At 69.3% G+C, this 227929-nt stretch carries 204 protein-coding genes, 4 tRNA genes, 3 rRNA genes, 1 other RNA gene and 8 pseudogenes (2 of these 220 only partly in view); 116 read left to right on the forward strand and 104 right to left on the reverse strand.

All coding sequences use genetic code 11. The features are described 5' to 3' along the window. On the reverse strand, positions 1-302 hold the 5' portion of the coding sequence (locus tag L1857_RS08030) for an LppX_LprAFG lipoprotein (RefSeq protein ID WP_094006745.1). Its footprint begins 394 nt before the window's first position; the window shows 302 of its 696 coding nt (coding positions 1-302); its start codon is at positions 300-302; its stop codon lies off the left edge, out of view. 17 nt (positions 303-319) lie between these two features. Then, positions 320-1270 (reverse strand): GlxA family transcriptional regulator, encoded by a 951-nt coding sequence (locus tag L1857_RS08035; protein ID WP_094006785.1) that lies wholly within the window; start codon positions 1268-1270, stop codon positions 320-322. Here L1857_RS08035 and L1857_RS08040 point away from each other — a divergent pair. The 8 genes from L1857_RS08040 to L1857_RS08075 all read left to right on the forward strand — a co-directional run bounded on the left by L1857_RS08040 (position 1269) and on the right by L1857_RS08075 (position 13786). Continuing rightward, positions 1269-2621 carry an MFS transporter gene (locus tag L1857_RS08040; RefSeq protein ID WP_249464767.1) on the forward strand — a complete coding sequence of 451 codons (1353 nt, stop codon included), beginning with the start codon at positions 1269-1271 and terminating at the stop codon, positions 2619-2621. The genes L1857_RS08035 and L1857_RS08040 overlap by 2 nt on opposite strands. Positions 2622-2630: 9 nt before the next feature. After that, positions 2631-3974 carry a type I glutamate--ammonia ligase gene (gene glnA, locus L1857_RS08045; RefSeq protein ID WP_017987056.1) on the forward strand — a complete coding sequence of 448 codons (1344 nt, stop codon included), beginning with the start codon at positions 2631-2633 and terminating at the stop codon, positions 3972-3974. Between the two features lie 377 nt (positions 3975-4351). Further along, a 16S ribosomal RNA gene (locus L1857_RS08050) occupies positions 4352-5870 on the forward strand. Positions 5871-6156: 286 nt separating this feature from the next. Further along, positions 6157-9275 (forward strand): 23S ribosomal RNA (locus tag L1857_RS08055). A gap of 67 nt (positions 9276-9342) precedes the next feature. Further along, positions 9343-9459, forward strand: a 5S ribosomal RNA gene (gene rrf / locus L1857_RS08060). Together the 16S, 23S and 5S rRNA genes form the textbook arrangement of a ribosomal RNA operon. A gap of 90 nt (positions 9460-9549) precedes the next feature. Next, the gene (locus L1857_RS08065; RefSeq protein WP_116114560.1) at positions 9550-10290 is read left to right on the forward strand and encodes a type 1 glutamine amidotransferase; all 741 of its coding nucleotides are present in this window, start codon (positions 9550-9552) and stop codon (positions 10288-10290) included. A gap of 39 nt (positions 10291-10329) precedes the next feature. Beyond that, positions 10330-13308 carry a bifunctional [glutamine synthetase] adenylyltransferase/[glutamine synthetase]-adenylyl-L-tyrosine phosphorylase gene (locus L1857_RS08070; RefSeq protein WP_249464768.1) on the forward strand — a complete coding sequence of 993 codons (2979 nt, stop codon included), beginning with the start codon at positions 10330-10332 and terminating at the stop codon, positions 13306-13308. A 52-nt stretch (positions 13309-13360) separates the two neighbouring features. Next, entirely contained in the window at positions 13361-13786 is a 426-nt protein-coding gene (locus L1857_RS08075) for an acyl-CoA thioesterase (protein WP_116114556.1), read from the forward strand. An 85-nt stretch (positions 13787-13871) separates the two neighbouring features. On the opposite strand, the gene glnA (L1857_RS08080) is transcribed toward L1857_RS08075, so the two are convergent. Then, positions 13872-15296, reverse strand: a complete 1425-nt coding sequence (glnA, locus tag L1857_RS08080; RefSeq protein ID WP_094006741.1) for a type I glutamate--ammonia ligase — start codon at positions 15294-15296, stop codon at positions 13872-13874. Between the two features lie 173 nt (positions 15297-15469). Here glnA (L1857_RS08080) and L1857_RS08085 point away from each other — a divergent pair, with 173 nt between their 5' ends. Further along, positions 15470-15943, forward strand: a complete 474-nt coding sequence (locus L1857_RS08085; protein ID WP_116114554.1) for an RDD family protein — start codon at positions 15470-15472, stop codon at positions 15941-15943. A gap of 51 nt (positions 15944-15994) precedes the next feature. On the opposite strand, the gene L1857_RS08090 is transcribed toward L1857_RS08085, so the two are convergent. Beyond that, entirely contained in the window at positions 15995-16726 is a 732-nt protein-coding gene (locus L1857_RS08090; RefSeq protein WP_191247866.1) for a DUF4191 domain-containing protein, read from the reverse strand. Positions 16727-16806: 80 nt separating this feature from the next. Here L1857_RS08090 and L1857_RS08095 point away from each other — a divergent pair, with 80 nt between their 5' ends. The 5 genes from L1857_RS08095 (at position 16807) to L1857_RS08115 (ending at position 23003) form a co-directional block, all read left to right on the forward strand. Further along, entirely contained in the window at positions 16807-18870 is a 2064-nt protein-coding gene (locus L1857_RS08095) for an ATP-dependent DNA helicase UvrD2 (RefSeq protein WP_198958286.1), read from the forward strand. Between the two features lie 1173 nt (positions 18871-20043). After that, positions 20044-20280, forward strand: a complete 237-nt coding sequence (locus L1857_RS08100) for a hypothetical protein (RefSeq protein ID WP_094006729.1) — start codon at positions 20044-20046, stop codon at positions 20278-20280. 118 nt (positions 20281-20398) lie between these two features. Next, a complete protein-coding gene (locus L1857_RS08105; protein WP_094006728.1) occupies positions 20399-20800 on the forward strand; it encodes a WhiB family transcriptional regulator in 402 nt (133 codons plus the stop codon). A 962-nt stretch (positions 20801-21762) separates the two neighbouring features. Continuing rightward, positions 21763-22827, forward strand: a complete 1065-nt coding sequence (locus L1857_RS08110; RefSeq protein ID WP_094006737.1) for a class I SAM-dependent methyltransferase — start codon at positions 21763-21765, stop codon at positions 22825-22827. Next, positions 22824-23003 carry a hypothetical protein gene (locus L1857_RS08115; RefSeq protein ID WP_094006736.1) on the forward strand — a complete coding sequence of 60 codons (180 nt, stop codon included), beginning with the start codon at positions 22824-22826 and terminating at the stop codon, positions 23001-23003. Before L1857_RS08110 ends, L1857_RS08115 begins: the two co-directional genes overlap by 4 nt. Positions 23004-23010: 7 nt before the next feature. Here the strand turns inward: L1857_RS08115 and L1857_RS08120 are convergent, their stop codons facing one another. The 3 genes from L1857_RS08120 to L1857_RS08130 all read right to left on the reverse strand — a co-directional run bounded on the left by L1857_RS08120 (position 23011) and on the right by L1857_RS08130 (position 26929). Then, positions 23011-23952 carry a hypothetical protein gene (locus L1857_RS08120; RefSeq protein WP_233157364.1) on the reverse strand — a complete coding sequence of 314 codons (942 nt, stop codon included), beginning with the start codon at positions 23950-23952 and terminating at the stop codon, positions 23011-23013. A 521-nt stretch (positions 23953-24473) separates the two neighbouring features. Further along, positions 24474-25820: an ABC1 kinase family protein gene (locus L1857_RS08125; RefSeq protein WP_094006725.1), complete on the reverse strand. Its 1347-nt coding sequence runs from the start codon at positions 25818-25820 to the stop codon at positions 24474-24476. Further along, positions 25817-26929, reverse strand: a complete 1113-nt coding sequence (locus tag L1857_RS08130; RefSeq protein ID WP_116114548.1) for a ThiF family adenylyltransferase — start codon at positions 26927-26929, stop codon at positions 25817-25819. Before L1857_RS08130 ends, L1857_RS08125 begins: the two co-directional genes overlap by 4 nt. Before the next feature lie 166 nt (positions 26930-27095). Between L1857_RS08130 and L1857_RS08135 the strand changes: the two genes are divergently transcribed. After that, on the forward strand, positions 27096-27665 hold the full coding sequence (locus L1857_RS08135; RefSeq protein WP_116114546.1) for a M48 metallopeptidase family protein: 570 nt from the start codon (positions 27096-27098) through the stop codon (positions 27663-27665). A gap of 1183 nt (positions 27666-28848) precedes the next feature. Here L1857_RS08135 and L1857_RS08140 read toward each other — a convergent pair. Then, positions 28849-30177, reverse strand: a complete 1329-nt coding sequence (locus L1857_RS08140) for a zinc-dependent metalloprotease (RefSeq protein WP_094006724.1) — start codon at positions 30175-30177, stop codon at positions 28849-28851. Between the two features lie 116 nt (positions 30178-30293). Between L1857_RS08140 and L1857_RS08145 the strand changes: the two genes are divergently transcribed. Beyond that, on the forward strand, positions 30294-31439 hold the full coding sequence (locus L1857_RS08145; RefSeq protein WP_116114544.1) for a YlbL family protein: 1146 nt from the start codon (positions 30294-30296) through the stop codon (positions 31437-31439). A gap of 246 nt (positions 31440-31685) precedes the next feature. Here the strand turns inward: L1857_RS08145 and L1857_RS08150 are convergent, their stop codons facing one another. Beyond that, positions 31686-32234: a PPA1309 family protein gene (locus tag L1857_RS08150; RefSeq protein ID WP_116114540.1), complete on the reverse strand. Its 549-nt coding sequence runs from the start codon at positions 32232-32234 to the stop codon at positions 31686-31688. Positions 32235-32397: 163 nt separating this feature from the next. On the opposite strand from L1857_RS08150, the gene L1857_RS08155 reads away from it, so the two are divergent. Further along, positions 32398-35364, forward strand: coding sequence for a UPF0182 family protein (locus tag L1857_RS08155; protein ID WP_198958283.1), 2967 nt, complete (start codon positions 32398-32400; stop codon positions 35362-35364). Between the two features lie 81 nt (positions 35365-35445). Continuing rightward, positions 35446-35519: transfer RNA gene (locus tag L1857_RS08160), tRNA-Met, on the forward strand. A 215-nt stretch (positions 35520-35734) separates the two neighbouring features. Here L1857_RS08160 and L1857_RS08165 read toward each other — a convergent pair. Both L1857_RS08165 and L1857_RS08175 read right to left on the reverse strand, forming a co-directional pair. Further along, a protein-coding gene (locus L1857_RS08165; RefSeq protein ID WP_369806867.1) for an IS3 family transposase occupies positions 35735-36906 on the reverse strand; the annotation gives its coding sequence in 2 pieces (ribosomal slippage) (positions 35735-36618 and positions 36618-36906; 1173 coding nt in all). Between the two features lie 344 nt (positions 36907-37250). Next, a pseudogene (locus L1857_RS08175) lies at positions 37251-38449 on the reverse strand (IS110 family RNA-guided transposase). Positions 38450-38852: 403 nt separating this feature from the next. On the opposite strand from L1857_RS08175, the gene L1857_RS08180 reads away from it, so the two are divergent. The 7 genes from L1857_RS08180 to L1857_RS08210 all read left to right on the forward strand — a co-directional run bounded on the left by L1857_RS08180 (position 38853) and on the right by L1857_RS08210 (position 43911). Further along, positions 38853-38929, forward strand: a tRNA-Met gene (locus L1857_RS08180). A 149-nt stretch (positions 38930-39078) separates the two neighbouring features. Continuing rightward, positions 39079-39579 (forward strand): PadR family transcriptional regulator, encoded by a 501-nt coding sequence (locus tag L1857_RS08185; RefSeq protein WP_116115340.1) that lies wholly within the window; start codon positions 39079-39081, stop codon positions 39577-39579. A gap of 68 nt (positions 39580-39647) precedes the next feature. Continuing rightward, positions 39648-40751: a peptide chain release factor 2 gene (prfB, locus tag L1857_RS08190; protein WP_094006718.1), complete on the forward strand. Its 1104-nt coding sequence runs from the start codon at positions 39648-39650 to the stop codon at positions 40749-40751. A 119-nt stretch (positions 40752-40870) separates the two neighbouring features. Further along, complete coding sequence (gene ftsE / locus L1857_RS08195) at positions 40871-41560, forward strand: cell division ATP-binding protein FtsE (RefSeq protein WP_094006717.1); 690 nt, start codon at positions 40871-40873, stop codon at positions 41558-41560. Positions 41561-41606: 46 nt separating this feature from the next. Continuing rightward, the gene (gene ftsX / locus L1857_RS08200; RefSeq protein ID WP_094006716.1) at positions 41607-42503 is read left to right on the forward strand and encodes a permease-like cell division protein FtsX; all 897 of its coding nucleotides are present in this window, start codon (positions 41607-41609) and stop codon (positions 42501-42503) included. A 40-nt stretch (positions 42504-42543) separates the two neighbouring features. Beyond that, entirely contained in the window at positions 42544-43020 is a 477-nt protein-coding gene (gene smpB / locus L1857_RS08205) for an SsrA-binding protein SmpB (RefSeq protein WP_094006715.1), read from the forward strand. Next, the gene (locus tag L1857_RS08210; RefSeq protein ID WP_094006714.1) at positions 43021-43911 is read left to right on the forward strand and encodes an amidohydrolase family protein; all 891 of its coding nucleotides are present in this window, start codon (positions 43021-43023) and stop codon (positions 43909-43911) included. On the opposite strand, the gene L1857_RS08215 is transcribed toward L1857_RS08210, so the two are convergent. The 3 genes from L1857_RS08215 to L1857_RS08225 form a co-directional block, all read right to left on the reverse strand. Next, positions 43901-45184: an acyltransferase family protein gene (locus tag L1857_RS08215; protein ID WP_116115342.1), complete on the reverse strand. Its 1284-nt coding sequence runs from the start codon at positions 45182-45184 to the stop codon at positions 43901-43903. The two genes, L1857_RS08210 and L1857_RS08215, sit on opposite strands and share 11 nt — an antisense overlap. 97 nt (positions 45185-45281) lie before the next feature. After that, complete coding sequence (locus tag L1857_RS08220; RefSeq protein WP_094006712.1) at positions 45282-45500, reverse strand: hypothetical protein; 219 nt, start codon at positions 45498-45500, stop codon at positions 45282-45284. 91 nt (positions 45501-45591) lie between these two features. Further along, positions 45592-46047 (reverse strand): MarR family winged helix-turn-helix transcriptional regulator, encoded by a 456-nt coding sequence (locus tag L1857_RS08225; RefSeq protein ID WP_094006711.1) that lies wholly within the window; start codon positions 46045-46047, stop codon positions 45592-45594. A gap of 77 nt (positions 46048-46124) precedes the next feature. Here L1857_RS08225 and L1857_RS08230 point away from each other — a divergent pair, with 77 nt between their 5' ends. Then, a complete protein-coding gene (locus L1857_RS08230; protein ID WP_094006710.1) occupies positions 46125-46496 on the forward strand; it encodes a cupin domain-containing protein in 372 nt (123 codons plus the stop codon). Here L1857_RS08230 and L1857_RS08235 read toward each other — a convergent pair. The 3 genes from L1857_RS08235 to L1857_RS08245 are packed head-to-tail and all read right to left on the reverse strand — an operon-like array spanning position 46493 to position 49013. Beyond that, a complete protein-coding gene (locus L1857_RS08235; protein ID WP_094006709.1) occupies positions 46493-47137 on the reverse strand; it encodes a response regulator transcription factor in 645 nt (214 codons plus the stop codon). The two genes, L1857_RS08230 and L1857_RS08235, sit on opposite strands and share 4 nt — an antisense overlap. A gap of 53 nt (positions 47138-47190) precedes the next feature. Continuing rightward, on the reverse strand, positions 47191-48330 hold the full coding sequence (locus L1857_RS08240) for a sensor histidine kinase (RefSeq protein ID WP_116115346.1): 1140 nt from the start codon (positions 48328-48330) through the stop codon (positions 47191-47193). Then, positions 48330-49013, reverse strand: a complete 684-nt coding sequence (locus L1857_RS08245; protein WP_116115348.1) for a sensor domain-containing protein — start codon at positions 49011-49013, stop codon at positions 48330-48332. The genes L1857_RS08240 and L1857_RS08245 overlap by 1 nt, the downstream gene beginning before the upstream one ends. A 156-nt stretch (positions 49014-49169) precedes the next feature. On the opposite strand from L1857_RS08245, the gene ssrA reads away from it, so the two are divergent. Then, positions 49170-49542: a transfer-messenger RNA gene (gene ssrA / locus L1857_RS08250) on the forward strand. Positions 49543-49644: 102 nt separating this feature from the next. Here ssrA and L1857_RS08255 read toward each other — a convergent pair. Next, positions 49645-50844 carry an IS110 family RNA-guided transposase gene (locus tag L1857_RS08255; protein WP_116113634.1) on the reverse strand — a complete coding sequence of 400 codons (1200 nt, stop codon included), beginning with the start codon at positions 50842-50844 and terminating at the stop codon, positions 49645-49647. Positions 50845-51163: 319 nt separating this feature from the next. Further along, entirely contained in the window at positions 51164-51949 is a 786-nt protein-coding gene (locus L1857_RS08260) for an IclR family transcriptional regulator (RefSeq protein ID WP_094006706.1), read from the reverse strand. Positions 51950-52021: 72 nt separating this feature from the next. Here L1857_RS08260 and hutH point away from each other — a divergent pair, with 72 nt between their 5' ends. The 7 genes from hutH to L1857_RS08295 all read left to right on the forward strand — a co-directional run bounded on the left by hutH (position 52022) and on the right by L1857_RS08295 (position 60176). Further along, positions 52022-53533, forward strand: a complete 1512-nt coding sequence (gene hutH / locus L1857_RS08265; RefSeq protein ID WP_094006705.1) for a histidine ammonia-lyase — start codon at positions 52022-52024, stop codon at positions 53531-53533. Beyond that, entirely contained in the window at positions 53530-55182 is a 1653-nt protein-coding gene (gene hutU, locus L1857_RS08270) for a urocanate hydratase (protein WP_249464770.1), read from the forward strand. Before hutH ends, hutU begins: the two co-directional genes overlap by 4 nt. Next, on the forward strand, positions 55179-56339 hold the full coding sequence (locus L1857_RS08275) for an allantoate amidohydrolase (protein ID WP_249464772.1): 1161 nt from the start codon (positions 55179-55181) through the stop codon (positions 56337-56339). Before hutU ends, L1857_RS08275 begins: the two co-directional genes overlap by 4 nt. Continuing rightward, positions 56336-57613, forward strand: a complete 1278-nt coding sequence (locus L1857_RS08280) for a formimidoylglutamate deiminase (protein WP_249464774.1) — start codon at positions 56336-56338, stop codon at positions 57611-57613. Before L1857_RS08275 ends, L1857_RS08280 begins: the two co-directional genes overlap by 4 nt. Then, positions 57601-58746 (forward strand): imidazolonepropionase, encoded by a 1146-nt coding sequence (hutI, locus tag L1857_RS08285; protein ID WP_249464777.1) that lies wholly within the window; start codon positions 57601-57603, stop codon positions 58744-58746. The genes L1857_RS08280 and hutI overlap by 13 nt, the downstream gene beginning before the upstream one ends. 72 nt (positions 58747-58818) lie before the next feature. Continuing rightward, a complete protein-coding gene (locus L1857_RS08290; protein ID WP_116113621.1) occupies positions 58819-59940 on the forward strand; it encodes an inorganic phosphate transporter in 1122 nt (373 codons plus the stop codon). An 11-nt stretch (positions 59941-59951) separates the two neighbouring features. Continuing rightward, entirely contained in the window at positions 59952-60176 is a 225-nt protein-coding gene (locus L1857_RS08295; RefSeq protein ID WP_249464782.1) for a hypothetical protein, read from the forward strand. Here L1857_RS08295 and L1857_RS08300 read toward each other — a convergent pair. Genes L1857_RS08300 through L1857_RS08310 form a run of 3 tightly spaced genes read right to left on the reverse strand, consistent with a single transcriptional unit; the run spans position 60155 to position 61375 of the window. Next, the gene (locus L1857_RS08300; protein ID WP_116113643.1) at positions 60155-60511 is read right to left on the reverse strand and encodes a VOC family protein; all 357 of its coding nucleotides are present in this window, start codon (positions 60509-60511) and stop codon (positions 60155-60157) included. The two genes, L1857_RS08295 and L1857_RS08300, sit on opposite strands and share 22 nt — an antisense overlap. 52 nt (positions 60512-60563) lie before the next feature. Continuing rightward, a complete protein-coding gene (locus L1857_RS08305) occupies positions 60564-61169 on the reverse strand; it encodes a hypothetical protein (RefSeq protein ID WP_249464784.1) in 606 nt (201 codons plus the stop codon). Beyond that, positions 61166-61375, reverse strand: a complete 210-nt coding sequence (locus L1857_RS08310; RefSeq protein ID WP_167481583.1) for a hypothetical protein — start codon at positions 61373-61375, stop codon at positions 61166-61168. Before L1857_RS08310 ends, L1857_RS08305 begins: the two co-directional genes overlap by 4 nt. A 27-nt stretch (positions 61376-61402) precedes the next feature. Here L1857_RS08310 and L1857_RS08315 point away from each other — a divergent pair, with 27 nt between their 5' ends. Continuing rightward, complete coding sequence (locus tag L1857_RS08315) at positions 61403-62104, forward strand: dienelactone hydrolase family protein (protein WP_116113613.1); 702 nt, start codon at positions 61403-61405, stop codon at positions 62102-62104. A gap of 58 nt (positions 62105-62162) precedes the next feature. Here the strand turns inward: L1857_RS08315 and L1857_RS08320 are convergent, their stop codons facing one another. Beyond that, entirely contained in the window at positions 62163-62609 is a 447-nt protein-coding gene (locus tag L1857_RS08320) for a hypothetical protein (RefSeq protein WP_233157367.1), read from the reverse strand. On the opposite strand from L1857_RS08320, the gene L1857_RS08325 reads away from it, so the two are divergent. The 3 genes from L1857_RS08325 to L1857_RS08335 are packed head-to-tail and all read left to right on the forward strand — an operon-like array spanning position 62602 to position 66007. Then, positions 62602-64710, forward strand: a complete 2109-nt coding sequence (locus L1857_RS08325) for a histidine kinase (RefSeq protein WP_275895922.1) — start codon at positions 62602-62604, stop codon at positions 64708-64710. The genes L1857_RS08320 and L1857_RS08325 overlap by 8 nt on opposite strands. Continuing rightward, positions 64659-65360: an ATP-binding protein gene (locus tag L1857_RS08330; RefSeq protein WP_116113609.1), complete on the forward strand. Its 702-nt coding sequence runs from the start codon at positions 64659-64661 to the stop codon at positions 65358-65360. Before L1857_RS08325 ends, L1857_RS08330 begins: the two co-directional genes overlap by 52 nt. Further along, positions 65357-66007 (forward strand): response regulator transcription factor, encoded by a 651-nt coding sequence (locus tag L1857_RS08335; protein ID WP_094006694.1) that lies wholly within the window; start codon positions 65357-65359, stop codon positions 66005-66007. The genes L1857_RS08330 and L1857_RS08335 overlap by 4 nt, the downstream gene beginning before the upstream one ends. 2 nt (positions 66008-66009) lie before the next feature. On the opposite strand, the gene L1857_RS08340 is transcribed toward L1857_RS08335, so the two are convergent. Next, on the reverse strand, positions 66010-66768 hold the full coding sequence (locus tag L1857_RS08340) for an ABC transporter permease (RefSeq protein ID WP_116113604.1): 759 nt from the start codon (positions 66766-66768) through the stop codon (positions 66010-66012). Next, positions 66768-67679 carry an ABC transporter ATP-binding protein gene (locus L1857_RS08345; protein WP_094006692.1) on the reverse strand — a complete coding sequence of 304 codons (912 nt, stop codon included), beginning with the start codon at positions 67677-67679 and terminating at the stop codon, positions 66768-66770. Before L1857_RS08345 ends, L1857_RS08340 begins: the two co-directional genes overlap by 1 nt. A gap of 89 nt (positions 67680-67768) precedes the next feature. Here L1857_RS08345 and L1857_RS08350 point away from each other — a divergent pair, with 89 nt between their 5' ends. After that, the gene (locus L1857_RS08350) at positions 67769-68548 is read left to right on the forward strand and encodes an ion transporter (protein WP_116113602.1); all 780 of its coding nucleotides are present in this window, start codon (positions 67769-67771) and stop codon (positions 68546-68548) included. A gap of 437 nt (positions 68549-68985) precedes the next feature. Here the strand turns inward: L1857_RS08350 and hrpB are convergent, their stop codons facing one another. Beyond that, on the reverse strand, positions 68986-71349 hold the full coding sequence (gene hrpB / locus L1857_RS08355; RefSeq protein ID WP_249464785.1) for an ATP-dependent helicase HrpB: 2364 nt from the start codon (positions 71347-71349) through the stop codon (positions 68986-68988). 119 nt (positions 71350-71468) lie between these two features. Between hrpB and L1857_RS08360 the strand changes: the two genes are divergently transcribed. The 8 genes and pseudogenes from L1857_RS08360 to L1857_RS08395 all read left to right on the forward strand — a co-directional run bounded on the left by L1857_RS08360 (position 71469) and on the right by L1857_RS08395 (position 77909). Then, positions 71469-71975, forward strand: coding sequence for a MauE/DoxX family redox-associated membrane protein (locus L1857_RS08360; protein ID WP_094006689.1), 507 nt, complete (start codon positions 71469-71471; stop codon positions 71973-71975). 5 nt (positions 71976-71980) lie between these two features. Then, positions 71981-72760, forward strand: a complete 780-nt coding sequence (locus tag L1857_RS08365; protein WP_094006688.1) for a DsbA family protein — start codon at positions 71981-71983, stop codon at positions 72758-72760. Positions 72761-72864: 104 nt separating this feature from the next. After that, a tRNA-Ala gene (locus L1857_RS08370) sits at positions 72865-72937 on the forward strand. Between the two features lie 530 nt (positions 72938-73467). Then, on the forward strand, positions 73468-74517 hold the full coding sequence (locus L1857_RS08375) for a NucA/NucB deoxyribonuclease domain-containing protein (protein ID WP_162831207.1): 1050 nt from the start codon (positions 73468-73470) through the stop codon (positions 74515-74517). A 101-nt stretch (positions 74518-74618) separates the two neighbouring features. Then, positions 74619-75206: a hypothetical protein gene (locus L1857_RS08380; RefSeq protein WP_116113595.1), complete on the forward strand. Its 588-nt coding sequence runs from the start codon at positions 74619-74621 to the stop codon at positions 75204-75206. Between the two features lie 984 nt (positions 75207-76190). Beyond that, positions 76191-76505 (forward strand): annotated as a pseudogene (locus L1857_RS08385) (RHS repeat-associated core domain-containing protein); the annotation flags it as partial. A 13-nt stretch (positions 76506-76518) separates the two neighbouring features. Next, a complete protein-coding gene (locus tag L1857_RS08390; RefSeq protein ID WP_162831206.1) occupies positions 76519-76911 on the forward strand; it encodes a hypothetical protein in 393 nt (130 codons plus the stop codon). Positions 76912-77561: 650 nt separating this feature from the next. After that, entirely contained in the window at positions 77562-77909 is a 348-nt protein-coding gene (locus tag L1857_RS08395; protein ID WP_205413371.1) for an FAD-linked oxidase C-terminal domain-containing protein, read from the forward strand. A 266-nt stretch (positions 77910-78175) separates the two neighbouring features. Here the strand turns inward: L1857_RS08395 and L1857_RS08400 are convergent, their stop codons facing one another. Beyond that, positions 78176-78661, reverse strand: a complete 486-nt coding sequence (locus L1857_RS08400; RefSeq protein WP_116113592.1) for an ester cyclase — start codon at positions 78659-78661, stop codon at positions 78176-78178. A 142-nt stretch (positions 78662-78803) separates the two neighbouring features. Between L1857_RS08400 and L1857_RS08405 the strand changes: the two genes are divergently transcribed. From L1857_RS08405 to L1857_RS08430, 6 genes are all read left to right on the forward strand, one after another. Further along, positions 78804-79697, forward strand: coding sequence for a LysR family transcriptional regulator (locus L1857_RS08405; protein WP_116113589.1), 894 nt, complete (start codon positions 78804-78806; stop codon positions 79695-79697). A gap of 113 nt (positions 79698-79810) precedes the next feature. Next, on the forward strand, positions 79811-80092 hold the full coding sequence (locus tag L1857_RS08410; protein WP_249464791.1) for a transposase: 282 nt from the start codon (positions 79811-79813) through the stop codon (positions 80090-80092). Positions 80093-80109: 17 nt separating this feature from the next. After that, positions 80110-80970: an IS3 family transposase gene (locus L1857_RS08415; RefSeq protein WP_249467338.1), complete on the forward strand. Its 861-nt coding sequence runs from the start codon at positions 80110-80112 to the stop codon at positions 80968-80970. Positions 80971-81580: 610 nt separating this feature from the next. Further along, positions 81581-81666: transfer RNA gene (locus L1857_RS08420), tRNA-Ala, on the forward strand. Between the two features lie 157 nt (positions 81667-81823). Continuing rightward, positions 81824-82090, forward strand: a complete 267-nt coding sequence (locus L1857_RS08425; protein WP_240323334.1) for a hypothetical protein — start codon at positions 81824-81826, stop codon at positions 82088-82090. A gap of 99 nt (positions 82091-82189) precedes the next feature. Continuing rightward, the gene (locus L1857_RS08430) at positions 82190-82468 is read left to right on the forward strand and encodes a hypothetical protein (RefSeq protein WP_249464794.1); all 279 of its coding nucleotides are present in this window, start codon (positions 82190-82192) and stop codon (positions 82466-82468) included. On the opposite strand, the pseudogene L1857_RS08435 reads toward L1857_RS08430, so the two are convergent. The 16 genes and pseudogenes from L1857_RS08435 to L1857_RS08510 form a co-directional block, all read right to left on the reverse strand. Continuing rightward, positions 82349-83452, reverse strand: a pseudogene (locus tag L1857_RS08435) (recombinase family protein); the annotation flags it as partial. The gene L1857_RS08430 and the pseudogene L1857_RS08435 sit on opposite strands and share 120 nt — an antisense overlap. Further along, positions 83449-85008, reverse strand: coding sequence for a tyrosine-type recombinase/integrase (locus tag L1857_RS08440; protein ID WP_116112825.1), 1560 nt, complete (start codon positions 85006-85008; stop codon positions 83449-83451). The pseudogene L1857_RS08435 and the gene L1857_RS08440, both read right to left, overlap by 4 nt. After that, positions 84989-85228 (reverse strand): helix-turn-helix domain-containing protein, encoded by a 240-nt coding sequence (locus L1857_RS08445; protein WP_116112828.1) that lies wholly within the window; start codon positions 85226-85228, stop codon positions 84989-84991. The genes L1857_RS08440 and L1857_RS08445 overlap by 20 nt, the downstream gene beginning before the upstream one ends. Next, complete coding sequence (locus tag L1857_RS08450) at positions 85225-85698, reverse strand: hypothetical protein (protein WP_162831175.1); 474 nt, start codon at positions 85696-85698, stop codon at positions 85225-85227. The genes L1857_RS08445 and L1857_RS08450 overlap by 4 nt, the downstream gene beginning before the upstream one ends. Positions 85699-85724: 26 nt before the next feature. After that, complete coding sequence (locus L1857_RS08455; protein WP_116112830.1) at positions 85725-86126, reverse strand: helix-turn-helix domain-containing protein; 402 nt, start codon at positions 86124-86126, stop codon at positions 85725-85727. Between the two features lie 134 nt (positions 86127-86260). Continuing rightward, complete coding sequence (locus tag L1857_RS08460; protein ID WP_162831176.1) at positions 86261-87313, reverse strand: hypothetical protein; 1053 nt, start codon at positions 87311-87313, stop codon at positions 86261-86263. A gap of 23 nt (positions 87314-87336) precedes the next feature. Next, entirely contained in the window at positions 87337-88170 is an 834-nt protein-coding gene (locus L1857_RS08465) for a replication-relaxation family protein (RefSeq protein ID WP_116112836.1), read from the reverse strand. A gap of 199 nt (positions 88171-88369) precedes the next feature. After that, complete coding sequence (locus L1857_RS08470) at positions 88370-90565, reverse strand: type IV secretory system conjugative DNA transfer family protein (RefSeq protein ID WP_205413349.1); 2196 nt, start codon at positions 90563-90565, stop codon at positions 88370-88372. Further along, complete coding sequence (locus L1857_RS08475) at positions 90558-90791, reverse strand: hypothetical protein (RefSeq protein WP_162831173.1); 234 nt, start codon at positions 90789-90791, stop codon at positions 90558-90560. Before L1857_RS08475 ends, L1857_RS08470 begins: the two co-directional genes overlap by 8 nt. 158 nt (positions 90792-90949) lie before the next feature. Beyond that, a complete protein-coding gene (locus tag L1857_RS08480; protein WP_162831177.1) occupies positions 90950-91162 on the reverse strand; it encodes a hypothetical protein in 213 nt (70 codons plus the stop codon). 7 nt (positions 91163-91169) lie between these two features. Continuing rightward, positions 91170-91769: an MT-A70 family methyltransferase gene (locus L1857_RS08485; RefSeq protein ID WP_116112843.1), complete on the reverse strand. Its 600-nt coding sequence runs from the start codon at positions 91767-91769 to the stop codon at positions 91170-91172. Between the two features lie 192 nt (positions 91770-91961). After that, the gene (locus tag L1857_RS08490) at positions 91962-92669 is read right to left on the reverse strand and encodes a hypothetical protein (RefSeq protein WP_162831178.1); all 708 of its coding nucleotides are present in this window, start codon (positions 92667-92669) and stop codon (positions 91962-91964) included. Continuing rightward, positions 92666-93766, reverse strand: coding sequence for a hypothetical protein (locus L1857_RS08495; RefSeq protein WP_162831179.1), 1101 nt, complete (start codon positions 93764-93766; stop codon positions 92666-92668). Before L1857_RS08495 ends, L1857_RS08490 begins: the two co-directional genes overlap by 4 nt. Further along, the gene (locus L1857_RS08500; RefSeq protein WP_116112852.1) at positions 93763-94563 is read right to left on the reverse strand and encodes a hypothetical protein; all 801 of its coding nucleotides are present in this window, start codon (positions 94561-94563) and stop codon (positions 93763-93765) included. The genes L1857_RS08495 and L1857_RS08500 overlap by 4 nt, the downstream gene beginning before the upstream one ends. A gap of 67 nt (positions 94564-94630) precedes the next feature. Next, positions 94631-94939, reverse strand: coding sequence for a hypothetical protein (locus tag L1857_RS08505; RefSeq protein WP_116112855.1), 309 nt, complete (start codon positions 94937-94939; stop codon positions 94631-94633). Positions 94940-94965: 26 nt separating this feature from the next. Further along, on the reverse strand, positions 94966-95187 hold the full coding sequence (locus tag L1857_RS08510) for a hypothetical protein (RefSeq protein ID WP_116112857.1): 222 nt from the start codon (positions 95185-95187) through the stop codon (positions 94966-94968). A 205-nt stretch (positions 95188-95392) separates the two neighbouring features. Between L1857_RS08510 and L1857_RS08515 the strand changes: the two genes are divergently transcribed. Together L1857_RS08515 and L1857_RS08520 are read left to right on the forward strand one after the other, a co-directional pair. Next, positions 95393-96175, forward strand: coding sequence for a hypothetical protein (locus tag L1857_RS08515; protein ID WP_116112860.1), 783 nt, complete (start codon positions 95393-95395; stop codon positions 96173-96175). Positions 96176-96330: 155 nt separating this feature from the next. After that, positions 96331-96813, forward strand: a complete 483-nt coding sequence (locus L1857_RS08520; RefSeq protein WP_116112863.1) for a hypothetical protein — start codon at positions 96331-96333, stop codon at positions 96811-96813. Between the two features lie 84 nt (positions 96814-96897). Here the strand turns inward: L1857_RS08520 and L1857_RS08525 are convergent, their stop codons facing one another. Then, positions 96898-97077 carry a hypothetical protein gene (locus L1857_RS08525; RefSeq protein WP_162831181.1) on the reverse strand — a complete coding sequence of 60 codons (180 nt, stop codon included), beginning with the start codon at positions 97075-97077 and terminating at the stop codon, positions 96898-96900. Between the two features lie 163 nt (positions 97078-97240). Then, positions 97241-97570, reverse strand: a complete 330-nt coding sequence (locus tag L1857_RS08530; RefSeq protein ID WP_116112865.1) for a ribbon-helix-helix domain-containing protein — start codon at positions 97568-97570, stop codon at positions 97241-97243. A 63-nt stretch (positions 97571-97633) separates the two neighbouring features. Here L1857_RS08530 and L1857_RS08535 point away from each other — a divergent pair, with 63 nt between their 5' ends. From L1857_RS08535 to L1857_RS08555, 5 genes are all read left to right on the forward strand, one after another. Beyond that, positions 97634-97783 (forward strand): helix-turn-helix domain-containing protein, encoded by a 150-nt coding sequence (locus L1857_RS08535; protein ID WP_275895915.1) that lies wholly within the window; start codon positions 97634-97636, stop codon positions 97781-97783. 233 nt (positions 97784-98016) lie between these two features. Next, complete coding sequence (locus tag L1857_RS08540) at positions 98017-98688, forward strand: dTMP kinase (RefSeq protein WP_162831182.1); 672 nt, start codon at positions 98017-98019, stop codon at positions 98686-98688. Positions 98689-98752: 64 nt separating this feature from the next. Further along, positions 98753-99745, forward strand: coding sequence for a Gfo/Idh/MocA family protein (locus L1857_RS08545; protein ID WP_116112873.1), 993 nt, complete (start codon positions 98753-98755; stop codon positions 99743-99745). Beyond that, positions 99742-100995, forward strand: coding sequence for a DegT/DnrJ/EryC1/StrS family aminotransferase (locus L1857_RS08550; RefSeq protein ID WP_116112876.1), 1254 nt, complete (start codon positions 99742-99744; stop codon positions 100993-100995). Before L1857_RS08545 ends, L1857_RS08550 begins: the two co-directional genes overlap by 4 nt. A gap of 4 nt (positions 100996-100999) precedes the next feature. Continuing rightward, positions 101000-101449: an NUDIX domain-containing protein gene (locus L1857_RS08555; RefSeq protein WP_116112878.1), complete on the forward strand. Its 450-nt coding sequence runs from the start codon at positions 101000-101002 to the stop codon at positions 101447-101449. A gap of 41 nt (positions 101450-101490) precedes the next feature. Here the strand turns inward: L1857_RS08555 and L1857_RS08560 are convergent, their stop codons facing one another. The 4 genes from L1857_RS08560 to L1857_RS08575 form a co-directional block, all read right to left on the reverse strand. Further along, on the reverse strand, positions 101491-102012 hold the full coding sequence (locus tag L1857_RS08560) for a hypothetical protein (RefSeq protein WP_162831183.1): 522 nt from the start codon (positions 102010-102012) through the stop codon (positions 101491-101493). A gap of 291 nt (positions 102013-102303) precedes the next feature. Beyond that, positions 102304-102558, reverse strand: coding sequence for an SGNH/GDSL hydrolase family protein (locus L1857_RS08565; RefSeq protein ID WP_116112881.1), 255 nt, complete (start codon positions 102556-102558; stop codon positions 102304-102306). Continuing rightward, entirely contained in the window at positions 102555-104123 is a 1569-nt protein-coding gene (locus L1857_RS08570; protein ID WP_162831184.1) for a GDSL-type esterase/lipase family protein, read from the reverse strand. The genes L1857_RS08565 and L1857_RS08570 overlap by 4 nt, the downstream gene beginning before the upstream one ends. 661 nt (positions 104124-104784) lie before the next feature. After that, positions 104785-105414: an ATP-binding protein gene (locus L1857_RS08575; RefSeq protein WP_116112886.1), complete on the reverse strand. Its 630-nt coding sequence runs from the start codon at positions 105412-105414 to the stop codon at positions 104785-104787. Here L1857_RS08575 and L1857_RS08580 point away from each other — a divergent pair. Then, positions 105398-105580: a hypothetical protein gene (locus L1857_RS08580; protein WP_162831185.1), complete on the forward strand. Its 183-nt coding sequence runs from the start codon at positions 105398-105400 to the stop codon at positions 105578-105580. The two genes, L1857_RS08575 and L1857_RS08580, sit on opposite strands and share 17 nt — an antisense overlap. Before the next feature lie 38 nt (positions 105581-105618). Here the strand turns inward: L1857_RS08580 and L1857_RS08585 are convergent, their stop codons facing one another. Together L1857_RS08585 and L1857_RS08590 are read right to left on the reverse strand one after the other, a co-directional pair. Further along, positions 105619-105942 carry a recombinase family protein gene (locus L1857_RS08585; protein WP_205413350.1) on the reverse strand — a complete coding sequence of 108 codons (324 nt, stop codon included), beginning with the start codon at positions 105940-105942 and terminating at the stop codon, positions 105619-105621. Continuing rightward, on the reverse strand, positions 105939-106262 hold the full coding sequence (locus L1857_RS08590; RefSeq protein ID WP_116112889.1) for a recombinase family protein: 324 nt from the start codon (positions 106260-106262) through the stop codon (positions 105939-105941). The genes L1857_RS08585 and L1857_RS08590 overlap by 4 nt, the downstream gene beginning before the upstream one ends. Positions 106263-106486: 224 nt before the next feature. Here L1857_RS08590 and L1857_RS08595 point away from each other — a divergent pair, with 224 nt between their 5' ends. The 3 genes from L1857_RS08595 (at position 106487) to L1857_RS08605 (ending at position 109421) form a co-directional block, all read left to right on the forward strand. After that, entirely contained in the window at positions 106487-107653 is a 1167-nt protein-coding gene (locus L1857_RS08595) for an NsdA family TPR-like regulatory protein (RefSeq protein WP_116112892.1), read from the forward strand. A gap of 13 nt (positions 107654-107666) precedes the next feature. Then, positions 107667-108401, forward strand: a complete 735-nt coding sequence (locus L1857_RS08600) for a 5-formyltetrahydrofolate cyclo-ligase (protein ID WP_116112895.1) — start codon at positions 107667-107669, stop codon at positions 108399-108401. A gap of 162 nt (positions 108402-108563) precedes the next feature. Beyond that, complete coding sequence (locus L1857_RS08605) at positions 108564-109421, forward strand: hypothetical protein (protein WP_162831186.1); 858 nt, start codon at positions 108564-108566, stop codon at positions 109419-109421. 20 nt (positions 109422-109441) lie between these two features. Here the strand turns inward: L1857_RS08605 and L1857_RS08610 are convergent, their stop codons facing one another. The 3 genes from L1857_RS08610 to L1857_RS08620 form a co-directional block, all read right to left on the reverse strand. Beyond that, entirely contained in the window at positions 109442-109921 is a 480-nt protein-coding gene (locus tag L1857_RS08610) for a hypothetical protein (RefSeq protein WP_346009497.1), read from the reverse strand. A 110-nt stretch (positions 109922-110031) separates the two neighbouring features. After that, a complete protein-coding gene (locus L1857_RS08615; RefSeq protein WP_240323337.1) occupies positions 110032-110379 on the reverse strand; it encodes a hypothetical protein in 348 nt (115 codons plus the stop codon). Further along, positions 110376-111293 (reverse strand): recombinase family protein, encoded by a 918-nt coding sequence (locus L1857_RS08620; RefSeq protein WP_240323338.1) that lies wholly within the window; start codon positions 111291-111293, stop codon positions 110376-110378. Before L1857_RS08620 ends, L1857_RS08615 begins: the two co-directional genes overlap by 4 nt. 338 nt (positions 111294-111631) lie before the next feature. On the opposite strand from L1857_RS08620, the gene L1857_RS08625 reads away from it, so the two are divergent. The 7 genes from L1857_RS08625 (at position 111632) to brxL (ending at position 124778) form a co-directional block, all read left to right on the forward strand. Beyond that, the gene (locus L1857_RS08625) at positions 111632-111835 is read left to right on the forward strand and encodes a helix-turn-helix domain-containing protein (RefSeq protein WP_116112899.1); all 204 of its coding nucleotides are present in this window, start codon (positions 111632-111634) and stop codon (positions 111833-111835) included. A 66-nt stretch (positions 111836-111901) separates the two neighbouring features. After that, positions 111902-112531: a DUF1819 family protein gene (locus tag L1857_RS08630; protein ID WP_116112902.1), complete on the forward strand. Its 630-nt coding sequence runs from the start codon at positions 111902-111904 to the stop codon at positions 112529-112531. Next, positions 112528-113127 (forward strand): DUF1788 domain-containing protein, encoded by a 600-nt coding sequence (locus L1857_RS08635; RefSeq protein ID WP_205413352.1) that lies wholly within the window; start codon positions 112528-112530, stop codon positions 113125-113127. The genes L1857_RS08630 and L1857_RS08635 overlap by 4 nt, the downstream gene beginning before the upstream one ends. A gap of 5 nt (positions 113128-113132) precedes the next feature. Further along, complete coding sequence (brxC, locus tag L1857_RS08640; protein ID WP_116112927.1) at positions 113133-116612, forward strand: BREX system P-loop protein BrxC; 3480 nt, start codon at positions 113133-113135, stop codon at positions 116610-116612. Continuing rightward, positions 116612-120166, forward strand: a complete 3555-nt coding sequence (gene pglX / locus L1857_RS08645; RefSeq protein WP_116112904.1) for a BREX-1 system adenine-specific DNA-methyltransferase PglX — start codon at positions 116612-116614, stop codon at positions 120164-120166. Before brxC ends, pglX begins: the two co-directional genes overlap by 1 nt. Continuing rightward, positions 120159-122657, forward strand: a complete 2499-nt coding sequence (pglZ, locus tag L1857_RS08650) for a BREX-1 system phosphatase PglZ type A (RefSeq protein ID WP_116112906.1) — start codon at positions 120159-120161, stop codon at positions 122655-122657. Before pglX ends, pglZ begins: the two co-directional genes overlap by 8 nt. Positions 122658-122669: 12 nt before the next feature. Then, positions 122670-124778, forward strand: a complete 2109-nt coding sequence (gene brxL, locus L1857_RS08655; protein WP_116112909.1) for a BREX system Lon protease-like protein BrxL — start codon at positions 122670-122672, stop codon at positions 124776-124778. Between the two features lie 34 nt (positions 124779-124812). Here the strand turns inward: brxL and L1857_RS08660 are convergent, their stop codons facing one another. Genes L1857_RS08660 through L1857_RS08670 form a run of 3 tightly spaced genes read right to left on the reverse strand, consistent with a single transcriptional unit; the run spans position 124813 to position 126624 of the window. Further along, on the reverse strand, positions 124813-125199 hold the full coding sequence (locus L1857_RS08660; protein WP_240323339.1) for a ubiquitination-like system serine protease family protein: 387 nt from the start codon (positions 125197-125199) through the stop codon (positions 124813-124815). After that, entirely contained in the window at positions 125196-126380 is a 1185-nt protein-coding gene (locus tag L1857_RS08665) for a ThiF family adenylyltransferase (RefSeq protein ID WP_116112912.1), read from the reverse strand. Before L1857_RS08665 ends, L1857_RS08660 begins: the two co-directional genes overlap by 4 nt. Further along, entirely contained in the window at positions 126355-126624 is a 270-nt protein-coding gene (locus L1857_RS08670) for a multiubiquitin domain-containing protein (RefSeq protein WP_116112914.1), read from the reverse strand. Before L1857_RS08670 ends, L1857_RS08665 begins: the two co-directional genes overlap by 26 nt. A 162-nt stretch (positions 126625-126786) precedes the next feature. Between L1857_RS08670 and L1857_RS08675 the strand changes: the two genes are divergently transcribed. Both L1857_RS08675 and L1857_RS08680 read left to right on the forward strand, forming a co-directional pair. After that, entirely contained in the window at positions 126787-127296 is a 510-nt protein-coding gene (locus L1857_RS08675) for a helix-turn-helix domain-containing protein (RefSeq protein ID WP_205413353.1), read from the forward strand. Beyond that, positions 127293-127850, forward strand: a complete 558-nt coding sequence (locus tag L1857_RS08680; RefSeq protein WP_116112916.1) for an ImmA/IrrE family metallo-endopeptidase — start codon at positions 127293-127295, stop codon at positions 127848-127850. The genes L1857_RS08675 and L1857_RS08680 overlap by 4 nt, the downstream gene beginning before the upstream one ends. A 46-nt stretch (positions 127851-127896) precedes the next feature. Here the strand turns inward: L1857_RS08680 and L1857_RS08685 are convergent, their stop codons facing one another. Further along, positions 127897-128148: a hypothetical protein gene (locus tag L1857_RS08685; RefSeq protein ID WP_232285517.1), complete on the reverse strand. Its 252-nt coding sequence runs from the start codon at positions 128146-128148 to the stop codon at positions 127897-127899. 1019 nt (positions 128149-129167) lie between these two features. Between L1857_RS08685 and L1857_RS08690 the strand changes: the two genes are divergently transcribed. The 3 genes from L1857_RS08690 (at position 129168) to L1857_RS08695 (ending at position 131142) form a co-directional block, all read left to right on the forward strand. After that, positions 129168-130379, forward strand: a complete 1212-nt coding sequence (locus L1857_RS08690) for an IS256 family transposase (RefSeq protein WP_429728364.1) — start codon at positions 129168-129170, stop codon at positions 130377-130379. Between the two features lie 80 nt (positions 130380-130459). After that, a complete protein-coding gene (locus L1857_RS35660) occupies positions 130460-130867 on the forward strand; it encodes a DUF3990 domain-containing protein (protein ID WP_116111465.1) in 408 nt (135 codons plus the stop codon). After that, positions 130801-131142: a hypothetical protein gene (locus tag L1857_RS08695; protein ID WP_162831113.1), complete on the forward strand. Its 342-nt coding sequence runs from the start codon at positions 130801-130803 to the stop codon at positions 131140-131142. Before L1857_RS35660 ends, L1857_RS08695 begins: the two co-directional genes overlap by 67 nt. Positions 131143-131546: 404 nt before the next feature. Here L1857_RS08695 and L1857_RS08700 read toward each other — a convergent pair whose 3' ends face one another. From L1857_RS08700 to L1857_RS08710, 3 genes and pseudogenes are all read right to left on the reverse strand, one after another. Further along, entirely contained in the window at positions 131547-132581 is a 1035-nt protein-coding gene (locus tag L1857_RS08700) for a hypothetical protein (protein WP_116111464.1), read from the reverse strand. A gap of 97 nt (positions 132582-132678) precedes the next feature. Next, positions 132679-132831 (reverse strand): hypothetical protein, encoded by a 153-nt coding sequence (locus L1857_RS08705; RefSeq protein WP_240323265.1) that lies wholly within the window; start codon positions 132829-132831, stop codon positions 132679-132681. A 64-nt stretch (positions 132832-132895) separates the two neighbouring features. Continuing rightward, positions 132896-133222, reverse strand: a pseudogene (locus L1857_RS08710) (sulfite exporter TauE/SafE family protein); the annotation flags it as partial. A gap of 370 nt (positions 133223-133592) precedes the next feature. Between L1857_RS08710 and L1857_RS35365 the strand changes: the two are divergent. After that, a pseudogene (locus tag L1857_RS35365) lies at positions 133593-133832 on the forward strand (S1 domain-containing protein); the annotation flags it as partial. On the opposite strand, the gene L1857_RS08720 reads toward L1857_RS35365, so the two are convergent. The 7 genes from L1857_RS08720 to L1857_RS08750 all read right to left on the reverse strand — a co-directional run bounded on the left by L1857_RS08720 (position 133717) and on the right by L1857_RS08750 (position 141531). Continuing rightward, positions 133717-135120: an aldehyde dehydrogenase family protein gene (locus L1857_RS08720; protein WP_249464800.1), complete on the reverse strand. Its 1404-nt coding sequence runs from the start codon at positions 135118-135120 to the stop codon at positions 133717-133719. The pseudogene L1857_RS35365 and the gene L1857_RS08720 sit on opposite strands and share 116 nt — an antisense overlap. After that, positions 135110-135916, reverse strand: a complete 807-nt coding sequence (locus tag L1857_RS08725; RefSeq protein ID WP_094006685.1) for an SDR family oxidoreductase — start codon at positions 135914-135916, stop codon at positions 135110-135112. Before L1857_RS08725 ends, L1857_RS08720 begins: the two co-directional genes overlap by 11 nt. Continuing rightward, positions 135913-137979, reverse strand: a complete 2067-nt coding sequence (locus tag L1857_RS08730) for an acetate--CoA ligase family protein (RefSeq protein ID WP_116111462.1) — start codon at positions 137977-137979, stop codon at positions 135913-135915. The genes L1857_RS08725 and L1857_RS08730 overlap by 4 nt, the downstream gene beginning before the upstream one ends. After that, positions 137966-139132: an acyl-CoA dehydrogenase family protein gene (locus tag L1857_RS08735; protein WP_116111461.1), complete on the reverse strand. Its 1167-nt coding sequence runs from the start codon at positions 139130-139132 to the stop codon at positions 137966-137968. Before L1857_RS08735 ends, L1857_RS08730 begins: the two co-directional genes overlap by 14 nt. Before the next feature lie 128 nt (positions 139133-139260). Next, a complete protein-coding gene (locus tag L1857_RS08740) occupies positions 139261-139857 on the reverse strand; it encodes a TetR/AcrR family transcriptional regulator (RefSeq protein WP_094006682.1) in 597 nt (198 codons plus the stop codon). Between the two features lie 52 nt (positions 139858-139909). Continuing rightward, positions 139910-141364, reverse strand: a complete 1455-nt coding sequence (locus tag L1857_RS08745; protein ID WP_249464804.1) for a cytosine permease — start codon at positions 141362-141364, stop codon at positions 139910-139912. Beyond that, the gene (locus tag L1857_RS08750; protein ID WP_167481575.1) at positions 141361-141531 is read right to left on the reverse strand and encodes a hypothetical protein; all 171 of its coding nucleotides are present in this window, start codon (positions 141529-141531) and stop codon (positions 141361-141363) included. Before L1857_RS08750 ends, L1857_RS08745 begins: the two co-directional genes overlap by 4 nt. Before the next feature lie 162 nt (positions 141532-141693). On the opposite strand from L1857_RS08750, the gene L1857_RS08755 reads away from it, so the two are divergent. Next, on the forward strand, positions 141694-143100 hold the full coding sequence (locus L1857_RS08755; RefSeq protein WP_249464807.1) for a flavin monoamine oxidase family protein: 1407 nt from the start codon (positions 141694-141696) through the stop codon (positions 143098-143100). Between the two features lie 77 nt (positions 143101-143177). Here the strand turns inward: L1857_RS08755 and L1857_RS08760 are convergent, their stop codons facing one another. After that, complete coding sequence (locus L1857_RS08760) at positions 143178-143975, reverse strand: helix-turn-helix domain-containing protein (RefSeq protein ID WP_094006679.1); 798 nt, start codon at positions 143973-143975, stop codon at positions 143178-143180. Positions 143976-144065: 90 nt separating this feature from the next. On the opposite strand from L1857_RS08760, the gene L1857_RS08765 reads away from it, so the two are divergent. From L1857_RS08765 to L1857_RS08775, 3 genes are all read left to right on the forward strand, one after another. Next, complete coding sequence (locus L1857_RS08765) at positions 144066-144455, forward strand: carboxymuconolactone decarboxylase family protein (RefSeq protein ID WP_094006678.1); 390 nt, start codon at positions 144066-144068, stop codon at positions 144453-144455. A gap of 17 nt (positions 144456-144472) precedes the next feature. Beyond that, a complete protein-coding gene (locus L1857_RS08770; protein ID WP_205413298.1) occupies positions 144473-144928 on the forward strand; it encodes a nuclear transport factor 2 family protein in 456 nt (151 codons plus the stop codon). A 64-nt stretch (positions 144929-144992) separates the two neighbouring features. After that, the gene (locus L1857_RS08775) at positions 144993-145949 is read left to right on the forward strand and encodes an SDR family oxidoreductase (protein ID WP_116111457.1); all 957 of its coding nucleotides are present in this window, start codon (positions 144993-144995) and stop codon (positions 145947-145949) included. A 4-nt stretch (positions 145950-145953) separates the two neighbouring features. Here L1857_RS08775 and L1857_RS08780 read toward each other — a convergent pair whose 3' ends face one another. Continuing rightward, the gene (locus L1857_RS08780) at positions 145954-146604 is read right to left on the reverse strand and encodes a TetR/AcrR family transcriptional regulator (RefSeq protein ID WP_205413297.1); all 651 of its coding nucleotides are present in this window, start codon (positions 146602-146604) and stop codon (positions 145954-145956) included. Between the two features lie 504 nt (positions 146605-147108). Between L1857_RS08780 and L1857_RS08785 the strand changes: the two genes are divergently transcribed. From L1857_RS08785 to L1857_RS08795, 3 genes are all read left to right on the forward strand, one after another. Further along, positions 147109-147504, forward strand: a complete 396-nt coding sequence (locus L1857_RS08785; protein ID WP_249464810.1) for a hypothetical protein — start codon at positions 147109-147111, stop codon at positions 147502-147504. 52 nt (positions 147505-147556) lie between these two features. After that, a complete protein-coding gene (locus tag L1857_RS08790; RefSeq protein ID WP_116111455.1) occupies positions 147557-147913 on the forward strand; it encodes a peptidase inhibitor family I36 protein in 357 nt (118 codons plus the stop codon). 104 nt (positions 147914-148017) lie between these two features. Further along, complete coding sequence (locus L1857_RS08795; protein WP_116111454.1) at positions 148018-149562, forward strand: substrate-binding domain-containing protein; 1545 nt, start codon at positions 148018-148020, stop codon at positions 149560-149562. Positions 149563-149965: 403 nt separating this feature from the next. On the opposite strand, the gene L1857_RS08800 is transcribed toward L1857_RS08795, so the two are convergent. The 3 genes from L1857_RS08800 to L1857_RS08810 form a co-directional block, all read right to left on the reverse strand. Then, positions 149966-152281, reverse strand: a complete 2316-nt coding sequence (locus L1857_RS08800; RefSeq protein ID WP_249464813.1) for a hypothetical protein — start codon at positions 152279-152281, stop codon at positions 149966-149968. A 150-nt stretch (positions 152282-152431) separates the two neighbouring features. Then, complete coding sequence (locus L1857_RS08805; RefSeq protein WP_249464819.1) at positions 152432-154780, reverse strand: acetyl-CoA acetyltransferase; 2349 nt, start codon at positions 154778-154780, stop codon at positions 152432-152434. A 34-nt stretch (positions 154781-154814) separates the two neighbouring features. Then, entirely contained in the window at positions 154815-155222 is a 408-nt protein-coding gene (locus tag L1857_RS08810; RefSeq protein ID WP_116111468.1) for a VOC family protein, read from the reverse strand. Between the two features lie 100 nt (positions 155223-155322). On the opposite strand from L1857_RS08810, the gene L1857_RS08815 reads away from it, so the two are divergent. After that, positions 155323-155994, forward strand: coding sequence for a histone deacetylase (locus tag L1857_RS08815; RefSeq protein ID WP_116111452.1), 672 nt, complete (start codon positions 155323-155325; stop codon positions 155992-155994). 73 nt (positions 155995-156067) lie between these two features. Here the strand turns inward: L1857_RS08815 and L1857_RS08820 are convergent, their stop codons facing one another. Both L1857_RS08820 and L1857_RS08825 read right to left on the reverse strand, forming a co-directional pair. After that, positions 156068-156940 carry a sigma-70 family RNA polymerase sigma factor gene (locus L1857_RS08820; protein ID WP_094006669.1) on the reverse strand — a complete coding sequence of 291 codons (873 nt, stop codon included), beginning with the start codon at positions 156938-156940 and terminating at the stop codon, positions 156068-156070. A 19-nt stretch (positions 156941-156959) separates the two neighbouring features. Next, a complete protein-coding gene (locus L1857_RS08825; protein ID WP_249464822.1) occupies positions 156960-159230 on the reverse strand; it encodes a SpoIIE family protein phosphatase in 2271 nt (756 codons plus the stop codon). 143 nt (positions 159231-159373) lie between these two features. On the opposite strand from L1857_RS08825, the gene L1857_RS08830 reads away from it, so the two are divergent. Then, positions 159374-163894, forward strand: a complete 4521-nt coding sequence (locus L1857_RS08830) for a HAMP domain-containing protein (protein WP_094006667.1) — start codon at positions 159374-159376, stop codon at positions 163892-163894. A 65-nt stretch (positions 163895-163959) separates the two neighbouring features. Further along, on the forward strand, positions 163960-164343 hold the full coding sequence (locus L1857_RS08835) for an STAS domain-containing protein (RefSeq protein ID WP_094006666.1): 384 nt from the start codon (positions 163960-163962) through the stop codon (positions 164341-164343). A 26-nt stretch (positions 164344-164369) separates the two neighbouring features. Here L1857_RS08835 and L1857_RS08840 read toward each other — a convergent pair whose 3' ends face one another. Further along, positions 164370-165290 (reverse strand): LysR family transcriptional regulator, encoded by a 921-nt coding sequence (locus L1857_RS08840; RefSeq protein WP_094006665.1) that lies wholly within the window; start codon positions 165288-165290, stop codon positions 164370-164372. A gap of 223 nt (positions 165291-165513) precedes the next feature. Here L1857_RS08840 and L1857_RS08845 point away from each other — a divergent pair, with 223 nt between their 5' ends. Further along, complete coding sequence (locus L1857_RS08845) at positions 165514-166731, forward strand: Glu/Leu/Phe/Val dehydrogenase dimerization domain-containing protein (RefSeq protein ID WP_116111450.1); 1218 nt, start codon at positions 165514-165516, stop codon at positions 166729-166731. A gap of 268 nt (positions 166732-166999) precedes the next feature. Next, the gene (locus tag L1857_RS08850; protein ID WP_116111449.1) at positions 167000-167512 is read left to right on the forward strand and encodes a nitroreductase family protein; all 513 of its coding nucleotides are present in this window, start codon (positions 167000-167002) and stop codon (positions 167510-167512) included. Here L1857_RS08850 and L1857_RS08855 read toward each other — a convergent pair. Further along, entirely contained in the window at positions 167440-168342 is a 903-nt protein-coding gene (locus L1857_RS08855; RefSeq protein WP_249464828.1) for a LysR family transcriptional regulator, read from the reverse strand. The genes L1857_RS08850 and L1857_RS08855 overlap by 73 nt on opposite strands. A 62-nt stretch (positions 168343-168404) precedes the next feature. Here L1857_RS08855 and L1857_RS08860 point away from each other — a divergent pair, with 62 nt between their 5' ends. Further along, positions 168405-169193, forward strand: coding sequence for an ABC transporter ATP-binding protein (locus L1857_RS08860; protein ID WP_116111447.1), 789 nt, complete (start codon positions 168405-168407; stop codon positions 169191-169193). Between the two features lie 156 nt (positions 169194-169349). Here the strand turns inward: L1857_RS08860 and L1857_RS08865 are convergent, their stop codons facing one another. Genes L1857_RS08865 through trxA form a run of 3 tightly spaced genes read right to left on the reverse strand, consistent with a single transcriptional unit; the run spans position 169350 to position 171457 of the window. After that, entirely contained in the window at positions 169350-170135 is a 786-nt protein-coding gene (locus L1857_RS08865; protein ID WP_116111446.1) for an SAM-dependent methyltransferase, read from the reverse strand. A 56-nt stretch (positions 170136-170191) separates the two neighbouring features. Next, complete coding sequence (locus L1857_RS08870) at positions 170192-171049, reverse strand: hypothetical protein (protein ID WP_116111445.1); 858 nt, start codon at positions 171047-171049, stop codon at positions 170192-170194. Between the two features lie 39 nt (positions 171050-171088). Further along, a complete protein-coding gene (gene trxA, locus L1857_RS08875) occupies positions 171089-171457 on the reverse strand; it encodes a thioredoxin (RefSeq protein ID WP_094006658.1) in 369 nt (122 codons plus the stop codon). 123 nt (positions 171458-171580) lie between these two features. Here trxA and L1857_RS08880 point away from each other — a divergent pair, with 123 nt between their 5' ends. Genes L1857_RS08880 through L1857_RS08895 form a run of 4 tightly spaced genes read left to right on the forward strand, consistent with a single transcriptional unit; the run spans position 171581 to position 175755 of the window. After that, complete coding sequence (locus tag L1857_RS08880; RefSeq protein ID WP_116111444.1) at positions 171581-172330, forward strand: 3-hydroxybutyrate dehydrogenase; 750 nt, start codon at positions 171581-171583, stop codon at positions 172328-172330. Between the two features lie 32 nt (positions 172331-172362). Further along, positions 172363-173694 carry an MFS transporter gene (locus L1857_RS08885; protein ID WP_094006656.1) on the forward strand — a complete coding sequence of 444 codons (1332 nt, stop codon included), beginning with the start codon at positions 172363-172365 and terminating at the stop codon, positions 173692-173694. 4 nt (positions 173695-173698) lie between these two features. Beyond that, a complete protein-coding gene (locus tag L1857_RS08890; protein WP_249464831.1) occupies positions 173699-175519 on the forward strand; it encodes a helix-turn-helix domain-containing protein in 1821 nt (606 codons plus the stop codon). Then, positions 175516-175755, forward strand: a complete 240-nt coding sequence (locus L1857_RS08895; protein ID WP_094006654.1) for a hypothetical protein — start codon at positions 175516-175518, stop codon at positions 175753-175755. Before L1857_RS08890 ends, L1857_RS08895 begins: the two co-directional genes overlap by 4 nt. A 7-nt stretch (positions 175756-175762) precedes the next feature. On the opposite strand, the gene L1857_RS08900 is transcribed toward L1857_RS08895, so the two are convergent. Further along, complete coding sequence (locus L1857_RS08900) at positions 175763-176581, reverse strand: SCO6745 family protein (RefSeq protein ID WP_116111442.1); 819 nt, start codon at positions 176579-176581, stop codon at positions 175763-175765. Between the two features lie 10 nt (positions 176582-176591). Next, on the reverse strand, positions 176592-177557 hold the full coding sequence (locus tag L1857_RS08905) for an esterase/lipase family protein (protein WP_116111441.1): 966 nt from the start codon (positions 177555-177557) through the stop codon (positions 176592-176594). Between the two features lie 80 nt (positions 177558-177637). On the opposite strand from L1857_RS08905, the gene L1857_RS08910 reads away from it, so the two are divergent. Then, positions 177638-178795, forward strand: a complete 1158-nt coding sequence (locus L1857_RS08910; protein WP_240323262.1) for a metal-dependent hydrolase family protein — start codon at positions 177638-177640, stop codon at positions 178793-178795. Between the two features lie 24 nt (positions 178796-178819). Here L1857_RS08910 and L1857_RS08915 read toward each other — a convergent pair. After that, a pseudogene (locus L1857_RS08915) lies at positions 178820-179589 on the reverse strand (sigma-70 family RNA polymerase sigma factor). An 88-nt stretch (positions 179590-179677) separates the two neighbouring features. Here L1857_RS08915 and L1857_RS08920 point away from each other — a divergent pair. Beyond that, positions 179678-180823 (forward strand): NAD(P)/FAD-dependent oxidoreductase, encoded by a 1146-nt coding sequence (locus L1857_RS08920; RefSeq protein ID WP_240323261.1) that lies wholly within the window; start codon positions 179678-179680, stop codon positions 180821-180823. Here the strand turns inward: L1857_RS08920 and L1857_RS08925 are convergent. Next, positions 180741-181454: a TetR/AcrR family transcriptional regulator gene (locus L1857_RS08925; protein ID WP_094006650.1), complete on the reverse strand. Its 714-nt coding sequence runs from the start codon at positions 181452-181454 to the stop codon at positions 180741-180743. The two genes, L1857_RS08920 and L1857_RS08925, sit on opposite strands and share 83 nt — an antisense overlap. Before the next feature lie 77 nt (positions 181455-181531). Between L1857_RS08925 and L1857_RS08930 the strand changes: the two genes are divergently transcribed. Both L1857_RS08930 and L1857_RS08935 read left to right on the forward strand, forming a co-directional pair. Beyond that, complete coding sequence (locus tag L1857_RS08930; protein ID WP_116111439.1) at positions 181532-182509, forward strand: zinc-dependent alcohol dehydrogenase family protein; 978 nt, start codon at positions 181532-181534, stop codon at positions 182507-182509. A 56-nt stretch (positions 182510-182565) separates the two neighbouring features. Next, positions 182566-183117, forward strand: coding sequence for a hemerythrin domain-containing protein (locus L1857_RS08935; RefSeq protein ID WP_094006648.1), 552 nt, complete (start codon positions 182566-182568; stop codon positions 183115-183117). Between the two features lie 44 nt (positions 183118-183161). On the opposite strand, the gene L1857_RS08940 is transcribed toward L1857_RS08935, so the two are convergent. The 3 genes from L1857_RS08940 to L1857_RS08950 are packed head-to-tail and all read right to left on the reverse strand — an operon-like array spanning position 183162 to position 188258. Further along, positions 183162-184259: a ScyD/ScyE family protein gene (locus tag L1857_RS08940; RefSeq protein ID WP_094006647.1), complete on the reverse strand. Its 1098-nt coding sequence runs from the start codon at positions 184257-184259 to the stop codon at positions 183162-183164. Further along, positions 184256-185437 carry an acyltransferase family protein gene (locus L1857_RS08945; protein ID WP_094006731.1) on the reverse strand — a complete coding sequence of 394 codons (1182 nt, stop codon included), beginning with the start codon at positions 185435-185437 and terminating at the stop codon, positions 184256-184258. The genes L1857_RS08940 and L1857_RS08945 overlap by 4 nt, the downstream gene beginning before the upstream one ends. A gap of 4 nt (positions 185438-185441) precedes the next feature. Continuing rightward, the gene (locus tag L1857_RS08950) at positions 185442-188258 is read right to left on the reverse strand and encodes a glycosyltransferase (RefSeq protein WP_249464834.1); all 2817 of its coding nucleotides are present in this window, start codon (positions 188256-188258) and stop codon (positions 185442-185444) included. A gap of 79 nt (positions 188259-188337) precedes the next feature. Here L1857_RS08950 and L1857_RS08955 point away from each other — a divergent pair, with 79 nt between their 5' ends. Further along, complete coding sequence (locus L1857_RS08955; protein ID WP_116111438.1) at positions 188338-188949, forward strand: hypothetical protein; 612 nt, start codon at positions 188338-188340, stop codon at positions 188947-188949. A 268-nt stretch (positions 188950-189217) separates the two neighbouring features. On the opposite strand, the gene L1857_RS08960 is transcribed toward L1857_RS08955, so the two are convergent. Continuing rightward, positions 189218-190129: a pseudouridine synthase gene (locus tag L1857_RS08960; protein WP_116111437.1), complete on the reverse strand. Its 912-nt coding sequence runs from the start codon at positions 190127-190129 to the stop codon at positions 189218-189220. After that, complete coding sequence (locus L1857_RS08965; RefSeq protein WP_249464837.1) at positions 190126-191418, reverse strand: MFS transporter; 1293 nt, start codon at positions 191416-191418, stop codon at positions 190126-190128. The genes L1857_RS08960 and L1857_RS08965 overlap by 4 nt, the downstream gene beginning before the upstream one ends. A gap of 1259 nt (positions 191419-192677) precedes the next feature. On the opposite strand from L1857_RS08965, the gene L1857_RS08970 reads away from it, so the two are divergent. The 8 genes from L1857_RS08970 (at position 192678) to L1857_RS09005 (ending at position 203929) form a co-directional block, all read left to right on the forward strand. Further along, positions 192678-193325 carry a TetR/AcrR family transcriptional regulator gene (locus tag L1857_RS08970; protein WP_249464840.1) on the forward strand — a complete coding sequence of 216 codons (648 nt, stop codon included), beginning with the start codon at positions 192678-192680 and terminating at the stop codon, positions 193323-193325. 98 nt (positions 193326-193423) lie between these two features. Beyond that, positions 193424-195481 carry a DNA gyrase/topoisomerase IV subunit B gene (locus tag L1857_RS08975; RefSeq protein WP_116111434.1) on the forward strand — a complete coding sequence of 686 codons (2058 nt, stop codon included), beginning with the start codon at positions 193424-193426 and terminating at the stop codon, positions 195479-195481. Positions 195482-195504: 23 nt separating this feature from the next. Next, positions 195505-197994 (forward strand): DNA gyrase/topoisomerase IV subunit A, encoded by a 2490-nt coding sequence (locus tag L1857_RS08980; RefSeq protein WP_094006641.1) that lies wholly within the window; start codon positions 195505-195507, stop codon positions 197992-197994. Between the two features lie 903 nt (positions 197995-198897). Next, complete coding sequence (locus L1857_RS08985; RefSeq protein WP_094006720.1) at positions 198898-200097, forward strand: IS110 family RNA-guided transposase; 1200 nt, start codon at positions 198898-198900, stop codon at positions 200095-200097. Between the two features lie 127 nt (positions 200098-200224). After that, positions 200225-200971, forward strand: coding sequence for an alpha/beta fold hydrolase (locus L1857_RS08990; protein ID WP_116111876.1), 747 nt, complete (start codon positions 200225-200227; stop codon positions 200969-200971). A 60-nt stretch (positions 200972-201031) separates the two neighbouring features. Further along, on the forward strand, positions 201032-202636 hold the full coding sequence (locus tag L1857_RS08995) for an ATP-binding SpoIIE family protein phosphatase (RefSeq protein ID WP_116111879.1): 1605 nt from the start codon (positions 201032-201034) through the stop codon (positions 202634-202636). Beyond that, positions 202633-202953, forward strand: a complete 321-nt coding sequence (locus L1857_RS09000) for an STAS domain-containing protein (protein WP_094006634.1) — start codon at positions 202633-202635, stop codon at positions 202951-202953. Before L1857_RS08995 ends, L1857_RS09000 begins: the two co-directional genes overlap by 4 nt. Positions 202954-202975: 22 nt before the next feature. Beyond that, positions 202976-203929 (forward strand): TIGR03557 family F420-dependent LLM class oxidoreductase, encoded by a 954-nt coding sequence (locus L1857_RS09005; protein WP_116111882.1) that lies wholly within the window; start codon positions 202976-202978, stop codon positions 203927-203929. Here L1857_RS09005 and L1857_RS09010 read toward each other — a convergent pair. Beyond that, entirely contained in the window at positions 203914-205047 is a 1134-nt protein-coding gene (locus L1857_RS09010; protein WP_094006632.1) for a citrate/2-methylcitrate synthase, read from the reverse strand. The two genes, L1857_RS09005 and L1857_RS09010, sit on opposite strands and share 16 nt — an antisense overlap. Positions 205048-205122: 75 nt before the next feature. Between L1857_RS09010 and L1857_RS09015 the strand changes: the two genes are divergently transcribed. After that, entirely contained in the window at positions 205123-206247 is a 1125-nt protein-coding gene (locus tag L1857_RS09015; protein WP_094006631.1) for a citrate/2-methylcitrate synthase, read from the forward strand. On the opposite strand, the gene L1857_RS09020 is transcribed toward L1857_RS09015, so the two are convergent. Further along, positions 206240-206572: a DoxX family protein gene (locus L1857_RS09020; protein WP_233157355.1), complete on the reverse strand. Its 333-nt coding sequence runs from the start codon at positions 206570-206572 to the stop codon at positions 206240-206242. The genes L1857_RS09015 and L1857_RS09020 overlap by 8 nt on opposite strands. 61 nt (positions 206573-206633) lie before the next feature. Between L1857_RS09020 and L1857_RS09025 the strand changes: the two genes are divergently transcribed. Continuing rightward, positions 206634-207524: a LysR family transcriptional regulator gene (locus L1857_RS09025; RefSeq protein ID WP_116111886.1), complete on the forward strand. Its 891-nt coding sequence runs from the start codon at positions 206634-206636 to the stop codon at positions 207522-207524. Positions 207525-207558: 34 nt separating this feature from the next. Here L1857_RS09025 and L1857_RS09030 read toward each other — a convergent pair. Next, positions 207559-207663: pseudogene (locus tag L1857_RS09030) on the reverse strand (integrase core domain-containing protein); the annotation flags it as partial. A 286-nt stretch (positions 207664-207949) separates the two neighbouring features. Beyond that, positions 207950-209674, reverse strand: coding sequence for an IlvD/Edd family dehydratase (locus L1857_RS09035; RefSeq protein WP_094006628.1), 1725 nt, complete (start codon positions 209672-209674; stop codon positions 207950-207952). Between the two features lie 149 nt (positions 209675-209823). On the opposite strand from L1857_RS09035, the gene L1857_RS09040 reads away from it, so the two are divergent. Together L1857_RS09040 and L1857_RS09045 are read left to right on the forward strand one after the other, a co-directional pair. Next, the gene (locus L1857_RS09040; protein ID WP_094006627.1) at positions 209824-211257 is read left to right on the forward strand and encodes a DHA2 family efflux MFS transporter permease subunit; all 1434 of its coding nucleotides are present in this window, start codon (positions 209824-209826) and stop codon (positions 211255-211257) included. Continuing rightward, complete coding sequence (locus L1857_RS09045) at positions 211254-211661, forward strand: MarR family winged helix-turn-helix transcriptional regulator (RefSeq protein WP_249464843.1); 408 nt, start codon at positions 211254-211256, stop codon at positions 211659-211661. Before L1857_RS09040 ends, L1857_RS09045 begins: the two co-directional genes overlap by 4 nt. A gap of 297 nt (positions 211662-211958) precedes the next feature. Here L1857_RS09045 and L1857_RS09050 read toward each other — a convergent pair whose 3' ends face one another. Both L1857_RS09050 and L1857_RS09055 read right to left on the reverse strand, forming a co-directional pair. Continuing rightward, a complete protein-coding gene (locus tag L1857_RS09050; protein ID WP_249464847.1) occupies positions 211959-213452 on the reverse strand; it encodes a PucR family transcriptional regulator in 1494 nt (497 codons plus the stop codon). After that, a complete protein-coding gene (locus L1857_RS09055; protein ID WP_094006624.1) occupies positions 213449-214510 on the reverse strand; it encodes a DUF917 domain-containing protein in 1062 nt (353 codons plus the stop codon). The genes L1857_RS09050 and L1857_RS09055 overlap by 4 nt, the downstream gene beginning before the upstream one ends. Before the next feature lie 55 nt (positions 214511-214565). Here L1857_RS09055 and L1857_RS09060 point away from each other — a divergent pair, with 55 nt between their 5' ends. Then, positions 214566-215345, forward strand: coding sequence for a putative hydro-lyase (locus L1857_RS09060; RefSeq protein WP_205413332.1), 780 nt, complete (start codon positions 214566-214568; stop codon positions 215343-215345). Here the strand turns inward: L1857_RS09060 and L1857_RS09065 are convergent. From L1857_RS09065 to L1857_RS09100, 8 genes and pseudogenes are all read right to left on the reverse strand, one after another. After that, positions 215329-216192, reverse strand: coding sequence for a trypsin-like serine protease (locus L1857_RS09065; protein ID WP_116111898.1), 864 nt, complete (start codon positions 216190-216192; stop codon positions 215329-215331). The genes L1857_RS09060 and L1857_RS09065 overlap by 17 nt on opposite strands. A 49-nt stretch (positions 216193-216241) precedes the next feature. Then, entirely contained in the window at positions 216242-216952 is a 711-nt protein-coding gene (locus L1857_RS09070) for an SDR family oxidoreductase (protein ID WP_094006621.1), read from the reverse strand. After that, complete coding sequence (locus L1857_RS09075; protein WP_094006620.1) at positions 216949-218043, reverse strand: S-methyl thiohydantoin desulfurase family protein; 1095 nt, start codon at positions 218041-218043, stop codon at positions 216949-216951. Before L1857_RS09075 ends, L1857_RS09070 begins: the two co-directional genes overlap by 4 nt. Further along, the gene (locus tag L1857_RS09080) at positions 218040-219116 is read right to left on the reverse strand and encodes an S-methyl thiohydantoin desulfurase family protein (RefSeq protein ID WP_116111900.1); all 1077 of its coding nucleotides are present in this window, start codon (positions 219114-219116) and stop codon (positions 218040-218042) included. The genes L1857_RS09075 and L1857_RS09080 overlap by 4 nt, the downstream gene beginning before the upstream one ends. Beyond that, positions 219113-220651, reverse strand: coding sequence for a hydantoinase/oxoprolinase N-terminal domain-containing protein (locus tag L1857_RS09085; protein ID WP_094006618.1), 1539 nt, complete (start codon positions 220649-220651; stop codon positions 219113-219115). The genes L1857_RS09080 and L1857_RS09085 overlap by 4 nt, the downstream gene beginning before the upstream one ends. Before the next feature lie 14 nt (positions 220652-220665). After that, positions 220666-221991 (reverse strand): purine-cytosine permease family protein, encoded by a 1326-nt coding sequence (locus tag L1857_RS09090; protein WP_094006617.1) that lies wholly within the window; start codon positions 221989-221991, stop codon positions 220666-220668. A 113-nt stretch (positions 221992-222104) separates the two neighbouring features. Next, positions 222105-223303, reverse strand: a pseudogene (locus L1857_RS09095) (cysteine desulfurase-like protein). Between the two features lie 14 nt (positions 223304-223317). After that, entirely contained in the window at positions 223318-224268 is a 951-nt protein-coding gene (locus L1857_RS09100) for a helix-turn-helix domain-containing protein (RefSeq protein WP_116111905.1), read from the reverse strand. Between the two features lie 87 nt (positions 224269-224355). Between L1857_RS09100 and L1857_RS09105 the strand changes: the two genes are divergently transcribed. Then, positions 224356-224583, forward strand: a complete 228-nt coding sequence (locus L1857_RS09105) for a hypothetical protein (RefSeq protein WP_249464849.1) — start codon at positions 224356-224358, stop codon at positions 224581-224583. An 806-nt stretch (positions 224584-225389) separates the two neighbouring features. Next, the gene (locus tag L1857_RS09110) at positions 225390-225887 is read left to right on the forward strand and encodes a DUF4262 domain-containing protein (RefSeq protein ID WP_205413328.1); all 498 of its coding nucleotides are present in this window, start codon (positions 225390-225392) and stop codon (positions 225885-225887) included. Positions 225888-226304: 417 nt separating this feature from the next. Here the strand turns inward: L1857_RS09110 and L1857_RS09115 are convergent, their stop codons facing one another. Beyond that, the gene (locus L1857_RS09115) at positions 226305-226517 is read right to left on the reverse strand and encodes a hypothetical protein (RefSeq protein WP_094006611.1); all 213 of its coding nucleotides are present in this window, start codon (positions 226515-226517) and stop codon (positions 226305-226307) included. Between the two features lie 131 nt (positions 226518-226648). Between L1857_RS09115 and L1857_RS09120 the strand changes: the two genes are divergently transcribed. Beyond that, positions 226649-227698, forward strand: coding sequence for a zinc-binding dehydrogenase (locus L1857_RS09120; RefSeq protein ID WP_249464851.1), 1050 nt, complete (start codon positions 226649-226651; stop codon positions 227696-227698). Between the two features lie 64 nt (positions 227699-227762). Then, a protein-coding gene (gene ligD, locus L1857_RS09125; protein WP_249464854.1) for a non-homologous end-joining DNA ligase crosses the window boundary here: on the forward strand, positions 227763-227929 show its start. Its footprint extends 754 nt past the window's final position; 167 of the gene's 921 nt are visible here — the first part of the coding sequence; it begins with the start codon at positions 227763-227765; its stop codon lies beyond the right edge, outside the window.

Raw genomic sequence — 227929 nt, forward strand, 5'->3', positions numbered from 1 at the left:
ACGAGCACGTAGTCCAGCTCGAACCGGTCGGCCGAGGCCTGCACGTCCGCCTGCCCGATCGCGGTGCCGTGCGGCCCGCCGTCCTTGCTGGCCTGCCCCTTGACCTCGCGGATGTCCAGGCCGGGGATGGTCGAGCTGACGCTGAAGTCGAAGCGCACGCTGCGGATCCCGTTCAGGCTCGTCTCCGCGGCGTCCACGAGCGCGCGCCCGTCGGGGAGCGGTTCCTCGGGAGCGGCCGAGCAGGCGCTGGACAGTGCCAGGACCAGGGCCAGGGTGACACCGGCGGTGCGTCGGCGGAGCATGCGTCCAACGGTAGCGATCAGCGGCGGGCGAAGGTGCGGCGGTATGCCAGCGGTGCGACGCCGATCGCCGCGTTGAGGTGCTGCCGCAGCGAAGCCGCGGTGCCCAGCCCGGACTCGGCCGCGACCCGCTCGACGGGCAGGTCGGTGGTCTCGAGCAGGTGACGGGCGTGCAGCACGCGCTGCTGGTTCAGCCAGACCCGCGGCGACTGCCCGGTCTCGGCGCGGAAGCGGCGGCTGAAGGTGCGCACGCTCATGCCCGCGTGCTTCGCGAGCGCAGCCAGGTCGAGCGGTTCGCTGAGCCGTTCCAGTGCCCACGCGCGCGTCGCGGCGGTGCTGCCGTCGCCGCCGGGCAGCGGTTGCTCGATGAACTGCGACTGCCCGCCGTCCCGCCAGGGCGCCACCACGCAGTACCGGGCGACGTGGTTGGCGACCGCGCTGCCGTGGTCGGACCGCACGAGGTGCAGGCACAGGTCCAGCCCGGCGGCGAGCCCGGCCGAGGTCAGGATGTCGCCGTCGTCCACGAACAACACGTTCTCGTCCAGGTCGACCCGCGGGTAGAGGTGCCGGAAGCGGGCCGCGTGCGCCCAGTGCGTGGTCGCGCGGCGCCCGTCGAGCAGGCCGGCGGCGCCCAGCACGAACGCGCCGGTGCAGATCGAGACCAGCCGCGCCGACGACGGGATCCGGGCCAGCGCCGCGGCCAGTTCGGGCGGCAGGACGCCCTCCTGACGCGGCCCGTGCACGCGGGTGCCGGGGATGATGACGGTGTCGGCGTCGTCGAGGGCCTCCGGACCGTGGCCGAGGTGCGCGTCGTAGCCGTGGCTGACCCGCACCGGCCGGTCGTCGACCCCGCAAACCCGCACGTCGTAGAGCTGTTCGCCGTCCTGGCGCGCGGTGCCGAAGACGAGCGGCGCGATGTTCAGGTCGTACCCGACCACCTCGGATACCGCGAGGACCACCACCCGGTGCATGGCCGGATTCTTGCACATATTGGCGCTCCGGCCACTCGACCGAGTGATCCAGATCGGCGAGGCTGTGCCGGTGACAAGAACGAAGTCGCGCATCCACCCGGCCTGGTTCGTCGCCTTCGCGGCCTTCGTCGCGCTGGTCGGCGCGGCCGGCTTCCGCGCCACCCCCGGTGTGCTGATCGACCCGCTGCACGAGGAGTTCGGCTGGTCGACGGCCACCATCTCGGCCGCCGTGTCGATCAACCTGATGCTCTACGGCCTGACCGCGCCGTTCGCCGCGGCGCTGATGGAGCGGCTCGGCATGCGCAAGGTGGTGACCGGCGCGCTGGTCCTGGTCGCCGCGGGCAGCGGGCTGACGGTGTTCATGACCGCGAGCTGGCAGCTGCTCCTGTGCTGGGGCGTGCTGGTCGGGCTGGGCACCGGGTCGATGGCGCTGGCGTTCGTCGCGACCGTGACCTCGCGCTGGTTCGTCCGCCACCGCGGGCTGGTCAGCGGCATCCTGACCGCGGCTGGCGCGGCCGGGCAGCTGGTGTTCCTGCCCCTGCTCGCCGCGATCGCCACGAACGACGGCTGGCGCACCGCGTCCCTGGTGGTCTCCTTCGCCGCGCTGGCGGTCGTCCCGATCATCCTGATCTTCCTGCGCGACCACCCGAGCGAGATCGGCCTGACCGCGTACGGCGCGACCGAGGCCGAGGAGCTGCCGCCGTCGACGGGAGCGGCCCGGCGCGCGCTGCAGGTGCTGGGACAGGCCGCGAAGACGCGCACCTTCTGGCTGCTCGCCGGCGGGTTCGCGATCTGCGGGGCGTCCACCAACGGCCTGATCCAGACCCACTTCGTGCCCGCGGCGCACGAGCACGGGATGCCGCCGACCACCGCGGCCTCGCTGCTCGCGCTGGTCGGCGTCTTCGACGTGGTCGGCACGATCGCCTCCGGCTGGCTCACCGACCGCGTCAACCCGCGGATCCTGCTCGGCGTGTACTACTTCCTGCGCGGCGCGTCGCTCATCGTGCTGCCGCACCTGTTCGCCCCCACCACCGAACCGCCGATGTGGGCGTTCATCATCTTCTACGGCCTGGACTGGGTGGCCACGGTGCCGCCGACGGTGGCGCTGGCGCGCGAGCAGTTCGGCCTGAGCGGTCCGATCGTGTTCGGCTGGGTGTTCGCCTCCCACCAGGTCGGCGCCGCGATCGCCGCGACGGGCGCCGGGCTCATCCACGACCACGCCGGAAGCTACGACCTCGCGTGGTACATCTCGGGCGGGCTGTGCGCACTGGCCACGGTGATGTCGCTGCTCATTCCCTCCGTCAGGGCAACACGGGAACCACGAAACACGCCGTTAACACACCATGCGTAGGGTGCGGCCATGGATCGCCAGCAGGAGTTCGTGCTGCGCACGCTGGAAGAACGTGACATCCGATTCGTTCGTCTGTGGTTCACCGACGTCCTCGGTTTCCTGAAGTCGGTGGCGGTCGCCCCGGCCGAGCTCGAGGGCGCCTTCAGCGACGGGATCGGGTTCGACGGGTCGGCCATCGAAGGCTTCGCGCGCGTCTACGAATCGGACATGGTCGCGAAGCCCGACCCGTCGACGTTCCAGGTGCTGCCCTGGGAGACCCCGGAGGGCGGGCACTACTCGGCGCGGATGTTCTGCGACATCGCGATGCCCGACGGGTCGCCGTCCTGGGCCGACCCGCGGCACGTGCTGCGGCGTCAGCTGTCCAAGGCCGGCGAGGCCGGGTTCACCTGCTACGTGCACCCGGAGATCGAGTTCTTCCTGCTCTCGTCGCTGCCCTCGGACGGCAGCGAGCCCGAGCCGGCGGACAACGGCGGGTACTTCGACCAGGCCAGCCACGCCACCGCGACGCACTTCCGCCGCCACGCCATCGAGGCGCTGGAGGCGATGGGTATCTCGGTCGAGTTCAGCCACCACGAGGGCGCGCCCGGGCAGCAGGAGATCGACCTGCGCTACGCGGACGCGCTGACCATGGCCGACAACGTCATGACGTTCCGGTACGTGGTGAAGGAGGTCGCGCTGACCCAGGGGGTGCGCGCGACGTTCATGCCCAAGCCGTTCACCGAGCAGCCCGGTTCGGGCATGCACACGCACGTGTCGTTGTTCGAGGGTGACCGCAACGCGTTCCACAACCCCGAAGACCCGTACGAGTTGTCCGAGACGGGCAAGGCGTTCGTGGCCGGCCTGTTGCACCACGCGCGGGAGATCTCCGCGGTGACCAACCAGTGGGTGAACTCGTACAAGCGGCTGATCAGCGGGGGAGAGGCGCCGACCACGGTGTCGTGGGGCCGGGCGAACCGGTCCGCGCTGGTGCGGGTGCCGAACTACTCGCCGGGCAAGGCGTCGTCGCGGCGGGTCGAGATCCGCACGATCGACTCGGCCTGCAACCCCTACCTGGCGTACTCGGTCGTGATCGCCGCCGGGCTGAAGGGGATCGAGAAGGGGTACGAGCTGCCGCCGGCGGCCGAGGACAACATCTGGTCGATGAGCGACGCCGAGCGCCGCGCGGCCGGGTACGACCAGCTGCCGCAGAACCTCGGCGAGGCGCTGGCCGAGATGGAGAAGTCCGAGCTGCTCCCCGACGCGCTCGGCGAGCACGTCTACGACTTCTTCCTCCGGAACAAGCGCGCGGAGTGGGACGCCTACCGCCGGTCGGTGACCCCGTACGAGCTCAAGACCCTGCTACCTGTGCTCTGACCAGGGGAAATCGCCTTAAGGGACCCCCCTGTTTCAGGGGGGTTCCGGGGCATGTAATCTTCTCTTCGTCGCCAGGGAGACCGGGACGACGGGGCCGGAAAGCCCCGGCGGACGGGCCAGGGTCGGGCGGTGTTGACACCGCGAACCGAACCGGGTAAAGTTCTTGGTCGGCCCGCGGGTGGGTCGCCAACCACTACTACTAAACCAGTAGGGTTGCTGACGCCCTCCGCGACAACCAGAAAAGCTTTGCAGAAGCAGCAGCTTCGTGTTGTTTGAGAACTCAACAGTGTATTGATGAGCTAAAGCCAGTTGATTAGCTAGAACCCTTTGTGGGTTCCTTTGAGGCTATGAATCATAGCCGGATCGATTTTCTAGCATTGTTGGAGAGTTTGATCCTGGCTCAGGACGAACGCTGGCGGCGTGCTTAACACATGCAAGTCGAACGCTGAAGCATCTTCGGGTGTGGATGAGTGGCGAACGGGTGAGTAACACGTGGGTAACCTGCCCTGTACTTTGGGATAAGCCCTGGAAACGGGGTCTAATACCGAATATGACTCCACACCGCATGGTGTGGGGTGGAAAGTTTCGGCGGTACGGGATGGGCCCGCGGCCTATCAGCTTGTTGGTGGGGTGATGGCCTACCAAGGCGACGACGGGTAGCCGGCCTGAGAGGGTGACCGGCCACACTGGGACTGAGACACGGCCCAGACTCCTACGGGAGGCAGCAGTGGGGAATATTGCACAATGGGCGGAAGCCTGATGCAGCGACGCCGCGTGAGGGATGACGGCCTTCGGGTTGTAAACCTCTTTCGCCAGGGACGAAGCGTAAGTGACGGTACCTGGAGAAGAAGCACCGGCTAACTACGTGCCAGCAGCCGCGGTAATACGTAGGGTGCAAGCGTTGTCCGGAATTATTGGGCGTAAAGAGCTCGTAGGCGGCTTGTCGCGTCTGCTGTGAAAATCCGGGGCTTAACTCCGGACCTGCAGTGGATACGGGCAGGCTTGAGTTCGGTAGGGGAGACTGGAATTCCTGGTGTAGCGGTGAAATGCGCAGATATCAGGAGGAACACCGGTGGCGAAGGCGGGTCTCTGGGCCGATACTGACGCTGAGGAGCGAAAGCGTGGGGAGCGAACAGGATTAGATACCCTGGTAGTCCACGCTGTAAACGTTGGGCGCTAGGTGTGGGTGACTTCCACGTTGTCCGTGCCGTAGCTAACGCATTAAGCGCCCCGCCTGGGGAGTACGGCCGCAAGGCTAAAACTCAAAGGAATTGACGGGGGCCCGCACAAGCGGCGGAGCATGTGGATTAATTCGATGCAACGCGAAGAACCTTACCTGGGCTTGACATGCACTGGAAACCGGCAGAGATGTCGGCCCCCTTGTGGCCGGTGTGCAGGTGGTGCATGGCTGTCGTCAGCTCGTGTCGTGAGATGTTGGGTTAAGTCCCGCAACGAGCGCAACCCTTGTCCTGTGTTGCCAGCGCGTAATGGCGGGGACTCGCGGGAGACTGCCGGGGTCAACTCGGAGGAAGGTGGGGATGACGTCAAGTCATCATGCCCCTTATGTCCAGGGCTTCACACATGCTACAATGGCTGGTACAGAGGGCTGCGATACCGTGAGGTGGAGCGAATCCCTTAAAGCCGGTCTCAGTTCGGATCGCAGTCTGCAACTCGACTGCGTGAAGTCGGAGTCGCTAGTAATCGCAGATCAGCAACGCTGCGGTGAATACGTTCCCGGGCCTTGTACACACCGCCCGTCACGTCATGAAAGTCGGTAACACCCGAAGCCCATGGCCCAACCCGTAAGGGAGGGAGTGGTCGAAGGTGGGACTGGCGATTGGGACGAAGTCGTAACAAGGTAGCCGTACCGGAAGGTGCGGCTGGATCACCTCCTTTCTAAGGAGCACAACACATCCACTCGCCGATGGTGAGTGGAGTGGCCAGGCTCAGTGTCCGACTGTGGCACTGTCTGGTTGCTCAAGGAATTGTGGACGACTGGCTGATGCTCATCACCTGCTTCGAGGATGTGTCTAGTACTGCCGGCTTCGGTTGGTGTGGAACGGGCATCGGAGGGGCCGGGTGGTGGGTGTTCATCTTTACGCTGTTGGGTCCTGAGGCAACACGGTGTGTTGTTTCTGGGTGTGGTGTTTGAGAATTGCAGAGTGGATGCGAGCATCTTTGTGGTCAAGTTGTTAAGGGCACATGGTGGATGTCTTGGCATCAGGAGCCGATGAAGGACGTGGGAGGCTGCGATAAGCCTCGGGGAGCTGTCAACCGAGCTGTGATCCGAGGGTGTCCGAATGGGGAAACCCAGCACCTGTTATGAGGTGTTACCCGTACCTGAATATATAGGGTGCGTGGAGGGAACGCGGGGAAGTGAAACATCTCAGTACCCGTAGGAAGAGAAAACACTAGTGATTCCGTGAGTAGTGGCGAGCGAAAGCGGAGGAGGCTAAACCGTGCGCATGTGATACCTGTCAGGGGTTGTGTGTGCGGGGTTGTGGGACCTGCCTTCCAGGAGCTGACACTCCTGGCACGATGCCGCGCAGTTAGTGGAACCGCCTGGGATGGTGGACCGGAGTGGGTGAGAGTCCCGTACGCGAAAGCTGTGTTGGTGTGGTGTGGTGGTGTTCCCGAGTAGCAGCGAGCTCGTGGAATTTGCTGTGAATCTGCCGGGACCACTCGGTAAGCCTAAATACTTCCTGGTGACCGATAGCGGACGAGTACCGTGAGGGAAAGATGAAAAGTACCCCGGGAGGGGAGTGAAAGAGTACCTGAAACCGTGTGCCTACAAGCCGTCAGAGCGATCGTTTGATTGTGATGGCGTGCCTTTTGAAGAATGAGCCTGCGAGTTAGTGCTGCGTGGCGAGGTTAACCCGTGTGGGGTAGCCGTAGCGAAAGCGAGTCTGAAGAGGGCGTGTGAGTCGCGTGGTCTAGACCCGAAGCGGAGTGATCTACCCATGGCCAGGCTGAAGCGAGGGTAAGACCTCGTGGAGGGCCGAACCCACCAGGGTTGAAAACCTGGGGGATGAGTTGTGGGTAGGGGTGAAAGGCCAATCAAACTCCGTGATAGCTGGTTCTCCCCGAAATGCATTTAGGTGCAGCGTCGCATGTTTCGTGGTGGGGGTAGAGCTACTGGATGGCCTAGGGGCCTTACCGGGTTACCGAAGTCAACCAAACTCCGAATACCATCACGTGAGAGTGCGGCAGTGAGACGGCGGGGGATAAGCTTCGTCGTCGAGAGGGAAACAGCCCAGAACACCGGCTAAGGCCCCTAAGTGTGTGCTTAGTGGGAAAGGATGTGGGGTCGCCGAGACAACCAGGAGGTTGGCTTAGAAGCAGCCATCCTTGAAAGAGTGCGTAATAGCTCACTGGTCAAGTGGTCCTGCGCCGATAATGTAGCGGGGCTGAAGTACACCGCCGAAGCCGTGTCAATGACACATATACATCCGCAATGCTCTTTGGGAGTGTTGTGCAGTGGTGTTGTTGGGTAGGGGAGCGTCCTGCATCCAGGGAAGCGGCGAGGGAACTCAGTCGTGGAGGGTGTGGGAGTGAGAATGCAGGCATGAGTAGCGAATGCAGAGTGAGAAACTCTGCCGCCGGATGACCAAGGGTTCCTGGGTCAAGTTAATCTGCCCAGGGTAAGTCGGGACCTAAGGCGAGGCCGACAGGCGTAGTCGATGGACAACGGGTTGATATTCCCGTACCCGCGTATGTTCGCCCATGATGAGGCGCATGATACTAACCACCCGAGCCGGTGGAGACCTTCGGGTTGAGATCGGTGAGCGTGGGGCCTGAGTGTGTAGTAGTCAAGCGATGGGGTGACGCAGGAAGGTAGCTCCGCCAGTGAGTGGTTGTACTGGTGTAAGCGTGTAGCCTGGGACATAGGTAAATCCGTGTCCCGTTGAGGGTGAGACGTGATGCGTAGCCGTTGAGGCGAAGTAGGGTGATCCTCTGCTGCCGAGAAAAGCCTCTAGCGAGAACATGTGCGGCCCGTACCCCAAACCGACACAGGTGGTCAGGTAGAGAATACTAAGGCGGTCGGGTGAACTGTGGTTAAGGAACTCGGCAAAATGCCCCCGTAACTTCGGGAGAAGGGGGGCCAAAGCACTTGAAGCCCCGTGCGGGCTAGGGTGAGTTGGCCGCAGAGACCAGCGGAAAGCGACTGTTTACTAAAAACACAGGTCCATGCGAAGTCGTAAGACGAGGTATATGGACTGACGCCTGCCCGGTGCTGGAACGTTAAGAGGACCGGTTAGCTCTCTTCGGGGGGCGAAGCTGAGAATTTAAGCGCCAGTAAACGGCGGTGGTAACTATAACCATCCTAAGGTAGCGAAATTCCTTGTCGGGTAAGTTCCGACCTGCACGAATGGCGTAACGACTTTCCGGCTGTCTCAACCACAGGCCCGGTGAAATTGCACTACGAGTAAAGATGCTCGTTACGCGCGGCAGGACGGAAAGACCCCGGGACCTTTACTATAGCTTGGTATTGGTTTTCGGTTCGGCTTGTGTAGGATAGGTGGGAGACTGTGAAGCTGTCACGCTAGTGGTGGTGGAGTCGTTGTTGAAATACCACTCTGGTCGGATTGGGAATCTAACCTAGGGCCCTGATCGGGTTCAGGGACAGTGCCTGGTGGGTAGTTTAACTGGGGCGGTTGCCTCCTAAAAGGTAACGGAGGCGCCCAAAGGTTCCCTCAGCCTGGTTGGCAATCAGGTGTTGAGTGTAAGTGCACAAGGGAGCTTGACTGTGAGACTGACGGGTCGAGCAGGTGCGAAAGCAGGGACTAGTGATCCGGCATCTCCTGGTGGAAGGGATGTCGCTCAACGGATAAAAGGTACCCCGGGGATAACAGGCTGATCTTGCCCAAGAGTCCATATCGACGGCATGGTTTGGCACCTCGATGTCGGCTCGTCGCATCCTGGGGCCGGAGTAGGTCCCAAGGGTTGGGCTGTTCGCCCATTAAAGCGGCACGCGAGCTGGGTTTAGAACGTCGTGAGACAGTTCGGTCCCTATCCGCCGCGCGCGTAGGAGACTTGAGGAAGGCTGTCCCTAGTACGAGAGGACCGGGACGGACGAACCTCTGGTATGCCAGTTGTCACGCCAGTGGCATGGCTGGTTAGCTACGTTCGGAAGGGATAACCGCTGAAGGCATCTAAGCGGGAAGCCTGTTCCTAGATGAGGTCTCCCACCCCTTTGTGGGTTAAGGCCCCCAAGAGACGATTGGGTTGATAGGCCAGACATGGACGCACAGTAATGTGTTTTTGAGTGGACTGGTACTAATAGGCCGAGGACTTGCCCACGAAGCTGCTACGCATCCGCTCTGCAACTCTGAGACACCACACCACACCTGTGGTTGTTTCACAGAGTTTCGGTGGTCATGGCGGCGGGGAAACGCCCGGTCCCATTCCGAACCCGGAAGCTAAGCCTGCCAGCGCCGATGGTACTGCACCCCCGCGGGTGTGGGAGAGTAGGACACCGCCGAACACAACTTCACACAAAAAGCCCAGGGGCTCGGTCGAGAACTTCACGTTCTCCCGAGCCCCTGGGCCTTTTTGTGCCCTTATCCTGAAGAACATGACGCGTCTTCTGGTCCTGCAGCCCGATCCGTCCGACCCGGTCGGGCCCCTCGGAGACTGGCTCGCCGCCGGCGCGGAACTCGACGTCCGCCGGCTGCCGGACGACCCGGTGCCCGGCTCCCTGGACGGGTACCAGGGCCTCGTCTGCCTGGGTGGTGGCATGAACGCCGAAGACGACGCCAAGCACCCGTGGCTCGCCGACGTCCGGGCGCTCCTGGCGACCGCGGCCCGCACCAACGTCCCCACCCTCGCGATCTGTCTCGGCGCGCAACTCCTCGCCGTCGCCACCGGCGGACGCGTCCAGCCCGGCGAGTCCGGTCCGGAGGTCGGCGCGGCCCTCGTCGCGAAGAAGGACGCCGCCTGGACCGACCCGCTCTTCGCCGACCTCCCGCTCATGCAGGACGTCATGCACTTCCACGAGGACGTCATCACCCAACTGCCCCGTGGCGCCGTCCTGCTCGCATCCGCTCCCAAATACCCCAACCAGGCGTTCCGGCTGCACCGCAGCGCCTACGGCATCCAGTTCCACATCGAGACCACCACCCAGGTCGTCCAGGCCTGGGCCGACGAGGCGCCCCAGCTGGCGGCGACCAGGCCGCCGAGCGCATTCGACACCGAGACTCTCGACCGCAACCACGCCGACATCGCCGAGACCTGGCAGCCGTTCGCGACCAGGTTCGTCCGGCTGGCTGAAGGTGCGCTCGAGGGCGCGCCACCGGCGTCCCTTCCGCTCACTTGATCAGCAACGACCCGCCTGGCACGGCTACGGTGGACCCTGATGGCTGAGCAGTCACGAGGGGCCGGCTCCCCTGCGCGCTACGGCTTCACCGACGACCGGGCTGAGGAGAACCTCCGCGCGGCCGGGTGGTGGACCGACACCGGGCCTGCCCCGGAAGCCCTCGACGTCCTCGTCGCGCTTTCCCGCAGCGCCGACCCAGACCTGGCGCTGCGCAGCCTCGACCGCATCCGGGAGACCGACGAACAGGGCTGGCGGGAACTCGACGCCGCCCTGCGCGACAACCGTACCCTCCGCGGCCGGCTCGTCGCCGTCCTCGGCACCTCCAGCGCGCTCGGCGACTTCCTCGTCGGCCACCCCGGCGAGTGGCAGCGCCTCGCCGGCGACAAGTGCACCGAACCCGACTGCTACGCCGACACCATGCTGGACGCCGTCCGCGAGAACGGCACGATCCGTACGGGCTCGGCGGCCGAGAACGCCCTGCGCGCCGCCTACCGCGGCCTGCTCCTCGAGATCGCCGGCACCGACCTGGGGCACCTCGTCGAAGGCAGCCTCGACCGGCCCCGCTACGCCGAAGTCGCCCAGCAGCTCACGCTCCTCGCCGAAGCCGCGCTCGTCACCGGACTGGAGATCGCGCAAGCCGAGCACGCTCCCGGCGGACTCGGCGACACCCGCCTGGCGGTCATCGCGATGGGCAAGTGCGGCGGCCGCGAACTCAACTACGTCAGCGACGTCGACGTCATCTTCGTCGGCGAAGGTGACCTGCAGCTCGCCACCCGGCTGGCGAGCACGATGATGCGGATCGTCGGCAAGGCGTGCTTCGAGGTCGACGCGGCCCTCCGCCCGGAAGGCAAGCAGGGCGCCCTCGTCCGCACCCTCGACGGCCACACCGCCTACTACGCCAAGTGGGCACGCACCTGGGAGTTCCAGGCCCTCCTCAAGGCCCGCCCGGTCGCCGGCGACGCCGACCTCGGCAACCAGTACGCCGAGATGGTCACCTCGATGGTGTGGTCCGCCGCCGAGCGGGAGAACTTCGTCGCCGACGTCCAGCAGATGCGCCGCCGCGTCGAGGGCCACGTGCCCTCCGAACTGGCCGAGCGTGAGCTGAAACTCGGCCGCGGCGGCCTGCGGGACGTCGAGTTCGCGGTGCAGCTGCTCCAGCTCGTCCACGGCCGCGCCGATCCGAGCCTGCGCTCACCGTCCACCGTCGAGGCGCTCGCGGCGCTCGGCTCGGGCGGGTATGTCGGCCGCAGCGACGCCGCCGAGCTGGAGATGTCGTACGAGTTCCTGCGGACGGTCGAGCACCGGCTGCAGCTGCGCCGCCTGCGCCGCACCCACCTGTTCCCGGACTTCAACGACTCGGGCGAGCTGCGCGTGCTCGGCCGGGCGATCGGCATCCGCCCCGAAATGGGCCGGGGCGAGGGTGAGATCCTCCTCGTCGAGTTCCGCCGCCACAACCAGCGCATCCGCCGGCTGCACGAGAAGCTGTTCTACCGGCCGCTGCTGCAGTCCGTCGCCAGCGTGTCCACAGAGGACCTGCGTCTCACCACGAAGCAGGCCGCGCAACGGCTGGCGGCTCTGGGCTATGCGGCACCCGACGGCGCGCTGCAGCACATCCGAGCCCTGACTTCCGGCGTCTCGCGCCGGGCCTCGATCCAGAAGGCGTTGCTCCCCGTCCTGCTCGACCTGCTCGCCGACACCCCGGACCCGGACGGCGGCCTGCTGGCGTACCGGAAGGTGTCCGAGGCCCTCGAGGAAACCCCGTGGTACCTGCGGGTGCTGCGCGACGAGGGCGCGGTCGTCGAACGGCTCGCGTCGCTGCTGGGCACGTCGAAGCTGGTGCCGGACCTGCTCGTGCGCGCCCCCGAGGTGTTGCAGCTGCTCGGCGACCCCGCGCGGTTGACCGGCCGCACGCCGGCCGAGGTCGCCAAGTCGTTGCGCGCCACCGTGCGGCGCCAGCCCGGGCTGAACGCGGCGGTGGCGGCGGCCCGGTCGTTGCGGCGCCACGAGATCCTGCGGGTGGCCGCGGCCGATCTGCTGGGCCTGCTGGACGTGCGCGAGGTGTGCGAGGCCCTGTCCTCGGTCTGGGTCGCCGTGCTGCAGAGCGCCCTGTCCGCCGCGATCCGCAAGCGCTGCGCCGAACTGGGCGGCGAGGCGGCGAAGATCGCCGTCATCGGCATGGGCCGCCTGGGCGGTGCCGAACTGGGCTACGGCTCGGACGCCGACGTCCTCTTCGTGTGCGAGCCGGCCGAAGGTGTGTCCGACGGCGACGCCGTCCGGTACGCGTCCTCGGTCGCCGAGACCGTGCGCAAGATGCTCGGCGCCCCGAGCGCCGATCCGCCCCTGCAGGTGGACGCCGATCTGCGGCCGGAGGGGCGCGGCGGTCCGCTGGTGCGCACGCTCGACTCCTACCGGGCGTACTACGCGCGCTGGGGCGAGGTCTGGGAGACGCAGGCCCTGCTGCGCGCCCGGTTCGTCGCCGGCGACGCGCCGCTGGGGGAGCGGTTCATCGAGATGATCGACCCGATCCGCTACCCCGACGGCGGGCTCGACGCGGCCCGCGCCCGCGAGGTGCGGCGCATGAAGGCGCGCGTGGACACCGAGCGGATGCCGCGCGGAGCCGACCCGACGCTGCACACCAAGCTGGGCCGCGGTGGTCTGGCCGACGTCGAGTGGACGGTGCAGCTGTTCCAGCTGCGGCACGCGTTCGAGGTCCCGGACCTGCGGACCACCTCGACGCCGCGGGCGCTGGCCGCGCTGGCCGAAGCGGGCCTGGCCGAACCCGAGGACACCGCGTCGCTCACCGAGGCGTGGCTGCTCGCGACCCGCGTGCGCAACGCGGCGATGCTGGTCCGCGGCAAGGCCGTCGACCAGGTGCCGAGCTCGGGCCGGGACCTGGCCGCGGTCGCCCGCGTCCTGGGCCAGAGCGCCGACGACGACCCGGGCGAGTTCCTCGACTCCTACCGCCGCACCACCCGGCGGGCCCACGCGGTCGTCGAGCGGCTGTTCTACGAAGCCTGACGTGGTGAAGGTCCCACCCCGCCGCGGCACGTCACCGCCTTACAGTGGAGCCGTGACTGCGCGCGAACCGTTCCGGGTGGAGATCAAGGTCCGGCACTACGAGCTGGACACGCTCGGCCACCTCAACCACGCGGTCTACCACTCCTACGGCGAGGTCGCCCGCACCGAGGCGTTCGAGCAGGCCGGGGGCGCGGCGCTGCGCGAGCAGAACCTGGCGCCGGTGCTGCTGGAGTCGCACATCGTCTTCCGCAGGGAGATCCGCGCGGGCGAGACCGTGCTCGTGGGCTGCGAGGCCAAGTTCGGCACCGGCAAGACGTTCCAGATGATCAACAACATCCACAAGGCCGACGGCACCCTGTCCGCCGAGATCACCTGCACGCTCGGGCTGATGGACCTGGAGCGCCGCAAGCTGGTCGAGGACCCGCGCGGCCACTGCGAACGCGCCGGCCTGGACATGTCGGTCCTCACCGCCGAATAACGCCGGCCCGATAAAGAACGCCGACGGCGAGGGCGTTTTCCGCTCCTCGCCGCCGGCGCGCTCGGGGTGTTCTACCCGGTCGAGATCACACGTCGTAGTACAGCGCGAACTCGTACGGGTGCGGACGCAGCCGCAGCGGGTCGATCTCGGTCTCGCGCTTGAGCGAGATCCACGTCTCGATGACGTCGGAGGTGAACACGCCACCCTCGGTCAGGAAGTCGTGGTCGGCCTCGAGGTTGTTCAGCACCTCGTCGAGCGTGGCCGGGACCTGCTTGACGTCCTTGGCCTCCTCCGGCGGCAGCTCGTAGAGGTCCTTGTCGATCGGCTCCGGCGGCTCGATCTTGTTCTTGATGCCGTCCAGACCGGCCATCATCATCGCGGCGAACGCCAGGTACGGGTTGCCGGACGAGTCCGGGCAGCGGAACTCGATGCGCTTGGCCTTGGCGTTGGAACCGGTGATCGGGATCCGGACGCAGGCCGAGCGGTTGCGCTGCGAGTACACCAGGCTGACCGGCGCCTCGAAGCCCGGCACCAGACGGTGGTAGGAGTTCACCGTCGGGTTGGTGAACGCCAGCAGCGACGGGGCGTGGGCCAGGATGCCGCCGATGTAGTGGCGCGCCATGTCCGACAAGCCGGCGTAACCGGACTCGTCGTAGAACAGCGGCTGGCCGTCCTTCCACAGCGACTGGTGGCAGTGCATGCCCGAACCGTTGTCACCGAACAGCGGCTTCGGCATGAAGGTCGCGGTCTTGCCGGCGTTCCACGCGGTGTTCTTGACGATGTACTTGAACAGCTGCAGGTCGTCCGCGGCGTGCAGCAGCGTGTTGAACTTGTAGTTGATCTCGGCCTGGCCGGCGGTGCCCACCTCGTGGTGCGCGCGCTCGAGCGTGAAGCCGGAGTTGATCAGCTTCTGGCTGATCTCGTCACGCAGGTCGGCGAAGTGGTCGACCGGCGGGACGGGGAAGTAGCCGCCCTTGAAGCGGGTCTTGTAACCGCGGTTGCCGCCCTCTTCCTCGCGACCGGTGTTCCACCAGCCCTCGACCGAGTCGATCTCGTGGAAGGAGCCGTTCTCGCGCGAGTCGAAGCGCACCGAGTCGAACACGTAGAACTCGGCCTCGGGGCCGAAGAACACGGTGTCGGCGACGCCGGACTCGGCGATGTACTGCTCGGCCTTGCGCGCGATGTTGCGCGGGTCGCGGCTGTACGCCTCGCGGGTGAACGGGTCGTGCACGAAGAAGTTGATGGAGAGGGTCTTCTCCTTGCGGAACGGGTCGATCCGCGCCGTCTCCGGGTCGGGCAGCAGCAGCATGTCGGACTCGTGGATCGACTGGAAGCCGCGCACCGAGGAACCGTCGAAGGCCAGGCCCTCTTCGAACGCGTCCGCGTCGAACGCCTTCGCGGGGACGGTGAAGTGCTGCATCACACCCGGCAGATCACAGAACCTGACGTCAACGAACTGCACGTCCTCATCTGCGATGAGACGCTGGATATCGTCTGGAGTAGTGGACACCCTCTGTAACTCCTTCATACGCATTGCCGGGGGCAGTACTCTCTTCGGCTCACGCTAAGAGCGCGGTGTTGCCCGACCGTCACCCGTATGTTTCGCGGAGGTTAACGGGCTGGGCGATATCCCCCAGCAGACCAGGGCGGACGTGGTGCACGCCACCGGCATACCCTGGTCGGGTGGCGAGATGGACCGGTGAGTGGTTGTCCGCACCTCGGCCCGGCGCAGAGGAGCCTCCGCGCTGGCGAGGGGAACGGCTCGGGCTTCCCGAGCAGGGGGTCGGTGCGGTCGCCAGGGGCGGTGCGCGCCTGCTCGGGCTCGTCGTCGACCTGGTCGCCGCGTCCCTGCTGACCTCCCTGTTCCTGCGCCCCGACCTGCAGGACACCGCCGCGATGCAGTCCTACAACCTGTGGGCGATCGCGGTGTGGGCGGTCATCACGATCATCCCGGTCTCGTTCTTCGGGTTCACCCCGGGGATGTTCGTGACCGGCATCCGCGTCGCGCGCCTGGACGGCGCCCAGATGGTCGGCGTGCCGCGGGCGATCGTCCGCGCGGCGCTCACCTTCCTGATCATCCCGGCGGCGATCCGCAACGCCGACGGCCGCAGCTGGCTCGACCGGCTCACCGGGACCGTGGTCATCCGGATGCGCTGACAACGACAAAAGGCCCCGACCGGACTGGTCGGGGCCTTTTGTCGTTCCGGGTCAGCGGCGCTTGATGACGCGCTGCACGCTGCGCATCTTCGCGCCCTGCGGCATCGGGCCCTTCGGCATGGCCGCGCCACCGCGGTTGCCGAGCGCGGCGAGCTTGGCCTCCAGCGCGTCGACCTGCGCCGGGCGGAGGTTGCGGGGCAGCTTCATCATGTGGCTCGACAGGCGGCGCAGCGGGACCTGGCCCTCCTCGTTGCCGACGACGACCTCGTAGATCGGGGTGTCACCGACCAGGCGGGCCACGCGCTTCTTCTCCTGTGTGATCAGGTTGCGCACGCGGTGCGGCGCGCCCTCACCGACCAGCACGACGCCCGGGCCGCCGAGCACGCGGTGCACGGCGTCGAGCTGCGTGGTCGCGGCCACCGTCTGGGTCACCTTCCAGCGTCCGCGCAGGTTGTCCAGCGCCCAGCCCGCCGCTCCGGGCTGGCCCTCGGCCTTGGCGAACACCGTGCGCTGCACCCGACGGCCGAAGATGATCACCGCGGCGAGCACGCCGAGGACGATGCCCAGCGGCAACAGGACCCACAGCATGTCGAGCAGCAGCCCGACCACGACGAAGACGCCGGCCACGACCAGGAACGCGCCGAGCATCCACGGGATGAGCGCCTTGTCCTCCCGGCGCTGCATCTTGAACGCTTCCCAGATCTGACCGCGCCGGGCCTTGCTCGCGGCGCGCCGTTCCCGCTTGGCCTGCTTGGCAGCCTCTTTGTCCTGCTTTCCCGCCATATGAACCAGGATACGGCCGGGCAGGGCGGCGCGATCCCGTCGGTCCCCTCTGCGAGGATGCCGGGGTGGCTAGCGCACCTGTGACCAAGTCCCCGACGGGCCTGTTGGACGGGCTGGACCCCGAGCAGCGTGCCGCCGCCGCAGCCCCGCGCGGGCCGGTCTGCGTCCTGGCCGGCGCCGGCACCGGCAAGACCCGCACCATCACCCACCGCATCGCGCACCTGATCGCGTCCGGGCACGTCGCCGCAGGTCAGGTGCTCGCGGTCACGTTCACCGCGCGCGCGGCGGGGGAGATGCGGACGCGGCTGCGCGCGCTGGGGGTCGACGGCGCCCAGGCCCTGACGTTCCACGCGGCCGCGCGGCGGCAGCTGCGGTACTTCTGGCCGCGCGTGGTGGGCGACCGGATGTGGGACCTGCTCGACGGCAAGCTGCGGCTGGTCGCCCAGGCGGCGCAGCGTTCGCGGGTCAGCAGCGACGCGGAGATCCTGCGGGACATCGCGAGCGAGATCGAGTGGGCGAAGGCGTCGCTGATCAGCCCGGAGGACTACCCGGCGCAGGCCGCGCGGCTGCAGCGGGACACGCCGATGCAGGCCGCGCAGGTGGCCGAGGTCTACCGCAAGTACGAGGAGGTCAAGAACGCGGCGCGGATGCTCGACTTCGACGACCTCCTGCTGCACACGACGGCGGCGCTGGAGGACAACGCGGACGTCGCCCGGGAGTTCCGCGACCGGTACCGGTGTTTCGTCGTCGACGAGTACCAGGACGTCACCCCGCTGCAGCAGCGACTGCTCGACGCGTGGCTCGGCGGGCGCGACGACATCACGGTGGTCGGCGACGCGAACCAGACCATCTACTCCTTCGGCGGGGCCTCGCCGCGGCCGCTGCTGGACTTCACGCGGCGCTTCCCGGAGGCGACGGTGGTGCGGCTGGAGCGGGACTACCGGTCCACGCCCCAGGTGGTCGAGCTGGCGAACAAGGTGATCGGCGCCGCTCGGGGCCGGCCGGCGGGGTCGCGGCTCAAGCTGGTCGGGCAGCGTCCGGACGGTCCCGAGCCGCGGTTCGCGGAGTTCGACGACGAGCCGACGGAGGCCGGCGCGGTCGCCGGGCGGGTGCGGCAGCTGCTCGACGCGGGCGTGCCGGCGAGCGAGATCGCGATCCTGTACCGGGTCAACGCGCAGTCGGAGGTCTACGAGCAGGCGTTGACCGACCTGGAGATCCCGTACCTGGTGCGCGGGGGTGAGCGGTTCTTCGAGCGGCGCGAGATCCGGCAGGCGATGGTCGCGCTGCGGACGGCGGCGGGGGATCCGCCGTCCGCGGAGCTGGTTCCCGCGGTGCGCGCGGTGCTGGCTCGCATCGGGCTGACGGAGCAGCCGCCGTCGGGCGGGGCGGCGAAGGAGCGGTGGGACGCGCTGCTGGCGCTGGTGGAGCTGGCCGAGGAGCTGGCGGCGTCGGTCGAGGGCGCGTCGTTCGGCCGGTACGTGGCGGAGCTGGAGCAGCGCGCGGCGGCGCAGCACCCGCCGACGGTCGAGGGGGTGACGCTGGCGTCGCTGCACGCGGCGAAGGGCCTGGAGTGGGACGCGGTGTTCCTGGTCGGGCTGGCCGAGGGCACGATGCCGATCCAGCGAGCCGACGGCGACGAGGCGGCGATCGAGGAGGAGCGGCGGCTCTTTTATGTGGGGGTCACGCGGGCGCGGGAGCACCTGTGGTTGTCGTGGTCGCTGTCCCGGCACCCGGGCGGACGCCGGCACCGCCGCCGGAGCCGGTTCCTGTACGGCTTGATCCCGGAGGAACACCCCGCGGCGCGCGTGCCCCGCCGGCAGCCGACCACGCGCACGAAGCCGAGCTGCCGCATGTGTGGTGAGCAGCTGGCCAACACGCTGGAAGTCAAGCTCGGCCGATGTGCCCGATGCCCGAGCGACCTGGACGAGGCGTTGCTGACGCGGTTGAAGGACTGGCGCGCCGAGCGCGCGCGGGAGCTGAAGGTCCCCCCGTTCGTCGTCTTCACGGACGCCACGCTGGTCGCGATAGCCGAACAACGCCCCGAGGACCAACGCGGCCTGGTCTCGATCTCCGGCATAGGCCCGACAAAGGCCCACCGCTTCGGCGACGAGGTACTATCCCTGCTCCGGAAGGAACATCGCTGAACTGCGGTGCCGCCGGTGCAGCGGAGCCACGTGACCGGACTACAGCGACTTTCTGCGCGGAAGGTGCTCCCGATTTGGTGGCTGTCCGTCCTGCGTAGGAGGTGCTTCCGCTTTAGTGGCTGTCCCTCCTGCGCGGGACGGGCTCCTAACTTGGCGGCTGTTCCTTCTGCGTGGGAGGTGCTGCCGATTTGGCGGCTGTTCCTTCTGCGTGGGAGGTGCTGCCGATTTGGCGGCTGTTCCTTCTGCGTGGGAGGTGCTGCCGATTTGGCGGCTGTTCCTTCTGCGTGGGAGGTGCTGCCGATTTGGCGGCTGTTCCTTCTGCGTGGGAGGTGCTGCCGATTTGGCGGCTGTTCCTTCTGCGTGGGAGGTGCTGCCGATTTGGCGGCTGTTCCTTCTGCGTGGGAGGTGCTGCCGACTTGGCAGCCGTCCCTTCTCCGCGGGAGACCCGCCTGCCCGACTGCTGTGTCTTCGCCGGGACACCGACGCCTGACGGAACTGCCATCCCCTCCTCTGCGGAAGGACACCCCCGATGGGACTGCTGTCCGCCGGCGAGCGCTCTGGGCGGTCCGCTGTCCGTTCTCCGCGACAGACACTCCTGACAGCCGTTAACTCCGGCCGCCTGAACCAAGGCCGGCGGGCCGGACGCGGCGCGCCTACCGAACACGTCCACCCGTGAGGCGCCCCCCTCTTGAAAGGTCCGGGCCGAGCGCGGCCGTGCTCGCTCTGCGCCGCCGTGTGCCGTGTGCACCACTGCCTGCGTCGTCCTCAGCCGAGCGACCTCGGTCGTGCGACCGTTACGCCCGGAACGACACTTTGCCACGACCGGATGAATCTGGCGCCGAGGTGACCAGCCGCGACCGCCGTGGCGAGTCCCGCTCCGAGCGTGGCTGGTCGGGCTGGGGCGATGTGCGCCACACTGAGAGGCGCTTCGTCGCATCCGGGCACCGGGGCGGGCCGTGCAGGGCAGGCACGCTTGACCGCGCCGAAGGGCTCCTTCGCGCGGCGGAACCGCTGCTCGGGGACGATCTTCGCCGTTGGGAAAAGTTCTCCGAAAAATCAGTTGCCCCGCGTCGGGCAGGGGCAATAGCCTGCATGGGCGGGTGAAGAGCGCCCGCGAAGCGATTGCCCGTCGCCCGCCGGCGATGAGCGAAGGACGAGAGGAGGTGCTGGGACGTGAAGACTTCGATCACGGTCACGAACCCTGGCATCGCTCTGCCCTTCGCCCGCTCGGCGATGGCTTGCGCGAACGGCTGGGGCGTCGGCAAGGCCGGCGTCGAACTGCCGATCCTCGCCCGGCTGCGTGACCGCTTCGACGGGACCCGTGTGTCCGCCGTCAAGCCGGCGTACGTCCCGACCAACAAGCAGACCCGACTCCACGTTCCGCTGGCTCCGCCGGAGCTCAGACTCTGACCCCCCGTCAGGGAGACAGGCTCACGAGGGCCGCGGAACCGAGATTCGGATCCGCGGCCCTCGTGTTTTTGTACCACCTCCACAACGAAAAACCGTTACTACACAAAGGAGAACGGGAATGTCATCGGCAATCGCCTTCGCGTCAGAGAAGGCGTTATCCGACGAACTCGCCCTTCCGGGATCCGGGATCGGTGAGCTTTTCGATGCCGTGGCCTCGCCGGACGCCGACCTGCCCTGCAGGTCCGGCGACGCCGACCTGTGGTTCGCGGAGTCACCGGCGGATCTCGAGCTGGCCAAGAGCCGGTGCGCCGACTGCCCGATCCGGAGTGCGTGCCTGTCCGGCGCGCTCGCCCGGCGGGAGCCCTGGGGGGTCTGGGGAGGCGAGATCTTCGAGCGCGGTGTCGTGGTCGCTCGGAAGCGGCCGCGGGGACGCCCTCGCAAGAACCCGGTGGAAACGCCCGTCGCGGAGAAGCGCATCGAGCGCCGCAACCGCACTGACCAGCAGAGTGCAGCCGCATGAGTACTGACACCTCATTCGTCCCAGTGAGCTGGACGAAGCACCCGATCACGCCGCGCCCCCGCGCCGGGGTCGCACCCATGACCAAGGAGATCACCCGAATGTTGCTCAACGAAGAACTGGCGAGAGCACGAATACAGGACCTGCACGACGACGTCCGCTGGCAGCCCGTACGCAATGCGCGCGCGGCCCGCCGGTGGGACCGCGTGGCCCGATGGGCTTCCCGCCGCGCAGGTCGGTACCGCGGTTAGTCGCCCGACGATCCCGCTACCAGCGGCTCGTCATCGCGTTTCGCGGATTGCTGGCCCGGCGGTGTTCGAGGCGAACGGCCTTGACCACCGCCGGGCTTGGCGCTGTCTAAGGTGCCGCTCGTTCCAACCGCTACATGCCGCTCGTTCCAACTCCCCAACCCGCGGCGGCCACAGCCCCGGCGCGTTCGGTTGCCAGCGGCCCAGGGGCCGCCGGCATTTGCCTGTCAGCGCCGAGGCCCGGACGCGTTCGGCTGCATTGCCGAGGCTCGGGTGCTCGCGCCCCGCCAGCGCTGAGCGCCTGGTGCGTCCGGCCGCCAGCGCTGAGCGTCTGGTGCGTCCGGCCGCCAGCGGCCAAGGCTCTGTCCGTTCCCTTTCCAGCGCCGAGGCCCGGGCGCGTTCGCCGGCCAGGGCCGGTACTCGACGCGTCGGTTGTCAGCGCCCGATGCTCGGCGTGTTCGGCTGTCAACGCCCGGATGCTCGGCGTGTCGGCTGTCAGCGGCCAACGGCTTGGCACGCTCGGCCGCCACCTGCTCGGCTGCCTCCCGCCTCGGTCCCGACCCCTGTGGCGTTCGTTCGCGCAGGAGGGGCAGTGACTGCGGCTGGCCCCATCCGGCCGATGAGCACCACCACACCGCCGGACTGGTGCCGCACCCAAGGCGCCGAGGCGGCCCCGAATCACGGCGACGGTTTCTCCAGCGGTGTTGAATGACCGGTATGGCCGTACACACCCATGACGACATCGACTGGGCCGAGCGAATTCCGACGTTGCGCAGCGCGGACCAACTCCACGCGAAGACCCACGCGGAGATCGCCGCCCGGCTGGTCAGCCGGCTCGCCGACCATCCTGTAGTCGTCGACGTGGGCAGTGGCGCCGGAGGGATGAGCGCCGCGTTCGCCGCCGAGCTGGCTTGTCGAGGCGGCGGGACGCTCGTGCTCGTCGACGCCGTTCCGGAGCTGCTCGACGTTGCCGAGACCGTTGCGAAGGCTGCCGTCGAGCAGACGCACACGGACGCCGCTGGCCGAACAGATCCGGACGACCCGGCGGCCGTGCCGCGGGACACGAGTTCGACCGGCCAGCAACAGATCGCACTCGAGCAGGCGCGGGCTGAGCTCGCAGGAGCCGCCGCGGCGGCGACTGTCGGGCGCGCCCATCCGGGGATCGAGGCCGTCGCCGGCGCCGCGCTCGCCGGCCAGGTTTCGATCGAACGCGTTCGAGCTGACGTCGCATCGGCGGAACTCGCTCACCTCGTCGAGCCGGCGGATCTCGTCTGGGCCGCTTCGATGGTGCATCACCTCCCTGATCAACAAGCTGGAATCGCCGGTCTTGTCACAGCTCTCAAGCCACGCGGCATGCTCGCCCTGGTCGAGGGGAGCCCGCCCACTCACTGCCTGCCCTGGGATCTGGGGATCGGTGAGCCCGGGCTTGAACGCCGGCTGCTGGAGGTGCGGGATCGTTGGTTCAAGCGCATGCGCACCGACATGCCGAACTCAGTCCGGATGCCCTACGGCTGGAACATCGCCCTCGTCAAGGCAGGGTTGGAGCGAGTCGGTTCCTTCAGTCGTCTTGTCGATTTGCCTGCGCCGCCGGACGAGGTGGTACGCAACTACGTGATCGAGCACATCGCCTGGCTGGCGTCGGCCGGCGATGAGTTCGTGACGCAGGAAGACCGGGACGTCCTGCGTCGTCTCCTCGATCCGGAGGATCCCGAGTACTTGGGCAACCGAGAGGACATCTACGTGCTCGGAACGCAGACGGTCCACTTCGGATGGCGCAGATGAACGAGCCGATCGTCTGCTCCCGTTGCGGCGTTCAACGCAAGCCGGACGAGGACCCGCTCGAGACCCTGGCGTGGGCCAGTGATCGTGAGGGCGGCGCTCTGCGCTGGCTGTGCCCTCGATGCGCTCGTGAGCACGTCCGCGACATCGAGGGGAAACTCCCGCCCGAATACTGGTGAGCGCTAGTCAAGCCGCCACCTCCTTCAGCGCCTGAACCTTCGGCCGCCGACGGCGAGCTGCCGACGCGAACGCGCTCGTGAGTTCCCGCGCGACTGCCATCGCGTCACCGCGCAGGCGGCTGGGAGTGGTGTGGACCAGCACGACTCCGGCCCCGGTGAGCGGCAGGTGGCTCGCGGCCGGACGGTCGGAACGGGTGGCGGCGGGGTCGAGGAGCCATCCCATCGCGACTTCGTCCCACCAGGCGTCGACGACACCGAGGCGGCGTCCCACCGAGTCGCAAATGGTCACGTTCCAGATCGGCGGGGGCACCGGGACTCCTCCGAGCAGCTCCCTCGCCACACCTTGCTGGTAGGTGTCGCGAAGCGAGCCCAGGGTGCGTAGCGTCTGCCGGACAGCCGCGGTTCCGCGCTGGTTGCCGGCGTCGACCTCGTTGCGCAACTGCTCGGCCGTGCAGAGGCCGTAGTAGACGGGCAGGGTGAGCAGTCGCCGCAACCTGTCCGGATCGGTTTCACAGCGGGCGAGGTCGATGGTGGCGCGAGCTGGCGGCGCGAACGGCAATCCGTCCACGACGACCGGCTCGGGAACGCGAGACGTCCGGTCCAGCCAGGTGAACTCGTGCGACGCGATCCGGCGCCCCACTGGGATCAACACGTGGACGCGCCGGGACGGTGACAGCGGAATGCCCTGTGCCTGCAAGGCATCCGTACCGCTGATCACCGCGTCCGGGCCGGCGTGGTAGATCGCGGCGCGGAGCTGCTGATCCCGGCTGGGCTCTCGGTTGCTCAGCAGGATCACGCCCGGTAGAAGCCGGCGCCACGGGCCTCCTGGGCGGCAACGGGACGAGATGACGTGCTGGCTCAGGCCCGCTCGGCGCAGCCGCGTGCTGGTGGTGACGTCCTCGCTCGGGGCCGAGCCTCGCTCTGCCGGAGCGGTGATGGTTTCGGTCATGCCTTCAGAGTCGGGCCGGAGACGGGGCAGCGGAAGACGTGACACGAAACTGTGGACAACTTGGTGGTGCGAGTGGACATCTCGTGCGTTTTTGACCGTGATTGTGGATAACTCGCGCCTCTGGCAAGCCTTGTCGGCCGCGGGGGCCGCGGTTTACGGCATGCTGGGCATTGCGGCGAAGACATCCGGACCGGGGATGGATGGCAGCTGGTTGGCAACCAGGGCTGGGGCGCTTGTTCACAACAGAGGCTGGGATTGGGAAAGACGATGAGGTGATGCCGCAGTTGCAAAGGACTGCGATCGCGCTGGATAGAAGCTTCCGAGGTTGCGTCTCGGCTAGCTGATCAGTTTGGGTGCATCCGCCGTGGCGTGGTGGGTGATCCCGCCTTGCGTGCGGAAACCGGGAATTCGCCGTCGGCCGGGGGCGGCCGTCGACTGAGCCGGAATCCGGAGCGGTCAGGGGCACGCGCAAGTGCGGGTGACCCTGACACGCCCGATGAGAAAGGGAGGGAGGTATCGGATCAATCGGCGAAGCCGGGCTGCCAACGTTCCACGATCGCGCGGGCGGGGATCTCGGCCTCGAGCTGGCACAGGATTCCCGTCGAGCCTGCGGTCACGCGATGGATCAGCAGGTACTCCGGTGGAAGGTTCAGCGATCGCCCGGTCCGGAAGTCGCGGCCACGCGTGTCGCCGACCCGCATCGCTTGGCGTTGCATCCAGCGGCGCGTGAAGTGGAAGCGCTCGGTGGCGAGGGGCTCGGTGAACGGGGCCAGGTATGCGAGCACGTCGTCGGCGCTGAGTTCGGTGCCGGGGCGGATGAAACCGGAGGAGCGCAGCAACTTCATGAGTTCGGTCGAGCGCTGATCGAGCGCGAGACGGGTCATCTCGCCGAGCTGGCGGGGGATGCCGTGTGGGAGGCGAGCCACCGCGCCGAAGTCGATCACGGCGAGACGGCCGTCGTCGAGCAGCATGAAGTTGCCCGGGTGCGGGTCGGAGTGCAGGAGCTTCGCCCTCGCCGGTGAGGAGAAGTGGAACTCGGCCAGGAGCGCGCCGACGTGGTTGCGGGTTTCGGCGTCCGCGCCGGCGATGATCTTGGCCAGGGGAGTGCCGGTGACCCACTCGGTCACGAGCACCTTCGGGGCGCTGGCTACCACCTTCGGCACCAGGACCTTGTCGTCGCCGTCGAAGGCCTTCGCGAACTCGCGCTGGCTGTCGGCCTCGCCGCGGTAGTCCAGTTCCTCGTCCATCCGCGCGGACAGCTCGGCGAGCAGCGGTTTGACCTCCGTGCCCGGCAGGAGTGCCTGGAAGAGCCGGCTGAACCGCTGCAGCTGACGCAGGTCGCTGCGGAGCGCCTCGTCGGCGCCGGGGTACTGGACCTTGACCGCCACGTCGCGCCCGTCGTGCCACACGGCGCGGTGCACCTGGCCGATACTGGCCGCGGCGGTGGGAGCGTCGTCGAACTCGCGGAACCGTGTCTCCCACGACCGGCCCAGCTGCTCGGCGAGCACGCGACGCGTTTGGCGGGCCGGCATCGGCGGCGCGGCGGCCTGGAGGCGGGTCAGCGCGTCCCGGTACGGGGCGGCCAGCTCGTCCGGCACCGCCGCTTCGAACACGCTCAAGGTCTGCCCGAACTTCATCGCGCCGCCCTTGAGCGTGCCCAGCACCTCGAACAGCTGCTCGGCGGCTTTCGCCGACAGGTTCGCGTTGACTTCTTCAGCGCTCTGACCGGTCAGCCGCCGCCCCCAGCCGCCGACCGCCCGTCCCGCGATTCCGAGCGGCAGGCTCGCGAGCTTCGCGGCGCGCGCGGCTGTGCGGCGGGGAATCCCGGGATCGGCACGGTCGTCGGTCTCTTCGGGGAAGTCGGTCACTCCTGCGATTGTGCCTTGTCGACCATGTTCTCCGCAGCCATCGGCGCAGGGACGCTGCTGACCAGCGGCTCCGGGCGTGCCCCGCAGGTGCAGGCCGGGTGGGGCGACCACGGGCGGTGGTAGATCGTGTTCTCGTACGGGTCGATCTCCATCGTCATGTTCCAGCCCGGCGGCACCCCGTCGACCGGCCCGAGAGCGCGGAGCACCTGACCGGTCGCCAGGGCAGCGGTGGCTTGCACGGTCACCAGGTCGGCCTGCTGGGTGCGCCCGGCAAGCTGACCCGCGATCTTGGGCCAGCGGTCGTCCATCGACTGGCGGATCAGGTCCGCGCACCCCAGGCAGCTGCTCCGGCCGGGTTCGACGAGCGGCCCGACGATCCCGATGCCTTCCCGGACGCGAACCGCCAGGTGCGGAACCCGCTCGTGCATGAGCTGCTGGACCAGCTCGGGCGCCGGGACGATGGCGTCGGCGAGCACGGCGAGTTCGGGCAGCCGCCCGTCTCGGAGGCGTCGCGTCACGGTCGCCGGGTTCACCCGCCGGATCGCATCGGCCGCCGCGGCTGATCGGGAACGGCCGATGTCGGCGTCGGTGTAGCCGCTGCCGGTGTCGTGCTCGGTGACCTTGCCCTCGGCCTCGACGCGGACCTGCCCCACTCCCGCGGCCGCGAGCTGCACCGCCATCGCGACCGTCAGCCGTCCCGAACCGAACAGCACGATGGCGCTGTGACGACGCCGGGCGACGGTCTCGCCGTGGCTCCGCCGTGCCGACAGGGACCACAGACCAGCCTCGTGGACGGGCCGGTTGTAGGCGGAGGGCGGCCACGCCTCCTCCACCAGCCCGAGCCGGGTCAGCTTCGTGAGGAGATCGCGGAGGCTCTCGACGTGTTCGCTCTTGGCGAGCGCGAGCAGACTTTCCAAACGGAGACTGCCGTCGAGGCGGTGCATCACGTCCACCAGGTCGGGCGGCAGCTCCGTGGCCACCATGGCGTGCCGGGGGTCGAGACCGATCTGCACCTCGCCCGGGCCTCGGTCGAAAACCTCGATGCCCGGCCGCAGCCAGGGGCGTTCGGGCAGGAAGAGCGGTCGCTGACTTGTCGTTGTATCCGTCATGGAGCACAGAGTGACGGAAGGTCGCTAAGTATTCGCTAACCAAGATCGCGAGTTATCCACAGGCGAGCCGAAATGTGGATAACTCGGGCCTTCTCGAAGTCGGCTCTCCCGAGTTGTCGGTCCCTGCCTTTACCGTGGACGGGTGGCGAACGCACGGGTGCCCTCTTTGAGGAACCGGGACAACACCGGGCAGTCATCGAACCCGCAGCTCAAGGTCGAAGTACGGCGTAGTGCACGACGAAGGCGGACGGTCAGCGCGTACCGGGACGGCGACACCCTCGTGGTGCTCATCCCGGCCAGCATGAGCCGAGCCGAGGAAAAACACTGGGTGGCCGAGATGGAGCGCAAGCTCCAGCGCACGGAGACGAAACGGGCGTCTCCGGCGCGCGAGTCGGATGCCGCGCTGCTCGCGCGGTGTGCGCAGCTGTCAGCGCGGTACCTCGACCGGCAGGCGCTGCCCGCGAGCGTCCGCTGGGTCCCGCCGATGCGGACCAGGTGGGCGTCGTGCACGCCGGCCGACCGGACCATCCGAGTGAGTGACCGGCTGCAGAACGTGCCGGCGTGGGTGCTGGATTACGTGCTGGTGCACGAACTGGCACACCTGCGCGTGGCGGCGCACACCGCCGAGTTCTGGGAGCTGGTCCGGCGCTACCCGAAGACCGAGCGGGCCATCGGCTACCTGGAGGGCCTGTCCGCGGCGGCGGGTTGGGGAATCAGCGAGCTGGACGAGGACTGAGCAGTCGGAACGCGCCGGGGGCCTGCCGTCCGGCGGGCCCCCGGCACCGGAACAGGCAGGTGGAGGGGCGGCCGAAACTGGCGAGTGCCGGTGCGCGATGAGTAGCGGCCGGAGCGAGTGAGTGCTGGGGCGGGTTAGCGAACGGAGCAGGGGGCGCGCTGGGCCGGATGGGTAGCGGGCGGAGCAGAGGCGCGCTGGGCCGGATGGATAACGGGCGGAGCAGGAGGCGTGCCGGGGCCGGATGTCCCGCGAGCGGGCCCCGAGAGGGGCAGCTGAGGTGGCGGACTGCCAAGGCAGTGGCAGCTCGACGGACAACGGCCGGGCAGCGTGCCGCCCGTTGGCGGGCTCGATTGCGGGCTTCAGGGCTGCTGTCGGTTCGCCATGGGGCGCCGGGGCGCTGCCAGTCGCGGGCTTAGCGGTGAGTTCTGGGGGCTGCTGCCGGTTCGCGATGGCGGGGCCGGGGTGCTGCTGTCGGCGGGCTTAGCGGTGGGTTCAGGGGGCTGCTGCCGGTTCGCGATGGCGGGGCCGGGGTGCTGCTGTCGGCGGGCTTAGCGGTGGGTTCAGGGGGCTGCTGCCGGTTCGCGATGGCGGGATCGGAGGCCGTTGTCGGAGGGCGAGCAGCAGGTTCAACAGATTGCTGTCGCTGCGCGACGGCGGGCCAAGGTGCCGCTGTCGGCGGGCGGGACGGTGAGGGCAGGGTGCCGGCTTCGCGTGGGAGGGTTCCGCCGTGAGTCCGGGAGGGGGCAGCCTGTCCGAGCAGTCGCCGAGGGCGGGGCGGCTTGCCGCTGGTGGTTGAGGCGGCTTTGCCGCGATCGGACGTGGTCAGCTTGCCGGCTTCGGTTGGGTGGGCGTGCCGGTGTCGGCTGGGGCACCCGCCGGTGGCCGGGGTGGCCCGCCGTGTTGGTCGGGTGGGCGTGCCCCGTGGGGCTGAGGTGGCTCGCGGCCGGTGGCTGGGCTTGTCGGTGTCGGCTGGGGCCGGCCCGCCGGTGTTGGTGCCCGTGGGGCTTAGGTGGCTCGCGGCGGTTGGATGGGCATGCCGGTCACAGCTGGGGCGCCCGCCGCTGTTGGTTGGCCGGGCTGCCCGGGGAGTCGGCGGGGGTAGCTCGCCGCCGTGGGTGGCGTGGGCGTAGCGCGCCCACCTCGGCTGTTGCTCAGGCGAGGTGGGCTCGCTGACACTCCTGCGTCAGTTGCCGGGCTCGTCGCCCTCGTTGGGCTTTGCCGGCTTCTCCTCGGGCTTCGTGCGCTCCAGCTCGGCCATCGGGTCGTCCAGGTCGCCGGGCTTGCCCAGGCGCTCGGCGAACTCCAGCGGGTCGTCCAAGTCCTCGGCCGACGGCATCAGGTCCGGGTGCGACCACAGGCCGTCCCGCTTGTCGACGCCGTGCCGGTCGCCCACGAGCTTCCACAGCGCGGACGCCGAGCGCATCCGGCGGGGCCGCAACTCGAGCCCCACGAGCGTTGCGAACGTCTGCTCGGCCGGGCCGCCCGTCGCGCGACGGCGGCGGAGGGTTTCGCGCAAGGCGTCGGCTCCCGGCAGCCGGTCGCCGACCGCGTCCGCGACCACCACGTCCACCCAGCCCTCCACCAGGGCGAGCAGCGTCTCCAGCCGGTTCAGCGCCGCCTGCTGCTCGGGCGTCGTCTGGGGCTCCAGCAGCCCCGAGGACAACGCCTCCTCGATGCTCGCCGGGTTGGACGGGTCGACCTGGCCCGCCAGCTGCTCCAGCGCGGACGTGTCGACCTTGATGCCGTGCGCGAACTCCTCGACCGTCGCCAGCAGACGCTGCCGCAGCCACGGCACGTGCGAGAACAGGCGCTGGTGCGCGGCCTCCCGCGCGGCCAGGAACACCAGGACCTCGCTGCTCGGCAGCTCCAGACCCTCGGTGAACTTCTCGATGTTGCCGGGCAGCAGCGCCGACGTCCCCTCCGGACCCAGCGGCAGACCCACCTCGGTCGAGGTCAGCACCTCCGACGCGAGCTGCGCCAGCGCGTTGCCCAGCTGCGAACCGAACGCCATGCCACCCATCTGGCCGACCATCGACAGCAGCGGGCCGGCGGCCTGCTTCGCCTCGGCGGGGAGCGCCTCCACCCACGCGCCGGACACCTGCTGGGCCACCGGGTCGCACAGGCGTTGCCAGGTCGGGAGCGTCTTCTGCACCCAGTCCCGCGGCGACCACGCCGCGGTCACGTTCGCCCCCGCAGGCAGGATCGTCGCCGCGTCCAGCCACAGCTCCGCGAGGTGGCCGGCGTCGCGCACGGCGCTGTCGGCGTCACCGCTCGAGGCGAAACCGATCGTCCCGCCGCCGCTGCCACTGAGCTTCTGCAGCGCGATCTGCTTCGCGAGGTCGTAGTTCACCGGGCCCGACGAAGTGCCGGCCTGGCTCAGCATCTGCCCGAGCTGGCTCAGCATCTGGCCGAGCTGGTTGAAGGCGTCGGCGCCGGACTGCTGGCCCTCCGGCCCGTTGTCACCGGGCTTGTCGGGATCCGGGGGCCCGAAGCCGAACGGGAGATTGCTCATACCACCACCGTACGCGGCCGGAGCAGCCGCGACCGCGCCAGAGGTGTCCGATTTCGCTCGCCGCGATCAAGGCCTGGTGATCGAGCGTGCGGGCCGGTCACCGTACGCTGTGGGCCGTGAGCGAGTCCCGCGACGAAACCACTGCTCCCGGCGCCGCGACGGGCACCAAACCCGCGGACGGCGACCAGGCCCGCAACGGGCACCGCGCGACACGGGCCCCCGAGCGGGCCCATATGACCAGGCGCGGCTGGACCGTGGTGACCAGCGGCGTCCTCATCGTCGTGTTCGGGCTCATCGGCGCGTTCGTCCAGGTGCCCTACGTCGCGATCGGCCCCGGTCCCACCTACGACACGCTCGGCCAGGTCAACGGCGTTCAGGTGGTCGAGGTCGACGGGCAGCAGACCTACCCCACCGCGGGTGAGCTGCGCATGACCACCGTCTCGCTCAACGACGAGATCAGCCTGTTCGGCGCGCTCGGGCTGTGGGTGAGCGGCCGCTACGCGCTGGCGCCCCGCGAGGAGTACTTCCGCCCCGGCGAGAGCGACGAGCAGGTCCAGCAGCAGAACGTCCAGCAGTTCCAGGACTCGCAGAGCAACGCCGAGGTCGCCGCGCTGCGCCACCTCGGCTTCCCGGTCAAGGTGCTCGCCCAGACGATCGTCGAGAACACCCCGGTCAGCCGGGTCCTCGCCGCGGGCGACCGGCTGCTGTCGGTCAACGGCCGCACCATCACCAACGAGGACGACGTCACCGCCGCGCTCGCCGACACCGCCCCGGGCCAGACCGTGCCGATCACGTTCCAGCACGGCACCGAGCCGCCCCGCACCGAGCAGATCACGCTGGCCGCCAACCCCGACCCGAACAAGAAGCAGGGCTTCATGGGCCTGCAGCCGATCGACCGGGCGGACGTGCCCTTCGACGTGAAGATCTCGCTGCAGGACGTCGGCGGCCCCTCGGCGGGCCTGATGTTCGCGCTGGCGATCGTCGACCGGCTCACCCCCGGTGAGATGGTCGCCGGCGAGCACGTGGCCGGCACCGGCGAGATCACCGAGAAGGGCGTGGTCAACCCGATCGGCGGGATCTCGTTCAAGGTCGTCGCCGCACGGGAGGCCGGGGCCACGGTGTTCCTCACGCCCCAGGACAACTGCGTGGAAGCCGCCGCCGCGGCGCCGGACGGGCTGAAGCTGATCAAGGTGACCGACTTGAACAGCGCTCTCTCGGCGCTGGAAGCGCTCAAGGCCGGGCAGCCGACGCCGTCCTGCTGACCCGGGCCGCCGGCTCGGCGGGGCGGGGCTCGCGCGGGAGCTGGGTCTCGCGTGGTTGAGTGTGGGGCTCGCGTGCGGGAGCATAGGGCCCGCGGACGGCAGGGTGGGACTCACGCACGGGAGCGTGGAGCTCGCGGACGGGAGCGTGGGACTCGCGCGGCTGAGCGTGGGACTCGCGCGGCTGAGCGTGGGACTCGCGCGGCTGAGCGTGGGACTCGCGGACGGGAGCGTGGGACTCGCGGGTCGTTAGGGGGCCAGCGTCGCCCGGAGGGCGTCCAGCAGGTTCGGCGCCAGGTCCGGGTGCTCGACGATCTCGTCGGCCGGCTCGGCGTCCTCCGCCTTCGTGTACCCCCGCAGCCGCACCACGCAGGCGCCCGGGCCGTCCCGCAGCACAGCCGCCACCAGACGCGCCTCCGTCCGCTCCGGGTGGTCCGCCGCGGCCCGCCGCAGCCGCTCCGCGTCGGCGGACTCGTCCAGCTCCGACTCGGCGCTCGGCGGCAGCACGATGATCTCCTGGGCCAGCGCGCAGCCGGTCACGACCTCCGGCCACGCGATCCGCCCCAGCGCCTCCGCCAGGTCACCCTCCGGCAGCGGCTCCTGCGCCACCGGCGTCAGCGCGCTCGACGGGTCGAGCTGCCCGGCCAGTTCCGGCTGCTCACGCAGCAGCGACGCGGTCGGGACCAGCGCGAACAGCTGCGGCGCCTGGTCCCACCCGGCGGCGGCCACGAACTCCTCGACCTCCCTGGCGAGCGCGGCGATGGCCGGACCAGCGGCGGGGTTGACTTCGGATGCCATCTCCTCATCGTCTCAGGTGCGTGCCGGACGTGTCCGATTCGGGCCGGTCGGGGAACCCTGAGCGGCCCTCCTAGAGTTAGGGGTTCAGGGGTGTCCTGCGTTACGGGCTCCCCGCCAGCGGACCACGACAACAGGAGCGTGCGCAGTGGCCAGTCGGCCCCCAGTGAGCCTGCCGAAGCTGTCCCGTCGCAGCCGGGTACTGCTGATCATCGCCGCGGTGATCATCCTGGCGCTGCTACTCGGCGCGCGCCTGTTGGACACCTACGTCGACTGGCTGTGGTTCGGCGAGGTGGACGCCCGCCAGGTCTTCAACACCATGGTCGTCACCCGCATCGTGTTGTTCTTCGCGATCGGGCTGCTCGTCGGCGGCTCGCTCGCGCTCAGCCTGTGGATCGCCTACCGCACGCGACCGGTGTTCGTCCCGGTCTCCGGCGCCGACGACCCGCTGGCGCGCTACCGCTCGGCCGTGGTCGGCCGCATCCGGCTGTTCGGCATCGGCATCCCGCTGGTCACCGGGCTCATCGCGGGCGCGACCGGCGAAGGCGAGTGGCAGCGCATCCAGCTGTTCCTGAACGGCACGAGCTTCGGCCAGACCGACCCCGAGTTCGGCAACGACATCGGCTTCTACGCCTTCACGCTGCCCTTCTACCAGTGGCTGCTCGGCTGGCTGTTCGTCGCGGTGACGATCTCGTTCATCGGCGCGCTGATCGCGCACTACCTCTTCGGCGGCATCCGGCTCGCCGGCCGCGGCGGTCAGCTCGCCGGATCGGCCCGCGTCCAGCTCGCCGTCACCGCTGGCCTGTTCGTCCTGCTCAAGGCGGTCGAGTACTACTTCGACCGGTACAACCTGCTCTTCTCCGACCGCAACCCGCTGTTCAACGGCGCGACCTACACCGACCTGAACGCGGTGCTGCCGGCGAAGCTGATCCTGCTGTGCATCTCCGCGATCTGCGCGGTCGCGTTCTTCGCCGGCGCCTTCCTGCGCAACATCCAGCTGCCCGCGATCGCGCTGGTGCTGCTGATCCTGTCCGGCGTCCTGGTCGGCGTCGCGTGGCCAGCGATCCTGGAGCAGTTCTCGGTCAAGCCGAACGCCAACCAGAAGGAAGCGCTTTCCATCAGCCGCAACATGGAGGCGACCAAGTCCGCGTTCGGGCTCGACAACGTCCAGTACGAGGACTACACCGGCACCGGGCAGGCGACCGCCGCCGAGATCAGCGCGGACACCACGACCGTGCCCAACATCCGCCTGCTCGACCCGAACGTGCTCGCGCCGACCTTCACCCAGCGGGTCGGCCGGGAGAACTTTTACGGCTTTCCGCAGAAGCTCGACATCGACCGCTACGAGATCGACGGCCGGATCCAGGACTACGTCGTCGCCGCCCGTGAGATCAACACCGCCAACCTCACCGGCAACCAGACCAACTGGATCAACAAGCACCTGGTCTACACGCACGGCAACGGGTTCGTCGCGGCCCCGGCCAACACGATCGACCGCGCGGTGAGCAGCGCCAACAGCGACGGCGGGTACCCGATCGCGGTCACCAGCGACACCCAGAACCCGACCGGCGCCGGCATCAACCCGACCAACCCGACCGCACCCGGCATCGCGGTCACCGAGCCGCGCATCTACTACGGCGAGCTCACCAACGACTACGCCATCGTCGGCGGCCAGGAAGGCCGCGCGCCGGGCGAGTACGACAGCGCCAGCAGCAGCAACTACCGCTACGAGGGCACCGGCGGCGTCAACCTCGGCAACTGGTTCAACCGCCTCGCCTTCGCCGCGAAGTACGGCGAGCGCAACATCCTCTTCTCCGACGCCATCAGCGACGGCTCGAAGATCATGTACAACCGCGACCCGCGGCAGCGCGTCAGCAAGGTCGCCCCGTGGCTCACCGTCGACGGCGACCCGTACCCGGCGGTGGTCGACGGCAAGATCGTCTGGATCGTCGACGGCTACACCACGCTGAACAACTACCCGTACTCGCAGCAGACCCAGCTCGGCGCCGCCACCGAGGACACCCTCGCCGGCGTCGCCCGCCAGGCCAACAACAACATCAACTACATCCGCAACTCGGTGAAGGCGACCGTCGACGCGTTCAACGGCACCGTCACCCTCTACTCGGTCGACGACAAGGACCCGGTCCTCAAGGCGTGGGAGCAGGTCTTCCCCGGCCTGGTCAAGCCCGGCACCGAGGTCACGCCCGAGCTGCGGTCGCACTTCCGGTACCCGGAGGACCTGTTCAAGGTCCAGCGCGAACTCCTGACGAAGTACCACGTCACCGACCCGCAGGAGTTCTACACGACCAACACCTTCTGGAACGTGCCCCAGGACCCGACCCAGGAGGGCGGCACCAACCTCGACGCCGCCGGCCTGGCCAACCAGCCCGGCTACTACGTCCTGGCCCAGGCACCCGGCCAGACCGGGACCACGTTCCAGCTGACCAGCCCGCTCACCGCCCTGCAACGGCAGTACCTGGCGGCCTGGATGACGGTGTCCTCCGACCCGAAGGACTACGGCGCCATCAAGGTGCTCCGGCTACCCACCACGGCCGCGGGCAACAGCCAGGTCGACGGCCCCGTCCAGGTCCAGAACAGGTTCCAGAGCGACTCGCGGTTCGCTTCCGAACGGACCCTGTTCAGCAACCAGAGCGTCACGGTGATCTTCGGCAACCTGATCACCCTGCCGCTGGGCGGCGGGTTCCTCTACGTCGAACCCGTCTACATCCAGCAACGCAACCAGAACAGCTACCCGCAGCTCGCCCGCGTGCTGGTGTCCTACGGGTCCAAGGTCGGATTCGCCTCCACCCTCGGCGACGCCCTCAAACAGGTCTTCGGCGACCAGGCGGCCCAGGCGGCGACCTCGCCCACCCAGCAACAGCCCACCACCACGCCGACGACACCGCCCGCCACACCGACCACCCCGCCGGCCGGTGGCACGGGCAGCACCCCGGCCCTCGACCAGGCCGTCGCCGACATCCAGTCGGCGCTCGAACGGCTCCGGCAGGCCCAGCAGAGCGGCAACTTCGCCGCCCAGGGCGAGGCGCTCGCCGCGCTCGACGCCGCCGCCCGCGCCTACGAAAACGCCAAGGCCGCCCAGACGACCTCGGCGCCGCCCCAACCAGGCGGCTGACCAGCCACGCAGGGTGCCGGAGCCCCTTCCGGCACCCTGCGTGCACGCCCCCGCAACCAAGGCGTAAACTGGTCCTCACAACGCGGGGTGGAGCAGCTCGGTAGCTCGCTGGGCTCATAACCCAGAGGTCGCAGGTTCAAATCCTGTCCCCGCTACAGAGGCAGGGGCCCTCATGTCCGCGGAAAGCGCGGACGTGAGGGCCTCTTTCGCGTTGTTCTGGGGGTCGAACCCCCAGACCCCCGGCAGGGGGCGAGCCCCCTGCACCCCCGCTCGGTGCCGGTTGCGTTGTGGCCTTGCGTTGCGTGGGCCCTTCGCGCCCTGTGGGCGCTGGTGAGCTTGCCCCCGTTCGCCGGACACTTCGGGTGTGGGGTCAGTGATCTTGGTCTGACTCCGTGTGCAGGGCTTCAAACGTGACGGGGCTGTGCATTCCGATTTTGGAATGTCTCCGTTTCGGATTATACCAGCATTCTATCCATTCGAAGATGGCATTGGCAAGTTCCTCGCTGGTTTTCCACTGTTTGGAGTCGAGGAGTTCGAGTTGCAGGGTGCCCCAGAAGGATTCCATCATGGAATTGTCGTAGCAGTCGCCGACGGTGCCCATCGAGGCGAGCAGGCCAGCTGATCGGAGTCGCTGACCAAACGCCCAGGATGTGTATTGCGCGCCGTGGTCGGAATGTAGGATTGTGGTTCCGGTTTCGGGGTTTCGGCGGAGAATGGCCATGCCGAGTGCGTCGGTGACCAGTTCGGAGCGCATGTGGTCGGCGATCGACCAGCCGATGATGAGCCGGGAATAGGCGTCCATCACTGCCGCGCAGTACACCTTTCCGTCCTCGGTGGGGTGCTCGGTGATGTCGGTGATCCACAGGCGGTTTGGCTGGTCCACCGTGAAGTTGCGGTTGACCAGGTCAGAGGCCGGTTCTGCGGCGGGGTCGCGCACGGTGCAGCCTCGTCGGCGGCGCCGGTAGAGGCCCTGGATGCCGGCCTGTCGCATGAGTCGTGCGACCCGTTTGTGGTTGACCGGCAGGCCCAGCCCGAGCGTGAGCTCGGCGTGCACCCGCGGCCAACCATAGGTGCCGCGCGACTCGGCGTGAATGGACCGGATGTGCTTGAGTAACAATTCGTTCTCCTCGTCACGAGCGGCGGGCGGCCGCGTGTGCCACTCGTAATAGCCGGAACGGGAAACCTTCAACACCCGGCAGGCCACCGCGACATCAATACCGTCGTCGGCTAACTCGCGGACCAGCGGGTAGATTACTTTGGGAGGATGTTTTCCCGGGCGAAATAGGCCGCTGCCCGTTTAAGGATCTCGTTCTCCAACTCGAGCTGCCGGTTCTTCTTCCGCAGCTCGGCCAGTTCCTTCTTCTCCGCACTGGTCAGCCGCGCCGAACTACCGTTCTCATCGGCGTCCGCCTGGGCCATCCAGTTCCGCAGACACGACTCGCTGATGCCCAGGTCCTTCGCCAGCGCAGCGACCGGTTTGTCGCCCAGACGGGCCAACTCGACGGCGCGCTGACGGAACTCAGGCGGGTGTGGTGCAGGCACCGCAACATCCTCCCCGGTAACCGACGGTCACCTCAGGTTAGGTGTCCGGGCCACAGGGCCAAGCTCACTGGGGCCGGTGGGGGCGGGTTTGGTGCGTCGGTCACCTGGATCTGTGGAAATGTGCGGGTCCAGGGGCTTCGTCGCGTTTCTTGTGGGCGAATCGCCAGACTCCCCGGCAGGGGGTGAACCCTGGATCCCCGCTCGGTGCCGGTTGCGTGGGGATCTTGCGTTGGGTCGGCCCTTCGCGCCCTGTGGGCGCTGGGGCCGGTGGGGTGGGCTTGGTGTCTCGGTCACCTGGATCTGTGGAATGTGCGGGTCCGGGGGGGGGTGTCCCTATGTGATTGTCAAGCCGCGGCGGGGGCGGGGTCGGGGTGGCGGTAGTGGGTGCCGTTGCGGAGCATGGCGTAGAGGACGTCGCAGCGGCGTCGGGCGAGGCAGATGAGGGCGGCGTTGTGTTTCTTGCCTTCGTCGCGTTTGCGCTGGTAGTAGGCCCTGCTGGTGGGGTCGTGCAGGGCGGCGAAGGCGGCGAGGAGAAGGCGCGTTTGAGTTTGCGGTTGCCGTTGCGGGTGGGGTGTTCGCCTTTGATGCTGGTGCCGGAGCTGCGGGTGACGGGGGCGATGCCGGCGTAGGCGGCCAGATGCGCCGAGGACTTGAAGGCGGAGGCGTCGCCGACCTCGAGCAGGATGCGGGCGGCGGTCCTGACCCCGATGCCGGGCATCGAGGTCAGGACCCCGGCAAGAGGGTGAGCATCAAGTATGTCCTCCACCTCGGTGGCGACCTGGTTGCGTTGCTGAAGCACGGTTTTCAGGCTGTCGGCGAGTCGGGGCAGGACGGTGTCGGCTGCGGCCGTTCCCGGGACGGTGACGGTCTGCTCGCCCAACGCGGTCCAGATGTCGGCGACGAGTTTCTCGCCCAGGCGGGGCGCGTGAGTCGCTGCGATGGCGGTGACCTTGCGGCGTCCGGCTTTGCGGATGCCTGTCGGGCCGCCGCAGCGGGACAGGATCTCCAGCACCGCTGGGTGCGTGATGCGGGGACCCAGGACACGTTCCAGCGTGGGATGGATGCCGGTGAGCAGGCCGCGGATCCGGTTGCCCAGCCGGGTGGCCTCACCGGCCAGATCGTCGTCGAACCCGACCAGGACCTCCAGCTCGGCCAGGGCCTCGTCACCGGTGTCGACCGGGCGCAGCGTGTGGGGCAGGCTGCGGGCGGCGTCGGCGATGATGAACGCGTCCCGGGCGTCGGTCTTGGCATTGCCCGGGTAGAGATCGGCAATACGCCGCATCGCCAGACCGGGCAGGTAGGCCACCTGATGCCCGCAGGCGCGGGCGACCGCGACCGGCAGTGCCCCGATCGTGGCTGGTTGATCGACGACGACCAGCAGCGGCCCGTGAACGGCGAGCTTGTCGAACAACGCCCGCAGCTTGGGTTCGGTGTTGGGCAGCGGCCCATCGTGCAGCCGTTTCCCGGTGGGGTCCAGAGCGACGGCGTGATGGTCGCCCTTGCCGACATCCAGGCCGAGGAACACGCCATAACTGCTGGTCATGCACAGTGTCTTTCATCCGTCGCGGGTGGTCGCCGGTCAGGGCATCGATGGCCGGCACCCACGCCTGCGACGAGACCTACCCCAAGGGTGGCCGTGTCCCTATTCAGCGGTCCCCCGATGCCACCAGGCCCGGCGACACCACCCCCCGGATCATGACCTCGACTGGGGGCATCAGTCATACCGAACCTGGCGACCACAGCTCCTTGATCAGGAACCACGAAAAAGGTAACGGGGGGCTTCGTCGCGTTGTCTTGGAGGGCGAATCCCGAGGTCCCGGCAGGGGGTGGGCGGCCTGCTTGTGCTCGGTGGCCCGGGTGGCCCGGGTGGCCTGGGTGGCCTGTCGCGTGTGGACTGGGGGGCCGGGGTTGGCGGGGGTGTGGGGTGTGTATAGTGGGTCTTACAGCGCGGGGTGGAGCAGCTCGGTAGCTCGCTGGGCTCATAACCCAGAGGTCGCAGGTTCAAATCCTGTCCCCGCTACCAGCAGGAAGAGGCCCGGTTCATCTGAACCGGGCCTCTTTCGTGCGCTTGGGGCACCCCCGATTGGGCCGGACGGGGGAAGGTAATGACCTTTGTGGACATTGACGGTGACCACTGTGGACAGATCGGCGGAAAAGTGGCACCTTGTAGGGGTGTCTGAACTCAATGCAACAGCAGCGGCATTGCTCGGCCTGCTCCAGGACGGCCCGGCCACCGGGGGGCAGCTGGTTGCGGCGGCGGAGGAGCGGTTCGGGACGTTCTTCAGCGTCACCCGCAGCCAGGTCTACCGCGAGCTGCCCGCCCTCGCCAAGGAGGGGCTCGTCCGGCTCGGCAAGCAAGGACCGCGCTCCAGCCAGCAGTACGTGATCACCGCCGCCGGCAAGAAGGCCTTCAAGGCCTGGCTGACCTCCGACGCCGGCCCCGACCACCTCCGCAGCCCCCTGATCCTGCGCCTCGTGCACGCCGGGCTGCTCACGCCCAAGCAGCGTGCCGCCCTCATCGAGACGGCGCGGGCCACCTACCAGGAGGAACTCGACGAGGCCAAGGCCGCGGTCAAGGCCGCCGCCGACCCCCTCACCAAGGCGACCGCCGAATACCACCAGACGTGCGTCCGCGGCGCGCTGAAGCTGGTCGACGTGGTCAACGGGCTCTGACCGGCCACGAGGGACGAAGCGGCCGGTTCCCGTAACCGGCCGCGCCCCGTGCCGTAACCTTGAAGGTTGTGAGTGGTGACTTCGCAGCCGACCTGAAGGACCTCGCCGGCAAACTGGCGCAGGTCGAGTCCGTCATGGACCTCGACGCCCTGCGCGCCCAGGTGGCTGACCTGGAAGAGCAGGCGTCCAACCCCAACCTGTGGGACGACCCGGAGGCCGCGCAGAAGGTCACCAGCCAGCTGTCCCACCGGCAGGCCGAGCTGCGCCGGGTCACCGAACTGCGCCAGCGGCTCGACGACCTCGAGGTGCTCCACGAACTCGCCGAAGCCGAGGGCGACAACGCCAGCAAGGCCGAGGCCGAAGGCGACCTGACCCGCCTCGCCAAGGAAGTGGACGCCCTCGAGGTCCGCACCCTGCTCTCCGGCGAGTACGACGACCGCAACGCGGTGGTCACCATCCGCGCGGAAGCCGGCGGCGTCGACGCGGCCGACTGGGCCGAGATGCTCCTGCGCATGTACCTGCGCTGGGCCGAGCGCCACGGCTACCCGACCGACGTCTACGACATCTCCTACGCCGAAGAGGCCGGCATCAAGTCGGCCACCTTCAAGGTCGCGGCCCCCTACATCTACGGCACCCTCTCCGTCGAGCAGGGCACCCACCGGCTCGTCCGGATCTCGCCGTTCGACAACCAGGGCCGCCGCCAGACGTCGTTCGCCCACGTCGAGGTGCTGCCCGAGGTCGAGGAGGTCGACCACGTCGAGATCCCGGAGAAGGACATCCGGGTCGACGTGTTCCGCTCCTCCGGCCCCGGCGGGCAGAGCGTCAACACCACCGACTCCGCGGTGCGTATCACCCACCTGCCCACCGGCATCGTCGTCTCGTGCCAGAACGAGAAGTCGCAGCTGCAGAACAAGGCCGCCGCGCTCAAGGTCCTCCAGGCCAAACTCCTCCTCAAGAAGAAGGAGGAGGAGCGCGCCGAGCTCGACGCCCTCAAGGACTCCGGCAGCAGCTGGGGCAACCAGATGCGCAACTACGTTCTGCACCCGTACCAGATGGTCAAGGACCTGCGCACCGAACACGAGGTGGGTAACCCCAGCTCCGTGCTCGACGGGGAGATCGACGACTTCCTCGAGGCCGGTATCCGCTGGCGCAAGCAAGGCACTTCTGCCTGATCAGCGGCGCGGAGCGCCTCCTTGTGCGGGTGGGGCGGGCGACGGGTGGGAGTAACCGCTGAGACCTACGCAATAGGCCAACCCGGGCTTGACGACGCGCGTGGGTAGTATGGCCCACCGTGATTCGGCTCGACAGTGTCTCCAAGGTCTACAAGACGTCGACGCGTCCCGCACTCGAGAACGTGTCGGTCGACGTGGACAAGGGCGAGTTCGTCTTCCTGATCGGGCCCTCCGGGTCCGGCAAGTCGACGTTCCTGCGCCTGCTGCTGCGCGAGGAGGTCCCCACCAAGGGCCGGGTCTTCGTGTCCAACTTCGACGTCGCCAAGATGGCCCGCCGCCGGATCCCCCGCCTGCGGCAGACCATCGGCTGCGTCTTCCAGGACTTCCGGCTGCTCGGCAACAAGACCGTCGCGGAGAACGTCGCGTTCGCGCTCGAGGTCATCGGCAAGCCGAAGCACACCATCAAGAAGGTGGTGCCGGAGGTCCTCGAGCTGGTCGGGCTGGAAGGGAAGGCCGACCGGATGCCGCACGAACTGTCCGGTGGTGAGCAGCAGCGGGTGGCGATCGCCCGCGCGTTCGTCAACCGGCCGCTCGTGCTGCTGGCCGACGAGCCCACCGGGAACCTCGACCCCGACACCAGCCAGGACATCATGCTGCTGCTGGAGCGGATCAACCGCACCGGCACCACCGTCCTGATGGCCACCCACGACCACTCCATCGTGGACTCCATGCGGCGCCGGGTCGTCGAGCTGCAGCTCGGCAAGGTGATCCGCGACGACGCCCGGGGCGTGTACGGCGTCGGCCGATAGTCACCCCGAACCCCGCCAGCCCCCGACCTGAGGAACCAGCTCCCCGATGCGTGCCAGTTTCGTGTTCAGCGAGGTCTTCACCGGCCTGCGCCGCAACATCACGATGACCATCGCGATGATCATCACCACGGCCATCTCGCTCGGCATGCTCGGCGGCGGGTTGCTGATCGTGCGGACCATCGACAAGATGCAGGTCAACTACATGGCCGACGTCGAGGTCTCGCTGTATCTCACGCAGGACGTCAGCGCCAACGACAAGACCTGCGCCCAGGACCCGTGCCGCGGACTGCTGGCCGACCTGAACAGCAACCCGGCCGTCGAGTCCGTCGTGTTCGAAAACCGCGACGAGGCCTACGAGCGGTTCAAGAAGCTCTTCCAGGACAACCCCATCCTGGTCCAGTCGGCCCGCCCCGAGGCGCTGCCGGCGTCGCTGCAGGTCAAGCTGAAGGACCCGAGCCGCAGCGACGTCATCACCCAGGAGTACGGCACCCGCCCGGGCGTGTCCCGAGTCGACGACCAGAAGCAGTTCCTCGACCGCTTCTTCGGCGTCCTCGGCGGCGTCCGCGACGGCACGTTCGTCATCGCCCTCATCCAGGCGCTCGCCGCGCTGCTGCTGATCTCCAACACCGTGCAGATCTCGGCGTTCACCCGGCGCACCGAGGTCGGCATCATGCGGCTCGTCGGCGCCACCCGCTGGTACACGCAGCTGCCGTTCCTCCTGGAAGCGGTGGTCACCGGCGTCATCGGCTGGGCGATCGCGGTGGGCGGCCTGATCGCGGCGAAGTTCGCGTTCATCGACCGCATCCTGTCCGTCACCGGCGGGATCATCCCGAACATCCAGGTGCTGGACGTGATCGTGGTGGCGCCGTGGCTGCTGCTGGCGTCGATCATCATCTCGGCCACCACCGGGTACCTGACGCTGCGGCTCTACGTGCGGCATTAACGCCGTGCTCCAGCCGGGACGTGTGGGATAACCTGGACCTATGCCCAAGGAACGAGGCTCCAAGGTGATCGCGTCGAACCGCCGCGCGCGGCACGACTACGCGGTGCTGGACACCTATGAGGCCGGAATCGCGCTGGTGGGCACCGAGGTGAAGAGCCTGCGCGCGGGCCGCGCCTCGCTGGTCGACGCGTTCGCCACCGTCGACGACGGTGAGGTGTGGCTGCGCAACGTCCACATCCCCGAGTACGAGCACGGCACGTGGACCAACCACGAGTCGCGGCGCAAGCGGAAGCTGCTGCTGCACAAGGGCGAGATCGAGAAGCTGATCGGCAAGACCAAGGAGGGCGGGCTCTCGCTCGTCCCGCTGTCGATGTACTTCAAGGACGGCAAGGTCAAGGTCGAGCTGGCGCTGGCCAAGGGCAAGAAGGCCTACGACAAGCGCCAGGACCTGGCCAAGCGGGACGCCCAGCGCGAGATGACCCGCGCCATGGGGCGGGCGCTGAAGGGCCGCCGCTAGGTGGGGCCGGAGCGCGACGAGGACATCCGCGACTGGGTGCGCGGCCTGGGCTTGGACGGCCTCGTCGACCTGCACCTGCACTTCCTGCCCGAGCGGATGCTGGTCAAGGTCTGGGCCTACTTCGACCGCATCGGTGAGCGCACCGGCTACGACTGGCCCATCCAGTACCGGGTGACCGAGGACGAGCGGGTCGCGCTGCTCGAGTCGTTCGGGGTGCTGCGGTACGCGCCGCTGGCCTACCCGCACAAGCCCGGCATGGCCGAGTGGCTCAACGGCTGGCTGCGTGAGTTCGCCGAGCGCGTCCCGGCCGCGGTGCCCACCGCGACGCTCTACCCGGAACCGTCGGCCGCCACCTACGTCGCCGAGGCGCTGCAGGCCGGCGCCCGCTGCTTCAAGGCGCACGTCCAGGTCGGCGCCTACGACCCGCGGGACGAGCTGCTCGACCCGGCGTGGGGAGCGCTCGCCGACGCCGGCGTGCCGGTCGTCGTCCACGCCGGACACGGGCCCGAACCCGGCCCGCACACCGGGCTCGACGTGTTCGGCGAGGTGCTGGCCCGGCATCCGCGGCTGACCGCGGTGCTCGCGCACGCCGGGATGCCCGAGTACGACGAGGCGCTCGCGCTCGTCGAGCGGTACCCGCGCGTCCACCTGGACACCACGATGGTCGGCGTCCCGTTCACCGAGAAGCTGATGCCGCTGCCGCCGGACTGGACCAGCCGGCTGGCGGACATCGCCGACCGGATCGTGCTCGGCACCGACTTCCCGAACATCCCCTACTCCTACGCCACGCAACTGCGGGCGGTCGCCGGCTGGGCTGCCGACGACCGCCTCGGGGACGACTTCCTGCGGGCCGTCCTGCACGACACCCCGGCGAAGCTGCTCAACGTCTGACCGCGACCCGCACCGGTTTCGACGCCAGCACCAAGGCGGCCAGCACCAGCGCGACCCAGGGCATCGGACCGGAGAGCGTCCCGCTGCCCAGCGGGGTGGTGAACCCCTTCGCGGCCAGGCCGAGCAGTCCGGCCGAGCCGAGCACGGCGGCCGCGGCGAGCTGTCCGGCCGGGACGGCACCGGCCGGGCTGGGCCGGGTTTCGAAGCGGCCGAACGCCTTCAGCAGGCCGGCCAGCACGACGGCGGCGGCGCCGACCCACAGCGGGGCGACGGCGAACCAGTCCGCGCTGCCGGGTTCCGGTGTCGCGTAACCGAACCCGAGCACCGCGATGCCCGCGACGACGACCAGCGCCGGCATGTGCCACAGGTACAGGCTCATGAACCGCGGCCCGCTCCAGCGCAGCACGGCGGCGACGGCGGGGCGCTGCGCCAGGGTGGCCAGCGTCGGCTTGAGCGCGAGCCAGAACCCGACCTGCCCCACGGCGAGGCTCATCAGCACCGCGGTGGGCGGGCTCATGTTGGACACCGGCGCGCCCGGCATGCCGATCATGCTCGCCGGGTACGGGCCGAACGCGACGGCCAGCGCGGTCACCCCGAACCCGGCCACGGCCAGCCCGGCCGCCCCGCGACGGCTCACCGTGCCCAGACGCCCCTCGGCGTAGGAGAAACCGAGCTGGTGCACCGCGAGCCAGACGAACACCGCGTTGGCGTAGCCGAGCGGGCCGAACACCTCGAACCGTCCGAAGTCGACGATCAGCGCGAGCCCGGTCAGCACCAGCGGCACGCCCAGGCCCCAGCGCCGGTGCGCGGCCAGCATGAGCGGCGTCGCGGCGACGGTGATCAGGTAGACGGCGAGGAACCACAGCAACTGCCCGGCGATCGCGCCCGCGATCTGCACCGGTTGCTCCGGCGCGCCCAGGTCGCGCAGCAGGTCCGGGGCGAGCAGCCACACCGCGAACAGCGGCAGCACCGGGATCAGCAGGCGCTTGAGGCGCGTGGACAGCCAATCGCGGGTCGACGCGGCGCGGCGCATCGACATCAGGTTGGCCGCGCCACCGGCGAAGAACACCATCGGCATGACCTGGGACAGCCAGGTCAGGGCCCACCAGCCGGGGGTGGCCAGCGCGTTGCCGGTCGCGAGGTGGCCGTCGTCGTAGCTGAGCACGGGCATCAGCCAGTGCTGCCCGATGACGGCGAGGATCGCGGTCGCGCGGACCACGTCGAGGAAGGTGTCGCGGGCTCCCGCCGGGGCCGGCCGCATGCTTGTTCGCATGCGTTCAGCCTGGTCGGAACGGGTGTCCGGCACAGCGGGGCAGACCGCCGTCTTGGGGCGGGGGACAGGTGCAGGACCGTGGTGGGGTGTGCCCTACCTACAGCTCGCGAGCCTCGTCGACCTCGGAGGCGGGCAGGCCGCAGAGCCGGTACTCCCAGCCGGCCTCCGGCGTGAAACCGAGCTGGTAGAAGGTCTCGATCTTGGGGCCCTCGTGCAGGTGGACGTGCCGCATGACCGTGCCGCTCACCGGGTCGTCGAGCGTCTGGACCCGGCCGTCGAGGGGGCCGCCGAAGAACCGGACGTTCTCTTCGGTCATGGCGCCCTCCTCGTGCGGGAAAATGTCGACGTCCGCCCATGGTAGGTGAGCGGCGGACCGGGCGCCGCCGTCAGAACGGGTGAGGAGCGATTCACCACACCGGGCGCACGGTGACCCTCCGATGTCGGGCCGCCTCGGCGGCGAACGCCGACAAGCCTTGGTGCACCCGGGCGAAATCCCCGTCGCCGATCAGGTTCGCCCACCGCGCCTCGGCCTCCTTGGACAGCGCCACCACCCGGTCGACGCACTGCCAGCCGCGCGGCGTGAGGACGACCAGCCTGCTGCGGCGATCGGTGGGGTGCGGACGGCGTTCCACGTAGCCGCGGGTGGCCAGCTCGTCGACGAGCTGCACGGCGGCCTGTTTGGTGATGCCGAGGTGCTCGCCGAGCTCGACGGCCGTGGCGGCGCGGTGGGACAGGAAGTGGAACGCGAAGCCGTGCGCGGGACGGATGTCGCCGAATCCCTCCTCGGCGAGGCGTTCGTGGATCTCGTCCATCAGCGCGCGGAAGGTCAGCGCGAGCAGGCCCGGCATGTCGCCAGCGGTCATGGTCAAGCTCCTTGACTAGATGGTCAAGCTCCTTTACCTTATTACTGGTAAAGCTGCTTGACTACTTGGAGGTAGACATGCCCGTCGCGACATTGGCGGAAGCACCGCGGTTCGAACGTGGCGGCGCGGTGTTCCGGCCGCTCGCCGTGCCCAGTCGCGGATCCGCCGAGCTCGCCGTGTGGCTGCTGGAACTCGCGCCGGGGACGACCGGCGAGGAGCACTCGGTGAGCCGTGAGGAGGTGTTCGTGCTCCAGTCGGGCGTGCTCGAACTCTCCCTCGGCGGTGAGGTGCACCCGCTCGCCCCAGGAGACGCCATGATCGTCCCGCCGGACACCCTGTTCCGGCTGGACAACCCGGGCACGGAACCGGCGCAGGCGACGGTGTGCACGTCGATCGGGATGGTCGGCGCCGTGGGCGGCACCACGATCGTGCCGCCCTGGACCCGCTAGGGGCGGCCGAGGTAGGTGAGGACCGCGCGGACCCGGCGGTGCTCCTCGGCGCTGGCCTCCAGCCCGAGCTTGGCGAAGATGTTGCCGATGTGCTTCTCGACCGCGCCGTGCGAGACGACCAGCGTCGCGGCGATCGCCGAGTTGGACAGGCCCTGCGCCATCAGCCCGAGCACCTCGGACTCCCGCGCGGTCAGCGCGTCCAGCGGGTTCTTCCGTCCCCGGGCCATGACCTGCGCGATCACCTCCGGATCGATGGCCGTGCCGCCCCGGGCGACCCGGCGGACCGCGTCGAGGAAGTCGGCCACGTCGGCCACGCGTTCCTTCAGCAGGTAGCCGACGCCGCCGGCCCCGCCGGACAGCAGTTCGACCGCGTAGCTCTCCTCGACGTACTGCGACAGCACCAGGACCGGCAGGCCCGGCACCGCCTCGCGGGCGGCCAGCGCGGCCCGCAGGCCCTCGTCGGTGAACGTCGGCGGCATCCGGACGTCCACGATCGCCAGGTCCGGCTTGTGTTCGGTGACGGCCCCGACGAGCGCGTCGCCGGTGTCCACCGCGGCGACCGTGTCGATGCCCTCGTCGGCGAGCAACCGCTCGACCCCGGCCCGCAGCAGGACCGCGTCCTCGGCGATCACCACACGCATTCCGCCAACCCCCAGTTCGTGAGCGAATTCGCCCTATTCACTCACGAACCGGGTCACCAGGTACACGGCAGGTCGGCACGGACCACCGTCGGCCCGCCCTGGGGACTCACCACCGTCATCACACCGTCGATCGTCGCGGCCCGGTCGGCCAGCCCGGCCAGCCCGCCGCCGGGCCGAACCTCGGCCCCGCCGTGCCCGTTGTCGGTGATCTCGATGATCACCTTGTCGTCCGTGCGCCAGGCCTTGACCTGCGCTTCCGTCGCGCCGGAGTGCTTGGCGACGTTCGTCAGGGTTTCGCCGACGATGAAGTACGCGGTGGTCTCCACGGCGGCCGGCGGGCGCGGTTCGATGTCGACCGTCACCTCCACCGGGATCGGCGTCTTCGCGGCCAGCGCGGACAGCGCCGCGTCCAGGCCGCGGTCGCCGAGCACCGCCGGGTAGATGCCGCGCGCCAGGTCCCGCAGCTCCGACACCGCGAGCTTGGCGTCGGTGTGCGCCTCCTCGATCAGCGCGCGGACGGCCTCCGGTTCCCGGTCCAGCTTGTTCTTGGCGCGGCCCAGGTTCATGGCCACCGCCACCAGCCGCTGCTGGGCGCCGTCGTGCAGGTCCCGCTCGATGCGGCGGCGCTCGGCCTCGGCGGCGTCCACCCCGCGCGCCCGCGACGCCTGCAACTGCTGTGCCTTGACGCGCAGCCGTTCGGCGCGGTTCGGGCCGAGCAGGGCGACCGCCAGCGAACCGTGCACCCAGCCGATCCACGGCGCGACCCAGATCGCCATCGGCACCAGCACGATCGACGCGAGGCCGATAACGAACTCCACGACGCTCAGCGGGAACGCGACCAGCAGGTAGGCGAGGTCCCGCCACGTCGTGCCGTCGACCAGGCGCATCCGCCACCGCCGCAGCACCCCGCCCTCGACCGGCGCGCGGTCGGCGGGCGGCAGGGGAGTGCCGAGCATCTTGCGCACCCAGCGGCGCTCCAGGTTGCCGAACCCGCGCACCATGCTCGTGGTCAGCAGCAGGATGGGGATGCCGACCCAGATCACCGTCGTCGCGATCCCGACCAGACCGAGCACCACGACCAGCACGAACTGGACCAGGCGCAGCGCGAAGGAAGAGATCATGTAGACGATCGACTTCGCGGCCCCCGGGCGCGGCTGCTCGATCGGCCCGTGTTCACCGGCCACGGGGCTCATCATGCCACCGTGTTCGGCTGGTCGGTGGCGGATTCGGCGAGCCGGCGGGCGCGCGGGCCGGGGCCGAGCATGGCGCGGGCGAACAACGCGTGGGCGGTGCCCAGCGCCCGGGTCACGCTGATCGCGACGGCAACCACTCCCAGCCCGAGAGCGGCCCACGGCAGCGCGTCGACCGGCGAGTCGACCACGATCCACCGCGCGTCACCCGAGGGGAAGAAGTACGCGCCCCCGGGCAGGTACTGGCAGTAGAACGGCAGCGCCGTCGCGGCCAGCCCGACCGACCAGAAGACGACCATGATCGTGAACTCGGCGATCCCGAGCGGCAGCAGCAGGACCAGGTAGAGGGCGTCCCGCCAGGTCGCGCCGTCGGTCAGCCGCGCACGCCAGCGGGCCCGGAGGCCGAACTCCGGCAGCAGCTTGTACGGGGTCACGACGTAGGTGCCGAGCATCCGGTGCACCCGGGCGCGCTCGAACCGCCCGGCCGCGCGGGCGATCAGCACCGCGAGGCCGAGGACGGGCAGGCCCACCCACACGATCGCGGTGCCCAGGCCCGCGGTGAACAGCGTCACCATCAGGGCGAACCCGGCGACGCCCAGCGGCAGGTTGCTCAGCAGGTACCCGAGCGCGCCGAGCACCGGCGGGCGCGGGCGAGTGCCGTCCAGCGCGGAATACGTCGGCCCCATGATCCGTTCCTCTCTCAGCAGCACGGAACCAGCATCGCGAGATTTCCGCTGGTGGACCATGGGGCGCGCGGGCGTCGCCGGGGTAGGGACAACCCCACCCGGTGCGGAACAAACCCGGTTGCCGCGGGCGTTATGCTGGTAACGGAACACCATCAAGGGGGTGAACGGTTTCGACTCTGGACGTTGAGTCAAGGGAAGCGTGCCGGTGCAGGCGAGAGACCACCGTTAAGCGTCGTCGTAACCAAATAAGCGCCAAGACTAATAGTCAGCGCGACTTCGCCCTCGCTGCCTGAGCGAGTGCGAGTCTGTCGGCCCGGGAGCGCCTCCGTCCCGGTAGCCGGCATCAGCTAGGAGGCTCACCTTCCGGACCTGGCCGCGGGGACCGGAAGGGAAACCCACAGCGGCTGGGCCCGTCACACCGGCTTGTTCGCGTGACCGGTGGGGCCGAGTAGAGGCAGAGCGAACTGCGCACGGAGAAGCCTAGGCAAGGCGCCAGAGGACCCGGGTTCAATTCCCGGCACCTCCACTCGACCGAAGGCCGGGACCTGCACGCGAAGAGCGTTCGCGGGTCCCGGCCTTCGTCGTTTTTTGGGGTGGCCCCTCTTCACGGGGGGGTGTCCCTATGTGATTGTCAAGCCGCGGCGGGGGCGGGGTCGGGGTGGCGGTAGTGGGTGCCGTTGCGGAGCATGGCGTAGAGGACGTCGCAGCGGCGTCGGGCGAGGCAGATGAGGGCGGCGTTGTGTTTCTTGCCTTCGTCGCGTTTGCGCTGGTAGTAGGCCCTGCTGGTGGGGTCGTGCAGGGCGGCGAAGGCGGCGAGGAAGAAGGCGCGTTTGAGTTTGCGGTTGCCGTTGCGGGTGGGGTGTTCGCCTTTGATGCTGGTGCCGGAGCTGCGGGTGACGGGGGCGATGCCGGCGTAGGCGGCCAGATGCGCCGAGGACTTGAAGGCGGAGGCGTCGCCGACCTCGAGCAGGATGCGGGCGGCGGTCCTGACCCCGATGCCGGGCATCGAGGTCAGGACCCCGGCAAGAGGGTGAGCATCAAGTATGTCCTCCACCTCGGTGGCGACCTGGTTGCGTTGCTGAAGCACGGTTTTCAGGCTGTCGGCGAGTCGGGGCAGGACGGTGTCGGCTGCGGCCGTTCCCGGGACGGTGACGGTCTGCTCGCCCAACGCGGTCCAGATGTCGGCGACGAGTTTCTCGCCCAGGCGGGGCGCGTGAGTCGCTGCGATGGCGGTGACCTTGCGGCGTCCGGCTTTGCGGATGCCTGTCGGGCCGCCGCAGCGGGACAGGATCTCCAGCACCGCTGGGTGCGTGATGCGGGGACCCAGGACACGTTCCAGCGTGGGATGGATGCCGGTGAGCAGGCCGCGGATCCGGTTGCCCAGCCGGGTGGCCTCACCGGCCAGATCGTCGTCGAACCCGACCAGGACCTCCAGCTCGGCCAGGGCCTCGTCACCGGTGTCGACCGGGCGCAGCGTGTGGGGCAGGCTGCGGGCGGCGTCGGCGATGATGAACGCGTCCCGGGCGTCGGTCTTGGCATTGCCCGGGTAGAGATCGGCAATACGCCGCATCGCCAGACCGGGCAGGTAGGCCACCTGATGCCCGCAGGCGCGGGCGACCGCGACCGGCAGTGCCCCGATCGTGGCTGGTTGATCGACGACGACCAGCAGCGGCCCGTGAACGGCGAGCTTGTCGAACAACGCCCGCAGCTTGGGTTCGGTGTTGGGCAGCGGCCCATCGTGCAGCCGTTTCCCGGTGGGGTCCAGAGCGACGGCGTGATGGTCGCCCTTGCCGACATCCAGGCCGAGGAACACGCCATAACTGCTGGTCATGCACAGTGTCTTTCATCCGTCGCGGGTGGTCGCCGGTCAGGGCATCGATGGCCGGCACCCACGCCTGCGACGAGACCTACCCCAAGGGTGGCCGTGTCCCTATTCAGCGGTCCCCCGATGCCACCAGGCCCGGCGACACCACCCCCCGGATCATGACCTCGACTGGGGGCATCAGTCATACCGAACCTGGCGACCACAGCTCCTTGATCAGGAACCACGAAAAAGGTAACGGGGCGGGCCTTTCTCGTGGGCGGCCTCCGGGTCCGCCACGGGGGCTTCGCCTCCTCACCCCCATCCTCTGGTTGTCCGGTCCCACGCTTCACGCCCCTGGCGACGTGGGGGTTCTGCCGCCGACCTGCCTGGTCAGCGCCGCCGCAGTCGCGCCGACGTCGCGGGCCAACGTTGGCCAGGTCTCCGTGCAGCCGGACGCGCACACGTGCCGGAATGTCACCGCCACTGACGCCAGCGGGCGGCCGTTGTGGTCGAAAACCGCGTGGGCCACCGAGGCGAAATCGCGCGTCACCTGGCCGTCCTCGACCGCCCAGCCGCGCGCTCGGACCTCGGCCAGGGCGCGGCGTAGCTCGGGCAGTGTCGAGGGGCCCCGGCCCGTTCGGGTGACGAACGCCGCCGCCTGCGGGTAGAGCGCCCGGACATGGGCGTGCGGCAGGTGAGCCAGCAACGCCTGCCCGCTCGCCGGCAGGTGCGCGGGCAGACGCACCCCCACCTCGGTCACCAGCGTTTCCGGCGCCGACGGACGCTCCTTCACCAGGTACAGCAACTCGTTCCCGTGCAGCACCCCCAGCTGGGCGGTGTGCCCCACCCGGTCCGCCAGCTTCCGCAACAACGGCGCCGCCAGCCGCTCCAGCGGGTCGTGCCGCAGGTACGCCGAACCCAGCTCGAACGCCGCGATCCCCAGCCCGTACCGGCGCTCGGCCGCCAGGTGCACCACGAAACCCGCCGCCTCCAGCTCCGCCAGCAGGTGGTACGTCGTCGAGCGCGGCAGGTCGAGCTCGCGCGCGATCGCCGCCGCCGAGATCGGCCCCGGCCGCGTCGCCAGGACCCGCAGCACCGCCAGACCGCGGCGCAGAGCGGGCACATCCGTCATGTGTCTGGGATACCAGACACAACCACTCCTCGGGGACCTCCGGCCGGCCCCGCGGCGGAGTGCAATGAGCCCATGAGCACAGTGCGGTTGGACTCGGGGCCACTTGCCCGGCAGCAGGTCGTCGCGGTCGCGCGGCACAACGCGTCGGTCGAGCTGAGCGACGAGGTCCGCAAGACCCTCGGCGAGACCCGCCGCCACATCGACGCGCTCGCCGACGCCGACCAGCCGACCTACGGCATCTCCACCGGCTTCGGCGCCCTCGCCATCCGGCACATCCCCGCCGACCGCCGCACCGCCCTGCAACGCTCGCTCATCCGCTCCCACGCCGCAGGCACCGGCCCCGCCGTCGAGCCGGAGGTCGTGCGCGCCCTGATGCTGCTGCGGCTGCGCACCCTCGCCTCCGGGCACACCGGTATCCGCCCGGCGACCGCCGAAGCGCTGGCGGCGATGCTCAACGCCGGCATTGTCCCGGTCGTCCACGAGTACGGCTCGCTCGGCTGCTCGGGTGACCTCGCGCCGCTCGCGGCCGTCGCGCTCGCGCTGATGGGGGAGGGCGAAGTGCTCGACGGCCGGTCCGCCGCGCAGGCCCTCGCCGAGGCCGGCATCGAACCCGTGACCCTCGCGGAGAAGGAGGGCCTGGCTCTCACCAACGGCACCGACGGGATGCTCGGCATGCTCGTCCTCGCCCTGGACGACCTGAACCGGCTGCTCGACACCGCCGACCTCACGGCCGCGATGAGCGTCGAAGCCCTGCTCGGCACCGACCGGGCCTTCGCCGCCGACCTCCAGGCGCTGCGCCCGCACCCCGGGCAGGCGGTCTCCGCGCGCCGGATGTTCGCCGCGCTCGCCGACTCGGAGATCGTCGCCAGCCATCGCGGGCCCGAGTGCACGCGCGTGCAGGACGCGTACTCGCTGCGGTGCGCACCGCAGGTGCACGGCGCCGCCCGGGACACCGTCGCCCACGCCGAACTGGTCGCCGACCGCGAACTCGCCGCGGCCATCGACAACCCGGTCGTGCTCGCCGACGGCCGCGTCGAGTCGAACGGCAACTTCCACGGCGCGCCGCTGGCCTACGTGCTGGACTTCCTGGCCATCCCGCTCGCCGACGTCGCGAGCATCGCCGAACGCCGCACCGACCGGATGCTCGACGTGTCCCGTTCGCACGGGCTGCCTGCCTTCCTCGCCGACGACCCCGGCGTCGACTCCGGGCACATGATCGCCCAGTACACGCAGGCCGCGATCGTCAGCGAGCTGAAGCGGCTGGCGGTGCCGGCCTCGGTCGACTCGATCCCCAGCAGCGCCATGCAGGAGGACCACGTCTCGATGGGCTGGTCCGCGGCGCGGAAGCTCCGCCGCGCGGTCGACGGGCTGACCTCGGTGCTGGCGATCGAGCTGCTGACCGCCGCCCGCGCGCTGGACTTCCGCGCGCCACTGCGACCCGCGCCGGTCACGGCCGCGGTCCGCGACCTGGTCCGGGAACACGTCGCCGCGCCGGGACCGGACCGCCACCTCGCGCCGGAGATCGCGGCCGCCGAGGAACTCGTCCGTTCGGGAGCCGTCCTGACCGCACTGGAGGAAGCATGAGCCGCACCGTCCGGGCCGCCCGCGGAACCACGCTGACGGCGAAGAACTGGCAGACCGAAGCCGCGTTGCGGATGCTGCACAACAACCTCGATCCCGACGTCGCCGAGCGCCCGCAGGACCTCGTCGTCTACGGCGGCACCGGCAAGGCCGCCCGCGACTGGGCGAGCTTCGACGCGATCACCCGCTGCCTCACCGGGCTGGAGCAGGACGAGACCCTGCTGGTGCAGTCCGGCAAGCCGGTGGGCGTGTTCCGCACGCACGAGTGGGCGCCCCGGGTGCTGATCGCGAACTCCAACCTCGTGGGGGACTGGGCGACCTGGCCCGAGTTCCGGCGGCTGGAGAAGCTCGGCCTGACGATGTACGGGCAGATGACCGCCGGCTCCTGGATCTACATCGGCACGCAGGGCATCCTGCAGGGCACCTACGAGACGTTCGCCGCCGTGGCGGAGAAACGGTTCCGCGGCACGCTGCGCGGGACGCTCACGGTGACCGCCGGGCTGGGCGGCATGGGTGGCGCCCAACCGCTGGCGATCACCATGAACGGTGGTACCGCACTCGTCGTCGAATGCGACGCCGCACGCGCCCGCCGCCGCCTGGAGACCCGCTACCTCGACGAGCTCGCGTCCGATGTGGACTCCGCGATCCGCCGGGTCACCGAGGCGAAGAAGGCCGGCGAGGCCGTGTCGGTCGGCGTGATCGGCAACGCCGCCGAGGTGCTGCCGGAGCTGCTGCGCCGCGGGCTCGAGGCGGACATCGTCACCGACCAGACCTCCGCGCACGACCCGCTCGCGTACCTGCCGATCGGCGTCGGTGTCGACGACTGGCACGACTACGCCGCCGCGAAGCCGGACGAGTTCACCGACCGCTCGCGCGAGTCGATGGCCGAGCACGTGGGCGCGATGCTCGGTTACCTGGACGCCGGTGCGGAAGTGTTCGACTATGGCAACTCCTTACGTGGTGAGGCGAAGCTCGGCGGCTGCGAGCGGGCGTTCGACTACCCGGGTTTCGTGCCCGCCTACATCCGCCCGCTGTTCTGCGAGGGCAAGGGCCCGTTCCGCTGGGCCGCGCTCTCCGGCGACCCGGCCGACATCGCCGCGACCGACCGTGCCGTCCTCGACCTGTTCGGGGACAACGAAACCCTCACCCGGTGGATCCGGATGGCCGGTGATCGCGTGGCGTACCAGGGACTTCCGGCACGCATCTGCTGGCTCGGCTACGGCGAGCGGCACCTCGCCGGGCTGCGGTTCAACGAGATGGTCGCCAGCGGCGAGCTGAGCGCCCCCGTGGTGATCGGCCGCGACCACCTGGACGCGGGCAGCGTCGCCTCCCCGTACCGCGAGACCGAGGCGATGGCCGACGGTTCGGACGCCATCGCCGACTGGCCACTGCTCAACGCGCTGGTCAACACGGCCTCCGGCGCGAGCTGGGTGTCGCTGCACCACGGCGGAGGCGTGGGCATGGGCCGGTCGATCCACGCGGGACAGGTGTGCGTCGCGGACGGCACACCGCTGGCCGCGCAGAAGATCGAGCGGGTGCTGACCAACGACCCGGGCATGGGTGTGATCCGGCACGTGGACGCCGGGTACGAGCGCGCCGCCGAGGTGGCGCGGGACCGTAGCGTGCGGGTGCCCATGCAGGAGGAGGCGTGAGCCTGCTCGACGATCTCGCCGACGTCGGCCGCGCGCCCGGCGGCGGATATGCCCGCCACGGGTTCGACCACGCCGAGGCCGAGATGCGCGACTGGTTCCGGGAGCAGGCCGGGCGGCGCGGGCTGGACGTGGAGACCGACCGCAACGGGAACCTGTGTGCGTGGTGGGGCGCGCCGGGCCCGGACGCGCTGGTGACCGGCAGCCACCTCGACTCGGTGCCCGGTGGCGGGGCGTTCGACGGTCCGCTCGGCGTGGCCAGCGCACTGGAAGCGGTGTCCCGGTTGCAGGACCGGAAATTCCGCCCGGCGCGGCCGTTCGCGGTGGTCGTCTTCGCCGAGGAGGAGGGCGGCCGGTTCGGCGTGCCGTGCCTGGGTTCGCGGCTGCTGACCGGGGCGCTCGACCCCGACCGGGCGCGGGCCCTGCGGGACCCGGACGGGATGACGCTCGCCGAAGCCGCCGGCCGTGCCGGGGTGGATCCCCGGCACTTCGGCCGTGACGACGCCGGACTGGAGCGCATCGGGACGTTCGTCGAGCTGCACGTCGAGCAGGGGCGGGCGCTGGACGTGCCGGTGGGCGTCGGCAGCACGGTGCTGGAGCACGGGCGGTGGCGGTTCTCGTTCACCGGACAAGGGAACCACGCGGGTACGACAGTTTTGCGCGATCGCCGCGACCCGATGTTGCCCGCCGCGGAGGTCGTGCTCGCCGCCCGGCGGATCGCATCCACAATGGACGCTCATGCCACCGTCGGCAGACTCGTACCGCGACCAGGGGGAACCAACGTCATCCCGTCCACAGTGGATCTCTGGCTGGACGCGCGGGGAAACAGCCGCGACGTGGTCGCCGAGCTGGCCGAGGCGGCCGAGCGGGCCGCGGCGGCGGAGGGCTGCACGGTCACCGTCACCGAGGAGTCCTACGGCGACACCGTGACGTTCGATCCCGCGCTGCGCGACCGGCTGACCGGTCTGCTGAACGCGCCCGAGCTGCCCACCGGCGCTGGACACGACGCCGCGATCCTCGCCGCCCACGTGCCCACCGCGATGCTCTACGTGCGCAACCCGACCGGGATCAGCCACGCGCCGGACGAGTTCGCCGAGGACGCCGACGTCGAGGAGGGCGTGGTCGCGCTCGCCCGGGTCCTGGAGACATTGTCGACATGACGATCTTGTGGGCTGAGCACGCGTGGTTGCCGGACGGAGTCGTGTCCGGGGTGCGGATCGCGGTGTCCGACGGCGTGTTCACCGAGGTCAGCACCGGCGCACCACGCGAGGGAACCGTGCTGCCCGGGCTCGTGCTGCCGGGCTTCGCCAACGGGCACTCGCACGCCTTCCACCGGGCGCTCCGCGGCCGCACGCACCACGACCGCGGCACGTTCTGGACCTGGCGCGAGCGGATGTACACGCTGGCCGAGCGGCTCGACCCGGACTCCTACTACCGGCTCGCGCGGGGCGTCTACGCCGAAATGGTGCTCGCCGGGTACACGGCCGTCGGCGAGTTCCACTACCTCCACCACGCGCCGGGCGGGCGGCCCTACACCGACCCGAACGCGATGGGTCACGCCCTGATCCAGGCCGCCGAAGACGCGGGCATCCGGCTCACCCTGCTCGACACCTGCTACCTGGCCGGCGGTTTCGGCCGCGACCTGGCCGGCGTGCAGCTGCGGTTCGGTGACGGCGACGTGGACCGCTGGGCCGAGCGGGTGGACGCGCTGAAACCGGGATCGGCGCTGGTCGGCGCGGCCGTGCACTCCGTGCGTGCCGTGCCCGCCGACCAGCTGCCGTTCTTCGCGGACTGGGACGGCCCCCTGCACGTGCACCTGTCGGAACAGCGGGCGGAGAACGACGACTGCCTGGCGCACCACGGATGCACCCCGGCCGAACTGCTGGACCGAGCCGGCGTCCTCGGCCCGCGCACCGTCGCCGTGCACGGCACGCACCTCACGGACACCGACCTCGGCCTGTTGTCCCAGGTCTGCTTCTGCCCCACCACCGAACGCGACCTCGGCGACGGCATCGGCGAGGCACGACGGCTGGCGGACGCGGGCGTGGACCTGTCCCTGGGCAGCGACAGCCAGGCCGTGGTCGACCCGTTCGAGGAACTGCGGGCGCTCGAACTGCACGAACGGCTCGCGGCGGAGGAGCGGGGATGCTTCGGCGTCGCCGAGCTGGTGGCCGCGGCCACGCGCCACTCGGCACTCGGACGCGACGGGGGCCGGCTGGCGGTGGGCGGGCCCGCCGACCTGGTCGCGGTCGCGCTGGACTCCGTGCGCACGGCCGGAACCGAGCCGTCGGGCGCGGTGTTCGCCGCCTCGGCCGCCGACGTGACCGACGTCCTGATCGGCGGCCGGTGGATCGTGCGCGACCGCACGCACCAGCTGATCGACCGCCCGGCGGCGGTGCTGGCGGAGGAGGTGGAGGCGCTGTGGCGGTCCTGATCACCGGCATCGGCGAGCTGACCACGAACGACGAGGAACTGGGCACGCTCACCGACGCCGCGATCGTGTTCGACGGTCCCACGATCGCCTGGGCCGGTCCCGCCGCGGCCGCGCCCGACGCGGACGAGCGGGTGGACGTCGAGGGCCGCGCCGCGCTGCCGGGCTGGGTCGACAGCCACACGCACCTGGTGTTCGCCGGCGACCGCACCGCCGAGTTCGAGGCCCGGATGGCTGGTCAGGCGTACTCCGCGGGCGGTATCGCGGTCACGGTGGAGGCGACCCGCGCGGCCACCGACGCCGAGCTGACCGCCAACCTGCGCCGGCACGTGACCGAAGCCGCACGCCAGGGCACGACCTGCCTGGAGACCAAGACCGGCTACGGGCTGACCGTGGCCGACGAGGCCCGCTCCGCCCGCATCGCCGCCGCGGTTGCCGACGAGGTCACCTTCCTCGGCGCCCACCTGGTGCCGCCCGGCGCCGACCCGGAGTCCTATGTGGATCTCGTCTGCGGTGCGATGCTCGACACGGTGGCTGACTCGGTGCGCTGGGCCGACGTGTTCTGCGAGACCGGCGCGTTCGACGAGGCCCAGTCGGAGCGGGTCCTGCGCGCCGCGGCGCAGCGGGGCCTCGGCCTGCGGGTGCACGGCAACCAGCTCGGGCCCGGCCCCGGGGTGCGGCTCGCGGTGCGGCTGGGTGCCGCCAGCGTCGACCACTGCTCCCACTTGACCGAACCGGACATCGAGGCGCTCGCTTCGTCGAACACCGTGGCGACCCTGCTGCCGGCCTGCGACCTGTCGACCCGTCAGCCGCTCGCGCCCGCCCGGCGGCTGCTCGACGCGGGGGCGACGGTGGCGTTGGCCACCAACGCCAACCCGGGCAGCTCGTACACGACGTCGATGAGTTTCTGCGTGGCGACGGCGGTGCTGCAGATGGGCATGTCGGTCGAGGAGGCGGTGCGCGCGGCGACCCTCGGTGGCGCGCGGGCCCTGCGCCGGACCGATGTCGGCGTGCTCCGGCCGGGCGCGCGAGCCGATCTGCACGTACTGAACGCCCCATCCCGGACACACCTCGCATATCGCCCGGGAGTGCCGCTGACGTGGCGGGTGTGGCGCCGTGGAACGCTTGTGGGGTAAGGCAAATCACGTTCACCAGGAGTTCATCGGCCGAGCGGAGTACCCCATCACCCGAAAGGTAACGTTGATGGTGTGGACCTCTCGCTGATCGTCCTCGTGGTCATCGTCGCCGCACTGGCGTTCGACTTCACCAACGGTTTCCACGACACCGCCAACGCCATGGCGACCTCCATCGCGACCGGCGCCTTGAGACCCAAGGTCGCGGTCACCATCTCCGCCGTGCTCAACCTGGTCGGCGCGTTCCTGTCGGTCGAGGTGGCCAAGACCATCTCCGGCGGGATCGTCGACGACACCAAGGTCACCCCCGTGGTCGTCTTCGCCGGGCTGGTCGGCGCGATCCTGTGGAACCTGCTGACCTGGCTGTTCGGGTTGCCGTCGAGTTCCTCGCACGCCCTGTTCGGCGGCCTGATCGGCGCCACCTGGGTCGCCTCCGGCGCCGACGCGGTGCACTTCGCGCAGGTCGTGCAGAAGGTCCTGATCCCCGCCGTGGCCTCGCCGCTGGTGGCCGGGCTGGTCGCGGTCGTCGGCACCTACCTCGTCTACCGGATCACCGCGAAGGTGCGGCAGGACGTGGTGGGCAAGTCGTTCAAGCGCGCCCAGGTGCTGTCGGCCTCGCTGGTCTCGCTCGCGCACGGCACGAACGACGCGCAGAAGACGATGGGTGTCATCACGCTCACGCTGATCTCGTCCGGAGCGCTGGCCGCCGGGTCCGGTCCGCCGCTGTGGGTCGTGCTGAGCGCCGGGCTGGTGATCGCGCTGGGCACCTACATGGGCGGCTGGCGGATCATCCACACCATGGGCCGCAAGATCACCGACGTGCAGACGCCGCAGGGCTTCGCCGCCGAGACCAGCGCGGCCGCCACGATCCTGGCGTCCTCGCACCTCGGGTTCGCGCTGTCCACCACCCACGTCTGCTCCGGCGGCATCATCGGCTCCGGGGTCGGGCGGCGGCTGGCCGAGGTGCGCTGGAGCGTCGCCGGCCGGATGGCGCTGGCCTGGCTGCTGACCCTGCCTGCCGCGGCCGTGGTCGGCGCGGTGGCGGCGAAGGTCGCGACCCTGGGCACCCTCGGCACGCTGGTGGTCGGCCTGGTGCTGATCGCCGCGGCCCTGGGCATCTGGCTGTGGTCGCGTCGCAACCCGGTGACCCCGCAGACCGTGGCCGACCCCGAGCAAGCCGTTCCGGTGGCGGTCTGAGGAGGGCATTGGTGCACATCGACTGGGCTGCCCTGGGCAGCGTGTTCGTGACCGCCCTGGCCGCGGTGGCCGTGGTGACCGGGCTGTTCGCGGTCGGCGTCCGCGGCGTCGCCGCCCGCGCCGACGCCCGGGAGAGCGGCGCGAGCGGCACGGCGGGCGCGGTGACGGCGGGCGTGTGCTTCGCCGCGTGCGCGGCCGTCGTGCTCTACGGCATCTACCTCATCGTGTCGGCGTGAGCGAGCACGTTGACCACTGAGCCGCTCGGATCCGTCACGAAGAAGCGCCGCACGCCCCACGCTTCGTCGGTGAGCGGGTAGACGACCCGCAGGCCGCGGCGGACGACCTCGGCGTGGGCCGCGTCGACGGCCTCCGGTGTCCCGACATCGACCCCCAAGCGCGGTTGTGGTGACCCGGGCCGTTGAACGATGATCTGCGCGGCCGGGTTGGCGGGGGAGCGCAGGTTGAGCACGGGATCCGTCATGGCCACCTCGAGCCCGAGGACCTGGACGTAGAAGTCGCGCACCGGGGCGACGTCGGCGGTGGTGAGGTAGGGCACGATTCGCTGGACCATGCCGTCCATGGTGACGCCTCGCCGAGCGGCCGTCTTGGACGAACGGGAACCGTCAGCGGAGGTGTTCGGGCAGCGCGGCCAGCCGCTCCGGCGGCAGCAGGTCCCGCACCTTGCCGATCTTCGAGGGATCGTCGAGCATCGCGGCGACCTCGGGCAGCGCGGCGTCCGGGATGAACTCCAGGCTGGCCACGATCGTCGCGTCCGGCAGGTGGTCGACGAACCGGGCGATGGTGATCCAGTCCTGCCGCCCGCTCAGCTCGCGCGCGACCGCGACGACCACCGGCGCCGGCAGCTTCCCGATGATCCCGCGTGCCCGCCTCGGGTCCAGTTCGGCGGCCACGTCGGCGAGGAACGCCGGTGACAGGCGTCCGGCGATCTCCGCCCCGCGAGAGGCCTCGACCAGCCCCGCGATGCGCGCGGCGAGCAGCGGCCCGAACACCCGCTCGGCCATCTTCGCCAGTACGGGGACCGGCAGCAGCTTGCTCGCGCCCGCCATCCGCTCCAGCACGCCCAGGTGCGCGTCGAACAGCACGGTCGTGGCGCGTTCCCGCAGCTCACGCAGGTCCTCGACGGGCACGTCGGCGAGGTAGGCGAGCCGTTCCACGCCGACCCCGAGCACCCGCGCCAGCTTGCGGATCTCCGCTTCCTGGGGCGTCACAGGCCGACGGCCTTCCGGACGGCCGGCCGCAGCAGGGCGGGCACGAACTTGAGCGCGTCGTTGCCCGCCTTGGCCAGCGCGGCCGCCTGACGACGCCGGGCGGCGCGCACCGCGTCGGCCAGGTCCTGCTGGTGCGCCGGATCCAGCGCGGCGACGCCCGCGGGCGGTTCGGCGCCGAGCTGCTCGGTCAGGGTGCGTTCGGCCATGCCGATCATCATGCCTAATGTCGCGGCATGACACAGGACATCGAAACATCACGGCTCACCGTCAACGGCCTGAACGCCTACCTCGCGCGGCCCGCGGGCGGCAGCGAGTCCGGGATGCTGCTGCTGCCGATGGTCACCGGCATCGGCGAGCAGGTGCGCGAGTGGGCCGAGGCGATCGCCGCGACCGGTGTCACCGCGCTGGTGTGGGACCCGTTCCACGGCCCGAGCAGCGACGACACCTCGATCGCCGACCTGCTGGCGAAGATGCCCGGGCTGGACGACGCGGTCGCCCTCGACGAGCAGACGCAGCTGCTGGACCACCTCCTCGGCGAGCTGGGCTGCGCGAAAGCGGGCGTGATCGGGTGGTGCCTCGGCGGGCGGTTCGCGCTGATCCTGGGTGGCCGGGATCACCGTGTCGCCAACGTGGTGGCCTACCACCCGACGGTGCCGGGGGAGACCCCGCCGAACCACACCATGGACGCCATCGCGCACACCGGCCTGATCAAGGCGCCGGTGATGATGATGTACCCGGCGGCGGACGAACTGGTCCCGCGGTCGCGCTTCGACGAGCTGCAGTCGGCGCTGCAGGGACGGGTCACCGGCCCGAGCCTGATCCACGTGTACCCGGACGCCGAGCACGGCTTCGCCAACAAGACGCGGCACGGCACGCCGGTCAACGCCGAGGCCTTCGCGCTGTCCTGGCCGCAGGTGCTGGATTTCATCGGGTGACCACGAAAATCTGACTTTCGACAGATACCGCCCGTCCACGTTGGTCAGTACCGTCCGATCACGTGGGGAGATTCCTGGCAAGAGCAGCGGAAGTGCTGATCGGCGCGCTGGTCGCCGCCCTGGTGGTGTACGAGAGCCGGCGCAACGCCCAGCCGTGGGAGCTGATCGGCGGGCTGGCGGCGACCGTCGTCGTGGTCGCCGCCGCCCGGCGCGGCCCGTGGCTGTCGCTGACCGTCGCGGTGGGGTCCAGTCTCACCATGATGTTCAGCTTCGGCGGGCGGGTTCCGGTGTGGCCGGTGCTGCTCATGGTGCCGTTCGCGTACCTGGCCGGGCGGCGGATGGAGTCGGCGCGGCCCGCGTTGGTGACGTTCCTGGGCGTCGGGTGTGTCGGCGTGCCGCTGTCGCTGGCGATCGGCCGGTACGGGATGGCCGACTGGGGCGCGGCGATCGGGGTGATGCTGTTCGCCGCTGTGCTGCCGTGGCAGCTCGGGCGGTACATGCGCACGCGGGACGACCTGGTCCGGTCGGGGTGGCAGCGCGCGGAGGAGCTGGAGCTGCGGCAACGGATCGTCGCGGAGGAGGCCAGACTGCGGGAGAGGGCCCGCATCGCCAGCGACATGCACGACTCGCTGGGCCACGAGCTGAGCCTGATCGCCCTGCGAGCCGCCGCCCTGGAGATGTCGGGCAACGCCGAAGCCAAAGCCCTGCGCGAAAACGCCGCCGCGGCAACCGAACGCCTGCGCGAGATCATCGGCCTCCTGCGCGAAGACGCCCCACCGGTCGACCCCCTGCACGGAGGCATCACAGCCCTGGTCGACCGCGCGAGAGCATCCGGACTGAACATCAGTTTCGACGACCACCCAGCCGACGCCGGAGTCCCCGCGGCCCAGCGCCAGCCCACTGATCCCCCTCCGCCGACCGCGGATTCCGCTCCGCCGGCCGCGGGTCCCGTTCCGCCGGGCGTCGGCCCCGTTCCGCTGGCCGCGGGTCCCGTTCCGGGTGTCGTAGGTTCCGTTCCGCCGGGCGCGGATTCCGCTCCGGAGGCCGTGGGTTCCGCTCCGTTGGCTGCGGGTTCCGTTCCGCTGGCTGCCGGCCTCCCTCCACAGGCCGCAGGTTCCGCCCCGCAGGCCGTGGGTTCGGCTCCGCTGGGCGCGGGTCCCGCTCCGCTGGCCGCAGGTCCCGTTCCGGGCGTCGTGGGTTCCGCTTCGGAGGCCGCGGGTCCCGTTCCGCTGCCTGCTGGCCCCGCTCCGCAGGCCGTGGGTTCCGTCCCGCAGGGTGCCGGGCCCACTCCGCTGGCTGCGGGTTCCATCCCGCAGGGCGTCAGCCCCACTCCGCTGGCCGCAGGTTCCGCTCCGCAGGGCACCGGCCTCCCGCCACACGTCGCGGGTTCCGCTCCGCACGGCGTCGGCCCGGCTCCGCTGGCGCGGGGGTCCGCCCCGCAAGGCGCCCGCCTCCCTTCACAGGTTGCAGGTTCCGCTCCGCACGGCGTCAGCCCCACTCCGCTGGCGGGGGATTCCGCCCCGCAGAGCGCCCGCCTCACTCCACAAACCGCATTGGCCGCGGGTCCGGCTCCGCCGACCGCCGGTGCCGCTCCGGAGGCCGTAGGTTCCGTTCCGCAGGGCGTCGGCCCCACTCCGCTGGTTGCGGGTTCCGCTCCACGGGGCGCCAGCCTCCCTCCGCTGGCCGCAGATCCCGATCCGGTGGCTGCCGGCCCCACTCGGCTGGCCGCCGGTTCCCCTCCGCAGGCCGCGAGCTCCGCTTCGTTGGCTGCGGGCTCGGCTCCGTTGGCTGCAGGTTCCGCTCCAGAAGGCACCGGTTCCGCTCCGCAGGCGGTTGGTCCCCCTCCGCAGACCGCGGATTCCACTCCAGTGGTCGTCCACCACGGTGGCGTTCCCGCGCTCATCGACGGCACCCGTGCGTCCGAACTGAGCTCCACCTTCGATGCCTACTCAATGACCGCTGAAGAACCAGGCTCCGCACCTCCGTCCGCGCTTGTCGACCGGGCCCGAGCGTCCGGGCTGAATTTCAGCCTTCAGAACGACGCGACGCCTGCCGGAGAAACCGAGTCCGCACTTCGATCCGCTGGTTCCACTCCATCGACTGCTCCAAGCCCAGCACAAGCACCAGTTTCTGGCCCTGTCAGCGCATCCGGCCTGACGCCCACCTTCGAAGACCAGCCGACGACCGCCGGAGAAGCCACCGCCGCATCTCGGGCCGCCGCCGGTTCCACCCCAAACCCAGCACCGGCTGCCAACCCGCCGCCCCGCTTTCCGGCCACCCCGGCACAAAACCCGAATCCGCCTGCCGCACCGAAGCCGGAACACAGTCCTGCCTCACACACTGTCGAGAACCGAGCGTCCAGCACCGCCCACCACCCCGAAACCCCGTTGTCCAAGCCCCAGCCGAGGCGCCAACGGCAGAGCCAGCGGAGGAAACCGCACGGGAAACCACGCAGAGCCAAGGGATACCCCCAACCCGAGCGCACGCGCTACCTCCCGCGCAACTCCCCCCTTCGGACACCCACCCCGGCGCCGGAGAAAACGCACAGCCGCCGATGGTCGAACGCGCCGCCTACCGTGTGGTCCAGGAGGCGCTCACCAACGTGACCAAGCACGCCCCCGGCGCTCGCGTCACGGTCACGATTCACCGCGCGGCCCAGGAGACAGTCGTCCGGGTGTGCAACGGGCCGCCGCCCGCCGGGCCGCTACCGGGCATCGTTTCCGGGCGCCGTGGCTTGGAGGGGCTGCGCGAGCGCGTCCGGCTGCTCGGCGGCACCCTCCGCGCCGGGCCGAAGGACGGCGGCTTCGAGGTGGTGGCACGGCTACCGCATGCCTCCGCGCCGGCGCCCGTCCAACCCGTGCAGTCCGAGTCCGCGCGGCAGCACGTCCAGGCGCGGCGCGAGGTGCGCCGGACGTTGCTGGCCGCGCTGATCGTGCCGCCGTCGATCATGGCGGGGCTCCTCGGCGTGGTGGGGATCGTCTACCAGTACCAGTGGCAGACCTCCGTGCTCGACCCCGCCGACTACGCGCAGCTGCGACCCGGCCAGACCCGCGCCGAGATCGCCCCCGTCCTGCCACAACGGCAACGCGACCAGCACGTCACCGCGCCCGAGCCGCCCGGGCTGGCGTGCGAGTACTACGGCACCGGCCGCAGCATCGTCCAGCTCCGCCTGGACGCCTACCGGCTCTGCTTCGCGGGCGACCGGCTCGTGAGCAAAGAACTCCTGACCGACGAGCGAGAAGAGAGACCGACGTGATCCGTGTGCTGCTGGCCGACGACGAGGCCATGATCCGGGCCGGCGTTGCGGCGATCCTGTCCGCGGACGGCGACATCGAGGTCGTCGCCGAGGCGGGGGACGGTCGCGAGGCCGTCGAGCAGGCCCGGCGCACCCGTCCGGACGTCGCGCTCGTCGACATCCGCATGCCCCGCCTCGACGGGCTCGCCGCGGCCGAGGAGATCCGCGGCCTGCTGCCCGGCACCGGCGTCATCATGCTGACCACCTTCGGCGAGGACGCCTACATCGAGCGCGCCCTCGCCGGAGGTGCCAGCGGCTTCCTGCTGAAGTCCGGTGACCCCCGCGAACTGCTCGCCGGGGTGCACGCGGTCGCCGACGGGGCGGCCTTCCTGTCGCCCAAGGTGGCGCAGCGGGTGATCGCCCAGATGTCCGGCGACCGCGTGTCCCGGGCCGCGGTGGCCCGGGACCGCATCGCCGTCCTGACCGCCCGCGAGCGCGAGGTGCTCGCGCTCGTCGGCGCCGGGCTGTCCAATGCGGACATCGCCGAGCGGCTGTTCGTGGTCGAGGGCACCGTGAAGGCCTACGTCAGCACGATCCTCAGCCGTCTCGACGTCCGCAACCGCGTCCAGGCGGCGATCATCGCCTACGAAGCGGGGTTGGTGACATGACGTCACGCATCACGTCGCCGCAGCACCTCGTGCCCCACCGCGAGCGCGGCGGCCGCCCATGCGGCGAGGATCAGCATGCCTGCCCAGGACGGGTACGGCGGGACGAGACCGGACACCGGGTTCGGCTGCCCGGACGGCACGAGCGCCGCGGCTCCCGCGACGCCCGGCATGAAGTTCACGACCCCGAGCCCGAGCGAACCGGCCACCATCGCGGACATCAGCATCACCAGGAACGCCACCGTGATGCCGCCCGCGACGCTGCGCAACGCCGTCCCGATCCCGAGGCTCAGCAGCCCGATGAGCGCGAAGTAGGCCCCGTTCGCGGCACACGCCTGGATGATCTCTCCGGTCGACGCGGCGCGGCCGAAGCCGTCCATCAACGGGGTCGCCCCCGCGATCGCCACCGCCGCCGACACCACGCCCAGCACGAACAACACCGGCGCCAGCACCGCGGCCTTCGCGGCCAGGAAGCGGCTCCGGACGGGCACCCACTGCAACGACGCGCGGATGCTGCCCGTCGCGTACTCGCCGGCGACGAACAGACTCGCCAGCGCGATCACCGCGAACTCGGCGAGGTAGAAGCTGCCGCCAGCCACCAGCTCGGGCGCCGAACCGCCGGTGCTGCGGCTGTAGGCCAAGGAAGTCGCGGACGGCAGCACGAACACCAGCATCAGCACCACCGCCCCGGCCAGGCCCCAGAACGTCGAGCGCACGGACCAGAACTTCGTCCACTCGGAGCGGATCGCCGCGGTCGTCGTCATCACACACCAGCCTTCCGCGCGGAGTCCACGCCGTACTCGACCGCGTCCGCGGTCAGTTCCATGTACGCCTGCTCCAGCGACGCCCGTTCCTCGCTCAACCCGTGCAGCCGGACGCCCCGCTCGAAGGCCAGGTCGCCGATCGACTCGACCGGCACCCCGGTGACCAGCACGGAGTCGCCTTCGATACGGGCGCCGGGCAGCCCCGCGGCCAGCCGCGCGCCATCCGACGGAGTCGCGCACCGGGCGCGCACCACCGATCCGTCGGCGAGCAGCTCACCCAGCGGGGCGTCCGCCAGCAGGCGTCCCTTCCCGATGACGAGGAGGTGGTCCGCGGTCAGCTGCATTTCGCTCATCAGGTGGCTGGAGACCAGGATTGTCCGGCCCTCCGCGGCCAGCGAGCGCATCAGCTGGCGGACCCACCGCACGCCGTCCGGATCGAGCCCGTTCACCGGTTCGTCGAACAACAACACCCCCGGATCGCCGAGCAGTGCCCCGGCGATCCCGAGCCGCTGCCCCATCCCGAGCGAGAACTGGCCGGCACGCTTGCTCGCCACGTCCGTCAGCCCGACCGTGGCCAGCACCTCCTCGACACGGCGATCCGGGATGTCGTTGCTGCGGGCCATCGCCAGCAGGTGTTTGACCGCCGAGCGGCCCGGGTGCAGCGCCTTGGCGTCCAGGAGGGCGCCCACGGTGCGCAGGGGCCACCGCAGCTCGCTGTACCGCTTGCCGTCCACGAGCGCTTCACCGGAGGTGGGGCGGTCCAGCCCCAGCATCATCCGCATGGTGGTCGACTTGCCGGCGCCGTTCGGGCCGAGGAAGCCGGTCACCTTGCCCGGCGGCACCGTGAAGGTGAGCTGGTCCACGGCGGTTTTCTCGCCGAAGCGCTTCGTCAGCGCGTGTACCGTGATCATGGGTTCGACCGTAGGAACCGGACACGCCGGGACGCATCGGCCGAAGGGCGTCCGCCCGACTGCACTTTCGGCAGGGCAGAATGCGGCCCATGATTTCTCGGCGCAGGGTGAGCCCGCTCGACGTGGCCATGCTGGCGCTGGCCGTCGTCTCGGTCGGCCTGGTCGTCTACGTGACGTTCTTCCCGCACTCACCCGAGACCGCGCACCGCATCTTCGTCATCGACACCTCGATCTGCGGGGTGTTCCTGATCGAGTTCCTGTGGCGGTGGTCGCGCACCGGGTGGGACAAGCGCTTTCCGCTGCGCAACTGGTACGAGATCCTCGGCATGATCCCGATCGCGCACCCCGCGCTGCGCAGTTTCCGCCTGCTGAGGATCGTCATCGTGATCGTGCGGCTGGCCCGCACCGCCGATCGCGCGTTCGGCGAGCTGTTCACCCAGCGGCTGGTCGAGCGCATGTCCCGGCCGATCGTGCTGGCCATCAAGAAACCGATCACGATCGCGGTGCTCGACGAGGTGGTCAAGGTCATCGAGACCGGCAACTACCCGGAGAACCTGGCCCGCTCACTCGGCGAGAACCGGGAGACGCTGCGCGCCATCATCACCGAGAAGATCAAGGACGACCCGCAGGCCGGCCGGCTGTCCCGGCTCCCGTTCCACGACGAGATCCTGAGGTCCCTTGTGGACACGACGATGCGCGTCATGCTCGAGGTGCTGATCGACCCGCGGACGGAGGCGTTCTTCGCCCACGTCGTGCGGGAGAACCGGGAGCAGATCCGCCAGGCGGTCGTGCTCGGCCTGCACGAGGACGAGAACGACGAGCTGGAACGCGACCTGCCGGCCCGGCCGGAGCGGTCTTACGGCGCCTGAGGCACCGCGAGCCGGGCGGGCTGGGATTCACGCCCGGCTCCCGCTGCCGGCCCCGCGTCGGCTTGGCGGGGTTCTGTCGCCTTGGACGGAGGCTTGGCGCGGTCCTGCGGCGTGCCGGGCCAGGGGTCGTGCTTGCCTTCCGCTGCTGGACCTGCTTCGGCGTGGCGGGGTTTGCGCGCCTCGGGCGGAGGCTTGGCGCGGTTCTGCGGCGTGCCGGGCTGGGATTCACGCCTGCCTCCCGCTGCCGGCCCCGCCTCGGCGTGGCGGGGTTTGCCCGCCTCGGGCGGGGGCTTGGCGCGGTTCTGCGGCGCGCCGGGCCGCGGATCGTGCCTGCCTTCCGCTGCTTGGCTTGCCTCGAATCGGTGAGGCGTCCGTGCCGACGGTGGGGTCGTCCCGCGGTTCCGCGGCGCCCGAGGGGCGGGCGGTGCCGTGCCACCCTACGGTTCTCGAGGATCCGCGGGCCAGGCGTGCTTGGGATAGCGCCCTCGCAGCTCGGCCCGGACGGCCGGGTATCCGTTCTCCCAGAACGACTCCAGGTCGCTGGTGATCGCGGCCGGGCGGCCGGCGGGGGAGAGCAGGTGCAGCACGACCGGCACTCGTCCGTCGGCGACCGTCGGCGTTTCCCGCCACCCGAACGCGAGCTGCAGCTTCACCGCGAGCACCGGCCGGCCGGTCGAGTAGTCGACCCGGAACCGGGACCCGGAGGGCACCTCGATCCGATCCGGCGCGAGCTCATCCAGACGGCCGGCCTCGGGCCAGGGCAGCAGACGGCGCAGGGCGGACGCGGTGTCGATCCGGGCGAGATCTGCCCGGCGGCGGGCCCGGGACAGCTCGGGCTCCAGCCACTCGTCCACTCTGGACAACAGAGCGGCGTCGTCCACGGCGGGCCACGGGGCGCCGAGGGCGTCGTGCAGGAAGGAGATCCGCGCCCGCAAGCGCTCGGCCTCCGGAGGCCAGGTCAGGACGTCCCCGCCCCGGAGCCCGGTGAGCAGGGCCGCACGCACGAGCGCGGGGTCCGGGTCGCGCAGTGGCCGGTCGCGCAGGACGATCGCCCCCAGCCGTCGCACCCGCCGTGCCACCACGTCGCCGTTCCAGGACACGTCGTCCTGTTCGGTCACCAGGTTCGGCGCGGCCCGGACGGCCAGCTCCTCGTCCGCGCGCGCGGCGAGCCGGATGACCCCGTGGGCGCGGCCGGGGTCGCGCGTCGCCTCAGCGACCGCGAGCCACTCGGCGTCACCGAGGCCACTACCGGCGGGCAGCTCGGCGGCGGTGCCACCGGCCATCAGATAGACCGGCGAATCCGCCCCCCGCCGCCGGGCCAGTCGTTCCGGGTGGGCGAGCGCGACCACCAGCGCCGGATCGGGTGCGTCCGGGCCGCCGGGCACCAGCCGCTCCAAGCGGCGCACCTCGGCGTGCCAGCGGGACCCGCGGTCGTCGCGGAGACGGCGCAGCTCAGCCTCGACATCGGTCAGCGTGCCGCCGGCGTCCATCAGCGCCACCACCTCGGCGGCGGCACGGGCGCCGACCTCGGCGGCCCCGTCGAGCAGCGCACGGGCGAGACGCGGGTGCAGGCCGAGCTCGGCCATGCGACGGCCGCGTTCGGTGACCGTGTTCCCGTCCAGAGCGCCGAGCGTGCGGAGCAGGTCCTGGCCGGCGGCGAGCGGACCGTCCGGTGGCGGATCCCACCAGGACAGGCCCGCGCCGTCCGGTGTCGACCAGCAGGCCAGCTCCAGCGCGAGCCGGGCCAGCTCGGCGGTGCGGATCTCCGGCTCGGGGTAGGCCGGCAGAGCCGCCTGCTCGTGCTGCGGCCAGCAGCGGTACGCGCGGCCGGGCGCCTCGCGCCCGGCCCGGCCGGCCCGCTGCTCAGCGACCGCGGCCGACACCCGGACGGTCGCCAGGCCGGGCAACCCACGGCGGTGGTCCACCCGCGGCACCCGCGCCTGCCCGGAGTCGACGACCGCCCGCACCCCCGGCACGGTCAGGCTCGACTCGGCCACCGCGGTCGCCAGCACTACACGACGACGGTCACCGGGGCGCAGCGCCGCGTCCTGCTTGCCGGGTGCGAGCCGGCCGTGCAGCGGCAGGACCTCCACGCCCGGCAGGTCGAGCATGCCGGCCACCCGGGCGATCTCGCCCGCGCCGGGCAGGAACGCCAGGACGTCACCGTCGCCGTCGGCGACCGCCCTGCGCACCGCCCGGGCCACGCACGCCTCGATCCGTTCGCCGCGGGCGGGCGGGAAGTAGGTCGTCTCGACCGGGTACGTGCGGGCCCGCGCGGTGACCACCGGCGCCCCGCCGAGCAGCTCCGCCAGCCGCCCGGAGGCGACGGTGGCCGACGTCGCGAGCAGCCGCAGGTCCTCGCGCAGCCCGCCGCGCACGTCCAGCAGGAGGGCGAGCAGCAGGTCGGCGTCGAGGTGCCGCTCGTGGCACTCGTCGAGCAGCACGGTGGCGACACCGGGCAGTTCGGGGTCGTTCTGGACGCGCCGGACCAGCAGGCCCGAGGTGACCACCTCGACGCGCGTGCGCTTGGACACCTTCCGGTCGCCGCGTACCGAGTAGCCGACCGTCTCGCCCACCGGTTCGCCCAGCAACGCGGCCATGCGGGCGGCCGCGGCCCGCGCGGCGAGACGGCGCGGCTCGGCCACCACGACACGGCCGTCCGAGCGGGCCATCAGGTCCAGCGGGACGAGCGTCGTCTTGCCGGTTCCGGGCGGTGCGACGAGCACCGCGGTGCCGTGGTCGTCCAGGGCGGCGGCGAGCTCGCCGAGGACCGCGCGGACGGGGAGATCGGGCAGGTTCATGGCGACCGCAACCGTAGACGGTGGGTGATGGCTGAGTCCCTGGTCACCCGGACGTATGGCATTCGCGCGCGGGCCCCGGAACTCACAGGTTTCTCAGGGCGGGCCGATAGCCTGGGGCCGTGTTCCGCCCGTCCCCCTCCGTGCTCGACGCCGTCGGCACCCTCGTGCGGCTCGGCCTGGCCGCGGTGTGGCTGGTCTCCGGGATCGTCAAGATCAGCGACTCCGGGCAGACGTACCTGGCCGTCAAGGCCTACGACGTCCTGCCGGACGCGCTGCTGCACCCGGTCGCGACCGCGTTGCCGCTGCTGGAGCTGGTCCTGGGCGCGTTCCTGCTGCTCGGGCTCGCGACGCGCTGGGTGGCCATCGTCTCGGCCGTGCTGCTGGTGGTGTTCATCGCCGGGGTGGCCCAGTCCTGGGCGCGGGGGCTGACCATCGACTGCGGCTGCTTCGGCGGCGGTGGCGAGGTGGCGGCGGGACAGACCCGGTACCCCCAGGAAATCGCCCGCGACGTGGGTTTCCTGGTCCTGGCCTGCTGGCTGATCGTGCGCCCGGCGACCCGCGTCGCGCTGGACGGCTGGCTCCGCGGCGGGGCGCCGCAGGTCGAGATGGAAAAAGAGAGGATCTGAAGAACGTGGGTGGAGCGGAACGGTCCGCGCGCAAGCGCCGCCAGCAGCAGAGCGCTGGGGCCCGGGCGGTGACCCAGGCCCGCGGCGGTGGCGGCCCCAGCCGGAAGACGATCGTGTCGGTGGTCGCCGTGGTGGTGCTCGCCGCCGTGGTCATCGGCGGTGTGATCTGGACCAACGCGTCGAAGAACGAGACCGAGGGCACGACCATCACGCCCCAGACCGCGTCGGCCGCGCTGGACACCGCGGACGAGCGGCGGGGCGTCACGGTGGTCTCGGGCAACGCCGACGCCAAGGTGAAGCTCGACATCTGGGCCGACTTCCTGTGCCCATACTGCGCGCAGCTCCAGCAGCGGTACGGCAAGCAGATCGAGGAGCAGATCCAGGCCGGGAACGTGCAGGTCACCTACCACATGATCCCGCTGCTGACCAAGCAGTCCGACCCGCCGGGCTACTCACTGGACTCGGCGAACGCCTCCCTGTGCGCGGCGGACCAGGGCAAGTTCACCCCGTACCACGACAGCCTGTTCGCCTCGCAGCCCGAGGAGGGCAAGCGCGGCTACGACAAGGCCCAGCTGATCAAACTGGGCCAGGACCTGGGCATCACCGCGCCCGAGTTCGCGACGTGCGTGAACGCCGGCACGTACAACCAGCAGCTCGACGACGCCCTGACCCAGGTCTCGAACGACCCGAACTTCCAGGGCACGCCCACGGTCGTGCACAACGGCCAGGTGATCAACTGGACGCAGGACGGCTGGCTGACGAACCTGGTCAACCAGGCCGGATGACCCCTGGCGGGGGGTCGGTCCCGCAGGACCGACCCCCCGCGCAACGGCCATACCGGTGTCATGTAAAGTAGTCGCAGACGAGATGCGGAGTTCAACTTCGCTCCGGGGCTATGGCGCAGCTGGTAGCGCACCACACTGGCAGTGTGGGGGTCAGGGGTTCGAGTCCCCTTAGCTCCACAGTCGTCAAGATCGCCCGACCTGAACATTAGTGCAGGTCGGGCGATTTTTTTCGCTTCGCCGAACATTCGTCCATCGTGGATCCAGCTTCAGTTACCGTTCAGTAACTGGGGCAAATCTGGGGCAGCGGCTGGCTCGGCGGCAAATGGGGTCACGTGAACTGGTCTCAGACCGTCAGCCATACGGGTGGTCTTCCCGAGTTTTCCAGCTGGCGGTGATCCGGCTACACATGGTTCGCTGCGCGAGCCGTGCCAAGCACAGCGCTCATCGAGCCACATGTGTGGCCCAACCGGTGACCCAGCGAATGACGCGGGAGAGTCGGGCTGCGCCGCCCCGGCTCCCAGAAGCGGTCTCGAGAGTAGAGGTGGCCGCGAGCCCATGGTGTGCCGCGCTTCTCCTAGCCGGCGACAGCCGGGACGGGCTGGCCGGTGAACCACGAAATTCTGGGCCTCACGCCTGGTGCTCGCGTCGTCGATCCCGGGTGAGGGCGGGGAAGCAACGCTGCTGCCCTCGTCAGCGCGGGGCCGCGGGTGACCGAAGTTGACCACGGTGGCGAATGCGTCACTCCCGTTGAAGCCGTCAAACCTGCTAGTGATCTTTCAACGCTTGACGCGCTCCCATTCCCGATCTGGTGCAACGACAGCGGGAATAACATCCCGGTCTCCGCATCGCGGACGGAAGCGTGCAACCTCTACGGACTGCGACTGACCACCACGCGCACGGTCAACGGTGTCACGACCAAGACCGGCGAGCTCATGATGAACGTCTACGACTACGAGTTCTCGTCACCTGACTTGCCGTCGTGGCAGCACCAGATCGGCGTGGCCCCAATGTCAGGATGGGGTGACGCGGCTACCGCCAGCGTGTCAGGCTCGATGACCGCCACCAATCAATGCACGACGCAGGGGCCGAACACCTTTCCGATCCAGTCGCTGTCACCGACCAACGGCGTTCTGCGAGAGGGCTACGCCGGCGCGACAACCACTGCGACTGCTGTTGGCGCGATCGGCAACTGCACCACCACGTGGAACCTCGTATTCACCACACCCGGCTACAACCCTGTAACGACGACTTCCTCGCTGGAGGAGGTACGTTGCGACAACGCCACCGGCGCGAACGGTGCCCGACCGGCTCGCGTCGGCTGCGTCGTCTGGTGGTTCCCGGCGCAGGTGCTCTACAGCCAGAGCAGCTACCCGAGCCTCGCATCGCACGTATCGAGGGCACAGGCATCGGGACTGCCCGGGGCAAGCTTCGCTGCACCGCTCCACCGCACGTCGGACCCAACCCGGACCAGCACGAACCGGAACCTGGCGTGCGGCGACGCCCCGAGCATCGCAGGTCTCAGCTGCGATGAGTACCCGCTCGCCAGCACGTACGAGGGGCTAGCCTCGGGCGGCACCCGGCGCACTTTTGACAATTGCAACATCAACGCTCCCACGGGTGTGACCGGGCCGACCGGGGCGAGCGCCTGCATGATCACCGCGACTGAGAACAATGCCCAGGGCGGCATCATGGTCGGCTTCTATTACGACAACCGGGTCCTTGAAGCAGACCCCTACCGCGTTGGTGTCGGAACCTAGCCTGCCAGAACCATCAAGCTGAGTACCATGTCGCCGCGGGAGCCGCGCGCTCCCGCGGCGACATCTGAAACCACGGCGACGGGACACTGGGGAGCTGCCGCATGAGCGACACCGCGAGCGTGTACGTCCAAGATCACTCCTTCGTGCTCGGCGACGCCGACGCTGAAACGCCCTTTGAGGCGATGGACTACTCGACTGGCGTGGCTGGGGTCATGCAGTCAGCTGCCCTGCTCTATGCCGGAGTCGACCGCGGCTACGTCACGGTCAGCGTGGACGCCGCCGAAGCCCGCCCGGCCCTTGAAACGCCTCAGCAGTGGACCGCCCTCGCGGAGTGGGACGATGTCGCGGAAATCAGCCTGGAAATCCCGAACGGGGAGCTGCGGGTCGATCAGCTGGAGTACCGCCCGGGCGAAACCCGGATAGAGCTGCCCGTCCTCAGCGCGGCCGGACCGGGCTCCTACCGGGTGCGCATCCACGCCAGCGGCCGAGACCGCCATTTCGACCAGGCAGTCGACGACTCGGGGGAGAGCTTCCACCTCGTGGTCTGGCCGCAGCCGCCAGCTCCGCCACTGATCATCAAGGCGACGTCAGCATGTGGTTACGGGCTCCGCCTGAACCAGAATGCTCGGTCGGCCGCCCCAAGCGCCGAAACTGCAGCTGGCGATCAGCGCAACCAGGACGAGCGCTAGGAGATGCTCAACCGGGCCCTTCGACAACTTGGCCCATGATGCTGATTGAGTGAGCTCAACGAGGCGCCGGTCAGAACGAGTTGCAGGCTGGAGTGCGAGTCCGTCGTTGCGCGCAGGGTGCAGATCGAACCGAGACACAGCGGTACTTTCCAAGAGATCCGAAAACTCGTCGATGGCCGCGTCCACGCGGCGTTCCAACTGGACCAGCGACACGTTCACAGTGGGTGAGCCTGTGCGCTGGTGAAGCAGCAGCGTCGTGGCGGGTCCGCATGGGTGCCGACGGTATGTTGAACCCGTACATGATTCGGGAGCTCGCGGAGAGCTCGAAGTGCATCCCGCGGTGGTCTACCGCCACGTGGCTGATCGGGACGCGGTCGACATCGGGAAGTACGAATCTGCGCGCGGTGTTCGTTCAGTACGCCGGGGTGGCGAGGCGAGTCGCACTCAACGGACCCGGAGCCGAGGCGTGTGGGCCCACCGTAGACCGTGCAATGAGGACGCTCCTTAGCGCCGGGCTGGGACAGGACGAGGTAGCGCTGGTGTGCCGTCTGCTTGTTTGCCAGGCGTACCTACTCATCTCGTTCCAGGATGACCAGCGCAAGGCGAGTGCGGTGAAGGCGCGGATCTCCGACAGCTTGGGGGCACCGCCGGACCCGAACGTGCTGGCTTGGCGACGCTGCAAGAGGAAGTACAGGCCCGGCGCAAGGACTCAGAAGAACCCGGTACAACTTCGACGAGTTCTTCGACCATGCTGTCGGCGGGCTGCTCGACGGCGTGAAGAAACGGCTCGACGAGGTAGAGGGCCACGGACCAACGTCGCTGCCGCCAACGTGGCGCCCGAATGGATCTTCTCCGTCCCCGACTGCGATCTTGGTGCACCCACGCACGTGTCACTCACCAACCGGTGTGCTCGTGGCCGTCCTGCTCGACCAGGCGCAAAGCGTGAGGTTGCCGAGCCGGTCGTAGGACAGGCGCGGCGGCGCCTACCTCACCGGCTACCGCTACTACAACCCCACCTGGGCTCGCTTCACCCAACCCGACCCCACCAACCAGGAACCCAACCGATACGCCTACGCGGCGGGCAATCCAGTTCGAAACGTCGACCCGACCGGTGCGAGCTGGTGGACGACGGTTCTGTGTGTTTCGCAGCAGTTTCGCCAAGGGCGTTGTCGGAGGCACGATCGCGACTGCTATCGCTGGCGGAGCTGTGGGACTTGGTGCCACAGGTGGAGGTCTCGCCGGAATCGTGATCGGCGCGACCGACGCCGTGAACAAATGCTGATTCTGATGACCGAATGAGGTGACTAGCAGAATGAACGATGGGAAGGCTGGCCAGTCTCGGCGGACGGGGGTGGCCAGCCTCCTCCTCGTCGAGGCGGCCTTCCTGGCGCTTTTGGCGATCTTGGCAACAGTAGCTGATGGGGGTGTGGCACTGATTGTCTCAGCCCTCGTCCTTGCGCTGTCTTTGCTAATCATTGGTATTGCTAATCTGAGCGAAAGGCGCAAACTTGCACGAGGCAAATCAGTTTTGGTGGGGGCAATCGCTGCGTTGGCGGCATGGTGCGGCTGGAGCGCTGGTGATTGGGTCACCACTGCCGCCGAATTGAGTAGTTCGACCGCGACTATTGTGCACGTTCTACTGCTGCTGGCCGCAGTAGTGGTCATAGGTCTGTCGTTACGGCCTTTGACGCGCGACGCCCGGTGACGCAAAGGGCTCAACCTGCCTCTTGGCATTCGTCAATAATTCGTCAGGAGGGAGGAAGTTGACCCGAACTGATGGCGGTCGTCAGCAAGCAACGATCAGTCGACAATCTGTAGAAAGGCGTATCAAGTGCAGCATTGAACGCTCTGTGACTTGCGGAAAACCCACTCATTTATTATCATAAATACCTCGAAAGAGGGAGCCGTTGGCAAGTCTCTTTGTCAAGGAATCTGCCCTCACCATATGTGTCTATGAGCGTAGGTGCCGAGGGTAAAGCTGGCGCGACGTCTCCGCCGAGTCCATGCGGGACGCGCTGGAGAGCAGCCCGTACCGCTCGACGCTCTCCACGATCAGGCTCTCCGTCGAGGCGAGGCCGCGGGGGATACAACGACCTCGTGGGGACCCATCCCGGCCACAATCGAACTGCTCGCCGCGACGTCACTGCGCGTCGGACAACACGCCGCCGACGCGACACCCAAAGCCTTCGCCGTCGAGCGGACACCGCCGACGAAGCCGGCGGCCTCGTCGGTCGCGGCCGTCGGCACGCTCGCCGCGATCCCCACGGTCGTGCCGACGGCACTGTCCGCCGACCCCGCACAGCGCGCGGCGCACTGGCACGTACGCAACGGCCTCTACGCGATGGTGGCCGAAGCGTGGCCGCCGGGACGACCGCTCTGCTCAAGGACATCGTCGTGCCGGTCCCCGAAATCCTGCCGACCTGTGAGGCACTGAATATCCTGTTCGATCGGCACGACTACCGCGACAGCGTCATCTTCGGCCACGTGAAAGACGGAAACATCCACTTCATGCTCACTGAGCGCCTCGGCGACGCCGCGCCGCTCGACCGCTTCCCGCGGTTCGCCGACGACATGGTCGGCCTCGTCCTCGGACGAGGCGGCTCACTCAAAGCCGGGCATGGAACGGGGCGCATGATGGGCTGGTCGAGCCGCGCAATGTCGTCCTCGACGATGACCGCGCGTTGGGCGAGTTCCGTGCTTTGACCGACACCGTGCATGCTGGTGACGCGCGGATCTGGATGCAGATCAATCACCTCGGGCGGGTCAGCACAGTGCCGTTCAGCGGACGGCCGGTGGCGCCCTCGGCGCGGCCCGTGAACCGGTTCCCCGGGTTCAACCTGCGCAGGCGCGTGAGTTGTCCGGGCACCGATATCGGGCGAGACCTCCAGCAGGTCGACTCCGGCGCCGCAACCAGCACAAGACCTTCTCGGCGCCCTCAGACGCGCCGTGAACGGACAGCGAGACGGGTCTCAAGCCGAGACGCTCGGCCGCGCAGGGGCTTGAGTCAGGTCGACCCCGAGCTGACGCAGGAAGCCGAGGTTGTCGTACTGCACCCACTCCTCGGCCAGCTTGCCGTCCTCGTGGTAGCGGAAGATGTTGATGAGTTCGAGTCGCATCGGCTGCCCGTTCGGCGGAATCGTGCCGATCGGGGACGCCGTGAAAGGCGCGGTGAAACGGCCCGACATCGAGGTGTGACAACCGATGTACTGACCCTGGCTGACGATGGTGCGCCGCTCGCACGCGAATCCTTCGAACGCGGCACGCATGGCCTCGAAGAAGGAACGGAGCTCCGGGTACGTCAGATCGCCATCAGGCCCGTGAAAAACGAAGTCGTCGGCGAAGTACGCGTCCAGCTTTTCATCGTCGGCCACGGCGATCGCTTCGCGGCCGATCCGCACCAGGGCACGCGCCCGCTCGTCGTAACGCGTGTCGTCAGGAGAAATGAATTCGTTCATCGGGATTTCCTTTCACGAGCAGCGGCGTTGTCGCTGAATCCGACGCTACACCGTGAACGCGCCGTTCGTGGGTATCCAGGGCATGCAATGATCGGTCTGCTCCCATAACAGCCGCGCATGGCTGGGCGGCTAAAGTGGTGCTGTGCCCGAACTCAGTCTCAGCGCTCTCAATGTCGTTCGCGCGGTGGCCGCTCACGGTTCTCTCAGCGGTGCGGCGCGCGCCCTCGGTTATTCTCAGCCCGCCATTTCCCGGCAGGTGGCGGCTGCCGAGAAGGCCGCGGGTCAGCCGCTTTTCGTGCGCGGTGCGCGGGGCGTCCGGACGACGGCGGCGGGAGAGCTGGTCGCCCGGTTCGCCGCTGAGACTCTTGCCGGCCTTGACCGGCTGAGTGAACGGCTCGACGAACTGACTCACGGCCCTGAGGTGCGGGTCCGCGTGGGGGCCTTCCCAGCCGCGAACGCCGCCCTGCTCCCCTTCGCACTGGCCAGAGCACTGAAGCAGCAGCCTCGGCTGTCGTTCACGCTTACGGAGGCCTCCTCCCCGCAGCTGGTGCTCCAGGTCATCAGCAAGCGGCTGGACGTCGCGGTGGTGGCCTCCGGGCCCGGCCTGCCCCAGCCGGCCCTGGAGGGATTGCACATCGCCCCGTTGCCGGGTGGCGAACTGATGGTGGCCGTGCCGTCCGGGCACACCCTCGCCGCGGTCGAAGGCGCCGTGCCAGTGCGTGAACTGGCCCATCTGCCCTGGATCGTGGGCAAGGGCGCACGTGACGAGCCCCAGTTCGGAGCCTGGCCCACCCTCACGGATCCGCACATCGCCTTCCGTGCGAAGACGTGGCACAGCCGCTTCGGACTCGTCGCCGCCGATCTCGGGATCTGCGTCGTTCCGGACATCCTCGCCCCGGTCGTCCCGGAGAACATCACCCTGGTACGCGTGGACGATCCGAACTGGCTCGGACGGGGCATCATGGCGGTCACCCGAAATGACGCGACAGAAGCCCATGAAGCCGTCGTACGGGCCCTGAAGGAACCACCTCACTGAGCCGTTGTCAACCTGTCCCGGGAAGGGAGTGGCGCACCTCAGCGGTGATGTGCTCCGAGGTCTCCGGACACGTCTTCCAAGTAGACTGGCGGAGGAGCCCGGAGGAGTGTTTCATGGCAAGGAGACCGAGAAAGTACTCGCCGGAATTGAAGGCTGAGGTCGTCAACGCGGTACTCGAGGGCGGGCTGAGCTATACCGAAGCGGCGCGCGATTTTGATTTGGTCGCGCAGACGGTGCATAACTGGGTGACGGCCGAGAAAAAGAAGAGAGCTGAAGAGTCGCCGACCGCGACGCGGGGTCAGGTGGGCGAGCTGGAGCGGCGTATCCGCGAACTGGAGCAGGAGAACGCGTTCCTGAAAAAAGCGGCAGCCTTCTTCGCGAAAGAACAACGGTAGCCCAGCGCTACGCGTGTATTGCAGCGGAGAAGGCGCATTTCGATGTGGCCCTGATGTGTCGGCTGATGGGTGTGTCACGCTCGGGCTTCTACGACTGGGAGCGTCGCGCGGTCTCGGCGCAGGAACAGCGCCGGGGATTGTTGATCGAGCAGATTCGCGTGGTGTTCGCCGCCTCGAAGCGCACCTACGGCTATCGGCGCGTGCATGCCGAGCTGGTGCGCGGCGGCGTGCAGGTCGACGACGAGCTGGTGCGGCGGCTCATGCGCCAGGCGCGACTGTTTCCCGTGCAGGTCAAGCCCCGGCGCGGGCTGACCGTCGCCGACCGGGTTGCCGGCCCGATCCCTGACCTGGTCAGACGGAACTTCACCGCGTCGGCACCTGGGGAGAAACTGGTCGGCGATATCACGCAGCTCAACACCGGTGAAGGCGCACTCTTCCTGGCAACAGTGATCGACTGCTACTCGAAAAGCATCCTCGGATGGTCTGTGGATGAGCATTACGATGCAGAACTGGTGTGCACGGCGATGACGATGGCAGCGCACCGTATCCGACTGCCCGCTGGATCGATCTTCCACTCCGACCGCGGTAGCCAATATACCTCCTACAGTTTTGGGCGACTACTACGAGAAGAGAATGTTCGGCAATCAATGGGCCGCACCGGGATCTGTTTTGATAACGCTATGGCCGAGTCGTTCTTCGGGAAGTTGAAGACGGAGTGGATGCACCACCGGCATTTCGCGACCAAGAAGGAGGCTCGCCGCGAGATCATCCGCTTCATCGAAGGCTTCTACAACACACGCCGACTACATTCAGCGCTGGGATATCGACCACCGATCGAAGTGCTCGACGAATGGTTCACCAATCAGCAGGTTGCGTGATACGCTCCGCTTGAGCCGCGTCCGAGATTCTCGGAGCACATCAGCGGAGAGGTGTGACGAGGGAGGTTCCTGGTCGAGACAAACCCGAGATGCGTTCCCCAAGCGTGGTTGCTCCGCAGCTGGGCACCGACGGTTCGCCAACCGAACGAGGGGGATGGCCGTGCCCGGTCGGTTCGTATCGAGCAACTGGTCGCTGCGTGCCAGGCGCGCGGCGGACGGCGGCAGCGGAAGACGACCCCTTGCTCGCCCACCTCGTCGTGCCCTCCGACCTCGTCCTCCAGCGTTGTGAGCTGGGCGGGTGGGAGCGCGCTCATGATGCTGCAGTCCTCCGGCTCACCCAGGGCCAGGTGCAGAACGCCCGGATCTCATCCGTAGTCAGGCCCACTTCCTCAGCACGTTTTACAACCGCACCGTCTTCACCGTCGCCGCCAGGTAGATCCCGGTAGCCCGAGGCAGCCCGTGGCGGCTCGGCATCCCCATGGCAACCGGGTGGCCGCCCCGTTTTCACGCGGCTTGCGCCTGGGGCAAAACTGGGGCACGGACACGCCCAGAGCGGCATTCAACGGAGTTGAACGGAACCGAACTGCCCCAAAGTGCCCCAGCCGACCAGGGAATTCTCCAAAAGTCGCAGGTCAAAGCTAGAAGAGCACCACACTGGCAGTGTGGGGGTCAGGGGTTCGAGTCCCCTTAGCTCCACCCTAGGGGTCTTACTAGAACACGGGGCCAAGTCAATGCCCGCTAGTAGGACCTCGACACCGTCCAACGAAACAGGGCCGTCTCCCTTAGTGGAGACGGCCCTGTTGGCGTCCTTGGGCGGCGTGGTGCCGGGGTCGGGCTTGTCAGCCTGGGCGAGTTGTCGGGCGCGCTGAAGGGCGTGGAGGCGAGCGAAGGGCTCGCTGAGTTCGTGGTCGGTGATCCGCTCATCGTCGATGTAGATGCCGTGGAAGATTGCCTGGTTGAGCAGGCGACGCTGCTCCTCGTCGCAGCGTCGGTACAGCTCACGGGGGTTCTCCAGGAGCTTCAGGCACGCTTCGATCAGGCGGGCACTGTCGGAGAGGTCGTCATTCGAGGCGTTGAGGCGCTCGGTGAGCCGGTGCCGCTGGCGTTCGATCTCACGTAGCTTCGCCTTGATCTTGGCCTGTGGGATGGTGCCGTCTGCTGCGAGGTCGATCAGGTTGTCCTCGCGAGCGTCGAGCGCGCGGAGCTCGTTCGTGAGCTGTTGATGCAGGAGCCGGGCGGCGGCCTCCTCCTCGCCAATCACCTCGCCGATGTGAGCACGGACGTCCGCGACGAAGGTCCGGCTGAAGCGGATGGTGGCGTAGTGCGCTTCGACGGCATCCTCGACCAGGAGGACGTTGATGTGCGGTGCGTCGCAGGCACCGCTCTGCTTGTTGCGGCAGAAGAAGTAGGTGTAGGTGGTGCCCTTGGAGTTCACGACGTTCTGGAGGATCATGCGTCCGGTTCGGCCGGCGCGCTTGCAGCGTCCGCAGAACAGTGAGCCTTTGAGGTAGTGGTGATGCACGCGGCGGCGCTCCTTCGCGATGGATCGAGATTCGATGATGTCCTGGACGCGCTCAAAGAGGTCTTCGTCGATCAAGGGCTCGTGGCGGCCTTTGATCTCTTCGTCCTGGTACGTCACGTAGCCGAGGTAGTAGCGATCCCGCAGCATCTGCGAGAGCTTGTTGATCGACACCTGCTTGGCAGGGTGCAGCCTGGTGGGGCGCGTGCGCAGTCCGCGGTCGTACAGCTCGTCTGAGAGGTCAGCCAACGTGTACTCGCCCGTGGCATACAGCTCGAAGGCGAGGCGCACGAGTGGCGCACGCTCGGGGTCAAGGTCGATCGTGCGGATCTCCTTGCCGTCGATCTCACGCCGGACATTGAGGTAGCCCAGCGGTGCCCGGCCGAGCGTGCCGCCGTTCCGGGCTTTGTTGCCCATCTTGTTCTTGATGTCGAGCCCGTTGAGCCTGACCTGGACTTCGTTGAAGATGTCGGTGATGGCCTCCATCGCGTCGGCCATGATGCCTTCGCCGAAGTCCTCTTGGGCGGAGACGAGCCTGACCCCGAGCTTGAGGAGCTGCTGCTTGGTGACGGCTGCGTCTATGTGGTTTCGGAAGGCGCGAGAACGCATGTCGACCACGACGTAGTCGACGTCGCGCTGTTTAATGATTCGGCTGAGTAGCTGTTGGAAGAACGGCCGCTCGGCGATGGTTTGCCCCGAGTTTCCTGGCTCGATGTACTCGCCCACGTTCGTTAGTCCGAGCGCCCGCTCTTTGGCTGTGGTGGCCTTGCGTTGCGAGTCGATGGAGTTGCCGTCAGCGACGAAATGGGAGTCTGTGTCCATCTGACCTCGCGATGAGACCCGCAGGTAACGGACGGAGCGCATACCCGGCTCCGCTGATGATGAGCTGGCCAGCGTGGAGTAGGACGTGGACTCCTCTTCGTAGGATTCGAAATCATCTAGATCGAGGTAGGCGCTGGTCATGTCATCGCCTCCTTCCTTGTCTCGCTTTCCTTCATTTCGTTATGGGTGTGGACAGAGCTGGGCGGCAGCAGATTAAAGGGGAAGCTCTTCATTGTCATCAGCCGCACTTCAACCGTTCTTAGAAGGCGCAGAAGATATATCCACTCGGCAACGAGTGAAGTGCCCAGGCGAGGGCCTGCGGGGACGGTTTTGCAGCAGTTTTTGACTGCAACCGACGCTAAAATGTGCGCGTACGCCAGCGTCCGTACGTGGCCAAGATTAGGGGTAGAAGTCAGGACCACCTCTGTAAAGACGTGGCTCTTAAGCAGGGTGTCGAGGGTTCGAGCCCCTCCTGGCCCTCCAGGGGTGAGCGCACGAAGAATCGTGCTTTCACCTGTGGAAAACTCGGGATTTGCAGCACTTTTTGCAGCAACGCCCTCTGTTATTATCTGGCCCACACGTTCAAGCGCCTTGGCCTGCCCTTCGATATCGCCATGCTGGTAAATCTGCTGGGTGGTGGTGATGTGTGAGTGGCCGAGAATCAGCTGCGCGTCTCGTGCTGGTACGCCGAGCTTCTTAAGGAGCGTGGCTGCGGTATGACGAGTGTGGTGAACGGTAATACGTGGCAGCCCGGCCTGCTCGCGGATCTCGTGGAAGGTTCGAACAAAATTCTTTGGATCGATCGGCGTGCCCATACTCGACAGGAAGATGAGGTCATTAGTGCCGTCGTCATTCGGGTCGTAGGGACGGCTCAGTTCGCTGGCGTACCGTTGAACGGCAAGATCTAGCAGAATGTCGCGAACCGGCGCGATTATGGGGAGGATCCGGCGTCCGGCCTCAGTCTTGACGTCGCCGACCATGAGCTTGGAACCAATACGCTGGAGCTGTTGCTGCACATGGATGATGCCCTGATCCAGGTCTACATCGCGCCAGCGCAACCCGAGAACCTCGCCTCGGCGCATCCCATAGGCGAGCAGCATGAGGTAGGCGCCGTACCACCGGTGGTCGCGTGCAGCGTCCAGGAAGGCGAGGGTCTGCTCGGCCGTCCACGGTGTGATTGGCTTGCGCCGGTAGGCCGGTATGTCGACCAGCTTGGCGACGTTGCGGACGACCAGCTCTTCTCGTTCGGCCCGTGAAAGTGCGGCGCGTAGCGTGCTCCGCATCTGGTGAATGGACCGCGTTGAGCTGCCAGCAGCCAGCTGTTCGTTGAGAAAGGTCTGGACGTATTGAACGGTGAGCTTGGTTAGTCGGATCGATCCCAGCGCCGGCTTGAGGTGACGGCGGATGCACGCCTCGTAGAGCTCGACGGTTCGAGGGCGGTTCTTCGAAGTGACGACGTTGGTCAGCCAGTAATCCAGGTACGCCCCGACGGTCCACTCCTTGTCGGGCGTCCGAATTCCCTTGCGGGCTTGGGCAAGCTTCTCGGTAAGGCGGTCGTGGACTTCCTGTCTCGTCTTGCCGTAGACGTGGATACGCTTACGTTTGCCGCTTGTCGTTTCGACGAACGCCGAAGCTCCCCATCTACCGTCTGCGCGACGGTAGATGGAGCCTTCACCATTAGCTCGCTTGCCGGACATTACCACCCCCTTCCCGCAACTCGTCGATCAATCCGGTGAGGTCGGCCGGGACGATGAAACGTCTGCGGCCAATGCGAACGGTCTTTAAGCGCCCAGCATTGATGAACTCGTAGATTTGCCAGCGGCTGACGCGCAGCGCTTCACACGCCTCCTGAATGGTGAGAAGAAGCTTGTTGTTGCCTTCCCGTGAAGATGGGTTTGCTATAAGTGGTTCGGTCATAGGCATACCTCCTTTCTTTGTTGACTCGTCATGGACAACGCCTCTCCCGCTAGTGCTTGCTCGGCGAAATGATGCGCGAGTCTCTCCCAACCGGCCTTACTTAGACCATTGATCCTCCGGCGAAGCGGGTGATCAATGATGTGTTTAAGCTGATGAAGTAGCGCGTACACCCGCACTGCGACTGGATCGGACTCACGAATATGAACGTGCCAGCGCTTGTCTTTCCCCCAGAAGGAGACGGCTGGTATAGGGAGATCAGCCGCGTAGTGGATAACAAGGCTGGGAAATAGCTGCGCGAGCCGAATAGGGATCTGCGCGGTCGGTACGTCGAGGCAGGAGAGCAAGAGCTGTGCCTGCTCCCCTGCGACTTGAAGCATTTGAGTCATGGACACTTGTTCCTTCGTCGCGAACGACCGAAGGATCGTGAGAAGTTCAGACGGGCGGGCGGAGATATTTTTGTGAATGGTCATGTGTTCCTCCTTTCCCCACCCAATTGTCAAGTTAGTTGTGCTTTGGTGGTCTCATCTTCAGCATCCCGTGGGCCATTGAGGTCAGCCCCGTACTCGTCGAGAATTCGGCCAAGATATTCGCCGATCTCGTCGATCTTGTTTTCCGGGAGACATGACCCGTACATGGTGCGAAGATATGTCGGCAGGTCTGGTAGGTCGTACGGGACCGTGTAGCCTGCCATCGCGAAAAGATCCATAGGGGATACTTTGAGAACAGGAGCGAGCGCTACGAGCGTCTTTGGCGTCGGCCGATTTTCGCCCTTTTCAAGTCTGGTAATACCACCAGAGTCGATGCCGCTTAGGCGGGCGAGTTCCCGATTGCTGAGTCCTTGCTTCAGGCGCAAGTGTCGGAGGTAGTTGCCGAATTGTTGTGCTGTCTGATCGCTCATTGCGCTTTTTCTCCCTTTGTGTGTCCATTTTACCTCGGCTGCTGTTAATTTTCAGCGCTTTGTGGACAATTCCACAACGTTATACCCGATTACCCTCAGCGATTTCTTGGGATTCTCGCTAAAGCGCCGATGTTCTATTTCGAGAAGACGTATAGCTTTCCGTGGTGTTCGACGATGTCGAAGACTTCACGAACCACGGCCTCTGCGGATACACCGTCGCGCGCCCACCGGTCGCGTTCTTCCTGGCTGATTACACCCTCGGTGAGGTCGCGGACAAGCGCTGCCCAGGTGTCAAACGTACCGACGTAGGTGTCGCGAAATGAGGAGGCGAGGTCTTCGCGGTTAGGGTCGACGTCCGGCAAGCTCAGGTAGGCGCGGAACGCGTCGCCGTGCACGCGGGTTCCTTCTGCGACCTGCGCGTTGTCCTCACGTTCGGTTGCGCTGGCTCGTCTGCCCAAGTCGGTTTGCGCGGCCAGGTATTGCTCGAAGCGGGTCAGCCACGTCCCGATATCCGGTGTCTGCCATCTGTGCGCCTTGAGGCGGTGGCATTCCTCATGGAGCAGCGCTGGGTGAGCGTCGCCGATATCCGCGAAGCGATGCATCTCGGAGTCTTGCGGGAGCAGCGATGCGAGCAAGGTGGCGATGGCTTGGGCAGCATCGCGGGAGATCACTTCGCCGCGGGCGTCGGCTTCAGCGAAGGCGATGCGAAGATACGCGCTGACTTTCTCAAGCGGTGTGCCGTTGATGGGTACTTCGAGGGTGGAGGGCTGTTGCTCCTGGTTCCCGGCAGCCGATGAAGTGGTGTCTTCGTCCGGCAGGTTGACGACGTACGTGCCGAGCCAGTTCACCCAGTCCTTGATCTCATCGTCCGCGCTTCCCTCATAGATCGCGGCGAGCTCCACGCCGATCGATTCCTTGTCGGCGCGGCCTGTGACAGCGAAGTGGTGCAGCGCGCCGCTCTGCGGATCGTCGAGTTGGTTGGCGAGCGCGCGAGCAAGCGTCCGTGCACCCCAGTCTGGGACTTCGCTGCCTGACTCCTCGGCCTCGCCGATAGCATCCCCGATGACGTCGCGGAGCGACTCCTCCTGCTCAACAACGCCAGTCAGGTCGATCTCGCCAGGCCAGAGGCGCTCGTCTTCGGGGATGCTGCGGTCGCGGTCCTCGGGGTGATGTGGTTGATGTTCCATAGGCATTCCTCCTTCCGTGATCATTAGTTGGTTTCCTGTGTCGGTCCGCCCGCCGGCGGGTCCGGCTGGTCACCCGAGATGAGCTGGCGGAAGGCGTCGACTGTGACTACCCGGAACAACTCCGGCTGGATCGCTGTGTCGCCAGCCAGGGCAGCCTCAAGCGCCTTCTGGCGGCCGATGTCCGGCACAACCCAGGGAACAGCCGGGAACAGGCCGTGGCGGGCCTGATGGGCACCTGTGGCCGCGTACCGCTGGTAGACCTTCGCTTTGCTGACAACGTCGGGTGGATGCTCGGTGGCGCGGTCGGCTTCGAAGAACCAGTGGTCCTCGTAATCGCCGCTGGCCGTGACCGCGTAGAGGTCCGGTTTGAGCCACTCGATGGTGCCCTGTGGGCTAACGAACGATCGCCAGCACGTCGGCTCGGTTTCCAAGCTGACCAGCTCGATAACCCCGGTGCCCGCCAGCTCGTGGAGCTGGATGGCGAGTTCCGCCTTGAGCAGGGTGTGCTGGACGAACGCCCCGGACGGCTCGACGTAACGGCGGCGCTTGGATTCGCCGTGCAAGCGGCGCAGCAGCCGCTCGCCGGTTGACGCGAGCTGCCAGGTGATTCCGGACGAGCCCGCCCTGACGCCACCGATCCGCCGACCGAGACGAGCGATCAGGCCGTGGCCTTCGAGGCGAGTGAGCACACGCATGGTGGCCCCGGACGCCGCGCCGAGCGTGGCGTGACCGTGAGTGAAGTGCAGCCGCCGGATGTGCGCGGTCGTGAGCAGCCGATGTGTCCGCAGCGACTCCAGCACCGACAGGTCGCGTTCCGACAGCCGTTCCAGCAAGGCCGCGAGGTTCTTCGGGCTCATCGGCCGCCTCCTGCCCGGAGCCGCTGCACGACCTGGCGGACGCCGTGACGGCCCCTGAGACCCCCGGAACGGGGGTCAGTCCCATCCCAGACGGACCGGGGCAGCGCCGGTGAGCTGGGGAAATGAGGAGAAGCGAAGGTCGCGAAGAGGTGGGCGAAGCGACGGGCGAACTGATGGGTTCGCTGCATTCTCAACATCGTCATCGCTGCCTCCGTTTCCGGCCGATCTGCGCCGGATCGATGAGCCCCGCCGGGGCGGTGGAGGCCGCAGGCGGTGGTGGAGTGGCCGCCTCGCCTGAGTCGTCCGCCGCGTCGATGAGCTCAGCGGCGTAGGTCTCGCGGCTGGCAGCGCGGACGCGTTCGGGATCGGTGGTGGCGGGCCTCGGCGGCAGGGTCTTCACCAGCGCCCAGGCGGAGGGGATGCCGTCGGCCACGAGGTTGGCGTAGGCGTGGAAGCGCGGCAAGGCCATGAAGTCCTCGGGCGTGAGGTCGCGCGAGAGCTTCGCGATGTCGCGGGCGTCCTCATACTCGGTGGCGAACACGATTTTGCTTCGGGCGTTCATGTCCACCGCGGAGCGCAGGTCCTTCGGGAACTGGCCACGAAACTGCGCGGCGAGGAACCAGCCCACCGACAGCGAGCGGGACACGGCGAGCGCGTCGGCCAAGGAGACCGGCAGGTTCAGGAAGCGTGGTGCCTCGTCGACATAGACCACGCCCTGCCGCTTGTCGGCGTCGGGTTCGTCGGCGCGTTCCTGGGCGGCCTGCCAGAGATCCGCGATGATCAGGCTGCCAAGCAGGCTCGCGGTACCTGGGCCGATCAGCCCCTCATTCAGCGGCACCAGCACGATCTTGTTCTCGCGGAAGATGTCGCGGAGCCGGAACCGCCCAGAACGTTGGTCGAGCAGGCGGATCAGGGCGGGGCGGAGCAGGAACTGGCGCAGCTTGTTCAGCGGCGGCGCGATGGCAGCGGCTTGTGCCTGTGGCGACTGTGCCTCGTACCACGACCAGAATCCAGCGAGCGCCATGTCGCTCTGGACTCGGCCGACCTGCTGGCGGCGGAAGCGGGGGTCGGTGAGCAGGCGCGGCAGATCAACGAGGGTGGCGGGACGCTTCGGTGTACTGGCCCGAGCTAGCGTGCGCAGTGCGGCCGAGAAGATGTCCGCCGAGCGCGGTCCCCAGCCGTCCGCGAAGACCGCTTCGAAGACCGCCAGGATGCCATCGACCACCACGTCCGGGTCGCGGCCGGCCACGTCGAGCGGGTTGAAGCCTACGGGACGGGTGTCGCTGGCATTGAGTTCGACGACGTCGGGAATGCGTTCCTCCGGGATGCGCGCCAAGATGTCGTCGATGAGCTGGCGCTTGGGATCGAGCACCGCGACCGGACGCCCCTCCTCGATGTCGGCAAGGATCAGGTGGAGCAGCGCGTTGGTCTTGCCCGAGCCGCTCGGCCCGTAGGCCACGGCGTGGAAGGTCTGGTCTTTCGGGGAAATACCGACCAGGCGCTCGTCGCCAGGGACGGCGCTCTGGGCAAACACGCGAGGGCCGGTGTGGACGTTCGTGGCCGGACGAAGCGGCTTGGGGTGTGCTGGTGGCAGTCCGGGCAGGTCGTCCTCGCCGATCGGCCAGCCGAGCAGGCCCACCAGCTCCGCGACACTGAGGTGTAGCGGCCAGCGCCACGGCATCCGTACGTCGTTGAGGTGCTTCGCTGGTTGGCGTGCGAGGTCGAGCTGCACCCCTGGGCTTTGGGCTGTGGAGAGCGCGCCGAGCAGGTTCATGACGAACCGACGACGCCGGCCGCGGTCGGGGCTGGCCGCACCGATGCGGATGGTCGCGGCGAACCCTGCCTGCGAGAAGCGTTCGCGTAGCCGTGCCCGCGTTTCGCTGCCCGCTGGACGGTCGCCTCGGGTGAGAGCGTCGACCAGGGTGGTGCCGGGGTCCGGCGTGTTCGCCGGGACGACGCGAGGTGACCTGCGCGGGCCAAGCACCACTTGGAGCACGGCCACTTCACCCACCTTGAGGGGGACGGCCATTGCCGAGAGCAGCGCTCTGGTCGTGGCCTCCGGTGCGTCGCTGCGAAGCGGCAGGCTCCTCGGTTGCATGCGCAGGCGTCCCGTAACGTCAACGTCGGGCCGAGCAGGAGCTTCGCCGTGTGCGGATTTGGTGAGCAGGCTGCCGGGAATCAGGTCACGCAGCAGGCGACGGAGCGCCTGGACGTCGGTGGCCGGACACCCGAGGAGGTGCCGTACGCCTCCGTCCTGGTCCGCGCGCAGTTCCAGCGCTACGCGCGGCGCGTCCTTGTCAGATGCGAGGCGAGTGAGGAATGCGGCGACCGCTGATGTATCGAGCGGACGCGGCAAGTAGAGCCGGGAAAACACCAGGGAACTGGTGCTAGGCATTCGGTGCACCTCCTTTCGCTGGTTTGTTAGATGGGTTGTTTGCCGATCCTGCCTCGCGACTTTCCTGGTCGGCCTGTGCTTCGCGTTCGGCTTCGGCCTGCGCAAGGGCAATCAGCGCTTTGGAGAGCTTGCGAATATCTGGTGGATCACGACGGACACCACGCACCGTGATCCGGCGTTCCTCGCGTCCTGCGCGCCTGTATTTCTTTGATCGCTTTGATGTCATGAATCACCTCCTTCCTTTTTCGTGTGCGGGGAGTGCTGAATGAAATCAGCAAAATCAGCACTTCGGAAACCACTTATTGCTGATTTCAAGCAGCACGTCAACCCCCGTTGTGAATTCCACTACGCCCTACCTCTAAATACGCATAACAGGGGTAGGCGCTAGAACTTCGACCGCCGCCACTTGATAATGGCGACCGCAATCCAGATCGTTGAGGCGATGGCGATGCCGCCCATGAGCCAGGGCAGGAGGGGACGTAGCCATGCGACGGCGAGGTTGAGTGCGACCACCGCGCCCAGCAGCAACACGCTGGCGCGGAAGACCCAAGCGATGGGGTTGCTCATAGGAGAGTCGGATTTCTTGTCGTCGCCCATGACCGCTTCACCCCACCTGCGGATCCCGTGCAACATCGCTTGGAACCGGATAGCCCGCCAGGCTGATGTCGGAGTCGATCTGGTTGCCCCCTACGAACCACGGTTTATTGCTCGGCGGTCGCCGCCGGGCGAACAGCTCCAGGTATGGACCGTCTGAGATCCGTTCGATGATGGCGAACTGCTCTTCGGGCTTGTGGCTGTGATCCTGGACTGGCGCGTTGATCCACGTAGGCTGGGAGCGAAAGTTCACCGGTGCCTTGCCGCGCGTGGCGAAGAGTAGATGCTCGGTGGCGTTACGCAGGTACGCGCCGAGGCCGAGCTTGAACATGATCCAGGTGAGCGGTGAGCGAACGGTGAAGCCCCAGGCTTCGGCGACGTCGTAGCCGTGGCGCAGCGTCGCATTGGTGACCCACAGCCAGAGGTGGGCGTTGTCCTCGGCCAAGTCTCGGACCGGCATGGCCTTGATGCGCTCCAGGCTCATGAGGGAATAGTGCCGCTGCGCGCCTCGGCCGCCTTTTTGCTGGATGTCCCAGGGCGGGTCGGCCAGGATGGTGCGGAACTTCGACGGCACGGTAGTCCGCGGGGATGTGTTGGTGTTGGTCTCCATGCAATAGTGCCTCCTTTCCGTCCCGGCGTTCCCGGGATCTGTGCCTAGTTATGAAGTGAAGGGTGTGGTTTGAAAATCGTCGGCTCGGTCGAACTGTCGGGCGATCATTTGACCGAGCCGACGATTTTCTTATCTGGATGCGGTATCGCTGCGCCATGAAAGCGGACAGCGGATTATCCGTTGTGGAATGCGCTACGGGTCGTCGGCCACCTGGCTGCCGGGTCGGTGCGCGACCAAGCTGGAGAACAGCGCCCGCGCCACCGAGCCGGGGTAGGCGTTCTGCTTGATCGTCGTGACGGTGATGCGCTCGTCTAGCACGCCTGCGGGAAGGTACGCGCCAAGGACCACGGCGTGGACCTGCCCAGGGAACGCCGCCAAGTCCGAGAGCACCTGCGCGGGATTGGCGTCGAGCAACTGGAAGTCGGAGAACACCACCAGCGTGACCTCGTGACCCGGATGCAACTCGGCCAGCTCGATCGCCCGGTTCAAACTTGGTCCGAGTTCGCTCGTTCCGGCCCCGTCCAGCGGTGGTCGCAGACCGCGACGCAGCCGAACGAGTCCGCTTCGGGTGATCGGTGTGGGTGGGATCTCGCCGCTCGACGGGGTGTCGAAGTGGATGACCGCGCCCAGCTCACGGGACGAACCCTTGCGAGCGACCACGGAGAACGCCCGTTCGACTTCGGCAAATCGGTTCGACAGCGGGTCGGTGCCGCCGGGGCTGGTGACCGAGCCGGAGTTGTCGAAGCTGGTAATGAGGAGCGTCGGCACCTCGGCCGGCCTTCCCGGTTTGCCGAGTGCGTACTCCACGTTCCCCGGTCGAGGTTGCTTACTCGGCGTCGGCGTGCCGAGTACACGGCTGGACAGGAGCGCGCTGGCATGCAGCGTCGTGTACCGGCTCATGCCGCACCGTTTCGACGCGAGCGTCGCCCGATCACCCCGCTCTGCTCACTGGCCGGGAAGCCGTGCCCGAATACTTGCGGGTTGCGCCGCTGCACCCGCCAGGCCAGCGACTCCATCACCTTGGCTGCCGCTTGGCCACGCAGCTTGTGTTCGGCCTGGATGGATCGTGCGGTTTCCTCGGCCTGGGCACGACGACGCGGCGGTGCGGAACCGGCCAGCTTGAGGTACTGCTTCTCTGCACGGGCGACCCGCGTCTTGAGCGTGCTGAGCAGGTCTGCCACCTCGTCAGCAGCTGCGTACCCCAGTAGTCCCGAGGCAATGGCAGTGGCGGCGGCCAGGAGCCCGAAGGTGAGGCCCGCGGCGCTGCCCTCGATGCTGCTCCGCAGGGCGAAGACGCCTACCGCGACCAGCGCCGTGACGACCAGCGACAGCAAGCCGATCAGCTTGGTGATGCCGAACCCGCCACCGCTCGGCACGAAGAACCGCCGGTAGCGCTGCTCCTCCTTGGTGAGGCTGTCCGGATCGCGCTGCCGGGCTTTCGCCATGCGCAAGTCCTTGAGCTCCGAGCCGACCAGGCCCGCGCAGGCTGCCGCCAGTCCAGCCGACAGGGCTTGCCCGAAGGCGACATACGGCACGTCGCCGTTGACGATGGCAGCCGACCAGACGCCGGCGGTGTCTCCGAACCAGAGCACTGGCCAGCAGATCCAGTACCGCAGCTTCCCGGCTGATTCACGCCGCATGTGCGGCCCAAGCACCTGGCTTGCGCGCTGATACTCGGCATGCGCTTCGCGGACCTCGGTCTCAGCTTGGGTCAGCAGAAACTCGGTCGCCGCGGCCGTCCGCTCAAGCCCTCGAGCCTCGACATGGAACGGCCGTGCGGCCACCTCGCCTTGGGCGGGCCAGCTCAGCTCCTGCTCGTCGGCGCGGGCGTGGAACTCCTGCTCGGCATAGCTGGTGCCGACGCTGGACGGACGAGCGTGCCCACCCACCTCGTCGAGCCTGGGCAGGGAGATCGCATCTGCCTCCCGCGTCCAAGCGTCAGTGGCGTTGCCTGCCGAGGTTGCACCGTGTCCTCGAAGGTGATTCACGATGCTCACTGGCCAGCCGCCGTGTAGTCGGTGACGGAGAGGCACTTGGCGGCACCGCTCTCACGACACAGAGCGTCGTAGTACGCGACCAGCCCTTCCACGACATCGGAGCGGGGTGCTACACCAGCCACTCGGCCCAGGCCGGCGATCACCACGGTGGCCCCGGTCAGCTTCGGCACGTTCACCTGGTTGGCGAGCGCCTCGGCTTCCTGCTTGCTCAGTGCCCGCGCACCGAGGTTTACCCCGACGTTCTGGAAGCCATCCGTGAACACGTACAGGTGGAGACGGAGCTTGCCGCCGAGCTGCGTGATCCACTCGTTCGCCAGCCGGTACTGCGCGGTGATGTCACTGCCGTTTTGGTCGAGGCGAGTCACCGCCGGGGTGTACGCCGCGCGGATCTTCGCCATGACGTCGCTGACCACCTCCGGCACCCGCTTGAGTCGGGCGTTGTCGGTGGCACCTTCCAGCTGCAGCGGTTCGTCAAACAGCATGGTCGTTGCCGCGCTGGAGCTGGAGAACACAAGGACGCCGAGCTGCCCCGAGCAGATCGCGGTCCGCCGCACGACCGACTCGATCGCCTCCATGCGCTCGGCGGTGATCTGGTCCGAAGCACTCGACCCGGTCCCGTCGATCTCCACCAGGGAAGCGGGCGGCGCGGACGGGTCGCACGAGGCGAGAATCCGCTGGTCGTCGGCCAGCTCGCCGTGTTGCGGAGCGGCCGAGCTGCAAGCCGTCACGATGACCAAGACGGCCAGCAAGACGACGGCACCGGCGAGGCGGTGACGGATGCGCGGGAACAGGGACATGAAGCACCTCCAATCTGTGGATGGGGACGAGGGTGAGGAGAGGTGGGGCGGCCACCCCTCCGTCCGATTACGAGGGGGCAACGTCGTCACCGGCTACAGCTCCAGGTCGGACGCCGCGCTCCTTGTGTGTGGCCTCCCAGGCGGCACGCGTGCACATCTGGTCGAGGTTGTTCGTCAGGGCGAAGTACCGCCTGGCCCCGACCAGCTCGCGCAGCATCGCGCGGTACTCATGCGGCGTGTTGGTCGAGTTCAGCAGCTCCGCGAGTGGCTCCACCTCGATGAGCAGGTCAGCGAGCTGGTCGACGGCACGGGCGAGCCGACGCTTCTTGCTGTCGCTGGCGGAGCGGGTACGTGCTCGGTGGCTAGTGGTGTCCATCTCGATCTCCCTTCGGTGTGGCGTGGTCAGGCGCTGGTAGCAACCACGACGGGGGCGGGCTTGTGGTGGCGCTTCTGTTCGAGGCGAGCGCGGCGGCGGCGCTTCAGGTCGATCAGGACCGGCAGCTCGATGACCTCCGTGGGCTGGTGCCGAAGCTCGTGAGCGAGCTGGCGGAGCGCGCGGATCTGCAAGGACAGGCGGGCCTCGTCGCGGTCGTGAACGAGGCGGGTGTAACGGGTGCGGGGCATGACGGCTCCTCCTTCTACTTCACGGGGGTGCGCGGACAACTGGCTGGTCGCGCACGCCAACCGTGCGGGGAGGGCATGGGGGCAGAACATGTCGCTGAGCTGCAACTTTGAACTTGCAGCCCGGTTGCAGGTCCTTACAGGCCCGTGGCACCAACAACCCGCCTGGAATACTGGCTGCTAAGTGGCCATTGGGCAGGGAGAACAAGTGGAGGATCCGCGCGTCGACTGGCTGGTCGAGGTCTTCAAAGGCATGCGAAGCGACGACGGGTTGACCACCGACAAGCTGCGCAAGCAGCTAGACTTGATCAAGCTGCTCGTGGACGATGGCACGGTTGAGGAGGCCAAGGCCGAGCTCGAACGGATCGTCCTAGCCATGGGCGACGGCAAGGTCGCCCGCGCCATACGCAACAGCTTGGCTATCAGCAACGGTTGCGACGGCATCGAAGCTCGGAGCCGCCCCGAGGAGCGGCGACGGTGGGCGACTGGAGCGGACGACCTCACGAGGCCACGCAACGAGCTGCTGATCCCTAAGTCAGTCAGTTCGCACGTCAACTACGAGAAGGACGGCTTCAAGGAGTTGGCACGGCTCATCCTCGACCGTGCGGCAGTACGGGCAGAGACGAAGGCGGATGGTGATGCCTTTCAGGAAGCGGTCAACCAGCCACTCGAAACTGGCAGCGACCGGTCAAAGCCAGCCTCCATCACCCTGACAGCCCGCGACGACCTTGAACTGCTTGACCATCTGAGTGCGCCGGCCGTCCGAGATACCCCGCCCAAGGAGCATGAGGGCACCGGGCCTGACGAGCAGGTCACCTTTCCGCAGGCGTTCAATGTCTTCCGTCGCGCGCTCAGCCGTAAGCCCCTCTTCCCACGGTTTGCGCACACCATCGACTCGCCGAAGGAAGAATGGTGGACCGGAATTGTCGTCGGCGTGCTAATTGCCTTCTTGATTGGCGCACTCATCTTGGGCCTGACCGGCGTACTCTGAGTCAAATATTGACGATTTAACTATTTCATGTTTAAATAGAGGCAATTACCCTTGCGGTAATGTACCTCTGTGCCCGTGGTCTTCGGGTACGGCACCCTGCCTACTCCTTGGAGCTGGCGGTGTGCCCTACCCGAATTGACCAAGGAGTACACCACATGTCGGAACTCAGCCCTGCTGACGCCGAGGAACTGCACCGGAACAACGATCTACGGAAACTGGGCTTTGAGCCCGAAACCCTCGTCGCGAATCAGACGCCTCACTTCACCATCGAGGACATCAAGGCCGCTCTGTTCAGCTCGACATTCAGCAACCCCAAGACGCTCACGGTCAAGCTGCACAAAGGCCGCACGGTGCAGGTCGCCATCACGAAGGTGGAGCCGCGTTACGCCGTCAACAGCCTCAAGCTGGAGGCTGACGAGAACAGCCCGGCCACGTGCTACGAGCACCCGGACTGGTACATGGAAGGCTGGGTCGTGGATGGCATCGCCACTGCCACCGCCCAGGGCCTGCGCGTCCGCATGTTCGTCTATGCCGGTGGCGATGACTCGCCGGAACCGGACGACATGTACGCGCAGGTCATTCCCACGTACTCGTACTCGGAAGGCGAGGTCTTCTACGTAAGCATCCCGGACGACTGAGCATCCCGATAATTCCACCCCGCACCACAGCGAAGAACACCCCCGTGTCCGCTGTCGGTCGCGGGTGTTCTTCATTATGAGGACCTATCGACTTGCCTCGATTGCTTCCCCGGCTTCCTTTACGGTGTTGGCCGTCTGTTGATGCATGAACATGAACCATGCGCCAAACGCGACTCCGAGGATGATGAGTCCCGCAATCACCAAGGTGAGTTTGTCGCGCGGAATCTCCTTGTTCAATTTGTCCGTTACCTTGTTTGGCTTCATGAGTCTAACTTGCCTTTTAGTGTCTTGCTGGACATTATGAATTTTCAACACGGATATGTCAATTGAAATAGGCGGGAGCCGCGCCCGAACTGCAACGAGATGTCGCGTCCGGGCGTGCTCCCGCCTTTGCCGTACCCCGAGCTTGTGCTCGAAGACGCGGCGCTTACTCGCCAGCAGGCTTGCTGCGGCGAGTCGAGGATCGAGACGAGCTGGGCTCAGCTTCGTCCTTCGCCCCCTCGCCGCCGAAGATGGCAGCGATGGCGTTACGCCGGGTCTGAGCTTCACGCTCGATCTCGGCACGGATCTGCTCAGCCTTCTGGAGCGTCGTCGGGTCGGATTTGGTTTTCTCGATCCAGTGCTCCAGGGCCAGGCGGATCTCCTCGGTGGTGCTGCGGCCCGTGATCTGGGCGACGACGTCCAGTTGGGCTCGCAGATCCTCCGTGATTCGGACAGCCAGCGTGCGGAGCTGGCCGGCACCCGTAGGCTCGCTCATAGCGAGACACCTCCTCGATGAATTGCGGCCGACGAACTCTCGGTAAGTTCATCGCGGGTCCAGGTGGCGGAAAGACTTGGTGTGCCGCAGTCGTTCGTGAGCAAGTACGAGTCGGGCGAGCGTCGGCTCGACGTGGTCGAGCTCCGGCATGTGGGCGAAGCGATGGGTGTCACGCTGAGTGACATCCTGGCGCGGCTCGGGCCAGAGTGGTGAGTTCTGTGAGTTAGCGGCCGGGCCGCTTCGGGCCGGGACTGCGTCATCCTCTGCGTTTCGGAATTCGTGCCGGATCAGTGCTCGAAGTGCATCGGTGAGCAGAAGCACTGGTCAGCGGGCGCGATGCCTCAAGGATGCATCACTTACGCCCCGTCGCCGCTGTGGTTCTGATCAGTCACCCACGGTTCCCTGGAGAGGTCGATTCGACCAGCTGCGAGCCAGGGGGTGCCAAGGTGTTGATCACCTTCGAGGGTCAGGACGGCGCGGGGAAGAGCGCGCTGCTGGCTGCGGTCCATGAGGGTCTCCGTTGCATGGGCGTCGACGCGCTGGTCGTGAAGGAATTCTCGGAGAGTCCGTACGGGCAGCGCCTGGTCGAAGCGGTGGCACGGGACAAGTTCCTGCGGCCGGCGGAAGGCGAGCCAGCCACGCTGCTCACACGCGCTCTCGACGAAGTGGCGGACCTCTACTACCAGGACGAGCGTGTGATCGGTCCGGCCCTTGCCCGCGGCCAGGTGGTGCTGAAGGACCGGCACCAGGACACGATCTTCTACACCCTCGTTCCGACCCTGGTCGACGGCGGCGCAGTCCTGAGCGACGAGCATGCGATGACCTGGCTGCGCGGCCTGCTGAGTCAGCTCCGGTACCCGCCGGATCTGACCGTCTATGTCGAGGCACCGCTCCCGGTCCGGCTGGAGCGGATTGCGCGCCGGAACCGACATCTCCGCGAACACCGCGCCAACGAGGTGAGCGACGACGACCTGGCGATCTTTGCCGCGCGGGATCGAGTGATCCGGCAGCTCCTTACCAAGCCAGACGGTCAGCGTGTGGTGGTGGACAACGGCGATCGGGTGATTGAGGAAGGAGCGGAAGACGTCCTTGACCTGGTTCGGGAGCGGCTCACCTGATGCGGGGGCGAGTCACGAGATCAGACCGTTACGGCACAACGTCACTACTCGACAGGAGCATCCGATGAAGCTTCGAGCGGGCGTCGTGGGCTTGGGCAAGCAGGCATTGGAGGACCACATCCCCGGGCTGCACGCCTCCGACAGCGCCGAGCTGGTCGCCGTGTGCGATGAGGACCGCGAGATCGTCCGCGAGCAGCAGTACCAGCACCGCGTGCAGGGCTACACCGACTTTCGCGAGATGTTCAAGACCGAAGCGCTAGACCTCGTCGTGGTCTGCGTGCCGCACCACGTCGGCCGCGAGGTGATCGAGACGGCTGCCGAGCACAAGGTGCACGTCCTCAAGGAGAAGCCGTTCGCCACCACCATGCAGGAGGCGCGCGATTTGGCAGAGATCTGCGAGCGCGCCGACGTGCAGCTCATGGTGACGTTGCAGCGTCGGTTCAACCCCATCTATACCAGCTTTACCCAGCTCGCCGACCAGATCGGCACGCCGTTTGTGGTGGACGCGCAGTACACGCTGCACATCTCGGACCCGTCCGACGGCTGGCGCGGCCGGAACGCCGAGGCCGGAGGCGGCTGCATCATCGACATGGGCTACCACCTCATCGACATGGTCCTGTGGTACTTCGGCTTGCCAGACCGGGTGCTCGCAGACGTCTCGGCCAGCGCACGGCCGGACCGGGAGTACGACGCCGAAGACACCGCGCTCGTTCACTTCGCCTACGACAGTGGCCTCTACGGCTCGCTGTTGCTGTCCCGCTTCATCGGGCCGAAGACCGAGCAGATCCGGCTGGTCGGCTCCAAGGGCATGGTGCACCTGGAACGCGGCCGAATTCGGCGGCTCGGTAACGACGGGGAGGTTATCGAGTCGCTCTCGCGGGAGCAGGCGTGGCCCTCGGCCGCGGCCTGCCAGATCGACTACTTCCGCCGGGTCATCGATGGCCAGCGCCCCAACGTCAGCGGTCCCAGGGAAAACCTGGCGCACATGAGCTTCATCGCGGCCTGCTACGAGTCCGCGCGTTCGCACGCCCACATCAACCCGAAGGAGCTGCTGTGAGTTCGCCCCTGGCGTTGCTCGGTGGCACACCGAGCGTCACGACACCTGGTCCGCACTTCGCCTGGCCTCCGATCAGCGAGCAGACCGCCAAGGTCGTAACCGACCAGCTCGCCGCGGGCATCTCCGTCTACGACCGCTCGGGGGTGATCGAGGAACTCGAGGACGCCCTCGCCGACTACCACGGCGTGCGCTACGCACTGCTCACCAGCTCCGGCACCGCCGCGCTCTACTCGATGTATGCCGGTTGCGAACTCGGGCCGGGCATGGAGGCCATCGTCCCCGCGTACACCTTCTTCGCCACGGTCACGCCGCTCCTGCACCTGGGCGTGGTCCCGGTGCTGGCTGACTGCGACGAGAACGGCAACCTCGACCCTCGGGACGTGGTCCGGCGGATCACCGCACGGACGTCCGCCATCGTGGTAACCCACATGTGGGGCACGCCGGCCGACGTGGCGACGCTGCGGGCCATTGCCGACGAGCATGGGCTGATGCTGCTCGAAGACGGGTCGCACGCCCACGGCGCGAGCGTGGGCGGCAGGAAGGTAGGCACTTTCGGCAGGGCGTCGGCCTTCAGTATGAACGGCCCGAAGCCGCTGTCCGCAGGCGAGGGCGGCTTCCTGCTCACCGATGACGAGGAGGTGTACTACCGCGCGCTGCTGCACGGCCAGTACAACAAGCGCTGCCGGAACGAGATCCCGTCTGAGTACCCGCTCTACCGCTACGCCGTGACCGGCATGGGGCTCAAACACCGCATCCACCCGCTTGCAGCCCGGATCGGTCTCGATCAGCTTGCGCACCTGGACGAGTATCTCGATGGGCGAGCGCGGGTCGCGGCCATGATGAACGAGCAGCTCGCGGAGCTGCCGGGTATCGTCACACCGAAGTTGGAGCCGGGAGACCGCTCGTCTTGGTACGGCCTGATGCTGCAGTACCGGGGTGAGGAGTTGGGCGGCCTGCCTGTCGAGCGGCTCTATGAGGCGCTCCAGGCTGAGGGCTGCTGGGAGCTGGACCGGCCTGGTTCGACGTGTCCCCTGAACTTGCTGCCGCTCTTCCAGGAGCCGGGTCCGCTGTTTCCGGAGCTGGCGGGGTCATTCGCGTATGGTCCTGACGACTTTCCGCAGGCCGAGGCGTTCCATCGGAGTGTCCTCAAGCTCCCGGTCTGGCACCGGGAGGAGGACATGCCGCTGGTGAATGGCTACATCGAGGCATTCCGTAAGGTGATCAACAACTACGAAGGGTTGCTAGGGTAAAGCAATGGTCGACGTCTCTTTGATCGAACGGCTCACCGCTGAGGCCGAGGCTGACGGCGTGCAGCAGCTCGTCGTCGGAGCAGTGGTTCAGCACGACGAGAAGGTCCTACTGCTCCAGCGTCCCGAGGACGATTTCATGGGCGGCATCTTCGAGCTGCCCAGCGGCAAGGTCGAGGCTGGTGAGCAGCTCGATGCCGCGCTCATCCGCGAGGTCAAGGAAGAGACGGGCCTCGACGTCTCCCGCATCGCCGACTACCTCGGCTCCTTCGATTACACGAGCGGTAGTGGCAAGAAGAGTCGCCAGTTCAACTTCGCGGTCGACGTGACCGCGCCGGAACCTATCTTGCTCCAGGAGCACGACGCCTACCAATGGACGTCGCTGGCCGAGGAGCCACCGGTGACCGATGCCGTGAAGGAAGTGCTCGCGAAGTACCGCGAGGGTACGCGTCTGTAGTGCTTGATGGGCAGCGGTCGGAAGTAAAGAGCGTTGCCTTGCTATCTGTTTGGGGGGTGCGGCGGTAAGATGCATGCGCCTATGCCCCAGATATCTATGCCTCCGCTAGAGCAGTAAAAGTATCCCTCTTGAGCAATTACGCCTACCACCGCTGTTGGTTTATCGGGATTTGAAATCCAGTGAGATGAAAGCCCTCGCGATATAACCGCCGAAGCGGGGCCATTCACTCCTGCTGGTAGTGTTGACCAGCCTAGCTGAACGGAGGTGCGGTCTCGTATGTAGCTCACCTCATTTTCTCTAACGCCATCAAGCGCGTCGTTGACGTAGACATTATTGTCCTGCTGTTTCTTAAAGCCGAGGGACTTTAGCTTTGCGTCGATCTCTCGCAGCACCGTTTTCTTGTCTGCTGTAAGCTCAAAATAGCGATACCCTGCCAGCGAGCAGGAGATACGTGTTTGCAGACCAACCGACGATCTGCTGTCGCATCCCTGATCTACGATATTCGATGCAAGTGGCTTATCTGGGCTGGTGACATCAAGAGCCGATTGGATACGCTGCTTCACCTCGTTGGTATTAGCGCTATACCTCGAAGCCCCATTCCATAGTAGTAACCACGCCAAAAGAAGAATCACTATCACAACGACAGCGAGCCGCCCGTAGAACAGGCCGCGAGAAGTGGATTTGGCTGTGGTCTTGTTGGTGGTTGGTTGTGTGTTTCTTGGCATATATTTATAGTCTAACAGCTCATTGCGTGGAAACAATCCACAAATTGAAGAACCCCCAGCCTCACGCGCGCCTTTTGAGCAGCGTGAAACTAGGGGCGTGGCTCTTCAATTCACATCAATCTCGGCGTGTTACTCGCCGATTGCTTGGCGGACCAGTTGCGCGTAGGCTGCCTGGCCCTGCTCGTTCGGGTGGAACACGTAGGCCGAATTGTTCCCGGCCTGATCCAGATTCTGGAAATACGAGTCACCCGACGCACAGACCTCGTGTCCGATGAACGGTGAGCCGGACGCCGTGGCCGATACGAAGGTCAGCCGCTGGTTGTCCGTGTTGAGTGCCCTGACCTTGGTGACCGTGTTGCTGATCGTGGTGTTCAGCTTGGTCACGATGTCCCGCGCGGCCCATGCATCTGCCCATGGGTATCCCTGAGCGCCGACTTCACTCGCATCGTTGTTGTACATGTAGCCACACCGTGGATCACTGAGTGCGCTTCCCGACTTATCGGCAATGACCTGTGGGTAGCCCAAAACGTAGATCTTTGTCCCTGAAGTCTTGGTGACCTCCAGGAGCTTCTTATACGTCGCTTCCAGGTTCCCTGGAGCACGTTCCTGATCTTGCCGTCCGCCTCGGTGTATGCGGCGCTGCTGGAGTTGCAGTTGCCGAGGACGCACGCTTTCGCGAAGTTCGCGAATCCGATGTCGTTCCCACCGATGGTGATGGTCACGACCTTCGGGCTGCCCGAAGACAGAACGCTGGCCTGTGATGGTTCACTATGGTCAGCGTCGTTCCACCCGTTGAGGACGTGTGTCGTCTGCGCGCCGGAGCATGCTACGAACTTGTCCAGTTGTAGTGTGAGCGATGGATTCAACGCGTTTACACGCGAGTAGGCCAGCGCACTGCGGTGGCAGGCGGTGTCGTCCACGAAGGGCGGTACCCCTTCGCCGGAGGAGAAGGAATCACCGAGCGCCATGTAGCTCCGCGGAGCAGGCTGTGCCGATACCGTGGCACTCAGGATGGCACCTCGGGGGTAATCCATCCCGATCCCGGTCATCTTGACGGCATACAGCTTCGGGTTGTAGTCGCTGCAATTGCCGTCGCACTGGGCAACGAACGCCAAGATGTTGTTGGTGAGTACAGGAGGGGGGCCACTCAGGTAGTACCCGTTCGGCCCCCCAGCCTTGCTCATGTCACCGCTCATGATCTTCTGGTAGAACCAGGTGCCACTCACGGCGTCGTACACGCCCACGAAAATGCCGGAAGCAGTCGGGTTCGCGCTGTCGCCGGTAGAAAGGTTCATGTTGCGCAGAAAGGCAACCTTGCCACTCGCGTCGGCAACGCTCGCCAGGCTTGCTGCCTGGTATGTACCCTGTGCGTCCTGGTTGGGGAGTGTGACGCGCCGGACCTCGTGACCGTTGTTGTCCAACGTCACTACGGTGAAGACCCACTCCGTAGGTGTCACTGGTATGTAGTCAGAGACCATCTTCCATTCGTAGATGATGGCCACAACACCGTTGTTGATGGTGTGGAGCTGGAGACTCCCCTGGACATTCGCTCCTGGCGTCGATACTGGAGTAGTCCACGTCGTTGTCCCCTTGCGGGGGTCGTACATGGACACCGCCGCACTCTTCACGTTGCTTCCCGACCAGGTGTAAGCCGGGCTGAAGAAGCGTCCCTCGGCACCGAAAGCGTCCGAGCCCCAGTCGCCTATGGATGCCTGTCCCAGGTACTTACCGCTGTAGCTGTAGTACTTGGGTCGGTCATCCACATGGGGGTAGCTCAGTGCGATGCCATCCTTGTAAGGACGCAGCACATAGTCACAGTCGGCTGAGACTTTGAAGTCTCGAACCTTCGTGGGTTGCGTCTGACCAGAGGCCAAGTTGGGCGCAAGACCGATGAGGTGGGTACCGTCGGCAGCCTGCGTAAGGGCGTAGATGTTGCCATCAGCGCCCACGGCCGGCTCCAGGTTACATATCGGATACTTCCACTTCAGGGTGTTGCCGTTGTAGGCCAGCAGGTTGGGGCCGTACGCTTAGGCCCCGCTGCTGTTCCTGCCGATCGGACGCCCGTAGACCGCCCCCGTCTTGTCGACAACGGGATTCGTGATGCAGTTTCGCACACCGTCGATGGTCTGGGTGCGCGAAATACTCTGCACGAGTTGCCCGGTCGAGCTGTACGTGCGCAGGTCGCTGTCACTGCTCGTATCCCCTGTGCACGGCAGTGTGATATTGCCGTTGGGTGCAGTGATGGGGGCAATGGCTGCGCCCGCAGTACTTACATTTGCCGGAGGGGACCACTGAAGGGTCGGAATGGACTCAGCGGCGTACGCCGTCCCCGGGGTTACCACCCCGAGCAGTGACGCCACCATGGCCAGTAGTACGAGTACGACTGGCCTGCGCATTGGTTTGCGCATAGTGATTACACCTCTTCCTTTAGATGAGTTGCTTGTTAATGAACCGAGACACACAAAGAGGGCGATTCCAGCCATGTTTCGGCGAACCACCCTCAGAGCCTCTATTAGCTTGAAGAGCCAAACTATTTATGACATCATTTTGCAATTTTGACTAGACGTAGAAAATACAACAGAGTTCAATGTGGAAAGTGCGAGTCATCGGTTACTTCTCGGCATTGTCATCGAGGTTCTGAAGACCTTCAAGCACACGTCGCAGAATTTCCGGATCTTGCTGGCGAGCGATCGGTGGATGAGCGTCGGGCGTGAAGCGTCGTTGCCGCCGCGGCAAGGGAGGCGGTGGGGGTGTCTGCGTCGCGCGTGCAGTGACAATCAGCTCGGCCCACACCACCTTGCCGGTGCCCTTCGGGTATGAGCCGTACCTATGGGCGACCTGCGGGATTAGGTGGAGCCCGTAGCTGGACTCGGCGTCAACGTCCTCACTCTTCATGGCGGGTGGGTAGGGGTCCGAATCCCACACCTCAATGACTACCGAGTTCTCGAGACCGACCAGCTGGACGCTGATGAGATTCAGCTTGTCAAGCTCGCTCCAGCGGGGATGCGCATCCGTGATGCCAGTGGTCGCCACGGCGCTTGTCACGAGCTCAGACGCGACGACGAGCGCGTCGTCGATGATGGTCGACACGCCCCATCTGGCGAGGGTGAGGTGAATGAACGTCTGCGCGCAGCTCACTGCGGTGGGCACGGCCGCCAGGTTCAGACGATCCGTGAAGCGCGGCTGAGGCATCGGCTCAACCCTCGCCTGTAGGCTGTTCTCGATGAGCGTCGTTGTCATCGACGACAACCCCTTCCACTACGATGGGTGGGGCAGCGGTGCGCCGGCGGATCAGCTCGGCCGAATCCGCGAGCCGTTGGGCGAATGCGATTTGCTCGTCGTGACTCAGGTCGTCCGACAGAAGGCCAGCGATGAATCCACCTGTGCAGTCGTTGAGCTCCTTTAGTTGGGTAAGAATCGCCATCGTGAGGTCGTGGGAGTCCACTACTCATCACTCAGCTCATGAACTTCGACCTTGGCGTCTTGCTGAGCTCGTTCAAGCAGGCCGAGTCTGAGGATCGGGTGGGTGGTGAGGTGATCGAGCGACGGCACGATGACGTGATGGGCGTCTGCCCGCTGGACTTCGGTCAGTAGTTCATTCCAGGCGCTGAAGCGTCCAGATCCGTCCTCGTAGAAGTAGGTCGCAAACTCGCAGCCCAGCGCTTCGGCGTGCTCTTTGAGCTTCAGCTCGACCAGGCGGACCGTCTCATCGTCGATGTCCGGCGAGAGGCGCAGATAGCCGTACGCCAGCGGCTTCAGGGTGTTCATCGGCGCTGTCCCTGAACGACCCAGATGCGAGCACCGGTCTCGTGTTCGATGTGCTGTCGCATGGCGTCTTGCAGCCCCGGCAGGCGCGCGAAGTGCCAAAGGGAAGGGACGATGATGTCCTTCACCTCGTGGCGTTTGAGAGCTTCGAGCATGGCATAAAACGCGGGCTCCGCACACCTGGCGCTCTCGGTGAATACCTGGTCGAGGGTGAAGCCCTCGCGTTCGGCGTATTCGGCAAGTTCCCGCTTGATGCGTTGAACGTCGTCCTCGTGTTCGTCGCTGATCACGACTCGCATATAGCCGTAAATCGCAGGCCGCATTAGATTCCTTCCCAGCTTGTGGCGGCCGGTCTGACGGCGGGTGTCGGGGACCAGCACCGCCAGACCGGCATACGGCCAGAAAAGCCGGTTGACCTGCGGAAACCCAGAGCAAGGTAGGGGCGGGAACGACGCAAAATAGAGGCGACGGAGGCCCTGACCTGGGCAAATATGGCCTGGGTGGCTATGGTGAGTACGCCCCTGAGAGGCCCTGGGAGGAAGAGCGGATGGCGGCCAAGCGCGTACGTCTCGCTCAGCGTCGCAAATCGGCGGGCTACAGCCAAGAGAAGCTTGCCGAACGTCTGGGCGTCGAGCGGTCAACCATCGTGCGGTGGGAGACAGCCGAGAGCGAACCACAGCCCTGGGTCCGGCCAAAGCTTGCTGCGGCGCTCAGCGTGACGCTCGACGAACTGCAGAGCCTGCTTGATGACGTGACGATCATTCAGACGAAGCCGAGCGACCGCATGAGCTACGTGCTCGAACACCCGTCGTCGGTCGACTTGGTGGCGGTCGCCTACCTACACGAGCGCATCCGGCAGCTCGATGAGCAGTACGACCGGGCACCCTCGACGGCGCTGCTCGGACCCGCCGGCCAGGCCCACGGCCAGGTGAAGTTCCTTCGCGAGAACGCTGCCAACCCGCGCGTGCGCAAGGCGTTGTTCGAGGTCGAAGCCGAGTCGGCCACCTTCATGGGGCAGCTCGTGTGGGACGTGAGCCAACGGCGTGACCACGACGCGCCGATCACCTACCTGGACGAGGCGGTCGCCGCGGCCCGCCAGGTACACGATCCCTGTACCGAGGCGTACGCCACGTTGCGCAAGGGCTTCGTGGCCCTCTACGGCGAGAAGAACCCCTTGAAGGGCCTGACGCTCGCTCAGGAGGCGGCCGAGGTGGCAAAGCTCGCTAGCCCCTCGCTGACCGGCCTGAGCCTGCTTCACGTGGCCGAGGGGTACGCCATGACCGGCGACCTTAAGGCGTGCGAGGAGGCGCTGAAGCTCGCCGAGGTGCAGTTCGACCGCGTGGACGGTGACGACGTCGCTGCGCAGTACTACACGATCAACGAGTTCAACCGCTTGGCTGGCTCGTGCTACCTGTTCCTCGACTTGCCCGACCGCGCCGAGCCCATCCTGCGCACGACGGTGCGTGCGCTTGCAGCGAAGAAGAAGAGCCAGGCCATCGCCCTCGGCAACCTGACCCTGTCGCTGATCCGCCAGCGCAAGCTCGACGAGGCGGCGGCCACCATGCATCGGACGATCGACGCCGTAGAGCTGACGCGCGGCGGCGGCGGTCTTAACCTGGCGTTCGCCGCTGGTCGGGAGCTTCGGCGGTGGCGGCAGGAGCCGTGGGTGCAGGACATCAACGACCGTCTGCTTGCCCTCATGGCTGCCATTTAGGTACAGGTAGGGCGTGACGAGTATCGACCAGGCGAAGCAAGCCGTCCGCGATCAGGTATGGCGTCTGCTGGAGCGCGAGGGCGCTGTGCCGAGAGGTTCGTACGGCAAGATCCCCGGCTTCGATGGCGCGGAAGCGACGGCCGAGCGCCTGGCCGGGCTCGACCTGTGGAAGCGGGCTGGCACGGTCAAGGCGAACCCGGACTGGGCGCAGCTCCCGGTGCGTATCCAGGCGCTGAAGGACGGCAAGCTGCTGTACATGGCGGTCCCCAAGATGGCCACTCTCCAGCCGTTCTTCCTACTCGACCCCGCCTCCCTCGATGTCCCGCCCGAGCAGGCTGCCGAGAAGAAGGGGGCCGCTCAGGTCGCCCGCCGTGTCGGTGTCGAGGACATGCGTCCCATCGACCTGGTGATCTGCGGCAGCGTGGCCGTGAACCGCTCTGGCGCTCGCATCGGCAAGGGCGCGGGGTACTCCGACCTGGAGGTGGCACTGCTCATCGAGGCGGGCCTGGTAACCGACCAGACCGCGATCGTCGCACCGGTCCACCAGCTCCAGGTAGTCGACGAGAACATCCCCGAGACCGAGCACGACTTCAGCGTGGATCTCATCGTCACACCGGACGAGGTGATTGAGTGCCCCAACCGGCGTCGACCACAGGGGCTCGTGTGGGAGGACCTCAGTCCAGAGAAGATAGGGGCGATTCCGGTGCTGGCCGCGTTGGCAGATGCGGGTAAGGATGCCCAAGAATGACGGCTGGGTGAAGCTATGAGTGCCCACGCCTCAAATATTCTCACTTGGTCGCAGTTTGTTTATAATGATAACCAGGCAATGAGAATTACTGTTGTGAATCGTGGACTCGTCGGATCACTGCCCGCAGGCCCCTACTTGCGAAACAGGGATTGCGAGTAGTCCATGCGTCCAGACGATCTTCTAATCGCTGATACTTCTGGCGACCCCTGGAGTGCTACAAGCACCGAGCTTCGCCGGGATCTGCTGGAATCGGCCATCAAGGGCGAGGCGGCGGATGAGGACGATCTTGAGTTGGCGGATGCCCTGGTGCGACTTGCTCATCGTGAATTGGAAGGATTCGCGACACAGGGTAATGTAATCACGGAAGATGCGGACAGCGAACTTTTGCTGCGCGCATGCAGTGTGGCGTGTAAGCGAGTGGGTGTCGACTTCCCGGATCTTCCGTTTCGGGATTTCAGTGGCTTCTATAAGTACTGGCGCCGGGAAGGGATGGCTGGGAGCGGGTCTTGGGCAGCAAGGCGTGAGTATCTTGACGGTGTCTTTGAGCCGGTGGAAGATGCGCTGCTCAACCTGTCGGTGCGGTCATTCGATGATGGTATAGCAGTACCGATCTCCCCACGTACCGCTACGGGGTGGGCGGTAGTTGACCGCGAGATCAGGGAGTTGCGTCGCCGGTTCGAGGTCGCGCGGAGCGAACAAGACCACAGCGCGGTCGGTACGGCTTGTGTGCGTATCCTCGAGCACCTGGGTGACGTGTGCTTTGATTCAGCGCGACACCTGCCCGCAGGGGTCGAGGCGCCACCGCGTGATAAGACCAAGGCTCGCTTTGACATGGTAATTTCGGCGGAGCTGACAGGCACAGACAACGAGACATTGCGACGCCTTGCGCGGACTACGGTTGAGCTCGCCCATCAGGTTAAGCATCGAACTACGCCATCAAGACGCGATGCTGGCATAGCTGCGGACAGCGTCGTTTTGCTGGCGAATATGATGCGTCGCATCGTTCCGCTGTCGAATTGACTCGACTTCCGCGTGGAAAATTATCGCTCCCGGCCGTGTGTGTCTCGCATCCGCACACCTCGTTCCCGGAGGCGGTTAAGTACGGTGGTGGGGTCCACGTCCATCCGTTCTGCGATTCGAGCCAGCGGCCACCCAACCTCATACAGCTGCACCGCCTCGTCGACCTGTTCCGATGACAGCCCCCGACGGCGCATCGTCACACCGTGCCGCTTCAGAACCACGCTGACCGTCCGCCGGTTGATGCCGAAGCGTTCGCCCAGCTCGTAGACCGTCGCTCCTGCCAGGTAGCCTTCGATGAGCAGCTTCGTCTGCTCGTCGTCGAGCTGCCGCGCCCGGCCGGGCTTCGGCCGTTCGGGTGACGGCTTGACGGGCGCATCCAGCCTGGGAAGCTTTCGCAGAAGAGATTCTAGGGTTGTGACCTGGGCCTTTGTGTTGTAGTAGCCTCCCCCAAGGTCCACCGAGAATTCGATTTTCGCGCCCTGACCTGCAGTTTTATACACAGAGTAACCCTCTCGCTTGCAACACGAGCGAGAGGGTTTTCGCTGTTCAGGGCCTGTTTTCGTGTTTTAGTTCCGCACGGTATGAGCCTGTTGGGTTGGTGTTGTTTAGGTCAGTGCGTCGGCGGCCACAGTTCATGGTTGGTGATGCGGTCGTCGGCGAGGTAGAGCCTGCGGAAGAGCGCGTGGTTGAGTAGTCGGCGCTGGTCGTCGGTGCAGCTTTGGTAGATCTGGACGGGGTCACAGGTTCGACCAGGGACGTGGTCGGCGGCGTCTGCGGTCAGTGTTGCCAGCGCGTCGGTGATCCGCCGTTGGCTGACGGTGGCGTAGTAGCGCTCGACGGCGTGTTCGGCGACGGAGACGTTCACGTACGGGGCCGTGCAGTTGCCCTGCTGGCGGTTGCGGCAGAAGAAGTAGGTGTATTCGTCGCGGCGGCGGGTTACGGTGTGCTGGATGATCATCCGTCCGGTGTTGCCTGATTGGTGGCAGTGCCCGCAGTACAGGGCGCCCTTGAGGTAGTGGTGGTGTACCCGTCGTCGTTCTCCGGAGGTGGTGCGGGCGTCGAGGACGGCTTGGACACGATCGAACAGAATCGGGTTGACGAGAGGTCGTGTCGGCCAGGAAGTTTTTCGCCGCGGTAGGTGATGTAGCCGAGGTAGTAACGGTCGCGCAGCATCCGGGCCAGCTTGCTGATCGACACCCGCTGTGCTGGGTACCGGGCTGTAGGACGGGTGCGCAGACCTCGTTGGTAGAGCCGCTCGGACAGCTGGTCGATGGTGAGATTGCCGGCGACGAACAGTTCGAAACCGAGCTGAACTAGAGGCGCGCGTTCCGGATCGACGATGATGGTGCGGATGTCACGGCCATCGGTGCGGTCGATGTGGTTGAGGTAGCCGAGCCGAGCGCGGCCGATCGTGCCGCCATTACGGGCCTTCTGCCCCATCTTGTAAGCAATGTCGGCGCCGGACTCGCGGGATTGGTACTCGTTAAAAGTGGCGAGGATGCCGTGCATCAGCTGTCCGACCGGGGTCTCGTCGACGGACTCGGTGGCAGAGATCAGGGTGACGCCCCGCTGACGCAGATCCGCCATGACGAGCGCGTCATCGACCCGGTTGCGGGCCATCCGGGACAGTTTGTACACGATCACGTGATCGATGTCGTCGGTGTCGCGGATGCGAGCCAGCATCCGCTTGAACGCGGCGCGCCTGGCGATCTCCACGGCTGACCGGCCCGGTTCGACGTACTCCTCCACGATCGTCAAGCCGAGCTGTTCGGCTCTGCGGCAGCACGCCTCGCGCTGGGCCGGGATCGAGATCCCCTCCGGGGCATAGTCCCGCCTGACCTGACTTGCCGAGGACGCCCGCAAGTAGATCACCGCCCGACTGGACGGCGGTGTGGTCGCAAGGTTGCTGACTTGGCGTCCGTGATGTCCTGGCTGCGTATCCGACTCGAGCATGACACGAGTAGAGAGCCACGTCGCGGAACCCGCGACCGCGCCGACAGCGGACGGTTCGCAAAACCGACTTGGCGGTGGCGGTGCCAGGTCAGATGGCCGAACAGGTGGGTGCTTGCAGCCGGGCGTCCACGAGACGGAGCCGCCTGAGACAGGGCTGTTGCCTGTTACACCGGGCTAGACCGGGTCAAGCTGGGCCTTCTCCGGTAAGGTGAGATCCTTCGCGTGCTCGTGACTGCTGGATGGCTGGAGGTTGCCTCGTGTCTGACCCCTGGCTCTCTGCTGACAACATCGCGACTCACCTTGGTGTTACGAAGGACACGGTCTACGCCTGGATCGCAGAGAAGGGCATGCCGGCCCACAAGGTGGGTCGGCTGTGGAAGTTCCAGGCGAGCGAGGTCGATGAGTGGGTTCGAAGCGGCAATGCGGCCTCGTCGGGTGAGGGGGATCTTGGCGATGAGTGAGCAGACAGGAGAGGCGGTCAGTGGAGCTGGCCTGTTCGGCTTGCCCTGTACCGGGAGGACGGATCGATGAACGGCCCGCTGGCGGCAGAGCGGCGGTACGCGCTCTCGTTCACCACGGGCGCCCTCTTGGCGCGAGAGGGCGCGCTGCTAGCGCCCGCCTACATCGAGCGGCGCGACTGGGAGCAGGTCCGCGACCAGGCAGTGGAGAGCAACCTGCTTCAGGCGCGGACCCATCGCACGGGAGTCCGTCTGGTCCGCGAGACCGTGAAGCGGCTCTCGGCGCTCGCCGACGACGAGGTCGAGCTCCTGACCGAGGCGACAGCCTCCGAGCGTGGATACCTCATGTGGGCCGCTGCTTGCCGCCGCTACGAGCTCGTCGGTGAGTTTGCCGAGGAGGTCTTGCGGGAGCGCTTTCTGCTCCTGGCCTCCTCGCTGGAATACCAGGACTTCGACAGCTTTTTCCGGACCAAGGCGGTGTGGCATGACGAGCTGGCCGAGATCAAGGACTCGACGCTGCAGAAGCTGAGGTCGAACGTGTTCAAGATGCTCCATGAAGCCGAGCTGTTGTCGGAGGCAGGGTTGATCAGGCCGGCCGTGCTGTCCGAGCGAGTTGTTGCCACCCTCAGCGCCCACACGCCGAGTGACCTGCGATTCTTCCCGACTCGGCAAACTGCAGCGCAGGGGGCTGCGCTGTGATCCCCAAGACTCTGCCTCAGCAGGAAGACCACCTGTTCGCGGTCCTCAGCGGCAAGCGGTTCCTTCAGATGGAGGGCCTGAGCAACGAAGTCCCGTTCTTTATTTATCCGTACCCTCCGGAGGAGGCGCTTGCTGTCGCGGCGGCCAAGAAGCGCATCAAGAACCGGCTGTCCAGTGCCGGAATCACCGTGTTGGAGATCAACCTCTACGACCTGTCTGTCGAACTCCTGAGGGAGCGAGGTGTCTGGGACCGGGTACTTGCCATCGAGCCGGACCAGGACAAGGCCGACTTCCGCGAGATGCTCCAGGGGATGCTCGACCCGCAGCTGCACATCGCCCCTGCGATCCGGGACCGGCTCGCACAGGAAGACTTCGACATCTTCTTTCTCACCGGGATCGGCGAGGTCTTCCCGCATATCCGCTCGCACAACGTGCTCAACAACCTACAGTCTGTAGTCAAGGGCAAGTCGATGCTCATGTTCTTCCCAGGCCGCTACGAGCAGTCCGACACGTTGGGCTCCTCGCTCGTGCTGTTCGGTCGGCTCAAGGACGACCAGTATTACCGAGCCAAGAACATCCTGGAACAGGAGGCGTGAGCTCGATGCAGCTCAGCGAGATCTTCGCCAAGGACATCCAGCGCCCGATCGAAGGCGTCATCAAGGCCGACGACGTCGCACACCTGGGCACTGAGGTCGAGGAGTACGTCCTGACCAACGAGGCCGCGAAGGGCCTGGAGATCCTGCTCGAGGAGTACACGGACTACACCAACGCCAACGGTGTGTGGATCTCCGGCTTCTTCGGTTCCGGTAAGTCACACATGCTCAAAATGCTCGCCCACCTCCTCGGCGACGTCGACGGTCAGGACTACCCGCGCCAGAACGTTTCCGACAGCTTCCGGGCGAAGAGCCCTGATGCCTTCCTCCCAGGTCTGCTCAACAAGGCCGACCGTATCCCCGCCAAGAGCCTGCTGTTCAACATCGACCAGAAGGCCACCCTGATCAGCAAGGACCAAACCGACGCTTTGCTCAAGGTGTTCGTCAAGGTGTTCGACGAGAGCCGCGGCTACTACGGCAACCAGGGCCACGTGGCGCGGTTCGAGCGCGATCTGGACAACCGCGGCCAGTACGCGGCCTTCCAAGCAGCGTTCGAACGCATCGCGGGCATCCCCTGGTCGCAGGGACGCGAGCAGAGCGCACTGGAAGGCCCGAGCATCGACCGGGCCTTCGCCGAGGTCAACGGCGGCACTGCAGACGGCATCATCCGGCAGTACAGCGCCTCCTATTCCGTCTCGATCGAGGACTTCGCGGACGAGGTCAAGGCGTGGCTGGACAAGCAGGGCGACCCGGCCTTCCGGCTGAACTTCTTCGTCGACGAGGTCGGTCAGTTCATCGGCTCGGACACCAAACTGATGCTCAACCTGCAGACCATCGCCGAGTCGCTCAACACCAAGTGCTCTGGCCTGGCGTGGGTGTTCGTGACCTCGCAGGAGGACATGGAAAAGGTCATCGGCGACCGCACCCGCCAGCAGGGCAACGACTTCTCCAAGATCCAGGCCCGCTTCAAGACCCGCCTCAAGCTCACCAGCGCCGATGTCGAGGAGGTCATCCGCAAGCGTCTGCTCCAGAAGAACGACGCCGGCGTGGCCGCGCTGAGTACGATCCACGCCGAGCAGCACGCCAACTTCAAGACGCTGTTCGACTTCGTCGACGGGGCCAAGACCTACCGCAACTACGCTGACGAGGCCCACTTCGTCGGGACCTACCCGTTCGTCAGCTACCAGTTCCCGCTGTTCCAGGCCGCGATCGAGGGCATCTCCGACCACAACGTCTTCGAGGGGCGCAACAGTTCGGTGGGCGAGCGCTCGATGCTCGGCGTCGTCCAGCAGGTCGCCAAGGACATCGGTAACGTCGAGGTCGGCCAGCTCGCCACGTTCGACAGCATGTTCGCCGGTATCCGCGCCTCCCTGAAGTCTGCCGCCCAGCGTTCGATCGACGTCGCCGAGCGCAACCTCGACAACGCGCTGGCCATCCGCCTGCTCAAGGCACTGTTCCTGGTCAAGTACGTCGAGAGCTTCCAAGCGACCCCGCGCAACCTCACAGTGCTGGTCTACGACCGTTTCGGCCTCGACCTTCCCGCGCTCTCGGAGCAGGTCAAGGAAGCGCTGACCATGCTGGAGACGCAGACCTACATCCAACGCAACGGCAACACCTACGAGTACCTGACCAACGAAGAACAGGTCATCGAGGAAGAGATCAAGAACGTCGACATCGACGCCTCCGAGATCAGCGGGAGACTGTTCAAGATCCTCTCGGGCGACGTCATCAAGACGAACAAGATCCGCTACGCCAAGAACGGCCAGGACTTCCCGTTCGGCTTCAAGCTCGACGACCAGGCCCACGGCCAGCAGCGCGAACTGGCGGTCCACTTCATCTCGCCGGAGTACCCGTACTCGCCCGACGAAATCCGCATGCACAGCGCGGGCAAGGACGAGCTGCGCGTCATCCTCGAACCGGACGCCCGGCTGCTGGCGGATCTGCGGCTGTTGATCAGAACCGAGAAGTACATCAAGCGCAAGCAGAGCACCTCGATCTCGGCCATCGAGGGCCAGATCCTGCAGACCAAGGGTGCGCAGAACACCGACCGCGAGAAGGAACTCATCGAGCGGGCGAAGGTCTCGGTGGGCAAGTCCACGCTGGTCATCAACGCCGCCGACATCACCTCAAACTCTCAAGACGCGCTCGTGCGGGTGACCGATGGCTTCCAAGACCTCATCAGCCGCACCTACACCCAGCTCAAGCTGCTTGGCGGTACGACCTACAGCGAGCAGCAGGTCGCCTCGGCTGTCAAGCCCGACAGCGGGCTATTCGATGCCGAAACCGCCAGCAAGCTCTACGCGCCGGCGGAGGAGGTGCTGTCGTTCGTTCTCCGCAAGGAGACACTCGGCGAGCAGGTCACGATGAAGACAATTGTCGACAGCTTTACGACCAAGCCCTACGGCTGGGACCTGGCCTCGATCGAGGTCCTGGTCGCCTACCTGATCGGCACATCCAAGGTCACGCTCACGGTCGACGGCAACGTCCTCAAGCGTTCCGAGGTCGCTACGGTACTGCGCAACACCCAGAAGCACGCCCACGCCGTGGTGTCTCCCCAAAAGACTTTCGACGAGCGCAAGGTCGCCGCTTTCCGCAAGTTCTGCACCGACTTCTTTGACGAGGGCAACACTCCCAAGGACCCGCTGGAACTCGCCCGCCACGGGGCCGACAAGCTGCAGGCCAAGCGCGACGAGCTCAACGCGACCATCACAGGTTCGAAATACCCGTTCGTGGCTCAGCTCTCGACTCCAATCGCGCTGCTTGACGAGGTGGTCGGCAAACCCGACGACTGGTACTTGACCGAATTCAACCTTGGCGACGACTTGCTCGACGCCAAGGAAAGCACGATCGACCCGATCCAGGCATTCCTCAGCGGTGGCCAGAAGGCCATCTATGACCAGGCGGCCGACCTGCTGGCAACCCACAGCAGCAACCTCGGTTATCTGCCTTCTGGGAGTGACGCGACGGTGCGCGCCGCCCTGGACGACCCGAACGCCTTCCGCGGCAACAAGATGGCCCAGCTCAAGCAGGCCACCGACCAGTTGCGTGCTCAGATCGACGGAGTCGTCACCAGCAACCGCGCGGATGTCGTCGAGGCGATCGAGGGGCGCAAGGCCGAGATCGAAGGCAGCTCCTCCTACGCCAAAGCGACCCCGGACGCCCAGGAGAGCGTGCTGCGTCGAGTCGACCAGACGCTCTCCCGCATCCGTACTCAGAACCAGGTCGCCCTTATCCGCGAGACTGGCTCGAGTTTCGAGGAGACGGTCTACCCGAGTCTGCTCGACCAGCTGGCCGCCGCTCAGCAGGGAGACGGCGACGGTGATGGTGGTACGCCACCGTCGCCAAAGCAGACCGTGTCGGTCAAGACCATCGCGGCCACCGGCGTCTCGGGTGTGCTGGAAACAGAAGAGGACGTCGACCGCTACCTCGACGCCCTGCGCGCGGCACTCGTCCAGACCCTGAACGACGGAAAGCGAATCTCTCTCTGATGGAAACCGCGCCGCTGAAGTCATTCGCCACCTGGGCACGTACGACGCTCATCCGAGAGGTGACCGCCCGGATTGCCGTTGTGCTGGCCCCAGCCTCACCCGATCGGGTCGAACGGCCCAAGGCCGTCGAAGCCCTGGAGAAGGCCGTCACGGCGGCTGGCGGCGGCGACAAGGGCAAGGCAGCAATCGCCGACCGGGTCGCCTACACGTGGTTCAACCGGATCATCGCCCTGCGGTTCATGGACGCCAACGGTTACACCGGCATCGGCGTTGTCTCACCACAGCCCGGCGTTGAGACCGGTCAACCCGAGATCCTGGCCGAAGCCAAGCGCGGCAACATCGACGCTGCGGTGGTCGGCACCAAGACCCGCGACACGGTCACGGCTCTGCTCAACGGCACCCGCCGAAGCGACGACGCCCAGGGCGAGGCCTACGCCATGCTGCTCGCGGACTACTGCCGCTACTGGAACCGCGCCATGCCGTTCATGTTCGAGCGCGAGGGCGACTTCACCGAGTTGCTCATCCCGGCCAACCTGCTGGCCGACGACTCAGTGTCGAGCCGTGCGGTCAAGGTGCTCACAAAGGACGTGTGCCAGGACGTCGAGGTGATCGGCTGGCTGTACCAGTTCTACATTTCGGAGCGTAAGGACGAGGTCTTCGCTGGCTTCAAGAAGAACAAGAAGGCCGGCGCCGACGAGATCCCCGCAGCCACCCAGCTCTTCACACCGCACTGGATCGTCCGCTACTTGGTCGAGAATTCGCTCGGCCGGCTCTGGATGCTCAACCGACCGTCCTCGCACCTGGTCCGCCAGATGCAGTACTACATCGCCCCGGTCGACGAGGAGACCGACTTCCTCAAGATCGGCAACCCCGAGGAGCTCAAGGTCATCGACCCGGCCTGCGGCTCCGGGCACATGCTGACTTACGCCTTCGACCTGCTGTACGCAATCTATGAGGAAGAGGGCTACGCCCCGGCCGAGATCCCCGGCCTGATCCTGACCAACAACCTCTACGGCGTGGAGATCGATCCGCGAGCTGGGGCGTTGGCAGCCTTCGCCCTGACCATGAAGGCACGAGCTAAGCAGCGCACGTTCTTCAGCAAGAAGATCGAACCGAACGTGTGCGTACTTGAGCCAATCTCCTTTACTGCTCAGGAACTTGACTTCCTGGTGACGAAGTCGGGTGACCGACACAAAGAGCAGGAGTTCTGGAAAAAATTCGAGCACGCCGACATACTTGGATCCCTAATTCGCCCAGGGCTATTGTCCGTAGAGCAGGCCAGATTGTATCTAACTGCGCACACCTCTGGCGTCGAAGATGACCTGGTCGGAAACGAACTCGGCAATCGTATTGGGCGATTCATTGAGCAGAGTCGTTACCTTGCTGACAAATATCATGTTGTAATCGCAAATCCGCCGTATATGGGCTCGAGGAACATGGCGCCCATGCTTGCCGACTATGCGAAGCGTGAGTTTGCTGATTCCAGGTCGGACCTCTTCGCAATGTTTATCGAGCGTTGTATAGATCTCTCCATCGATTCTGGAATCATTGCCATGATTACCATGCAGTCATGGATGTTCCTGTCTTCTTATGAGGATCTTAGGCTGAGGATTCTCAACACGTCACCTCCTGTTGCGATGGCACATCTCGGCGATCGAGCATTCGATTCCATCGGGGGTTCGGTCGTGGCAACCACCGCCTTTGTATTGATGCGCCAGATTGGTAGGTCGACGCCCGCTGCATATTTCCGTCTCGTTGACGGCGACTCGGAGGCAGAAAAGGAGCGCATTGCGAATACATGCGTTTCGAGTTCAAATAGTGATAACGTTTTCCATGTTACAGCTGGAGCATTTGCCGCACTTCCCGGCTCTCCGATAGCCTATTGGGTGCCAATCAGAGTTCTCGATATAATCGGACGATCTCAGTCAATATCTGAGGTCTTGCAGCCTCGGCGAGGGCTTTTTACTACAGACAATAATCTTTATTTGCGTTACTTCTGGGAAGTTTCCTGGAGCCGCGCGTGCGTGGACGCGATGTCCGATGAAGAGGCGCTGGCGAGTGGCGCACGATGGTTTGCGCACAACAAGGGTGGAGCTAACCGGAAGTGGTTCGGCAACTACGAATACGTTGTCGATTGGGAGGACCTCGGCTATCGTATAAAGGCATCTGCTGCTGAGAAGTACCCCTATCTAAACGGCAATATCAATTATGTAGTTCACGATGAAGGCTTTTATTTTAGGTCCTCCATCTCCTGGTCGGAGATCAGCGATGCTGCACCTGCATTTCGAGCCTACGATCACGGCTTTACTTTCAATGTAAAAGGAATGAGCGCGTTTCCGATCAGTGAAACGGGCGGTCTCCCTCTTTATGTACTCGGCTTCTTGAATAGCCCATTCGTTCGTGAACTAACTTTCGCGATAAACCCGACAATGAGTTTTGGGACAAAGAATTTCCGCTCGCTTCCCCTTCCTCAATTTGCCAATCCCACAATTGATTCGCAGGTTGCAGAGCTCATTGGCATATCGAGAGCTGACTGGGACTCTTTTGAGACATCCTGGAACTTCACCGCTAATCCGCTGGTACTAAGCGAAGCCAGCTCATTGGAGCTCGCGAGCAAGTCCGTCATCGACGCCTGGAATGATTGCACCGCCAGGGCCAGAGATCTTGAAGAGCAAGTAAATACGAGCATACTTGAAGAACTCGGGATCAACGGCGAACTGGATCCGATGGTTTCGCCTGAGAATGTCACACTCCTTCGTAATCCACATTACCGTTATAGTAGAGATTTGAGCACAGAAGACGCGTCCGCTGAACTGAACAAAGAAGCTATCAAAGAATTGCTGTCTTATGCAGTTGGTTGCATGTTTGGCCGATATAGCCTCGATCACCCGGGGCTGATCTTGGCTAGTCAAGGTGATACCCTTCAGGATTATTTTACAAGAATCCCAGCGCCGAAGTTCCGACCTGATAGGGACAATGTAATTCCGATCGTGGATGGCGATTGGTTCGAAGATGACATTGTCGTGCGGCTCAAAGAATTCCTCCGAGTCGCATTTGGCGAGGAATACCTTCAAGAGAACCTGCGGTTTGCCGCCGAGGCTGTCGGTGTGAAGGATCTACGGGAATACTTCGTGAAGTCGTTCTACAAGGATCACGTACAGCGGTACAAGAAGCGTCCGATCTACTGGCTGTTCTCCAGCCCTAAGGGCTCGTTCAACGCGCTGATCTACATGCACCGCTACACGCCGTCCACGGTGTCGACGGTGCTCAACGAGTACCTACGCGAGTTCCGTGCCAAGCTCACCGCCAGCCTGCAGCAACAGGAGCTCTTGGCTGCAGGTGGCGGTACACCACATCAGCAGGCGGCCGCCCAGAAGGAGGCTGACCGGCTGCGCAAGGTGCTGCTGGAGCTTGCGGAGTACGAGCACGACGTGCTGTACCCACTGGCGTCCCGCCAGCTGGCAATCGATCTGGACGATGGTGTGAAGGCCAACTACCCGAAGTTCGGCGCCGCCCTGAAGAAGATCCCCGGCCTTGAGGCCAGCGATGAGTGACGCCGCCACGGTCCGACCGCACCTGCTGCGCCGGTTCGATCGCCACCGGGTCGTCTTCTGGCACGACGCAGAGGGCCAGTACGCGGCGGAGATCGACAGCCTCGACCTGCCTGGCATCCAGACCATCCGCGTCGTCAACAACGAGTTCGCCATCAAGAACCGGTTGCTGCGCGGCGAGCCGGAGGGCAGGTTCCTGGTCTACCGCTCGGGTCGAGTACCTGATGGCATCGGGAACTGGCTGCTCGATCTGGAGCTGGCATACGGGGTCTTCACGGCCGACCGCACCGCGCTGGTCGCCCACGATCTCGGCCTCACGGGCAAGGGCATAGTAGAAGTCGTCCAGGCGTATGAGAAGTTCTTCAACGCCACGAAGCGCGTACACAGCCTCAAGGCACTCCTCAACCCCGAGGACGACGCGACCGATCTGCGCGCCAAGATGACCGCCGTAGTGCTGGGCCTTAAGGACTCGCACAGCCTGCTGGAGATCACGCGCACCCTCCTGACCGAGAACGCGAAGGGCCAGCACGCCAAGTACGACGCTCTCGTCGACTTCGGCCTGGATGATTTCTACTGGCAGGGCGTGGCCCGGATCTACGGCTACCAGTCGGCGTCGCCGAGCATCGATGACCTGGTGCTGTGGATCTTCGGCAGAGCCATTGAGGGTTTTAAGTCGGAGCGCCCAAGCGGTCTGCAGAACATCCAGCTCGACTTCGCCAGCCTGCGCAACGACCGACGCAGTCAGGCCGCCATGACCACGCTCGCCAAGCGGGCGGCCGGAGACCTGGACTACAAGTCGAAGATCGAGGACACCAGCTTCCGCGACCTGGTCGGCGTCGACCTGTTTGAGGAGACCGATCAGAAGATCATTAGCGACCTGGCGCGGGCGGTAGCCGAGCAGACCGTCACTCCGCGCGAGGTGGCCGAGGTTGTGCGCCAGCGGCAGAGCAGCGTCTGGGCCGACGGTTACAAGCAGCTCTACACGGCCGTCGCCAGTGCGTCGGAGCTGCTGGGCGAGCTGGCGTCGCTGAATCTCGGGATGCAGTCGTTCGACGACGGGCTGGAGCGATACCGGGACGGGTGGTTCCGTATTGATCAGCTGTATCGCCAGTTCGTCTACGCTGCGCGCACGGCGGAGTACCCGAAGCCGCTGGAGGCGCTTCGCGGGCTGGTCGAGAAGCGTTACACCAACAAGTACGTCTATGAGCTGGGCAACGCCTGGCAGCAGCAGGTGGACCACGTTGAGAAGTGGCGTTCGATTGCCCTGTATTCGCAGACGGCCTTCTACGCCCGCTATGTCGAGCCGCTCGTGCGCGACGGCGACAAGAAGGCCGTAGTTATCATCTCCGACGCGCTGCGCTACGAGGTGGCCGACGAGCTTGGCTCGCTCATCCGGCGGGAGGACCGCTTCGAGGCCAACTTGGAGGCCGTGCTCGGAGTGCTGCCCAGCTACACTCAGCTCGGCATGGCGGCGCTGCTGCCGCATGCGACGCTCAAGCATTCGGCGGACGCCAAGACGGTGCTTGTGGACGACCAACCGACAAACAACACCGCCTTCCGCAGCAAGATCCTCGAGGGCGTTGGCGGATCGGCGATCCAGGCCGAGGACTTCAAGGCCCTGAACGCTGAGGAGCGGCGCGAGCTGTATAAGTCCAACCGGGTCTTGTACGTCTACCACAACCGAATCGACGCCACGGGGGATAAGCCAGGTACCGAACGGCAGGTCTTCGAGGCAGTCGATGACACCCTGCGTGACATTGTTGACCTGGTGAAAAAGCTAGCGAGCGCCAACGCCACCAACATCTTCATCACCGCCGACCATGGCTTCCTGTTCCAGGACGAGGCACTACCCGACACGTTCTTCCTGTCGACCCAGCCGCAGGGCGATGGCATCAAGGTCGTCAACCGGCGCTTCGTGCTGGGCAACGGGCTCAAGCTCGATAACGCCTTTGCTACCTTCGAGGCCACCCAGCTGGGGCTCGAGAGCGACCTGGAAATCCAGATCCCCAAGTCGCTCCACCGTCTGCGGCTGCCCGGCGGCGGTTCACGATTCGTGCACGGCGGGGCGACGCTGCAGGAGATCGTCGTGCCAGTGCTGGCGGTCAACAAGAAGCGCAAGAGCGACACCAGGCTGGTCAACGTCGAGGTCTGGCCCGAGTCAGACAAGATCACCACCGGACAGGTCGTCGTCCGGCTCTTCCAGACCGAGCCGGTCAGCGACAAGGTCCAAGCCCGCACGCTCCGTGCTGGGCTCTATGTCGGCGAGACCCTCATCTCGAACCTTGTCGACCTGACCTTCGACCAGACCTCCGCCGATAAGCGTAACCGCTACCAGAGCGCACGGATGCTGCTCAGCCAAGACGCCAACGATTACAACAACCGGGCCGTCGAGTTCCGGCTGGAGGAGCGCATCCCCAACACCAACCAGTGGCGAGTCTTCGCCAAGGCGGTTTATACGTTGAAGCGTTCGTTCGCGTCGGACTTCGACTTCTAGGAGCGAGCTGAGATGAGCGAGACGGAGAACGAGACGCCCGAGCCGACTGTGCCACAGCAGAGTGATCTCGACTTCAAGATCAACCTGCTGTTCCCCGGGGTGGTCGTCCGCAAGGACCTGGTCAAGGCTGTCAAGGGCAATGCCATCGTGCCGTCGTACGTCTTGGAGTACCTGCTCGGGCAGTACGCCGCCTCAGACGACGAAGCCACCATCCAGGCCGGTATCGACACCGTCCGCAAGATCCTGGCCGAGCACTACGTGCACCGCAGCGAGTCCGAGTTGGTCAAGTCGACGATCAAGGAGCGTGGCCGGCACCGGATCATCGATAAGGTCACCGTCACCCTCAACGACAAGGCCGACGTCTACGAGGCCGAGTTCGCCAACCTCGGCATCAAAGGCGTGATCGTCGACTCGCCGGTCGTCAAAGCCCACCCCAAGCTGCTGGTCGGCGGCGTGTGGTGCATCTGCGACATCGAGTACTTCCATAGCGATGAGCACTGGGACGTTCCCTGGAACCTTGGCTCGATCAAGCCCATCCAGCTGTCCAAGTTCGACGTCGACCAGTACCTCGAAGCCCGCCGCGGATTCAACACCGAAGAGTGGATCGACTTGCTGATGCAGTCCATCGGCTTCAACCCTGAGGTCTTCAGCAGACGAGGGAAGTTCTTCCAGCTCGTGCGCCTCATCCCGTTCGTCGAGCGCAACTACAACCTCGTCGAGTTAGGCCCCAAGGGCACCGGAAAGTCCCACATCTTCTCGGAGTTCTCACCCCACGGGATGCTGATCTCCGGTGGCGAGGTTACCGTTCCCAAGCTCTTCGTCAACAACTCTAACGGGCGCATCGGCCTGGTCGGCTACTGGGACGTCGTCGCCTTCGACGAGTTCGCCGGCAAGAAGAAGCGCACCGACAAGTCGCTCGTCGACATCATGAAGAACTACATGGCTAACAAGTCATTCTCTCGCGGCGTCGAGACCCTGGGCGCTGAGGCCTCGATGGTCTTCGTCGGGAACACTTCGCACACCGTGCCGTACATGCTCAAGAACTCCGACCTGTTCGACGAGCTCCCTGACGCCTACCACGACCCGGCCTACCTTGACCGCTTGCACCACTACATTCCCGGTTGGGAAGTGGACATCATCCGTGGCGAGATGTTCTCTGACGGCTACGGGTTCGTCGTCGACTACATCGCCGAAGTCCTCAAGTCGATGCGCTCGCAAGACTACTCCGACCGCTACCAGCAGCACTACACGCTGTCGCCCGACATCTCGACGCGCGATCGCGACGGCATCCACAAGACTTTCTCCGGCTTGATGAAGATCCTCTATCCGGGCGGCGAGGCCACCCGCAAGGAAATCGAGGAGATCCTTCGGTTCGCCATAGAGGGACGTAAGCGCGTCAAGGACCAGATCCTGCGCATCGACTCGACCATGGCCGAGGTGAAGTTCGGTTACTTCGACAAGGAAGGCACCTGGTACGCCGTCGGCACGCTCGAGGAGGACCAGTACCCCACGTACTACCGCCGGGTCCGCACGGGCACTGAGCCAGATGAGGCACCGGCAAACGCAGATCCGCTGGGAGCCGGTGCGGCGTCCGCTGAACTGTTCCAGGGACATCGGGAGTACCAAGAAGGTCAGCGTGGCGTCTCGTATGACGAGCTGCTCGTCCCGTACTTGCAGGGCGCCTCGCAGATCACGATCGTCGACCCCTACGTGCGCATGTTCCACCAGGCCAGGAACCTGATGGAGCTCACCGAGGCGATCGCTCGCGGCAAGGATCCTGCGGACGAGGTTGCGCTCAAGCTCATCACGGTCGAGAACCAGGACGGTTCGGAGAAGCTGCAAAAGCAGTACGAGTACCTCGTGCAGATCAAGCAGAGCGCGGCCGTGCTCGGCATCGTCTTCGACGTCGAGTTCGCTGAGCCCCAGTCGATCCACGACCGCTCGATCAGCACCGACACCGGCTGGAGGATCCTGCTCGGACGCGGCCTCGACATCTTCCAGCGCATGAGTGACAGCCCGTTCGACCTCGCCACGAGGTACCAGAAGTACCGCGGGCTCAAGGCCTTCGGCATCACGTATCTTCGAGAACCTTGCGGAACGGAACAGGGCAACGGCAGCTGATCAGTGTCTGCGGCGAGACGATGTAGGGCCCCAGTCAGCGACCAGTCAGACGCCGAAGGAGGCGATCCCACCAAGGGCTCTGGGATGCAGGGACGGCTTCGAGGATGCGGTGGTCTGACTCGCGGTTGAGCTGGATCTCATCATGTGTGAAGTTGCGTGCCCACTTGATCGTGCCGTGATCGATGACGTAGTGAGACTGGCACGGCAACGCCCAGTTCCCGATCGATGGCCATATCGTGACCGTGCCGTCGAACGTGAGCACCCACTGACCGGGTGAGAGGGGTGTGATGACCTCGCGACCACAACCGCAGGCACACAGGTGCGCGGTGGTGGAGAACCGGGCTGACACGTAGAGGTGGCCTGGCTCCAGTTCTGTGGGAAACGACGTCACGAACTCGGGAACGATCCGCGTCTCCCTCACGCTGCATCCTCCCCTGCATCCCCATTTCCGTTGCGGATGGTTCCCGTGAAGATCCGGTAGACGGTCTCATCGACCGGCTTGAGCTCGGCGTAATACGTGAGGTACTTCTTCCAGTTGATGACCGCGAGCATTGCGTTGAGGCAGTTGAGGTCGGCGGTCTGGATGTTGCGGTCGTACTCGTCGGGCCTGCCGGTCGCGGTGGAAATCGCGCCGTGTGACATGCCGGGGAAGTGGTTCACGACGGCCAAGAGTCCGGAGAGGCGCCCGCCTTCGTCTCGGATGCCCATGCCGACTTCGATCGTGGGGATGCCTCGTTCGTGGAGCCAAGCGAGGATCGCGGTTTTGTCGTTCGCATCGGCGGCGGCCATGAAGACGAAGGTGCAGTTGCCGAGGAGTTCAAGGTTGTCGGCGGTGATGAAGTCCGGGTGCGCGGTGATACCAGTGTGCATGTGGGAGTAGACGCGGGCGAAGTGCTCGGCCTTGTTCGGACGCAACTTGAGGTCCTCGATGTCGGCAGCGCCTGGAGCGCGGTAGGCGTTATGGTTGTCGAACACATCACCGTCGAACAACTCGATGGTGTCGACCCAGGTCTTGGACACCTGGTCGAGGATGAAACTGCCGGTGCCGCCCAGGCCGATGATACCGATGCGGTGGCCTCGGAACTTCGCGTTCATCTCAGCGAGACCCGCGCGAGCGGTGCCGGTGTCGGGGTACACGAACGGCAGGTCGTCTGGAACCTCAGTCCAGCCAGCACCCGGCGTCGCCGTCACAGTCGGGTCGAGTGCCTTCGCGGGATGGCTCAGGATCCGCACGTACGAGGTGATCTTGTCGTAGGTGTTGGCGTAGGCGCCGGCGTTCTTCGGCTTGCTGGAGATCATGAAGTTCGCGCTGAGTTCCGGGGTTATGGCGTGACCGTCGGGTGACGGACCTGGGATCGGCTGCCCGTGCTGATCGCAGGGCTGCTCGCCGATGAACCAGATCCTGTGGTCGCCGGAGCCGTCCTGGACGATGTCGCCGCTGAACACGACCGGCAATGCGAGCCGCCCGTACGTCACCGCCTTGGCGGCGGTGACGTACGGGACACGCTCGACGATCAGGTGGTTGGCCTCGAACGAGAGGCAGTAGTCCTCGTCGAGCAGTCGACGAGTCGACGGATCACGATCGAACGGTGACGTAGACATCGAAGACCATGTTTTCCTTGACCTTGACGGTGCCGCCGGGCTGGAGCGAGCCAGCCCCACCGCCGTTGTGCCCGCGCGAGTACTCGATACGCGCGACGTCTCCGTCGTTGAGCGGCTCGTTCGGGAACGCCAGGTTGTAGACCTCCTCGTAGGAGATCTCCTTCTTGTCCCACTGGAACTCGCGGGTGTTGACGAAGATCGTCACGGCGTGCTCGCCGTGACCAGGATTGTTGCCGGGACTCATAGCCCCTCCCTGTGTCAGAGCCCTTGCTGGAGCTTTGCTCTGACTGTATCAGCAAAGCGTCATCACGCTTGTCAAGACACGCTATGTCGTGTCATCAGGACGGCAGTTCCGCGCTAAGCTCACCTTCATGGAGCGGAACTGCGCAGCGTCGGCGTACCCGGCATGGACAACGTGACAGGCGCCTCCGACACTTCCGCGAGCGTGGAGGGGCTCGATCTCGCCCGGCTGGGCGAGATGCTCCGCGAGCGCCGCGGGAAGTTGTCCCTGCGCCAAGCCGCAGCCGAGGCGGGTGTCAGCTTCAGTACGTTCACCCGCGTCGAAGCTGGCGCTCAGCCCGACCTCACCTCGTTCACCCTCCTGTGCGCATGGCTCGGCGTCTCCCCGGGGCAGTTCTTTGCGCCCGTTACCGAACGCCAGATCGCCCCGATCGACGAGGCGATCGCGCATCTCGCCGCCGACCCGCGGTTGGCGCCGGACGCCGCCTCGAAGATCGCGGATGTCCTCCGCAACATGTACGACGTACTTGCCAAGGCGCCGGCGCAGCGGCAGGTAGTGGCGTGCCACCTCCGCGCCGCATCTGTGCTTCGTCCCGGCGTTCCCCATCGCCTCAACTCGCTCCTCGGTGAGATGCACGACAAGTTGGCAGCTCGCGTGGCCGGCGGGGAGCTGTGACGCTACGCCGCGGGTTCAAGGCTGAAGCCGAACGAGAGGCGGCAAGGGTCCGGAAGGAGCTGGGTCTCGCCTCGCACGATCGCCTTGACCCGCGAGACCTCGCTAAGCACCTAGGTGTCTCGATCGTTGACGCGGGTGAGCTTGTAGACGTTGCAGAGCTTGAAGACCTGGAGCGCCTCCAGGCGTTTGCCTTTTCCGCAGCCACCTTCGAGATCGAGCAGCGCAAGATCATCGTGGTCAGCCCGTTGCGCAACACTGGCCGCCAGAACAGCGACATCGCGCACGAACTCGCGCACGTCATGCTCAAGCACGATCTGTCTGAGATCCGCGAAGTCGACGGGATGCCGTTCCGGACCTGCAAGCCGGACGAAGAGGAAGAGGCCACCGCCTTCGGAGGAACACTCCTGCTGCCTCGACCTCTACTTCTGAGTGCTGCGCGGCGCCAAGCCTCGATCGAGCAGATCGCCAATCAGTACGACGTGACCGTCGAGATGGCGCGCTTCCGGTACAACACCACTGGCGTCGCCAAGCAAGCCATGTCCCGCAACAGCTAGTCGCTGGCCGCCGCATTGGGAGCATCCGAAATATGAACTGATCGGTTCACGATCGTGGTCGTCCGTGGGTGTCGCGGGTGGGGATGCCGCGTTCGCGGAGTTTGGTCAGCACGGTGGTGTGGTCGACGCCCAGGTGTTCGCCGACTCGCGCTAGTGACCAGCCGAGGTTGTAGAGGTGGATCGCGTCGTCGACCTGCTCGGGGGAGAGTCCACGGCGGCGCATCGGCACGTCGTGTCGTTTGAGGATGTTGCTGACCGTGCGCCGTTCGATGCCGAACCGGGTACCCAGCTCGTACACGGTTGCTCCGGCTTGGTACCCAGAGATGAGGTCCTTGACTTGGACAGCGTCGAGTTGCCGGGCACGACCTGGTTTCGGCCGGTCAGCGGGCGGCGGAGTGGGCTTGGACGGGTCGGGGAGCTTCCGGAGCAGCGCCTCCAGGGCTTCTACCTGGGGTTTTGTGTTGTAGTAAGTTCCCCCAAGGTCCACAGTCGTCAAGATCGTCCGGCCTGCACGTTAGCGCAGGTCGGGCGATCGGTTCGCCGCGCGAGCCGGGCCAGGCACTGCGCCCCTTGAGCCCACGTGTCGTCCAACCGGTGAGCCAGCGGATGGCGCCGGAGTCGGGCTGCGCGCCTCGGCTTCCGGAGGCTGACCAGCTACGCCCGGCCGATGCCACGTGGCCACGTCTCCGCGCCGCCGCCGCGATCGCGATTCGACGGAGACCTCCCACCTGCACGCCGTGCGGATGCTCCGAACCCGCGGCGGGGGGTGTCGAGCGGCGCCGTCGTGCGAGGCGCGACCAAAGCCGGGAAATCGCTGAAATACGGACGGGCCGCAGGGGCGGCCCTCTCCGCCGGGGGCCGCGCCGGATCCGCCGCTGCGGCCGCAGCAGCGCGCGCTGCGGCCGAGGCCGCCCGCCAAGCCGCCCGCCGGGCGATGGTGCGAGCCCGAGCACTGACTCCCGCGGCGCGGCCACCTCTCTCGCCGTCCCTCTCACCCAGCATGAGAAGCCAGCCTCGAGGCCGCCAACAACCAACCCGTCATCAACCTCAAGGTCCTCGACCCCGCCAACGGCGCACAAGGCCGAGCGGCAGCCGACGCCGGCCCATTCACCCCTGCCACCGACCCGACAACCGCCACCACAGCAAACCTGTCAACGGGCGGCGCAGTCCCGGGGACTGTTTCAAGATCGGTGTTTCTGGCCCGACACGCCGGGCTGAGGTCCGGCGGGATGGGCACTGTGAGTGATGACATCTGGGGCTGTGACTCCACGTAAGAGTGAGAAGCGGTTGTCGCCGGAGCAGGCCGCTGCGGTGGCGATGGTGGCCGAGGCCCGGCAGCGGGGGCTGGAGCTGACCGGCCCGAACGGGCTGTTGAAGCTGTTCACCAAGAACGTGTTGGAAACCGCGCTGAATGAGGAGATGACCGAGCACCTCGGACATGAGAAGCATCGTGCCGAGCCGGGGCGTGATTCGGCGAATGTGCGTAACGGGACCCGGAAGAAGACGGTGCTCTCGGACGCGGCCGGCGAGGTGGAGATCGAGGTTCCGCGGGATCGGGAATCCACGTTCGAGCCGCAGATTGTGAAGAAGCGGCAACGTCGGCTCACCGATGTGGACGAGATCGTGCTGTCCCTGTATGCGAAGGGGATGACCACCGGTGAAATCTCGGCGCATTTCGCCGAGATCTACGGCGCGTCGGTGAGCAAGGAAACGATCTCCCGCATCACCGACAAGGTCGTGGCGGAGATGCAGGACTGGGCCAGCCGTCCGCTCGACGTCGTCTACGCCGCGGTGTTCATCGACGCGATCGTGGTCAAGGTCCGCGACAGCCAGGTGGCCAACCGGCCTTTCTACGCCGCCATCGGTGTCACCGTGGACGGCCGTAAGGACGTGCTCGGCCTGTGGGCGGGCAGCGGCGGCGAGGGCGCCAAGTTCTGGATGAGCGTCCTGGTCGATCTGAAAAACCGCGGCGTGAAGGACGTGTTCTTCCTCGTCTGCGACGGTTTGAAAGGCTTGCCCGAGGTGGTGGAACAAGTCTGGCCGGCCGCGATCGTGCAAACCTGCATCATCCACCTCATCCGCAATTCGTTCCGGCTCACCTCCCGGAAATACACCGACGCGCTCAAACGGGACCTCAAAGCCATGTACGAGGCCCCCAACGCGACAGCGGCGGAAGTGGCGTTGCAGGAACTGGACGACAAATGGTCTGCGCAGTATCCGGCGCTGGTCCGACTGTGGCGCAACGCCTGGACCGAGTTCGTGCCGTTCCTCGATTACGACGTCGAGATCCGAAAAATGATCTGCTCGACCAACGCGATCGAATCGCTCAATGCCCGCTACCGGCGGGCGGTGCGAGCCCGCGGCCACTTCCCAACCGAGCAGGCCGCCCTGAAGTGCCTGTACCTTGTGACCCGCAGCCTGGACCCCACCGGCACAGGCCGCGCCCGATGGACGATGCGCTGGAAACCCGTACTCAACGCCTTCGCCATCACCTTCGGTGACCGCTGGCCGGCCGCCGAAACCTACTAACCGAACCGCCAGAAACACCGATCACGGGATAGACCCCAGTCCCGGACAACTTCGTCGATTTACCATGGGACGAACGATCGTTGTGCTCGGAGTTCCGATCCGACGGCATTGATCTCGGCAGGGGGATCGCCAACCCAGACTTCGGCCGCCGCTTCTACACGACACGTGATCCGGAGCAAGCAGCGGCACGAGCTAAGAGGGTCGTGAGAAAAAGAGGTGGAGTTCCCGAGGTTGTGCGTTTCAGGGTCCCTGTATCAGAATTGGAATCTTTGAGTACGCGAACTTTCGTGGAGGCGGACGATGCCTGGCGGAGCTTTACGCTGCATCATCGTTCGAGTAAGGATCTTCATGAATACGATGTTGTCGAGGGGCCCATGGTGGGTAACGTGGAGAATTTGAGACGCGGGGGTATAAGGCGGCCGTGGAGGAGTCAGGTGTCCTTCCATGCGTCGTTTGCCGCATCGGTATTGAACAGGTTCATCCAATGATGCAAAAATGTCCTTGGCGTAGCGAGCGCGGTCGTGAATACTATCCTTTGATAGTAAGTGTCATGGTCTCAGAATTCGGCATAACCGAAGAAGAGGCTACTGGTCGAATCAATGACCTCCTGGGTGATTGGGAAATGGATGATCCAGACTTCGAAAATGCATTGGGTCATCAAGATCCCGAATACTGGGCTTACGAGGTTTACTATGGGCACATCGATTTTTGGTGGAACCAGCCGGCAGAAAAATTAACGCCACGTCCTTGGAGTCCAACTTAGTGTTCGTTGGAACTATGATTGATGTGCGCCTTCCGGACGTGAGATAAGCAAACGGCAGAGCTGCGCGCCGATCGGACCGGGTCGCACCTCAACGAAACCCTGAAGGACTCAACCTGCCCCGCGGACGTTTCGTTCTCGCACGACCTCCACATGTGGGTCTGGCTGGCTGGATCGGGCTGGCCGCGTTGGCGGTGTTGCTGGCGGGGAGGTGCGCTAGATGGTCGACCCCGTATGGCCGGCGCGGCTGGCGACGTCGGCTTGCTCGGCCGGTACGGTCCGGGTACCAGCGTGGCCTGGTGCGTCGTCTCGGCCGTCTCTCCCGGATCACCGTGGAGCCAGTCGACACGGGCCTGACGCTGTCCGGACTCGCCCAGAATTTCGTCGCACAGATCGAGTACGGATCTTTACCCGGCGTCCACGAGGGGAGTCAGGTGCGCGGCGAAGGCCGCGTCGTCGGGGGTGGTGTAGGACGTGTGCTTGACACCCCGGTTGCCGGAGGGCACCACGATGGTGAGCTGGCAGTCGTCCACGGTGGGGGCGCCGTCGACGGTGAACTCCGCGACCGGGCGGCCGGTGCGTGCTTCGACGACGGTCACCGCGTAGCGGCCCTGGTAGGTGACGCGCGTGGAGCCGTCCTCGTACTCGCACGACCGGATCGCGGCGGGGGCGGCCTGGCCGATCAGGCGGCTGCACCCGACGAGCTGCACCTCGTCCGCAGGCGGCGGCCAGGCCTCCGCCGAGGTAAAGCCCTGCAGGTAGTCGGGGAAGCCGGACCCCTCGTACACGGCCACGGCGTGCGGCCCCGGGCCGGAGTAGGCGGGCGCTTGGCCGAACGCTTCGCCGCCCGTGCACAGCCGGGCCAGATCGGTGATCTCGCGCGGCCGCTCACCGAAGGCGAGTTCCAGCGCGAGCGGCACCGCGGTGAACCACACGACCAGACCCGACAGGGCCACCGCCAGCGCCCCGGCGGCCAGGCGTGGCGTTCGCCGCGGCGGGTACGGACGCCCCGAGCGGACGGTGCGCACCAGCTCGTCGCGGGCCCACACCCTCCCGATCGGCCGCGAGCCGGTGTTCCAGACGAGCCGCAGCCCCTCGGCGACCTCGACCTGCTCCCACCGCAACGCCTCGGGCTCCGCGCCGGGCACCCACACCACCAACCCGCGCTCGGCGGCGCCGAACCAGCACCGGCCGCCGGGCACCGGACCCCACCAGGTCCAGGCCGCCGTCGCCCACAGCAGCGCCGCGTAGCCGAGCACGATCCACCGCCAGGCCGTCGAGTCGTTGAGGACGAGGTAGAACGCCGCGATCCCGGCCGGGACGAGGCCGAGCACGCCCAGCATCGCGCCGGCGACCGGTTCCCGGAAGGTCCGGTGCACTCGAACAAGCCGTCCGAAGCCGGCGGCCTCGGCGTGCTCGGCCAGTACGCGGTTCGTCACCATGTGCCCCTCATCCGGTTGTCCGGTTCATACCGGACGGCGAGGGCCGGGTGTACCGCCTGTCAGGTTGCGGTCAGTTCAGGCCGGATTCCGGTGCCAATCAGTCGGTGGCGGTGATCCACAGTTGGATCGCCAAAGCGAGGCCGATCACCGCGACCGTCAGGCGCAGCCCAGCAGCCGGCAGACGGCGGGCGATCCGTGGTCCCAGCGTCGAGCCGACGAACATGCCCAGGCCCAGGGCCGCCGCGGCCATCCCGGTATCGCTGGTGCAAAGCGGTAAGCCGGGGCTGCGCAAGTAACGTCAGCGAGCCGATGAGCACCAGGAACGGCACGACGTGAGCGAACACCCCGGTCGGTGCGGAGAGCAACAGCACCGCGCCCGCCGCGCCGCCGAGAGCGGACAGCGGGACCCAGCGACGCAGCCATGGTCCGTGGCCCGCCAGTTCGGGTTGAGAGACAAGAGCCGCGCCAGGCCAGCATGCCGCCCCGGCAACGAGGTTGGTGACGTTCGCCGACAGGGCGGGAAGCCCCGCCACGAGCAGAGCAGGGTAGGAGATCAACGAGGTGATGCCGCCTGCGCTGCCGACCAGTCCGGCGAGTACGCCGGAAGCGGTCAGAAACGCGCCGTCACCGAACCCGATCACGACGCTGGCCGCGCAGCCGAGCAGGTGTCCTGCAGCACGGTCCCCCTAACTTCGTGCCGGTTGCCCGAACGACATCTTCGGCTCTGCCCCAGGGGTGAGGTCAACGTAGGAGTACGGCGAAAACCCTGCGGCAGGAGGATTGAGCATCGCGCCGGTAGATGCCAGCTTCGACGTCGTGACTGCCGGGTCTGCCCTGCGCCGCGCACAGACAGGACCCCCGGCCGCGCCGTGATCGCCCGGCGGACCCGCGGCCCGCCACCTCCCGCGCCTTCCTTTCCTGGGACGACGACGCGAAAGGAGGTGATCACATGTCTAGTACCAGGTTTCGCCGGCCGCGTGGCGGGAGTTCCTCGCCCAGCACGGTGACGGCGGAGTCATCACGGCAACCGTGACGCGGGTGGTTCCGTTCGGCGCCATCGTCGAACTGCCGTCCGGCGTGCCAGGGCTGCTGCCCGGGCCCGTCCGGACCACGGAAGCCGAGCCCGGCGCACGGGTCAGCCGAGCACACCCTGCACCGCCACGGTTTCGGTGTACTCGCGCAGGCCCTCTTCGCCCAGTTCCCGGCCGATTCCGGACTGTCCGAAGCCTCCGAAGGGGGCGTCGAGGCTGAAGGACGGTCCGTTGACGTCCACCTGGCCCGTGCGCATCCGCGCGGCGAACGCCAGTGCCCGCTCGGGCTCACCCCACACCGCGCCGTGCAAGCCGTAGCGGGTGCCGTTCGCGATCCGCAGCGCCTCGTCCTCGTCCCGGTACGGCAGCACCACCAGCACCGGGCCGAACACCTCCTCCTGCGCGATCTCCCAGTCCTCCCCGGCACCCGCCACGACGACCGGCGACGTGAAATGCCCGCGCGGAGGCAGAACGCGCCCGTGCCCGATCACGCGCGCGCCGCGGGCCCGGGCACGTGCCACGAAGGACTCCACTCGATCCCGCTGCGCCGCGGACACCAGCGGGCCGTTCTCGGTGGCCGGGTCGTGGGGATCGCCGACGACCACCGCCGCCATCGCCTCGGCCGCGCACTCGACCGCGGCGTCGTGCTGCGCGGCCGGGACGAGCAGCCGCGTCCACGCGCTGCACGTCTGACCGGAGTTCAGCGTCGCCGAAGCGACGGTGGCCCGCACCGCCGTCACGAGATCCGCGCCGGGCAGCACGACGCTCGCCGACTTCCCGCCCAGCTCGAGGCACACCCGTTTCACCGACTCCGCCGCCCGCGCCATGACGGCCCGCCCGACCGTGGTCGACCCGGTGAACGACACGACGTCGACGCCGGGATGGGACGCCAGCGCCGCGCCGACGACCTGGCCGCGACCCAGCACGACGTTGACCACCCCGGGCGGCAGACCGGCTTCGGCGACGGCCTCGGCGAACAGGCACGTGCTCAGCGGTGTCAGCTCGGCCGGCTTCGCGACCACGGTGCAGCCCGCGGCCAGTGCCGGCGCGACCTTCGCGGCCAGCTGGTACAGCGGGTAGTTCCACGGCGTGATCGCGGCGACCACCCCGGCAGGCACCTCGTGCACGAGCGAAGCGCCCACCTCGCGGACCGGTGACCGGTGCGCGGCGAGATCCGCGTAGTACCGCACCACGTCGATCGCCACGTCCACCTGGGACTCCCGCGTCACCGTGACCGGGCAGCCGACCTCGGCGACCACCGTGGCGACCAGCTCGTCCCGCCGGTCCCGCAACCGGTCGGCGAGCGCGCCGAGCAGAGCCGCACGCTCGGCGTACCCGCGTGCGGCCCAGTCCGGGAACGCGCGCGCTGCCGCTGCCACCGCCCGCGCCACGTCCTGTTCGGTGCCGTCGGCGGCGTGCCCGACGACCTCCCCGGTCGCCGGGTCGGTCACCGGGATGGTGGCCGCCGGCCGGTGCCATTCGCCGTCGATGAACAAGTCAGCGCGCATCAGCGGCCTCCCCGGCACCGAGCTCGGGTCCGTAGACCTGCTTGCCGAGCCACTGTCCACCGTCGACGGTCAGGACCTCGCCGGTGATGTAGGCGGAGCCGTCACCGAGCAGGAACGCGGCCGTCCCGGCGATTTCGTCCGTCCCGGCCATGCGGCGCTGGGGCACGCTGGCCAGGACGCGGTCGCGGCTGGCCTGGTCGCCCCACAGCGCCGCTCCCGCGCCCGCGGTTTCCGTGGGGCCGGGCGCGAGGCAGTTCAACCGCACGCCGCGGCCGGCCCATTCGACGGCCAGGGTGCGGGTCATCGCGAGGACCCCGGCCTTGGCCGCGGCGCTGTGCACCGTGCCGGGGTGGCCGTGCCACGCGTAGCTGGCGATCACCGACAGCACGCTGCCGGACCGTTGTTCGAGCATGACGTCGGCGGCCGCCCGCGTGCAGTGGAACGTGCCGTTCAGCACGATGTCGATCACCGCTCGCCAGCCCCCTGCGCTGAGCCGCTCCCCGGGGCACACGAAGTTGCCCGCCGCGTTGTTGACGAGCGCGTCGATGCGGCCGAACCGGTCGCGCACCGCGGTCATCGCGGCGCTGACCTGGTCGAAGTCGCGCACGTCCACGGTCAGCGCGGTGGCGGTGCCGCCCGCGGCGCCGATGAGGTCCACCGTCTCGGCCAGCGGCTCGGCCCGCCTGCCGAGCACCGCGACGCTGCCACCGCCCGCGGCGTACCGGCGGGCGATGGCGCGGCCGATGCCGGATCCGCCACCGGTGACCACCGCGACGCGTCCCGCGAACTCGCTCATGCCGGTTCCTCCTCGCTGTGCCCGCGGAACACGAGCGCGTCGACGGCGAGCACACCGTCGGCGCTGGCCCGCAGGGGGTTGATCTCGCAGGTCGCGACCGGCATCCGGGACACGGCGGCGATCGCTCGCGCCAGCGCCGGGATGTCCACGCCGGGCGCGCCGCGCCAGCCGAGCAGCCGCGGATGACCGCGCAACCGGGCGAGCATGGCCGTGGCTTCGGCCTCGTCGACCGGGGCCAGTTCCAGCACCGTGTCGCGCCACAACTCGGCCTCGACGCCACCGGAGGAGACGACGACGACCCGCCCGAACACGGGGTCGTGACGCAGGCCCACGAGCACCTCGACCACCCCGGCCCGCTCGTCCATCCGCTCGACCACCACCGAGTCCAGGCCGAGCCGGGCGGTCAGGTCCCGGTGCGCGGCGGCCACCTCCCCGGCGGTGCGCAGCCCGAGCACGACGCCGCCCGCCTCGGTCTTGTGGTCGAGGTCCGCCTTGAGCACCGTGGCACCGGGCCAGCTCGCGGCCAGTGCCACGGCCTCGTCCGCCGACCGCGCGGTGCCGGCCTCCGGCACCGGTATCCCCGCCTCGCGCAGCATGTCGCGGGCCGCGAGGTAGGAACAACGCTCGCCTTCCCCGACCGGGTCCGGGGTGGGCACGTCCCGCGCTACCGCGCGCTCCCACCGCACGCACCCGGCGACCGCACGCAGGGTCGTCTCCACGTCGGCGAACACCGGGATCCCGCCGCGGACCAGCACGTCGACGGCCGGGCCGTCCTCGGCCATGCTGTGCACGACCACCGGAACCGTCCTCGCGAGCCGGGTCAGCCGGTGCGCGACCGCGCACTCGGCCTCCCGCAACCCCGGACTGTCCACTCCGAACCGTCCGAAGTAGCCGGTGAGCACGACCGCGCCCGCCTCGGGAGCGACCGCCTCCGCGACTGCCGCGTAGGACGACAGGTCCTGTTCCCCCGCACCGGCGAGGTCGACCGGGTTGCCGGGCACGGCCGGCAGGGTCTCGGCCAGCCGCGCTCGCGCACCGGACCCGAGCGGGGTGACCCGCAGGCCCGCCGCGGTGGCGACGTCCGCGGCGAGCGCTCCCTGCCCGCCCGAGTCGGAGACGATGACGATCCGGTCGCCGCGCGGGCGCACACCCGCGGCGAGGGTGTGCGCGAGCGCCGCCGCCTCCGCCGGGGTCCGCGCCCGCACCGCGCCGGCGGCGCGACAGGCCGCGTCGAGCACGTCCATGCTGCCGGTGAGCGCCCCGGTGTGGGAACGAGCCGCGGCGCTGCCTGCCGCGCTGTCACCGGCGGCCAGGACCACGAGCGGTTTGCCCGCCTCGCGCAACGCCCTGGCTGCGGACAGGAACCCGGCGGCATCCCGGACCCCTTCGAGGTAGCAGATCACCGCCGTGGTGCCCGGGTGCGCGGCGAGCCCGGCGAGCAGTTCCTCGGACGTGACGTCGGCCTGCACTCCGACCGAGGCGAACCGGGACACGCCCGACCCGTGCCGGTGCAACAGGTGCGCCAGCTCGGAGCCGACCTGGCCGCTCTGCGTGATGATCGCGACGGGCCCCGGCGCGAAGTGGCCCCACGCCAGTCGCAGCTCCTGCGCACTGTCCACAATGCCCAGTGAGCTGGGACCGAGCAGCCTGGCCCCCGCCGCGCGGGCGCGCCGCGCGAGGTCGCGGAGCAGCGCGGGCCCACCGGGCAGGCGCTGCACGCCGTCGGTGATGACGAGCACCGCGCGCGACCCGAGGTCGAGCGCGCCGGTCACGGTTTCCCCGACGGCGGTGGCCGGCACCACCACCGCCGTCAGGTCGACCGGCTCGCCCACCTCACGCAGGCTCCGGGCGGCGGGCACCCCGCACACGCGGCCACCGCGGTGGTTGACCAGGTGCACCGCGCGGCGGTCCCGCCCGCTCAACGCGCCGGAGGCGAGCCAGTAACCCCATTTCGCCGGGTTGTCGCTCGCCCCGACGACCGCGACCGAACGGGGCTGCCACAGGGCCGAGAGGTCGTCCGCCCCCGTGGCCGCCTGGCCGGCGACGGTGTCAGCGGCGGTCATCGAGGCTCCGGGAGATGATGAGCCGCTGGATGTCGGAGGTCCCTTCCTCGATCTCCTCGAGCTTGGCGTCGCGCATCCACTTCTCCACCAGGAACTCCCGCGAGTAGCCCCACCCGCCGAGCGTCTGCACCGCGGCCCAGGTGGCGAACATGGCGGTCTCGGAGGCGACGAGCTTGGCCATGGCCGACTCCCGGCCGGCGGGCAGCCCGGCGTCGATGCGCTTGGCCGCGCGCCACGTCATGAGCCGCGCGGACTCGACCCGGGTCGCCATGTCCGCGAGCCGGAAGGCGACCGCCTGGTGTTCGATGATCGGCTTGCCGAACTGGCGGCGCTGGCGCGCGTACTCGGTGGCGTACTCGGTGGCGGCGCGCGCGACACCGGTCGCCGCCGCGGCGAGGATCGTGCGCGACCGGTCGAAGGTGTGCATCAGGCCGCGGAACCCGTCACCCTCGGCGCCGAGCCGGTCCCGTTCGGGCACCTCCACCTCGTCCAGCACGAGCTCGGCGTTGATCAGCGCCCGCTGGCCCATCTTCTTCCACGGCTCGGACACGGTGAACCCGGGAGTGTCGCGGTGCAGGACGAACGCCGTCACCCCACGGGACCGCAGCGCCGGGTCGACGGTGGCGAACACGATGTAGTACTCGGAGGCACCGGCGTTGGAGATCCACGCCTTCCGTCCGGAAAGGACGTACCGGTCGCCCTTGCGGACGGCGCGGGTGGTCAGGCTGGCCGCGTCCGAGCCGGTGTCGGGCTCGGTCACCGCGAGGGAGGTCATCGGCGGGCGCGGCGCCCCCAGCGGGGTGAGGTAGCGCTCCCGCTGCTCGCCGGTGCCCAGCTCCAGGATCGGGTGGGCGAAGAACCCGTTGGCGGTCAACAGGTTCCCGATGGCGAGGTCACCCGTGCACAGCTCCTCCTGAACGAGGCACTGCGTGAACACGTCGGTGAAACCGCCGCCCCCGTAGGCCTCCGGGAGCATGAACGAGGTGAGGCCGACCTTCGCGGCCGAATACCAGATGTCCCACGGGACTTCGGTGTCGGCCTCGTCGACCTCGCGCGCGATGGGCCGGATCTCCTGTTCGGCGAAGCGGCGGCACAGGTCGAGGATGTGGTTCTGCTCGTCGGTCAGGGCGACGAGTTCGGTGGGTAGGCGCAAGGGGAGCTCCTCGGAAACGGGGAGGGAATGGGCGAGCACGTGGCCCGGCCCTCAGGCTAATAAATAACTGGCTCGTCAGTCAATAATGCGGACGGGTCGATGCCCGGCCCGGATCGTGCGGGCTTGGGTTACCGGGGCAGGATGACGCGGTCGATGAACGACTGGCAGGTCGTGCGCATCCGCGCCAGGGTCATGTTCCGCGACCCGGCCAGCACCTGGAGCGCCAGCCCGTCCAGCACCGCGACCAGCAGGTTCGCGAGCTCGACCGCGTCGGCGTCACCGATCTGGCCTGCCGCCTGCCCGTCCCGGACGATGCCGGCGATGAGCCGCCGCCACTCGCCGTAGGCACGCTCGTTGAGGTCCTGCAGGTCCGGGTCGTGGATGGCCTCGACCCACAGTTCGGCCCAGACGTGCCAGGACTCGACGGTCTCGTCGTCGGCGGGCAGGTAGGCGTCGACCAGGGCCCGCAGCTTGCTGACGGCGTCGGTGTCGGACTCCAGGATGGCGGTGCGGCGGGCGAACGAACGGGCCACGTTCTGCTCGAACGCGGCGCGCACCAGGTCGCGCTTGTTGGTGAAGTAGTAGTGCAGGATGCCCGAGGACAACCCCGCGACCTTCGCCACGTCGGCGAGCCGCAGCGCGCGGAACCCCTGCTCGGCGATGACGTGGCACGCCGCCTGCAGGATCTGCTCACGCCGTTCCGCTTCGACGTTGGGCCGCGGCATGCGTACTCCTTCTTCGCCCGGTGGCAGCGCGACCCAGTGTAGTGGAATTGATTCACGCATCAGTCAGTTGATCCGCCGGCGCGTACCCGCCCCTGGCCCGGCGCCGCACGATCAGCACGGTCAGGACGTAGTGCAGGACCCCGGAGACGACGACCGCGGGCAGCGACGCGGTCAGGTACCGGAACGGCCCGGCCGGCTCGTAGGTCACCGGGTTGAGCAGCAGCGCGTAGGTGACCGCACCCGCCGCGACCGCGACGAAGGCGGCGGGGTTGAACCCGCGCCAGAAGCCGTAGCAGGACTCCCGGTTGGGCAGGTACAGGTCCCGCACGCGCAACCGCGCGTGCCGCAGCACGAAGTAGTCGACGACCTGGACCGAACACAGTGGAGCGACCAGGATCGCTCCCCAGGAGACGAACCGCGAGTAGTTGTCGTAGACCGCGGCGGGGAAGAACACGAGAACCGCGGCCGGCGCGAGGATCCCGGCGGCCATCAGCGCCCACGGCACGCGGCGCAGCAGCCGCCCGCCGCCGCCCTTGAGCGCGACCAGCGACGAGTAGCCCTGCGCCACGACGCTGGTGATGTTGGCGAAACCGACGAACGCGAGGGCGAGCACGCCGAGCGCGGCACCACCGAGCGGCACCATCCACATGGTCGGGTCCTCGGAGGCGAGCGCCAGCGCGGCGAAGGCGCCGACGACCGCGGCCAGCACCGAGGTGAAGAACAACCCCACCATGTTGGGCCAGAACGCCGCGCGGGAGGTGCGCGTCAGGCGCGCGAGGTTGCCGACGTTGGGCCACCACGCGAACCCGCCCGCGATGTTGAGTTCGACGGCGAGCACGAAGTCCAGGTGCGCGTCGCCCGAGGACGCCAGCGGCGGGATCGCGGCCAGTTCCGACCACGAGGTCTGCGTGAAGATCAGCACGAGCATGCCGGTCGTGACGATCACCAGCCCGGGCGCGACGATCCGGTTCACCCACTCCACCGACACCGGGCCGCGGGCGAGCACGAGCCAGGACACCAGCACCGCCACGAGCGCGATCAGGCTGACCACGATGCCCGAGCTGTCGATGTCGGCCGAGAACACCTGCTCGGCGACGTTGCCCAGCGCGTGCCCGCACATGATCGCGAGCACCGCCGCCCACGCCGCCGCGAGCAGCGTCGACATGGTGATCATCAGCAGCCGGGCGCCACCGGAGCCGAACACGCTGCGCAGCGCCGTGAACTGCTCGATACCGTACTTCGCGCAGGGCAGGCACGGCGCGAGCGCGACCAGCAGCACGCTGATCCCGTAGCCGACGACGATACTGGCGATCCCGGCCTCGGCGCCCACGTAGAGGGCGACCGCGCCGCCCTGCAGGAACGCCCACGTGGCGATCGACAGGCCCACGTTCACCGAGGAATAGCCCCAGAAACCCCACAGCCGTTCGCGCCGCAGCAGGGGCAGTTCGTTGAGGGTGGCGTCGGTGCCGGCGGACTCCGTGCCGCCGGTCCTGGCGGGTGCGCTCATGCCGGGTACCCCCACCAGATCAGCAGCACGCTCACCACGGCGAGCACGACGGCGGCCAGCACGACGTCGCGCCACGGCAGGTCGGGCAGGTAGGTCTCGTCGCTGTCGGGACTTTCGAGCAGGGCGAGCCGGTGTTCCAGCTCGGCTTCGAAGGAGGACTCGGGCACGGCGGGGACTCCTCATAGTTGATTGGCGGATTAGTTATGGGAGTGTGTGATCTGGTCCACATGCCTGTCAAGAGCCAATGAGCGGCAAGGTCGAGGCCGTGCCGGGCCAGGAGGGGCGGGAAGATAGTTGACTGGCGAATCAGGAAACTTCACGATGGGGGCATGACCGTCGCCGCTCTGCCCTCCCGGGTCCCCGTCGTCGTCGTGGGTGCCGGGTACGCGGGCCTGTCCGCCGCGCTGACCCTGCACGACGCCGGGGTGCCCGCCCTGGTCCTGGAAGCCGCCGACCGCGTCGGCGGCCGGATCCTCTCGCAGCCCACGTCGTCCGGCGTGGTCGTGGACCACGGCGGCCAGTGGGTCGGGCCGACCCAGCGGCACCTGCTCGGCTGGGCGGAACGGTTCGGCTGCGCCACCTTCCCGACGTGGGAGACCGGCGCCCACCTGGAGCTGTGGCACGACGGTGCGCTGCACCGCTACACCGGGGACGGACCGGACGGCGCGCCCGGCCTCGCCGAGTACGCGGCCGCGACGGCGAGGCTGGACGAACTGGCCAGCCGGGTGGACACCGGCGATCCCGGCGCCGGTCCCGACGCCGCGGCGTGGGACGCCGAGACCGTGGAGACGTACCTGTCGCGGGAGGTCGCGTGCCCGGACGCGCGGCGCAGGCTGGCGCTGGCGGTGCAGGGCGTGTGGGCCGTGGAGCCGCGCGAGATCTCCCTGCTGCACCTGCTGTTCTACATCGCCAGCGCGGGTGGGTTCGACCAGCTGATGCAGACCCGGGACGCCGCGCAGGACGCGCGGTTCGTGGCGGGGGCGCAGGCACCGGCGCTGGCCGCGGCCCGGCGGCTGGGGGACGCCGTCGTCCTGGGGACACCGGTCGAGTCGGTCGACCAGGACGGTGACCGGGTGCTGGTGCACACCGCGCGCGGAACCGTCCACACCGGACGGGTGGTGGTGGCGACACCGCCACCGGCGACCGCCGCGATCCGGTTCCGGCCGGGGCTGCCGACGGCCAGGGCGCGCTGGGTGCAGCGCAGCGTGATGGGCGATGTGGCGAAGGTGCACGCCGTGTACGCGGAGCCGTTCTGGCGGGACGAGGGCCTGTCCGGCATCGCGTCGCTGTACGGGGAGGACGCGGTGGGGGTGGTGTTCGACAACTCGCCACCGGACGCCGGGCCCGGGGTGCTGGTGGGCTTCGTCTACGGCGACCGCCTGCGCGCCTGGTCCACACTGGACGGAGCGGCCAGGCGGGCGGCGGTGCTGGCCACGCTGACGCGGTTGTTCGGGCCACGCGCCGGGGAACCGGTGGAGTACGTGGAGAAGATCTGGCCGGAGGATCCGTGGGCCCAGGGCGGGTACGCGGCCAACCCCACGCCCGGCGCGTGGATCGCCCACGGCAGCTCCGGCTGGCGGCGCCCGTGCGGCCGGATCCACTGGGCCGGGACCGAAACCGCCGACCGCTGGAACGGCTACATCGACGGCGCGATCTCCTCGGGCGTGCGGGCAGCCGGAGAAATCCTCGCGGCGGAGCGCACTGCCGCCGCCGAGGTCGGCTGCCTCGGGTCCTGAACCGGTTCGACCAGCAGCACTCCCAGCGCCTGCTGCGCTGCATTACGTCAAGGTTCCGCGACAGTCGCGCAGGGACGTCACGGTGCGGCGGCTGACAACAGCCGCAGCGCGGCCTCCGTCGTGCTGTCCTTGGCCGGGGTGAGGGTGACCAGCCGCTGCCGGGTGTCCCCGGGCAGCTCGAAGTTCTCGTAGTGGAAGGTCAGCACCCCGGCGCCGGGATGCCGGAAGCTCTTCGTCCCGAACGCCCGCAGTTCCACGTCCCCCGTGTGCCACCACCGCCGGAACTCCTCGCTCCGTGCGGACAATTCGGCCACCAGCGCGGCGAGATCCTCGTCATGGGGATGCCGGCCGACCGCCAATCGCAGCTGTGCGGCCGTCGCCGCGGCCACTTCTTCCCACTCCACGTAGCGGTCCCGGGCCGCCGGGTCCAGGAACAGTGTGCGCGCGAGGTTCCGCGCCTCGCCGAACAGCCGGTGCGCGAGCGCGTTGGCGGCCAGCACGTCGAACCGGTCGTTGATCACCAGCGCGGGCACCAGATCGATCAGGTCGAGCATGCGCCGCAGCTGGGGCCGCACCGATTCGGCCGCGCGGGTGCCGTGCCGGGGTGGGCGGGCCAGGGCGCGCAGGTGATCGCGCTCCACGGCGTCCAGGCGGAGCGTGTCGGCGATGGCGTTCAGCACCTCGTCGGATGGATGGCTGGCCCGCCCCTGCTCCAGCCGCTGGTAGTACTCCACGCTGATCCCGGCCAGCTGCGCGAGCTCCTCCCTGCGCAGGCCAGGCACACGCCGCCGGCTGCCGGGGCGCAGCCCCACGCTCTCCGGAGTGACCCGCGCGCGCCGCGACTGGAGGAACTCACCCAACCGGACCTCTGCCATGCCGCCAGTATGCCTTCGCAGCCTGGCCCTGCCAGTACCCGTACAACCAGGGGTCTGGGTCGTGCCGGCCCCGCCCGGCACGCTCCGAACATGACCGAGCGCTTCCAGCGCGGGCTGGCCCGCCAGCAGGAGATCGGCGGAGCCGGTCCGCGGCGACGGGCCTACGACGCGCTCGCCGACGTCGCCCCGGACCTCAGCCGGCTCGCCGTCGAATTCGCCTACGGGGACATCCACTCCCGCCCCGGCCTCGACGCCGGGCAACGGGAGCTGGTCATCCTGGGCGCGCTGATCGCGACCGGGGGTGTCGAGCCCCAGCTGGAGGCGCACATCGGCTCCGCGCTCGGCGCCGGCCTCACGCCGCGCGCCGTGGTGGAAGCGGTCATGCAGGCGATCCCGTACGCCGGGTTCCCCCGTGTGTTCGCGGCCATGGCGATCGTCCGTCGCGTCTTCGCCGAGCGCAATCTGTTGCCCCTGCAATGATCATTGGAGAAGAGACCGTGAGCACCGCCCAGGACCGCGCCGACGTCATCGACACCTGCACCCGGATGATGTGGCTGGTCGACATCCGCGATTGGGACAGCTTCACCGAGGTCTTCGCCGACCGGGTGACCCTCGACTACACCAGCATCTACGGCGGCGAGCCCTGGACGCAGACCCCGGACGAGGTCAAGGCCCAGTGGTCGGCCCTGCTCGGCGCCTTCGACGCCACGCAACACCTGCTCGGCAACCACCTCGTGACCGTGGACGGGGACAGCGCGGTGCTCACCGCCGTGTTCCAGGCCACCCACCTGCTGGCCACCACGTTCGGCTCACCGCGCTGGACCCTCGGCGGCACCTACCGCTTCGGGCTGGTCCGGGTGAACGGCCGGTGGCTGATCAACGAGGTCGTGATGACGGCGACCTGGGCCGACGGGAACAAGGACATCCTCACCATCACCGCCGGCCGCCAGTGACTCCAGCTTGACACCTGTCAGATTAAGCCTAATCTGACAGGTGTCAGCCCGGAGAGGAGCGACCATGGCCAGGTCCACATCGGACATCCAGATTCCCGGGCTCGCCGGCAAGCTCGCGGTGGTCACCGGAGCCAGTGACGGCGTCGGCCTGGGGCTGGCGGCCCGGCTCGCCGCCGCGGGCGCTGAAGTGGTCATGCCCGTCCGCAACCGGCGCAAGGGCGAGGCCGCGATCGCGAAGATCCGCCGCCGGTACCCGGACGCCGAACTCTCGCTGCGGGACCTGGACCTGTCCTCGCTGGCTTCCGTCGCCGCGCTGGCCGGCCGGCTCACCGAGGAGGGGCGGCCGATCCACCTCCTGGTCAACAACGCCGGCGTGATGACCCCGCCCGACCGGCAGACCACCGCGGACGGGTTCGAGCTGCAGTTCGGCACCAACCACCTCGGGCATTTCGCCCTGGTGGCCCGGCTGCTGCCGCTCCTGCGCGCGGGGAACGCCCGGGTCACTTCGCAGATCAGCATCGCCGCCGGCCGGCATTCCATCAACTGGGAAGACCTCCACTGGGAGCGCAAGTACCACGGCAACCGGGCCTACAGCCAGTCGAAGATCGCGTTCGGGCTGTTCGGCCTCGAGCTGGAGCGGCGCAGCCGGGACAGCGGCTGGGGCATCACGAGCAACCTGTCCCACCCCGGCGTGACACCCACGAACCTGCTCGCCGCGCGCCCGGAGGTCGGCCGTGACCGCGACACCGCGCTGGTGCGGGTGATCCGTGCGCTGTCCGCGCGCGGCATCCTGTTCGGCACGGTCGAGACCGCGCTGCTGCCCGCCCTCCACGCCGCGACGTCACCCGCTGCCGAAGGCGGCCGCCTCTACGGGCCCAGCGGTTTCCGCCACCTCTCCGGCCCGCCGGCCGAACAGGAGCTGTACTCGCGCCTGCGCAGCGCCGATGACGCTCGCCGCATCTGGGCGATTTCCGAAGAACTGACCGGCCTGCGGTTCCCGGCCGCGCGGACCCTCGCCTGACAGTTCAGCGCGGGGGACGGCCGAGCAAGCCGTCCGCGATCAGGTCCGCGAGCTCGCGCGCGGTGCGGGTCTGGCTTTCCCGCGTGACCCGCTGGGGGCGGCCGAGCCGGTGGGCGAGCGGGAGCTGCACCAGGGCGGCGACCGGGCTGATCACGGCGAAGAAGAGCACGTCCATGGGCACGGTGGGCATCCGGCCGGCCGCCATCAGCCGGTCGACGGCCGGAACCAGCGGCTCCAGCGTCGGCGCCAGGTACTTCTCGTAGAGGTAGTCCAGGCGTTCGGACTCGCGGCTGAACTCGTCCGCCAGCAGCCGGCCGAGCAGCGGCGCCTCGACCGCGGACTGGTAGAAGTGCCTGATCACGGCGCGAACCCGCTCGGCGTCGTCGACGTCGGCTTCGACGAGCCGCCGGCGTTCCCGCTGGTCGCGTTCGAGCAGCGAATCCACCACGGCCCGCCAGAAGCCGGCCTTGGATCCGTAGCGGTCGTTGATGAAGTTGTGGCTGACGCCGAGGCGCCTCGCCAGCTCCCTGGCCGAGGCCCGGTCGTAGCCGAGCTCGGCGAAGGCTTCCATCCCCCGCCGGAGGATTTCGGCCTCGGTGGGGACCGGGGGTGTGCCCGCCCCGGGACGGCCTCGTCCACGCACCGCGCCGGTCACCGGCTCGTCCCCCGTTCTCTCCGGCCACCCTGACGACTGTCAGAATACGCCCGTCAGGCGGCGCAGCGGTTCCGCGGCCGCGATTCCCCAACTCACACTCGAAAGTGGTCCTCCCACCCGCGACATACCGGCTGGGCAGTGCCGTCTCCCCTCCAGACGATCCCGGGCAGGAGGAGCAGGGGGCAGCATGAACTGGCGCAGCCGGATACGCGTGGCGAACGGCCTTGCCGTGGCCCGGTGCTACCGCCGCACGGTGTGCGACTGCGGGCGCCGGCAGCGCAGGCTGTGGGTGTTCGGCACGCCGCTCCACGACGAAACCGGCGCCACCCGGCCGCGGCGTGACATCCGGCGCGCGCTGCGGGCGGAAATGCGGGCGTGGCAGCCGGACCGGACGTGTGATCGGTGCGCCCGCCGTGATCCTCCACAATGGATCGGCTGCGGGGGAACCGGACGGGCCCGCGGCGCGTCCACGGGGTGACCCGCCCACACCGGAAAGGACCTCCGATGGCCCAGCCGTATCCCGCGCCCGCTCCGCGTCGCCGATGGCCGCTCGTGATGGTCGCGCTGGTCGTGGGACTGGTGGTCGGCGCGGGAGCCGTGGGGCTCGTCTGGATCGGGTCCGGCCCGGATGCCGCCGGATCCGACGCCGAGGCCGCTTGTGCCGCCGTGGCACGCACCACGGCGCTCGATCCGCAGACGCAGTACGCCGGGTTCCAGCGCTGGGGTGCGGCGGCGCAGCTCGCGGCCGCGGCGGCCGAGCAGGAACCGCGCTACCGGACGCTCGCCGACGCGTTGCAGGCCCCGGTCGACATCGTGATGCGGTCGTTCGCCGCGGCGGGGCCGGAGTTCGACGCGGCGGTGGCCCGGGCCAGGTCCGCCTGCGCGGATCTCCAGGGGTAGCTCGATGCGGTGATGAGCGCGTCGTTCCGCGGCGGGCGGGTATCGGGATGCCATGCGTGCCTCGGTGTTCCTCGCCGTTCTGGCGATCGCCCTCGTGCCGGCCACCGCTGCCGCGCAAGGGGTTTCCCCGTTCGACGGCCGGGACTGCCCGCGGGGCAGCCTGTGCCTGTACCGCGACCACGGCTTCACCGGCGGCGGCCTGGCCCTGCAGCCGGGGGACCGGGTCGGCGACCTCGGCACCCACGACCTCGCCGACGTGGTCTCGTCGTGGACCAACGACAGCGGCGTCACCTGCACCTGGTACGAGAGCCCGGATTTCTACGGCAGGGCGCACGAGATGCTCGACGGCTTCCGCGTCGAGCTGCCCGCGCCGGAGGACGACACGCCCTCGTCGGTCGCCTGCGCCTGACGCCCGGGTGAACAACTGCCGAACAGCTCGGACGACCCTGATCTTCCGGGCCGCGCTCGCACAAGATGGATGTCTCGTCCTGTGTCCCCAGCGCGGAGGCCCGGTTGTCCAACTTTCCCTGGGAGATCGTCCTCGCGGTGCTGGCGCTCGTGGTGCCGGTGTTCGCGTTTCTGTGGGAGTTCGTGTTCGTCGGGCGCAAACGGCTCGGCTACCGCGTGCAGGTGGACACGACCGCGCGGCAGGAGGTCGCCGCGGAGAACGCGGGCGCGCTGCAACGCCTGGACGACAAGGACGGCAAGGCGCTGACCGACCCGTCGTTCGTGCTGGTGCGCATCGAGAACACGGGCACCACGAACATCGACAGCCACGACTACGCCGTCCTGGGCAACGTCCAGGCCGGCGTGAAGATCAACTTCCCGGACCGCCGCGTCGCCGGGATGGTGGTGACCGAGCTGAGCGACGAGTTCCTGCGGGAGAACTTCGGCGAGAACTCCGGTCTGGGCGTGGACAACATCGTCGACGGTGACGGGCGCCACGTCGGGGTCATCCAGCTGCCCAAGGTGCCGCTGAACCAGGGGCAGCACTACAAGGTCCTCGCGGTGCTCGACCGGGCCGGGCCGAAGGTGAAGAAGTGCCCGGACCCCGAGGTGATCGCCGGAATCAAAGGCGGCGTGCGCAACGGCGCGATCCGGGAGACCAAGAGCCGCACCGGAATTCCGCGCTGGCTGACCGTGCTGGTGTACCTGCTGGTCTCGATCGCGCTGGCCGAGCCGTTCGTCATCAGGCTGGCGACCGCGGATCCGCCGCCGCTGGACTGCGCCAGGGGCACCCTGACCATCACCGGTTCCACCGCGTTCGCGCCGGTCGTGCAGGAGGCGGCCGCGGCGTACGCGAACACCTGCCGCGAGGCGAGGTTCGCCATCGAGATGGCGGGCAGCTCGGCCGGTCTGGACCGGCTCAACCAGCAGCGCGGCGCGGACATGCTCGCGTTCTCCGACGGCGTGAAGGGCAACCGGTCGCCGCAGTTGCTGCCGCGGCCGATCGCGTTTCTGTTGTTCACCGTCGTCGTCCACCCGGACGCCGGGGTGCGGGACCTGACCCTGGCGCAGCTGCGCGACGTCTTCGCCGGGCGGGTCCGCAACTGGCGGGAGCTGGGCGGCGCGGACCAGGAGGTGCGGATCGTCGACCGGGAAGCGCTTTCCGGCACGCGGACGACGTTCGAGCAGCAGGTGCTCGGCGCGATCGAGCCGGGGGAGAACTCCAACGACTGCGTCGAACCGAAGGCGCCGGCCCCGGCGACCGACGTGGTCCGCTGCCGCCGCAACGACACCCGCTCGCTGCTCGACGCGGTGGCCGGTACTCCCGGCGCGATCGGTTACAGCGAACTGGGCGCCGCGGCGAGCCGCCCGGATGTGGCAACGGTCTGGATCGACGGCCAGAGCGCGACGCTGGAGGCCGCCGACCACGGCGCCTACCCGTTCTGGCAGACCGAGTACGCCTACACCTACGGCGAGCCGAAGGCCGACTCGCTCGCGGCGAGCTTCCTGCGCTACCTGACGAACCAGGTGGGGGCCGACATCGTCCGCTCCCACGGCGACCGGCCGTGCGCCGAGCTGGCGAACCCGGTGCTGTGCCGACCGCAGAGGTGATGGGGTGGCAGCGCGGCCCGGCGGGAGGTGGGCCGTGGTGGCGGTTTCCGCCACGACCCGTGTTGCGCGGGCCGGCGGGCGGTGGGCCGTGGCGTTGGTTTTGTCCGGGCGGCGTGGTGGGTTGTGCCGCCCGGAAGGGGCGGACTCGGGTGAGTGGGTGCCGCTGCGCGTGTCACCTGACCTGCCGGCCGCGGCGCGGGCTCCCGGGCCGAGGCTCCACACCGGGTGCCCGTGCCACACGGCACCGGCGCCGGGCAGGGCGGCCTCGATCAGGCCGATCAGCCGTTCGGCGATCTCGCGCTGGACGGTCCAGCCAGGCCAACTTCGGCATTCGGCAACGCGTCAGGATGCGGCCTTCCTCTACCGTCAACAACCCAATGCTCCCTACAGCTCGCTGTCCGGATCACCCACCGACCGTGGTGGTCTCGCGCCGGGTGCGTCGCGTGGTGATTCGCTGCCAGGCCGTGGTGACCTCCTCGGCCAGGCGGCACGGTGAGGTGTCCATCGGCAGCCGCACCAGGGCCTGCGCCGCGTAGCATTGTCCGTCCACATCGGACACCGTCAGGTCCTCGGGCGCGGGCAGCATCTCCTCCAGCACCAGGCCGTCGACGGCCGGATCCGCCAGCAGGCGGTCGAACACCCGCAGCGTGGCGACGCTGTCCAGGTCGACCGGCCGGGACCGGTGCCCGTGCCGGGCGAACACCCACCGCGGCGCGCCGGTCGCCAGCCGCAGGTTCGCCAGCGCCCGGAGCTGTGCGAACCGGTCCCCGCCCGGCTCCGGCAGCAGGTCGCGGCCGGCGAACACGGTCGCCGGCGCGATCACCAGGTCCGGGTCCAGCAGCAGGCGCGGGGTGCGGGCGCGGCCGGGGAAGGCCGCGCGCGGATCGCCGAACGCGCGCGGCACCGTGAGCCGCCGGACCGGGGAGGCGGCGGTGAGCAGCGAGACCACCACGTCCCACGGCGGCGGTGGCCGTCGCGTCGCGTGGTGGACCGGCCACAGCACCCGGCCCGCGCGGTCCTCGGCGATCACCCCGCGCGCGTCGCGGCGCAGCGTGATCTCGCCCAGCGGCAGGTAGCGGCGCATCCCGGCGGGATCGTCCACATAGGTCGCCGGATCGGCGTCTCCGGTCCAGCTCCGCGTGTAGCGCGGGCGGCGCACCGCGTTGGCGTCCCGGCTCCCCTGCGGCGGCACGAGGATCTCGACGGGCTCGGCGCCGCACCGGGCCGCTGTCTCGGTCAGGAACGCGCGGTAGGCGCTCACCTGGGGCACCTCGCCGTGCAGGCCCTGCAACGCGGCGGCGAACCGCGCGTCCACCACGCCCGCCGGGGTGACGCCCTCCAGTACGGCCCGGCCCGCCGCCAGCGGGCGGAGCAGGCAGTCCACCGGCCACGGCGCGGGCCGCGCCGGTGGTGCGCCCAGGTAGTCCAGCACGGCGGGGCCGAGTTCGATCTCGCTTTCGTCGGCGTGCCGGGCCATCCACTCGCACAGCCGCTGGTAGATCGTGCGCGGCCGCGGTTCCGGCCACGCCGAGCCGGGCCGGAACGGCTCGGCGGAGTCCAGCGCCCGCGCGACGATCTCGGACACCGGCCGCGGCTCGGGCCCGACGAGTTCGAGCGCGGGGTGCGACCGTCGGTCGCCGAGCACCGCGGCGAGGCGTCCCGCGTGCGCGATCAGCTCGGGCAGCCGCGACGGCACCGGGACGCCGCCGTGCGCGCGGCGGTAGACGTCGGTGGCCCCGGGCCCGGGCTCGGCCGTGACCCGCCAGCGGTGCAGCTGTCCGGTGGGCGCGGACGACACCTGTACGAGCCCCAGCTGCGCCAGGTGCCGCAAGAACTCGCGCAGCACCGGCTTGCGCCGCGCGTCCGGGGAGAGCAGCGTGACCACCTCCCGGGTGCGCATCGCCCGCGAGCCCAGCACCCGGCACAACGCGTCCACCACCGGGGTCCGCCGGACCTCGCCCGGCCCGTCGCGGCCGGCGACGTGCCAGCACAGCCGGTCGCCTTCGGTCCACCGCAGCGGGGTCAGGCTCAGCCACGCCTCCGGCAGCACCGGGGCGGCGGTCAGCCTGCGGCGGTCCTGGTGGATGTTGGTGAGCCGGTGCACCGCGTGGTCGCCGACGGTCAGCGGTCCGGGGCCGGTCCCGGCGAGCGCGACGTGCGCCAGCCAGCCGCGCGAGGTGGTCTCGAACGCGGCCCGGAACAGCAGCCGCAGCAGGTGGTCGGCGCGTTTGCGCAGGGGTTTGCTCGTCCACGGCTCGCCCGCGGCGAGCCGGGCGCGGATGTCCTCGACGACGCCGGGGGCGGTGGCGGTGATCACCCGGGCCGCCGCGGGATCACCGGCGATGAGGTCCCACACCAGGCCGTGGTGCATCCGTTCGGTCTGCTCGACGGCGTCGCGCAGCGCGGCGGTTTCGGCGGCCAGCGCGGCGCCCCATTCGGCGATCCGGGCCAGCGGCCGGAAATCCAGGTCCCCGGGCCGGACGAACTCGCCGCGGTGCAGCCGCCGCCGGACGTCGAGCGCCTGCCGCCGCAGATCCCGCGGCAGGGCCGGGACCAGCTCCTCGCCGATGCGTCCGGCGACCTCCGCGGCGCACACGCGGTAGGCGGTCTCGGCGCGGATCAGGTGACGCATCCGTTCGGTCAGATCGGGCGTGCCGAGCGCGGCGGGCAGCGCCGCGGGCAGGCCCGCGATCCGGACCAGGGCGGGATCAGCCGGCACCGCCACCTCGCCTCCCGAAAGCAATTCCCGAAACGGTTTCCGGAATGCGGAAATCCGTATTCAGTCTGTGCCGGGAGGCGGGTGGCGGAAAGTGCGGGACCGGCTTTTCCCCGGGTCGAACGACCCCTGAACGTGGTGGTACGCCGGGAATCAGCGATTCCGCCAGACCGGCTTCCGTTTCTGCGCGAAGGCCGCCGGTCCCTCGAACGCGTCCTGGCTGACGAGGAGTTCGTCGAGCGCGGGTGAGGGATACCGGACGGCTTCGACGGTGTCCGCGATCGCGTCCGCCTCCGCCATGATCCGCAGCGAAGTCCGCACCGCGGTCGGCGAACCCTCGAGGATCGCGGCGGCCAGCTCCCGCGCGACCGTCAGCGCCTGCCCGGCCGGGGCGACCCGGCTGACCAGGCCGTAGGACTCGGCCTCCGCGGCGGACAGGCGCCGTCCGGTGAGGATCACGTCGTTGGCGACCTTCGGCGGCACCGCGCGCGGCAGCCGCACCAGGCCACCCGCGGCGGCGACCAGGCCGACCCGGACCTCGGGCAGGCCGAACTGCGCGCTCTCGTCGGCGACCACGAGGTGGCAGGCGAGGGCGATCTCGCAGCCGCCGCCGAGCGCGAACCCGTTGACCGCCGCGATCACCGGCTTGGGCAGGGACTCGCGGCTGGTCAGCCCGCCGAACCCGGTCTTGGGCACCCACATCGGCTTGCCGCTGGCCGAGTACACCAGGTCGTTGCCCGCGGAGAACGCCTTGTCACCGGCGCCGGTGATGATCGCGACCCACAGGTCCGGGTCGGCGAAGTAGGCGTCGAACACCTCCGCCAGCTCGGCGTTGGCCGGCGGGTGCAGGCTGTTGCGCGAGTCCGGGCGGTTGATGGTGACCTCCAGCAGGTGCCCGTCGCGGCGGACCAGCACGTGCTCGTAGTCGTCGCGGAAACCGGGTGCGCGCGGCGGGAACAGCTCGTCCATCCGCTCGGCCGTCAGCGTCACGCGGTTGCCGAACCCGAACGAGCGCACGTGGATCTTGCCGCCGATCGGTTCGCCCTCCAGCAGGCGGCCGATCGTCTCCTCGTCCTTGGTGGAGGCGAGGAAGCGTCGGCCGTCGTCGAGCCGCCCGACCACCACGGCGGTGCCCGTGGCGTGCTGGACGGTGTAGGTCTCCAGCGTCGCCCAGCCGTCCGGGTGCACCGTGGTCGGCACGGCCGGGCGGGCGTCCAGCTCGGCCTGCGGTTCCGCGCTGCGGCTCGGTCGCCACGGCGCGGGCGTGGTCGAGTAGACCCCGGCGGAGTACTTGGACAGCATGCCGCCGTTGGCGCCGACCAGGCCGAACGCGCCCGGCCGCGCGCGCAGGCGCACGACGGTCTCGGCGATCGCGTGGGTCGAGTAGTTGTTGCCCGGGCCGCCGAAGAACGGCAGGCCGCCGGTGACGGTGAGGCCGCGCGGGTCGTCCGGGGCGAGGCCGAGCCCGTCGCACACGGCGAACACGGCGATCGGGAAGCAGCTGTAGAGGTCGAGCGTGGCCAGGTCACCGACGCCGATGCCGGCGACCTCCAGCGCGTGCCGCACCGCCAGCACCGCGGCGGGGGAGCCGCTGAGGTCCTCGCGCTCCAGCAGCGGCTGTTCCTCCAGATCGGCGTGGCCGTGCAGGAAGACCCACTTCTCCTCGGGCACCCCGAGCCGGCGCGCGGCGCCCACGGACATCATCAGCACCGCGGCGCCCTGGTTGACCTGCTCGCGGGCGACCAGGAAGCGGGTGTAGGGGTCGGCGATCGGGCGGTTGCGTTCGGACGGCGTCGCCAGCTCGCGCGCGTCGCGCTCGACCGGCGCGGCGGCGTGCGGGTTCGCGGCGGCGACCTTGGTGAACGGCGCGAACAGCTCGCCCATCGCCAGCGCGTACGCCTCGCGGGACAGGCCGAGCCGCGCGCGGCGGGCGTTGTCGAACAGCGCGTACTGGCTGGTCGGCTCGATCAGGCCGTGCGCCAGCATCTGCCGGTTGGCCAGGCCCTTCAGCCCGAACCCGCGGTCCTCCAGGTCGCCGTCGACGTGCTCGGTGAAGTCCGGCCTGTCGTCGGCCTGCTGGAGGTGCCGGACCGTGGAGATGGCCTCCGCGCCCGTGATGAGCGCGACCTCGGCCCCGCCCGCGGCGATCGTCCCGGCCAGCTCGGTGACCAGGTGCTGGGGCGACTGGCCGCCGGTGACCTCCAGGACGGCGCGGGCGGGCGCGGCGCCGATCCGGTTCGCGACCGAGCGCGGGAAGTTGTCCGACCGGCCCAGCGGGGAGTGGGAGATCGGCGTGGAGATCTCGAACTGCCGGATGCCGGCGACGGTGTCGACGGCCTTCGCGACCGCACCCGGGTCGGCGCCGGTGTCGGCGAGGGCGTCCCGGGCCGCCGCGGCCGCGAGTTCGACCGCGGACAGCCCGCGGTAGCCGGGATCGTCGATGCGCTCGGACGCCTGGCCGACGCCGACGAGGACCGGCGTCCGGTGATCGAGAGAGGTCATACCGCACGGTAACCCGGCGGTGGCCTCCCGATCATCAAGTTCCGGCGATGTTGACCATCCACGAGATGCCGAACCGGTCCACGCAGGCGCCGAACTCGTCGCCCCACATCTGCTTCTCCAGCGGGACGGTGACGGTGCCGCCGTCGGAGAGTTTGTCCCAGTAGCCGCGCAGCTCGGCGGCGTCGTCACCGCTGAGGCTGATCGCCACGTTGGTGCCGGGCTGGTGCTCCGTGCCGGGTGGGGTGTCGGAGGCCATCAGCGTGAAGCCGCGCTCGGTCTCGAGGTGGGCGTGCATGACCTTGTCCGCGTCGGCGCCCTCCATGCCGCCCAGCTCGCCGAAGGTGCTCAGGTTCAGCTCGCCGCCGAAGACCTGCCGGTAGAACTCCATCGCCTCCCGGGCGTCGCCGGCGAAACTGATGTACGGATTGAGCAGCGAAGCCATGTCCGGGTCTCCCTCCATCGCGAGGCGGACCATCCTCGCAGACCTGCGCTGCCTGCGACAACACCCTGCGGGGTAGGAAGAATTTCGCCAGAATCGGGCTGTGGCCGGGTCGGTGTGGTACGTGGGTTACGGGTCGAACCTGCACGCCGGGCGGTTGCGGTACTACCTGGAGGGCGGCACCCCGCCCGGCGGGCGGCGGTCGTGTCCCGGGTGCCGCGACCCGCGTCCGCCGGAACGGGTGGTGGCGCATTCGATGCCCGGCGGGGTGTACTTCGCGACGGAATCCGCGACCTGGGGCGGCGGGCGCGCGTTCTACGACCCGGCGCTGCCGGGGATGGCGGCCGGGCGGGCGTATCTGCTGACGCTGGGGCAGTTTTCCGACCTGGCGGCGCAGGAGATGTACCGGGCGCCCGAGGGTGACCTGGACCTGTCGACGGTGCTGTCCACCGGGCGCGACGTGCTGGGGCCGGGACGGTACGAGACGTTGCTGTACGTGGGCGATCTGGAGGGGTTCCCGGCGCTGACGTTCACGGCCCCGTGGGCGGCCGGCGAGGTGCCGTGGAACCCGCCGTCCGCGGTGTACCTGCGGATGCTGGGGGAGGGGTTGCGGGAGGCGCACGGCTGGCCGGTGCCCCGCGTGGCCGAGTACCTGTGCGGCCTGCGCGGGGCAGCGGGCCATTGGCCGGTGGACGAGGTGGTGGAGTTGCTGAGTGAGCCGGAGCCGGCCACGGGACAACCGCGACATCATGAAAGCGGCTGGCTGCGCGCCTGAGTTTCAGCGCTACGTCCGGTGCTGCGAGCGGTTTCAGTCGCTCTCGCTGAAGCGGAGCGGAACAACAGATGGCTCAGTAGCTCAGCTCCGCCAGGCGCTCGGGGTCACTGATGATGTCGATCGCCGCGATGAGGTTGTTCACCACCGTGAACGCGAAGAGCGTCCAGGGCCGGCCGTCGCGCAGGATGAGGCGGCCCGCGACGCCGTTGACCAGCACCGGGATCGCCTGCCCGCCCTCGCCGGACTGCCGGAAGGTGAGCGCCTGACCGGCCACCGCCTCGGCGCCGTGCACCAGGCGGGACGCCCCGGCCGGCAGCGAGGCCGCCTCGGCCCGCAGTACCACGTCCGGGTCCAGCACGCTGACCAGCGCGGCGAAGTTCCCGTCCCGCGCCGCGGCGAAGAACGCGTCCACCACCTCGCGCTGCCGGGTCACGTCCCCGTCCGGCACGGTCGGGCTGCCCTGGATCCGCCGCCGGGCGCGGCTGGCCAGCTGACGGGCCGCCGCGGGCGTCCGGTCCACGATCGGGGCGATCTCGTCGAACGGCAGCGCGAACATGTCGTGCAGCACGAACGCCAGCCGCTCCGCCGGGTCGAGCGTGTCCAGCACGACGAGCAGCGCCAGCCCGACCGAATCGGCGATCAGCGCCTGGTGCTCGGGGTGCGCGCCGTCCTCCGGGGCGATGATCGGGTCCGGCAGGCGCTCCGGGTACTCCTCGCGGCGCGAATTCCGCGAGCGCAGCATGTCCAGGCACACCCGGCCCACCACGGTCGTCAGCCAGCCGCCCAGGTTGCGCACCTCACCGGCGTCGCTGCGGCTCAGCTTCAGCCACGCTTCCTGCACCGCGTCCTCGGCCTCGGTCAGCGAGCCCAGCATCCGGTACGCCACCGCCCGCAGGTGCGCCCGGTGCGCCTCGAACCGTTCGGCCAGCCACTCGTTCTCGGTCATACTCCCCTGACGGATCCTGTCACGCCGATGTGACCGGCTCGGACACCCGGATCACGATCAGGCACGAATCGTCCTCGGTGTCGGAGGACGCCTCGGCCAGGAGCTGGTCGCTGATCCGCTCCACGTCCGTCCCGGCGTGGCACGCGGCGGCGGCCAGCCGGTCCAGGCTGTCGTCCAGCAGCACCCCGCGCCGCTCGATCAGCCCGTCGGTGAACAGGACCAGCGTGTCCGCGGGCTGCAACCGCAGCACGCGCTCCTCGAACCGGGCCCCCGGCCGCGCGCCCAGCAGGATCCCGCGCGGCAGCGGCAGCTGCTCGGCCACCCCGTCGCGCACCAGCATCGGCGGCAGGTGCCCGGCGCGCGCCCACGTCAGCGTCCGGCTTTCCGGGTCGTACAGCCCGCACAACGCGGTCCCGGTGACGCCGCGGTTCACCGTGAACGTCGTCGTGTTCAGCCAGCCCAGCAGCTGCCCCGGGCCGGCCCCGGTCACGGCCAGCCCGCGCAGCGCGTTGCGCAACGCGATCATCCCGGTCGCCGCGCCGATCCCGTGCCCGGCCACGTCGCCGATGACGAGCAGGATCCGCCCGTCCGGCAGCACCGTCGCGTCGTACCAGTCGCCGCCGACCTTGTGCTCCTGCGCCGCCGGCCGGTACCGGACCGCGACCTCGAGGCCGTCCATCTCCACCGGCCGCGCCGCCGACGGCAGGATCACCTGCTGCAGCTCCCGCGCGATCCGGTTCTGCTGCTGGGCCTCGTGCTCGGTGTCGGCCAGCCGGTCCCGCGTCGCGCTCAGCGCCACCTGGCTCTGGTACTGCGCCGACAGGTCCTGGTAGATCCCGCGCACCGCGACCAGCTCACCGCCCTCCGACAGCACCGGCTCGCCGTGCGCGCGGATCTGCCGGTGTGTGCCGTCCGGCCGGATCAGCCGGAACACGGTCGCGGCCTCCTGCCGCGCCAGCAGCGTGGTCTGGAACGCCTCCAGGATCGGCAGGTCCTCGGGGTGGACGTAGGTGCACAGCCCGTCCCACGTGACCGGCCCCGCCGACGCGGGCAGCCCGAACAGCTCGAAGGTCTGCTCGGTCCACGTCATCTCGCCGGTGAGCACGCTGTGCTCCCAGCTGCCCAGCCGCGCGATGTGCTGCAGGTTGTGCAGCAGCTGCGCCAGCCGGTGGTCGTCGTGCCCGAGGGTCAGCGCGATCCGCACCCCGTCCAGGAAGCGGGTGATCCGCACGTCCACCATCGCCGGGGTGGCCGCGCCGCCGGTGCGCGCGACCAGCGGGACCGGCCCGAGCTGCGCGGACGCCCCGGTGGTCAGCACCTCCACCGCGCGGTCGGCCAGCCCGTAGGCGCACAGCAGCGGGTACGTCCGGGTGAGCCCGCGCCCGACCAGGTCCGCCGGCCGCCGCCCGTGCGGGTCCGCGAAGTCCTCGCCCACCTGGGCGATCTCGAAGTCGGTCACCTGGCCGGACTCGTCCGTCCGCGGCCGGGCGAACAGGCCGGAGTCCAGCAGGCCCACCGTCGACGGCAGCGCCCCGGCCGGCTGCGTGCTGAGCATGATTTCCCGCCCGCACAACGCGGCCAGCGCGGCCAGGCGCCGTTTCTGCTCCGGCGGGAACTCCCGCAGCGGCGCGGTCCAGACGAACTCCACGACACCGGCGATGCTGCGCGAGGTGGTCACCGGGACCACCGCCCGCGCCCCGCGATGACCGTCCGCCAGCAGCGGCACCGCGGGAGCGAGTTCCACTTCCGGGATCCAGTGCGGCCGCCGTTCCCGCGCCGCCCGTTGCGGCAGGCAGTCCATCAGCACCGGGAGGTGCCGCCAGCGGCTGGCCTCCAGCAGGTTCAGCCCGGTGTGCGCGACGAGCCCCAGCGCGCCGTCCGGCTGCACCTGCCACAACGCGACGGCGACGGCGCCGGCGGTGCGCCGGACCTCCTCCAGCAGGGCGGAACTCTCCGCCTCCCCGCCGGGCAGCCGCGCGAAGTCGGGCGCGGCGCCGGCCACGGCGACCGGGGACCGCGGCGGCCGCACCGCGCCCGCGACCAGGTCCGCGGCCAGCTCCGCCACGGAAGTCCCGGTCCGCGCGGCGAGGTCGGCGAGGTGCGTGGCGGCCTCACCGGGGGAGTAGCCGAGCCGTTCGACGAGGATGCCTTCGGCGAGCGGGACGAGCAGCCCGCCGTCCCGTTCCGCCCGCAGCCGCTCGATCTCCTGCTGCTGGCAGTCCACGACGGCGGCCAGCCTCGCGACCCGCGGGTCGAGGCCGGCGGTCTGCGGCGGGTACTGGGCCGTCACCTCGAGCCCCTCGGTCGGTGGGCGGACGGAACGAGTCTAGAGAAGTGGCGCTGGGATACGACCCGCGCTACCAGTAGATTCCTCTTCTGCAGCGATTGTTCGCAAGGGCGATCGGTAAGGCCTCACGAAATCGGAGTGCGCTGATGGCGGAGAGCCGGGCTGCCCAGGCCAAGCGGGACGCGGGCCGAAGCAGCGAGCGTGAGCTGGCCGATCCCCGGTTGCAGCAACTGCTGGCGGGGCTCACCGCGGTGCGGGACGGGGATTTCGGCACCCGGCTGCCGCAGGTCGGCGACGAGCTGATGGACGAGATCGCCGCGGTCTTCAACGGCATGGTCGACCAGTTGTCCGTGTTCACCTCGGAGGTGACCCGGGTGGCGACCGAGGTGGGCACCGAGGGCAAGCTCGGGGGCCAGGCGCGGGTTCCGGGGGTGTCCGGGACCTGGGCGGATCTCACCGATTCGGTGAACGCGATGGCGGGCAACCTGACCGCTCAGGTGCGGGACATCGCGCAGGTGGCGACCGCGGTCGCGAAGGGCGACCTGTCGCAGAAGATCACGGTGGACGTCAAGGGCGAGATCCTGGAGCTGAAGGAAACCATCAACACGATGGTGGACCAGCTGTCCTCGTTCGCCGACGAGGTGACGCGCGTGGCGCGCGAGGTGGGCACCGAAGGGATCCTCGGCGGTCAGGCGGAGGTGCCCGGGGTGTCCGGCACCTGGAAGAACCTCACCACTTCGGTGAACTTCATGGCCGGGAACCTCACCGATCAGGTGCGCAACATCGCTCAGGTGACCACGGCCGTGGCTCGCGGTGACCTGTCGCAGAAGATCATGGTCGACGCGCGTGGCGAGATCCTGGAGCTGAAGAACACCATCAACACGATGGTGGATCAGCTCTCGTCGTTCGCCGACGAGGTGACGCGCGTGGCGCGCGAGGTGGGCACCGACGGCCGGCTTGGCGGTCAGGCGCAGGTGCCCGGTGTCGGCGGAACGTGGCGGGCGCTCACCGATTCGGTGAACTTCATGGCGGGCAACCTCACCGATCAGGTGCGCTCGATCGCGTCCGTGGCCACCGCGGTCGCCGACGGTGACCTGTCGCAGAAGATCACCGTCGACGCGCGTGGCGAGATCCTGGAACTGAAGAACACCATCAACACGATGGTCGACCAGCTGTCCGCGTTCGCCGACGAGGTCACCCGCGTGGCGCGCGAGGTCGGCACCGAGGGCCGTCTCGGCGGTCAGGCGGACGTCAAGGGCGTGTCCGGGACCTGGAAGGCGCTCACCGAATCGGTGAACGTCATGGCCGCCAACCTGACCGACCAGGTGCGCTCGATCGCCGACGTCACCACGTCGGTCGCGAAGGGCGACCTGACGCAGAAGATCCGCGTCGACGCGCGCGGCGAGATCCTGGAGCTGAAGGAGACCATCAACACGATGGTCGACCAGCTGTCGGCGTTCGCGGACGAGGTCACGCGCGTGGCCCGCGAGGTGGGCACGCACGGCAACCTGGGCGGCCAGGCCAACGTCCGCGGCGTGTCCGGCACCTGGAAGGACCTGACCGACAACGTCAACGGCATGGCGTCGAACCTGACCAGCCAGGTGCGCTCGATCGCGCAGGTGGCCAGCTCGGTGGCGCAGGGCGACCTGTCGAAGAAGATCACCGTGGAGGCCAAGGGCGAGGTCGCCGCGCTGGCCGACACGATCAACACGATGGTCGACACGCTGGGCGCGTTCGCCGACGAGGTCACGCGCGTGGCCCGCGAGGTGGGCACGGAGGGCATCCTCGGCGGCCAGGCCCGCGTGCCCAACGTCGCCGGCACGTGGAAGGACCTCACCGACAACGTCAACTCGATGGCGAACAACCTGACCAACCAGGTGCGCAACATCGCCCAGGTGACCACGGCCGTCGCGGACGGCGACCTGACCAAGAAGATCGACGTGGACGCGCGCGGCGAGATCCTGGAGCTGAAGACGACGATCAACACGATGGTCGACACCCTCGGCTCGTTCGCCGCGGAAGTCACCCGTGTGGCCCGTGAGGTGGGCAGCGAGGGACGGCTGGGCGGCCAGGCCGAGGTCGAGGGCGTGTCCGGCACCTGGAAGCGGCTCACCGAGAACGTCAACGAGCTGGCCGGGAACCTCACCCGGCAGGTGCGCGCGATCGCCGAGGTGGCCAGCGCCGTCGCCACCGGCGACCTGACCCGGTCGATCTCGGTCGAGGCGCAGGGCGAGGTCGCCGAGCTCAAGGACAACATCAACTCGATGGTGCGGTCGCTGCGCGAGACCACGCACGCCAACCAGGAACAGGACTGGCTCAAGACCAACCTGGCCCGCATCGCCGGCCTGATGCAGGGCCACCGCGACCTGGCCACGGTCGCCGAGCTGGTGCTGGACGAGCTGGTGCCGCTGGTCGGCGCGCAGCAGGGCACGTTCTTCCTGGCCAGCGGGCAGAACGGCAGCACCAGGCTGCGGCTGATCGCCAGCTACGGCGCGCACTCCACCGAGGAGCTGCGGCACGAGGTCGAGCTGGGGCAGACGCTGATCGGGCAGGCGGCGCGCACCCGGCGGCCGATCGTCGTCGACCAGACCCCGCCGGGGTACGTGCGGATCTCCTCCAGCCTGGGCGAGGCGCCGCCGGTCAACCTGGTCGTGCTGCCGATCCTGTTCGAGGACCGCACCCTCGGGGTGATCGAGCTGGCCTCGTTCGAGCGATTCACGCAGGCGCAGCGTGACCTGCTGGACCAGCTGGGTGAGACGATCGGTGTCAACGTCAACACGATCGTGGCGAGTTCGCGCACCGACTCGCTGCTGGAGGAATCCCAGCGGCTGGCTGCCGAACTGCGGGTGCAGCAGGAGGAACTGCAGCGCTCGAACGCCGAGCTGGCCGAGAAGGCGGCGCTGCTGGCCCGCCAGAACCGCGACATCGAGGTGAAGAACACCGAGATCGAGCAGGCCCGGCGGGAGATCGAGGAGCGCGCCGAACAGCTCGCGCTCGCCTCGAAGTACAAGTCCGAGTTCCTCGCCAACATGTCCCACGAGCTGCGCACGCCGCTGAACAGCCTGCTGATCCTGGCGAAGCTGCTCGCGCAGAACCCCAGCCGCAACCTCACCGCGAAGCAGGTGGAGTACGCCGAGGTGATCCACTCGGCCGGGTCCGACCTGCTGCAGATGATCAACGACATCCTCGACCTGTCCAAAGTGGAGGCCGGGCGGATGGACATCCACCCGGAGCCGTTCGCGCTGAACCAGCTGCTGGACTACGTCGAGGCGACCTTCCAGCCGCTGACCGCGGAGAAGGGGCTGACGTTCGCCGTCACCGCCGATCCGGACGTGCCGCGCGAGCTGGTGACCGACCAGCAGCGGCTGCGGCAGGTGCTGCGGAACCTGCTGTCCAACGCGGTCAAGTTCACCGACCACGGGCGGGTCGAGCTGCGGGTGCGGATGGCCCGCGAGGAGGAGCTGCCGCCCGGTAGGAGGGGCCCGGTGGTCGCGTTCGCGGTCACCGACACCGGGATCGGCATCGCGAAGGAGAACCTGAGCGCGATCTTCGCCGCGTTCCAGCAGGCCGACGGCACCACCAGCCGCCGCTACGGCGGCACCGGGCTCGGGCTGTCGATCAGCAACGAGGTCGTCTACCGGCTCGGCGGCGAGATCCGCGCGGAGAGCGAACTCGGCGAGGGCAGCACGTTCACGCTGTTCCTGCCGCTGGGCAGGCTCCCGGCCGACCGCGTGCCCCCGGCCGCGGCGACCGAGACCGTGCTGGCCGAGCCGGAGCCCGAGACCTCCCGCGAGACGCACGGCAAGCGGCAGGTGCTGGTCGTCGAGTCGGCGGGCACCGGTCTGCTGTCGCTGCTGGCGAGCAGCGCCGCCGCCGACCTCGCCGACACCCACGGCACGGTCACGGTCGCCACCGTGAGCACGGCCGAGCAGGCGACGAACGTGCTGCTCAGCCGCCCGCACCACTGCGTCGTGCTGGACATCAGCCTGCCCGAGGGCGGGGCGTTCGCCGTGCTGGACGCGCTGGCCGACCACCCGGACCTGCGTTCGGTGCCGGTGCTCGCGCACCCGTCCCGCAAGCTGACCCCGGACCAGGAGGCCCTGGTGCAGACCCGCGCGGCGATGCAGCCGCTGGAGCTGCTGCCCTCGCTCGACGAGCTGCGGGAACGGATCGCGCTGCACCTGTCCGCCGACGGGCCCGACGACGTCATCCCGCTGACCCAGCCGCGCTCGCCGTTGCCGTCGCTGTCCCGGTCCGGGAGCGACCGGTCCGTGCACGAGCCGTTGCGCGGGCACAAGGTGCTGATCGTGGAGGACGACCCGCGCAACGTGTTCGCGCTGCGGGGTGCGCTGGAGAGCTACGGGCTGGACGTGCGGCACGCGGTGAACGGGCGCAAGGGCATCGACGCGCTGCTCGCCGAGGACGACATCGAGCTGGTCCTGATGGACGTGATGATGCCGGAGATGGACGGGTACGCGGCCACCGCGGCGATCCGGGAGATCCCGCGGTTCGCCGACATGCCGATCATCGCCGTCACCGCGAAGGCCATGCAGGGCGACCGGGAGAAGGCGCTCGCGTCCGGGGCCAGCGACTACCTGACGAAACCGGTCGACGCGCACGAACTGCTCGAATGCCTGCAGCGGTGGCTGCCGGAGGTGCGTGCCTGACCCGCGGCGGCGTGTCCGGCGAAGGAGGAGTTTCGCCCCGGCGCGCGGCAGTGGAGGATGGGTGCGTGCAGGCACCCGATCCACTGAACCCGGGCGACCCGGCCGGCCACCCCGTCGACGGGGTGGCGGTGGCCGTCGAACGCCGTGGCGAGGCCGTCGTGGTCCAGGTCAGCGGCGAACTCGACCTCCTGACCACACCCCGGCTGGACGACGCGGCGAGCCGGGCCCTGCGTGAGCACCCGGCGCTGCTGGTGCTCGACCTGACCGGCGTGACGTTCCTGGGTTCGGCGGGCATGGCCTCGCTGGTCGCCGTGCGGCAGGCCGCGGGGGACGACCTGCCGATCCGGCTCGCGGCCGCGGACCCGGTGGTGGTGCGCGCGATGGAGGTCGTGGGCCTGGTCGAGGAGTTCCCGCTCTACCCGACGTGCGACGAGGCGCTGGCCGGCTGACGGGCGGGGCAGGCGGGAAAGCCCTTTCACGGTAGCGGCGCGGCCGCCCCCAGCCCCTGCTCGGCGGCCGCCGCGCGGACCGCGTCGATCACCAGCTGCAGCGAGGGCCGCGCGGAAGCCGTGCGGTGCGCGATGGACACCGTGCGCATCGGTGGCTCCGTCAGCGCCACGATGTCCAGCCCGGGCGGCCGCAGCGACAGGCCCAGGTCCGACACCAGCGTCACCCCCAGCCCGGCCGCCACCATCGCCAGCGCGGTCGCCTGCTCGCCGACCTCGTGGTTGATCTTCGGCTCGAACCCGTACCGCTGGCACGCCAGCCGCACCGCGCGGCCGAAGTGCGAGCGCGGCCCGGCCAGGATCCACGGGTGCTCGGCCAGCTCCGTCAGGCTCACCGTGTTCGCCGGCACCGCTCCGCGCGGGACCGCCGCGTGCAGCCGCTCCACCGCGATCACCACCCGCGTCAGCGCCGGGTCCCAGGGCATCGGGTAGTCGGAGTAGTCGATGACGAACGAGAAGTCCAGCGCGCCGTCCCGCACCGCCCCCGCCGTCTCCTCCGGCGCCAGCTCCTTGGTGCGCACCTCGATCCCCGGGTGCTCCTTCGCCAGTGCGGACAACGCGAACGGCAGCAACCCGGACGCCACCGACGCCCACACCCCCGCCGTCAACCGCGCGGTGACGCCCTCCTGGGCCTCCTCCAGCGCCATCGTCGCCCGTTCGACGGACTTGAGGATCTCCTCGGCGTGCTCGGCCAGCACCACGCCCAGCTCGGTCAGCTGGACGCGCCTGCCGAGCCGCTCGAACAGCTTGGCCCCGACGTCCCGTTCCAGCTGCGCGAGCTGCTGCGAGACGGCCGAAGCCGTGTAGTGCAGGGCCGCCGCGGCCGCCGTGACGGTGCCGCGGCGGTGCAGCTCCCGAAGCATCCGCAACCGGTGCAGCGAAAGCTCCATGGGCTCAGGGTAGGTAAGGATCACCTGCTGTGCAGGGAACGTGAACGGAACCGTGCATGATCCCTAACTGGACGTGTGCGGGACCACTGCCGCACCCTGGTGTCAGCGGGAATGGATCTCCCGATTCCACTCGGACCGGCGACCGAAGCCACCACGCGGTGGCGGAGGTGCGCTGTGCTGCGCCCGGAATCGGCGACAGGCTTGGAGGGGACAGTTGACCACGATGCAGGACCCGCGGGGGCTCGCCGGTGAGCGGACCCTCCCGCGCACGCAGGAGCCGATGCTGCGGCTGACCTGGACCGACCCGGTCACCGGCACCCACGGCTACCTCGTGGTGCACACGCTGGTCTCCGGCCTGGCCACGGGCGGCACCCGGATGCGCGCCGGCTGCACGCTGTCCGAGGTCGAGGACCTGGCCCGCGGCATGGCCGCCAAGACCGCGACCTTCGACCTGCCGGTGGGCGGGGCGAAGGGCGGGATCGACTTCGACCCGAAGGACCCGGGGGCCGTCGGGGTGCTGGAGCGGTTCTGCCAGGCGATGCGCCCGTGGCTGGACGCGCACTGGGTGACCGCCGAGGACCTCGGGGTGCCGCAGCACCTCATCGACGAGGTCTTCGAGCGGCTCGGCCTGGAGCAGTCCTACCACGCGGCCATCCGCCGCTCACTCGATCCGGCGCGCACCCTGCGCCGCGTGCACGCCGGGCTGAACGCCCCGGTGCCGGGAGGTTTGCTGCTCGGTGACGTGGTCGGCGGTTACGGCGTCGCGCAGGCGTGCCTGGGCGCGGCGAGCGCGTGGGGCTGGGAGCCGGCCGCGACCACCGTGGCGATCCAGGGCATCGGCACCATGGGCGGCGGCGCGGCCTGGTACCTGCACGAGGCGGGCATGCGGGTGGTCGCGGTCGCCGACGCGGCCGGGACGCTGTACGACCCGGCCGGGCTGGACGTCCCGGCGCTGCTGGAGCTGCGGGACGGGTTCGGCGAGGTGGACCGGTCGCGGCTGCCCGCGCGGATCCGGCAGTTGCCGCGGGACGCGGTGGTCGGGGTCGAGGCGGACATCTTCGTCCCGGCGGCGATCTCCTACGCGCTGACGCCGGACAACGTTCCGGACGTCGCGGCGAAGGTCGTGGTGGAGGCGGCCAACGCGGCGACCACCGCCGAGGCCGAGGCCATGCTCGCCGCACGCGGGATCCCGGTGATCCCGGACTTCGTGGCGAACGCGGGTGCCGCCGCGTGGGCGTGGTGGCTGCTGCTGGGCCAGGTGGGCGCCGACCCGGTCGACTCGTTCCACCGGCTGCGGACCGAGATGCGCTCCAAGGTGGCGCTGCTGCTGGCCGCCTGGCTGGCCGACGGTGTCCCGCCGCGGACGACGGCGGAGGAGCTGGCCGCGGCGAACCGCGCGGCACGCCTGGCTGCCGGGGACGCCGGGGTGGTCATTCCCTGACGTGCCAACGCTGAAGGGCCCTTCGCTGCTTCGCGAAGGGCCCTTCACGCGTGTGCACACAGTTCCGGCCTGGTTCGCCGACGGGGAGGTGAACCAGGACCGGTTTCCACTCGGCGGTTGCGGCCTTCGGAGCCGCCGTCGCGGGACCGTAGGGCCTCGACCTCGTAGTGCCCGGGCACCTCGGGGTCTGTCCCCACAGTGCCCGATTCGCCCGCCCCGGATCCAGGGCCGAAGGTCCCTTTCGCCGGACGCGTGGGACGCTCCCGGCATGGACGATCCGCTCCGCACGCTCGTCGCCATCCGCGCCACCCGCGTGTTCGCCGAGCGTCCCGTGCCGCGGCGCCTCGTGGCGGACCTGGTCGACGCCGCGCGCTGGACCGGATCCGCCCGCAACCGCCAGCCCTGGCGGTTCGTCTCGGTCACCGACCCGGACCTGCGCCGCGCGCTGGCCCGACTCGGGCAGTACGCGCTGCCGCTGGCGACCGCCCCGGTCGCGCTGGTCCTGCTGTCCGACTCCGAAGCCGGCCACGACACCGAGTTCGACCTCGGCCGGGTGTGCCAGACGCTCGTCGTCGCGGCGCACTTCGCCGGTCTCGGCAGTTGCCCGGTCTCGCTGTACCCCGAGATCAACGCCGTCGAAGCCGCCGCGCTCACCGGGCACGGGCACCCGTGGCGCGCGCACCACGCGCTCGCCCTGGGCTGGCCGGGTCAGCGCCCGCGTGGCCGCTCCGCCATCCCGACCGGCCGCAAGGACCTGTCCGACCTGTTCACCGAGCGGTAGTCCGCGGCCACCTCCCGCGCCGCCCGCGCCAGCGCCGCGACCGCGGGGGAGCTGGTGCCCTGCGGCCAGGCGAGGAGCAACCGCGCGGGGGCGGCGTCCACGACCGGGACGGTGACCAGGTTGTGGTCCAGCGTGTCCAGCACCGACCGCGGCAGCAGCGCGATGGCCCGGCCGCGGGAGGTCACGCGCAGCAGCTTCGCCAGATCCGTGACCTCGACGCCACCGAAGTCCGGGTAGCCGGCCCAGCGTCCGACGGGCTCCCCGCGCAGGTCGGACAGCTGCAGGATCGCCCGCTGCGCCAGGCGGTGGTCCGGCGGCAGCAGGGCCGCCCGCGGCTCGGCGCGCAGTTCCGCCGTCTCCAGGCCGGCCGCGTCGTCGAAGGGCGTGTGCAGCAGCGCGAGGTCGGCGCGGCCGTCGCGCAGCAGCGACACGCGGTCCTCGTGCGCGGTGACGAGTTCGACCGGCACCGCGGCCGGATCGCTCTCGTAGCGGCGCAGGATCCGGGGCAGCAGGCCGGCGTCACCATCGGGTTTGGCGGCCAGGGCGAGGTAGGGCACGCCGCGGCCGGCGCGCTGGGTGCGCCGGGCCGCCGCGGCGACCGCGGCAAGCGCTTTCCGGGCCTCGTCGAGCAGCACCTCGCCGGCCGGGGTGAGTTCCACGCGCCTGCTCGTGCGCTCGAACAGGGTCACCTCCAGCCGCCGTTCCAGCGACCGCACGGCTTTCGACAGAGCCGGCTGGGCCAGTCCCAGCCCTTCCGCCGCGCGGCCGAAGTGCAGCGCCTCCGCGACGGCGACGAAGTAGGCGAGTTCTCGCGTCTCGACCCGATCCATTCCGGGAGGTTATCGGATGTCCGTTTTCCTCAGACGTCTGAGGAGTTGGTAGCGTGCGGGCCATGACGCCCGTGTTGCAGGTGAGCGATGTCGATCTCGTCCGCGACGGCCGGTACCTGCTCCGGTCGATCTCGCTGACGGTCCGCGAGGGCGAGCACTGGGCGCTGCTCGGCGCGAACGGGGCAGGCAAGAGCACGCTGCTCGGGCTGCTCGGGGCGGTCACGCACCCGACGCGCGGAACGGTCGACGTGCTCGGGCACCGGCTGGGGCGGGTGGACATGCGCAGGCTGCGGTCGTTCCTCGGGCACATCAACCCGCGGCACCCGCTGACCTCGCCGTTGACGGTGTTCGAGGTGGTGCTGACCGGGCTGACGAACACGACCGAGCTGGTGCCGCGCTGGCAGCCGACGGGGGTGGAGCGGGAGCGCGCCGAGCGCCTGATCCGGATGCTCGGGCTGAGCGGTCAGCGCGACGCCCGCTGGCCGACGCTGTCCCAGGGCGAGCGCGGCCGGGCGCTGATCGCCCGCGCGCTGATGCCCGCACCGCGGCTGCTGCTGCTCGACGAGCCGGCGACGGGCCTGGACGTGGCGGCGCGCGAGCAGCTGCTGTCCAGTGTGGACGCGCTGCGGCGGGAGCACCCCGCGCTGGCGACCGTGCTGGTCACCCACCACCTGGAGGAGCTGCCCGTGAGCACCACGCACGCGCTCCTGCTGCGGGAGGGCCAGTGCCTGGCGTCCGGCCCGGCGGACGAGGTGGTGACCACGGACCACATCAGCAAGTGCTTCGACCACCCGGTGCGCATCACCCGGACCGAGGGAAGGTGGACCGCCCGCGCCGAGCCGCTGGCGTAGCGGCGCGGGCGACGGGAGCGTGGGACTCGCGGGCAGGAGTGCGGAACTCGCCGACGGGAGTGTGGGACTCGCTGACGCCAGTGTGGGACTCGCCGACGGGAGTGTGGGACTCGCCGACAGGAGCGTGGGACTCGCGGGGCTGAGCGATCCGGTTTCCTAGAGAACCCGGCCCACGCCGCCGAGCAGGACGGCGCTCGCCTGGTCGTCCGGGGCCGGGCGGTAGCCGCGTGGTGCGTTCCAGTGCGTGGCGAGCACCAGGCCCGGCGGCACCAGCTCGGTCCCGTCGAACAGCGCCAGCACCTCGTCGGGCGAGCGCGTCGTCACGTTCTGCTGCACGTTCGCGTTGTAGGTCTGCGTCACCTCGGACTGGCGCCGGCGGGCCTGCTCGTCCTCGGTGAACGTGATGTGCGTGAGGCCGAGGTAGCTGCCCGGCGCGAGCCGCTCGACGTAGCGCCGCACCAGCGGGGCCACGTCGTCCGGGACGAAGGGCAGCACGGACACCAGCAGCAGCCCCACCGGCTCGGCGAAGTCCAGCGGCGTCGCACGCGCGAAGATGTCCTCCGGCTCCCGCGCGTCGCCGTGCAGGCAGATCGCGTCCGGGGCGTCGGCGAGCAGCTCGTTGCTGACCCGGACGGTGTCCGGGTCCAGGTCGACGTAGACCACGCGGGTGCCGGACGCGTACCCCTGCGCGATCTCGTGCACGTTCCCGGCGGTGGGGTAGCCCGACCCGATGTCCAGGAACTGGCGGATCCCCTGCTGGATCATCCACCGCACGGCCCGCCGCAGGAACTCGCGGTTGTACCGGGCGACCTGCCCGGCCAGTGGGAACACCTTCTGCGCGGCGATCGCCACCTCGGCGTCGCACGGCAGGTGGTGGTGCCCGTTGAGGTACCAGTCGTAGACGCCCGCGGCCGTGGCCTTGGTGCGCTGCTGCGATGTCATCGGCGTTCACCACCCGTCCGGTCGCGGCCAGTCTGGCACGCGGGTCAACGGCCCGGCTAGCGTCGACGTTTGCCGAACGACTCCATCTCGGCGACCTGCCGCCGCGCGTCGTCGGCGGCCTTGTCCGCGGCGGTCGCGGCCTTGCGGGCGGCGGTGAGTTCCTTGCGCACCGCGCGCTCTTCACGGGTGGCGTCGTCCAGCTGCGCGCGCAGTTCGGCGACCCGCGCCGCCGCCTTCTCCGCCCGGGCGCTCACCTCGTCCAGCGCCTGCTGCGCCTCGTCGCGGGCGGCCTCCGCCTCCGCGGCCTTCACGCGGGCTTCCTCGAGCGCGGCTTGGCGGCGTTCGGCCTCCGGGTCCCGCTTCGACGGCTTCTTCTTCACCGGCGGCGGTGGCGCCGCCTTGCGCTTCGGCGACGCGGCCAGCGCGGCGGCGAGCCAATCCTCCGAAGAGGACGGTGACAACGCCGCGGAAAGCCGCCCCGCCGCCACTTCCGCGGCCGCGTCCGGATCGGACACCGCGGCCTCGAACGTGTCCTCGACCTGACGCATCGCCACGTCGCTGTAGGGCACCCCGGCCTCACCGGCGACGCCGCCCGCGCGTCCGCTCAACCGGCGGATCAGCTCGTTGCGCTGCCGGGACAACGTGCGCAACTCGTCGCCCGCCAGCTTCTGGTGGGCGGTCCGCAGCCGCGCGCCGAGGTCGGCGAGCTGCCCGATCTCGTCCGGGTGCCGGCGGCTGACCTGGTTGACCAGCCACGCGGCGACGGTCGGCTTGCGCAGCTGGTTGATGCGCTTCGCGAGGTCCGGCTGGCGGGCCTTCGCCTCCTTGGCCCGCTCGGTGCGGATCGAGGTGAACTCGTCCCGGGGCAGCGCGTACAGCTCGTCGGCGACCGCGTCGAACCCCCGGGGCGTCATGCCTCCATCATCGGCTCGCCGGTGACCACCGGCAAACCGTCATTCGGCCTGCTGCTGCTTCGCGATCTCCGCGCGCACCTGGTCCATGTCGACCTCGCGCAGCTTGCCGATCAGCTCCTCCAGGCTCTGTTCGGGCAGCGCGCCCGGCTCGGCGTAGAGCACCACACCGTCGCGCACCGCCATCAGCGTCGGGATCGACCGGATGCCGAACGCCTGCGCCAGCTCGGTCTGGTCCTCGGTGTCGACCTTGCCGAACACGATGTCGTCGTGCCGGTCGGCCGCACCCTCGAACACGGGCGCGAACATCCGGCACGGCCCGCACCAGGCCGCCCAGAAGTCGACGAGCACCATGCCGTCGGAGTTGACGACCTCTTCGAAGTTGTCCTTGGTCAGCGTTACCGTCGCCATGCGGGGTGCAACACGCACCCGAGGTCACCTATTCCGGGTGGCGCCGCCCACCACAGGCTGCCGGGAACTTGTGGCGATCACGCACATAGGCTTCGCGCTCCCGGCCGCTTACCGTCTGTCGCCATGAGTGGCTACTGGGATGGCCGGGTCGCGCTGGTGACCGGCGCCGGCAGCGGGATCGGACGCGCCTGCGCGCACGCCCTGGCCGAGGCCGGGGCGAAGGTGCACGTGGTGGACATCGACTCCGCGGCGGCGGCGCGCGTCGCCGACGAGACCGGCGGCTGGGCGCACACCGCGGACCTCGCCGACCCCGCCGGCATCGGCACCCTGCCCGCCGACGTCGACATCCTCGTCAACAACGCCGGCTTCCAGCACGTCGCGCCGCTGACCGAGTTCCCGCCCGAGGTGTTCACCCGGATGCACGCGGTCATGGTCACCGCGCCGTTCCTGCTGATCCGCCGGGTGCTGCCGCACATGTACGCGCAGCACTGGGGCCGGATCGTCAACCTTTCCAGCGTGCACGGCCTGCGTGCGAGCGCGTTCAAGTCCGCCTACGTGTCGGCCAAGCACGCGCTCGAAGGACTGTCCAAAGTGGTCGCCCTGGAGGGTGCGCCGCACGGGGTGACCAGCAACTGCGTCAGCCCGGGTTACGTCGACACGCAGCTGGTGCGCGACCAGATCGCCGACCAGGCCGCCGCGCACGGACGCCCGGAGGACGAGGTCCTGGGCGAGGTCCTGCTGCGGCGCGCCGCGATCAAACGGCTCATCGACCCGGCCGAGGTCGCCGACGCCGTGCGCTGGCTGTGCGGCCCCTCGTCCGGGCACATCACCGGGATTTCCCTGCCCCTCGACGGCGGCTGGACCGCCGCCTGACGTTTCCGCCACGGCACAAAGGAGTGTTGCCCATGCCCCGCAGCGAGAACCGCTCGATCGCGAAAGTCGTCGGCGCGAGCCTCATCGGCACGACGATCGAGTGGTACGACTTCTTCCTCTACGGATCGGCCGCGGCACTGGTCTTCAACAAGCTGTTCTTCCCCGGCAGCGATCCGCTGACCGGCACGCTGCTGTCGTTCGCCACCTACGCGATCGGCTTCCTCGCCCGGCCGCTCGGCGGTCTGGTGTTCGGCCACTTCGGCGACCGCGTCGGCCGGAAGAAGCTGCTGGTGTTCAGCCTGCTGCTGATGGGCGGCTCGACGTGCGCGATGGGCCTGCTGCCGACCTACGCGGCGGTCGGCGTGGCCGCGCCGCTGCTGCTCACGGCGTTGCGGCTGGTCCAGGGCTTCGCGCTGGGCGGCGAGTGGGGCGGCGCGGTGCTCATCGTGTCCGAGCACGGCGACGACCGCCGCCGCGGGTTCTGGGCGTCCTGGCCGCAGTGCGGCGCGCCCGGCGGGAACCTGCTGGCCACCGCGGTGCTCGCGATCCTCGCCGCGGTGCAGTCCGACGCCGCGTTCACCTCGTGGGGCTGGCGCATCCCGTTCCTGCTCTCCGGTGTGCTGGTGATCATCGGCCTGTGGATCCGGCTCACCGTCACCGAGTCGCCGGTGTTCCTGGCCGCGCAGGAAAAGGCCCGTCAGCGCGGCGAGCAGCACCGCGCCCCCGCGGTCGAGGTCTTCCGCGGCGCGTGGCGGCGGGTGCTCATCACCATCGGCGCGCGCATGGCCGAGAACGTGTCCTACTACGTGCTGACCGCGTTCATCCTGGTCTACGTCACCGGCCCGCTCGGGCTGAGCAAGTCCACCGGTCTCAACGCGGTGCTCATCGGATCGGCGATCCACTTCCTGACGATCCCGTTGTGGGGCGCGCTGTCGGACCGGATCGGCCGCCGCCCGGTGTACCTGTTCGGCGCGGTCGCGATGGCCGGCTGGGCGTTCGCGTTCTTCGCGCTGATGGACACCCGCTCGGCCGGGATGATCGTGCTCGCCGCGACGGTCGGCCTGGTGCTGCACGGCGCGATGTACGGCCCGCAGGCGGCGTTCTTCGCCGAGCAGTTCCCGACCCGCGTCCGCTACACCGGCCTGTCCATCGGCGGCCAGCTGTCCTCGATCGCCGCCGGTGCGCTGGCGCCGATCGTCGCGGTCGCGCTGTTCAGGGAGTTCGGCGGCACGCTGGCGGTCTCGCTGTACGTGGTCGCGATGTGCGTGATCACCGTGATCGCGGTGACCAGCGCGAAGGAGACCGCGGGCACGTCCCTGCACGACGAGGAGCCCGCGGCTGCCGCGGAACCGGTCGCGCGATGAGACCATGACGGTCGTGGACGACGACGTGCTCCGGCTGCTCGACCTGCTCGCCGGCGGGGCGAGCAGCGAGCAGCTGGCGCACGCCGGCGCCGCGCACCCCAAGGCCACCGAGCTGGCGCTGCGCATCCACGCCACCCTCACCGCGCACCGCCGCCGCGAGGCCGAGCTGACCGCGTTGTTCGACACGGCCAGCGACCTGGCCCGCCTGCGCGATCCGGACGCCGTGCTGCGGTCGATCGTGCGGCGGGCTCGCACGCTGCTCGGCGCGGACGTCTCCTACTTGAGCCTCAACGACGAAACCGCCGGGCGCACCTACATGCGTGTCACCGACGGATGCGTGTCGCCCCTGTTCAAGGAGGTCATCCTGGGCATGGGCGAAGGGCTCGGCGGACTGGTGGCGCAGAGCGCGCGTCCGTACGCGACGCCGGACTACTTCCGCGACGAGCGGTTCCTGCACACCACGCCGATCGACGACGCGGTCCGGGACGAGGGCCTGGCCGCGATCCTCGGCGTCCCGCTGTCGCTGGGCGGCACGGTGATCGGGGTGCTCTACGCCTCCGACCGCACGCCGCGCGACTTCACCCCGGACGAGGTCGCGTTGCTGTCCTCGCTGGCCGACCACGCGGTGATCGCGCTGGACAACGCCCGGCTGCTGGACGAGATCAGCTCGCACTCCGCGGCGATGCACCGCGCCGAGGAGGCGCACGACCGGCTGATGGACCTGGTCCTGCGCGGCGGCGACGTGCCGGAGGTGGCCGCCGCGGTGGCCGACGTCCTGCACGGCTCGATCGGGCTGTTCGACGCGGCGGGCGAGGAGCTGGCGCACGCCGGAACCGCCCCGCCCGCACCGGATCCGGACGTGGTCGCGGTGTCGCGGAGCACCGGGAGGTCGGTGGCCAGCGCCGGGTCGCTGGTGTGCGCGGTGCAGGCCGGGCCGGAGCTGCTCGGCAGCATCGTCCTGGCCGGGCGGGAGGCGTTGCTCGACGCGGACCGGCGGCTGTTCGAGCGGGCGGCCGTGGTGACCGCGCTGTTGCTGCTGCTGCGCCGGTCGGTCGCCAAGGCCGAGGAGGAGGTGCGCGGTGAGCTGCTGACCGACCTGCTCACCGCGCCGGACCGCAACCCGGGTGCGTTGCTCGCGCGGGCCGAACGGCTGGGCGTGGACCTCACCGAACCGCACGCGGTCCTGGTCGCGCACGCCGAATCGGTGTCGCGCGCCCGGCTGGCGGTGGCCGCGGCCCGGCACGCGACGCTGGCGGGCATCCACGCGGAGGAGGTCGTGCTGCTGGTCCGTGGCGAGCCGGACGCGGTGGCCTCCCGGATCGCGGCGGCGTTGACCGCCACGACGGACACGCCGGTGACGATCGGCGCGGCCGGCCCGGCCCGTGGACCGGCGGCGATCGCGGCGGCGCACGCGGAGGCGATCCGGTGCCTGCGGGCGTTGCTGGCGCTGGGCCGCTCCGGCGAGGGCGCCTCGGCCGCCGGGCTCGGGTTCCTCGGCGTGCTGCTCGGCGACCGCGGCGACCTCACCGGGTTCGTGCGGCGCACGATCGGCCCGGTGCTCGACTACGACGAGCGGCGCGGCACGGACCTGACCGGGACGCTGCGGGCGTACTTCGCCGCCGGTGGCAACCTGACCCGGGCGAAGGAGACGCTGCACGTGCACGTCAACACGGTGGTGCAGCGCCTGGACCGGGTGGCCACCCTGCTCGGCGGCGACTGGCACGAGCCGGGGCGGGCGCTGGAGATCCAGCTGGCGCTGCGGGTGCACACGCTTGACGGGGCGCCGGAGCGGGTAGCCGGGGGCCGACGAAGGGAGGCCCGATGAAGGTGACCGCGGGCGATCTGAAGGCGCTGCTGCGGGCCGGGAACGGCGCGCGGCTGGTCATGCAGGAAGGCAGCCTCGCGGTGCTGCCGGCCGAAGAGCTGCCCCGCCACGAGGGCGCGCTGACCGTCATCGAGCGCGAGGCGCTGCGGCAGCGGGTGGGCGAGGAGCCCGACGACCGCTCGCTCGACGAGCAGGCCGCGATCCTGTCCACCGAGATCGACACCCTTGGTGCTTGACGGCCCGTCACCGCGATCCGGCGGCCACCAGCCTCGCGGTGATCGGTTCGAGTTCGGCGATCAGCTCGTCGAGGTCGGCGGGGGACAGGGCGTCGTACGGCGGGGCGGCGAGTTCGTCGGTGAGGGCCTCGATGCGTTCCTTGGTCTCGCGGCCGGCGTCGGTGAACCGGCCGTCGGCGTCGAGGAGCCCGCGCTCGCGCAAGCCGGCCATGACCGCGGCCAGCCGCGCCTTCGGCAGGTGGTGGATGCGCCCGAACGACTCCGGCGGGTGAATGCCCATGTCCACCGCGCGAAGCACGTGGGCCTCCGTGCCACCGATGCCCGCGCCGAGGAGCGCGGCGATGTGCCCGTCCCCGCGGTGCTCGCGCAGCATGGTCGCGGAATGCCACAGCCGGGCGACCGGATCGCCCGGCACCGGGAGGGTGCGCATCCCGGCGTACATCACCCGGCCCGCGGTCGGCGCGCTCGTCGCGGCCTTGGTGGTCAGGTCGGCGGCGCGCACCAGGCCCGGGGAGCCGGCCGGCTCGTCACCGAGGATCCGCCGCAGGGAGGCCGCGCTGCCCCGCTCCCGCGCAGCGAGAGACGCCTCGGGCGAGGCCGTCTCCCACACGCCCGGGATGTGCCGCGCGGCTTCCCCCTCGGCGAAGCTGTAGAAGGCCGCGTGCACGACCTCCGCCGGCACCCGCCCCAGCGGCGCGGCGCGGCCGGCGAAGTAGCCGTCCCAGTAGGTGCGGTGGCCGAGCGTGGCCATCTCCTGGCGGCACTCCTCGGCGAAGTGGGTGACCAGGCAGATCGGCTCCAGGAGCTCGAACGAGCGACGGGCAATGAGCCGGGTGTCAGCGGGCGTAGCTGGCCAGCTCGGGTTCCGCCGGAACGTGCGGGTACAGCGCGACCTGCGTCGCCACCACCGTCGCCATGCGGGCTTCGTGCACGGCGAGGAACACCGGGTCCACGCCGGGCATCAGCAGGCGCGTGCAGACGTCCGCGGGCAGGCGCGCCGGGTCGGCCGGGCCGTCGTGCGTGAGCGCGTCCACCACCAGCGCGAACGCCACCCCGTCGGTGGTGCCGGTCGTGAGGTGGTCGGCCACGTGCGCGGGGCACACCTCCTGCAGGCCGACGTTGCTGATCCGGCCCCGCCCGGTGTGCAGCGACGAGCTGCCGTAGTCGTCGAGGTTCGGCGCGACCACCTCGTCCAGGATCGTGTAGACGTTCGTGTAGTCGATCCCGGCCCAGGTCTCCGCGCCGCTGTTCAGCGCGGTCAGGAACGCCGAACCCGACCGCTGCTGCCAGAACGCGGGCGCGCACCCCGGCAGGCACACCGCGTGCGCCACCACGGTCCCGTGGTTGGACGGCGCCAGCCCGATCACGTCGCCCACCCGCGAGCGCGTGTCCGGCCAGTACTTCAGCGCCCAGCGCGGGATCATGCCGCCCTGGCTGTGCCCCACGATGTCCACGTCCCGCCCGGCGGCGGCGCTGACCGTGCGGATCGCGTGCACCACGTACTCGGCGGCGACCTGGATGTCGGCCATCCCGTTGTCCGGCAAGGCGACCGTGCAGAACGGCCGGCCCAAGGCGGTCAGCGCCGGGGCGTAGTTCCAGGCGAAGACCTCCGGCGTCAGCGTCGTCCCGGCCACCAGCAGGATCGGGTTGTGGCCGGACCCGGCGACATCACCGGTACACCCGACCGCCGCGTCCAGCGTGGCCTCGGGCACCCGCAGCGGCGGGCCGTCCGCGGCGGCGGCGGACGCGGGCGCCAGGACCGAGCCCACGAGGACCAGCAGGGCGAGCAGCGAGCGCTTCATGACTGTCCTTCCGGCACACTCCGTCGTGTGGACCGAGGCGATCTTGTCACGACCCGGCCGCGGGAGGCGATTCCCCGGTGGTGAACGCCTTCGTGATCCGCGCGGCCCAGGTCTTCGACGGCGAACGCGCGCACCACGACCTGCCGGTGCTCGTCCGCGACGGGATGATCGAACGGGTCGGCGGGCCGGTGCCGGACCTGCCGGTCGTCGGCTCGCCCGGCACGCTGCTGCCCGGGCTGATCGACATGCACACCCACCTCTGCGGCGACGGCGGTTCCGGCGCGCTCGACCGGCTCGCGGGCTACACCGAGGACGAGCTGGACGACGTGATCGAGCGTGCGCTGCGGGTCCAGCTGGCCGCCGGGGTGACCAGCGTGCGGGATCTGGGCGATCGCCGGTACGCGACGCTGCGCTGGCGCGGCCGCCGAGCCCTGCCGACGATCGTCGCGGCGGGGCCGCCGATCACCAGCCGCGGCGGGCACTGCTGGAACATGGGCGGTGAGGCGAGCGGCGCCGACGAACTGCGTGCGGCCGTGGCGGAGCGGGCCGAGCGCGGGGTGGACGTCGTGAAGGTCATGGCCAGCGGCGGCGGCATGACGCCGGGTACCGACATCCTGGCCTGCCAGTTCACGCTCGCCGAGCTGCGGCTGGTCGTCGAGGAGGCCCACGCGGCCGGGCTGCCGGTGACCGCGCACGCGCACGGCACGCCGTCGGTGGAGCAGGCGGTGGCCGTGGGCGTGGACGGGATCGAGCACTGCAGCTGCCTGACACCCGAGGGTATCCGGATGAGCGACGAGCTGGCCGCCGCGATCGCCGCGCGCGGGATCACGGTGTGCCCGACGCTCGGCGCGATCGGCGAGATGACCCCGCCGCCCGCGCTGAAGGAGTTCCTGGAGCGGACGGGCTCGACGATCCGCGACCGGATCGGCCAGGTGGTGCGGATGGCCGAGGCCGGGGTGCGAATCGTGTCCGGCGGCGACTCGGGTATCTCGCCGGGCAAGCCGCACGGCATGCTCGCGACGTCCGTGGAGTGGCTGGTGGACGGCGGAATCCCGGCGGAGGCAGCGCTGGCGTCGGCGACGTCGCTGGCGGCGGAGGTGGCGGGTTTGGCACGTAAGGGCCGCATCCGGCCGGGTTTCGACGCGGATCTGCTGTTGGTGGACGGCGACCCGTTGAGGGACATCACGACGTTGGCGCGCCCGGCGGGGGTGTGGCTGGCGGGCGCGCGGGTGCGGTGACCGGCGCGTCAAGTCGACCCGTGGTCAACTCCACGCGCGGAGCTTCTCCGGGTTGAGCACCGCCCAGATGCGCCGGATCTTCTCGTCCGCGATCTCGAACGCGTACACCGACACGGTGACGCCGTCCTGCTGGGCGACCAGGCCGGGCCGGCCGTTGACCGTGCGCTCCAGGAGCGTGTGCGCGCGGAACCGCTGCTCCAGGCGGATCAGCGAGCGCAGGATCCGCTCGGCGCCTTCGACCGGGCGCAGGACCGTGCTGACCAGACCGCCGCCGTCGCTGATCGCCGTCACGTCGGGGGCCAGCAGGCCGAGGAGGCCAGCTGGCGGCACGCGGCCGGGGTGCGGCCGACGATCTCGGCGATTTCGGCGAAGGAGTAGCGGAAGACGTCGTGCAGGATGAACGCCACGCGCTCGGCCGGGGTCATCGCATCGAGCACGACGAGGAAGGCCATGCTGACCGACTCGTCGAGCGTGACCCGGTCGGCGGGATCGGCGGGCCGCCACTCGGAACTGTCCGGCACCGGTTCGGGAACCCACTCGCCCACGTAGGTCTCGCGCCGGGCGCGGGCCGAGGACAGCACGTTGAGGCAGAGGCGGCCGGCGACCTTGGTCAGCCACGCGCCGGGGGAGACGATGGCCTCCTGATCCTCGCGGGACATCGCGTACCAGCGCGCGCAGGTCTCCTGGACCACGTCCTCGGCCTCCGCCAGGGACCCCAGGAGCCGGTACGCCAGGTTGATCAGCTGACGCCGCTCGCTCATGATCGCGGTCAGGCCGTCGTCCGGTTCGGTCATGTGTGCTCGGCTCCTCGGTCGCGTCCGTCTCCACCGGTCCGACCGGACAGCGGGGCGGAACGTCAGGCCTGACGTTTCGCGGCGGTGGGTGGTCGGTTCCCGCCTGCGGATGCGCGACGACGTCGACGTGACGCTGGTCAACCCCCGTCCGGCGTTCGTCGACCGCATCCGGCTGCACCAGTTCGTCGCCGGCACCGGCGAGGCCGCGGTGGACTACGACTCGATGCTGGACGACGGCGTCCACCTCGTGGTCGACACCGCCACCCGCATCGACACCGGCGCCCGCACGGTGGAGCTGGCCTCGGGCCGCGAGCTGGACTACGACTACGTGATCTACGCGGTCGGCAGCACCGCGGCGGTGCCGTCGGTGCCGGGCGCGGCCGAGTTCGCCGTCCCGCTCGCCGAACTCGAATCGGCACAGCGGGTGCGCGGCGAGCTGGACCAGCTGCGTGCCGATGCGCCGATCACGGTGGTCGGCGGCGGGCTGACCGGTATCGAGACGGCCGCCGAACTGGCCGAGCGGGGACGCCGGGTCACCCTGGTGTGCGGCGGCACCCTCGCGCCGTCGCTGGGCGCCGGGAGCCGCCGGTACATCGCCAAGTGGCTCGCCCGGCACGGGGTCACCGTGCTGGAGACCGTCGAGGTCGCCGAGGTCCGGCCGGACGCGGTCGTCTACACCGACGGCACGGTGCGTGCGAGCGCGCTGACCGTCTGGACCGCGGGTTTCGCCGTGCCGGAGCTGGCGGCCGCGAGCGGGCTGCGCACCGACGACCTCGGCCGTCTGCTCACCGACGAGACGCTGACCAGCCTCGACGACGACCGGATCGTCGCGGCCGGCGACGCCGCCGCGCCGTCGGGCCTGCCGTTGCGGATGAGCTGCCAGGCCGCCGCGCCGCTCGGGGCGCAGGCCGCCGACACCGTGCTGAGCCGCATCGCCGGGACCGAACCGCCGGTGCTGGACGTCGCGCTGGTGGGGTCGTGCGTCAGCCTCGGTCGGCACGCGGCCGTGCGGCAGTTCGCGCGCAAGGACGACACCGCGCTGAACTTCCAGGTCGGCGGCCGCCTCGGCGCGGCCTACAAGGAGCTGGCCTGCAAGCTCGGGGTGCTGAAGATCCGCCGCGAGGCGCGCAAGCCCGGATCCCTGCGGTGGGTCAAGGGCGGCCGTCGGGTCGCAGGCCCAGCGAGCGCAGCAGCGCCCGCAACTCCGACTCGTACAGCTTCGCCGGGTCGGTGACCTGCGGCCCGAGGTGGCCGTAGACCTCAAGGGAGATGAGGCCGTGCATCCGCCCCCAGGTCCGCAGGGACAGCGCGAGCACGCCGGGCGGCAGGCCGGGGAACTCCTCGCGCATGTGCTGGACCAGGGCGGGGCCGAAGTCCTCCCAGGTGAAGTCGTCGTCCGGGGCCTGGACCGTCGGCCAGGCCCCGGCGACCAGCTCGGTCAGCAGCGCGCACGCCCGGCGTTCCGCGTCCGCCGCGGCGCCGCCTTCCGGGGCGCGGTAGCCGGGCACCGGGTCGCCGTAGATGAGCCGGAAGCCCTCGGGGTTGGCCAGGGCCCACTCGCGCAGGGCGCGGCCCCACGCCAGGATCCGCCCGGCCGGGTCGTCCGCGGGCACGGCGTCGCGCGCGGCCTCGGCGGTGTCGACGAACGAGGTGTAGACGTCGGAGATCAGCGTGGTGATCAGGTCGTCGCGGGTGGGGTAGTAGCCGTAGATCGCGCCGGCCGTCATGCCCATTTCGCGGGCGATCGCGCGCAGTGAGATCGCGTCGGGGCCGCCCTTGGCCATCAGCTCCAGCGCGATCGTCTTGATCTCGCGTGCCGTCTCCGCCCGCAGCCGTTCCCGGCGGCTCGTCGTCGCTTCGCCCACCTTGACACTGTACGGCGTCGGCCTACTATTCGCCGTAGTGTTACTACACAGCGTGTAGTTAAGAAACGGTGTTCAGTATGGCAAGAGCAGTTCTGTTCGACCGGATCGGGGGTCCCGAGGTGCTGCGGATCGAGGACCGGCCGGTGCCCGAGCCCGGCCCGGGCGAGGTGCGCATCCGGGTGGACGCGATCGGACTCAACCGGGCCGAGGCGCTGTTCCGCGCGGGCACCTACTACGAGCAGCCGATCCTGCCCGGCTCGCCGATCGGCTACGAGGCGGCCGGTGTGGTCGAAACGGGGGTCGAGGGCTTCCCCGAGGGCACCGAGATCAGCACCATCGCGTCGTTCTCGATGCGGCAGTACGGCGTGTACGGCGACCGGGTCGTGGTGCCCGTGTCGAGCCTGGTCCGCCGCGACGAGGTCACCGGCGCGTCGGTCTGGCTGACCCACCAGACCGCCTACGGCGCGCTGGTCGAGCGCGGCGGCCTGCGGCCCGGGGACACCGTGCTGATCACCGCCGCCTCCAGCGGCGTCGGCATCGCCGCGATCCAGATCGCCAACCACCTCGGCGCGGTGCCGATCGCCGTCACCCGCACCGGCGCCAAGCGTGACCAGCTGCTCGCGGCCGGCGCCGCGCACGTCGTCACGCTCGACTCGACGGACCTGGTCAAGGAGGTGCGGGAGCTGACCGGCGGCGCGGGCGCGACCCTGACCATCGACCCGGTCGGTGGCCCCGGCGTGGTGGACCTGGTCGAGGCCACCGCGGTGGGCGGGCTGCTGGTCGTCTACGGCTGGATGGGCGGTGCACCCACGCCGCTGCCGATGAACTGGGACCGGCAGGTCACCGTGTTCGGCTACGGCAACGGCAGCTACGTCACCCGCAACCCCGAACGGCGGCGCCGGTCGGAGCACTTCATCAACGCCGGCCTGCGCATCGGCACCCTGCGCCCGGCCGTGGACCGCGTGTTCGACGACCTGGCCGACATCGTCGAGGCCCACGCGCACCTCGAATCGAACGCGCAGGTGGGCAAGGTGGTGGTCCGCGTTCGTCACTGAGCGAGTGAACTCCGGCCCCCGCGGGTAGCCCTCCCGGCGAAGCGAAGGAGGTCACCGTGTCGACGGACAAGAAGGACGTCATCGCGTTGCTGGAGGACCAGCACCAGGAGATCCGCCGGTTGTTCGGCGTGGTCGAACGAGCCAAGGGGGACGAACGCAGGGACGCGTTCCGCGAGCTCGTGCGGCTGCTGTCGGTGCACGAGACCGCGGAGGAGGAACTGGTCCACCCCGAGGTGCGGCGCCAGGAGGGCGGCGAACCGATCGTCGAGGCCCGCGTGGGCGAGGAGCACCGCGCCAAGGAACTGCTGTCCACGTTGGACGACATGGGTCCGGACGCGGAGGGCTTCGACACCCTGCTGATCCAGCTCCGGGACGACGTGCTGGCCCACGCCGAGCACGAGGAGCGGCTGGAGTTCCCGCTGCTGCGCCAGGCCTACGACGCCAAGCGGCTGGAAGCGATGGCCGACACGGTGCGGGCGGCCGAGGCGGTGGCCCCGACCCGCCCGCACCCGGGAACGGAAAGCGCCGCGAAGAACATGCTGCTCGGCCCGCCGGCCGCCCTCATGGACCGAGCCCGCGACGCCATCCGCAGCGTGTTGAAGCGGTGAGTCCGGGGGCCGGCCGCCCGTCGCGGGCGGCCGGCCTGCCGGGGTCACAAACCGACCCGCACCACGCTGCCGCTGCCGGGCCCGCTCGGCGGGTTCGGGCACGCGGCGCAGTTCGACACGTACGCCTTGCCGTCGCGCAGCGCCAGGCCACCGGGCATCGTCAGCTCCTGCGTCACGATGTGCTGCGCGCCGTTGCGGCCGACCTGGATCAACGCGCCCGCCGGGTCGCCGCTGAGCAGGCCGTTGTGCGCGATCTCCAGCACGTACAGCTTCCCGTGCGAGAAACCGATGTCGATGATGTTGGTAAAGCCCTCCGCGTACACCTGCGGCGCCTTGCCCGGCGCCACCCGGTACACCCGCGCCGCGCCCTTCGGGAACGGGAAGCCGGTCAGTTCACCGACGTAGAGCGCACCGTCCGGCCCTAGCGCGACCGAGGTCGGCACGGACTGCATCGGGATCTTCGTGCCGGGTGGCAGGCCGAGGAACGGTGGCGCGTCGACCATCCGTTCGGGGAACGTCGCGATGGTCAGGATCCGGCCCTTCTCCGGGACCCAGAGCAGGGAGTTGCCGCCGGCGTCGACCACCACGCGACCGCCGGGCAGGGCGAGGACCGAGTTCGGGTTGCTGTCCGGCTCGCCGCCGTCGGGGTTGGCGGTCGCCTCGTAACCGGCGATGTCGGCGACCGGTTTGCCGTTGCGCAGCAACCACCCCAGGTACTGCTGCCCCTTCGGCGGCAGGTTCGTGCGCACCGCGGGGTCGGCCCCCAGGCCCACGGTGACGTACATGTTGCCCTTGCCCAGGAACGAGACGTCCGACGGGCCGATCGCGCCGGAACCGTCGCGTGCGGCGATCGACGGCAGCCCGGTCAGGACGCGGTTCTGCTGCCCGCGGTGGATCCGGGTCACCGCACCCGACTCGCCGTAGCAGACCTCGTCACCCTCCGGACCCGCCATGCACGGACCGGCGCCCCCGCGGCCGGCTTCCGCGACGTACAGGGCCCCGTCCGGGGAGAACGCGAGCCCGCGCGGGCTGTTCAGGCCTTCGGCCACTGTGGACACCGTGCCGCCGGCCTGCGCGTTCAGCGGTACCAGTGTCACCGCCATCGCGGTGGCGGCCGTCAGCAGGATTCGGGATGTCTTCATACGCCCGTCCTTTCACGACGATGGGCCCCCCTTCCGGAGACGGAATCGCGCGAACGAACGTTACGACGAGATTTCGGTTGAGGGCGCAAGTAAACGCGCAGCCGTTGCGTCGGGATTTCCACGAACAGCCAGGACAACAGCCCGCACGCGTACGCCAGCGGCAGCGCCAGCGCCATCAGCAGGTAGGAGTTGCGCACCCCGGCGAACACGATGAGTTGCTGCACCGGCATCGCCCAGATGTACATACCGTAGCTGCCGTACACCCACTTGTCGTACCGGGCCAGGCGGCGCGGCCAGTGGTGCGCCCACACGATGGCGCCGTACCCGGCGGCGAACGGCAACACGAACCGCGCGGCCGGCTGCAGGACGGGCACGAAGTTGACCACCAGGTACACGGCCACGCCCGCGTACGCGGCGGCCCGCGACAGCGGGATCGTGCCGTGGTAACGGTGCATCACCATGCCGATGACGAACGCGACCCCGAACGCGACCATCGCGCCCACCGGCACCGACAGCAGTGACCCGCCGCGACCCTGGAACGTGTGGGTGGCGCCGAGGAAGGCGTCCAGCACGATGATCCCGGCCAGCAGCGCGAACAGGCCGACGCGGGCACGGCTGAGCAGACCGGTCAGTCCCGCGACGAGGACCAGCGCGTAGCCGGTGGTCTCCATCGGCAGCGTCCACAGTGACCCATTGGCCGACCACGGGTACGGGTTTTCCGCGAACACGCCGGGAAGCAGGTGCTGCAACGGGTACAGCGCCGCGTTGTGCACCACGTAACCCCAGGTCGCCGTGTCCGTCCAGTACTCGGCGGCGTCGAGCACGGTGACCAGTGGGCCGATCACGAACGCGGTGACCATGACGACGACGAGCAGCGGCGGCCAGATCCGCAGCACCCGCTTGGCGACGTAGCGCCACCACGACGCGTCGCGCGTCCAGCTGTCGGTGATCTGGAACCCGCTCATCGCGAAGAAACCCATGAGCGCGAAGTAGCCGGGGGACAGGTCCCAGCTCGCCGGCAGGATCGTCAGCCGCTGCGGGTCGACGAGCGGGAACGAGTGCTCGACGACGACCATGCTCGCGCCGATGAGCCGCAGCCACGCGAACCCGGTCTCGGCCTTGGCGTACTTCGCGGGGCGGATCTCCTGCGTGCGCTCCGCGGCGTTGTCGGCCGGCACCACGTCAGCCCAGCAACTCGGTCAGCGCGGCGCGCGCGACGTCCGGCCCGAACTGCGCGGCCACCGCGGCCTGCCCGGCCCGGGACAGCCGGAGCCAGAGCGCGTCATCGGTCAGCAGCGACACGATTCCGGCGGCGATCTCCTCGGCCTTGTCACCGACGAGGACCTCCGCGCCGTCGCGCAACCGCATGCCCTCGAACGCCAGCGTCGTGCCGACCACCGGGACGCCCGCGGCCAGGCTCTCGCCGACCTTGCCCTTGACCCCGGCGCCGAACCGCAGCGGCGCGACCGACAGCCGGGCGGTGTCGTAGAGCGCGGCGAGGCCGGGGACCCAGCCGCGGAACTTCACGCCGTGGCCGTCCAGCACGCGCAGCTCGTTCGTCGGGTCGTGCCCGACGACGTCCAGCACGGCGTCCGGCACCTGGCGGCGCACCAGCGGCCAGATCTCCCCGGCCAGCCAGTAGGCCGCGTCGCGGTTGGGCGGGTGCTCGAAGCTGCCGACGAACAGCACGCCGGGCCGCCCGTCCGGGCTCGCCTCCGGCCCCGGACTGTGCACATTGGACAGCACGCTGACCGGCGCGCCCGGCGCGAGGCCGGCCAGCAGGTCCCGTTCGGCCTCGGACACCACGAGCGTGCGGTCGCAGGCCCGCACCAGCGCCAGTTCCAGCTCGCGGTAGAGCTTCGCGCGCTGGTGCAGCATCGCCGAGGTCTCCGGCGCGCCGCCCAGCCGCTCGACCAGCTCGGCCTCCCGGGACAGGCGCACGAAGTGCAGGTCGACGGTGTCGAACACGATCCGCGCCTGGGGCGCGCAGATCCGCAGCCGGTCGGCCAGGTGCCAGGCCACGGTCGGCCGGGACAGCAGCGCCAGCCGGATGTGCTTGCCCGCCTCGTGCAGGAACTGCTCCCGCAGGCCGTCGTCGGCGAGCACGGTGATCCCGGCGCGGTGCAGCTGGTCCAGGTAGGCGGGGTCGGACGGCGGGCCCATCGGGCAGAACACCACGCGGTGGCCGAGCGCGACCAGCTCGTCCAGCAGGCACCGCAGCCGCACCGAGCCGGAGTCGCGGTCCGGCGTGGGCACGGTGACGTCGGCGACCAGCACCAGATCGCCGTCGCGCTGGGTCCGTCCCGGCACGCGCTGGCGGGCGATCCACAGCGGGGTGCCCGGATCGGCCTGCCCGCTGAGCGCGTCCACCCACTTCTCCGCGAAGACCCGGTGGTTGATCTCCTGGAACCGCTTGACCCCCTGCGTCACGTCGGTGCCGTGCGAGACGCCCTCGTGGTGGACGACGACCGCGTCCGGCACCACCACGGTGCGGTATCCCGCGGCGCGGACGGCGAAGGCCAGGTCGGTGTCCTCGTAGTAGGCGGGGGAGTAGCGCTCGTCGAACCCGCCGAGGCGTTCCCACAGGTCCCGGCGCACCAGGATCGCCGCGCCGGAGCAGTAGTCGACGTCGCGAACGGCCTGGTAGCGCGGGTCGTCGGGGTTGTCGCCGTGGCCGTAGTTGGCGGCGCTGCCGTCGGCGAACACGATGCCGCCGCACTCCTGCAGCCTGCCGTCCGGGTAGACCAGTTTCGCCCCGGCCAGGCCGATCCGCTCGTCGCCGCGGACGACCTCGGTGAGCGCGTCCAGCCAGCCGGGCCGGACCTCGGTGTCGTTGTTGAGCAGCACCAGCAGCTCACCGCGGGCCTGCGCGGCGCCGAGGTTCACCGCGCGCAGGAACCCCAGGTTCTCCGGGGTGCGCACGAGCCGGACGCCGGGGCACGCGGCGAGCTGCTCGGCCGAATCGTCGGGCGAGGCGTCGTCGACCACCACGACCTCGAACGGGACGCGCGTGCCGCTGTCCTCGATCGCCTGCAGGCAGCGGCGGGTGTAGCTCCACTGGCCGTGCACCGGGACGACGATGCTGACCAGCGGGTCGTCGCTGGCCGACACCGTGACCGGGCCTTCGGTGGCGCGCCGCCGCGGCCGGTACCGCTCGATGACCTTGCGGTACTTGGGGCCGCCGTCGTCGCTGGTGAGCCGCTCGATCTCGGCGCGCAGCGGTGCGGCGGCACGCTCGGCGGCGGCGCCGAGCAACGTGAGCTGCGGGTCGAGCATCGTCGCGGCGGCCGGCACCTCCACCGGGTTGTCGGAGGCGATGCCGACGAGGTAGGTGTGGGGCGCGCCGGTGCCGACCGACCAGCTGTCCTCGCCCGTGCGGCGTAGCTGCTGGGACAGCACCGGGCCGTGCTCGCGGTCGCCGGTCAGCACCGAGCCGATCGCCACGTTCTGCCGCAGCACCGTCACGTGCCGGAACGACGCGCCGAGCAGCGCGCGGAACTGCGGTTCGGTCAACTCCTTGATGTGGAAGGGGTTCTCGTTGCCGTGCTCGTGCGTGTAGACCAGCACGTCCGGGGTGCTGGTGAAGAAGACGCCGCCGGGGGCGAGCCGGGCGCGCACCAGTGCCATCAGCTCGTCCTGCTCCGCGACGTGTTCGAGCGCCTCGAAACAGGTGATGACGTCGAACCGCCCGGCGTCGGCGAGCAGGTTTGGGTCGGTCATCGAACCGGTGGTGAACCGCAGGCTGGGCCGGCCGCCGTAGCGCGCGCGGGCGTGTTCCACGGTGGCTTCGTCGATGTCGACGCCCACCACCTCGGCGGCGTGGGTGGCCAGGAGCGCGCTGCCGTACCCCTCGCCGCTGGCGAGGTCGAGCACGCGGCGGCCGAAGGCGTAGCGGGCGGCGAGGGCGTAGCGGTGGTAGTGCTCGTAGATCACCTGGATGTCGTCGGTCCAGGGCACGCAGCGCTCACCGGTCCAGTCGATCCCCCGAGGTCCCGCCATGAGCCGGAAGGCTACCGGTACTGCGGCCGTGGGTGATACTGATGCCCGGTAACCTGCGGCGGGGAGGGAATTACTGACGGTGTCCAGTGACGTCCGCCGGCAGCGCCGGGAGCTGACGCTCGGGATCGCGATCATCGTGGTGCTGATGCTCGGTCTCGCCGTGTCCGCCACTGGTTACCTCCTCACCCGCAACGCCGGCCCCGCCGACGCGCCGGACGCGAAACCGGCGCCCGCGCACAGCGCGCTGGCCCTCGTCGAACCGCCCGGCACGCCCGGGCCGAGCGGGCCGTTCGCGCTCGCCGCGCTGCGCAGCACGGTGTCGCTGCCGCAGCCGATGGTCGACGTGCTGACCACGGCCGGGATGCGTGACGGGGTGCGCAAGACGGCCGTGCGGGCCGAGGTGACGATGGGGTTGTACGCGCTGGTGACCGGCGACCCGCGGGCCGCGGTGCGGGCCTACGGCGCGGGGGTGGAGCTGCAGGGGCTGGTCGCGGACCGCGATCTGTCGCTGGAGGGCGTCACGGTGTACGGGACGCCGGTCGGCGCGCCGCTGGCCCGCTTCGGCGCGGCGTACGTGCTCTACGACCGCGTGGTGGTCGTCGAAACGGCCGGCCCCGGCGACGCGGCGCACGACGTGTTCCGCGCGACGCTGGACCGGCAGATCGAGCTGGCCCCGCCGAGCGAGCGGTGAGAACGGCCCGCACGACGCGGGGCTCGCCCTGCTCCGTTGTCATCGCGCCGACCGCGTCGACGTAGGCGTTGCCCGCGTCGTCCCGCAGGTGGGCGGGAAGCAGGTAGCCGGCGACGAGCTCGCTGCCCGGCGCGAGCCGTCCGAGGGCGGTCAGGGTGGCGTCGAGCCGGTCTCGGGCGAGATCGACCGGGAGGTACGTCGCGGCCGCGGCGGTGCGCGGAACAGTCAGTTCCGGAAGGCCCGTGCGATCACGATCCGGTGTGGACGGTCAATCCCAGGCGCTCAACCGGAGTGAGCTTTCGAAGCGGTGCTTGGCGCCGGTCAGCGGATCGGTGAACGCGAGCACCTTCGCCAGCAGCTGCAGCGGGCGGCGGAAGTCGCCGGGCGGCACCTCCCGCACCTCCGGGTAGAGCGGATCGCCCAGGATCGGGATGCCCAGGGAGTTCAGGTGCACCCGCAGCTGGTGCGTGCGGCCGGTCTCCGGCACCAGCCGGTAGCGGCCCAGCCCGTCGCGGTGTCCGAGCAGCTCCACGTGCGTCCGCGCGTTCACCGGGCCGGGCAGCTCCCGCGCGGTCAGCACGCCGCGCTTCTTCACGATCCGGCTCTCCACCGTGCGTGGCAGCACCAGGTCCGGGTCGTACCGCGCGATGGCCTCGTATTCCTTGTGCACCAGGCGATCCCGGAACAGGTTCTGGTACGCGCTGCGGTGCGCCGCGGTCTTGACGAACATCAGCACGCCCGCCGTCAGCCGGTCCAGCCGGTGCGCGGGGGAGAGGTCCGGCAGGTCCCGGGTGTGCCGCAGGCGCACCAGCGCGGTCTCCCGCACGTGCCCGCCACGCGGGGTGGTCGCCAGGAAGTGCGGCTTGTCGACCACCAGCAGCGCGTCGTCCTCGTGCAGCACGGTCAGCTCGAACGGCACCGGCACCTCGTCGCCGCGGTCGCGGTGGAACCACAGGAACGTGCTGGGGGTGAACGGTGTCCGGGCGTCGATCGGCCCGTCGACGCCGACGATCGCGCCCTCGGTGAGCATCGCGTCGATCACCGCCGGGTCCAGCTTGGTCAGCTTCCGCACCAGGTAGTCGCGGATGGTGTCCCACGGGCCGTCCGGCGGGGTCCGGATGCGTGCCGCGTTCACCCCGTCACGCGGCGGCAACGGGGACGGGGGCGGCTTGCGTCTCATCGGTCAGCACTGTAGCGAGGGGCGACCGCGCCGGCCGCCACCACCGCCAGTGCGGCGACCAGCGCGAACAGCACGAAGCCGGTCGGATAGGCCAGCGCCGCGGCCAGTTGCGCCCCGACCGCGCCCCCGGCCGTCCGCGCGATCGTGTTCACCCCGGTCGCCATGCCGGTGTGCCGCGGCTCGACGGCGTCCACCACGAGGTTCCCCAGCGCCGCGAAACACAGCCCGTATCCCGCGCCCACCAGCACGTTCGCCACGTACACCGACCACAGCGCGTCGTGCACGCAGGCCAGCAGCGCGAACGCCGCCACCGCCAGCCCGGCGCCGAGCCGCACGGCCGTCCGCCCGCTGAGCCGCGGCGCGAGCGGGGTCGCGACCAGCATCACGACCGCCATCGGCACCAGGACCAGGCCGGCCGCGGTCGCCGACTTCCCGAACACCGCCGGGTCCTGCACGAGCCGGGGCAGCATCGTGACCGCGCCGAACATGGCCGCCGCGATGACCGCCGTGACGCCGTTCACCGTCGCCACCGTGCGACGGCGCAGCAGCCGCACCGCCACCAGCGGCTGGGCGATCCGCAGTTCCGCCACGGTGAACACGGCGAACAACGCGAGCGCCGCGGCGGCCAGCGGCACCACGACGGCCAGCGGCCACACGCGGGACTCGCTGATCGCCAGCAGCAGGCACGCCAGCGCGCCGGCCAGCAGGACCGCGCCGGTGACGTCCACGCGCCCGCCGCCCGTCGCGGCGTCCCGCGGCGCCAGCGCGCCCAGCACTATCGCGACCAGGGCGAGCGCGAGCAGCGGCCAGAACAGCCACGCCGTGCCCCACGCGTCCCGCACCGGGCCGGCGACCACCATCCCGGCCGAGCCGCCGAGGCCGAACATCGCCGACAGCGCCGCGATGGTCTGCGGCCGCCGCGGCTGCTCGACGGTCTGCCGGACCAGGCCGAACGCGACCGGGAACACCCCGGCCGACACCCCCGACACCGCGCGCCCGGCGAGCAGCAGCGGGAACGAGCGGCTCACCGCGCAGACGACGGTCCCGGCGGCGAAGACACCGAGGCAGGTCAGCAGCACCCGCCGGTACCCGAACAGGTCGCCGAGCCTGCCCGCGACCGGATTGGCCACCGCGGCCGCGAGCATGAACGCGGTGAGCGCCCAGGTGACGGCGCTCGCCGGGACGTGGTTCTCCCGGGCGATCGCGGGCAACACCGCGATGACGATGGTCTGGGCCGTGCTCGCCACGAAGGCGGCCAGCAGCACGGCGGGCAGCACGAAACGCCGCATGTGACAGGTCCTCCCCAGTGTCCACAATGGTCTTGAGTGGACGAGTTGGGGCACTCGTGTGGCACAGCTACCGCTGGCCCACTCACGCCGCCACCACTGGTCCACTCATGCACCGATGACTGGCCCACTCGTCCGCTCACGAGAGGCCCTTTCGGGCTGCCATGAGATGCCCGCTCGCATGGCCACGGCAGGCCCACTCGCGCGGCCACGAGCGGTCCACTCGTGCGGCACCGCTACCACTGGCCCACTCACGCCGCCACCACTGGCCCACTCGTGCACCCACGAACCGCCCACTCGTCCGCGCACGACAGGACCTCTCGGGCCGCCATGACATGCTCTCTCGCACGGCCACCACTGGCCCTCTCGCACGGCCATGACCGGTCCACTCGCGCGGCACGGCCACCACTGGCCCTCTCGCGCGGCCATGACCGGTCCACTCGCGCGGCACGGCCACCACTGGCCCTCTCGCGCGGCCATGACTGGTCCACTCGCGCGGCACGGCCACCACTGGCCCTCGCGCGCGGCCATGACTGGTCCACTCGCGCGGCACGGCCACCACTGGCCCTCGCGCACGGCCATGACCGATCCACTCGCACGGCCACCACTGGCCCACTCACGCGACCACCACTGGCCCACTCACGCGACCACCACTGGTCCACTCATGCACCGATGACTGGCCCACTCGTCTGCCCACGACAGCCTCTCTCGGGCCGCGTTGAGATGCCCGCCCGCGCGGCCATGGCAGGCCCTTTCGGGCTGCCATGAGATGCCCGCTCGCATGGCCACCACTGGCCCTCTCGCACGGCCATGACCGGTCCACTCGCGCGGCACACGCACCACTGGCCCACTCGCGCCGCCACCACTGGCCCACTCACGCGACCACCACCGGTCCACTCATGCCCCCACGAACCGGCCCGCTCGTCCGCTCACGACAGGCCCTTTCGGGCTGCCATGAGATGCCCACTCACACGGCCACCACTGGCCCTCTCGCGCGGCCATGACTGGTCCACTCGCGCGGCACACCCACCACTGGCCCACTCACGCCGCCACCACTGGCCCTCTCGCGCGGCCATGACTGGTCCACTCGCGCGGCGCACCCACCACTGGCCCACTCGCGCCGCCACCACTGGCCCTCTCGCACGCCCACGAGCGGCCCACACGCACCGCCACCACACGTCCACTCGCTCGGCCACCAACCGTACCCACTTGCGGACACTGTCCGCAAGCACGTTCCGCGCGCCGCGCAGTACGGTGCGGGCGTGTCCAGCGAACGTCGAGCGTGGGGAAGCCTGGAGCGGGAGCAGATCGTCGCGGCGGCGGTCGCCCTCGCCCGCCGCGAGGGGCTCGACGCGCTGACCATCCGGCGCCTCGCCGCCGAGGTGGGCGCGTCCCGCATGGCGCTCTACCGCCACGTGCCCGACAAGGAGGCGCTGCTCGGCCTGGTCGCCGACGCCATCGCCGCCGACCACGTCCGTCCCGCGGAAGCCGGCGACGGCCCGTGGCCGGACCGGCTGCGTGCGCTCGCTCACGGCATGCGCCGCGAACTGCGCGCCTACCCCGGCTTCGCCGAACTGATCATGACCCGCAGCAACCACGGCCCCGGCGGGCTGCGGCTGGCCGAGACCATCGCGGAGATCCTCGCCGCCGCCGGCCTCGACGAACCCGCCCAGGCGCGCTTCTACCTGGTCTTCCTGGACGTCGTGCTGGGCCGCGCGCACCGCGAGGTGCACGGCGACCCCACGACGCCGGAACGCAACGCCCGCATCTTCGAAGCAGCACAGGCCGGCTCGGCAGCGCCTACACTGAAAGCACTGGTACCGCACCTGCGCGCCGCCACCGCCGACGAGGTCTTCGACACCGAGCTCGACATGCTCGTCGGCGCGATCCACGCCGCACGGCGGCAGTAGGCCACAATCCCCGGGATTGTCGGCGCCCTCCGTTACCCTGCACAAGCGCGGCGCCGAGGTGCCGCCCCACCCCAATCGCTACTGGGAGAGAAGAACCTGTGACTGCTTCTGCTGAGCCTCTCTACGGGGCCGACGACCTTACCCACCTGGAAGGCCTGGAAGCGGTCCGGAAGCGCCCCGGCATGTACATCGGGTCGACCGACAGCCGCGGCATCAACCACCTGTTCAGCGAGATCGTCGACAACTCGACCGACGAGGGTGTCGCAGGTCACGCCACGAAGGTCGTCGTCACGCTGCACGCCGACGGCAGCGTCCAGGTCGACGACGACGGCCGCGGCATCCCGACCGGTGTGCACGCCAAGTCCGGTCTGTCCGGCGTCGAGCTGGTGCTCACCCGGCTGCACGCGGGCGGCAAGTTCGGCGGTTCCGGCTACAAGACCTCGGGTGGCCTGCACGGTGTCGGCGCCTCGGCGGTCAACGCGCTGTCGCACCGCTTCGACGTGACGGTCCGCAACGGCGGCAAGGTGCACGAGATGTCGTTCGCGCACGGCACGCCGGGCGTGTTCGACGGGCCGGGCCCGAAGGCGAAGTTCACGCCGCAGCCCGGGTTGCGCATCACGGGCAAGATGAAGCGCGGCGAGCGCACCGGCACGTCGATCCGCTACTGGCACGACGCGCGGTACTTCGAAAAGGGCGCGGAGCTCGACGTCGAGCAGGTGCGCACGAAGCTGCGCAACACGGCGTTCCTCGTGCCGGGCGTGACGTACGTGCTGCGCACCGCCACTGAGGGGTCGATCAGCGAGGAGACCTTCCACTTCCCCCACGGCCTGGCCGACATGGTGGAGTTCCTCGCGCCGTCGGACGAGAAACCGGTGTCCGGCACGCTGATCATCCGGGGCGAGGGCGCGTACAAGGAGAACGCGGCCGATGCCAACGGCGTCATGCGGTCCAATGTGGAGCGTCACGCCGAGGTCGAGATCGCGCTGCGGTGGGGCACCGGGTACGAGCGCACGGTCGAGTGCTTCACCAACACGATCCGCAACGTGCACGGCGGCACGCACCGCCGCGGCTTCGACCGCGGCGCCACGAAGTCGTTGCAGGAAGCCATTTCCCGCACCCGCGGCCTGCTCAAGGCCAAGGAGGACCTGCCCACGCTCGACGACGTGCTCGAGGGCATGACGGCGGTCATCCACGTGCGCATCCCGGAGCCGCAGTTCACCTCGCAGACCAAGGACGAGCTGTCCACGTCCGGCATCACGCGCGTGGTGCAGGGTGTCGTCGAGCGGCACCTCAAGGAGTGGACCGAGAACCGCAAGACCAAGGCCGAGGCCAAGGTCGTGCTGCAGAAGATCGTCGACGCCGCGCGCGTGCGGCTGACGCAGAAGCAGCAGAAGGACGCGGCGCGCCGCAAGACCGCGCTGGAGGGCGCGGCGATGCCGCCGAAGCTCGTCGACTGCCGCACCACCGGCATCTCGCGCAGCGAGCTGTTCCTCGTCGAGGGTGACAGCGCGCTCGGATCGGCCCGCATGGCGCGGGTGTCGGAGTACCAGGCGCTGCTGCCGTTGCGCGGCAAGATCCTCAACGTGCAGAAGGCCTCGCTCGGCGACACGCTGAAGAACGCCGAGATCGCCTCGATCGTGCAGGTGCTCGGCGCCGGCACCGGGCGCACCTTCGACCTGTCCGCGATGCGCTACGGCCGGGTCATCCTGATGGCCGACGCCGACGTCGACGGCTCGCACATCCGCACGCTGCTGATCACGTTGTTCGCCAAGTACATGCGCCCGGTGATCGAGGACGGCAGGTTGTTCGCCGCGATGCCGCCGCTGCACAAGATCGTCACGAAGGGCCGCAACCCGGAGACCATCTTCACCTTCACCCAGCGCGAGATGGAGCAGAAGGTCGCCGAGCTGGAGGCCGCCGGCAAGCAGATCGTCAAGCCGGTCCCGCGGTTCAAGGGCCTGGGCGAGATGGACGCCGACGAGCTGTGGGAGACCACGATGAACCCGGCGACCCGCTCGGTGCGGCGCATCACCCTGGACGACGCCGAGGCCGCGGAGGCCGCGCTCGAACTGCTGATGGGGGAGAAGGTCGAACCCCGCCGCAACTGGCTCGTCGAATCCGCCGCCCGCGTGGACCGCGAAGCGATCGACGTCTGAGTTTTCCCGAGGAGACAACAGCAATGGCACGCCGATCCAAAACCGCCGTGACCCGGGTCGATCCGGCCGCGTTCGACCAGGCGGGCGCGCAGGTCTTCGAGAACCCGGTCAAGACCGAGATCGAGGACTCCTACCTGGAGTACGCCTACTCGGTCATCCACTCCCGGGCGCTGCCCGACGCGCGGGACGGCCTGAAGCCGGTGCACCGCCGGATCCTGTTCGCCATGAACGAGGCCGGCTACCGGCCCAGCCACGCGTACGTGAAGTCCTCGCGCGTGGTCGGCGACGTGATGGGCCGCTACCACCCGCACGGCGACACGGCGATCTACGACGCGATGGTCCGCCTGGCGCAGGACTTCTCGATGAACGCGCCGCTCATCGACGGGCACGGCAACTTCGGTTCGCCGGACGACGGCCCGGCCGCGTCCCGGTACACCGAGGCCCGCATGTCGCCCGAGGCGATGCTGCTCGTCGGTGAGCTGGGTGAGGAGACGGTCGACTTCCGGCCGAACTACGACGGTTCGCTGATGGAGCCGTCGGTGCTGCCCGCCGCGTACCCGAACCTGCTGGTCAACGGCACGTCGGGCATCGCGGTCGGGATGGCGACCAACATGATCCCGCACAACATGGGCGAGGTCATCGCGGCCGCGCGGTGGCTGATCAACCACCCGGCCGCGACGCTGGACAAGCTGATGGAGTTCGTGCCGGGCCCCGACCTGCCGACCGGCGGGATGCTGCTGGGCCTGGACGAGGTGCGCAAGGCGTACGAGACCGGCCGCGGCGTGGTCCGCATGCGCGCCAAGGTCGAGATCGGCCCGCTGCCCGGCAGCCGCGGCCGCCAGGCGATCACGGTCACCGAGCTGCCCTACGGCGTCGGGCCGGAGAAGGTGATCGAGAAGATCACCGAGGAGGTCAACAAGTCCAAGCGGCTCACCGGGATCGCCGACGTCAAGGACCTCACCGACCGCGAGAACGGCACGCGGCTGGTCATCGAGTGCAAGGTGGGCGTCAACCCGCAGCCGCTGCTGGCCGACCTGTACCGGCTCACGCCGCTGGAGCAGTCGTTCGGCATCAACAACCTCGTGCTCGTCGACGGCCAGCCGCAGACGCTGGGGCTCAAGCAGCTGCTCGAGGTGTTCCTGGACCACCGCTACGAGGTGGTCACGCGGCGCACGAAGTACCGCCGCCGCAAGCGCGAGGAACGGCTGCACCTGGTCGAGGGTCTGCTGATCGCGTTGCTGGACATCGACAAGGTGATCCGGCTGATCCGCAACAGCGACGACGCCGCGCAGGCCAAGGACGGCCTGATGAAGCGGTTCAAGCTGTCCGAGATCCAGGCCACCTACATCCTGGACACGCCGCTGCGCCGGCTCACCAAGTACGACAAGCTCGAACTCGAGGACGAGCAGGAGAAGCTACGCGCCGAGATCGCCGAGCTGACCAGGATCCTCGAGGACGACAAGGAACTGAAGAAGGTCGTCTCGGCCGAGCTGGCCAAGATCGCCAGGGACTTCAAGACCGAGCGGCGCACCGCGCTGATCGACGGTGACCTCAAGGAGGTGCTGGCCGCGTCGAAGCCGGCCGGTCCGCTGGAGGTCGCCGACGACCCGTGCCAGGTGATCCTGTCCGCCACCGGGCTGGTGGCGCGCACGGCGGCGGAGTCGGAGGAGGCGCCGGAGGGCCGCCGCCGCAACGGCCGGGTGAAGCACGACGCGGTCGCGGCGATGGTGCACTCGACGGCGCGCGGCCAGGTCCTGCTGGTCACCAGCCGGGGCCGCGCCTTCAAGACGGACGTGCTGCCGTTGCCGGTGCTGCCGGAGCAGAGCGGCACGGTGTCGCTGCGCGGTGGGATGGCCGCGCGCGAGCTGGTGCCGCTGGACAAGGGCGAGAAGGTCATCGGGATCGCGCCGCTGGGTGAGCAGGCCGCCGGGTCGCCGGGGCTCGCGCTCGGCACGCGGCAGGGCGTGGTGAAGGTGGTGGCGCCGGACTGGCCGGTGCGCTCGGACGAGTTCGAGATCATCGGGTTGAAGGACGGCGACGAGGTGGTCGGCGCGGTGTGGCTGGCCGACGGCGAGGAGACGTTCGCGTTCCTGTCCTCGGACGCGTCGCTGCTGCGGTTCCCGGCTTCGCTGGTGCGGCCGCAGGGGTTGAAGGGCGGCGGCATGGCGGGCATCAAGCTCGCCGGTGACGCCGAGGTGGTGTTCTTCGGGGCGATCCGGACGGACGACGCGGAGCACGGCGACCCGATGGTGGTGACGGCCACGGGGGCGAGCGTGAAGATGACGCCGTTCGCCGAGTACCCGGCGAAGGGCCGCGCGACCGGCGGTGTGCGGGCGCACCGCTTCCTGAAGGGGGAGACGCGGCTGACGGTCGGCTGGGTCGGCCCACGCCCAGCCGCGGCGTCGAAGACCGGCGACCCGGTGGAACTCCCGGAGCCCACCCCCCGCCGCGACGCCTCGGGCGCCCCCCACCCCGGCCCGGACGTGGTAGGCCACCTGATCGAACGCAGCTGACAACGCCCGGGGGGCGGGATTCCGCCCGGACTCCCGCCTACGAGCGGGATTCGCGGGCGCCCCCGCCCGGTGGCGGGATTCAGGGCGGGCGCCCCCCGCCCGCTGGCGGAAGCCCAGCGCGAGAACGCCTCGCGCGGGAGCGCCCCGCCAGGGCACGAGCCGCGCGTGCGCGCGCCTTCGCGCCGGGGCGCGATTCCTGAGCTGGGGGTGAGCCCGCGCTGGGCGCGAGCGCTTGGCGTCGCCATCTTCGGGCGCCTGCGGCACCCGCGTCGGCGGGCGACCCCGCCGCGGCGGGCGCCTGCGGTGCCTGCGGCGCCCGCATCGGCGCACGGCCCCGCCGCGGCGCGCGATCCCCCACGGCGGCCGACTCCGCACGGCGCGCGATCCCGCACGGCGGCCGATCCCGCACCGCGGGCGACCCCGTGCGGCGGCCGATCCCGCACCGCGGGCGACCCCGTGCGGCGGCCGATCCCGCACCGCGGGCGACCCCGTGCGGCGGCCGATCCCGCACCGCGGGCGACCCCGTGCGGCGGCCGATCCCGCACCGCGGGCGACCCCGTGCGGCGGCCGATCCCGCACCGCGGGCGACCCCGCACGGCGGCCGATCCCGCACCGCGGGCGACCCCGTGCGGCGGCCGATCCCGCACCGCGGGCGACCCCGCCACTGCGCCCCGTTACCTTTTTCGTGGTTCCTGATCAAGGAGCTGTGGTCGCCAGGTTCGGTATGACTGATGCCCCCAGTCGAGGTCATGATCCGGGGGGTGGTGTCGCCGGGCCTGGTGGCATCGGGGGACCGCTGAATAGGGACACGGCCACCCTTGGGGTAGGTCTCGTCGCAGGCGTGGGTGCCGGCCATCGATGCCCTGACCGGCGACCACCCGCGACGGATGAAAGACACTGTGCATGACCAGCAGTTATGGCGTGTTCCTCGGCCTGGATGTCGGCAAGGGCGACCATCACGCCGTCGCTCTGGACGCGACCGGGAAACGGCTGCACGATGGGCCGCTGCCCAACACCGAACCCAAGCTGCGGGCGTTGTTCGACAAGCTCGCCGTTCACGGGCCGCTGCTGGTCGTCGTCGATCAACCAGCCACGATCGGGGCACTGCCGGTCGCGGTCGCCCGCGCCTGCGGGCATCAGGTGGCCTACCTGCCCGGTCTGGCGATGCGGCGTATTGCCGATCTCTACCCGGGCAATGCCAAGACCGACGCCCGGGACGCGTTCATCATCGCCGACGCCGCCCGCAGCCTGCCCCACACGCTGCGCCCGGTCGACACCGGTGACGAGGCCCTGGCCGAGCTGGAGGTCCTGGTCGGGTTCGACGACGATCTGGCCGGTGAGGCCACCCGGCTGGGCAACCGGATCCGCGGCCTGCTCACCGGCATCCATCCCACGCTGGAACGTGTCCTGGGTCCCCGCATCACGCACCCAGCGGTGCTGGAGATCCTGTCCCGCTGCGGCGGCCCGACAGGCATCCGCAAAGCCGGACGCCGCAAGGTCACCGCCATCGCAGCGACTCACGCGCCCCGCCTGGGCGAGAAACTCGTCGCCGACATCTGGACCGCGTTGGGCGAGCAGACCGTCACCGTCCCGGGAACGGCCGCAGCCGACACCGTCCTGCCCCGACTCGCCGACAGCCTGAAAACCGTGCTTCAGCAACGCAACCAGGTCGCCACCGAGGTGGAGGACATACTTGATGCTCACCCTCTTGCCGGGGTCCTGACCTCGATGCCCGGCATCGGGGTCAGGACCGCCGCCCGCATCCTGCTCGAGGTCGGCGACGCCTCCGCCTTCAAGTCCTCGGCGCATCTGGCCGCCTACGCCGGCATCGCCCCCGTCACCCGCAGCTCCGGCACCAGCATCAAAGGCGAACACCCCACCCGCAACGGCAACCGCAAACTCAAACGCGCCTTCTTCCTCGCCGCCTTCGCCGCCCTGCACGACCCCACCAGCAGGGCCTACTACCAGCGCAAACGCGACGAAGGCAAGAAACACAACGCCGCCCTCATCTGCCTCGCCCGACGCCGCTGCGACGTCCTCTACGCCATGCTCCGCAACGGCACCCACTACCGCCACCCCGACCCCGCCCCCGCCGCGGCTTGACAATCACATAGGGACACCCCCCCGCGGTTTTTGGGGTCCCTCCGGCTCGCGTTCTACGCTCCCGGAAAGCGTGCGTCACGCCAGCGCCCGCCACTCGAACGAGTGATCCTGCGGAGGGAGCCCGGCCATGGTGGAAGATCGGTCGGTCCTCACGCGTCCCGCGCCCGCGCCGGACGGCGAGCTTCGCTACGGGCCCGGCCCGGACCACGTCGCCGATCACTGGCGTGGCCGCCCGGACGCGCCACTGATCGTCGTCATCCACGGGGGCTTCTGGCGGCCCGACTACGACCGCCGGCACATCCGGCCCCTCGCGCACGCCCTGGCGCGGACCGGTCTGAACGTCCTCTCCATCGAGTACCGCCGCGTCCCCGGCGCGCCCCGGCTCACCACCGCCGACGTCGCCGCCGCGCTCGATGTCCTGCCGGTGGAACTCGCCGGGCAGTACGACGGCCGCGTGGTCGTGACCGGGCATTCCGCGGGCGGTCACCTCGCCCTGTGGGCCGCCGCCAGCGCGCCCGCGCCCGGACTCGCCGCCACCGTCACCCTGGCCGCCGTCGCCGATCTGGCCCTCGCCGACCGGCTCGGTCTCGACGACGGCGCCGTCCGAGCCTTCCTCGGCGACACCCCGCCGGACGGCCTCGACCCCGCCCGGCTGCCCTCGCCGGCCCGGCCCGTCGTCCTGATCCACGGCACCGCGGACGAAATCGTGCCCGCCGCCCTGTCCCGCGCCTACCGCGAAGCCCACCCGGACACGCGCCTCATCGACGTCCACGACGCGGGCCACTACGCGTTGATCGATCCGGACAACACGGCCTGGCCTGCGGTATCGTCGAACCTGCTCGCCCCGGCAACCGATGCGGAACCGTGGCAGTGACAACCTGATTCCGCGGAAACCACGGGTTTCTCCGACCTGAGCAGGGGCTAGTCTCGCATCATGTCGACTTCGGCCAGCGCGCGACTGGAAGCCGAGCACAAGCTCCAGCGCATCGGTCTCGTCAGCGACAGCGCGCTCGCCCACCTGGCCACCGAGGACCTCCTGCCCGAACTCCTGGACCGCGTGCGCCAGGTCCTCAACTCCGACACCGTCGCCGTGCTGCTGCTCGAACCGGGCGGCCGGGAACTGGTCGCGGTCGCGGCGCGCGGCATCGAGACCGAGGTGTCCCAGGGCGTCCGGGTCCCGGTCGGCAAGGGCTTCGCCGGGCAGGTCGTCGCGCGCCGGGAGCCGGTGCAGCTGCAGCGGGTCGACTCGACGACGGTCGTCAACCGGCTGCTCTGGGAGAAGGGCATCCAGACCCTGCTCGGCGTCCCGCTGCTGGTCGGCGGCGACGCGCTGGGGGTGCTGCACGTCGGCTCGCTGTCGCCGCGCGAGTTCACCCCGGAGGACGTCGAGCTGCTCCAGCTGGCCGCCGACCGGATCGCGCTCGCCGCCCACGCCCAGCGCGCCAAGGCCGAGCGCGCCGCCGCGGCGGAGCTGCAGCGCAGCCTCCTGCCGACCCAGCTGCCGATCGTCCCGGGCCTCGAACTCGCCGCGCGCTACGTGCCCGGCGACGAGGGTGCCATCGCGGGCGACTGGTACGACGTCTTCCTGCTGCCCAACGGCTGGCTCGGCGTGGTGATCGGCGACGTCGTCGGGCACGGCCTGCCTGCGGCGATCGTGATGGGCCGGATGCGCAGCGCCCTGCGGGCCTTCGCGCTGGAGGGCGGCGACCCGGCCGAGGTGCTGTCCAACCTCGACCGCAAGATGCAGCACTTCGAGCCGGGCATGATGGCCACGGTGCTCTACGCGCTGGTGGAGCCGAACTTCGAGCGGCTGCACGTGTCCTCGGCCGGCCACCTGGTGCCCGTCCAGGGGCGCGTCGGCGAACGGGGCAGGCTGCTCGACGTCGCCGTCGACCCGCCGATCGGCGCCCTGCGGGACGTGCGGCGCCGGGTGACCGTGTCGGAGATGCCGCCCGGATCGGTGGTCTGCTTCTACACCGACGGACTGGTCGAGCGGCGCGGCATCGCCCTCGACGACGGGCTGGAGCGTCTCTGCGACGCCGTGCACCCGGCCCAGGCCCACACCGTCTGCGCCGACGTGATGGCCGAGCTGATCGGCGAGGACACCCCCGACGACGACGTGGCGCTGCTGGCCGTGCGCCGCCAGAACCGCGCGGACCTCGGCCCGCTGGAGCTGACCGTGCCCGCCGTACCCGAGTCGCTGAAGGAGGTCCGGTCCGCGATGCGCCGGTGGCTGACCATCGTCGGCGCGAGCCAGGACGCGACGTCCGACCTGCTGGTCGCGGTCGGCGAGGCCACGTCCAACGCCGTCGAGCACGCCTACGGCCCGGCGGGCGGGGTGATCAAGGTGCGGATGGAGCTGCGCGGACGGGACGCGATCGCCACCGTGTGCGACGAAGGCCGCTGGCGCCCGCCGCGCGGCGAGAACCGCGGCCGGGGCACGCTGTTGATGCACCGCTGCGGGGACGAGGTCCGCATCGACCACCACGCGCACGGCACCGAGGTCATGATCCGCCGGGCGATCGGGCACGCGGAATGACCGCGGCGACGATCGATGCCGTCAACGACGGCGGTCACGTCCTGCTGCGGGTCAGCGGGGAGATCGACCTCGCGAACGCGAACGCCGTGCAGGACCAGATCTTCTCCGCGATCGGCAACGACGTCATGCGCGTCTCGATCGACCTCACCGAGGTGACCTATTTGGACAGTTCCGGGCTGCGGGTGCTGTTCACGCTCACCGGGCGGCTCAAGGTGCTGCAGATGGGGCTGGACCTGGTCGTCGCGCCCGCCTCGCCGGTGCGCCGGGTCCTGGAGATGTCCGGCTTCGAACCGCTGGCGAAGGTGCGTGAGGGGTGACCGGCGCGGGTAGTCCCGGCGCATGGTGAGTGTCGGTTACTTCCTGTCCAGCGAGGAGCACGGGCCCCGCGAGCTGGTGGAACAGGCGAAGAAGGCAGAGCAGGCCGGGTTCGAGCGGTTGTGGATCTCCGACCATTTCCACCCGTGGACGGGCGAGCAGGGCAACAGCCCGTTCGTGTGGTCGGTGATCGGGGCGCTGTCCCAGGCGGTCTCGCTGCCCATCACGACCGCGGTGACCTGCCCGACCGTGCGCATCCACCCGGCGATCATCGCGCAGGCCGCGGCCACGGCGGCGGTGCAGTGCGAGGGCCGGTTCGTGCTCGGGGTCGGCTCCGGTGAGGCGCTCAACGAGCACATCCTCGGCGACCCGTGGCCGCCCGGCTCGCGGCGGCTGGAGATGCTGGAGGAGGCCGTCGAGGTGATCCGCAAGCTGCACACCGGCGAGCAGGTCACGCACTACGGCAAGCACTACACGGTGGAGCAGGCGCGCATCTACACGCTGCCGGAGCAGCCGGTGCCGATCTACGTGTCGGCGTTCGGGCCGAAGACGGCGCGCCGGATCGCGAAGATCGCGGACGGTTTCGCCACGGTGATGCCCGACGGCGAACTGGTCCACTCCTACCGCGAGGCCGGCGGGCGCGGGCCGATCCAGGGCGGGTTCAAGGTGTGCTGGGCCGATTCGGCGGAGCAGGCACGGGAAACGGCGCACCGGCTGTGGGCGAGCGACCTGCTGCCCGGCAGCCTCGGGCGCATCCTGCCGACGCCGCGCGACTTCGAACAGGCCGTGCCGGTGGTCACCGAGGAGCAGGTCGCGGGCCAGATCCCGTGCGGCCCGGACGCCGACGCGCACGCGCAGGCCGTGCGCCAGTTCGCCGACGCCGGGTTCGACGAGGTGTACGTGTCGCAGATCGGCCCGGAGCAGGACAAGTTCTTCGACGCCTGGTCGTCGAAGGTGCTGCCTCAGCTCACCGGCTGAGGCGCGGGCGGACCGACGTAGCGGGCCGCCGGGCGGATGATCTTCGACCCGGCGGCCTGCTCCAGCACGTTGGCGCACCAGCCGACGACCCGGCTCACCGCGAACGTCGGGGTGAACAGGGCGCGCGGCAGGCCGCACAGTTCCATCACGACCCCGGCGTAGAACTCGACGTTGGCGTACAGCTCGCGTCCCGGTTTCAGCTCGGCCAGGATCTCGACCACCCGCCGCTCGACCGTCGTCGCGAAGTCGGCCAGGTCGCCGCCGAGCCCGGTCGCGATCTCGCGCAGCAGGACCGACCGCGGGTCCTGCGTCCGGTAGACGGCGTGGCCGAAGCCCATGATCCGGTCGCCCGCGGAGATCCGGGCGCGCACCCACGCGTCGATGCGGTCCGGGGTGCCGATCGCGTCGAGGCTCGCCAGCGCGCGGTCGGGCGCGCCGCCGTGCAGCGGCCCGCTGAACGCGCCGAGCGCGGCGGCAACCGCGGACACCACGTCGGCGCCGCACGAGGCGACGACGCGCGCGGTGAACGTCGAGGCGTTGAACCCGTGGTCGACGGTGGCGATCAGGTACTGCTCGATGGCCCGCGCGTGCTCGGCCGCCGGTTCCGCGCCGCTGACGAGGTACAGCCAGTTGGCGGCGGCACCGAGGTCGGCGCGGGGTTCCAGGGGCTCCAGGCCGGCGCGGAGGCGGTGCAGCGCGGCCAGGATCGTCGGCGTCACCGCGCAGACCAGCATGGCGTCGGCCTTGCGCCGGTCGGGGCCGGCGTCCCACAGCGGCGGCAGGTCACGTGCCGCGGCGAGGACGGACAGGGCGGTGCGCAGGCCGGCGATCGGATGGCCGCCGGCGCGCGCGACCAGCGGCAGGATCTCGCGCAGCTCGCCGGGCAGCACCCGCAGCGGCGCCAGTTCCTTGGCGAAGCGGACCCGTTCCTCGGGTTCGGGGAGGCGGCCCTCCAGGAACAGGAACCAGACGTCCTCGAACGTCTTGTGGCGCGCCAGGTCGATCGCGTCGTACTGGCGGTAGTGGTAGAAGCCCTCGCGCCCGCGGACGTCGCCCAGCTCGGTGGTGGTGACGACGACGTTGCGCAGTCCTGCGGGCACGTCGATGAGTTCGGTCATGCCTTCACTGTCGGTACATTGATTGAGTATTGTCAATATTGATCAAGTCAATGTGAATCGGGAAAGCGCAGGTCGATGGGCGACGAGGGATTCCTCACGACGGCCGAGGTGGCGCGGCGGCTGGGCGTGAAGGCCGAGACTGTGTACGCGTACGCGAGTCGCGGGCTGCTGACGAGCGTCAAGCGGCCGGGGCGGCGGGGGAGTCTGTTCGCGGCCGAGGAGGTCGACCGGCTGGCCGGGCGGGGGCGCGAGCCGGGCGTGGTGGAGGGGATCCGGACGCGGCTGACGCGCTTCGACGGCGACGAGGTCTCCTTCCGCGGCGAGCGGGTGACCGATCTGGCGGGGGAGTGGTCGTACGAGTCGGTCGCGCACTTCCTGTGGACCGGGGAGCTGGCCGAGCGACCGGCGTTCCCGGAGTCGGCGGAGCTGGCCGGGCTGGTGCGGTCGGCCACCGGGGCGCTGCCCGCGACGGCGCGCCTGACGGATCACCTGCGGGTGGCCGTCGCCGTGCTGGGGGCGGCCGATCCGCTGCGGTTCGACCTCGCGCCCGAGGCGGTGCGCCCGGCGGCGGAGCGGCTGATCGGGGTGCTGGCGGACGCGCTGCCCGGCGGGTCGGCGCGGGGCACCCTGGGGGCGCGGTTGTGGCCGAAGCTGACGTCGCGACCGCCGGAGCCGGAAATCCTCGACGCCGCACTGGTCCTGCTCGCCGACCACGGGCTGGCGGTGTCCACAGTGGCCGCCCGGGTGGCGGCGAGCGCGCGGGCGAACGTGTACGCGGTGGTGTCGGCCGGGCTGGGCGCGATGGACGGGCACTACCACGGCGGGGCGAGCACGCTGGCGTACCGGTTCCTGGCCGAGGCGCGGGAGAACCCGGTGGACGCCCTGTCCGAGCGGTTGCGGTCCGCCGGCTCGATCCCCGGGTTCGGGCACCGGATCTACCAGCGGCGCGACCCGCGGGCGGACGCGCTGCTGGCGCTGCTGCCGGAGAACCCGGTGGTGGACCTGCTGCTCGACCAGCTCGCCGGCCGCACCGACCTGTTCCCGAACACCGATCTGGCGCTGGCCGCGATGATGCACGCCTTCGACATGCGCCCGGACGCCGGGGAAGCGATCTTCGCGGTGGCCCGGATCGCCGGCTGGGTGGCCCACGCGCTGGAGGAGTACGGCGAGCCGGGGCTGCGGTTCCGGGTCCTCAACTGAGCGCGAGGCTCGCCACCGCCAGCGCGAAGAACAGCCCCGGCACGGCGATGTTGCCGAACACGCGGGCCCGCACGTGCGCGATCAGCGCCCCGAGGAAGAACAGCACCAGGCCGGCCGCCGCGGCGATCCCGATCCAGCGCACCCCCAGCAGACCGAGGAGCAGCCCCGCGGCACCGGCCGCCTTCAGCGTCCCCAGCACCGGCAACCACGATGCCGGCACCCCCACCGCCGCCGAGTTCGCCAGCACGAATCGCGCCCGGGCGAAGTCCGCGACGGCGATCGCCGCGTTGAGGAGGATCGTCAGCACAGTCACTGTCACGTACACCCCACCAGCGTCGGGGCGGCGGCGGGAGCGCGTCCAATACCCGCTTCCATAACCTGGTGGCATGGACGTGGACACGCGCCTGCTCCGCTACTTCGCCGCCGTCGCCGAGGAGGGCAACCTCACGCGCGCGGCGGGGCGCCTCTTCGTGTCCCAGCCCGCGCTCACCAAGCAGATCAGGCAGCTCGAAGCGCAGCTCGGCACCACGCTGTTCACGCGCTCCCGCCGCGGCATGGCACTCACGGACGCCGGGCGGGTGCTCGCGGACCGCGTGCCCGCCCTGCTCGACGGCTGGGACCGCACGTGCCGCGAAACCCGCGCCGCCGGCAGCCGGGTGCTGCGGGTCGGTTTCCTGGCCAGCGCGGCGAACGAGGCGACACCGGCCATCATCTCCGCGTTCGGCCGCCGCCGGCCGGGCTGGCGGGTCGACATGCGCCAGGCCGCCTGGTCGAACCCGACCGCGGGGCTGGCCGGCGCCGAGGTCGACGCCGCCCTGGTCCGGCTCCCGTTCCCGGGCCAGGACGAACTCCGGGTGCGGGAACTGTTCAGCGAACCCCGCTGGGTCGCGCTACCCGCGTCGCACCCGCTCGCCGGCCGGGACGAGATCGCCTTCCGCGAGCTGTGGGACGAGCCGTTCGTCGCCGCCCCGGCCGAGACCGGCTGGTGGCGCGACCACTGGCTGGGCGCCGACGAACGCGACGGCGAGCCGCGCATCGGAGCCGTCACCGACCAGCCGGACGAGTGGCTGAGCGCGATCGCCAACGGCTACGGCATCGCGCTCGCCCCCGAATCGGCCGCCCGCTTCTACGCCCGCCCCGGCATCGTCTACCGCCCGGTGCGCGACGTCGGCCCCACCCGGGTCGGCATCGCCTGGCACCCGGCCGACGACGACAACCCGGTCATCGCCGACTTCGTGACCTGCTGTGTGGAAGCGACCCGGTCCGAGCCGGCCTAGTTTGTGCTCGGCCGTCAGGTTGGTGGCAGTCGGCTGGTGCGTGGCCGCCGAGTGCGTTGTGGCGGCGTTGGGTGTTGTAGTGCTCGAGCCAGGGTGCAAGTGCGGTTGCTCGTTCGGTGTTGCTGGTGAAGACCTGTCGGTCTGCAGGGTGCGGTGGTAGCGCTCGACCTGCCGGGCGAGTGGGTCCAGCGCCGACAGCCGAGGCACGTCGTGGCGGGCCAGCACGCGCGACACCGTGTCTTCACGCACTTGCGTGAAATGCCATGGCCTTCGCGATATGTGCCTGCGGCCGCCCCTGTCGTGCGGGCATCACGGTGTGGCACGAGAGCCTCCGGCTGGCGTGGGCCCTGGACAAGCCACACCCCAACCGGAGCCTCCCCCATGTCAACACCAGCCAGCCGCTACCAACGTCCTGGCCAAGGACACTAGTGCGAGTCGCGGGGTACCTGGTGGCCCCGGGAGCCGCGCAGGAAGTCGAAGTCCGCGCCCTGGTCGGCCTGCAGCACGTGCTGCGTGTAGAGCCAGGTGTACCCGCTCCGGTACGGTGACTCCGGCGCCTGCCAGGACGCCCGCCGCGCGGCCAGTTCCTCGTCGGACACCTCGACGTTCAGCGTCCGCGCCGCCACGTCCAGGGTGATCAGGTCGCCGGTCCGCACCAGCGCCAGCGGGCCGCCCACCGCGGACTCCGGTGTCACGTGCAGGACCACCGTGCCGTAGCTGGTGCCGCTCATCCGCCCGTCGCAGATGCGCACCATGTCCGTCACCCCGGCCTTGAGCAGCTTCGCCGGCAACGCCACGTTCGAGACCTCCGGCATGCCCGGGTAGCCCCTCGGCCCGGCGCCGCGGATCACCAGGATGCTCGTCTCGTCCACGTCGAGGTCCGGGTCGTCGGCCACGGCGTGGTAGTCCTCGACCGTGTCGAACACCAGCGCCCGCCCCTGGTGCTTGAGCAGGTGCGGCGACGCGGCCGACTGCTTGATCACCGCACCACCCGGGCACAGGTTGCCGCGCAGCACCGCGGTGCCGCTGCCGACCGGCTGGAACGGCTCCTCGACCGTCGTGATCACGTCGGTGTTGAAGTTCTCCGCCCCGGCCACGTTCTCGCCGACCGCGTTGCCGGTGACGGTCACGCTGCCGGAGTGCAGCAGCCCGGCCTCGGCGAGCTGGCGCATCACCACCGGCAGGCCGCCGGCGTAGCAGAAGTCCTCCATCAGGTACTTGCCCGACGGCATCAGGTTCACCAGGGTCGGGACCTCGCGGATGAGCGTGTCGAAGTCGTCCAGCGACAGGTCGATCTCGGCCCGCCCGGCGATCGCGAGCAGGTGGATGATCGCGTTCGTCGACCCGCCGATCGCGGCGTTGACGCGGATCGCGTTCTCGAACGCCTCACGCGTGAGGATCCGCGACGGCCGCAGGTCCTCCTCGACCATCTCGACGATCCGCTGCCCCGCGGACTGCGCGATCTCGAAGCGGTGCGCGTCCACCGCCGGCCAGGTCGCCGAGCCGGGCAGCTGCATGCCCAGCGCCTCGGCCATGCACGCCATCGTCGACGCGGTGCCCATCGTCATGCAGTGCCCGTTCGAGCGCGCCATGCAGCCCTCGGCGAAGAAGCACTCCTCCTGGGTCATGCGCCCGGCCTTGAGCTCCTCCTCGAACTTCCACACGTGCGTGCCCGACCCGACGTCGGCGCCGCGGTACTTGCCGTTGAGCATCGGCCCGCCGGTGACCATCACCGCGGGCAGGTCGACGCTCGCCGCGGCCATCAGCATCGCCGGGGTCGTCTTGTCGCAGCCGGACAGCAGCACCACCCCGTCCAGCGGGTTGGCGCGGATGAGCTCCTCGACCTCCATCGCCATCAGGTTGCGGTAGAGCATCGCGGTCGGGCGCATCAGCGTCTCGCCGGTGGCCATGGTCGGGAACTCCAGCGGGAACCCGCCCGCCTGCCACACCCCGCGCTTGACCGCCTCCGCGACCCGGGTCAGGTGCGCGTTGCACGGCGCCAGCTCCGACGCGCTGGTCGCGATGCCGATCACCGGCCTGCCGTCGAACACCTCGGCCCCGAAGCCCTGGTTGCGCATCCAGGAGCGATAGATCATCCCCGCGCGGCCGGTCGCCCCGAACCACGCCGTGCTGCGCCTCTGCCCCGTCACGAAACTGTTCCTCTCCGTCGAGTGCGTGCGCTCCGCACGTTAAATCATTGGATGATTGAAGTCCAGAGGCGTCGGAGATCACAGTGGCTGCGCAGGCCAGAGGGTTGTACATTTATAACTGTTATAGGACTGCAACGTTTGGGGTGCGTGTGCCGGAGCTGTCCCACCGCCGTCGTCTCCTCGTGCTGGCGATCTGCTGCCTGAGCCTCTTCGTCGTCGCGATGGACACGACCATCGTCAACCTCGCGCTCCCGTCGATCGAGCGCGAGTTCTCCGCGAGCGTGTCGAGTCTGCAGTGGACGATCGACGCCTACACGCTCGTGCTGGCCAGCCTGCTGATGCTGTCCGGGTCGACCGCCGACCGGATCGGGCGGCGGCGCACGTTCCAGGCCGGGCTGGTGCTGTTCACGCTGGGGTCCCTGCTGTGCAGCGTGGCGCCGGGCATCGGGCTGCTGATCGTGTTCCGCATGCTGCAGGCGGTCGGCGGGAGCATGTTGAACCCGGTCGCCATGTCGATCATCACGAACACCTTCACCGACGCGCGCGAACGGGCGCGGGCGATCGGGATCTGGGGCGCGGTCGTCGGGCTGAGCATGGCGCTGGGCCCGGTGGTCGGCGGGGTGCTGGTGGACGCCGTCGGGTGGCGGTCGATCTTCTGGATCAACATCCCGGTCGGGATCGCCGCGCTGGTGCTGACCGCGTTGTTCGTGCCGGAGTCCAAGGCGCCGCGGGCCCGGCGGCTCGACCCGGTGGGGCAGCTGCTGGCCGTGGTGGCGCTGGCGAGCCTGACCTACGGGATCATCGAGGGGCCGCACCACGGCTGGGCGTCCGGGCTGACGCTCGGGTGCTTCGCGGTGGCGGTCGCGGCCGGAACCGGGCTCGTCGCCTACGAGCGGCGGCGGGCGGAACCGTTGCTGGACCCCAGGTTCTTCGCGAGCGTGCCGTTCTCCGGGGCGACGGTGATCGCGGTGTGCGGGTTCGCCGGGTTGAGCGGGTTCCTGTTCCTGAACGCGTTGTACCTGCAGAACGTGCGGGGCTTCACGCCGCTGCACGCGGGGCTGCTGACGCTGCCCAGCGCGCTGGCGATCTTCGCGCTCGCGCCGCTGTCCGGACGGCTGGTCGCCGCGCGCGGCGCGCGGATCCCGCTGGTGGCCGGGGGACTGGGCCTGGCGGTGAGCGGGGTGCTGCTGACCAGGCTGGGCGCGGAGACCGGGATCGGGTGGCTGGTGGTGGCCTACGTGGTGTTCGGCGCCGGGTTCGGGATGCTCAACCCGCCGATCACGAACACCGCGGTGTCCGGGATGCCGCGCGCGCAGGCCGGGGTGGCCGCGGCGGTGGCGTCGACGAGCCGGCAGGTGGGGGCTTCGCTCGGGGTCGCCGTGCTGGGCGCGGTGGTCACGTCGCACGTCTCCGGCGGGTTCACGACCGGCTTCCCGGCGGCGAGCCACCTCGCGTGGTGGATCATGGCCGGATGCGGCGTGGTGGTGATGGTGCTGGGCGTGCTGACGACGGGCGGTTGGGCGAAGGCGACGGCCCGGCGGGCGACGGCGCTGTTCGACGAGCAGGTGGGAGCGCGGACGTGAGCGCGGCGGAGCGCGTGTGGGAGCGGATGCAGGACGTGCTGGGCCGGCACGACCGGCGTAAGGCGGTCACCGAGGCGCTCGGGCTGAGCTTCATCAAGATCAAGGCCCTGCGGCGGCTGGCGTCCGGGCCGCTGACGCTGGCGGACCTGGCGGAGCGGCTGAACACCGACCGCCCGTACGTGACGCTGGTGGTGGACGACCTGGAACAGCGCGGGCTGGTGTCGCGGACGGTGCACCCGCAGGACCGGCGACGCAAGCTGGTGGCGGTGACACCCGCGGGCGCGGAGGCGGCGGCCACGGCGGAGCGGATCCTGGCGGAGCCGCCCGCGTCGCTGGCCGCCCTGGACGCCGACGAGCTCGCGCAGCTGGACCGCCTACTGGCGAAGCTCACCACCGCCGGCTGACACACCGCCAGCGCAGACCTCACGCCCCCCCGGCCGCGGACCTCACGCGCGCGAGCGCAGAACTCGCGTGCCTGAGCGCAGAACTCGCGCCCCCGAGCGTGGGACTCGCGTGCCTGAGCGTGGAACTCGCGTGCCTGAGCGTGGGACTCGCGTGCCTGAGCGTGGGACTCGCGCGGCGCGCGAGTCCTGCGTATCGGCGCGCGAGTCCTGCGTTCCTGCGCGCGAGTTCTGCGTTCCTGCATGCGAGTTCTGCGGTCCGGCGCGTGAGTTCTGCGTTCCTGCGCCCGAGTTCTGCGGTCAGGTGCCGAGCGTGATGGCTCTCGACGCCAGGTGGAGGGCCAGGCGGTCGTCCGGGCGGGAGAGGTCCACCCCCAGCAGCTGCTCGATCCGGGCGATCCGCGCGGCGACCGTGTTGCGGTGCACCCCCAGCACCGCGGCGGTCTCGGCGATCGAGGACTCCGCGTCCAGGTACACCGCGAGCGTCCGCACCAGGTCGCCGGGCGCGTTGCGCAGCGGGGCGACCAGCGCGCGGGCCGCGGGCTCGAACGTGTCCGTCCGCGTCCACTCCAGCAGCAGCTGCGCCATGCCCAGCTGGTCGACGTGCAGGAAGTGCCCCGACTCGGGCCGGGTCGCGGCCAGCCGGGCGGCGTCCGTCGCCTCGGCGATCGTCGCGGCCAGGCCGTCCGGGCGCGGGTGCGGGCGGCCGACCCCGAGGTGCGAACCGAGCGTGCGCCGCAGCGTCTTGTGCGCCGCCCGCAGCCGCGCCGCCAGCGTGCGCACCCGCTCGGCCGTCGGCTCCTGGTCGAACGTCACCCACCCGGTCCAGCCGTCGCCGTGCTCGACGACCACCGCGGTGATCTGCTCCGCCCGCAACGCCCGCACCACCTCGGTCGTCCGCGCCACCGTGTCCACACTGGACGCCACGCCGATGCGCAGCCCGACGTGCCAGCCGCCCAGCCGCCACCCGGCGTCCGCGGCCCGGCGGCGCATGTCGGCGCCCGGCTCCGCGTCCAGCCGCAGCAGGTCGCCGAGCAGCGCGGTGCGCGAGCGCGCGTCCCGTTCCAGCTCCAGCCGGTTCGCCAGCAGCCACCGCTGCACCGCGCCCGCCGCGACCGCCAGCGCCGGCGGCACCACGTCCGCCCGCGCCGCCTCGGCCCCGGTCAGCTCGGCCGCCACCCACAGCACCGGGCCGGCCAGCAGCGCGGGATGCGCCAGCAGCACGCGGTCGTCGAGGTCCACCCGCTGCGGCACCGGCTCGCCCACCCGGATCCGCCCGGCCGACGCCAGCTCACCCGCCACCGGCTCGCCCCGGTCGTCCAGCAACGCCACCGGCGATCGCAGCAACCCGCGCAGCGCGGACACCACCTCCTCCGGCGAGCGCAGCCGTTCGCCGAGCGCGCGGTGCGTGGCCAGCACGAGGTTCGCGCGGTCCAGCTCGGGCGCGGCGAGCATCAGCCGGGCCTCGACGAGCAGGTCCAGCGGGCGGGCCGCCGTCACCAGCAGCGGCATCGCGAGCCGGTCGGCCAGCAGCCGGGTCGCGGTCAGCGGTTCGACCTCCGGCAGGAGCAGGCCCGCCGCGCCGCGGTCCGCCCCGCGCCGCAGGAGCGCGTCGATCTGCCAGTCCGTGCCGCGCAGCTCCCGCGCCAGCACCAGCAGCTCGCCGGGCCCCGGGCTGTCCCCGGCGTCCAGCGTCGCCCGGACCGTCTCCAGTGGACGGTCCAGTCCGGACCCGCCCGCCGCCACCCGGACCTCGGTCCACGACGGCAGGGCCAGCAGACGACGCAGGATCATGCCAGCACCGGATCGGAGTCGATGCCGTACGCCCGCGGCCGCAGCACCGGCAGCCGCCGCGGATCGGTCCAGAACGGCGCCGCGGCCAGCCGCAGCACGTCGACCTCGATCCCGGCGCGGATTCCGTCGCACGGCACCGGCACGCCGGTGCGGTGGTCCACCACGGCCAGCACGTCCGGGGTGGACGCCACCGGCTGCCCGTCACGCAGGGCCAGCAGGTACTCGTTTTCCATCTCCAGCCGCAGCAGCGCGCCGGTGCGGTGGTCGGTGAGGGTGGCGCTGCCGCGGCCGAACCCGGCGCGGCCGTGCCGCCCGGGCCCGAGGCGCCGGGACACCTCCAGCACCCGCCCCATCGCGAGCACCTGCCCGCCGGAGGCTTCCGCGAGCCGGTCCGGCTCCGGGCTCTCCCCGGCCGCGAGCACCCGCCGCCCCAGTTCGAGCGCGCCGGTGACGCTGCCCATCACCGCGCACCCCGGCAGTTCCCCCGCCGGCAGCGGGGCGAACGCCATCGCCGCCCAGCCACCGGAACTGGCCAGGAACGCGCGAGCGCCCCGCTCGACCGACTCGTCCGAACCGGCTGCCAGCACGAGCACCTGACCACCCGGCTCGGCGAGCGCGGCCGGTGCCAGGCCGCGGCCGGTCGCGGCGATGGAGAGCTGGTCCAGCCGCGGCAGCCCGCGCCCGGACAGGTCCGCGTCAGCGCACGGCAGGCCCAGCTCGACCGCGGCCACCAGCGGCATCAACCCGTTGAGCCCGCCGATCTCGATCGACATCAGAGCGCCCGCGGGCGTGCCGGTCCAGCGTTCGATCGCGGCCACCGCCGTCGCGAACTCCGAGCCGCTGGGCAGCTTCTCGGCGAAGGCGGCGGTCGCGCCGACGATCCCCACCGGCATCACCAGGGTCGCCGGATCCAGCGCGCCGGGCACGTCGGGTTCGCGGCCCCGGCCGACGAGCTGGCGCAGCAGCGCCGCCGCCGTCATCGTGTCGCCCCCACCGCCCGACCCGAGCAGCGCGACGCCCCGTTCGAGTGCGGGCACGTCCGCCGCGGTGATGCGCATGCTTGCCTTCATGTGCTGAGCTGGAGGTATGACCAGGGTAGACGATCCAGCGACCATGACCCCGGACCAGGCGCGGGCGGCGTTCCGCGCCGGAACCGTGGCGCCGACGTCGGGGTGGGCGACCGGGTTCACCCAGACCAACCTGATCGCCGTGCCGTGCGACTGGGCCTACGACGTGCTGCTGTTCTGCCAGCGCAACCCGCAGCCGTGCCCGGTCCTCGACGTCACCGATCCGGGCAGCACCTCGACCGTCCTCGCCCCCGGCGCCGATCTGAGCCGCGACCTGCCCAGCTACCGGGTGTGGCGCGACGGCGAGCTGGCCGAGGAGGTCGACGACGTGAGCGGGCTGTGGCAGGAGAACCTGGTCGCGTTCTCGATCGGGTGCAGCTTCACCTTCGAGACCGGGCTGCTCGCGGCCGGCGTCCCGCTGCGGCACCTGGAGCAGGGCCGCAACGTGTCGATGTACGTGACGAACCGCCAGTGCCGGCCGGCCGGGCGGCTGCACGGCCCGCTGGTCGTGTCGATGCGCCCGATCCCGGCCGGCCAGGTCGACGAGGCGATCGCGATCAGCGGCGCGATGCCGGCGGTCCACGGCGCGCCGGTGCACGTCGGCGACCCCGCCGGACTCGGGATCGCCGACCTGGCCCGCCCCGACTTCGGCGACCCGGTCGAGGCGGAGCCCGGTGACGTGCCGGTGTTCTGGGCGTGCGGGGTCACCCCGCAGGCGGCCCTGATGGCGTCGAAGCCGCCGTTCGCCATCACCCACTCGCCCGGCCACATGTTCATCACCGACCGGCGGGACAGCGAGTACCGGGTGCCTACGGCAGCGCGGTGAACGGCGCCAGGAACGTGCGCGCCGAGGGGGTGTCCAGGCGGTAGGTCACGTTGGTGGCGTAGCAGGGCGCGTCGCCGGTGATGGTGGTGGACACCAGCACGCGTTGTCCGCCGATCGTGGCGAAGTTCGGCCCGCCGGAGTCGCCGTAGCAGGCGCCGCCGTTGCCCTGCGGCGCGGTCATCGCCAGGCGCACCCAGGTGTTGTTGAGCGCGTTGAAGCTGACCGGCGCCTTCATCCGCACGCCGCCGCCTGGGTGGGTGTGGCCGCCGGGACCGTTGACGGCCTCCTGCGTCCCGTAGCCCACGACGACGAACGGCGTGCTGTTCAGGCCGCGGGGCCCGAGCTGGTCCAGCTGTCCCGCGGTGGGCAGTTGCGCCGGGGTGAACGACCACCGCGCGGCGACCTGCTGCGCGGGCAGCTGGACGACCGCGATGTCGTGGGAGTCGGCGGAGTTGCCCGGGTAGGCCGGGTCGGTGTGCGCGACGCCTGCCACGCCGACCGCACGCGCCACCGCGGCCGGGTCGCCCGGATACCGCTGCGCGGCGGCGTCGAGGCCGGACTGCACGTCCTGGTCGAGCGAGACGTAGAACCGCACGTTCGCGGGCCAGTCGCTGGTGCAGTGCGCGGCGGTGAGGAAGGTGTCGGCGTCGACCATGGTGCCCGAGCAGACCCAGTCCACGCGGTCCGGCGTGGCCGGGTTCGCGTCGTTGTCCCAGGTCGCGACGAGCGCGCCGACCTCGGTGCGCTCGGGCGCCGGGGTCGCGTGGTAGGAGTTGATGGCGGCGGCCGGGGCCGCCGTCGCCAGGATCGCGGCGACGGCGGCGGCCGAGGCGAGTGCTGCTTTCATCCGGAAGAGTCAACCCCACCGGCGGCCGGAAATCACCCGACCAATGGCCCTACCGGAACGAGTAGCCGCCGTCCGGGTAGAGCGTGGAGCCCGTCGTGAAGGTGGCGCCGAACAGGTAGAGCACCGCCTCGGCCACTTCGGGCTCGTTGCCGACCCGGTGCAGCACCGTGTCCGCGCGGTACTGCGCGAAGCTCGCCTCGCGGACGTCGGCGGGGCGCTGCGACCACAGGTTCCCGTCGATCGTGCCCGGCGCGACCACGTTGACCCGCACCGGCGCCAGCTCCACCGCGAGCCCGCGGCCGAGCCCCTCGATCGCGGCGTTGCACGCCACGTACGCGGGCGCGGGGCCCGGCGGGCGCACGCTCGCCGCGCCGGACATCAGCACCACCGAGCCGTCCCGGGACAGCTTCGGCGCCGCGTGCTTGACCGCGTGGTACTGGCCCCAGAACTTCGTCACGAACGGGCTCGCCGCGTCTTCGTCGCTCAGCTCCCGCATCGGCCCGGTCGTGTAGGAGGCGCCGGGGGTGAACAGGTGATCCACCCGCGGCACCGCGCCGAAGAACTCGGCCAGCGAGTCCTGGTCCGTGTTGTCCACGACGTGCCACTGCGCGCCGATCTTCTCCGCCGCGGCTTCCAGCGTCGCCGCGGTGCGGCCGCCGAGGAACACCTGCGCCCCGGCGTCCGCGGCCCGCCGCGCCACCTCGAACCCGATACCGGAACCGCCGCCGATGATCACCACGACCCGATCCGCCAGACTCACAGCAGCTCCTCCACCGGTGTGAACTCGTGGGACAACCCGAACGCGGCCGGGCCGAAGGTGGCCAGCGCCTCCGGCGTGCGCATCAGGTCCGGGGTCGAGATGCCGACCACCACGACCCGCTGGCCGTAGCGCAGCGTCTCGGTCGTGATCGGCTCGGCCGACTCGGACTCCAGCACGCAGACCAGGTCCGGCACCAGGCACCGCACCTCGCCGTCGACCAGGGCCAGCAGGTTCTCGTTCTGGAACAGCAGCTCCAGCTTGTGCGCGCCGTCGAACGACACCGCCTGCGCCCGCCCGCGCGCGAAACCGGCTTCGGTCCGGCGTTCCACATCGGACACCTTGCCGCGGAAGATCACCCGCAGGTTCCGGTACAGCGTCTCGCGCAGGGCCTCGGACAGCTCAGCGACCGGGTCGAGGTTGCGTTCCCGCGCCTCGCGGATCGTGCGGCCCACCGTCAACGCGAGCGACAGCGTGCGCGGCACCGCGGTGCGCTTGACCTCCGCGCCGCTCATCGCGTACTCGGCGATGTGCGCGACCCCGCCCAGCCGGATCGTGACGCCGCGCGCGAGCCACTCCATCCGCTTGTTGTCGGCCCCGGTGTCGATGACCGTGGTCTCGCCCCGCTCCCCGCCGATCGCCATCGGCGAGCCGGGCACGCCGTAGACGCCGAAGGTCTCCATCTGCAGCTCGGGGAACGCGCGGCCCATCCCGTCCGCGTCGACCACCGGCAGCCCCAGCCGCGCGCCGACCACCAGCGGGATCATCGAGTTGATCCCGCCGCACTCGATCGGCATCGTGGCGCTCGCCCGCTTGCCCAGGTGCTTCTCCAGCGTGCGCAGCGCGAGCACCGGCTCCGCACCGTTGGGCAGCTTTTCGTGCAGCACGGTCGGGGCGCCCATCTGCGCGGTCGGCACCACCAGCTCGTGGTCGCCGACCTCGGACGGGTCGAGGATCGTGATCGGCCCGTGCTCGCGGATCGCCTGCCGCACCAGCAGCCGTCCCACGTACGGGTCACCGCCGCCGCCGGTGCCGAGCACGGCCGCGCCGCGGGCGAGGTCTTCCAGGTGCTCCTCGGTCAGTGTCCAGCTCACGCGGGCACCCCGACCGGGTCGATGTCGTAGCCGAAGTACCGCGGCCCGGCCAGCTCGATGCCGCCCGGCGTGTGCCAGCGCGGGTCGGCAGGCGCGGCGATCACGGTGACCCGCTGGCCGTACCGCAGGCCCTCGGTGGTCACCGCCTCGCCGGACTCGGAGCCCAGGCAGCAGATCAGGTCCGGCACCGACGCCTGCGCGACCCCGTCCCGCTCGGCGACCAGGTGCTCGTTCTGGAACTTCAGCACCATCTCGCTGCCCGCGTCACCGTCCATTCCGGACAGTCGCGCCTCGCCGCGGGCGAACCCGGTGACGGTGCGCCGGGCGACGTCGACGACCTTGCCGCTGAACAGCTTCCGGCCGCCCAGCCGCTCGACCACGCGGGCGACGGGATCGGCGTGCTCGGCTCGCGCCTGCCGCACCGCGGCACCCAGCTCGGCGCACAGGCTGAGCGTGCCGGGCACCAGCGATTCGCGGGCCTGCGCGCCGGACATCGCGTAGTTGCTGATCATCGCCGAGCAGCCCATGTCGATCGTCGCCGACCGCGCCAGCCGCTCCGCCCAGTGGTTGTCCACCGTGTCCAGCACGCCGCGGTTGCCCTTCTCGTCGGCGATCGACATCGGGGTCGCGCGGATGCCGTACAGCGTGGGCAGCACCATCTGCAGCTCGGGGAACGCGCGGCCCATGCCGTCCGCGTCCACCAGCGGCAGGCCCAGCTGCGCCGCCGCGACCACCGGGATCAGCGAGTTGACCCCGCCGGCCTCGGCGCACGCGATGTGCGTCAGCTCCTTGCCCAGGTAGGTCGCCAGGGTGCGGGCGGCCACCCCGACCTGCTCGGCGGAGGGCAGCTTCTCGACCATCACCGTCGGCGCGCCCATCATCGCGACCGGCAGGACCACCGCGTCGTCGCCGACCTCGTCCAGCGGCACCAGCTCGACCGGTCCGTGGTCGCGCACCGCCGAGGACGCGAGCAGCCGTCCGATGTAGGGGTCGCCACCGCCGCCGGTGCCGAGGATCGCGGCGCCGCGGGCGATGTCGTCGAGGTGGTCGATCGTGATCTCGCGCATCGTCACGCTCCCAGCTGCAGGTCGCCGACCGCCTTGACCCGGATGCGGGTGGCGTTGCCGGGCAGGTAGGGGATGGGCACCTCGTCGAAGTCCACGATGCCGACCGACGCGGGGCTGGCACCGGCGGCGATCGCGCGGTCCACGGCCTCCTGCTTGGCTTCCTCGACCACGGCTTCGCGGCGGCCCGGCTCGATCGCGTACACCCGGTCCACCTCGCCGCCGATCTGCGCGATGGCCGCGCCGATCGCGTTGGCGACCGCGTAGTTCTCCGGCCGGTGCACCCTGCCGGCGTCGGACAGCTCGTCCGGCAGCAGCACCGAACCACCGCCGACAGCGACCACCGGCAGCGGCTCGGCCGAGGTGCGCATCCGCTCGACGACGTCGGACACGTCGGCGGCGATGCGGTCCAGCGCGGCCCGCACCACGTCGCGGTCCAGGTGCGCGACCAGGCTCGGGTCGCCGATCTCGGCGCGGCCCGCGGCCACCGCGAGGTCGGTCGCGGTCAGCGTGTCGCCGCCGAAGACCAGGGCCTTCGAGGTCAGCTCGTAGCCCACCGAGTCCGGGCCCACGGCCGTGCCGCGGACCCGGCTGCCGCCGCCGATGCCGATGGACAGCACGTCCGGCATGCGGAAGTTGGTGCGGATCCCGGCGACGCTGACGTCGGTGGTCGCCTCGCGCGGGAAGCCCTGCCGCAGCACGCCGACATCGCTGGTGGTGCCGCCGACGTCCACCACCGCGCAGGTGTCCAAACCGGACAGCACGGCCGCGCCGCGCATCGAGTTGGTCGGGCCGGAGGCGAACGTGGCGACCGGGTAGCGGCGGGCGAAGTCGACGTCCATCAGCGTGCCGTCGTTCTGGCTCAGGTACAGCGGCGCGGTGATGCCCGCGCCGGACACCGACGCGGCGAGCCCGTCCACGATGTGCGCGGCGAGTTCCCGCAGCGCGGCGTTGATGACGGTCGCGTTCTCCCGCTCCAGCAGCCCGATCCGGCCGATCTCGTGGGACAGCGAGATCGCCACGTCCGGCAGCTGCGCGGCGATGATCTCCGCCGCGCGGGCCTCGAACTCGGCGTTGACCGGGGAGAACACCGAGGTGATCGCGACGCTGCGCACCCCGGCCTGCCCCATGTCCTCGGCCGCCTTGCGCAGCTCGGACTCGTCGAGCTCGGCGATGTGGCGGCCGTCGAACTCGTGCCCGCCGTGCACCAGGTAGCTGCGCCCGGACACCGCGTCGACCAGCCGCTGCGGCCAGTCCACCATCGGCGGCAGCGACGCCCCGGCGGGCAGGCTCAGCCGCACCGCGGCGGTGGGGGCCAGCCGGTGCGCCTCCACCAGGGCGTTGATGAAGTGCGTGGTGCCGATCATCACGGCCTGCACCGCCGCCGGGTCGAACGCGCGCTGCTGCTGCAGGCCGTTGATCGCGGCGACGATGCCGGAGGTGACGTCCTCGGTGGTGCTGGTCTTGATCGAGGCGAGCACCTGCCGCCCGTCCAGCAGGACCGCGTCGGTGTTGGTGCCGCCGACGTCGATGCCGATGCGCACTGGGATTTTCCTTTCTACAGAGCGGGGACGGGGTCGGCGTCGGCGGTGCGGCTGCGGCCGATACCGCGGACCAGGCCGAGCTTCCCGGCGATCACGTACAGCACGAACGCCACGACCAGCGAGTTGATGCTGGGCAGGCCCCAGTCGACGAACTTGCCGATCAGCGCCGAGGCGATCCAGACGACGATGGTGGCCGGCACCCACACGGGCGCGTCCTCGGGCACGGTGCCCTTGGCGCGCGCGGCTTCCAGCTCGCCGCGCCACTTCTTCACCACGAAGTACTCGGCCACCATGATCCCGGCGATCGGCGGGAACGCGACGCCGAGCAGCGTGAGGAAGTCGGAGAACGCGCCGAGGATCCCGGCCGCCGCGAGCACGCTGCCGACCACGCCGAGCACGGCGGTGATCAAGCCGCGGTGGGCCTTGCGGCCGGACACCGTGCCGATGAAGTTCACCACGCCCAGGCCGGACGAGTACAGGTTCCAGTCGTTGATCTTGATGGTTCCGGCGATCACGATCAGCAGCCCGACCCAGCCGACCGACGACGTCACGATCGTGGTGATCTCGGCCGTCTTCACCGCGTGCGCCAGCAGCACACCGGCCATGCCGATGACGTACTCGCCGAGCGTGATGCCGACCAGCGTCTGCTTGACCACGTCGCCGGTGCTGCGGTTGAACCGCGTCATGTCCGGCGTGATCACCGCGCCGACGATGAACCCGCCCGCGACGAGCGTGGTGCCCTCCAGCAGGCTCAGCCCCGGGCCGGGCGGCGCCGACGACACCAGCGCGCCGACGTCGTGGCTGGACAGCTCCGAGATGATCGACCAGCCGACCAGGATCAGGAACGCCGGCACGGTCAGGTAGGCCGTCCACGCCATCGAGTGGAAACCGCGCACCACGATCGCGGTCACGACCAGGCCGAACACCAGCGCCCACGCCCACTCCGGCAGGCCGCCGATGAGCGAGACGAGACCCTGCGCCGACACCGCGGACTGGATGCCGAACCAGCCGATGAGGCTGATCCCGATCGCGAGCCCGATCAGCGCCGACCCGCCGCGGCCGAAGCCGGTCCAGCGGGCGATCATCGACGTCGACAGCCCTTCGCGCATGCCGATCACGCCGACGAGGATCGTGATGAGTTCGAGGATCACCGAGCCCAGGGTGAACGCGAGGAACGCCTGCCAGAAGCTCATCCCGAAGCCGACGGTCGCGCCGAGCAGGAACTGCGACAGCGCGGACACCTGGCCGAACCGTTGGATCGCGACCGACCACCACGAGTAGCGGGCGCTGTCCGGGACTCTGGTGAGGGCGTAGTCGTCGACACCGACTGACGAGGCCATGCCGACCTCCTTATCCGGAGAAGAAGCGGTTCCCAGCACCGTAAACAGCGCGAACGTCCCGGTCACTGTGCGAGGTGCACAGGCTCGCCGTCACGCCTGTGCACCTCGCCCGGTCAGAGGCTCCGGACACCGTCCAAGAGCCGGTCGACCTCGGCGGCCGTGGTGTAGGGCGCGATGCCGGCCCGGACCGCGCCGGTGTCACCCAGCCCCAGGTGACGGGAGCATTCCAGCGCGTAGAAGCTGCCCGCGGGCGCGTTCACGCCCCGCGCGCCGAGGCGCTCGTAGACCACCTGCGACGGCACGCCCGCGACGGAGAACAGCACCGTCGGGGTGCGGCGCCGGGTGGGGGAGCCGTACCGGGTGACGCCGGGGATCTCCGCCAGGCCCGCGTCCAGCCGGTCGAGCAGGGCCCGCTCGTGCTCCTCCAGCTCGGTCAGCGACCGCAGCAGGCGCTGCCGCCGGGAGCCGTCGCCGGGCACGAGGCCGGCCAGGAAGTCGATCGCCGCCGTGGTTCCGGCCAGCAGCTCGTACGGCAGCGTGCCCAGCTCGAACCGCTCCGGCACGGCGTCGGTCGAGGGCGCGAGCTTGTCCGGGTGCAGGGTCTCCAGCAGCTCGGGCGCGGCCGCGACCACCCCGAGGTGCGGGCCGAGGAACTTGTACGGCGAGCAGCCGAAGAAGTCCGCGCCCAGCGCCGTGATGTCGACGGGCGCGTGCGGCGTGAGGTGCACGCCGTCGACGTAGAGCAACGCTGGGGTTTCGTGCACCGCGACGGCGATCGCCGGGATGTCCGGGCGCGTGCCGAGCAGGTTGGACGCCGCGGTCACCGCGACCAGGCGGGTGCGGTCGGAGAGCAGGTTCGTGACGGCGTCGACCGGCAGCTCACCGGAGGCCGGGTCGAAGTCCGCCCACCGCACGGTGACCCCGTGCGCCTCCGCCGCCTGCACCCACGGCCGGATGTTCGCGTCGTGATCCAGCCGGGTCACCACGACCTCGTCGCCGGGTTGCCAGGTCTTGGCCAGCGCGCGGGAGAAGTCGTAGGTCAGCTGGGTCGTGTGCTGCGCCCGAACACGATGCCGCCGGGCTGGGCGCCGAGCAGGTCGGCGGCGGCCTGGCGCGCCTGCGCGACGATGCCGTCGGCGCGGCGTTCGGCGGCGGTGATCGAGCCGCGGTTGGCGATCGCGGCGCACAGGGTCGCGGCGACGGCCTCGCCGACGACGTCCGGCACCTGCGAGCCGCCGGGGCCGTCGAAGTGCGCGGCGCCCTCGTCGAGCGCGGGGAAGTGCTTGCGTACTGCGGTTACGTCATAGGCCACGAGGCCAGCATGCCTCAGGAAGCGGCGAACGTGCGGCGGTAGTCGTGCGGGGACACCCCGACCACGCGGTGGAAGTGGTGCCGGAGCAGGGCGCCCGTGCTGAACCCGCACTCGCGCGCGATCTCCTCGATGCTCAGCCGGGTGGTCTCCAGCAGGGTGCGGGCGTGCAGGACGCGTTGCGTGGTGAGCCACTTGACCGGCGTGGTGCCGGTTTCGGCGGCGAACCGGCGGGCGAAGGTGCGCTCCGACATCTGCGCGCGCCGGGCCAGCGCCGGAACCGTGTGCTCCTCGGCGAGGTTTTCGACCATCCACGCCAGCACCGGTTCCAGACTGTCCGCTGTGGACTCCGGCATCGGCAGCTCGACGAACTGGCGCTGGCCGCCGTCGCGCTGCGGCGGGACCACCATGCGGCGCGCGATCGCGGTGGCCGCCGCGGAGCCGAGTTCGCGGCGGACGAGGTGCAGGCACGCGTCGATGCCGGCGGCCGTGCCCGCGCTGGTGATGATGTCGCCGTCGTCGACGAACAGGACGTCCGGGTCGAGGATCGGCTCGGGGAAGCGCTGCTTGAACTCCTCGATGTGCTTCCAGTGGGTGGTGCACGGCCTGCCGTCGAGCAGCCCGGTGGCGGCGAGCAGGAACGCGCCGCTGCACACGGTCAGGAGGGTGGCGCCGTTCGCGTGGGCCTTCCGGATGGCGTCCAGGACGGCGGGCGGGTATTCGTCGCGGATGCGCATCGCGGGGATGGCCACGAGGTCGGCGCCGTCGAGCCCGTCCAGGCCGTACTCGGGCGTCAGCTTGACGCCGATCCCGGCCTGGATCGGTTCGCCGGCGCGTTCGCCGCAGACGCGGAACTCGATGGAAGGCACGCCTTCCTCGGTCCGGTCGATGCCGAACACCTCGCAGACGACGCCGAACTCGAAGACGGCGGCGCTGTCGACCAGCACGGAAGCGACGGTGCGAAGCATGCCTCCCAGAGTAGCTGGCAGGATTTTGCCGAACAAGGTCTGTTCTGCCACTTATGGCAGGTTCTCGTGCGGCGAATAATTTCTGCCATGACCGGATTGCTGATGTTCCTGCTGCTCATCGCCCTGATCGTGTGGGGCCTCAACCGCAACCACCGCCGCCAGGCGCCGCCGCGGATGTCCGGCAGTTTCGACGTCGAAGACCGCGACGCGTCGCGGATCCGAGCCGAGGCGGCCGCGCACCGCGACGAGGTCGACCGCCTCGAGTTCCAGATCGCGGCGGCTCCGCGCACGCGTCACCACGTGTTGCGCGCCTGACGACGACCTGGACTGGCGAGCTGAGCCCGGCCGACACGACCGGCATCCTGCGCCGCACGTGGATCCACCCGGCCCGCTGTGGGCTGGGACCGGCTCTCCGGCTGGGCCCAGGCCGAAACGCCGGGTTTCGACGCGGCAGGCACCCACCGGGTGATCCGGCACCTCGGTGGTGCGGTGACCGTCCGCCGCGGGCGGCACCCGGTGGCCCGCGGCCCCGCTACCTGATGCGCACGCGGGTCGAGCACGCATGCCGGTTGTTGTACGGCAGCATGTTGCCGATCCCGGAGGTCGCCGTGCGGTGCGGATTCTCGCGGTCCCCACGCTTCGGCGAGGAGACGGCCCTGTCGGCCGACCCCGAACATCAAACTCTTCGCGATGACGACCGTCTGACCCCAGGCAGCACGAGACAGTCGCGGAAAATATCCGCGAGCCGGCACCCGAGGTGACCGTTCGGCGCCGTAAGGCGCCCCTCTGCGCGAAGCGCAGGGAAAAGATCAAGAGATGTCCTCGCCGGACGGGCAGGCTCCGGGATGACGGGGAATGCAGTTCCGTCACCTTGGCGAGGTGGTCGCTGGGTGGTCAAAGCCCCGGCGCGCCGCGCGCCTGGGAGAGCCCGTGGTGACCGGTCTCGCCGGTGGTGGCTGGGTTTTGCGCCGCCCGGAAAGCCTATGGCGAGTGGCGCCGGGGTGTCGGGGTTTCCCCGATTAGCCACGATCGAGTGAACGTGCCGGTGCCTGGACTGTCTTTTTGTCGGTGCCGCCCTGCATAGTCGATCGCACGACGACGCGAACTCCGAGGGGGAGACGATGTGCGGGAAGTGCGACCGGCCGGGCGGGCACCTGCGCCACCTGTGCGAAATAGTAGGTGAGCACGGGTGGGCGGTGATTTCGTTCGAGGGCAACGGTTCGCGCCCGCCGTGGGCGTACACGGTGGGGTTGACCGGCCGGGGCATACCGGAGTTGGTGGTGACAGCGATGGAGCCCCACCAGGCGCGCGACGTGTTGAACGACGTGGCCGCGCACCTGCTCCACACGGGGGAGCCGGACCTGGAGCCGGGGGAGCGGTTGCCGGGCCCGGGGAACCTGCTGCTGGAGGCCGTGGCGGTGGAGGTGCCGTGGGTGCACTTGACCGTCGCGGTGGACCTGTACGGCCCCGAGATCCGCGCGACGCAACTGGTCCACGCGGACGCACGGGGCCGCTGGCCGTGGCACCGAGGATGGCTAGGCCCCGGCGGACGCCAGCCAGTGCTGGGTCGCCGCGCGGGCGCGGCGCTAGCCCAGCTGGCCAACCCACCCTGGCCCTAGCTGCGCGGTGCGGCGACGTCGGTGACGGGCTGACGCGAACAGGATGAGCTTCGTCGCGGGTCGCGGAGTGCTCGAAAGCCGACCGAGCCCACCGATGGCACCGCCCGGTCCACATTCACACAGAGAGGAGAGACGCCACACGCAGGTCCGTCGCCCAACGCCGTCGGACAACGACCCGACAGGCAGGGCGCGCCTCCGGGCTGCCCACCCAGCGGGCCCCTCGCAGGGCTGTCCACCGGGCGGGAACCCCCGCAGGGCTGCCCATCCGACGGGACCCCCGCAGGGCTGCCCACCCGACGGGAGCCTCGGAGGGCTGCCCACCCGGCGGAAACCCCGCAAGGCTGCCACCCAGTGGGCCCCTCACATGGGCTATCCACCGGGAAGGAACCTCGCCGGGCTGCCCACCCAGGGGGAACCTCACCGTGGCTTGCGGCGCCGCACCGCCATCCACTCGAAGTCGCGCACCCGGAAGTTCACGCCCTGCGCCGCGCGCACGTCGCGGTGGTGCTCGACGAGCTCGTCCGTCGTCCAGGGGCGTACCGGCCGCTTGCGGCGCGTGCGCAGGTCGTGCACTCCCGCGACGACCAGCAACAGGCCGATGAGGCTGACGATGACCACCAGAATCACCATGGGCGACCTCCCCAGACGGGTCACCCCCGATTCTGCCACCGATCGCGCCACGAAAGGGGAACGACCGTGTGCGACCCGCGCCGCTGGGCCACCATGTGGGGGACCGCCACCGCCAAAACGGGAGGACACCCATGGCCACGATGCTGGCCGGCCGGCTCGAGATCAGCTCGCGCAAGTTCGGCGTCCGGGAGGTGCCGGTCCCCGACCCCGGGCCCGGCCAGGTTCGGATCAAGGTGCGCGCGGCCGGGGTGTGCCTGTCCGACGTCCACCTGATCGATGGCACCCTCACGCCGCTCTTCCTCGAAACCCCGGAGGTCACGCTGGGGCACGAGGTGGCGGGCGAGATCGACGCGATCGGGCCCGACGTGCCGGACCGCTGGCACGAGGGCCAGCGCGTCGCGCTCGAGGCGGGGGAGCGCTGCGGCCAGTGCCCGAACTGCGTCCGCTTCCGCGACCCCTGTCTGCAGGTCCGCACGCGCGGCGTCGACTACGACGGTGGCTGGGCCGAGTACGCCCTCGCCGGCCAGCACACCCTCATCCCGATCCCCGACGACCTGCCGTTCGTGCAGGCGGCGATCGTCCCGGATGCCGTGTCCACGCCCTGGGGCGCGGTCACCGGCACCGGCCAGGCCCAGCCGGCTCGCCCGGCCGGGGTGTGGGGCGCGGGCGGGCTCGGCGTGCACGCGGTGCAGCTGCTCCGGCTGATCGGCGCCGCCCCGATCGTCGCGGTCGATCCGTTGGCAGCGGCGCGGGAACGGGCGCTGGAGTTCGGCGCCGACCTGGCGCTGGACCCGGGCGACCCCACCCTGCGCGAGCAGATCCTCGCCCTCACCGGCGGCGCCGGGCTGGACGTCGCGTTCGACATGGCCGGAGTCCCGCCGGTGCGCGAGCAGGCGGTCAGCTGCCTGGGCCTCGGCGGACGCCTCGTGCTCGTCGGCCTCACCCCGAAACCGCTCACCGTGACCGACGGCATCGGCTTCAGCTACCGCGGCCAGCACCTGCTCGGCCACTACGGCTCCCAGCCCGGCGCCGTCGAGCAGCTCATCGAACTGGCGCGCTACCACCGCGTGGAGTGGAGCCGCTCCATCAGCGGCACCTTCCCGCTCGCCGAGGCCGCGACCGCCGTCGAGCACCTGGAACGGAAGGAGGGCAACCCGGTCCGCCTCGTCCTGGTCCCCTGAGCCCGGCGCCGGAATCGGCCGCATCGGGATGCACGGCGCCCCGGGCTGAGGCAGGCTGGAGAGCATGGCCGAGGACAGGGTGACGGTGCAGGTCGACGGGCGCCGGCTGTCGTTGTCCAATCTGGACAAGGTCCTCTACCCGGAGGCGGGTTTCACCAAGGGACAGGTGATCGACTACTACGCGCGCATCGCCCCGGTGATCCTGCCCCACCTGCGCAACCGGGCGCTGAC

The organism is Amycolatopsis thermalba (genome assembly GCF_023376025.1).
In the GTDB taxonomy this organism is placed as follows: Bacteria; Actinomycetota; Actinomycetes; order Mycobacteriales; family Pseudonocardiaceae; genus Amycolatopsis_E; species Amycolatopsis_E thermalba.

Coding starts and splice junctions, on each gene's coding strand:
- ftsX (WP_094006716.1), top strand. CDS start 41,607: ATGCGTGCCAGTTTCGTGTTCAGCGAGGTCTTCACCGGCCTGCGCCGC.
- L1857_RS09055 (WP_094006624.1), bottom strand. CDS start 214,510: ATGCGCATCACCGCGGCGGACGTGCCCGCACTCGAACGGGGCGTCGCG.
- hutU (WP_249464770.1), top strand. CDS start 53,530: ATGAGCCGCACCGTCCGGGCCGCCCGCGGAACCACGCTGACGGCGAAG.
- L1857_RS08895 (WP_094006654.1), top strand. CDS start 175,516: ATGAAGGTGACCGCGGGCGATCTGAAGGCGCTGCTGCGGGCCGGGAAC.
- brxL (WP_116112909.1), top strand. CDS start 122,670: ATGAGCGAGACGGAGAACGAGACGCCCGAGCCGACTGTGCCACAGCAG.
- L1857_RS08330 (WP_116113609.1), top strand. CDS start 64,659: ATGGTCGAACGCGCCGCCTACCGTGTGGTCCAGGAGGCGCTCACCAAC.
- L1857_RS09060 (WP_205413332.1), top strand. CDS start 214,566: ATGACCCCGGACCAGGCGCGGGCGGCGTTCCGCGCCGGAACCGTGGCG.
- L1857_RS08980 (WP_094006641.1), top strand. CDS start 195,505: ATGGCACGCCGATCCAAAACCGCCGTGACCCGGGTCGATCCGGCCGCG.
- L1857_RS08485 (WP_116112843.1), bottom strand. CDS start 91,769: ATGGAGACCAACACCAACACATCCCCGCGGACTACCGTGCCGTCGAAG.
- L1857_RS08340 (WP_116113604.1), bottom strand. CDS start 66,768: ATGACGACGACCGCGGCGATCCGCTCCGAGTGGACGAAGTTCTGGTCC.
- hrpB (WP_249464785.1), bottom strand. CDS start 71,349: ATGAACCTGCCCGATCTCCCCGTCCGCGCGGTCCTCGGCGAGCTCGCC.
- L1857_RS09000 (WP_094006634.1), top strand. CDS start 202,633: ATGACCGCGGCGACGATCGATGCCGTCAACGACGGCGGTCACGTCCTG.
- L1857_RS09115 (WP_094006611.1), bottom strand. CDS start 226,517: ATGGTGATTCTGGTGGTCATCGTCAGCCTCATCGGCCTGTTGCTGGTC.
- L1857_RS08280 (WP_249464774.1), top strand. CDS start 56,336: ATGACGATCTTGTGGGCTGAGCACGCGTGGTTGCCGGACGGAGTCGTG.
- L1857_RS08040 (WP_249464767.1), top strand. CDS start 1,269: ATGGCCGGATTCTTGCACATATTGGCGCTCCGGCCACTCGACCGAGTG.
- L1857_RS08500 (WP_116112852.1), bottom strand. CDS start 94,563: ATGTCCCTGTTCCCGCGCATCCGTCACCGCCTCGCCGGTGCCGTCGTC.
- L1857_RS08120 (WP_233157364.1), bottom strand. CDS start 23,952: ATGACCGAAACCATCACCGCTCCGGCAGAGCGAGGCTCGGCCCCGAGC.
- L1857_RS08850 (WP_116111449.1), top strand. CDS start 167,000: ATGGACGATCCGCTCCGCACGCTCGTCGCCATCCGCGCCACCCGCGTG.
- L1857_RS08520 (WP_116112863.1), top strand. CDS start 96,331: ATGTCGGAACTCAGCCCTGCTGACGCCGAGGAACTGCACCGGAACAAC.
- L1857_RS08785 (WP_249464810.1), top strand. CDS start 147,109: ATGGCCCAGCCGTATCCCGCGCCCGCTCCGCGTCGCCGATGGCCGCTC.
- L1857_RS09105 (WP_249464849.1), top strand. CDS start 224,356: ATGACCGGATTGCTGATGTTCCTGCTGCTCATCGCCCTGATCGTGTGG.
- L1857_RS08035 (WP_094006785.1), bottom strand. CDS start 1,270: ATGCACCGGGTGGTGGTCCTCGCGGTATCCGAGGTGGTCGGGTACGAC.
- L1857_RS08840 (WP_094006665.1), bottom strand. CDS start 165,290: ATGGAGCTTTCGCTGCACCGGTTGCGGATGCTTCGGGAGCTGCACCGC.
- L1857_RS08410 (WP_249464791.1), top strand. CDS start 79,811: ATGGCAAGGAGACCGAGAAAGTACTCGCCGGAATTGAAGGCTGAGGTC.
- L1857_RS08475 (WP_162831173.1), bottom strand. CDS start 90,791: ATGACATCAAAGCGATCAAAGAAATACAGGCGCGCAGGACGCGAGGAA.
- L1857_RS08860 (WP_116111447.1), top strand. CDS start 168,405: ATGACGCCCGTGTTGCAGGTGAGCGATGTCGATCTCGTCCGCGACGGC.
- L1857_RS09025 (WP_116111886.1), top strand. CDS start 206,634: ATGGACGTGGACACGCGCCTGCTCCGCTACTTCGCCGCCGTCGCCGAG.
- L1857_RS09010 (WP_094006632.1), bottom strand. CDS start 205,047: ATGACCGAACTCATCGACGTGCCCGCAGGACTGCGCAACGTCGTCGTC.
- L1857_RS08140 (WP_094006724.1), bottom strand. CDS start 30,177: ATGAGCAATCTCCCGTTCGGCTTCGGGCCCCCGGATCCCGACAAGCCC.
- L1857_RS08960 (WP_116111437.1), bottom strand. CDS start 190,129: ATGAGACGCAAGCCGCCCCCGTCCCCGTTGCCGCCGCGTGACGGGGTG.
- L1857_RS08465 (WP_116112836.1), bottom strand. CDS start 88,170: ATGAGCCCGAAGAACCTCGCGGCCTTGCTGGAACGGCTGTCGGAACGC.
- L1857_RS08230 (WP_094006710.1), top strand. CDS start 46,125: ATGCCCGTCGCGACATTGGCGGAAGCACCGCGGTTCGAACGTGGCGGC.
- L1857_RS08730 (WP_116111462.1), bottom strand. CDS start 137,979: ATGACCGCCGCTGACACCGTCGCCGGCCAGGCGGCCACGGGGGCGGAC.
- L1857_RS08605 (WP_162831186.1), top strand. CDS start 108,564: ATGCGTCCAGACGATCTTCTAATCGCTGATACTTCTGGCGACCCCTGG.
- L1857_RS08995 (WP_116111879.1), top strand. CDS start 201,032: ATGTCGACTTCGGCCAGCGCGCGACTGGAAGCCGAGCACAAGCTCCAG.
- L1857_RS08350 (WP_116113602.1), top strand. CDS start 67,769: ATGATTTCTCGGCGCAGGGTGAGCCCGCTCGACGTGGCCATGCTGGCG.
- L1857_RS08820 (WP_094006669.1), bottom strand. CDS start 156,940: ATGACCGAGAACGAGTGGCTGGCCGAACGGTTCGAGGCGCACCGGGCG.
- L1857_RS08665 (WP_116112912.1), bottom strand. CDS start 126,380: ATGTCTACGTCACCGTTCGATCGTGATCCGTCGACTCGTCGACTGCTC.
- L1857_RS08325 (WP_275895922.1), top strand. CDS start 62,602: ATGCGCACGCGGGACGACCTGGTCCGGTCGGGGTGGCAGCGCGCGGAG.
- L1857_RS08595 (WP_116112892.1), top strand. CDS start 106,487: ATGGCGGCCAAGCGCGTACGTCTCGCTCAGCGTCGCAAATCGGCGGGC.
- L1857_RS08755 (WP_249464807.1), top strand. CDS start 141,694: ATGACCGTCGCCGCTCTGCCCTCCCGGGTCCCCGTCGTCGTCGTGGGT.
- L1857_RS08990 (WP_116111876.1), top strand. CDS start 200,225: ATGGTGGAAGATCGGTCGGTCCTCACGCGTCCCGCGCCCGCGCCGGAC.
- L1857_RS08765 (WP_094006678.1), top strand. CDS start 144,066: ATGACCGAGCGCTTCCAGCGCGGGCTGGCCCGCCAGCAGGAGATCGGC.
- L1857_RS09100 (WP_116111905.1), bottom strand. CDS start 224,268: ATGCTTCGCACCGTCGCTTCCGTGCTGGTCGACAGCGCCGCCGTCTTC.
- L1857_RS08260 (WP_094006706.1), bottom strand. CDS start 51,949: ATGACGGATGTGCCCGCTCTGCGCCGCGGTCTGGCGGTGCTGCGGGTC.
- L1857_RS08105 (WP_094006728.1), top strand. CDS start 20,399: ATGTCATCGGCAATCGCCTTCGCGTCAGAGAAGGCGTTATCCGACGAA.
- L1857_RS08215 (WP_116115342.1), bottom strand. CDS start 45,184: ATGCGAACAAGCATGCGGCCGGCCCCGGCGGGAGCCCGCGACACCTTC.
- L1857_RS08490 (WP_162831178.1), bottom strand. CDS start 92,669: ATGAGCCGGTACACGACGCTGCATGCCAGCGCGCTCCTGTCCAGCCGT.
- L1857_RS08580 (WP_162831185.1), top strand. CDS start 105,398: ATGAGCGTCGTTGTCATCGACGACAACCCCTTCCACTACGATGGGTGG.
- L1857_RS08345 (WP_094006692.1), bottom strand. CDS start 67,679: ATGATCACGGTACACGCGCTGACGAAGCGCTTCGGCGAGAAAACCGCC.
- hutH (WP_094006705.1), top strand. CDS start 52,022: ATGAGCACAGTGCGGTTGGACTCGGGGCCACTTGCCCGGCAGCAGGTC.
- L1857_RS08720 (WP_249464800.1), bottom strand. CDS start 135,120: ATGCGCGCTGACTTGTTCATCGACGGCGAATGGCACCGGCCGGCGGCC.
- L1857_RS08390 (WP_162831206.1), top strand. CDS start 76,519: ATGAACGATGGGAAGGCTGGCCAGTCTCGGCGGACGGGGGTGGCCAGC.
- L1857_RS08830 (WP_094006667.1), top strand. CDS start 159,374: ATGGCGGAGAGCCGGGCTGCCCAGGCCAAGCGGGACGCGGGCCGAAGC.
- brxC (WP_116112927.1), top strand. CDS start 113,133: ATGCAGCTCAGCGAGATCTTCGCCAAGGACATCCAGCGCCCGATCGAA.
- glnA (WP_017987056.1), top strand. CDS start 2,631: ATGGATCGCCAGCAGGAGTTCGTGCTGCGCACGCTGGAAGAACGTGAC.
- L1857_RS08760 (WP_094006679.1), bottom strand. CDS start 143,975: ATGGCAGAGGTCCGGTTGGGTGAGTTCCTCCAGTCGCGGCGCGCGCGG.
- L1857_RS08905 (WP_116111441.1), bottom strand. CDS start 177,557: ATGAAGCGCTCGCTGCTCGCCCTGCTGGTCCTCGTGGGCTCGGTCCTG.
- pglX (WP_116112904.1), top strand. CDS start 116,612: ATGGAAACCGCGCCGCTGAAGTCATTCGCCACCTGGGCACGTACGACG.
- L1857_RS08775 (WP_116111457.1), top strand. CDS start 144,993: ATGGCCAGGTCCACATCGGACATCCAGATTCCCGGGCTCGCCGGCAAG.
- L1857_RS08525 (WP_162831181.1), bottom strand. CDS start 97,077: ATGAAGCCAAACAAGGTAACGGACAAATTGAACAAGGAGATTCCGCGC.
- L1857_RS08740 (WP_094006682.1), bottom strand. CDS start 139,857: ATGCCGCGGCCCAACGTCGAAGCGGAACGGCGTGAGCAGATCCTGCAG.
- L1857_RS08445 (WP_116112828.1), bottom strand. CDS start 85,228: ATGACCGAACCACTTATAGCAAACCCATCTTCACGGGAAGGCAACAAC.
- L1857_RS08255 (WP_116113634.1), bottom strand. CDS start 50,844: ATGACCAGCAGTTATGGCGTGTTCCTCGGCCTGGATGTCGGCAAGGGC.
- L1857_RS08985 (WP_094006720.1), top strand. CDS start 198,898: ATGACCAGCAGTTATGGCGTGTTCCTCGGCCTGGATGTCGGCAAGGGC.
- pglZ (WP_116112906.1), top strand. CDS start 120,159: ATGAGTGACGCCGCCACGGTCCGACCGCACCTGCTGCGCCGGTTCGAT.
- L1857_RS08855 (WP_249464828.1), bottom strand. CDS start 168,342: ATGGATCGGGTCGAGACGCGAGAACTCGCCTACTTCGTCGCCGTCGCG.
- L1857_RS08245 (WP_116115348.1), bottom strand. CDS start 49,013: ATGGGGCCGACGTATTCCGCGCTGGACGGCACTCGCCCGCGCCCGCCG.
- L1857_RS08090 (WP_191247866.1), bottom strand. CDS start 16,726: ATGGCGGGAAAGCAGGACAAAGAGGCTGCCAAGCAGGCCAAGCGGGAA.
- L1857_RS08315 (WP_116113613.1), top strand. CDS start 61,403: ATGACACAGGACATCGAAACATCACGGCTCACCGTCAACGGCCTGAAC.
- L1857_RS08110 (WP_094006737.1), top strand. CDS start 21,763: ATGGCCGTACACACCCATGACGACATCGACTGGGCCGAGCGAATTCCG.
- L1857_RS08615 (WP_240323337.1), bottom strand. CDS start 110,379: ATGATCATCCAGCACACCGTAACCCGCCGCCGCGACGAATACACCTAC.
- L1857_RS08745 (WP_249464804.1), bottom strand. CDS start 141,364: ATGAGCGCACCCGCCAGGACCGGCGGCACGGAGTCCGCCGGCACCGAC.
- L1857_RS09005 (WP_116111882.1), top strand. CDS start 202,976: ATGGTGAGTGTCGGTTACTTCCTGTCCAGCGAGGAGCACGGGCCCCGC.
- smpB (WP_094006715.1), top strand. CDS start 42,544: ATGCCCAAGGAACGAGGCTCCAAGGTGATCGCGTCGAACCGCCGCGCG.
- L1857_RS08545 (WP_116112873.1), top strand. CDS start 98,753: ATGAAGCTTCGAGCGGGCGTCGTGGGCTTGGGCAAGCAGGCATTGGAG.
- L1857_RS08440 (WP_116112825.1), bottom strand. CDS start 85,008: ATGTCCGGCAAGCGAGCTAATGGTGAAGGCTCCATCTACCGTCGCGCA.
- L1857_RS08240 (WP_116115346.1), bottom strand. CDS start 48,330: ATGAGCCCCGTGGCCGGTGAACACGGGCCGATCGAGCAGCCGCGCCCG.
- L1857_RS08530 (WP_116112865.1), bottom strand. CDS start 97,570: ATGAGCGAGCCTACGGGTGCCGGCCAGCTCCGCACGCTGGCTGTCCGA.
- L1857_RS08870 (WP_116111445.1), bottom strand. CDS start 171,049: ATGACGCCCCGGGGGTTCGACGCGGTCGCCGACGAGCTGTACGCGCTG.
- L1857_RS08455 (WP_116112830.1), bottom strand. CDS start 86,126: ATGAGCGATCAGACAGCACAACAATTCGGCAACTACCTCCGACACTTG.
- L1857_RS08225 (WP_094006711.1), bottom strand. CDS start 46,047: ATGACCGCTGGCGACATGCCGGGCCTGCTCGCGCTGACCTTCCGCGCG.
- L1857_RS08845 (WP_116111450.1), top strand. CDS start 165,514: ATGCAGGACCCGCGGGGGCTCGCCGGTGAGCGGACCCTCCCGCGCACG.
- L1857_RS08150 (WP_116114540.1), bottom strand. CDS start 32,234: ATGGCATCCGAAGTCAACCCCGCCGCTGGTCCGGCCATCGCCGCGCTC.
- L1857_RS08930 (WP_116111439.1), top strand. CDS start 181,532: ATGGCAAGAGCAGTTCTGTTCGACCGGATCGGGGGTCCCGAGGTGCTG.
- L1857_RS08380 (WP_116113595.1), top strand. CDS start 74,619: ATGAGCGACACCGCGAGCGTGTACGTCCAAGATCACTCCTTCGTGCTC.
- L1857_RS08705 (WP_240323265.1), bottom strand. CDS start 132,831: ATGGCCGCGGCGGCCCTGGGCCTGGGCATGTTCGTCGGCTCGACGCTG.
- L1857_RS08235 (WP_094006709.1), bottom strand. CDS start 47,137: ATGCGTGTGGTGATCGCCGAGGACGCGGTCCTGCTGCGGGCCGGGGTC.
- L1857_RS08450 (WP_162831175.1), bottom strand. CDS start 85,698: ATGACCATTCACAAAAATATCTCCGCCCGCCCGTCTGAACTTCTCACG.
- L1857_RS08890 (WP_249464831.1), top strand. CDS start 173,699: ATGACGGTCGTGGACGACGACGTGCTCCGGCTGCTCGACCTGCTCGCC.
- L1857_RS08700 (WP_116111464.1), bottom strand. CDS start 132,581: ATGGTGACGAACCGCGTACTGGCCGAGCACGCCGAGGCCGCCGGCTTC.
- L1857_RS09110 (WP_205413328.1), top strand. CDS start 225,390: ATGTGCGGGAAGTGCGACCGGCCGGGCGGGCACCTGCGCCACCTGTGC.
- L1857_RS08965 (WP_249464837.1), bottom strand. CDS start 191,418: ATGCGGCGTTTCGTGCTGCCCGCCGTGCTGCTGGCCGCCTTCGTGGCG.
- L1857_RS09065 (WP_116111898.1), bottom strand. CDS start 216,192: ATGAAAGCAGCACTCGCCTCGGCCGCCGCCGTCGCCGCGATCCTGGCG.
- L1857_RS08950 (WP_249464834.1), bottom strand. CDS start 188,258: ATGGCGGGACCTCGGGGGATCGACTGGACCGGTGAGCGCTGCGTGCCC.
- L1857_RS08400 (WP_116113592.1), bottom strand. CDS start 78,661: ATGAACGAATTCATTTCTCCTGACGACACGCGTTACGACGAGCGGGCG.
- L1857_RS08070 (WP_249464768.1), top strand. CDS start 10,330: ATGGCTGAGCAGTCACGAGGGGCCGGCTCCCCTGCGCGCTACGGCTTC.
- L1857_RS09050 (WP_249464847.1), bottom strand. CDS start 213,452: ATGATCCTGCGTCGTCTGCTGGCCCTGCCGTCGTGGACCGAGGTCCGG.
- L1857_RS08555 (WP_116112878.1), top strand. CDS start 101,000: ATGGTCGACGTCTCTTTGATCGAACGGCTCACCGCTGAGGCCGAGGCT.
- L1857_RS08470 (WP_205413349.1), bottom strand. CDS start 90,565: ATGCCTAGCACCAGTTCCCTGGTGTTTTCCCGGCTCTACTTGCCGCGT.
- L1857_RS09090 (WP_094006617.1), bottom strand. CDS start 221,991: ATGGCCTCGTCAGTCGGTGTCGACGACTACGCCCTCACCAGAGTCCCG.
- L1857_RS09015 (WP_094006631.1), top strand. CDS start 205,123: ATGGGCGACGAGGGATTCCTCACGACGGCCGAGGTGGCGCGGCGGCTG.
- L1857_RS08115 (WP_094006736.1), top strand. CDS start 22,824: ATGAACGAGCCGATCGTCTGCTCCCGTTGCGGCGTTCAACGCAAGCCG.
- L1857_RS08585 (WP_205413350.1), bottom strand. CDS start 105,942: ATGAACACCCTGAAGCCGCTGGCGTACGGCTATCTGCGCCTCTCGCCG.
- L1857_RS08940 (WP_094006647.1), bottom strand. CDS start 184,259: ATGAAGACATCCCGAATCCTGCTGACGGCCGCCACCGCGATGGCGGTG.
- L1857_RS08130 (WP_116114548.1), bottom strand. CDS start 26,929: ATGACGGATACAACGACAAGTCAGCGACCGCTCTTCCTGCCCGAACGC.
- L1857_RS08220 (WP_094006712.1), bottom strand. CDS start 45,500: ATGACCGAAGAGAACGTCCGGTTCTTCGGCGGCCCCCTCGACGGCCGG.
- L1857_RS08300 (WP_116113643.1), bottom strand. CDS start 60,511: ATGGTCCAGCGAATCGTGCCCTACCTCACCACCGCCGACGTCGCCCCG.
- L1857_RS08480 (WP_162831177.1), bottom strand. CDS start 91,162: ATGGGCGACGACAAGAAATCCGACTCTCCTATGAGCAACCCCATCGCT.
- L1857_RS08880 (WP_116111444.1), top strand. CDS start 171,581: ATGAGTGGCTACTGGGATGGCCGGGTCGCGCTGGTGACCGGCGCCGGC.
- L1857_RS08505 (WP_116112855.1), bottom strand. CDS start 94,939: ATGGACACCACTAGCCACCGAGCACGTACCCGCTCCGCCAGCGACAGC.
- L1857_RS08065 (WP_116114560.1), top strand. CDS start 9,550: ATGACGCGTCTTCTGGTCCTGCAGCCCGATCCGTCCGACCCGGTCGGG.
- L1857_RS08675 (WP_205413353.1), top strand. CDS start 126,787: ATGGACAACGTGACAGGCGCCTCCGACACTTCCGCGAGCGTGGAGGGG.
- trxA (WP_094006658.1), bottom strand. CDS start 171,457: ATGGCGACGGTAACGCTGACCAAGGACAACTTCGAAGAGGTCGTCAAC.
- L1857_RS08510 (WP_116112857.1), bottom strand. CDS start 95,187: ATGCCCCGCACCCGTTACACCCGCCTCGTTCACGACCGCGACGAGGCC.
- L1857_RS08460 (WP_162831176.1), bottom strand. CDS start 87,313: ATGGAACATCAACCACATCACCCCGAGGACCGCGACCGCAGCATCCCC.
- L1857_RS09120 (WP_249464851.1), top strand. CDS start 226,649: ATGGCCACGATGCTGGCCGGCCGGCTCGAGATCAGCTCGCGCAAGTTC.
- L1857_RS08670 (WP_116112914.1), bottom strand. CDS start 126,624: ATGAGTCCCGGCAACAATCCTGGTCACGGCGAGCACGCCGTGACGATC.
- L1857_RS08310 (WP_167481583.1), bottom strand. CDS start 61,375: ATGGCCGAACGCACCCTGACCGAGCAGCTCGGCGCCGAACCGCCCGCG.
- L1857_RS08725 (WP_094006685.1), bottom strand. CDS start 135,916: ATGAGCGAGTTCGCGGGACGCGTCGCGGTGGTCACCGGTGGCGGATCC.
- L1857_RS08790 (WP_116111455.1), top strand. CDS start 147,557: ATGCGTGCCTCGGTGTTCCTCGCCGTTCTGGCGATCGCCCTCGTGCCG.
- L1857_RS08590 (WP_116112889.1), bottom strand. CDS start 106,262: ATGCGGCCTGCGATTTACGGCTATATGCGAGTCGTGATCAGCGACGAA.
- L1857_RS08810 (WP_116111468.1), bottom strand. CDS start 155,222: ATGGCTTCGCTGCTCAATCCGTACATCAGTTTCGCCGGCGACGCCCGG.
- L1857_RS08805 (WP_249464819.1), bottom strand. CDS start 154,780: ATGACCTCTCTCGATCACCGGACGCCGGTCCTCGTCGGCGTCGGCCAG.
- L1857_RS08575 (WP_116112886.1), bottom strand. CDS start 105,414: ATGACAACGACGCTCATCGAGAACAGCCTACAGGCGAGGGTTGAGCCG.
- L1857_RS08690 (WP_429728364.1), top strand. CDS start 129,168: ATGGTGGCCGAGGCCCGGCAGCGGGGGCTGGAGCTGACCGGCCCGAAC.
- L1857_RS08630 (WP_116112902.1), top strand. CDS start 111,902: ATGAACGGCCCGCTGGCGGCAGAGCGGCGGTACGCGCTCTCGTTCACC.
- L1857_RS08885 (WP_094006656.1), top strand. CDS start 172,363: ATGCCCCGCAGCGAGAACCGCTCGATCGCGAAAGTCGTCGGCGCGAGC.
- L1857_RS08865 (WP_116111446.1), bottom strand. CDS start 170,135: ATGACATCGCAGCAGCGCACCAAGGCCACGGCCGCGGGCGTCTACGAC.